Source organism: Halobellus ruber, assembly GCF_014212355.1.
GTDB lineage: Archaea > Halobacteriota > Halobacteria > Halobacteriales > Haloferacaceae > Haloquadratum > Haloquadratum rubrum.
This window is the reverse complement of sequence record NZ_JACKXD010000006.1, coordinates 1-223,040: the sequence shown is the minus strand read 5'-3', so window position 1 is coordinate 223,040 and position 223,040 is coordinate 1. Positions and strand designations below refer to the sequence as shown.

Here is a 223,040-nt window from a genome sequence, read left to right as displayed (position 1 = left end):
ACTCCGGACACGGGACGTGCCCCGCCTCGGTGACGGCGCCCGCGCAGTGACGCTCCCCGAGGGCATAATCGAGTCCAACGCCCGGTTCCAGGGCGAGGAACTCGACCTCCGCCGGGGAGGCAGCGTCGCTGTCGGCTTCGCCGGCGGCGCGGCTCACGAGCAGCCCCGGATCCGACGTGTCGTAGCCGACGATCTGCACAGGTGTCTATGACGGCCCGGGAGGCAAAGCCGTACCGCTCCGCGGCGGCGTGACGGAGGGGAGTCTACGCCCCGTCGCCGCGTTCGGCCCGCAGTTCCGCGTGGAGTTCCTCGGCGGCCCGGCGGACCGCGTCGTCGCTGGACTCCGACGCCTCCCAGCCCAGCCCCGAGAGCTTCTCGACCGACAGCCGCATCCGGGGGACGTCGCCCGCCCACCCGCGGTCGCCGCCGGTGTACTCGTAGGTCGGATCGAGGTCCATCACGTCGGCGACGATGTCGGCGATCCGGGTGACGGAGGTGGTGGTCCGCGTGCCGAGGTTGTAGACGTTCATCGCGTCGTCGGCGTGTTCGACGACGTGGCAGATGGCGTCGACGCACTCGGAGACGTGGAGGTAGGACTTCTCCTGGCGGCCGTCGCCGAGGATGGTGAGCGTCTCGGGATCGGCGAGCAGTTTCTCGATGAAATCAGGGATCACGTTCCCGCGCTGGTGGGGGCCGACGATGTTGGCGAACCGGAAGTTCCACACGGTGAACTCCTCGGTGTGTGCGTACGTCGAGAGCAGCCCCTCGTCGGCGAGTTTCGCCGCGCCGTAGACGCTGATTGGCTCCAGCGGCGCGAAATCCTCGGGTGTCGGCCGCGGGGCCTCGCCGTACACCGTCGACGACGAGGTGAAGGCGACGTCGGAGACCCCGACCTCGGCCATCCGTTCGAGGACGTTGTACGTCATCTCGGTGTTCTCCTCGAACAGCCGCCTGGGCTCCGCGAAGTTGGTGTCGGTGTACGCCGCGAGGTGGAAAACGACATCGACCTCGGCGGTGATCGCCGCGGCGACGTCGCCGGCGTCGGTCAGGTCCGCCCGCACGAACTCGACGCCGTCGGGGACGCGGTCGCGGCCGCCCTTCGAGAGGTCGTCGGCGACGACGACGTCGTTGTCCTCGCGGAGCCGCCCCGCGAGGTGGGAGCCGACAAGCCCCGCACCCCCGGTGACGACGATCCGCTTCCCGGTCAGGTCCATACCTCCGATGCTCCCGGTGTCGGTAAATGCGTTCTCCTTTCGGCGCCGCGTTCCGAAGCCCATTACCGCCCGCGAGGTCTGCGTGGACGTATGCACGAGGACCCAGAGGTGGCCGTCCTCCGGTACGGCCACCGGCCCGGCCGGGACGACCGGATGACGACCCACGTCGGACTCACCGCCCGGGCGCTCGGCGCCGACCGCGTGATCCTCCCGGACAACGCCACCCAGGCGAGGGAGACCGTCGCCGACATCACCGACCGGTTCGGCGGCCCCTTCACCGTCGAACAGACCGATGAACTCGACGCCACCGTCGACCGGTGGGCCGGAGCCGTCGTCCACCTCACGATGTACGGCGAGCGGATCCAGGACGTCGAGAGCGAGGTCCGGGAGCGCCACCGCTCCGACCCGCTCTTGGTGGTGGTCGGCGGGGAGAAGGTCCCCTTCGAGGTGTACGAGGCAGCCGACTGGAACGTCGCGGTCACGAACCAGCCCCACTCGGAGGTCGCGGGGCTTTCGGTCTTCCTCGATCGGCTGTTCGAGGGGCGGGAGCTGGCACAGGAGTGGCCCGACGCGGAACGCCGGGTGCTCCCGCAGGCGAACGGCAAACGGGTCGTCGACGGCGACGAGGCGACCGACGGGTCGTGAGGCTGTCGACGAGGATCGTACGACGGACGGTGGGCCCTTTTAGAGCCACGGAAGCTCGGGTGGTGACAGCCGGCGGTGGGGGAGCCGTGGGGCTGGTCGTCGCGTCCGTGGCCGGCGCCGTCGTACCCGCCATCTTGTCTACATTTAATAGCCTCTGTCACCACAGTACCACCGTACGGGTGCCCCGCGTGATCGAGGCGGTTCGCGAAGTGGTCGAGCGGCTCCTCGCTCGAGTTCGACCGACCCGTATCACCCTCGTCCACCCACCGGTAACGTTCGTTGACGACGCCGAACGGGAGATCACTGTTCGACCGTACGAACCAGACGATTTCGAGGGGCTCGTCCGTATGTACGAGACGTTCGATCCCACACAGCGGGCGCAGGGGACCCCGCCGCTCGACGCCGAGGCGATCCGGGGGTGGCTCACCGGTCTCCTCGACGGCGTGAACGCTGTCGCGGTCCACGAAGGTCGACCGGTCGGACACATCAGCTTCGTCCCCGACGGCACCGGCCGCCACGAACTCGCGATCTTCGTGCACCAGGAGTTCCAGCACGCCGGGATCGGGACCACCCTGATGGCCGCCGGGCTGGGCCACGCGAGCCGGACGGAGGTGACCTACGTGTGGCTCTCGGTGGAGTCCTGGAAGCGCGACATCCAGCGGTTCTACGCTCGGGCCGGCTTCTCCGTGGTGAACCCGATGGGCGCAGCACACCGGATGTCCAGGACGCTCTGAGCGGGGGCCGCAGCAGTCCGTCGGTTCCGGACCGGTCCACCCCGACGGCGTGCACAGCCGTCGGGCGCCCCGCCTTCCGCAACTTTAAAACGACTGAACGGCGCACGAATAGGTAATGGCTTTTGAGGAGCTGCTGAACGACCCTGTCATCCAGAAATACCTCCACGAACTTGTCGGACCGACGGGGATGCCGGTCGCGGCGGCCCCACCGGACGGCGAGGTCACCGACGAGGAGCTCGCCGAGGAGTTGGGGCTGGAACTCAACGACGTTCGGCGCGCGCTCTTCATCCTCTACGAGAACGACCTCGCGGAGTACCGCCGGGTCCGCGACGAGGACTCGGGGTGGCTGACCTACCTGTGGACGTTCCACTACGAGAACATCCCGGAGAACCTCCGCGAGGAGATGGAGCGGCTGCTGGAAGCGCTCGAAGAGCGGCTGGAGTACGAACAGACCCACGAGTTCTACCTCTCGGAGCCCGCGGGGATCCGCTTCGAGTTCTCCGAGGCGATGGAACAGGGGTTCCAGTGTCCCGAGACGGGGGCGCCGCTGGAGCCGATGGAGAACGACGAGATGGTCGACGCGATGGAGCGCCGGATCGGGGAGCTCCGCGACGAGCTCAACGCCGACGTGGGTCGTGGAGACTGATGGTCGTCCTCGCAACCAAATGTTACGTCGGCGGCGACGCCCGCGGCCGTGCGATCCAGGGGCTCGGCTCGCTGATCGACAACGAGATCGGCGACCTCGCCGTCGAGTGGGAGATCGACGTCCGCGACGACGAGTTCGTCGCGGTCGACCTCGCCGGCGAGGACGCGACCGTCGCCGGCAACGCCCTCGCCGACTCGTGGGGCGCGATCGACACCGAGTTCGAGGCCGGCGGGACCTACGTCGGGACCCTCGACGAGTGGGACGACGAGGGGTGGCTGCTGGACGTCGGCAACGGCACCAGGATCCGGATCCCCGCCGCGGAACTCGGGCTCGGACCCGGCTCGCCGGAGCAGATCCGCGACCGGTTCGGGGTCGTCCAGCACACCCCGCTGCGGTTCGTCTACGGGGAGCCCTCGCGGCTGGCCGACGCGACCCGCGACCGGCTCTACGAGTGGACCCGCGAGGCGGGCAGCGGCCGCGTCAACGTCAACAGCGCGACCCGCGGCAACGTCCGGGCGACGGTCAACCGCGCGGGCCACGCCGACGACATCGTGACCGTCGAGCGCTTGGGACTCTTAGAACAGAGCATCGTCTGTCCCGAAGCGACCGACCCGCCGGGGCTGCTCGCCAGCATCGGCCCGCACCTCCGGTCGGAACTGAAATGTGTCCTGACGTGACCGCGGCCACGAACCATATGAGTCCGTACCCCTACCGTCCCGTATGAACCGGCGACTCCTCCTCGCGGCGGGTTGTCTGGCGCTGCTCGGGCTCACGAGCGGCTGTCTCGGGTTCGGAACCGGCCCGGTTGGCGAGGAGCGGCTCGACGGCGATCCCGCCGAGCCGTACGCGTGGGAGACCGACCGGACGGTCCACGTCACGGTCCAGGAGAACACGCAGTTCCGGGCCGTGATGGAGGTCGACCGGTCGACGATCGACCTGTTCCGCCGGGACGGCTTCGGCGGATCGAACCCGCTGTCGATCCAGGCGGTCAGGTACCGCTACCCCAACGGGACGATCATCACCGGGAGCGAACTCCGGGAACGCGGCGGTGAGGTGCGCGAGACCAGAGACGAGACCGTCGTCGAACTCCCGCCTGACGCCGCCGAAAGCGGCGGGAGGCTCGCGTTCACAAGCAGCGGGACGCCGAAGCGGTTCACCCTCCCCGTCTACGTCGAGGGCTCCTACGAGGTCGTACTCCCGGAAGATCGGGAGATCGACTTCCCCGTCTTCGGCCAGGTGTCGCCCGGGGACTACGACACGTTCCGCGACGACCGCGGCCGGGTGCGGATCGTGTGGGCGGAGCCGGTGACCGCAGAGACGGTCTCGGTACAGTACTACCTCCAGCGGGACCTCTACATCTTCGCCGGCATCCTCGGCGTCATCCTCGTCGTCGGCGCCGGCGGGCTGCTCTACCGGCGCCGGCAGATAGAGCGGCTCCAGAAACAGCGGATGGAGATGGGACTGGACGTCGAGGTCGACGACGACGACGACCCGCCCGGGCTCGGGTGAGCCGCCTCCCGGGTGAGCGGCGACGAGCGTTATCCGTTCTGATAACAGCGGGGATACGCTTATCAGGCGACGCGGTGAAGCCAGTATCAGCAATCCGTCCGGCGTCCGCTCGCCGCGGAACGGAAACCCGCTATGACCATCGACCCCGACGACTACGACCTCCGAGAGCTCAGACGTATCGCCGACGAGCGACGCGAGGCGCGTCGATCCGACGACACGAACGAGGAGCGCCGACACCGGTTCGGCGCACGTCGCGGCCGCCGATCCGACGGGGCCCGGCGGAACGGCGGCGACCGGCGTCGGGACGGGGAGTCCGCGGAGCGGCCAGCCGAGGGGCGTCGGGAGCGGCAGGGGGCCGACGGGCCGGCGGCCGACGAGGTCACGGTCCGACCCCGGGACGGGGCGGAGCCGTCACAGCCCGCTGAGGACCGCGACGAGGTGGTCCGTGCCGACCGGATCGCACGCGATGTCGGGTTCGGGAACGGGGACGACGAGCGTCGTCGGGACGAACGGGCTACCCGTTCGCGGGAGCGGCGGCGCCGGCGCGATGCCGGCGGTCGACCCGACGCGGACGACGACGTCGGCCGCTTCCAGTTCGACACCGAACCGCGGGAGCGCCCGCGGAGCCGGCCGGGTCGGGCGCTGCGCGGGAACCAGCTCGAACAGCTGCTGGTCCACGAGACCGCCGCCTCGGAGGGGGTATCGAAGCCGTATCTCACGAGCCTGCCCGACGCGTACGCCGCCGAGCGCCTGCTCTTCGACTGGTTGGAGTTTCTCGTGCTGAAGGGCGGGTACAAGCGCACGATGGACGCGCTCCGGTACTACCGGGCCGTCGAGTGGCTGACCGCCGAGGTGGAGGCGGAGCTTCGCGACTACCTCGTGGGGTTCTCCGGGGAGGTCTCCGATACCGACGCGTACGACGTCGACGACCACCACCTGAGCCTGGTCTACATCGCGCGGCTGTCGTCGATGACGTGACCCCCAAGGATTTTTCAACCGGTTCCTGTTCCTGCAGAGTATGGCGAACGACGAAGCTGCCGCCGACGCGGACGGGGCCGAGACGGACACGGGAGACGACGGTAACGGGGGGGCCTCGACCCACGCCCCGACCCCGGTCGGCGTCAAACTCGGGAGTACGCGGACGGTGCTTCAGTACGTCCGGGACGGCTCCGTCGAAACCGTCCGGACGCTGACGTGTCTGGCCACCTACGAGGACGCCCTGACCGGCGAGGAGCGGGTGATGTTCGGCGAACAGGCCGCCCGGGAGTACCCCGACCGGGTCGAGTATATGCTTCGCTCGGGCCTCCCGGAGGACGACGAGAGCGTCGACCTCGCGGCGACGTTCTTCGAGGAGGTCGTCGCCGCCGAGGGCTTAGACGAGAACAGCGCCGTGGTCTATGCGATCCCCACCATCGACAACGAGCCGGGGCTCCGCAACCTCGAACGCGTGATCGAGGGCAGCCCCGTCGGCGACGCCTTGGTCCGGAGCTTCCCGGAGTCGCTCTGTGGGTCGATCCCGGCGTTCGGCGACGACCTCGGGGCCATCGAGGAGGTGTTCGCGGCGGTGAATATGGGATCCACGAACCTGGAGGCCTCCGCGTACCGCCACGGCGAGCAGCTCTCGCCGTTCGTGTCGGGTGCGGTCACCGGCAACGAGGTCGACCGACACATCGCAAACGCCGTCGAGGAGGAAACCCAGGGGCGGGTCAACATCGACCTCACCACCGCCAGGGAGTACAAGGAGGAACACGCCGACTTCGGCGGGTTCGAACCGTTCACCGACGTGATCCAACAGCCCGGCGGCGGCTCCCACGAGTTCACCATCGAACGGTCGGTGATGGAGCCGCTGCACGACTACGTCGACGACGCGATCGACGAGGTCGCCAACAACTTCCTCGCACAGCTGGCCAACGACCACATGAAACCCTACCAGCTCGCGCTCTCGAAGCCGATCGTCCTCACGGGCGGGATGGCCTGCATCCCGGGGATCGTGGACGTCTTCGAGGAGCGGCTCTCGGCGGAACTCGACCGCGACGTGGAGTGTACCGCTGCCGACCGGCCGGACCTCGCGCCCGCCGAGGGGGCCCGCCGGATCGCCGAGCGGCTGATCGACTGAGCCGCTTCGCGGCGGATTCGGACTGACCGCTCGGTCGCGACGCGTCGGGAGCCTCCGAGGGGTCGGCGGCCGGGGCGACGTATATACGGCCGAAGGACGTTGGATCCGGTATGGCGATCCGCCGTCTCCTGCGCGGGCGCGTCGAGTGGTCGCGCCTGGAGACCGTCGCCCGCGAGATCCGCGAGCGGTACGACCGCGAGGAGGTGTCGGTCCGGTTTCTCGACGCCGACAACTGGCTGTCGACGCCGATGGTGGTTGACGAGCGGTGGTTCGTGAAGGTGATCTCGAAACAGAACTCCATCGTCCACGGGTTGTTCACCACCGGGCGGAACCTCGGGGCCTTCTCCTCGGGAACCGAGGGCTTCTTCCAGCACTTCGAGACGCCAATCGAGATGGCGGAGCACGAACTCGAAGCCACGGAACGGATGCGGGAGATCGGGCTCAACGCTCCCGAACCCGTGGAGGCGTTCGAGATCGACGGACTCGGGGTCGTCGTGTTGGAGTACCTCCCGGAGTTCCGAACCCTGGACGAACTCGACACCGAGTCCGAGGTCGACCTCGCGCCGGCGGTCTTTGCGGCGCTGGGAACGATGCACGAACACGATCTGCTGCACGGCGACCTCCGGGCGGAGAACGTGTTGATCCGCGACGGCGAGATCTACTTCATCGACGCCACGAGCGTGACCGACACCGACGGGGCGGACGCCAAATCCTACGACATCGCGTGTGCCCTCGGCGCCCTGGAGCCGCTGATCGGGGGAAAACGGACGGTCGACGCGGCGCTGACCGCGTTTTCGCCGGAAGAACTCCTCGCGGCCGCCCGGTTTCTCGATTTCGTCAACATCCGGCCCGACCACGACTTCGACGCCGCGGTGCTCCACGGCGAGATCGAGAAGCGGGCCTCGTCGCCGTGATCACGCGGGCGTGGTGGCCGTGTTCGCGCGATCGGTATTACCGTCGGTACGGAAGGGGTGGGAAGGCGGAGGCGGGTGTGGTGCGAACAGTCACTCCCTCTCCGGGATGAGGGAGCGCTGGACGCGGTGGGCCGCAGCGGACCCCGACACTGCGGCGGTGTGCGGCGGGCGTGTTAGGTGCCGACTTCGACGAGAAAAGCGTCGTCCGTCGGCAACCGGACTTTGGAGTACCAGATTCATAAACCCACCGGGACGGGCCGGCGGTCGGGAACTTACGTAGTCGGTTCGATCGCCCGCTGGAGGGCGCGTTCGAGGTTCCCCATCTCGTCGTCGAGGTTCCGTTTGAAGAACCCCTCGACGCCGGGGACCCGGCCGTCGACGACGAACTCGTTTGTGAGGCGGGAGCCCGTCTCCGTCGACTCGATGGTGTGCTCGCCGGTCACCCGGAACGTCGAGGACTTCCCGACGAACTTGACGTGTCGCGGCGGGTCGGTCTCGACGTCCTCGGTTTCGACTGTGACCGTCGAGTTCACCAGGGGGATCGGCAGCCGGACGTGCCAGGTCGCCGACCCGTCGCCGTGGACCTCGTAGCTGTCGACGACGCTGATCGCGTCGGCACGTTGCGATGGATCCGAGATGAACTCCCACACGGCCTCGGGCGGGCCGTCGAACTCGAGGACCCGCCGGACACGTACCGTCATACCTTCACTTGGCAGCGGAGATCAAAAAGGCTCGCGACTCCCGCGGCCCTCCCGAGGACCGGACCTCAGCTCCGCGTGACGCGCCAGGTCGTCGACCGCGCGCGCCCCCACTTCTCGATGTCGACGTCCTCGGACTTCTCCCCGAGCTTCGGGAGGCGGGCTCCGACTTGCTTGGCGGAGAGACCGATGGCGTCGGCGATGTTCTTCGCGCGGAAGTACCGCTCGCCGGCGGAGACGCTCTCACGGAGGTAGCTGACGATCCGCTCGTCCTCCTCGGTGAACTCGCTCATTAATGCATAATACGGACGGTTCGGACTTAAGCTTCTCGTCCGAACTACTCGAAGAGGTGGGTCGCCGAGACGGCGAGCGACCCGGCGATGGTGGCCACCGCGAAGCCGACGGCGGCGACGAGCTGGTCGCCGGTCAGACCCGCGATGAACATCCCGACGACGCCGAGGAGTGCGACGATCGAAAAGAGGACGGTCAGCCCGAACGCCTTGTCGGAGCCGGCGGATGCGGTTTCCATATGTGGGGGTTGGCGGGGCGGGACTTAGTTTATGCGAAGCGTCCGGAACGGCGTTCCGTGTCCCCGGCGGAGGACGATCAGTGCTGATCGTCGCCGGGCAGCGAGGCCTGTGTCCGTTCGCCGCCGTCGACGAACACGGTGCCGTCCCCCGTGACCTCGACGACGTGGTCCCGCGCCTGGAACTGGAGGCGTCACGAATCGCTCTCGTGTGTCGCCAACTCGTGGATGGCATCCGTCGACACGACGCGTTCGAGCGGCTCGTGGAGGTCGTCCGGGTCGGTGCCTTCGGCCTCGGCAAGCACCTGCGTGATCCGGACACCGAGCGGACTCGTGCACTACTCCCGGTGCGGATCGTAGCGGTCTCGACGGTGTCCGCCGAAGGGGGCGATCCGTCCACGGACGAGCCGGTCGGGCGAGTCGCGTCCGCAGTCGGCAGCAGTGCGCGTTCGACGGCGTTAGGAGGGCAGCCTTGTGGGATCATGTGCGGATCCTATGGTATCGTTTGTAACTCTTCGCTCACTCGATCGCACGACGGCGTGCGATCGGATGGGCAACCAGTTGCAAACGCTACTACAGCTCTGCGGCCACAGATACAATCCGGGATGAAACCGGACGAGCGGCGGTTACCGGTAGCGCCCCCCGAAGAGCGTCCGCCCGGCGCCGACTCGCCGGCACGGTCCGGGCCCCGGGTCGGCCGCGCTCCCGCGAGCCCAAGTCCAACGGCAACGCCGCAGACCTACCTGATCTGGACGTGCTCGGACTCCTCGTTGAGCGCGAGGTTCGCGGCGATCTCGGCGTTCCGCATCGCGTACTGGGCGGTCTGTTGGAGGCTGACCAGCACCTCGCGGATCTGCAGCACCTCCTCGTTGGTCATCTCCGGGAGGTCGTCGAGGATCTCCTGTTCGCGGTCGCGGAGCTGGCGGAACAGCGTCCGACACTCCACGGTCTTGTCGTAGTCGCGTTCGACCACCGACTGGACCGCGGTGTGTGTGAGTTCGTCCACCTGGTCGGTGAACTCCCGGATCCGACGCATCGTCTTCGAGTCGACGTCGAGCGTGTGGTCCGTGGCGTCGACGACGATGTTCGCGATGTCCTCGGCGTTGTCCGCGGTCAGTTCGAGGTTCTTCGCCACCGACCGGTAGCCGATGAGCGGGAAGCCGGATTCGAGACCGACCGCACGTGCGAGGTTGGGGTTCTGGTAGGCGGTGAAGATCAAACGGAGCAGGAGCACGAAGATCTTGTTGGCCTGCCGCTCGCGGTTCAACGCGCGCTGGGCGAGGTCGGTGTTGCCGTGGGCTAAGGCCTTGATCGCCTCCCCGCGCATCGTGCTACCGGTGCTCTCCAGCCGCTCTAAGAGGTTATCGAGCGTGAAGTCCTCGGGATCGACCGAACAGCGGATCGCGATCCGGTCGGGCGTCTCCTCGATGACGCCCAGCCCCATCAACTGGGTTTCGGCCTGGTAGACGGCGTTGATGTGTTCGGAGTCGAGCGCGCCGTCGTCCTTCTGGATGTGGATCACCCGCCGTCCCAGCACGTACTGGGCGACGATCGCCCGCTCTAAGGAGTCGGCGTCGAGGTTGTCCGCGCGGATCGTCGCCGAGGAGTCCCCCTGGCTTGCGGACTCCGGAAGCACCGTCAGGGTGCCTTTCCCCCCCATCCGGAGTGAGACCTCGTCGCCCTTGTCGACGTTGTGCTCCTTGGCCCACTCCGCCGGGAGCGTCATCGCCAGCGTCGAGGGGCCCAGCCGCTGTACTTTACGCGTTTCCATATCTCATTATTATCCGCTGGTACCTTAATCCTCACTATATGCCACTTATCGGCCTGGGAGGGGTCAGACGATCTTCAGCATCCGGCGCTCCACCCTGCCGGTCCGGACCTTCGTCCACCCGCGGAGTTCCGCGTCGAGGTCGGGATCGTCGGTGTCGACGCGGAGTTCGCCGATGGTGTCGAGCTTCGAGGGTGAGGCGACGACCTCGACGTCACACCGCCGGATCACCGCCGGCGACAACTGTGGGTTCCCCCGGCCGAACACGAACCCCTGACCGCCGATCGGAGAGACCACGATGACGTTGTCGGCGTCCGGATCCAGAACTTCGAGGAGGTCGGCCTCGGTCGCGTCGAGCACGATGACCTCGCCGTCGCGCCAGACGTCGACGCCGATCGGCGACCCCTCGAACCCCAGTTCCGCCTTGATCGTGCCGACGGTGCTCCCCGGCCCGAGCACCACCGTCTTGCCGCTCGCCCGGATGTCGGCTGCGACCCCCGCGGCCAGCGCCTCGACGTTGCCGCCGCCGAGCTGTTTCGAGGACTGGAGTTCCTCCGCGACGGGAACGTGGGCGACAGCCCGGAGTTCGGGGTTCACCTCACCCTCCCGATACTCGTCCTCGTCGATGTCCATCACTTCGCGGCGTTCGGTCCGCTCGAAGGTCCGGAGGATCACGGCCGCGTCCTCGGGGGAGACTGCGAACACCGAGGAGTACACCTTCACCCCGGCGGGGACGCCCAGGATCGGCGTCCCGGTACCCTCGACTGCGGCCGCGACGTCCCCGGCGGTGCCGTCGCCGCCGACGAACATCACGAGGTCGACGCCGGCGTCGACGAACGCCGCCACGGCGCGCTCGGTGTCCGCGACGCTCGTGTCGTCGCCGTCCGGCGACCCCAGCACCGTCGGCTCGAAGCCGGCCGCGCGGGCGGCGTCGGCACCCATTGCCCCGTCCCAGGTGAGGAGTTCGATGTCGTGCTGTCCCGCCTCATCGCGGCCGGCCACCGCCTCCAGCGCCCGGCGCGCGCGGTCCGGCGCGCGGGGTTCGGCACCCCGGCGTCGCGCCTCCGCGACCTTCCCGTCGGTGCCCTTGAGCCCGACCCGACCGCCCATCCCCGCGATGGGGTTGACGACGAACCCGATCCGCATACCCGGACCGAGCGGAGGTGCGGTGAAAAGCCCGCCGGTCGGAACGACCCATCTGAAGCTTTAATACCGACCTCCCGGTAGGCGCGGGTATGTTCCCACTCGTGTCCGAGGTGTCGCTGCCGATCGCCGAAACCGGCGCGGTCGTGCTCGTCCTGTGTCTCGCGATGACGCTGGCGTGGGTCTACCTGCTCGTCCGGTAGCGCCGGACGGTCCCCGGCAAAAGTCCGCTATCGACTCGCTACGGGCGGCCAACCGACCGAATCCCGACGCCGCTCACTCCGAGGCGTCGTCGACCGTCCCGTCGGACGCCCCCGACGCCTCCTCGACCCGCGCGCCGAGCCACCGGCGCGCGTCCTCGACTGTGTCCCGGTCGGTGCCGCTGAACTTCACCCGGACCGACTCGCCGGGGTAGCTTCCCACGGTGACGTCGAACCGCTCCTGGACGGCCGACAGGCGGTCGATCAGTTCGCTTTCGGGCTCGTCGACGTCGATGGTGGCGGTGTGGGTCTCGGCCCCGGAAAAGTCCGCCTCGACCCGCTCGAACATCGCCTTCATCTCGCCGGGGACCCCCGGCAGCACGTAGATCCCCTCCACGACCGCGCCCGGCGCGACGCCGGCATCGTTCGGGAGCATCCGCGCGCCCGCGGGAAGGTCGGCCGTCCCGTCGGCGAGGTCCTCGGCGGCGTAGCCGCCCTCGCCGGTGAGCCACTCCCGGGCGGCGGGGTGGGGCTCCAGATCGCGGCCGACCGCGGCGGCGACGCCCGCCATCGTCACGTCGTCGTGGGTCGGCCCCACGCCGCCGGTGACGATGACCGCGTCGTACTCCGCGCGGTACTCGTTGACGACGCGGGCGATGTCTCCGATCTCGTCCGGGACGGTGGTGACGCGCCGGACCGAAACACCGCGGTCGGTCAGCCGCTCACAGAGCCACGACGCGTTGGCGTTCACGGTGTCACCCGCGAGGAGTTCGTCCCCGACGGTGACCACTGCAACCTGCATACCCGCGATACGCCCGAGACCGACAAAAGCGACTCGGCGCGTCGTCCCCCGGCGGGTCACTCCGCCCGCTTCAGATCGTCCGCGTGCCGCCGTGGGCCCGCCGGACCGACAGCGACCCCGTCGCCACGTCGAGGGTCAGCGACCGCCCGTGGTCGCCGCCGACGTCGGTGGCGACGACCGGAACGTCCCGCTCCGCGAGCGCGGCCTTCGCGGCGGCGACGTTCCGCTCCCCGACGCCGTCGTCGGCGGTGCTGAAATCGAACATCGCGCTCCCGCCGGCGAGTCGGGCCTCGATCCCGGCGGGGTCGGCGCCGTGTGCCACCATCTCCGAGAGCAGGCCCGGAACGGCGGTGTCGACGTACTTCCCGGCCGGGCGATCCGCACCCCCGTCGGTCGCCGCCGCGGCCGCCCGCTCATTGCCCGACGGGAGCATCGCGTGTGCAAGCCCCGCGACCCCGGCGTCGGGGTCCGCAAGCGCGACGCCGACGCAGGACCCGAGCCCGCTGGTCACGAGGGTCGATTCGCCCTCCGCGACGGCGTACTCCGCGACGCCGACTTTGACCCGTTCCGGCGTCGGCGGATCGGTGTCGTATACTTTCATGGTCCGGTGTCACGGCTGGCGGCGGTCGCCGCCCGCGCTCCGAGGGCCCGCAGTGACCCCGCGCCGCCCCTCGTCGGGACCGTGGGACGGGCCGACATCAGTCCGCCCCGGGCGCGAGTCGCTCGAAGGCGGTCCGGAGCTCCTGTTCGTCGGGCAGTGCGTAGATGTCGCAGGTGAACGTCTCGTCGGGCGTCACGATCGCGGAGTCGATCAGGAACGCGTACTCCTGGGTCTGTGCCAACTCCGTCACCAGCGGGTCTACGATCGCCGAGCCGATGTCGTCGACGTAGGTCGGCGGGGAGATGTCGATGGTCGTCCCCAGGCTGTCGGCCCACCCGTCGAGGAAGCCCGAGGTCACGATGTTGCCGATCTCCTGGATCGCGCTCTGCCGCATCGCGGGGTCGGCGTCCATCCCGGGCATCAACGCCTCGGCGACGCTCTCGGCGGACTCCGGATCGAAGAGGATCGCGATGTACCCCGAGGGCGTCCCGGTGAACTCCAAGACGACCCCTTCCCTGGTCTCGTCGGTCAGCTGCATCGGTACCCCCTCGATCGGGACGAAACTCAGGCGGCTCACGTCGACGTCGGTGTCGATCCCGGTCATCGCAGTCAGATCCGCCGACGCCTGACCGGAGCCCTCCGTGATCATCTGCGAGAACGAGGTGAACGTCTCCGCGGGCAGGGCGTCGTCGGCGTCGCCCGCGGCGTCGACGATCCGATCGATCGAATCCCGGGTCGGAAGCATATAGATGTAGAAGCCGGCCGCCTCGTCGACGGTCTCGAGGTGGTTCTGGAACGCCAGCACGTGACTCGACCCCTCAGCGGTCGCCCCCTCGAGTGCGGTCTCGGACCCGGGTCCGTCGTCCCCGGCCTCGCCGGCGTCGATCACGTCCGCCAGCGACCGGTCGGCGTCCAGTTCGACGTACGTCGGGGTGGTGATGTCGATTGACTCACCCAGGAAGTCCGCCCACCCGTCGATGAACCCGCCGAGCATGATGTTTCCCAGTTCCTTCAACCCGCTCGTCGCCAGGTCGCTGTCGGGGTCGGCGGCGGCACCGGGAACCAGCGCTTCGACCAGCGAGACCGCACGGTCGCGATCGAACGCCAGCACCGTTCGGCCGTCGATCGCCCCCGAAAACCCGATGTGAACCGACACCAGGTCCCGCTCGCGGAACTGCTGTTCGACGTCCGAGCGGGTCGACATCTCGACTTTCGTGACGGCAACGCGCGAGTCGAACCCGGTCATCGTCGCCAGCGAGTCGGCGGCTTCCTCGGCGCCGGACTGCGCGAGGTTGCTGAACGTCCGCAACGACTCGACGTCGAGGTTCATGCTTCGACGCCCACCACGTCGTCGATGGCTTCGAGCACGTTCGGCTTCTGGAAGGGTTTGGTGATGTAGCCGTCCGCACCCGCCTCGACCGCCTCGCGCATCTTCTCCTCCTGTCCGACCGAGGTGCACATAATGACCGAGGCGTTCGGGTCGTCGCTTTTGATCTCGGCCGTCGCCTCGATCCCGTTGCGGATCGGCATCACGACGTCCATCGTGACCACGTCGGGGTCGTGTTCGTGGTACAGTTCGACTGCCTCGACGCCGTTCTCCGCCTCGCCGACGACCTCGTGGTCGTCTTCGAGGAGCTGCTTCAGCAGGTTCCGCATGAACGCCGAATCGTCTACCACCAGTACGGAGCGTGCCATAGATTGGTTTCCGGGAATCGGCGTATAAACACACCGCCCCGGTTATCACGCGTGATACGTCCGGGCGGGGCGACGGGACAGCGGGGTCACTCCTCCGGTGGGATTTGGAGCCCCTCGCCGGCGAGCGCCTCGACGAGATCTTCGATGGGGTCGTCGAGCGTCAGCCCGTGCCGTTTCAGGACCGGCGCCAGCGACTTCGCCGGGAACGACACCGGCGTCTCCGACGCCAAAAGCAGGATGCCGAGCGCCGCCGCCGGGTCGGTGTCGGAGTCGATCTTGGAGGTGTACCACGTCGCGAGCTCGCCGAACGCCTCGGCGACGTCGTCGGAGCCGTGTTCGAGGTGGCCGACCTCGCCGTCGATCGCCGCGGTGAGGACGAACCCGTACTCGGCGTCCCGGTCGGACACGTACCGCGCCATCTGCTGGCGGGCGAGGGCCCCCCGGTCCTCCGAGTCGTCCGCGTCCGCGTCCTCCTCGTCGACCGACGGCGGGCCCTCGTCCGTCGCGACCACGTACCGGTCGTCGGAGAGCTCTGCAACCCGTTCGGAAGCGGTGTAATCGAGATCCTCGGGCCTGACGACGCCCTCCTCTCCGCGCGTCGCCCGGGACGTGTCTTCCGAAGGGTCCGCCGGGGCCATATCCCCTGATGTCTCCGGCGTAATAATAAGCCCATCGGGGTTGCCACTCCCGCCGGCCGACCCTCCCGCCGGCCGAACGCGCTGAACTGACGAACCCGATTGTCGTCGGTCGTCGGCCCCTTCGCCGCGGGTAGGTGCTTCATAACGTGTTCTAACGGCCGGACGGCTACAGCGTATGCGACGATGAAGACGTCCGCCGGGACCGCGGTGTCGCTGCCGACACGGGGGTATCAGGATTAATATCGATCGTATTTCGACCGCCACATTGACGTAAGCCCGGATTGAAGCTGTCTCCATCTATGGAGTCCGATAGGACGATCGAAGCACTCGGGAACGAGTACAATCCCGACATCCTGCGCGCCGCCGACGAGGCGTACTCCGCACAGGAGTTCAGCGATATGCTCGACATCCCGATCGCAACGTGCTACCGCCGGATCGAGGAGCTTACCGAGGCTGGACTGCTCGAACTGCACGATCGCGTCCTCTCGGACGAACACCGCCGAACCAACGTCTACCGCCGGGAGGTAGACGAGGTCGTCATCAGATTCGACGGAAACGAACTCAACGTACAGGTGACGGAACGCCCCGAGGTGAAGAACAAACTCGACGACGTCTGGCGGACGATCTCCAACGAGTAGCCTCCACCTACCGGCCGCGCGAGGGTCGCTGCTCGACCGTCCGACGACCGACTCCACTCGGCCCGCTCTACGCTACGGCCGTCACTCCACCGGATATCGAAGGTAATCTATCGTTCGTGCAAAACGTCCGTTAGCGGCGTCTAAAGCCGGATTTTCGTGGGTCGGTCCGGTATCAACGGTGATATTTGGCCCCCCACTGTTATGTATAGGCTCTTACTACTCCGCAGTGACGCCCCGCGCTGTCGGCACGGCGCCGGGCCAGACTGGAGACAACACGACATATGATCGAAGACACTGACGCCGACCGTGGGCAGGTCGGCATTGGAACGCTCATCGTGTTCATCGCGATGGTGCTCGTGGCCGCGATCGCCGCGGGCGTGCTGGTGAACACGGCCGGGTTCCTCCAAGCGACCGCGGAGGACACCGGACAGGAGAGTGTAGAGCAAGTGACGAACAGGGTCGACGTCGTCAGTCAACACGGCGTCGTCAACGATAGCGAAAACATTTCGGGTCACGTCGACCAGCTGTTCTTGGCGGTGAAGCTTTCCGCCGGATCGGGTGAGATCGCCTTACAGAACAGCACGATAAAGTACACGAGCGAATCCACCGCGGAGAACCTCGTGTACGAGAACAGAAGTACGGCAAGCGGGACGGACGTTACCGACCAGAACATCTCGGACCTGACAGCGACGGAGTTCACGGTGGAAGACAAGACCGACAACGGCGAGTCCTACCCCGTGTTGGACGAGGAGAGCGATCGGTTCGAGGTCATAATCAATGCTTCCAACGTCGAGGGGAGCGAGCCGGGACTCGACCCGGGCGAGTCGGTACAGCTGGAGATCACCACGTCCAGCGGCGGGACCACGAACGTGGTGCTGTCGATGCCCGACCAACTCCAGGGCGAGGACGACAACGATCCGGTCCCCCTCTAAGATAGTACAATGATGGAATTCATACAACACGACGACGACTCAGGAACTCGCGCACAGGTCGGGATCGGAACGCTCATCGTGTTCATCGCGATGGTGCTCGTGGCCGCGATCGCCGCGGGCGTGCTGGTGAACACGGCCGGGTTCCTCCAGGCGACCGCGGAGGACACCGGACAGGAGAGCGTCGACCAGGTCACCGAGCGGATAGAGGTCATCAACGAACACGGGACGGTCGGGACGAACACCGAGTACGTTGCGAACCTGACCCTGACGGTCGGGCTCGCGTCGGGGGCGGACGCGACCGATCTGAATTCGACCACGATAAAGTACCTGAGCGAGGACAGCGTCGCAACGCTGAGTAATAATACAAACGCCCTCTCCGGTGACCCGGGCACCGACACCGCGTTCAACGTGACGGCGGTCGAAGGGACCGACACTGACAACTCGTTCGGTGTGCTGAACAGCGAGGAGGACCGCTACGAAGTGGTGATCAACGCCGAGGCTATCGAAAGCGGAAGCGGTGACAGCGGACTCGAACCGGGCGAGACGGTCCGGTTGGAGATCACGACCCAATCCGGCGGGACCACGAGCGTGGTGCTGACGATGCCTAACCAGATCGCCGGGAGCGACCCCGGCGACCCGGTCCCGGTGTAGGGACTTCCCACACCCTGCTGTCCGGTTTCATTCGAGCTTTTTGATCGCTCGGACCGATCGGTCCGGAGTCGTACGGCAATCAGAACGGGCCGCTGGTGGAGGCTCTCCGTCGGGGCCGGATGCTGTTCGACAGTCGACAGGTGCGTGCCGTGGCAGGATACTGTCGGAGGCGGCGTTGTGAGGCCGAGTCCCGCCCGCTACTCCAACCCTGCCCCGGGATCCTCCTCGCCGAACCCCGGCGGGGACTCGCCCATCATCGAGAAGCCGGCGGCTTGCTCGAAGACCTGGATGCCACCCTCCTCGATTTCCAGGGGAAACATCGAGTTCTTGATGGGCTGTTTCCGCATCTTCGCCACCCAGATGTACCGGTTCGACGTCGAGCCGGCGGGCGACTGGATGAGGTAGATGTTGCCGTCGGTCAGGAAGTTCTCCAGTCCGATCTCGGTGTCGGGGAACACCGCAGACTGCTCCATCGTCAGGATGGAGGTGAGACCGCTGTCCTTGAGGATGTCGATGAACTTCAGGAGGTACTGGCGCTGTTCTTTCTCCTCCTCGAAGAAGAGCTGAAACATCGTCAGCGAATCGAGCACGAGCCGATCGTACTTGGTGTCCTGGAGGTCCTCGAGGATCGTGTCGAGCGTGTCGGAGAAGTCGCCGCTGCGGAGCAACGTCCGCTTGTCGTAGATCTTGATCCGCCCCTCGTCGACGAACTCGTCCCAGTCGTCGAACCCGATGGAGTTCGCGGCCTGGCTGATGTCGTCGGCGGTCTCCTCGAACGTCAGGTAGATCCCGCCCTCGTCGAACAGTTCGACCCCGTTATAGAGGAACTGCATCCCGAGGATGCTCTTGCCGGTCCCGGGGTTCCCGCTCACGAGCACCGCCGCGTTTTCCACGATTCCCCCGTTGAGAATCGAATCGAGCCCCTCGACGCCGGTTTTGACGAATTCTGGCATACGTGTGATCACGTCCTTGAAGGTGTCAGTACTCGGTTCTGTTCGCCACGTGAATAATTCTTCGCACCCCGAAGGGCCGTTCGACGACGCGCCTTTTTAAGTTGAGGCGGGGAACCGAGCCGGCGCGGCCGACGGGTCGGTACCGCGGCGTCCCCGAGCCGTCGGGTGATCTATCAGTATCGATAATTTCGGGCGAACCTTCTTGTATCGACGAGCGCATACTCGGATGAATGCAACCTGTGCCACCGAGACCGGGCGGCCGGACCGGTCGGACCACACCAGCGGCGTTTGCGGGGTACAGTGTCCCTCCACGGCGGCCGTGCCGGGCGGCGACCGGGAGTCGGGACAGCGGGGGTGAATGTGCGTAATGGACTGGATCACCGGCAGCGACAGTTCGGAGTCGGACCACGTCGCGACGGACGGCTTGGGGTTCGACGAGGAGATGGATGACTTCGATGATGGGATGGACGATTTCGACGAGGGGTTCGACGACGGCGGGGGCGGTGGAGCGGACGGCTTCGACGACGGCGGGGGCGGTGGAGCGGACGGCTTCGACGACGGTGCGGGCGGTGGTATGGGCGACCTCGACGGCGAGATGGACGGGTTCGACGACGCCGGCGGCGGTTTCGGCGGGGCGGAGGTGGATCCCAACACCATCGCCGAGATGGAAGATCGGATCTCCGAGCTGGAAAACGAGATCAGTTCGACGACCTCGGAGATGAACACCGTCCGGGAGGAGAACAAACAGATCGGCGAGACGGTCGAGGAGCTCGACGACACCGTCCGGAAGCTGCTCGACATCTACGAGATGGTCACCCGCGGGATCAACCCGTTCGTCGACGACGCCCGCGAGATGGGTGGCCTGGAGAACGAGGGCGCGTTCGGCCTCTTCGAGATGGAAGACGAGTCCGAGGACGCCCTCGACCCGGAGGTCGCCGAGGCGGACGCCGAGGCGTTCTTCGACGAGGACTTCGGCGACATCGACGCCGAGGAGGACGAAGCCGAACTCGCCGCGAGCGACGAACTCGCCGACGAAGAGCGGGAGGGCTCCGGCGCGGCGCTCAACGACGACGGGGCGGCCGGCGACGACGGGGCGGACGAGGCCGACGGCGACGCCGGCGGCGGCACCAGCTTCGACGAGCTGAAGTCCGAATACGGAGAGAACGGCGGCTGGGACGACGTCGAGGGCGACGACGAGGCGGAGACCGACGCCGAGGACGAACTGGATGCCGCAGCGGCCGAGGAGCCGTTCGAGGCCGAGGGGATCGACGATCCCGACGCGGGTGACGCGTTCGACACCGACGACGAACCGGAAGTCACCGAAGAATCGGAACCCGGCCCGGAGCCGGAGGCGGACGCGGAATCGGAGGCTGTCGATCCCGAATCCGACGACGCGAGAGAGAACGACGAGTTCGTCCAGCCGGACCCGGTCGAACCCGAGGACGACACCGGGGAGCCGATTCCGGGCGCGGCGGCGAACGGAGCCGCCGACGGACACGGCAGCGACCCGGCGGCGTCGCGGACGGACGCATCACCCGCTGCGGCCGCGGATGCCGGCTCCGACGCGTATCTCGCGCGGATCCCGTCCCGGTACACCGCGGAGTCGGTGGTGCTCGAGTGGACCCAGTTCCTCGTCGAGGTCGGCGGCGTTGTCGGTGCCACCCGCGCGCTGCGTCAGTACCGCGAACAGGGGTGGATCACCCGTCGCGTCGAGCGGACCGTGGGCGAGCACGTCCGCAACGCCGCCGTCGCCGGCGGGACCGAGGGGACGCGGGACCTGCGCGTCCGGGACCACCGGGAGAGCCTCACCTATATCAGCCGGCTGGCCGGCGACGTCGAGGAGGCACGGCTGCTCGAAGAGCTGTCGGCACTCGGGGGGGATGGCCGTGGGATTCGGCGTTAGCGGGTCGACTGCAGTGGTCTTCCTGGGCGTCCTGATCGCGTCGGGGACGCTGTACACCGCCGCGGCCGGTAGCGCAGAGCGGGTCTCGGAGGCCCACGACGCCGAGAGCGAGGAACTGCTGGACCGCCGCAACACCGTGATCGAGGCGGCCGAGGTGGTGTACGACAACAGCAGTGGTACCCTCAACGTCACCGTCACGAACAACGGGACCACCACGCTGTCGGTCGAGGACACGAGCCTGCTCGTGGACAACGAGTACGTGCTCCCGAACGGGACGACGGTCGACGGCGACACCGCAACCGACGTGTGGGCGCCGGATCAACGGCTGGTGTTCACCGTCGACACCGGCACTAAACCCGACCGGGTGAAGGTGGTCGCCGGAAACGGGGTGGCGGCGAGCAACACCACCGTAGCGGAGGTGAACTGAATGGCCGACGTGTCGGTCCCGAGCCTGATCCTGTTCATCGCGAGCATCGTGATCGCCGCGGGCGTGGCGGGCGTCCTGATCGACACCGTCACCGGGATCAGCGGCGCCCTCGACGACCGCGGCGCCGACGTGGCCGAGAACATCAGGACCGACATCGAGGTCATCAGCGACTCCGAGAGTTCCGTTTACGACGCCGGTAGCGACACGCTGACGCTCTACGTCAAGAACACGGGGAGGCGAACGATACCCGCGGTCAACGAGTCGTTCGACGTGATCGTGGACGCACAGTACCGCACGAACGTGTCGGTCACGATCGTCGACGGGAGCGCCGAGTGGACGCCCCACGGCGTCGTCGAGGTTCGGGTCGGCGGGCTGAACCTTGGGGCGGGCGACCACCGGGTCCGGCTGGCGGTCAGCGGCGACGAGGAGACGTTCAGGTTCACCACCGAACAATGAGCACGAACCACTACCCGATCGGACTCGCCGAGCACGATCGTCTGGAGAAGGAGCTCGGCGGCGGCATCCCCAAGGGCTCGATCGTCCTGATCGAGGGCGACTACGGGGCCGGCAAGAGCGTCCTCTCACAGCGGTTCACCTACGGGTTCAACACCGAGGACGTGGTGACGACGCTGGTCTCGACCGAACTCGGCGTGAAGGGCTTTCTGGATCAGATGAACTCGCTGGCCTACGATATGGTCAAACCCCTGATCAACGAGGAAGTCCTCTTCATCCCCGCCGAGATCGACGCCGCGGGGACGTTGGCTGGGGGCGACGGCGACGAACGGAAGGAGTTGCTGAAGCGGATGATGGGGGCGGAGACGATGTGGGAGGCCGAGGTCATCATCGTCGACACCTTCGACGCCATCCTCCGGAACGACCCCAAGTTCGAGGCGCTGGTCCGGGAGAACGAGGAGCGGCAGGCCGCCCTCGAGATCATCTCCTTCTTCCGGGATCTGACCACCAAGGGCAAGACGATCGTGCTCACGGTCGACCCCTCGACGGTCGACGAGGAGGCGATCGGCCCGTTCCGGTCGATCGCCGACGTCTACCTCGAACTGGAGATGGTCGAGGTCGGCAACGACGTCCGGCGGAACATCTTCGTGAAGCGGTTCGCCGGGATGGGCGAACAGGTCGGCGACCGGATCGGCTTCTCGGTCCGGTCGGGGATCGGCATCGTCATCGAATCCAGGAGTGTCGCATAATGGCGACGGAACACGGCTCGGCCAAACTGGACCCGGAGCTCAGACAGCACGCCCAGCGGTGGGACCACCTCCGGGACCACCTCAAGCGGTTCCGGCAGATCACCGGAGAGTTCCCGATGCTCGTCGACGACCCCGACGGCTACGAGTCGCGGCGACCGAACGTGATCTACCACCTCGGCGGGCCGGTGTACAGCCAGGTGTACGGCAACTTCGGGGAGACGACCAAGTACTACACCATCGAGCCGGAGCTCGACGACGCCGAACGGGGGGTCTTCGGCGACGTGAAGGACAAACTCCTCGAACAGTCGGTCTCGAAGCCCGCCCCGACCGAGGACACCGAGTACGAGGACCGGATCCAGGAGCTGCTCGACGAGATCACCGTCTTAGAAGAGGAGCGCAACGGCCGGATGAGCGAGTTGCTCCAGCGGCTCGAACTCGGCCCCCTCGAAGTGTCCGAGGAGACCTACCAGAAGATCCGGTACCGGCTGGTTCGGGACATCGTCGGTCTCGGGCCACTGGAGCCGATCATGCGCGACCCGGCCAACGAGGACATCCACGTCATCGGCCCCAACCAGGTCGACGTCGACCACGGCGAGTTCGGACTCCTGGAGACGACTATCGAGTTCGACTCCGCCGAGCAGTTCGACAACTGGCTCCGGAACATGGGCGAACGGATCGGTGATCCCGTTTCCGACGCCCACCCGATCGTGGACTCGACGCTGCCTGACGGCTCGCGTATCAACATCATCTACTCCGACGACGTGTCGCTGAAGGGCTCGTCGTTGACGATCCGGCAGGGCGACGACGTCCCGCTGTCGATCTTCCAGATCACCGACTGGGGGACGCTCTCCCCGGAGCTGTGTGCGTACCTCTGGATGGCGTTGGAGAACGAGCGGACGGTGTTCGTCGTCGGCGAGACGGCGTCGGGCAAGACCACGACGCTCAACGCCGTCACCTCGTTCATCCCGCGGGACGCGAAGATCTACACCGCCGAGGACACCGCGGAGGTGCTGCCCCCGCACAACACCTGGCAGCAACTCCTCACCCGGGAGGGCCGCGGCACCGACTCCGAGGTCGATATGTTCGACCTCGTCGCCGCCGCACTGCGGTCGCGTCCCGACTACATCATCGTCGGGGAGGTCCGCGGCGAGGAGGGGCGGATGGCGTTCCAGGCGGCCCAGACCGGCCACCCGGTGATGCTGACGTTCCACGCCTCCGACATCGTCTCGATGATCCAGCGGTTCACCGGCGACCCCATCAACGTCCCCGAGACGTTCATGTCGAACGCCGACATCGCGTTGTTCCAGAACCGGGTCAAGCGGGGCAACGAAACGCTCCGCCGGGTCACCTCGGTTCAGGAGATCGAGGGGTACTCCAAGGAGATGGGCGGGGTCGTCACCCGGGAGGCGTTCTACTGGGACCCCGTCGAGGACGAGCTCGTGTTCCAAGGGCGGAACAACTCCTACATATTGGAGGAGAAGATCGCGACCCTGCTGGGGTACGACGACACCCGGCAGATCTACGACGACATCGAGTTCCGGGCGGAGATCATCCGGCGGGCGATCCAGGAGAACATCGTCGGGTACCACGAGGTAAACGAGTTCATCGAGGACTTCCAGCGCGACGGGGTGGAGGGCCTTCCGTTCGACGTAACGAGGGTCGAGTAATGGTGCGGCACACACTGACCGCCGGCAGGGGAGCGGTGCCGACGAACCGATCGGGGGGATCCGTATGAGCGAAACCAGCGCCGACCCGGGACTCGACGCCCAGCGGCAGCAGCTCCGGGAGTTCGCGTCGTCGGTGCTCGACGCCTACGAGCGGATGCCGATGGACAACCGGAAGTACGGCCTCACCGTCCTCGCGCCGTCGGCGCTGTGTTTCATCCTCGGGATCGTGGGCGCGATCGCGCTTCCGGCACCGATCCTGGTTCGAATCCCGGTGTTCCTGTTGGGGATGTTGATCCTGTTTGCGGGGTTGCTGTACCCGCGGCTGCTCGTCGAGGACCAGCGCCGCGGCCTGGAGAACCAACTCCACCTCGTCATCACCCACCTCACGGTACTGTCGACCACGAACATCGACCGGGTCGCGGTGTTCAGACAGCTCGGCCGCGAGGAGGAGTACGGCGAGCTCGCAGTGGAGATGCGCCGGATCACGGAACTCGTCGACACCTGGAACCAGTCGCTCGACGACGCGCTCCAGCGCCGGTCGCGGGCGGTCCCCTCCCGGGAACTCGGCGACTTCCTCGACCGGCTGGCGTACTCGCTGAACGCCGGGCAGAGCCTCGACGACTTCCTTCTGGGCGAACAGCGGACGATGATCGAGAAGTACGTCACCGTCTACGAGAGCGCGCTCGGCAACCTCGACGTCATGAAGGACCTCTACCTGTCCATGATCCTGTCGATGACGTTCGCGATCATCAACGCCATCGTCCTGCCGATCCTGACGGGGACCGACGCCACCCTCACCATCGCGACGGTCATCGTCCTCTTCGTGTTCGTCCAACTGGGCTTCTACTTCGTGATCCGGACGATGTCGCCGTACGACCCCCTCTGGTACCAACAGGACGAGTACCGGACGAAGATGGATCGACAGATCGACATCGCGCTCTACGGTGCGGTGGCGCTCAGCCTGACGTTCATCGGCATCCTCGCGTTGGGGACCGCCGGGTGGACGCCGATCGGGGAGGCGGTCCGGAACGTGATGTTCGATCTGCCGGTGCCGGTCCTGATCGCGGCGCCGATCACGCCGCTTGCAGTGCCGGGGCTTGTCGCCCGGCACCACGAGAACGACATCAAGGAACGGGACGAGGAGTATACGGGGTTTATCCGGGCGCTCGGCGCCTCCGAGAGCGCGAAACAGTCGACCACCCGAGCGGTACTTGAGTCGCTGCGGGAGAAGGACTTCGGGGTGCTCTCCCGGGAGATCGACCGCCTCTACGTCCGGCTGAACATGCGGGTCGCCCCCGACCGGTCGTGGTTCTTCTTCACCGCGGAGGCGAGTTCGTACCTCATCCAGAAGTTCTCCGAGATGTACCTAGTCGGCCGGCAGATGGGCGGCGATCCGAAGCAGCTCGGCGAACTCATCTCGAAGAACATGAACGAGGTGCTCAAACTCCGGCGGCAGCGCGATCAGGCGACGGTGACGCTGATCGGCGTGCTCTACGGGATCACCGCCTCCGCGTCCTTCGCCTTCTTCATCGGGCTGGAGGTCGTGGAGATCCTCGCGACGTTCTCCAGCAAACTGAACCTCGCGCAGTTCGAGTTCGGCCAGATCATCTACGCCGGCGTCTACAACATCCCGCTGATCGAGTACCTGCTCTCCCTGATAATCCTGTTCAACGGCGTCCTTTCGGCGCTCATGATCCGGATGGTCGACGGTGGACACACGGCCAACTCCTACCTCCACTTCGTCGTGTTGGTGTGGATCGGCTGCGGCGCCGCCGTCCTGACCTCGTCGCTCGCGGGAGGGCTGATCAGCGTATGACGGCCGCCGACTCCGACGCCCGGCGGCACGCCGGCGACGACGGCAGCCACTCCGAGCACGGCGACGTCGCCGAGAGCCGGTCGGACCTCCTGGAGGCGTACCGGAAGCGCGACGCCCGCGACGGCGACGCGGCGAACGCGAAATCGGGGGGCGACGGCTCCGAGGAGTCGATCGTGGTCGACTTCGTCGCGAACTTCGTCGCGGGCGGCGACGCCGCGTTCGACCCGGTGAAAGGCCGGGTCCTGATGAGCGAGCGGCGCCTGGTGCTCGTCACCTCCGAGACCAAGACCACCGTCCCCATCGCGTCGATCTTCGACATCGCGGTCGGGCAGGTCCCTCCGGAGGTCGAGGAGTTCTTCGACTACACCGTGATGGTCGGGTACGTCGAGGACACACAGCGGAAGACGACCGTCATCGGCGGGGACCGGGAGACCATCGAGAAGTTCTCGCTTCTGCTCTTCCGGGCGGTTCTCAACGGCTCTGTCGCCCTGATCACCCACCCCGCGAAGGTGGGCGGGCGGGTGATGGACACGCCCGAACGGAAAAGCGGGCTCCACCTCGACTACGAGTCGGTGTGGTTCAAGGGCGGCGACGTCGCCGACGCCGACGAGGGCCCGATCTCGATCGATCTCGCGTCGGTCGTCTTCTTCGAGGTGGTCGAGCGGAGCGACGGCGCCGACGGGACCCGGCTGGTACTGTCGGTCCAGCACGTCGAGGACGGCCGGACTGTCACGAGCGAGATCACGATGGCGTCGCGGCGGAAGATGAACATCCTGGGGCGGTACCTCCGGCTCATCTACCACTGGATCAAGTCCGACGTCCGCGACGTCGACGTCGAGGAACACGAACTCGAAGTGCTGGTCGGACTCTACTCCACCAGCGACGGGATCGACCTCGCGTCGCTGTTGGACGTCGACGACGCCGAACTCGACGTCCGGCTGGAGTCGCTCCACGAGGACGGCCTCGTCACCGACGCCGAGCAGCCGGTCGATCTCACTCCCCAGGGTCGGTTCGTCGTGAACGAGGAGTTCGAGGACATCAACGTCTGAGCGGTGGGCGGCGTCGGCGGGGTTCCCGCCCGTTCTACCAGTAACACGGCAGAATAAAGTACGCCCGAGTGCGAACCACGCGAAGAGATGGTAGATCCGACCTCGGACCTCGGGGAGGACGTCGACGAGGAAGACGCCCCCGAGTGTGCGACCTGCGGCACGAAGATCGTCCAGTTGCCGTCCCACCGCGTCGTCAGTTGGGTCGAGGACGGCCGCGCCCACCACCGCCACTTCTGCTCCGAGGAGTGTCTGGCCGACGACGACGAACTGTAGCGCCGTTTTCTGATTGTCACCTGTACCTCGGGACGTTCGGGGAACGCTCACCCGTCAGTGGCGACTGACGACCAGAACCGCTCGACCCCGAACCCGAGCATATCGGGGCTGACCGGGTCGAACTCCTCGCGTTCGTCCGGCGGGAGGTACCCGCGGACGCTGTCCCACGACTCGCGGGCGTACCTGGCGTCGACCAAGGCGCGGATCCCGACCTCCTCGGGACCGCGGATGACCCGCCCGATGGCCTGTCTGGCCTTCCGAACCGCGGGGACCGTGAGCGCGGTCTCGAACCCGCTGCGCCCGCCGGGACCGTCGCCGCCGAACCGGCGGTCGTACGCCGTCTTCACCGCAGGGGTCCGCGGGCTGGAGGTGTCGATGATCGGCACGCCGCAGACCACCGCGGCCGCGAGGCGGTCGCCGCGGTAATCGACGCCCTCGGTGAGCGTGCCGCGCAGGCTCGTCACGAGCACTTTGTGGTCGCCGCCGAAGAACTCCGCTTTCAACGCCTCCGTGGCGTCGTCGTCGGAGGATTCGTCGAGAAGCACCGGGCGATCGAGTCGAGCCGACAACGCCTCGGCCATCCACGCCGCCTCGGCGTAGTTGGGCATCCCCACGAGGACGTTCCCGGGCGAGGCGGCCACGTCACAGACCGCGTCGACGTGGGCGCGTCGGGTCGGGTTCGACTCCCCCCGCGACCCGCGGTTCTCGTGGGTGAACTTCGGCGCGTCGACCGCGAACGACGCACGGTTCCCCTCGGGAAAGGAGAGCCCGTAGGTCCGCTCGCCGACCGGTCGGCCGTCGGCCGCGAGGGCGTCGAGTCCGGTGACCGCCCGGAAGACGTCCATCGGTTCGATCGTCGCCGACATCAACACGCCGCCGCCGAACGACCCGAGCGTGTCGGCGATCGCCTCGCCGGGCACGCAGTTGTGGAGGCCCAGGCGGGCGTTGTACGCCCGCCGCCACGACCCCGAGGGCTCGGTCTCGTCCCAGGTCCGTTCCAGTTCGATCTCCCGGAAGAAGGCGGTGTGGTCGGCGCGGATCCAGTGTGCGAGCGTCCGCCCGGCGGCCGGCGCGGCGCGGCGGACGTCCTCGTCTTCGGCCTCGTCGAGGATCCGGGCGACGACGGCGCCGACCGCCTCCGCGCGGAGCCACGCGCCCTCGTCGTAGCCGGCGTCTTCGGCCCACGCGGTCAGGTCGTCGCGGCCGGGCTCCTCGGGGTCCCGCAGCGGGAGTTCCTCGTCGTCGAGCGCCTGCGGCTCCGCCCGCCAGTCCGGGTTGGTTCGATCGAGGTGTGCCCGGACACGCCGGTCGATCTCCTCCCGGAGGTCGGCGACGAACTCCCGGGTCCGCTTCAGTTCCCGGAGGGTCACGTCCGCGGCCTCGAGTTCGCCCTGGACCAGGTCGGCGTCTGCGCTTCCGGCGTCGCCGTCGGCGGCTCCCTTCCCCGACTGCTCGAACTCCACCGGCTGGATCACGCGGGTCAGTTCCTGCTCGGCGTCCCGGAGGGTCGCGTCGCCGACGCCGTCGCTCACCAACTCGCGCACGCGCGGTTCGAGCATATGCGCCTCGTCGCAGACGACGAACGTCGAGTCGTCGACGACGGCGCCGGTAAACGAGCCGACGGTTTGCGGGTCGAAGGCGTGGTAGTAGTTCCCCAGCACGACCTCGACGTGCGGGAGGACCGCACCCATCACGGAGTGTGGGCAGGTGCCGTGGCCCGCGCTGAGTCCCACGAGCTCCTCGGTGTCGATGTGGCCCCGGTCGGTGACGTCGAACGGGACCGCCTCGATCGGGTCGCCGTCCTCGGGTGCGTCCTCGAGGAAGGTGGCGTAGAACGGGCAGTACTCCACGCCCTCGAAGTCGGCGGTGCCCGGGAGGTACGGCGTCGGCTCGCCCGCGGTTTCGAGGTAGTCGGGACCGTCGGCCGACCCGGAGTCTGCGAGCCCGGTCTGGGCCTCCCGCGCCGCCGACGCCAGCGCGCCCGGCGTCGTGTCGCCGCCGTCGCCGACGAGGTTTCGCGTCCGCTCGCGGAGCCCCTCACACCGGTCGTACACGGTCTCGGTGTCGATCCCGGCGACCCCCTCGCGGCTGTAGGGGCAGACGTCGGCCTTGCCGACGAGGGTCAGCCCCGACACCGGCGACCACTCTTCGGGGAGGTTCGCGTTGATCGTCCGGAGGTCCTCCTCGAACTGTCGGAGCTGTTGTTTGACGCTCGTCAGCACCACGACCCGCTCGTAGCTGGAGTCGGGGTCGCGGACGCGGTCGATGCCGGCGGTGAGCGCGAGCATCGTCTTCCCGGTGCCGCAGGCGCCCTCGACGACCAGGAAGCCGCCGTCGTCGGCGAGGTCGATCGCGGCGTCGATGCCGTCGGCCTGCTCGGGGTAGGGCTCCTCGTGGCCGAAGACCGACTCCCACGTCACGTCACCGGCTCGGCTCGCCCCGTTCATATCCGTGTCGGTGCTGGCCGCGGCTTCGCGGAAAAGGGTTCGCGTCGGGCGGTCGGGTGCGAGCCGGCGGGTTCGCGGAACTGGGGAGCAACCGGCGCCTACGGCGCGCTACTCGGCAGGCCGGAGCCGCTCGGAGCCCTCGCCGACGCAGACGACCAGCGAGTCCTCGGTTGTCCCGTAGACCTTCATCTCCCGCCCCTTCACCGAGTATCTGGTCCCGACGACCCGGACCAGCCCGACCTCCCGGAGGCTGTCGAGGTGGTGTCTGACGTTCTGCAGGGAAGTGTCGACCGCGTCGGCGAGTTCCGAGGCGGTCGCGGACTCCTGTTGGAGCGCGGCAAGCGTCGACCGGGCGGTATCGGCCGTGAGACAGTTGATGACCCCCGCAGCCTCGTCGTCGTCGAGCGGCAGAACGCGGAGGTCGCCGCCGCTCTCGTCGACGGCGCTGCGGTGGGTGTCCGACGGCAGCAGACTCGACATACGAGTTGTTACCGACGTTACGTGCCTAAACCTTTCGTATTTCCGACACACACCTCGTCACGTGTGATCGGCCCGATCACACCATTCGTCGCCGATTTCTACGGCTGATACGTCGGGTTTTCGAATACGTCACGTCCGAGAACGGCTAAATAAATTATATATTATATGTTCCCCGCCGGCACACCCGCGGTTTTTAGGGCGGCTCGCTCCAACACCGGACGATGATAACGAGCGAGCGGATGGCCGCGGTGGACCGCAACGCCGCGGCGCTCGGGGTTCCGCGGAAGCAGTTGATGGAGTCGAGCGGCAACGCGGTCGCCCGGGCGGTACGCCGGGTCGCCGGGGCCGGCGCGTCGGTCGCGGTCGTCGCCGGTCGCGGGAACAACGGCGGGGACGGCCTGGTCGCCGCCCGGTTTCTCGACGAGTACGACGTGACCGTCCACCTGCTCGGCCGGCCGGAGACGATCCGGACGCGGATCGCCCGCGAGAACTGGGACGCCCTGCAGGCTGCGGAGCACGACGCCCGGACGGTCACCGACTCGGCCGCCCTCGCCCTCGGGGATCCGGAGGTGGTCGTGGACGCGATGCTCGGAACCGGCGTGACCGGCGACCTCCGCGACCCCGAGACGACCGCCGCCCGCGCGATCAACGACGCGACGGCGACGGTGGTCTCGGTGGACGTGCCCTCGGGGGTCGACGCCGACACCGGCGAGGCTGCGGGGCTCGCCGTCGACGCGGATCACGTGGTGACGTTCCACGACCGGAACCCCGGACTCGACGGGCTCGACGCCGCGGTGACGGTCGAAGACATCGGGATCCCGGCGGCCGCAGAGCGGTTCGTCGGCCCCGGGGACCTGCTCTCCCTCGACCGCGACCCCGACAGCCACAAGGGCGACGCCGGGGAGGTGCTGGTGGTCGGCGGCGGCCCCTACGCCGGCGCGCCCGCACTCGCCGGACAGGCCGCGCTCCGGGCCGGCGCGGACCTGGTTCGGGTCGCGTGTCCGTCGTCAGTCGCCGACGCGATCCAGGGGTACACCGAGAACCTGATCCTCGGGCCGTTCGACGGCGAGCGGTTCGTCCCCGACGCGGTCGACGAGGTCCTCGACGCGGCCGACGACCACGATGCGGTCGTCCTCGGCCCCGGACTGGGCGACCACGCCGAGACCGAGACGGCGGTTCGGGCGTTCCTCGCGGAGTACGACGGCGTCGCGGTGGTCGACGCCGACGCGCTGGCGGTCGTCCCCGACGTCGACACCGACGCCACACTGGTGTGTACGCCCCACCAGGGCGAACTCCGCGGGATGGGCGGCGAGACCGAGGACGACTGGCGGACCCGGGCGGAGTTGGTGTCCGAGTTCGCGGCCGACCTCGGCCACCTCCTCCTCGTGAAGGGGCCGTACGACGTCGTCTCCGACGGCGACGAAACCCGCGTGAACCGCACTGGCAACGCGGCGATGACGGTCGGCGGCACCGGCGACGTGCTCGCCGGCGCGACGGGCGCGCTCTCGTGTGTCCTCGCCCCGCTACAGGCGGCGGCGGTCGCGGCGTACGCCACCGGCCGCGCGGGCGAGGCCGCGGCCGCGGAACGGGACCGCGGCCTGCTGGCGACGGATCTGCTCGCGGAGTTGCCCCCGGCGCTCCGGGATCAGGGGGGAGACGAATGACTCGCGACGACGCGGCCGCCGGGACCGATGGGGGGGACACGTCCGACGCCGGCGCGGACCTCACCCACGTCGACGAGTCGGGCGACGTCCAGATGGTCGACGTCGGCGCAAAGCCCGATACCCACCGGCGGGCGGTCGCCCGCGGGACGATCCACCTGACGCCGTCGACAGTGGCGGCGATCCGCGAGGACGGCATCGACAAGGGCGACGTGCTCGCGACCGCGCGGGTCGGCGCGGTCCAGGCGGTCAAACACACCTGGGAGACGGTCCCGATGTGTCATCAGATCCCGATCACGAACGTCGACACCGACTTCGACGTCCGGGAGGCGTCGGTGGTCCTCACGGTCACCGTCGAGACGACCGGCAAGACGGGCTGTGAGATGGAGGCGCTGGAGGGCGTCACGACGGGATTGAACGTCGTGTGGGACATGGTGAAGGCCGCCGAGAAGAACGACGAGGGGCAGTATCCGGACACCCGGATCGCCGACGTTCACGTCGCCGAAAAACGAAAGCGGCGGGTCGGCGGGGAGTAGCGGCGTCAGTCAGCGGACTCCGTGGTCTGCGAGTCGACCTCGGCGGCCTTCGCCCGCGCCTGCTCGACGATGGCGGGCCGCGCCGAGAACTCGACCAGCACCTCCTCGCCGGTGTACTCCTCGCGTTCGACGTTCCCGTGGTCGTGGAGCCACGACACCAGGCTCATCGCGCCGTCGGCGAGCGGCAGAAGCAGCCGCTCCTCGCGCCACGCCGGGAGTTCCGACTCGATGCGGTCGGTCAACTCACTCACGTTCTTGCCGGTGAGCCCCGAGACCGCGACGGGGTTCGGCGCCAGGGCGGAAAGCGCCGCCCGCTTCCGTTCGAGGTCAGCGTCGTCGACGCGGTCGATCTTGTTGAGCACCGTGACGATCGGCGCCTCGTTGCGCTCGTATAACGTGTCGTGGCAGGTCACTAGCTTGTCGCGCATCTCCTCGATCGGCTCGGCGGCGTCGACCACGAGCAACACCAGGTCCGCGCGGTAGACCGAATCCAGCGTGGACTCGAAGGACTCCACGAGCCAGTGGGGCAGATCGGAGACGAACCCCACCGTGTCGGTCAGGAGCACGTCGCGGGTCCCGGTGTCGGCGCGCCTGGTCGTCGTGCCCAGCGTGGTGAACAGCCGGTCCTCGGACTCCGCCGTGGGGTCGAGATCCGGGTGGAGGTCGTCGTTCTCGCCGACGTCTAAATCGTCCGCGAGCCGGCGCATCAGCGTCGACTTCCCGGCGTTGGTGTAGCCCGCGAGCGCCACCAGGTCGAAGCCCGACTCCCGGCGCTGCTCCCGGCGCGTTTCCTCCTTGTCGGCGATGTCGTCGAGTTCCTGTTTGATCCGGGAGATCTGGGCTTTGATGTCGCGCTCGCGGGACTCGTCGTACTCGCCGAGCCCCATAAACCCGGGGCGCTCGTCGCGTTTGGCCAGCGACGCCTTCGCCTCCGCCCGCGGGAGTTCGTACCGGAGCTCCGCGAGTTCGACCTGCAGTTGTGCTTTCCGGGTGTTGGCGCGCTGGCCGAAGATCTCCAGGATGAGCGTAAAGCGGTCGATCACCTCGACCCCGGCCGGGAGCTTCCCGCCGATGTTGTACGTCTGGTACGGCCCCAGCCGGTTGTCCACGACGACCGCCGCGGCGCCGGTCTCGGCGACCAGCCCGGCGAGTTCCTCGATTTTCCCCTCGCCGAAGTGGTAGGCGGCGTCCTCGGTCCGGGATTGCGAAAGGGTCGCAACGACCTCATAGCCCGCCGCGCGGGCCAGCTCCGAGATCTCACTCAGGTCCGCGCTCTCGCCGCTGTCGACGCGCTTTGCGACGACGACGGGGGTCCTGTCGCTCATCGGTGCTGCCCTCCGGCGGTCCGCTGGGGTGGTCCTGACACTGTCTTCCGGGTGGTAGGCCGCCGACCCACTTGAACGCTACCCGAAATACGACGGCCGTGGCCGGGATCCCCGTGAGCCGCCACGACACGCGCCTCGCCCGCGATCGCGGATCCACCGCGTCGTAAACACGCGATTTTTACCACTCCACGGGGAAGCACCGGCGGAATGGGGGGCCAAGAGCAGCGCGTCGGAGATATCGTCGACGAGGTCCCGGTCGGCCGGTTCCACTGGCTCGTGATCGCGATCGTCGGCGGCACCTGGGCGGCGATGGCGATCTCGATTCTCGCCATCTCCTTTACCCTCCCGACGTTCATCGAGCGCTGGACGCTTTCGGGGTTTTCGGCCGGCGTCCTCGGCAGTGCGAGCCTGCTCGGGATGCTCGCCGGCAACACCGTCGGCGGGTGGTACGCCGACCGCGCCGGCCGCAAGCGCACGCTCGTCGGCTCCATCGTCACCTTCTCGACGTTCACCGCGGCGACCGCCTTCGGCGTCGGCGTCTACTCGGTCGTCGCGCTCCGGTTTCTCACGGGCGTCGGTCTCGGCGGGGCGCTGGTCGCGGGCACCTCCTATCTCGCCGAACTCATCCCCTCGGAAGTTCGCGGGCGGTACATCACCTACCTGGAGGCGAGTTACTCGGTCGGCGCGATGGTGGTGGTGGTGTTCGCCTGGACCGTGTTGTCGGTGCTGGGCGCCCCCGACGGCCGGGTCGTCGGCGTGGCGGCCTGGCGGGTGTTCTTCGCGATCGGGATCGCGCCGATCGGACTCGCGGTCGTTGTGGTTCGGCTCCTCCCACGGTCGCCGTACTTCCTCGCCCGCCAGGGGCGGACGGCGGCCGCGACGGAGGCGCTCGAAACGATCGCCGCACGCGCCGGCGGCGACCTGCCGGCCGTCTCGGGGCCGTGGCGCGTCGCCGACGCCGACGACCTGGGCTACCGGCGGCTCTTCGAACCGGAGTTGCTCGGGACGACGGTCCTGGTTGCGAGCCTGTGGGCCGTGATCAACCTCACGTTCTACGGCGTCTTCACCTGGCTGCCCGACACGGTGGCGGCCGCGGGCTACGCCGACAACCTCTATGGCTTCCTGTTCGTCGTCACCGTCTTCCAGTTGGTCGGGCAGGTCAGCGCGGCGGTTCTGATCGAGGTGATCGGCCGGAAGTGGACGCTGGGGGGGTTCACCAGCCTCGGCGGCGTCGGCATCCTCCTGTTCGCGGGGGCGGTTCCCGGTGCGGGCATCGACTTCGGCGCCTCCCGGACGGCCGTGTTCCTGCTCGGGCTGTTCGTGATGGGGTTTGCGGTGCTCGGTGCGTGGGCGGTGCTGTACGCCTACACCTCGGAGATCTTTCCGACGGAGGTCCGGTCGACCGGATTGGGGTTCACGGGGTCGATCGGGAAGGTCGCCGCGGTCGCCGGCCCCGTGTTCTTCGGGACGCTCACACGGTTCGGGTATCTCGTCGCGTTCGCGCCGGTGGCGGTGTCGCTGGTGCTCGCCGGGGTCGCGCTTTTCGTCTGGGGCTCGGAAACGAAGGGTCAGACCCTGCTGTGAGGGGCGTCCGTTACTCCCCGATGAAGTCGGGTTCGAGCCGCCGGTCGTCGACCTCCGATCGGAGGTGTCTGCGGAACTCCTCGACCCCGACGTCGCCGCGCTCGCGTTCCTTCCGGTCCCGGACGGAGATGGTGCCCGCCTCGGCCTCGTCGCCGCCGACGACGATCATATACGGCACGCGCTCCTCCTGTGCCTCCCGGATCTTCCGGCCGAGGGTCCACGAGCGGTCCTCGACGGAAACGCGGAAGTCGTCGAGTTCGTTCTTCACGCGGTGGGCGTAGCCGAGTTGGTCGTCGCTGATCGGGAGGATCCGCACCTGTTCGGGCGCGAGCCACGTGGGGAACTTCCCGTCGAAATGTTCGATCAGCACCATGAAGAACCGCTCGTAGGAGCCGTACAGCGCGCGGTGGATCATCACCGGCCGGTGATCCTCGTTGTCCTCGCCGGTGTAGGTCAACTCGAAGCGCTCGGGCATATTGAAATCGAGCTGAACCGTCGGCCCGTCCCACTTCCGCCCGAGGGCGTCCTCGAACGCGAAATCGATCTTCGGGCCGTAAAAGGCGCCGTCGCCGGGTTCGAGGTCGTAGTCGATGCCGGCCGACTCCAGCACCGACCGGAGCTGGGATTCGGCCTGCTCCCAGATCTCGTCGCCGCCGACCGACTTCTCCGGGCGGGTCGCGAGCGCGACGTGGGCGTCGAGCCCGAACGTGTCGAGCACCTCGTAGATTGCGTCCATCACCTGGTTTACCTCCTGTTCGATCTGTTCGGGCCGGCAGAACAGGTGGCCGTCGTCGATCGTGAACGACCACACCCGCGAGAGCCCCGAGAGTTCCCCGCGCTGTTCCTTCCGGTAGACCTTGCCGTCCTCGAAGTACCGGACCGGGAGGTCCCGGTAGGACCACGACTTCTGGTCGAAGATGGTGGCGTGACCCGGGCAGTTCATCGGCTTTAATCCATACTCCTCGTCGTTGACCTCCTGGAGGAACATGTCGTCGACGTAGTTGTCGTAGTGGCCCGACTTCTTCCACAGCTCCGTCCGGAAGAGATGCGGCGTCTCGACGGGTTCGTAGCCGGCGTCGAGGTTCAACGAGCGGGCGTACTCGGAGAGTTCGTCCAGGATCCGCTTGCCGTTGGGATGGTACAGCGGTAGCCCGGGGCCGGTGACCTCGGGGATCGAGAAGAGGTCGAGCTCCTGGCCCAGCTTCCGGTGGTCCCGTTCCTTGGCCTGCTCGCGGCGTTGGAGGTACTGTTCGAGGTCGGCCTCGGACTCGAAGGCGGTGCCGTACACCCGGGTGAGCGTCTCGTTTTCCTCGTCGCCGCGCCAGTACGCCGAGGAGATGGTGAGCAGCGTGACCGCGCCGACGTCGCCGGTGGAGTCGACGTGCGGCCCCTGACACAGGTCCTCGAAGTCGCCCTGGACGTAGAAGGAGACCGGATCCTCGCCCGCGGCCTCCTCCTCCAGGATCTCCCGTTTGTAGCGGTTGTCGGGGTAGGTCTCGAAGGCGTCCGCGCGGGAGCGGGTCTCCCGTTCGATCGGGAGGTCCTCTTCGAGGATCGCCTCCATCTCCGCTTCGATCGATTCCAGATCGTCGGCGTCGAGGTCGACGTTCGCGACGTCGTAGTAGAACCCCTCGTCGGTCGGCGGACCGATCGCGAGTTTCGCTTCGGGGTGGAGGCGCTGGAGCGCCTGCGCGAAGACGTGCGCCGCGGAGTGCCGGAGCACGCGGAGGTACTCGTCGCTGTCCTCGGTGACGATGACGACCTCCGCGCCGTCGTGAACGGGGTCGACCTTGTCGACGAGCTCGCCGTCGACGACCCCGGCGACGGTGTCGCGGCCGAGTCCCGGCCCGATCTCGTAGGCGACGTCCTCGACCGTCGCCCCCTCGTCGACGGCGAGTTCCGACCCGTCGGGGAGGCTGACAACGATTTCGCTCATATGGTGTGGGAATGCCACCGCACGAATAAGTGTTTTCGAGTCCGGGAGCGGCGCTACTCCCGGGCGTTCCCGTCGTGTTCCCGTTTTAGTTCGTCGGCGTACGCGTCAGCACGCCGCGTCGGCTCCGGAAGCTTGTAGCCGTCACACAGCCGTTCGACCAGGTCGGTCGCGGTCCCGACGCCGACGCGGTGGCCGGGGCTGACGTAGAGGGGATTGATCCTCCGGCTCGAATCGTACTGCCGCGATTGGAAGGCGTGGCCGATGGCGGTGCCGGGTTTGGCGTTCTCCACGTCGGCGTCGGCCCGGATCGGCGCCCGCCACCCCTCGGGGCGCCCGTCGACGGCTTCGTCCGGCGTCCCACACAGCAGCCCCTTCGCGACGCCGACGCTCGGGAGGTCGAGGGTCACGCCGATGTGGGTCGCCAGCCCCGCCTGTCGGTAGTGGATCCGGCCGCTGCCGTCGAAGACGACGAGGTCGGGGTCGGCCGCAAGCTCCGAAAAGGCCGCCAGGATCGGGTCGCCCTCGCGGAACGCGAGCAGACCCGGAACGTACGGGATCGCGAGGTCGGTTATCGCGTGGGCTCGCTCGACGACCGTGTCCCCGCGAGTGACTACGACGACACTGACCGCGCGGTCCTCGGGGAACGCCTGGTCGACGCCGGCGACGAGCGGCGGGTCGGCGTCGGGTGCCGAAAGCGACCGATCTACCGCACCGACCGACTCCGTCGCGAAATCGAAGTCGTCGGTCCACGTCGCCGCCGCCGCGACCTCCCGCTGGAGCGACTCCATCACCTCCCGGCTCGCGTCGGGGTCGGGGACGAACGCCGGGCGTACGGGACGCATCGGGTTAGGGGCCGCGGCCGGGGCCGCCGGGACCGCCGGGACCGCCTCTCCCCCCGCCGCCGCGGCCGAACTCCAGGGAGTTAGGGACGCCGACGCGACCCTTCACGCGGGCGCCGTACGCCAAGCCGATCACGAGCCCCGCGAGGTGCGCCAGGTGGGCGACGTTGCCGCCGGTCAGCCCGCCGCCGAAGGCGCCGAACCCGGCGACGATGCTGAACGCGGCGAACCCGAAGGTCAACACCCACAGCGGCATCGGGATGATGAAGTAGAGGTACACCTTGAGGCCGGGATTCAGCACGGTGAGAACGCCGAGAACGCCCATAATCGCGCCCGACGCGCCGACGACGCCCGGTCCGAACGGGCCCACGGTCAGGATGGTGGAGCCGACCTGCGCCAGCCCCGCGACGATCCCAGCGCCGAAGAACAGGGCGGTGAACCGGCGGGTGTCGAGGTAGCGTTCGACCACCGGGCCGAAGAAGTACAGCGCGATACTGTTGAACGCGATGTGGGTGAACCCGCCGTGGGCGAAAATGGAGGAGATCCACGTCCAGACGTACCCGATGTTGCCGGGCGAGAGCACGAAAACGGCCTGCCAGAGGTCGCTCCGCGGGGGCGCCCCGAGGGCGAACGGGAAGACGAGATACTGAAGTCCGAACGTGATCCACATCACGCCCAGGAAGGTGTAGCTCATGTTCCCGCGGAAGTAGCCGAGTATCCCGCCCGTGCCGGTGAGACGGTCGAGGTACCCCGTGCTCGACGTCCGGCCGCGGTTCCGGACGGACTCGTCGAAGCCGCTGTCGAAGACGCCGGAGGGGTCGTCCCACTCGTTCAACCCCGGACAGTCGTGGTTCTCCGGCAGCCGGTGTTCGCCACAGAAGGTGTTCCCGCACCGGTGACACTGGTACGGGAGGTTCTCGTGCTCCCCGCACTCGTCGCAGGTAGCCATCACTCCCCGTAGTCGCGGCGGGAGTAAAAGCGGTTCCCTTCGCCGCACGCCGGACGCACTATCGCGGGGTTACGCCGATCCGACACGCTCCGTCGTCTCCCCGTCCCGGCCGTCGGGTTCGTTTCGCTGCCGGTGGTTGGCGGGGACGACCGTCGGGTGGGCGACGCCGACGCGAGGGGTGGACTCGGTCATACGCGTTTTCGAGTACGTCGCCGGCGGTGAAAGGATTACCCATACGCATAACGCATCGGCGTGGGAGCCACGATAACTCACGGGGATAGCGACGGTACCGGTCGGGAAAGCCGGTGTTCGGCGGTCGGAATCGCCGTCGCCGCGGGCGTTACGCGAACTCGTCCTCGTAGAGGTCCATCGCGCGTTCGATGGCGTCCTTGGCGGCGTCTGCGTCCTTCCAGCCGAGGGTCTCGGTCTCTTTGCCCGTTTCGAGGTTCTTGTACGTCTCGAAGAACTCCGAGATCTCGTCTTTCCGCTGGTCGGTGAGGTCGTCGACGCCCTCGACGTGGTCGTAGCGGGGGTCTTCGGCGGGGACGGCGATCACCTTGTCGTCCTTCTCGCCGTCGTCGTCCATCTCCATCATCGCGACGGGACGCGCCTCGATCACACACCCCGGGAACGTCTGGTCCTCGACGAGTACGAGAACGTCGAACGGATCCTCGTCGTCGTAGTAGGTCCGCGGCAGGAAGCCGTAGTCCGAGGGGTAGTGGACGTTCGAGTGTAGCACCCGATCGAGGACGACGCCGGGCACGTCCTTGTCGTACTCGTATTTGTTCCGCTCACCCTTGAGACACTCCACGACGGCGTAGACGACGTCGGGCGCGTCCGGTCCGGTTTCGAGGTCCTCCCAGAGGTTCGTCATACTCGGGAAGACTCCGAACGTACAAAAAGTCCTTTCGCATCGCCACCGGACGGCCGGAAGGTCCCGTCGGTCCACACCCGGTATGATCCGGATACTCGTCGGGGAATATCCCGATACTCGCCGTATGTTTCCGATAGTTGCGGCTGAGCCGACTGTACGTCCACTCTCGGTGGCGATTCGATATCATATATAATTCCTTTCAACCCGGACGCTGTACGGGATTCTCACACCCGAAAGGGGTCGGTCTACGCACTCCGGTTGAGAAGGCTTAAATGTGCCGACACCTTCAACGCAGCTATGACGGAAGTTCAGACGGCTGTCGAGAACGGCAGCGTCGTCCGTGATCTCACAGCGTTCCAGCAGAATATTCTCGTCATTCTGGCCGAGGAGCCGATGTACGGGCTCGCGATCAAGAGCCACCTCGAGACGTACTACGGCACGGAAGTGAACCACGGGCGGCTCTACCCCAACCTCGACGACCTCGTGGAGATGGGGCTGGTCGAGAAAAGCGAACTCGACAAACGCACGAACCAGTACGAACTCACCGGGGACGGCCACTCCGCCCTCCTAGACCAGTTCGACTGGATGTTCGGGAAATTCGTCACGGACGACGAGCGCGCGGCCGAGCTCACGGACCTGATCGACGCCAACCGGTAGCCGCCGCCGGCCGCGTTCCTACGTCCCGTCGCCGCGTTCCGCCGCCAGCCGCAGGCTCTCCTCGACGACAGCGGCCTGTTCGGCCGAGGGCCACGCGTTCCGCGGGTAGTACTCCGTCAGGAACTCCGCTCTCTCGGCTTCGGTCGCGTCGTCGACGCGCTTCAGATAGTGGTTCCCCATGAAGTCCGCGAACGCACGGACGTTCGCGGCGTGGACCTGGCCGTGTTCCTCGGCCACCGCCGCCACGATCGCCTCGTTGTCCGCCTCGACAGCCTCCCACTCGGCGCCGTGGTCGGGCCCGGACAGCGACACCTCGACCGCGCGGTCGGTGTCCTCGATCCGGTCGAGCTGGATCAAGCCCTCCTCGACCCACTCCTCGGGGTAGAGCACGAGCGTGTCGTCTTCCTCGCGGACGCGCGGAACGAAGTCGTGCTCCCGGACGATCTCCGCTCTGCGGTCGCGGTACACCGCCGCCTCGGCGTCGACCGCGGCGTCGGTAGCGAGTCGGGTCAGCCGCTCGGCTTCGGAGACGACCTCCTCGGGGATCTCCCGATCGCCCGTGTCGTCGCCCCCGTCGACTTCGTCGTCGGTTCCGTCGACGTACTCGCCCCCCTGTCCGCTGTCGGTGTCGTCCGCGTCTGCCGGGTCTGACGCCTCGTGTGGGTCCTCACGCATCGTCGAGTGCCTCGTTCGCTAGCGTGTCGGCGCGGTCGTTTACCTCTCTCGGTACGTGTTCGAGGGTCCACCGGTCGAACCGCTCTAGGAGCTCCCGGACCCGGACCCGCCGCTCCCGGAGTTCGGGGTTGTTTGTGTCGTACTCCCCGCGGACCTGCCTGACGAGCAGTTCGGAGTCGCCGCGGACGTCGACCTCGTCGAAGCCGTGCGCGTCGGCGGCCTCCAGCGCCCGGATCACGGCGGCGTACTCCGCGCGGTTGTTGGTGGTCTCGCCGATCCGGTCGCCGCCCTCGTCGACGATCCCCTCGTCGGTGACAAGCACCCACCCGATCGCCGCCGGACCGGGGTTGCCGCGGCTCGCCCCGTCGAAGTAGACGTGCGCCCGTCCGCCCTCGGCGGGCCGGAGCAACGCGAGCAGGTCCGTCGGGTTCGTCCCCTGCACGACGACCGTGTCGTCGTAGGCGACGGCCGTGGCGTCGCCGCGCTCGGCCCGCCACCGCTCGTATTCGGTGTTCCCCGCAACGACCTCGGCGCCCGCAGCCTCGAGGCGGTCGCGAGCGGCGTCGGGGTCACACTCAAGACTGGGCATACCGGAGGGAGTTCCAGCGAGGGGATGAAGCTTCGGTCTCGGCCGGATTTTACGCACGCCGGCGGAGTGTTTAAGTCCGTCCAGTTGTCGAATATAAAAATGCGATGACACGGCCCACCCGCCAGCGGGAACAGGACGCCGACAGGACGCGGTGGCAGGGCGACCGCGAGGAGGAATCCGACGAGGAAACTGACGACATCGACGTCGAGGATATGGACGAGGAAGACCTCGTCCGCACGGGTGATGGGGAACTCATCCACGAACCGACGGGGATCGTCGTCGAGGAAGAACAGATCGATCCCGGGCCGGAGTGGCGGGCGTTCAACCACTCCGAGCGGCAGGAGAAGTCCCGTGTGGGCGCGCCAACGACCCAGACGATGCACGATAAGGGGCTGACGACGACGATCGATTGGAAGGACAAAGACGCCTACGGCCGGTCGATCTCCTCGCGGAAGCGCTCGCAGATGCACCGGTTGCGGAAGTGGCAGGAGCGGATCCGGACGAAGGACGCGGGCGAACGCAACCTCCAGTTCGCGCTCTCGGAGATCGACCGGATGGCCTCGGCGCTGGGTGTGCCGCGGTCCGTCCGCGAGGTCGCGTCGGTGATCTACCGCCGCGCGCTCAACGAGGACCTCATCCGCGGCCGCTCCATCGAGGGGGTCGCCACCTCCGCACTGTATGCAGCGTGCCGGAAGGAGGGCATTCCCCGCTCCCTCGAGGAGATTTCGGAGGTCTCCCGCGTCGACCGCAAGGAGATCGGCCGGACCTACCGGTACATCTCCCAGGAGCTGGGCCTGGAGATGAAGCCGGTCGACCCCAAGAAGTACGTCCCGCGGTTCTGCTCGGAACTCGAGCTCTCGAAGGAAGTCCAGTCGAAGGCCGACGAGATAATCGAGACGACCGCCGAGAAGGGGTTGCTCTCCGGGAAGTCGCCGACGGGCTTCGCGGCGGCGGCGATCTACGCGGCGTCGCTTCTGTGTAACGAGAAGAAAACCCAACGCGAGGTCGCCGACGTCGCCCAGGTGACCGAGGTCACCATTCGGAACCGGTATCAAGAACAGATCGAGGCGATGGGGATCCACAGTTAATCGGCCGCTCCCCCGGCGGACCGGGCGGGTCGGAGACGGCGCGACCGCAGTGGGTGCGTATTCCCGACATCTCCCCGACCGGGAACAGTGTATTCATATCGCCGATGGTTCTGTCTCCGAACACGCTGACCGCGTTACTATACCGAACTGGTCGCTTCGCGCCGAACGGCGCCGCCGACCCGCAGACATAGCATCCGACGGCGACGGGCTCGCGCCGTCGCTCCGAACGCTGCGGTCGATGGACGAGTACCGCTTCGAGCGGTTCGTCGCGGACCTCTGGGAGGAGATGGGGTACCGCACGACCGTTCGCCCGCCGTCGCGGGACGCGGGGATCGACGTGCTGGCCCGCAACCGCGGGCCGGGCGGCGCGACCGAGGCGATCCGGGCGAAACGGTACGAGGAGTCGACGACCGTCGGCGGCCCGGAGATCCGGCAGTACTTCGCGATGACGTACCAGGTCGGTGCCGACGAGGGGCTTATCCTCGGCGGCGGCCGGCGACGACGGCCCGCAATCGTGTCTGAAATCGCGTGAGACTCACTCCGTTCGTCTCACTGACTTCCGACCCTCCCTCGCTCCCCTCGGTCGTGTCTGAAATCGCGTGAGACTCACTCCGTTCGTCTCACTGACTTCCGACCCTCCCTCGCTCCCCTCGGTCGTGTCGAAAGCCGCGTCATCGCTTCGCTCTGCCGCGAGTTTCAGACGGATTTCGCTCCGCTCAATCGTGTCTGAAACACCGCCGGCCGGTGAACGCCATCGGCATCCCGCGGTCGTTGCAGGCGGCGATCACGTCGTCGTCGTTGACCGACCCGCCGGGTTGGATCACGGCTTCGACCCCCGCGTCCGCGGCGCGTTCGACGCCGTCGGGGAACGGAAAGAAGGCGTCGGAAGCCAGCACGGTACCTTCGACGTCCTTCCCTTCCGCGTGCTCGTCGGCCTTCATCGTGGCGAGCCTGACGGCGTCGACCCGGGAGACCTGTCCCGCGCCGACGCCGACGGTTTCGGTGCCGTCGGCGAGCACGATCCCGTTGGATTTGACGTGTTTCAGCACCTTCCAGGCGAACAGCATCGTCTCGACCTGCTCGTCGGTGGGGGCGGTCTCGGTCACCACCTCCAGGTCCTCGCGGGTCGGCGCCCATCCGTCCCGCTCCTGGACCAGCCGCCCGCCCGCGAGCCGCTTCTCGGTCAGGCGGTCCGCAACGTCTCCGTCGAGGTCGCCCACGTCGAGCACCCGCAGGTCGTCCTCGTCGGCCAGGATCTCGACGGCGGCGTCGGTGTAGCCCGGCGCGACGACGACCTCCTTGAACGAGTCGACGATCCGCTCTGCGGTATCGGCGTCGCAGGGCCGGTTCAAGCCGACGATCCCGCCGAACGCGCTCATCGCGTCGGTCGCCAGGGCGTCGGCGTAGGCGTCGGCCAGGGTGTCGGCGGTCGCACACCCCGCGGGGTTCGTGTGTTTGATGACCGCCGCCGCGGGGCCGTCGAACTCGCGGATCAGGTTGAGAGCGGCGTCGGCGTCGTTGTAGTTGTTGTACGACAGCGCCTTTGCACCCGCGTTCAGCTGGGGGACGTCGACCACGCCGGTCGCCTCGCTGCCGGCGTCGGCGTAGACCGCCGCGGCCTGGTGTGGGTTCTCGCCGTACCGGAGTTCCGACACCCTGTCGCCGGAGACGACGCGGCGTTCGGGGAAGTCGCCGGCCTCGTCGCCCTCGATACTGACTGTCGGACCCCCGGTGCCGACCCCGTCGTCGATCCGGACGCGATCCGCCGCGAACCACCTGATCGCGCGGGGGTACGCCGCGAACTCTGCGTCGTGAAGGACGCGGCGTTTCAGCGCCGCGGCGTCGTCGTCGTCGTAGACGGGGACGACCTCCTGGGTGACGATCGGGCCGTCGTCGACCGTCTCGGTCACGACGTGGACGGTGCACCCCGTCACGCGGACGCCGGCGTCGAGCACCTGTTCGTGGGCGTCGTCGCCGGGAAACGCCGGCAGCAGCGAGGGGTGGACGTTGAGCGTCGGGGGGACCTTGTCGAGGAACTCCGGGGAGAGGATCCGCATATAGCCGTCGAGACAGACGAGGTCGAGGTCGTAGCCGGCCAGCGCGTCGACGAGCCGGCGGTCGTGTGCCTCGCGGGCCTCCCCGTCGCGGCGCTCGACGGTCTCCGTCGGGATGCCGCGGTCGGCCGCCGCCTCGAGAACGGGCGCGTCGTCGTGGTCCGAGAGGACCACAGCGAGGGACGCGCCGCCGGGACGTTCGTCGTCGATGTGCAGGAGGTTCCGCCCGCGGTTGCTCGCCAAGCCCGCGATCCGAGTCATACCTTCGACGCCGCCCGCGGGTGGTAAGTCAGTTGTGGTGGTGGGCGGCGTCCGTGTGCGCCCGAGAATCCATATTGATAAACGTAGGCGAAGTTATTTCCCACCGTCAGTTGGACTTCCGGCAATGTCCGACGTTACGCAGTTTGGGATGGACGATTTCGGGAACGGGAGACTCAACGAACAGTTGGACGTCGAGACGTTAGTGAGCGACATCGGACTCGACGACGAGGAGATCGCGTGGCGGAAGGAGTTCATCGGGTTCGACCGGGACGACGTCAGACGCCTGCAACGGTACGAGGAGGTGTTTGCGAACAACGCAGAACAGGTCGCAGACGACTTCTACGACAACCTGACCGACTACGAGGAGACCGTCGAGGTGATCGGCCGCTCGGAGAAGGGGATCGACGCGCTCAAGCGCACCCAGTCGGCGTATCTGACGACGCTCGCCGAGGGGGCATACGGGCAGGAGTACTTCCGTGAACGCGCCCGCATCGGCAAACTCCACGACATGTTGGAGATGCCGATGAAGTACTACCTCGGACAATACGGGGTATACTACGACCTCATCCTGCCGCTCGTCGGTGACGAACTCGTCGAGTCGGTGACCGACAGGCTCGGGTCCGCGGGCGGGGATGGCGTCGACGGCACGGCGGACGACTGCTTCCGCGACGACCTCGAAACCGCCGTGAGAGAGGAGGTAGACGACGTGATCGAGGACATCCTGTCGATACTGCGGATCGTAAACCTGGACATACAGGTGGTCACGGATACGTACATTCACTCCTACAACGAGCGGCTCGAGGCGGCGATACGGGAAAACGACCGGCTGATGTCGGAGGTCGAGTCGGACATAGAACAGCCCGTCAACGAACTCCGAGACACCTCCGACGACGTTACCGACAGCGCGACCGAGATCAGCGAAGCCGCAGCACAACAGTCGGACAATCTTGAGGAGGTGAGTTCGGAGGTATCGAGCCTCACCGCGACGGTCGAGGAGGTTGCCGCGACCGCAGAGGAAGTAGATAGGGTCAGCGAGCGGGCGAGAGCGATGGCACAGGAGGGACAGGAGTCGGCCGACGAGGCCGTCGCGGTGATGGACGACATCCACCGGACGGTTGACGCCGTGGGATCGGACGTGGACGACCTCCGAGGGCGGATCCAACGGATCGACGAGTTCGTCGAGAGCATCAACGGGATCGCCGACCAGACGAATCTGCTGGCGTTGAACGCGTCGATCGAGGCGGCCCGGGCGGGCGAGGCCGGCGACGGGTTCGGCGTAGTCGCCGACGAAATCAAATCCCTCGCTACGGAGTCGCAGTCGGAGGCCGCCGAGATCGAGGCGATGGTATCGGAGATCCAGGCGGACGCCGAGAAGACCGCCGCCAGTCTAAACGAGATGACAGAACAGGTGACACGCGGGATCACCGGTGTCGAGGAGAGTATGCGGAGCCTGTCGGACATCGTCGACGCGACCGCGGAAGCCGCCGACGGGATCGGCGAGGTCTCCGAAGCCACCGACGACCAGGCTGCGACGGCGGAGGAGATCTCCGCGATGGTCGACGAGGTCGCCGAACGGGCGGAGCAGGTCGCCACGGAGGTGGAGAACCTGGCGGCTGCAAACGAGGAACAGTCAGCGATGGTCACCGAGGTCGAGCGCTCGGTCGCCCGGTTGACCGAACGGGAGACGGCGACCGACGGCGGTGTGACCCGCGGCGACGGGGCGGACGCCGGCGAGGTGACCGTTCCGGCGGACCTGCCCGACGGGATGCCGGAGTTCGTCGTGGAGATGCTGTCCGAGGAACGGCTCCGGGAGATCGCACAGGGTGATGTCGAGCAGTTCGACGCGATGTAAGCCCAGCTACCGACACCCTTTTTTGATCCACCGCGGCACCTGAAGTATGGACGATATTCCGCGCTCGGACCCGCTGGCGGCCGTTTCGCCGCTCGACGGGCGGTACGCGGGCCGCACCGGACCCCTCGTACCGTACGCCAGCGAGGCGGCGCTGATGCGCGCGCGGCTCCGCGTCGAGGTCGAGTACCTGATCGCGCTGGCCGACCTCGACGCCACGCGGCTGTCGCTTTCCCCCCAGGAACGCAGCGACCTCCGGGCGGTCGTCGAGGGGTTCGACGCCGACGACGCCCGGCTGATCAAGCGGCTCGAAACCGAGGGGGCGGCGGGGTACGACGCGACGAACCACGACGTGAAAGCGGTGGAGTATTTCCTCCGGACCCGGAGTGAAGAGCGGCTCCACCCGTGGATCCACTTCGGGCTGACCTCCGAGGACGTGAACAACCTCGCCCACAGACTGTTGATCGGCCCCGCCGTCGAGGAGGTGCTGCTCCCCGCGCTCGCGGCCGTCCGCGACGAACTCGTCGCCCTCGCCCACGAGTACCGGGACACGCCGATGCTCGCCCGGACCCACGGTCAGCCCGCGACGCCGACCACGTTCGGCAAGGAGATGGCGGTGTACGCCGCGCGGCTCGGAAACGCAACGGGCCGGATCGCCGACGCGACGGGGAGCCTCTCCGGGAAGCTCGCGGGCGCCTCCGGCACCTACGCCGCCCACGTCGCCGCCTACCCCGGCGTCGACTGGCGGGCGTTCGCGCGGTCGTTCGTGACCGGTCTGGGGCTCGAACACACCGCCCTGTCGACGCAGGTGAACCCCTGCGACGACCTCGCGGCGACCTTCGACGCGCTGCGGGGTGCCAACAACGTCCTGCTGGACCTCGACCGCGACGTCTGGCTGTACGTCTCGGATCGCTACCTCGGCCAGGAGGCCGACGAGGGCGAGACCGGGTCCTCGACGATGCCGCACAAGGTGAACCCGATCGACTTCGAGAACTCCGAGGGGAACCTCTCGAAGGCCAACTCGGACCTGGAGTTTCTCGCGGACTACGTCACCACCTCCCGGCTCCAGCGGGACCTCTCGGACTCGACGGTGAAGCGCAACGTCGGCGCGGCGTTCGCCCACTGTCTCGTCGGCTACGGGAAGACCGAAGCGGGGCTCGGGAAGGTCGTGCCCAACGAGGTGGTGATGCGCGAGGACCTCGACGCCCACCCGGAGCTCATCGGCGAGGCGGTCCAGACGATCCTGCGCCGGGAAGGCGATACCGAGGCCTACGAGCGCGTCAAGCAACTCACCCGCGGGCGGGACGTGACGCTCGCGGACTTCCGGGACCTCTTCGACGACCTCGACGTGGACGACGACGTCCGCGCGGAGCTCCGGGGGCTCTCGCCCGCCGAGTACGTCGGGCTCGGCAACGAACTCGTCGACGACCTGGACGAGGCGTGACCCGCGTAATTAACTCGATGTGAAATAAATCTTTTATCGACTCGGGGGCTACGTGGGTGTATGCAGACCATCGCAGTCGAGCGGGGACGGGGCGAGCCGGCGGTCCTCGACCGGGAACGGCCGGAGCCGGCCGCCGGCGAGGTGCTGGTGCGGACGCTCCGGGTCGGCGTCGACGGGACCGACTTCGAGGTCATCGCCGGCAACCACGGCGAGTTCCCGGCGGGCGAGGATTTCCTCGTGTTGGGCCACGAGGCGGTCGGTGTCGTCGAGGACGGCGGCGGGACGGCGTTTTCCGCGGGCGACGTCGTCGTCCCGACGCTCCGTCGGCCCCCCGGCGGCGAGCGCAACGAGTTCTTCGAGCGCGGCGAGTCGGATATGGCCCCCGCCGGGAAGTACCACGAGCGGGGGATCGTCGGCGCGCACGGATACATGTCGGAGTACTTCGTGACCGACGCCGAGTTCCTGCTCGAAGTCCCGCCCGCGCTCGCCGACGTCGGGTTCCTGGTCGAACCCCTCTCGATCGCGGTGAAAGGGGTCGAACTCGCTACCGCCTCGCGGTCGTCGTTCACCTGGGAACCGGAGTCCGCGGCGGTGCTCGGCAACGGGAGCCTGGGGCTGCTCACGCTTGCGTACCTGAAACACGTCGAGGGGTACGACCGGCTCTACTGCCTCGGCCGTCGGGACCGCCCCGACCCGACGATCGAGATCATCGAGGAGTTGGGTGCGACCTACGTCGACTCCCGGGAGACGCCGGTGTCGGAGATCCCGGCGGCCCACGAGCCGATCGACTTGGTGTTCGAGGCGACGGGCTATGCGAAACACGCCTTCGAGACGATCGACGCGCTGGCACCGAACGGGGTCGGCGCCCTCCTAGGCGTCCCCGAGCCGTGGGAGTTCGAGGTCGACGGCGGCCGGCTCCACCGCGAGTTGGTGTTGCACAACAAGGCGCTCGTCGGCAGCGTGAACTCCCGGATACAGCACTTCGAGGCGGCCGCGGAGGCGCTTTCGGCGTTCCCGGAGTGGTTCCTCGACCGCCTGGTGACTGGGGTCTACGGCGTCGACGAGGTGGCCGCCGCGTTCGAGGACGACGACACCACTATAAAAACCGCCGTGCAATTCAGCGAGTATGAAGAACGTCGATGACCTGATCGCGAGCGCCGCCGAGCTCGCCGACCGGGGGCTCTCGAAAGGCGAGATCGCGGACGAACTGAACGTCTCCCGGGAGACGGCGAGCTGGCTCGTCGACCGCGGCGGGTCGGGCGAGTCGGCGACCGAGCCCGACCCCGCGGAGCCGACCGAGTCCGGGGGCGGTCCCCACGACATCCACGTCGACTGGAGCGCGGTCGGACGCGACTCCAGACGGCTCACGCAGGTGGGCCGGGCGATGGCGGATCTCCTCTCGAAGCAGGGCGAGGAGGTGGACCTGACCATCGGGATCGAGAAGGCGGGCGCCCCGCTCGCGACGGTGGTGTCCCAGGATCTCGACACGGATCTGGGGTCGTACGCCCCCGCGAAACACCAGTGGGACGAGGGCGACATCGACGACCTCGGCGGCTCCTTTTCCCGGAACTTCGCGGGGATCCGCGACCGGGACTGCTACGTGGTCGACGACATCGTGACCTCCGGGACCACGATGCGGGAGACCATCGACGCGATCCGCGCCGAGGGCGGCCGGCCGGTGGCGTGTGTCGTCGTCGTCGACAAGCAGGGCATCGAATCCATCGAGGACGTCCCGGTGTACTCGCTCATCGACGTCGTCCGCGTCGGCAACGACTGAGCCGGGACCCGGGGCGCCAGCCGTCGAGACGCGGCCGAATCGGCGGCGCCGGGACGCAACCCATTTGACCGCCGATCCCCTACATCGTGGTATGACGTTCCAGCCCGAATCGGAGCTGAGCAGCGAGGAGGTACAGGCGGCCGTCGACGACGCCATCGAATCGAACGACGTCGTCCTGTTTATGAAGGGCAACCGGCTGATGCCGCAGTGCGGCTACTCCCAGCGCGCGGTGAACCTCATCTCACAGTACGTCGAGGAGTTCGAGACCGTCGATACGCTGCCCGCCCTCGCGGAGTACCGGGCGGCGCTGGAGGAACACAGCGGGTGGGAGACCATCCCGCAGACCTTCGTCGACGGCGAGTTCGTCGGAGGCAGCGACATTCTGGCCGAACTCGACGAACGCGGGGAACTCGAGGAGACGCTGACGGCGTAGCGACCCCGCCACGGCTCACGCCCGATAAGGCCTGCGCCGGTCACACGGCGTCGAGGAGCGTTTCTCCGTCGCGGACGGTCGATCGAGTCCGCCACAGCGGCTGCCCTGCGGAACCGACCCCGTTACCGTTGATCATAGAAGGGTAGGCCATATAAGCCCGGGGTCCCTACTACTGGATAGGTACCGACGTCACGTCGCGTCCGCTTCGCGCGGGTACCACTCCCCCAATAACTATGTCAGGCCGCGTATACCGACTTCACTCGACACTGGAACTGCCCCTGGAAGATGTCGAAGAGTATCTGAACGGTGACCCGGACCTGCCCCCCGAGGTCGACGACGTGGAGGTGACCCGCCGCAACAACACGCTCATTCTCAAGGCCGTCGCCGCCGAGGACGATCTGAGCAAGTACACCCCGACCGCCCAACTGAAGGCGAGCATCACCGAAAACCGCGTCTACGAGGAGGAGCCCCCGCGGGCCGGCGCGCCGCGGTGGGACGAGGAGGAGGAGGAGATCCCCTCCGAACTCGTCGAGTTCGCGTGCTTCAAGGGCGACCGGGAGACGGTGCTACAGAACACCGCGCTCCAGTATCCGATGTTTCTGGTCCTCCGGGAGATCGCACTCCGTGCGGAGAAGGGGACACTCACCGCGATCACGGAGGTCGACGGCGAACTCGCGGCCCACCGGATCGTGGAGGGCGAGGAACGGCCCGCGAGCATCGAGGTCGTCGAGAACCCCGCCCAGGGCGAGGGCGGGTCGAACGGCGTGAACTGGCGCGATAATAAGTTCATCTCGGATTAACCCCGGCGTCGGTCGCGGTGCGTGTCGCCACGCCCGACAGTATCTTTATTTCCGTTCCGTCCGCGACATCGGATATGCACGCGGACGCGTCGACCCGGGGGTGGACGGCCCGTGAGTGACGCCGAGACGGAGGTCCGCGCGTACACGCTGCGACTGGAGCTGGTCGACGAACCCGGGGAGTTGCTGCGGGCGCTCCGCCCGGTCGCCGACCACGGCGGCAACCTGCTGTCGATCTTTCACGAGCGGGGGAACGTCACGCCGCGGGGCCACATCCCGGTCGAGGTCGACGTGGAGGCGACGCCGGACCGCTTCGAGCGGATCATCGACGACCTCCGCGAGGCCGGGATCAACGTGATCCAGGCGGGCACCGAGCGGTACAGCGAGGAGGTCACGGTGGTGCTGTCGGGGCACGTCATCGAGACCGACCTCTCGGATACGCTCTCGCGGATCCGCGGGTCGACGACGGCGACGGTGACGGATCTGGCGGTCGCGGCGACAGAGGGAACCGCCGACGTCTCCAGCGCCCGGCTGGGGATCTCCGCGGAGGCCGGCACGATCGAGGGAGTGTTGGAACTGCTCCGGACCGTCGCCGCCGAGAAGGACCTCGAACTGATCGAGCCGCTTCCGGGCGGGTCGCGGGGCTGAGCCGCCCCGCCTGCGACGCCGGCGACGCGCTCAGTTCGGGAGCGACAGCCCCGAAGGTGTCGAGACGTCGTCGCCGAGCCCCTCAGTGGCCGGCGCGTCCCCGTCGATCCGCGTAGCGTCGACGAGCGCCCGGAGCGTCCGCAACGGGAACTGTCCGGGCGCGTATTCGCTTTCGTCGTCCGCCAGCGGCGCGTAGCCCAGCTTCGAGCCGTAGACGTGGCCGACGACGCGGGTGTGGCTCCCGAGCTCGCCCATCGCGATCCCGGCGGCGTCGATCCCGGCCTGCGTCGCCTCGTGGAGGGCGCCCAGAAGCGTGAGGGTGTCCGAGGGGTCGTTCGGGAACGTCGCGACCTTCGCGACGTCGCCGTAGTCCGCACACTGGTCGATTATCGCCATCAGGACCTCCCGCTCCGGCGTCGCGTCGAAGTCGTGGTGGGAGACGATGAGGTCGACGTCGTTCCCGCGGAACTCCCCGGTCAGCCACTCCGTCGCCCGGACGGTTTCGAGTTCGATGTCGACGTACGCGACGGCGTCGAACCGGGAGGCCGCAAAGAGGGCGTCCAGCCGGCCGGCGTCGCGGGCCTTCCCGCCGAACCACTGGTTCCGGTTGGTGGCGAGGATCGGGAGCTCGCCGTCGTAGGCCTCCAGCTGTGCGATCGGATCCGTCGCCTTGTCCATCCGGAATTCGACGAGATCCGCCGCCCCACGCGCCTCCGGCTCCCGTGTGAGATCGTTGGTCGTGGCCGCGAGAGCGAAGTCGTCGATGGTCATGTCACGCGGTACCACCCAGCTGCACATAAATTTGCTTATGCGGTCGACCGCACCCCGGTTCGGGACCGGATTTTATCCCCTCGGGACCGAAGACGCAGTCGTGATCGACCGAGGGAGCATCCGGGCCGGGAGCCCGGCGGTGGAGGTCGTACTCGACGCCGTCGCGGCCGGGATCGACGCCGCCCGACCGGGGACCGTCCTTCGGGACGCCGTCGGGGTCAAGGACGGGGGGCTCACCGTCGGCAACGCCGCGTACGACCTCGCGGCATACGACGAGGTGCTTTTCCTCGGCGGCGGCAACGCGGCGGGTCGGGTCGCGAGCCACCTGCCCGAACGCTTGGGTCCGGCCCGCTCCGGCGGGGTGGTCGTGACTGACGACCCCGTTCCCGTCGACGGCGTCGACGTCGTCGAAGGCACCCACCCCGTCCCGAGCGAGCCCAACCGCGAGGGCACGCGCCGGCTGCTGGAGCGCGCCCGGGCGGCCGACGGCGACACCCTCGTCGTGGTCGCAGTGACCGGCGGGGGTAGCGCGCTGCTCGCCGCGCCCGTCGAGGGGGTGACACTTGCCGACCTCCGGGAGCTCACCGACGTCTTAGTCCGCTCGGGCGCGCCGATCGACCGGATCAACGCCGTCCGGAAGCACGTCTCGGCGGTGAAAGGCGGACGCCTCGCCCGGGCGCTCACACCGGCGACGACTGTCGGTGTCGTCTTCAGCGACGTGACCGCCGACGACCCCTCGGTGGTCGGAAGCGGCCCGATCTCCCCGGACCCGACGAGCTACGACGACGCACTGACCGTGCTCTCGGAGTACGACGTCGACGCCCCGGAGTCGGTGACGCAGCACCTCGAACGGGGCGCGGCCGGCGAGGTCGCTGAGACGCCCGCAGCCGACGATCCGGCCTTCGACGACGTGTCGGTCCACGTCCTCGCGAACAACGCCACCGCGGTCGGGGCCGCGCGGGAAGCGTGTGCGGACCGCGGGTTCGAGCCGCTCGTCCTGTCGTCGTCGGTTCGTGGCGCATCGCAGGCGGCCGCGGTGACCCACGTTGCGGTCGCCGAGGAGGTTCGTCGACGCGGCGACCCCGTCGAACCGCCCGCGGCGATCCTCTCCGGCGGGGAGACCACCGTCGCGGTCGGCAAGAGCGGGGGGACCGGCGGGCCGAACCAGGAGTTCGCGCTGCGGGCGGCGGTCGACCTTCCGGCCCGGACGGTCTGCTGTGCCGTCGACACCGACGGCCGCGACGGCCCGACCGACGCGGCGGGCGCGGTCGTCGACCCCGACACCGTCGACGACCGGCGCAGCGCCCGAGAAGCGCTCGCGGCACACGACGTACACGGCTACCTGGAGGAGCGGGGAGCGCTCGTCCGGACCGGCACGACCGGCACCAACGTCAACGACCTCCGGGTGCTCCTGGTCCCGGAGTGAGGAGGGTTTCCGGCAGTGTTCGGATCGGCTGGTGTCGTGTGAGCACTGAGTGCTCGAGCCGGTCGTCGACGATTGTTGGGCAGCGCACTAAAGTAGTTTTTCTTATTATTTTCCTTTCATACAATACTTTTTATCATTGTCTCGGCGTTGCTCGCGCCTACAATCGGATCCGTGTCCCTGGCTGACTTGCTGTAGTCACGTAGTGTCGTTGACGAAGGATACGGCGTCGTCGACATCGAATTATTACGTAGGTTATCAAAAATCGCCGCTGAAGCGTTCGTTATCCACAGCTATTCCTGTCCGGTCAGCCGAACCGGGATCCGGCGGCCGACCGCATGCGGCCCGCAGGTTGGTTCCACTCGTTCGATTGTGGACGGTTCCGCCGAGCCCGTCCCCGAACTAAACATAAATAAAATTAGTAGTGTTTAAAATTGGTGTTTAATCGAAAAACGACTAACCACTGTGCCGTATCATCCGTCAGAGTGTGGCTCGTGTTCACCGGCCGCGGATCCGGCAACGTGTGGGTTTCCCGCCCTAAGAGGATCGAAACGTCACTTCAGCCCGGCATCGCGGAGCGCCGAGTGCGGAAGCTCCCGCCCCTCGATGCCCGCCTCGACGTTCGCCGCGGCCATCTCCGCCATCCGGTCTCTGGTCCCGACGCTGGCGCTTCCGACGTGCGGGGTGACCACCAGCCGCTCCGGGGCGTGCCGGAGGAGTGGGTGCTCGGCCGGCAGCGGTTCGGGATCGGTGACGTCGAGGCCCGCACGGCCGATCCACCCGCGTTCCAGCGCGGTGTCCAAGGCGTCGGTGTCGACGACCCCGCCGCGGCTGGTGTTGAGCAGGATCGCGTCGTCGTCCATCCGCCGGAGTTCCGCTTCGCCGATCCACTCCTCCGTTGCCTGGGTCAGCGGGACGTGCAGCGAGACGACGTCGCTGTCGACCAAGAGGCGATCCCGGTCGACGTAGGTGGCGTCGACGCCGACGTCTCCGAGTTCGGCCTCGCGGCCGGGCTTGCGGTTCGGGCCGGTGTACACCACGTCCATTCCGAACCCAGCGGTCCGGCGGGCGACCGCGGTTCCGATCTTCCCGAGCCCGACGATCCCGAGGGTGGATCCGTGGACGTCGGCGCCGGTCAAAAGCGTCGGCCCCCACACCTCCCACTCGCCGGCCTCGACGTACGCGTGGGCCTCGACGGTCCGGCGGGCACACGAAAGCAGCAGCGCCCACGTCAGGTCCGCGGTCGTCTCGGTGAGAACGCCGGGCGTGTGGCCGACGGCGATGCCCCGCTCGGCCGCTGCGGCGAGGTCAATGTGATCGTACCCCACGGAGAAGGTGCTGACAACCGAGAGGTCGGGTGAGGCATCGAGCACGTCGCCATCGACGTCGTCGGAGAGGAGACAGACGAGCCCGTCGGCATCGAGTTTCCGCAACCGGGCGCGAACCTCCGCCTGATCCGGCGGCAACTTCTCGGTGCGGACGACGACCTCGTACCGTTCCCGGAGGGTTTCGAGCCCGACTTCGGGAATCTCGCGCGTGACGTAGACGGTTGGCGTATGGGTCATTGTGGTCATCTCACCGCGGGTGGACATATCCCCTTCGGAGTCGGACCGACAGATTGTACTCGACACTCACGGTGACGAACAGGTCGGCGTCGCCGTAGACAGAACTTCACTTCGAGGGGGCCGAACAGCGCCTGCGAGCTGTGCGAACTTGAGGATACAGCAATTACAATAACGAGCGTACGTTTGTTATGCCAATAGTAATTCGGATCCGGATACCAATACGTGGCACAATACGAAGTCTGCGTTCGAATTAATAGAACGGCATATCCTACGCTGTCGGATCCGCGCTGGGGGTCCGGAGACGGTGGCACCCCGGAGGGCCGGCCGTCAGTAGGTGTGTCCGTGCTGGTGGTTGAGCTCGATCACGTTCCGTGCTCTGGAGAGAATGTCGGGCAAGTCCTCGTTGAACAGGCTGCCGTTGAGCCGTTTCGCCGGTCCCGCGACGCTGATCGCACCGAGGACATTACCCTCAGCGGTGGTGATCGGAACCCCCACTCCGTGGATCCCGTCGATCGACTCCTCGCGGTTGAACGCCACACCCTCCTCGCGGACATTCCGCAACGCGTCCTTCAGTTCCGCCCGCGACGTGATCGTCCGTTCGGCGGTCTCCGGCAGTCCGTGGCGGTCGATTATGTCGTCCACCCGTTCCTCATCGTACCGGGACAGCATCGCTTTGCCGAGCGCGCGGTTGTGTAAGCTCGCGGACCCGCCGATCGGAGCATCGATATCGAGGGCGTTGGAGCCGCCTCGTTTGTACAGATACACCCCCAGCCCGCGCTGTTCGACCGAGAGGATCGCCAACTCCCCGGTCTCGTCGGCCAACTTGTCGATCTCCTCCTTGGCCGCGTCGAACAGCGGTTCCCGGCGACGCGTCTCCAGACCCATCTTGAGAAAGGAGAGTCCGAGCCCGTACCGCGTCCCGTCTTTCGTGACGAATCCGTTCTGTCGGAGCGTACTGAGGTGGTAGTGGGCGGTGCTCTTGGCGATGTCGAGTGTCCCTGCTACCTCCGTCACACCCATCGGTCCCTCGCGGTCCAGCACCGAGATTATGTCTAAGAGCGTGGAGGGGTGTTCTTGCTCGGAACGCGTTGATTTCATACTCGGATACAGTAGGCAATCGATCATAAACATTCGGGTGATTCGAACGCGGAGGTGTCCGATGTGTCGAGGCCAACCACCCGGGTAACACGGCTATGTAGCACTACGAACGACGTGCCGAACTCGGAGGGTAGTTTCAATGTGACCAGTTCGTTCGAACTATCGAAATGTGTTATCAGTTGTCGGCCCGGTACCGCGGCTGGACGTCCATCAGCCACTGGCGGGAGGTTCCCGTCGAATTTTGAACGCTTCGCGCAAAGATTTAAATATCGCAACCTGTGATCAGTTTGGTGTATGTCACTGGAGCAGCTAGGTCAGCAGGACAAGGACATCCTTATCGACGGTGTGTGGAGCGGTGCGGAGGAACGGGCGGAGGTACGGCATCCGTACGAGGGGGCGGTCGTGGGATCGGTCCCGCTCGTCGGCGCGGACAGGGTGACAGAAGCCATCGAAGCAGCGGACGCGGCCGTCGACGCGTCGTCGCTTTCGGCCTACGACCGCTACGAGTTACTCACGGCGGCCGCCGATCGTGTCGAAGATCGGCTCGAGGAGATCGCCCAGATCGTCACAAGCGAGGAGGGAAAGCCGATCACGGAAGCGAGAAACGAGGTCGACAGGACCGCCCAGACGCTACGATTGTCGGCCGAGGAGGCCAAGCGGCAGTTCGGGGAGTACGTCCCGATGGATCCACAGAAGGGAATGGCGCGGGACCACTGTTTCACCCAGCGGGAACCGCTCGGGGTCGTCGCCGCCATCACGCCGTTCAACTTCCCGATCATGCTGATGGCGCACAAGGTCGGCCCGGCACTCGCGGCCGGAAACGCCGTTGTCGGGAAGCCAGCGACCGATACCCCGCTCTCGTCGATCGCGCTCTTCGAGTGTTTAGACGAGGCCGCAGCGGAGGTCGGAGCACCTGACGGGCTTATAAACGTCGTGACGGGCAGCGGCTCCACCGTGGGTGACGTCTTCCTCGATCACGACGCGGTCGAGGCGATATCCTTCACCGGCTCAACCGCTGTGGGGAAGTATCTCGCGGACAACAGCGGAATGAAGGAGATCACCCTCGAGCTCGGCGGGAACGACCCCACGATCGTCTGGCACGATACCGACCTCGAATCGGCCGCAGAGCAAGTCGTCGGCGGCGCCTGCTCAAACGGCGGCCAGGTGTGTAACAGCGTCGAGCGTGTGCTCGTTGAGGAAAGCATCGAAGACGAATTCATCGAGGAGGTCGTCGACGCGGCTGCCGACATCACGGTCGGGAATCCGCACAACGAGGACACTGACCTCGGAGCGATGGTCACCGATGACGAGTTCGAGAGCACCGTCGAGCTGTTTGAAGAGACGCTCGAGCAGGGTGCGAGAGTGGAGTACGGCGGGAACTACGGCGGTGACCTCGGTGATCGCGTCTTCGAGCCGACGGTGCTGTCGGACGTGACTCCGGATATGCCTGCTGCGACCGAGGAGGTGTTCGGACCGGTGATCCCCGTGATTCCGGTTGACAGCTTCGAGGAAGCCATCGAGGAAGCCAACAACACCAACTACGGTCTGGAGGCCGGGCTGTTCACGCAGGATATCGACCGCGCCAAACAGGCCGCCGACCGGATCGACGCCGGCGGTGTCAACATCAACACGGTTAGCGGGTTCCGGACGGATCACATGCCCTACGGCGGGTTCAAAGACAGCGGTAAAGGAAAGGAGGGTATCAAATACGCGACGAAACACTTCAGCCGGGAGAAGTTGGTCGGGTTCCATCCCGGAATAAACGAGTAAACCGAACCCGAGCCGTCGTCGTGGGTTCCACCACCGGCGACAGGAGGAGCGTTCACTGCCGACCCGCGTAGGCGAGGAGTCGTATCGTCGCGTTTGCAAGTCACTCGATCGCGCGACGGTGGACGATCGGATGCGACTCGATTGGAGACACTACTGTACTTCAGTGCCGTAAACCGTGTCAGAACCCGTGGGGATGGACCGTCGCCCGGTACGCCTCGCCGGATTCCTGCGCCTCGTATGCGTCCTCGGCGTTCTCGAAGGTCGTTTTGTAGTTGAAGAGTTTCCGGAACGGAACCTCGTCTTCGAGCTGGTCGATCAGTTCGATGGCGGACTCGAACTGGGTCGGCGGATACGCCAGGCTCCCGTAGATGTTCAGTTCCTTCTGGACGATCCGCGTCGGGTTGATTTCACACTCGCCGTTGTATGCGAAGTGGCCGGCTTCGACGTAGGTGCCGCCGTCGTGCGGGAGCTCCAGCCCTTGTTTGATCGCCTGGGGAACGCCGGCCGCCTCGATCACGACGTCGGGGCCGACGTTTCCGTTCGTGAGCTGCTTGACCGTCGTGACCAGTTCGTCGGAGTCGTGCTCGGTCAGGTCGATGAGATCGGTCGCGCCGAACTCCTCGGCCAGCTTCAGGCGTTCGTCTATGGCGTCGATCGCGATGATCTGTCCGGCGCCCGCGGCCTTCGCCGAACAGATTGCGAAGAGCCCCACGGGACCCGCACCCTGCACCGCGACGCTCCGGCCGATGCCGAACCCCTCGCGTATGTGCGGAATCCCCGGCTGCATCGAGCGCTCGAAGGCGTGCATCCCGACCGACAGCGGTTCGATCAGCGCGCCCAGTTCCACGTCCATCCCGTCGGGGAGGCGGTAGTACGCGGCCTTCGGCGGCAACACGACGTGTTGACTCATCCCGCCGGCGTACTGCTCGTCGACGTTGTCGAAGCCGAACCTGTCGGGATCCTTGCTCAGCCGGGGCCGACCGGGCATATTCCGGGCGTACCAGTCGTCGCTCCCGCCGGGCATCGCCGGAACAACCGCCAAGTTGTCGCCCTCCTCGATTTCGGCGCCCTTCGAGTCTTCCTCGACGTTTTCTCCGACGTTCCTTATCGTCCCCGCGAACTCGTGTCCTGGAACGACGGGGAACTCGAGATCCATTCCGCCGTTGTACATATGTACGTCGGTCCCACAGATTCCGGAGAGTTCGACGCGGAGAAGGACGTCGTCCGGACCCGGATCCGGAATTTCAATCTCCCGTCGTTCCACTCTCCCAGGTTCATTCATTACTATTGCGGTAGTCTGCATCACAGTTCCTCTCCAGAACACTGTTATATAAATCTTTTTGCAGACGCCCCGACGGGGCGGCTATATATCAGTAATCCGGTATATTTATATTTATCATTTTCCACTATATTTATTAATGAGTAACATAGTTCAGAGTGTATGTCACGTGATAGTGGCGTATCCAGGCGAAAGCTACTCAAGACTGCCGGAACAGCAAGCGCCGTTGGAGTCGGGTTGGCCGGCTGTTCAAGCGGTGGCAGTGGCGGTGGAGGATCGACTGAAGAAAGCGGCGGCGAGGAGGAAATGACGAGCGGCGGCGACACCGACAGTAACTCGGGTGGGTCGGAGCCGGAGCTTCAGTTGACGATCGGTGGTGTGATGTCCCCGCCGGGAAGCGCGTGGAACGGGGAACAGCCGTCCGGCCACTGGGAGTTCGAAAAGCGGGTTGAAGAACGGACCGACGGCCGCATCCAGGTTGACAACGTCGCCGAGGGAGAGCTCTGTGGCGAACTGACCTGTCCGGAGAAGGTCTCGCAGGGAACTGTCGAGATCGGGAGCGCCTCGATCGGGAACTCCACGAAGTTCTACCCGATGAACGACATCTGGATGCTCCCGTTCACGTTCCCGAGCCCACAGTCGCTCGGGTACGTCCACCAGAAGGCCGAGACGTGGGAGCAGTGGTGGGTCCCGTTCGCACAGGAGTTCGGCGTCGTCCCGCTGTGGATGCACGCGCCCACGCTCCGGTCGATCAACATCGGTCTGGACAGGTCGGACAGCAAGGACTCCGCCCACAGAGCACCAGCCGATGTCGAAGGGATGGACTGCCGGCGGACCGGGAGCCAGGTGTCCGGGATCGCCCTCAGCGAGTGGGGTATGAACCCGGTTTCGGTCTCCTGGGCCGACAGCCTGCAGGGGCTTCGCACCGGCGTCGTCGGCGGGATGGAGGCGGCAATCTCGCCGGTGTGCGCGTACGGCGGGAACATGGCCGACTCGCTGGGCGAGAGCGTCCACAACCGGTGGACGATCCACAACGACGTGAAGTGGGCCAGCGTGGAGTGGCTCAAGAGCCTCTCCGAGGAGAACCGGACCATCATCGCCGAGGAATCCCGGACGCTGTACCGGGACCTCGTCCGCAGGAACCGCCAAATCCATCAAGAGGTCCTCGGCACCTACACCGACGATCCGCCGGAGGAGGCGGCCATCGTCGAGCACGACCTCCAAGTGAACTACATCGAGGGCGACGAACAACAGCAGTGGGCGGATATGGTCACGTACGACCAGAACCCCGATCTGTATACTGACGTGATCGAGAGCGCCGACCAGATCGGCGTCGACGGGGAGGCGTTCCACGAGTATCTCCACGACTCCGCGCGGGAGTCGGCCGTTCCTGACGGCTTCTACGGCGACAGTTACACCATCGACGCGTGGTGGGACGATTATCTTCAAGAGATGTGAACCCGTCACTCTGAGTTGAATCTATGAATACTACTATTCTCAGGAAGTTAGAGCGCAACTTCGAGGGGTACATTGGAACGAGTATGCTGTTCGCGTACACCGGTCTTATCGGTTATACGATACTTTCGCGATCAGCACCGTGGGATCCACCGACGTACACGCTAACGGTGACGCTGTATCTCTTCACGTGGATGACGTGGCTAGCCGCAGGCTGGGCGATCCGTCACGACTCCCATTTCCGGTTTACGCTACTGCGAGAGAACCTCTCGCCGCAGGCCAACTACCTGCTTCGGTATATCGATCTCGTCGGGTGGGTCTTTTTCGCCACCATCGTTGCCTGGTACATCTTCGAGACGCTCCAGCGACGGCTCGAATCGGGGCGGGAGATATTGGGGACGCCGATCCCGCTGTGGACGGCCTATCTGGCTGTCTTCGTCGGAATGATCCTCATCATCGTCAGGGCGCTACAAAAGGCGATACTGGTTCGGCGGCAGTACAAGAACGACGAGGACATCACCCCAACGTCGAAGGTTGATATATGATCCTCCAACTGCTCTCGACGGGGGAGATCCTCATTCTCGCGACCGTCGTATGTGTGATACTGTTCCTGATCGGACTGCCGATCTACCTCGTGTTCGGCTTCTGGGGGCTGATCTACCACGCCACCTCGGAGAGCTTCCCGATCAGCAACATCGCACTTGAACACTACGACGTGCTACAGACCTTCCCGTTCACCGCGATCCCGTTGTTCATCCTCGTCGGAGATCTGATATACGAGTCCGGGATCGCGGCGGAAGTCGTCGATTTCACCAAGGAGACGATCGGATGGTGGCCGGGGTCGACCGGCAACACTGCGATCGGAACGGCATCGATATTCTCGGCGATCACCGGATCCAACGCCGCGACGACGGCGTCAGTCGGGAACGCGTTATACCCGCAGATGCAAAACGAGGGGTACAAGGACACCTACGCCGCAGGAACGATCGCCGCCGGTGGCGTGCTCGGGGCCATCATCCCGCCAAGCATCCTGCTGATAATCTACGGGGTCGCGTTCGGCGTCTCTATCATCGACCTGTTCAAAGCCGGGATCGCGCCAGGCATCGGTATGCTGATCGTCCTCGTCGGGATCAACACCTACTATTCGAAGAAGGAAGACTACGGTTCCCAAACGACTCCCGGGATCAACCCCCTCAAGATAATCAAAGCGGGGTGGCGTGCGAAGATCGGGATCGGGACGATCGTCATCCTCCTCGGGGGGATCTTCGCGGGAATCTTCACCCCCACCGAGTCCGCCGCCGTGGCGGTCATCTACATTCTCGCTCTATCCGTCGGGACGGGTCGGATCTCGTCGTTCGAGGAGATCCTGCGCGCCTCGTTCTCGTCGCTCCTGTTGCTCGGGGTCATCATCCCGATGGTCGTCACCTCGGTGTTGATCCAACAGAGCATGTCGAACCTGGGGCTCCAGACGACGATCGCCAACGCGGTCATCGGGCTCCAAAACGAGTTCCTGATCCTCCTTGCGATCCTCGCCATCATCTGGATCGCCGGAACCGTGATGGACGCGACACCGAACCTGCTCCTCACGGCACCGATGCTGGCCCCGGCGGCAGCCGAGATCGGGTGGGGGCCCATCGTCTGGGGGATGATATTTATGATGGGCGATTCCGTGGGGTTCATCACCCCACCGTACGGGCTGAACCTGTACATCATCAGCGGGATCGCGGAGATCGACTACATCAGGGTCGCCCGGGCGGTCGTCCCGTATCTGCTGGGGCTGGTCGCCGTCTGGATCGGATACGCCGTGATACACCTGTATGTTATATAGTGATTACTCTCATACGGGTCGTTGTAACAACGTACCAGTCATCGCCGACCCGTGCGGGCGATGACCGGTAATTGACTACACCGGTCCGCATCACTATAGTAGCGTTTGCAACTGGTTGCACATCCGATCGCACGACGGTGTGCGATCGAGTGAGCGAAGACTGCCAAACGCTACGATATTTCCCGCCGAGCGCCATCCCCGTTGACGGCGCTCAGCGGTAAGAAACGGGAGTAGTCGTTGTACGACAGTATCATTTTCCCCAATCACCGCATCGGAACGCGGGGATCGGTCACCGCTCGGGGGCGTTCGAGCGCGACCGGCGGCGTCAGTTGTACACCCTCGAACCCACCTGGTTCTCCCTGACGTACTCCCAGTCGTAGTCGACTCCCAGTCCCGGCCCGTCGGGGACGCCGACGGTTCCGTCCGAATCGATCGTGTCGATTCGGTCGGTGTACCCGCCCTGGTACACCGGCGACTCCGTGTGTGGCAGCGGGGAGTCCGGATGAACCAATCCGAGTTCGTAGTAGTTCGAGTTGCGGGTCGCTGCCATACAGTGGCGCTGGGCCGGCCCGGCGAGGTGGTACTCCACGTCGAGTCCGTGGCCCTCGGCGGCACGGGCGATCTTCATCGCGCCGGTGATTCCGCCGTCCCAGTCGGGGTCGGCCCGGGCGAAGTCGGTCGCCCCGGCGTCGAGGAAGTCCACGGTGGGTTCCAACCCCCGCACGAGTTCGGTCTGCAACAGCGGCGTGTCGATCCGCTCCCCGAGCCGCTTGTGGGCGTGTTGGGACTGTCCGCCGTCTTTGAGCGGATCCTCGTACCAGAAGTAGTCGTACTCGTCGCACGCCCGCCCGACCGTGACCGCGTCGGCGAACGTCTCGTAGGAACACACCGGGTCGTGCATCAGCCGCATCCGGTCGCCGACGCGCTCGCCGACCGCGCGGATCAACTCGACCTCCTCTCGGATGTCGGACCGCCCCTCCCCGGTCCAGGTGTGGGTTTTGAACGCCGGGTAGCCGTGATCCAGACACGTCTCCGCGAAGTCCGCGAACGCCTCCGGGGAGTCGAACCCGCGCTCCCGTTCGGCGAAGTACGTCGACGCGTACGCGGGCAGTCGTTCCCGGTAGGTCCCGAGCAGTTCGTGGACCGGCGCGCCGTAGTGCTTGCCGGCGAGGTCCCACAGCGCGATGTCGATCGGCCCCAACCCCATCTGGTCGTACTTTCGGAGGATGCCCCGCAACGCGTCCCAGTGTTTCTCCCGTTTCAGTGGGTCGCGACCCAGTAAGTACTCCCCACAGAGGTCGATTTGTGCCAACCCGACGCCCGTCGCGCCGATATACTCCCCGCGGAGTCCCGTGTCCGTGGTGATCCGAACGCCGTGGGCGGTGCGTTCGTACGTTTCACCCGGGGAGTACACTAGCTTTCCCGCAGTCGGGTCCCGCTTGGCGTCGTCGACAGGGTACGTAAACGATACAGTCTCGATTTCGGCGATCTTCGGACACATTGGTACAGTCGACGGCCGGTCGGTCTGCGGTCGGATCCCCCGCGGCAGGAGGCTCCCTACACCGGTCGGTGCGGCCGTGCCGTCACGACAGCCGCAACGCGACACCGACGTATATATTTTATTCGGAGCGGACTGTGATACGGACATCGAGATCACGCCACGACGACCCGCAGATGTATCGTTGAGGCCAGTGAATGTATAAGAAGAACATACGTATTGATTGAATAAAATTGATAGAGATGTAATATTTTATTTCGTTCCAGAACGATTTTCTGACTTTCAGATGTTTTTACAGTACTTTACTAATTTCATAACTCTTATACCATATTCGAATGTTATTTCCACTGTTATTTCTTGCCGGCCGGCGGCGGGACCGTGTCGATTACAAAAAGACTTTATCGGATCTAATTATATGTAATTATACGATGCCAGACTTCCCCGACTACCTCGACGTCGACTACACCGACGGCGAAGGCGAGACGCCCGCGGACTATCCCACGATCGAGGACAAGATCGAGAAGGCCATCGAGGTCACGAAGCGCGGCCTCGAAGGGTACCGCAACCCCGCGGTGATGTGGACCGGCGGCAAGGATTCGACGCTCACGCTGTACTTCATCAAGGAGGTCGCAGAACGGTACGACCTCGAGGTCCCGCCGGCGGTGTTCATCGACCACTTCCAGCATTTCGACGAGATCCACGACTTCGTCGACCGGTGGGCCGAGGCGTGGGACTTAGACGTCGTCTACGCCCGCAACGAGGACGTCGGCGCCTACGTCGACGACCACGACCTCGAACCCGGCGACGACATTCCCGTGTCGGCGCTCTCGGAGCACAACCAGCACCACGTCCGGGAGCTGCTGGAGTACGACGAGGACACCTTCCCGTTCCTGCTCGACACCTACGTGGGCAACCACCTGCTGAAGACCGTCGCGCTGAACGACGCCCTCGAGTCCCACGACATCGACGGCGTCATCTCCGGCGTGCGCTGGGACGAACAGGAGGCCCGCGCCGACGAGACGTTCTTCTCGCCGCGGCACGACCCCGACATCTACCCGCCCCACGACCGCATCCAGCCCATCCTCCAGTTCGACGAGGCCGCCGTCTGGGAGGCGTTTTGGAACTTCGTGGTGCCGGACACCGTCGAAGGCTTCCCCGAGGAGGGATACGTGCCCGAGAGCGCCGACGACCTCCCGAACGGGCTCACGATGGCCGACGTCCCCATCTCGCCGAAGTACTTCGCGGGCTTCCGGTCGCTCGGCAGCGAGGTCTCGACCGACAAGACCACCGACGAACCGGCGTGGCTCCAGGATGTGGAGAACACCACGGAGCGCGCGGGCCGCGCCCAGGACAAGGAGGACCTGATGGAGCGGCTTCGCGACCTCGGGTATATGTGACTCGGGACGCACGTCGGACAGGGGGATATGTGGCCGCTCGGCAGGCCGGATAGCCCTACGGATCCGTTGCGATCGGTCGGTACACGTACCCCGTAGGAAACAACCCGTCAGTTGTGACGGGAAGGAAAGAGAGGTTCGGCGCCCGAGTGGGGTTTCCGGTCTGCCGGAGCCGAGTCGCTCGCTCGCGGATGTGGTTGGACTGCAGGCATATCGGACAGAGCCAACGAGCTGTTGGCACGGTGTCGGGCGATTAGCTGCCCCGCGTCTTACTTCTGTCTCACTGAGATCCTTATACATAGGCAGCATATGACGGTGTATGTCACACGAGGGGAACAAGTCGCCTGACGCGTCCGCGGGGTCGTCAACCGGCGAAGTGGGTGAGATCCTGTTGCGACCGGGTATTCGAGAGTCCGGGGACCCGTCCCCGCCGCCTGGTTGTTCTCGCACTGAAACGGGTGAGTGTCGAAACGGAAGCCGGCGTGATGGTCCGGGGAGGAGACGAGACGGCGTCGGCCGAGATCGACCTATACCACTGCCACCTGCCGAAACTGGCCGAAGCGGAGTACGTCGAATGGGATCCCGGCACCGGCGAGATCTCCGCGGGACCACGCTTCGACGAGGTCGAACCGCTGCTCGAGTTCACCGAACGCCACGCCGACGAACTTCCTCCCGGCTGGCCGTGAGGCGTCCTCTCGTAGCGACGAGTGTAGAGGGATAACTCAGGGCTTGAGCGGCGCAGGACCGGGAGTGAGGCCCGGAGGGAAGCGAACTGCCGAGTGCATCCTGTCTACCGCAACGGGCGGTCCGGCGAGGCTTTCAGTACCGAGTCACGATCGACGCCAGTCTCTCCCGGCCGGACTGTGGCTGTCACTGTACCGGCGCGTCGACGGCCGCGGCGACATCCGTCCGCCACCCCTTTGTGAGCCCGCTGCCAGGTAGCGAGCGATGACAGCGCCACGGATCCGGACTACTCACGTCGGAAGCCTTCCCCGGTCGGAGCGGCTGCGAGGGTTACTGACCGATCCGGAGGGACGCGAGGAGTCGGCCTTCGAGGACGCAGTCGCCGAGTCGGTCCGGGAGGTCGTCCGCCGGCAGGCCGAGGCCGGGATCGATGTCGCGAACGACGGCGAACAGAGCCGGATCGCCTACTCCGTCGACGTCACGAACCGGCTGTCGGGGTTCGGCGAGGGGACCGTCGAGCGGGCCTGGCCCGCCGACCTCGACGACTACCCGGAGTACGCCCGGGAGCTTCTGGGTGACACCGAGAACATCGGCGGGCCGGTAGCGACGGGGCCGATCGAGTACGTCGGCGAGGACGCCCTCCGGCGCGACCTCGCCCGGTTCGACGACGCTACGGCGACCGAGGGCGTCGACTTCCCCGCGCGGTTTCACACCGCCCCGTCGCCGGGCGCAGTCCTCCGGTTCACCGAGACCGAGTACCACGACTCCCCCGAAGCGTACGTCTTCGACCTCGCGGAGGCACTCGAAACCGAGTACGAACTCATCGCCGAGACGGGCGCGATCCTCCAGATCGACGCCCCGGACCTGCTCGCGGGCTTCACGCTCACCTACAAGGACGACTCGGTCGACGAGTTCCGCGAACGGGTGGAGACGCACGTCGAGGCGTTGAACCGGGCGGTCTCGGGAATCCCCGACGAGCAGATCCGCCTACACGGGTGCTGGGGGAACTACCAGGGGCCGCACCACTGCGACGTCGCCCTCGAGGACGTGCTCCCACAGTTCTACGAGGCCGACGTTGGAGGACTGGTCGTCGAGGGTGCGAACCCCCGCCACCAGCACGAGTTCCGGACCTTCGCCGAGTTTCCGCTCCCGGACGGGTGGCGGCTGATCCCGGGCGTGATCGACGTGAAGACGAACGTGGTCGAACACCCCGAGGTCGTCGCCGACCGGATCGAGCGGTTCGCCGACGCGGTCGGCGACCCCGGCCGGATCGTCGCGGGCGCGGACTGCGGCTTCGAGACCGTCGTCGAGGGCGCAAACGCCGTGCATCCCGACATCGCCTGGAAGAAGCTCGAAGCCCTCGTCGCGGGCGCCGAGTTGGCGTCGGAACGGCTGGCCTGAGAGCGGTCGTCGGAGCGTCGGCGCGTAGTGTTTTGTTTCCGGCCCTCCACCACGCGGTATGGCGACGATCAGCGAGACGTTCATCGAGAACCGCGAACGGATCCAGCCCAACGACACCAACAACTACGGCAGCGCCCACGGCGGCAACATTATGCGGTGGATGGACGAGGTCGGCGCGATGTCGGCGATGCGGCACGCGGGCGAGACCTGCGTGACCGCCTACGTCAACAACCTGGATTTCAAGCGCCCGGTCCCGCAGGGCGATACCTGCGTCATCACGAGCTACGTCTACGCGACGGGGCGGACCAGCCTCCGCGTCCGGCTCCAGGCGTTCCACGAGGCGCCGCGGACCGGCGACCGCGAGCAGACCACCGACTCGTACTTCGTGTTCGTCGCCGTCGACGAGGACGGTGACCCGACGCCGGTATCGGACATCACCGTCGGGTCCGAGCGGTGCGAGGAGCTCCGGCAGGAGGCCCTGGCCGGGGAGAAGCGCCGGGAACCGTGAGGCCGCAGGGGAATCGCTTAAGTCCGACAGTCTCCCAGAAGTCAGTATGAATGGAGCATCGTCCGCAACTCGGGTGGTGCGGGCGTGAGCGTCGGCCACCAGGTGGATTCCGACCACCAGCTCGCCCGTCTCCTCCAGATCGGGATCGTCTTAGAGGAGGTGGTCGAGGCCCGGTCGTACCACCACTACCAGTCGCTCGACGACGAGCCGCCGCTCGACCAGGAGATCGAAGCGCTGCTCGAACACGCCGCCGAGGAGTCGGCGGAACACCGCGAGCGCCTGGAGGACCTGATCGACCAGCTCGACGCCGAGAGCGTGCCGTTCGAGCAGATCGAGGCGCTCGTGGAGGCCCAGTACGGCTCGACAGAGCCGGAGGACTTCGACGACATCCTCTACGACCAGCTGTGTAACGAGGAGACGGCGTACAAGTTCTACGACGACCTCGTCGGCGCGCTCCGGGCCTCGGAGGCGTCGTTCAGCATCGACCGCGACCGCCTCATCGACATCCTCGTCGGGATCCGCGAGGAGGAAGCCCAGGGCGTCGAGGAGGTTACCGAACTGATGAACACCCGGCAATGAGACGAGACACGACGCACCACGGAGGGACACGATGAACACGGCCGATCAGTACGTCAAGGCGATCTACCTGCTCCAACAGATGGAGGACGGCCCGGCGTCGACCGGCGCGCTCGCCGATCGGCTGGACGTCAGCCCTGCGAGCGCGAACGAGATGATCGGGAAGCTCGAATCGCGGGGGCTCGCGGAACACGAGAAGTACAAGGGCGTCACCCTCACCGACGAGGGGATCGTCCGCGCCCGCGACGCCCTCCAGACGTACTGCATCATCGAGCGGTTCCTCGCGAACGTCCTGTCGGTCGACGAGTTCCGCGCGGAGGCCCGGGAACTCGAACCCGTGATCGACGACTTGGTGGCCGAGCGCCTGGACACGATCATCGATCGCAACCCCGAGTGCCCGGACTGTTTCGACCCGGAGACCGACGCGTGTTGCCACCTCGACGTCGTCGCCGAACAGGTCGAACCCGGCGAACAGCGGGCGGACTGAGCCGGATCCAACGGGCGTTCGGCGGCGACCCGATGGGTTTTCAAAGATCCCGGCGTGAGTCATCTATGGAGTCCCGTGGTGTAGCGGCCAATCATGTGGGCCTTTGGAGCCTACGACGGCGGTTCGAATCCGCCCGGGACTACTTTCTGCGAGCGTCAGCGAGCAGTGGTAGCCGTAACGCGGATTCGACACCCAGAAGGCGAGAGGATTCGAGCCTTCGCGGTTCGAATCCGCCCGGGACTACCCCGTCCGAACAGTCGAAACAGGGATTCGACGCCCAGCGGACGAGCGGAGCGACTCCGTTTGTCGTGCCAGCGATCAGAGTAACGGCCCCTCCGATAGCCGAGGTCATCGATCAGTGCTCGTGAGTTGAGCGTAGCAGACCGGGAGCGTGCCGTAGCTGACGGCGTTCCGAACCAGGGCCTCGGCCGTCGTGTATTCGTCAGTGCCGTGTGCCGTCTGAGTGCCGAAGCCGAACTCGACCGTTGGAATCCCCCCGTGCCGAAGCACCTTGGCGTCGCCGCCGCCGGTCGCACTCCGTCGATAGACCCGTTCGTCGACGACGTGTTCGGCTGCCCGTGCACCCGCTTCGACGATCGGACTCCCGAGCGGTTCGTACGATCCGCGGGTCCACGAGACATCCGTGAGCTCGATTCCGTCAAGTCCGGTCAAACAGTTCCGGATCCCGCCGAGTGCCTCCCCGGTATCGACCCCGGCAGTCAGTCGGATGTCGACTCTCGCACACGCCGAGGCCGGTACCGTATTGATCGCCGTTCCGCCCTCGATGATGCCGAGATTGATCGTGGGATACCGGTACAGCCTGCGGGTCGCCTCGGCCCCGGCCTCGGGCTCGTAGAAGCCGACGGACTCCTCGATGATCCCGTCCATCGAAGCGTCGATCGACAGCTCTCGGCCGCCGAAATCGCGTCGCAGCTGGTCGATCGCGTCGGTCAGTCGATCGATGGCGTTCTCCCCGATCATCGGCCGTGAGCCGTGGGCAGCGGTCCCGGTCGCCTCCAGCGTCAGCCAGATGTTTCCACGGTCGGCCACCGAGACGGAGTACCGGCCGTTCCGTGCGGTGGTCTCGCCCACGACGCAGGCGTCGGGGTCGAACTCGGACGTCTCCAACAGCGTCGTCAGCCCGGCGTCGCCGCCGGTCTCCTCGTCGCTCACGAACGCGAACAGCAGATCGAGGGGCGGCTCGGTTCCGGTGGTCGCATACGCCACCGCGACCTGGACCATCGCGGCGACCGGTCCCTTCATATCGGTCGTCCCGCGGCCGTAGAACAGGTCGCCGTCGCCCTCCGTGTCCGGGTCGGCGTCGGCGGCGGCAACCCGTTCGCCAAGCGGGTCGTACGACCAATCGCGGGGGTCGAACGGGACGGTGTCGACGTGACCGTTGAAACACAGCGTCCGGTCGCCGGCGCCTTCGACCGTGGCCAAGAGGTTCGGCTTCTCGGGGTCGACCGCGAACCGCTCGACGTCGATTCCCGGCCGGTCCAGCGTCGACTCCAGCCACGCGACCGACTCGGCGGTGCTTCCCGGCGGGTTCTGCGTGTCGAACCCGACCAGCGCCTCCACGAAGTCGAACAGTTCCCCGCGGTTATCGGCGAGGTAGTCGGCGACCGCCGGCGGGAGTGTGTCGGTGTTCATCTCGGGGTAGCCGCTCCCGTCCGCTCCCATACTTCGAGCGTGAATCGGTCGTACGCCTCGGCATCGACCAGGTCCCACTCGTCGGCGTCCCACTCGGGAAAGTACGCATCGCCCTCGTACTCGCCGTGGACCCGGCTCAACACCATCCGGTCGACCACGGGCTGAAACAGGTCGTAGATGGCGCCGCCGCCGATCACGTACGCCCGATCAGCCCCCAGCGACTCCGCGACCGCGATCGCATCGTCGACCCCGGCGGCGTGGTGCGCCGTCGCGACATCGAAGCCGGGGGCCGACCGGCTCAACACGATCTGTGCGCTGCCGGGGAGGTCATCGAGCATCGACTCGAAGGTGACTCGCCCTGAGATGACGGGATCGTCGGCGATCCGCTCGCGGTACTGGCGTCGGTCGGCGGGAATCGACGGCCACGGCAGTTCCCCGTCGCGCCCGATCACACCGTTGTCCGCCACCGCCGCGACGCTGATCAGTTCGACCATCGGTGCCACCTACTCACAGTCCAGTTCACAGTCGTACGTGCGGCTGTAGATCCAATACCCGTCCGGCGTCGGGGCCGTTGGCGAGGCGTGATCCATCGAGAGCTTCGGGTCGTTGGCCCGGTCCAGCGTCTCGACGAAGTACCACGCCCCGTCGGGTTCGGAGACGTTGACCCGGTACTGCCACACGTGGACCCACTCGGCGGTGACGTACACTGCGAACGACTCGGGAATGACGTCGCCGCGGTCCGGCTTCGGCTCGGGATGAGCGGTCTCTGTCGCCATACGGGAGGATAGGTACCCTACCACATAGGTCCTACCGCTGATCGCGGGCCGCCCCGCACGCCGGCGAAAGTTTTATAATTGGTCCCCGTCGCCGACGCCGGCGTACGCCACGCCGGTCAGCTCCGCGACCTCCTTCTTCCAGGTGGTCAGATCCCGGCGCTCGAACCCCGAGAGGCTGTCGTGGCCGCACGCCCGGGCCATCACCTTCATCAGCTTCACCGTCGCCTCGAAGTAGTTTTGCAGCCCCTCTGCCGCGGAGTCGATCACGATCCGGCTTCTGAGATCTTCCTGCTGGGTCGCGATCCCGACGGGGCAGTTGTTGGAGTCGCACGCCCGCATCCCCAGACACCCGATGGCCTGCATCGCGGCGTTCGCAACCGCTACGCCGTCGGCACCCAGCGCCAGCGCCTTGACGAAGTCCGACTCCGTCCGGAGTCCGCCGGTCGCGATCAGCGTCACGTCCGATCGCTCGCGGGCGTCCAAGTGCCGGCGGGCGCGGGCCAGCGCCGCCATCGTGGGCACGGAGATGTTGTCTTTGAACACGTCAGGCGCCGCGCCCGTTCCGCCGCCGCGGCCGTCGAGGATGAGGTAGTCCGCGCCGGCTTCGAGAGCGAAGTCGATGTCGTCTTCGACGTGCTGGGCTGAGAGTTTGAACCCGATCGGGATGCCGCCGCCCACCTCCCGGACCCGGTCAGCGAGCGCAGCGAAATCGTCGGGCGTCTCCAGGTCCTCGAACCGCGCGGGGCTGACCGCGTCGGTGCCGGGTTCGAGGTCCCGGACCTCCGCGATCCGACCCTGGACCTTCTCGCCGGGGAGGTGGCCGCCCGTCCCGGTCTTCGCGCCCTGGCCGGCCTTGAAGTGGAACGCCTGGACCTTCCGAACCTTCTCGATGTCCCACCCGAACTTCCCGGTGGCGTACTCGTAGAAATAGCGGGAGTTCGACTCTCGTTCCTCGGGGAGCATCCCGCCTTCTCCGGAACAGACCCCCGTCCCGGCCAGCTCCGCGCCCGTCGAGATTGCTATTTTGGCCTCCTCGCTCAGCGCCCCGAAGCTCATATCGCTCACGAAGATCGGGATCTCAAGTTCGAGGGGGTTCTCGGCGTTCGGACCGATCACGAGTTCGGCGTCGACCGGCGCCTCGTCGTCGAGGGGGGTGCGGGCGAGCTGGGCGGTCAGGATCTGGAGGTCCTCCCAGGAGGGGAGTTCGGTGTGGGGGACGCCCATCGCCGACACGCTGCCGTGTTCGCCGATTCCCTCCGGTCCCTTCCGTGCGAGCGTCTGGATGTAGTGGGAGTGTGGTTCGGCGTCGTCCTCGTACTCGCCGTAGAACGTCGGGTCGACAGCGCCGTCCTCGACGGCGTCGGTGGCGGCCTGCATCGCCCCGTCGACCGCCTCAGCGTCGTCGGGGTCGGCGTAGGGCTGGGGGTTGTCCTCGGCCCACGCCGCCACCTCCGCGCTGTCGACGTAGACAGCGTCCTCCGAATCGTCGACCCAGGCGGTGAACGTCTCCAGGACCTCGGAGTTGTCGTACTCGCTGATCCCGGTGTCGACCCGGTAGTCCCACCCGTGGACCCCGCAGATGAGGTTGTGGCCGTCGACGTGGCCGTCGCCGAGCAGCACCCCCCGGTGGAGACACCGGCCGTACAGCACCGACACCTCGCCGTCGTACCTGACGACCACCAGGTCGACGCCTTCGACCCGGGCGTGTCGGGGCTCGCGGTCCGGGAGGTCGCTCCACGTTGCGACCCGTTCGGGGGTTTCGCCGTCAGTCCGGCTCATCGGCACCCCCGTGCGTGTGTGCGGTCCGTGCTCGACTCCCGTGTTTGGTCCGTCCGTCGCGGCCGATACCGCCGTCCGGAGATCGTGTCTTCATCCTGTCGGCCATAGTCGCGTGACGGATTTCGACACCCGGGGGCGTGGAAAACCTTCACGTAGTTATAACCGACAGTATCAGTCGTCGCTGATCCGCTGTTCGCTTGTCGTCGGACGTGATCAGGGTATCCGCCGCACTGACGCGTGGCTCCGGGCCGGCTGGTGCCGTGCAGTGAGGTCGGATGCGAGAACTGTCTCCCCATACGAGCGGGGTATAGCCGCGGGTATAGAACCCCCACGCGACCGTGTAACCCGCTCCCACGCCCGATGTGGTGATTTATACTACACTCCCGTCTGTGGAGGTATGGCGTCGGAATACCCGAGTCGTATGCCGCTGGAACAGATCGAATCGACCGTCGGGTCGATCAAGAAGATGCTACTGGCGGGGGCGGTCTTCGCCGCCGTCGGCTACCTGTTGGTCGGCGCGGCGATCTTCTTCGAGCTGACCGCGTTCCATCCGCTGTTGGAGAGCTACTTCACGCAGTTCCCGAACACCAGTCTCGCAGGCGGGAGCGGCGGGACGCGCGGCGCGGCCGTCAACGGCGCCTTGGCCGCGATCCACAAGTGGCCCTCGACGCTACTGTGGCTCAAACTCGGCGGCGTCGCCCACATCCTCGTGGGGATCTTCCTCGCCTTGGCGGGGATCGTCCGCGCGCTGAGCATTATGCCCCACCGGCTGGGCTACGAGATGGAGCGCGCCCAGGAGTAATTCGACACCGCCGTACCGAGCGATACGCGCCCGCAGCCATCCCGAATGTTGTCCGAACACACACCGACCATCGACCCCAGCCACGCCGGCGGAGCCGCGCTCGTCGTCGGCTTCCTGGTCGTGATCGGCGCGATGTACGCCCGGGACCCCGCGACGGCGGTCGACGCCGCAACGTCGGGCGTCGGGGCGACTGTGTACTTCCTCATCCTCCCGGCGCTCGGCCTGGCAGCCGGGGTCTACGCGTACGCCGGCGGCCCCTACAGCGGGGTTCCGCTGTTCTGCCTCGGGAGCTATCTCGGGGTGTTCGGAGTGGGGCTGGCGTTCGGAACCCTGGTCGCCACGTCGACATCGGTCCGCCTGCTCGTCGGCGGCGTTGCGCTCGTCGGTCTCGCCGTGGTCGCGATCGTCGCCAGCCTGCTTCGGCTCTTCGGATCGGTGGGAGTCTCCCTCCCCGGAATCTCCACGGAGTGACCCCTCAGCGCCGGCTCCGACGGCCCACGCGAACACCCAGATATGAGACACACCCACGATCGTCCCATACGAATGGATCAACCAGCGCGTGGAGGTGGCTGGCGACGGTGACCGGCTGTGATCACCGGTACGAAGCAGCGGGCGACGAGCGGACGTGTCCACGCCCCGCCGTCGACGGCCACGAGAAGTGCGTGTTCCACCTCCACCCCGAGGACCGGACGGCAGCCGACGTGACTGGGGCGGACCTCCGTGCGGCGGTCGTCGCCGACCTCGACGCCGACGATCCCGCCAGGCGGGACTACGTCGACGTCCACCTCCCGGAACTCGACCTCTCGGCGCTGGTCGTCGACGGCGACGACGTGGGTCACCTCACCTTTCGGGATGTCACCGTCGATGGCACCCTCGACCTCACTGGCGCGGTCGTGCGACACCCGATCGCGATCGAGGACGCGGAGATCGGCCGGCTGGTGGCCGACCGTGCGTCCTTCGAGATGGAGGTCACGGTTGAAGAGAGCGTGATCGGAAAATCGGCGGGCGGGACTGCCCTCCGAGCCCACCGGGGATCGTTCGACCGGAGCTTCCAGATCGCCGCCACTCGGTTCGAGGGCCGGGTCGACCTCGCCGCCGGCCGGGTCGTCGGGTGGCTGAGCTTCGACGACACGACGGTCGTTGGCGGGGCTCACTTCCCGAACCTCGCGGTCGGAACCGCACAGTTCGTGTCGACCACCTTCGAGTCGGGGGCGGAGTTCGCCGGCACAACGGCCGACCTCGTGACGTTCCAAGACGTAGCGGTCAGCGAGGACGCACCCCTCGAACTCGCGGAGGGTCGGTTCGAGGAACTCCGGGTCCGCCCGGCCGGCGACCTCCGGTGCCGGCTGGCCGAGGCGACCGTTTCGGCCGGGCGTCTGGACCAGCCCGATGAGGGGGTCGCGGCCTACGACCTCACGGACGCCACCGTAGGCGACGTCGACATCGACTGCGATGCCGACTCCTTCGACCGGTACCGGTTCTACCGCACCGGGTTCGACGACTTTCCCTTCGCGTCGTACCACACAGTGCTTCGCGACAACCGGTGGCACATCCACGAGTACGTCCACGAACCCGAGCAGCCAGTTACCGTCGAGGGGCTGGAGCAGACCTACTTGGAGGCGAAACAGGGGGCCGCGGACGTCGGCGACAGCGAAACCGGATCGATGTTCTTCGTGCGGGAGCTCCGATACCGACGCCGGCGCTATGCGGCACACGCCCGGGCGGCGACGCACTCGACGTCCCACCGCGTTGACGCCGCCGCCCGCTGGGTAACGAACGGTTTCCTGGATCTGATCGCTGGCTACGGCGAGCGACCACAACGGACGGCGTTTCTGGCGCTCGCGGTCATTCTGGGGTGTGCGGCGGCGTTCCCCGCGACCGAGGGGCTCGTCGCCGGCGATGAGGTCGTGACCTACGCGAGCCACGGGGTCGCGGCCGTCGTCGATAGCCTGTATTTCAGTATCGTGACCTTCGCGACGCTCGGGCTCGGCGACGTCCACCCGATCGGAACCCTCGGACGGTTCATTGCCGCCTTCGAGGGGCTTGTGGGAGCGTTCCTGACGGCCGTCTTCGTGTTCTCGCTGGGGCGGCGCGTGACGCGGTAACTGTTCATCGGCTCACACCGGATCCGAATCGGTCAGGATCTCCACGAGTGCCGGACCCTCGTGGGAGATCGCGTCGGAGAGGGCGTCGTCGAGGGCCGCATCGTCCTCGACTCGGACGCCGTAGCCGCCGCAGTTCTCCGCGAACGCCGCGAAGTCGGGGTTGACGAGGTCCGTCTGCCAGACGTCCCACCCGCCGGTGCGCTGTTCCTTGCTGATCTTCCCGAGTTCGTCGTCGTTGAGCAACACGTGCGTGAGGTCCATATCGTACTTGACCGCGGTTGTGAACTCGGAGGCGTACTGGCCGAACCCGCCGTCGCTGGAGATCGATACTACTGGTCGGCCTGCGAACGGCGACTCGGGTTCCCGTGTCGCTGCCCACGCCCCCAGCGCCGCGGGGAACGAAAACCCGATCGACCCGAGATACCCCGACATCAACACCGACTGGCCCTCGGGCTCGAAGTACCGCCCGAAGGCGTAGGTGTTGTTCCCCACGTCGACCGGGATGATGGCGTCGTCGGGGATCAGCCGGGTCATCGCCTCGAACGCGGTGGCGTAGTTGATCCCGCGTTCGGGTGCCTGCGCCCGGCGGGTGGCCTTCTCCTCCCGCCAGATCTCCCATCGCTCCTCGAGTTCGGCCCGCTGGCTCTCCGCTTCGACGTCGTCGGCGAGCCGATCGTGGAGTTCCGAGACGGTGACCCCGATCTCTCCCCACACGGGCACGTCGACGCTGTGGAACTTCCCCAGCGTCATCGCGTCGTAGTCGACGTGGATAATCGGCTTGTACTCCGCGATCCCGGTGTGGTTCGAGAAGCTGGCGCCGAACACGGCCAACAGATCCGACTCGTTCATGAAGTGGCTCGCGATCGGCGTCCCGCTTCGGCCGAGCACCCCGGCCGCCAGCGGGTGGGAGTCGGCGATCTGCCCCTTGGCTTTGAACGTGGTGAGGATCGGGCAGTCGAACCGCTCTGCGAGGTCGACGATCCCGTCCATCTCGAAGCGGGCGCCGTGGCCGACGACGATCACGGGGCGTTCTGCGGTTTCGAGTAGTTCGACCGCGTCCGCCAGCGCGTCCTCCGGCGGGGTGATGTCGCGGTCGGTGATCCGACCCTCGGGGTCGCCGGGGGCGACGCCTTCGGCCGATCGGGTCTGGATCTCGTCGGGGAAGATGAGGTGGGACACTCCCCGTTCGAGGATCGCGGTTTTCGCCGCGCGGGTGGCGAGTTCAGCGTGCTGGCTGTCCGGGAGGACAGTCGCCTCGAATTCGGCAACGTCGCCGTATGCGGCTTCGAGATCGACTTCCTGGAAGTTGCCCGTGCCCAGCACCTGCGATTCGACCTGCCCGGTGAGCGCGATGGTTGGCGAGCGGTCGACGTTGGCGTCCCACAGCCCGGTGAGCATATTCGTCGCGCCGGGGCCGGCGATGGAGAAACACGCGGCGGGACGGCCGGTCAGCTTCCCGTAAGCTGAAGCCGCGAACGCCCCCGCGCCCTCGTGGCGGACGCCGTAGTACGTGAGGTTCCCGGCCTCGGCCTCGCGCCGGAGGGCGTCCGCCAGCCCCAGGTTGGAGTGGCCGACGATCCCCCACACCTGGCGGACGCCCCAGTTGACCAGCGTCTCGGCGATCACGTCGGAGACAGTTCGTTCGTGGGGATCTTCCCGGGGGAACCCGACGTAGATGCCGTCTTCGCGCTCCTCGACCGGGAACGTCTCCACGCAGTCGTCGTGGGGGCCCGGCGTCTCGCCGGTCAGCGGATCGAAATCCCACCCGTGCCACGGGCACCGGAGTTGCCCGGTCTCGATCGATCCCTCGCCGAGCGGGCCACCCTGGTGGGGGCAGTTGTTGTCGAGGGCGGCGTACTCGCCGTCGTAGCGGGTGACCGCGACGGTGGTATCGCCGCAGCTCACCGCCGTGACCCGTCCCTCGGGGAGGTCGCCGTGGTCGAGTGCCTTGTACCACTCCAGCTCCCCGCCGCCCGGGGACGAGTCCGTGCTCATACCGACCGTCTGTGTCACCCACCGACAAGAATCCCGACCCGACGTTCAGGTCGCCACCACCTCCGCGGAAGATTTATACAAGCTGCAAGGCGAAAACCCACCCCTTCAGGGGTGGGATGAAGCCGACAACTGTGAATCAGACCACGCTTCAGTAGCAGTCCTACTCCTCAACGTTTAAGAATCATAGACTTTACATATAAGATATGGAAGTGCGGCGTACTGTCCCCGTCACGCTTGACGTGGATCGTAACGATGCCGCGCTTCTCGAAGACACCGTAGACACATTCCTCTGGTCTGCTCAATACGTCGTCGACCACGCGTTCCACGGCGAATCCGTCACCACCAGCAAAACACAGCTGGACGACGAAACCTACGACGACGTGCGTGAGAAAACGGGTGGCTTCAACGACGGGCTTGTCCAAGCGGCTCGGAACAAGGCCGCTGAAGCCTGCAAAAGTGTGGTTACACGCTGGAAGAACAACAAAAAGGCGTCGAAACCACGTATGACTTCGCCGCACGTCGTCTACGACCACCGCACAGCGACGTTCTACGACGACTACGTGTCTCTCGCCACCACGGACGGACGTATCGAAGCCGACTACGTGCTACCAGACGAAGACAGTGACACGCCCCACGCTGAATACTTGTTCTCCGACGAGTACGAGACGACCGGAGCGGAGTTACACCGCAAGCACGGCGAGTGGAAACTTCACATCCACTGTAAACGGGAAGTGGAGTCTGACACGTCGGAGCAGGCAACGACCTCGCACGGAACGGTGCTTGGCGTTGACCTCGGCGTGAACAACCTCGCCGTCGCTTCGACAGGCACGTTCTGGACAGGCGACGAGTTCGACCACTGGCGCAGAGAATACGAGAAGCGGCGTGGCGACCTACAAACGCGCGGGACACGGTGGGCACACGAGAACATCCAATCGGTTGGTCGCAAAGAGGAAGGTCGGTTCAAACTGACGCTTCACCGGATAGCGAACGAGTTGGTGGCTGAAGCTCGTGACCACGAGTGTTCGGTGATAGCGTTTGAGAACTTGACCGACATTCGTGAGCGTACCGGCGCGTCGTGGGGGCACAAGTGGGCGTTCAACCGCCTGTATGAGTACGTCTCGTACAAGGCCGCAGAGTATGGTATCACGGTGGAACAGGTTGACCCGGAAAACACCAGTCGTCGGTGTTCGACGTGTGGGTTCACCCACCCTGATAATCGAGAGGACGAAGCCTTTGACTGTCAGAAGTGTGGCTACGAGAACCACGCGGACTACAACGCCGTCGCCAGAAATCTCCGATTTCTGGCTGCCCGCCAGACGTAGTCTGGCGACCGCGAAGAACATCGGTTTGCGGTATCTTCGTCGCAACCAAACCGGGGGCGACGAAGGCGCACCCTTGGGCGTGCGCTTGAACAGCGGGATAATGAACGTGAGTGGTGAATATGAATCACCCGCCGAGATTTCGGCCAGAACGGGAGTCCACGCTGAATCCCACCGCTTTAGCGGTGGGTAGCTCAATAAATCGTCCGATTGCCGCGATCGTGTGACGGGGACGCACACACAGAGTGGTTACTTACAGTAACCTCCCGAACTTCGATGTATGAGTGATCCACTGTCCGACCGACAGACGGCCGACTGCACGACCACGACGTCGTTCAGCGACCACGGCGTCGACGACGGTGCCGACCTGATTACGGCGACGTACTACCGGCTGCTCGACGCGGGGTACCGCGAGTTCGAGCCGGGCGCCGAGTTCTTCGCGGCGATCGAGACCGCGTTCGTCCGGACGTACCTGGATCGGGTGGACGACGCGGGGAGAGTGCCAGATCACGTCGCCGCGGCGATCGACGATGCCCGGGAACGCACCTGCGAGGAGTTCGCCGGGCGCCCCGAGGCCGACCTCCGAACCGAGGTCCTGCCGGCGTTCTACCAACAGGTCGCCGGGTTCCACTGCTCGTACCGCGGGTAACCCCGAAGACCCTCGCGCGGGTCCTCCCGGAGCGCGTCACTCTCCGTAGGTGTGGAAGTCGACCGCCTGTTCCAGCAGCGCGTCGGGGATCCCCGGCACCGCCTCCGACCGGACTGGGCCCTGCTCCTCGATCGCGTCGGGGTCCCGCGGGAAGTCCCGAAGCTGGAAGTGGACGTCGATGCCGGCCTTCGCGCCCTGGCCGAGCGCCACCGGGACCTGGTTGTGGCCGGGCGTGCAGTCGCCGACGGCGTAGACGTCGTCGACGGAGGTTCGCCCGTGGTCGTCGACATCGACGGAGCCGTCCTCGTTGATATCACACCCGAGTTCGCGGGCGAGGCCGTTGTTGTACTCCGCGCCGTACATCGCGAACCCGCCCTTGTACTCCCGGACTGTCCCGTCCTCGAACTCCAGGGCTTTCAGCCACCCGTCCTCGCCGTTCCGGACGCCGGTGACGTCCGCGTGGATCACGTCGATCGGGTGAGTGTCGAGCATCCGGTCGGTCTCTGCGCTCCACTCGGGATCCGCCCCGCGGGTAAGGAGGTCAACCTCGTCGGTGAAGTTCAGCATCAGCGCCGCGACGTGGGCGGCGCTTTCGGCATGGCCCATCACGTACACCGACTCGTCGACGAACATGTACGCGTCGCAGTGGAGGCAGTAGTGGAGTCCCCGTCCGGTGCGCGGTAGCGGCGGGTCCGGGCGCACGTCGTTGAACCCCGTCGCCAGCACGACCCGGTCGGCGGCGTAGCTCCCGCCGTTCCCGGAGAGGTGGATCCGGTCGTCCGCTCGCGAGCAGGTGGTGACCATATCGCGGTGGATGTCGCAGCCGTAGCCTTCGAGCTGTTCTTGCCCGATCTTGAGGAACTCCCCGCCGCTGGTCTCCTCCGTGACGCCGAGGAGGTTGTGGACCTCCTGCATCATCGCCGCCCGGCCGCCGCCACGGTTGACGACCGCGGTGTCGTGGCCGAGTCGGGTGCTGTACAGCGCCGCGGTCATCCCGGCGGGACCCCCGCCGACGACTACAACTTCGTACTCGTGGTGTTCTTCGTCGTCGCTCATAGCCCCGGCGACGGCGCGTGAGGATAAATAGCTGCGGCCCGCGTGTGTCGGCGCGGAACGGTCGCGAGCGTCGTAGAAGAGTGGGCTATAATTGGGTTTGCCGGCTGTATAGGCCGATTTACCGACCGCGCCGCGTCTTAATGCCACTCTCCCGTCGCTTCGAACGGATATGGCATCAGTTACCGCCGGCCTGGCAGGAGGTCTCGTGGCGACGATCGTGATGACAGCCGTGATGATGGTGACGGGCGACGGCGGTCCGCCGCCGACGGCCGCGCTCGTCGCGAAGTTCGCTGGCGGCGATCCCGCCGACTACGCGATTCCCGGGACGATACTCCACCTGATCTACGGTATCGTGGCGGGCGGGGTCTTCGCGGTCGGCGTCCCGGCTCTCGGGTTGTCGCTCGGCTCCATCGGGCTCGCGGTTGGGTTCGGCCTCGTCTACGGCATCCTGCTGATGATCGGCGGGACGATGTTCTGGATGCGGGTAGTCATCGGGATGGAGCCTGACAAGGGGATGATGCTGATGTTCGGAACGGTCCACGTCGTTTACGGCGTCGTGTTGGGTGCGTTCCTGGGTGCGGGCATCCTCGGCTGATCACACGTGAACGGAGTGAGCCTCGCCGTCCCGGTGATGGGCGCCGCGGCGGGGCTCGGCACCGCATTCGCCGTGTTGCAGCCGCTTCCGCTCCCCGCCGGATTCCCCATCGCGGAGTTCCTCGTCCACTGTCGGGGGTTCCCCGCGTCGATCCTGTTTTCGCTGGTTGCGCTGGCCTCCGGCGTCTCCGGCGCGCTGTTCTTCGGTCCGTTCTCCGTGTTGGTTGCGGGGATCACGCCGTCGCAGGCCATCGGGGCGGGCCCCTTCACCGAGGTGTTCCGGATGGGAAACGCACTCCTCAACCACGTCCGCCAGCGCGTCGTCGAGACCGGACGGCGAAGTGGCTCCTCGCGGGCGCGGTGCCGGAGGTCATACTCGGCGCGATCGCCGCCCACTCCGTCCCGACGACGCTACTGAAACTCCTCTTCGACGCCGGCCTCCTGGTGCTCGGCGGGTTTCCGGTCTACTACGAGCCAGGAGAGCCGAAGGGCGAGTACCGCAAACAGAAGAACACCGGCCGCGGGACGACCACCGTCGAGAGTGCCCACGGCGAGACGGTCACCTACGACACCTGTTGGCGGCCGCCGGGCGTCGGGCTGGCGACGGTCGGCGGGTCCATTACCGGGCTCATCAGCGACGGGACCCCGGAGGTCACGACCCCCAACTGACCGTCCGGTGCCGGCGCCCGCCGCGGGTCGCGGTCGCGACGAGCGTGGTCGTTCTCGCGGTCGCCGCCGTCGCCGGCGCGGCCATCCACGCCCTCGCCGCGACCCCGGTGTGGTACGTCGTCGCGTGGTCGATGCCGGGCGTCCTGATCGGCGGCACGGTCGGAAGGTACGTCCCCAGCGAGATCACGGACCCCGCTCTCGGCGTGGTGTTCGGGGTCGTGGTGGCGAGCGAACTCCTGGTGTAGTGGTCACTCGCCCGGTGCGAGTCCGTAGGGCTCCCCCCGGAGGTAGCTCTCGACCAACAGCACGTACACTGCTTGGCTCCACTGGAGGTTCGAGTTCCAGGCGACGGTCCCGTCGCCGTCGACCCGCTCGGGGAGCAGCCCCGCCGACGTCGTCCACTCGGCGGCGTGGTCGGTGACGTACTCCTCGATGGCGTCGGGATCCACGCCGGACTGCCACCGGACGACGTCGGCGTACCCCTCGCACAGCGGCCACCCGCCGTCCTCGACGCCGCCGCTCGGCGTGTACCTGTCCTCGGGATACCGCCCGACACACGGGGTGTCCTCGGCCCGCCACGCCGGATCGTCGGCGAGTTCGACGGTCGAGACCAGGCCCGGGTCGTCAGCCTCGACGACGTTCCACGGCCAGTAGGTCATAAACGCCGCGGCGTCGGGGCGGCGGTCCGGCGCGGGATTGCCACCTTCGGGCTCCGCCGCGGTCACGTAGTGATCGCCGTACGGGGTCCCCTCCCGGAAGCAGTAGGTGTCGAAGCTGTCCGCCCAGACGGCGGCACGATCGCGACACTCGGCCGCGAACTCCGTCTCCCCCGTCGCGTCCGCCATCTCGGCCATACACCGCAGCCCCGCGATGGCGGCGGCACTGCCCTCCGTCGAGTGACCCCACACCTCCTCCCAGGGGTCCTGGTGTTTCCGCGGGAAGCCGTAGCCGTTGTCCCACCCCAGGAGGAACGCCGCGGCCCGGCGGCTCATCGGGTAGTGGGCGTCGAGCAGGTCGTCGTCACCCGTCTCCCGCCAGAGGAGCCAATGGGCGTAGATCGGCCCGCCGACCTGATCCAACTGGAGCGCGCGCCAGTGCGGCTCGCCGGTGGTGTAGTAGTTCTGCCACCACGTCCCAGCGCGGTCGATGCCGCGGTCGTCGACGGTCCCGTCGTCGGTGATCTGAACGCGATCGAGCCACGAAAGCGCCTGCCGCGCCTCCGCGGTCGCACCGGCGGCCGCGAGCGCTTGGACAATGATGACCTGGTCCCGCGGCCAGATGAACTTGTAGGTCATATCGGTCGGCTTGAACGCGCCGGCGATCATCGCCCGGCAGTGATCTTCCGCGCACTTCAGACTCGTGAGCGACCGCTCGTAGAGGTCGTCGACCCCCGCCCCGCCGGTCGGGGCGTTCGTCACACCCTCGTGCCACTCCCGCCACGCCCGCTCGAAGGACGCCAGCTCGGCCTCGTAGCCGGCATCGAGCGCGTCGCGGGCGTGAGCGATCGCGTTCGCCTCGCTTCCGGCCGCGAAGCCGACCGCGGTGAGCCACTCGAGGGACTCCCCGCGGTCGGCGTACAGCCCGAAGCCGGCGTCGAGGTTCCCGGTCCCGTTTTCGGCGTCGTCGATCCACCCGTCGTTTTCCTCGTAGATGTCCGCCCACGCGCTCCGCCCCGGGCCGGAGGCCCGCCCCGCGGTGCCGACTCGGTGGCCGTCGAACCGGCGGGATCCGTCGGCGGCCTGGGCGAACGCGACGTGGCGGTGGCCGTCGGTCGCGGTCAGCACGTCGCAGTCGGGCTCGTGGCGGACGTGCGCCGCCTGCACCGCGTGGGGGTCCTCGTGGTCGTGTCCCTTGATCCCGAGGTTGAACACGGTGAAAAGCGTCCGCTCGTGTTCGGCATCGAACTCCGCACGGTTCCGGACGAGCAGCGAACACTGGTTCGAACTCGGGACGAGACGCTGGTCCAGCCGCCCCGTGGACCCGTCGCCGAACCGGAACTCGTTGTGAAGATGCAGCTCCGGAACCGTCGGGGAGGCCCACCCGAGGTCGCTCGCGACCGCGTCGTTGCGGACGTCGTGTGTCTCCCCGAGGTCGGCGTCCCACACCAGCGTGTGGAGGTCGTAGAACAGCTCGACGTCGGACCGGAACGCCGAGGTTTCCTCGATGAGTGCACCCTGATGCGGCGTGCGGGGGTTGTCGGCGTACCGGTTCGCCGTCACGAGGACGTGCTGGCTCTGTCCGGCCGGCGTGCTCGTGATGGCGTCCTTGTCACTGGGGACGGGAAATTCGGTTGTAGGTTCGACCATTGGGAGTGGTAGAGCACGCCGAACAATCAAACCGTGGGGGGCGTGTGGGCCGGGGTCATTTCCGACCGCCGGCCGGCTTCGACGCCACCGGGAGTCCGCGGAGCCGAACCATCGGGGCGATTCCGACCGCCAGTGGAGCGAACGCCCACCGCTACCCGACCGCGTCGACGACGATCGGCACCAACTGGACGGAGATCGTGGTGAGAAGAAAGCAGCGGCGGTCTGGAGGGGTGCCGACGTACGACTCCTCGGCCAGTTCAGAGACCGCCGCGGAGAACTGCGCCGAGTCGGCGACGATCGCGGCTCCCCGGATCAGTACAACGGGACCAGAAGGAAGACCGGGGAGCCGAACGGAAGCCCCGCAAAGCGGCAGGCGACGCCGCTGACGCCGTACGCACGCTCGTGATCGTCGTGCCCGAACCGATGCGGCAATCCCGGCACCGACGGCGCCGATCGCACACAGCAGGTGTGGGAGCGCCGACCCGACCGTCAGCGCGCCGACCGCGAACCTCCGACCCTGCCGAAACCATCCCGCGAGCAGTTTCATTCCCGGGGTACACCCCCGCGAGCGCGATCACGACCGACACCCGTCGTTTTCGGGGTTCCACTCGAAGCCCGTCGACCGACGGTGTGGAGGGCACAAGGCGGTCGCTAACCTCGTGGTAGCCGGGTCGGGTCCGGCGGGATCACGCCTCGTCGTGGACGATCCCGGGGTCATCGACCGCCGGCGCGTCGACGACGAGCCGGACGTGCTCGCGGTCGATGTCGGTGAACGTCTTTCGCTTCGTCCCCGGATCGATCCGGATTGCAGTCCCCTCGGGGACGGTGTGGTTCCCGCCGGCGATCCGCATCCGGTCGGGCCCCGAAAGCACGTAGTAGAACTCCTCCCGCGTCTCGTGGGAGCGGTACCGTTTCCGCTCGTGGCCCGGTTCGACGAACCACATCCGGGGGCGAAGCTTCTCGCAGTTCAGGACGTCGCCGAAGTCGACGTTCCGCGCCCCGGATTTCCCCGAGAGGGCGAGTGCCGCTTCCGCGGCGTCGATCATCCCGTATCCGTCAGGCACCACGCCACCGCGTAGCCGATTCGGATTAGATCCGGAGGCGTGAACCGGATGAGCTACGGGAACAGGATGACGTCTCGGGTCGAGACGGCAACCACAAACAAGTAGAACGCGGTTCCGAAGGCGGCGTTGGCCGCGACCACGAGGTCACGATCCCGTTTCGGCAGGGAGTAACGGACGAGCGGGATGTCGGTCAGTTCGGGCCGGGTGAGAACCCGGTTCAGCCCGACGCCGACGGTGGCGACGAGCGGCGGCCCGATGGTGACGCTGTTGGCCGTCCGGAACAGCCGCTCGACCACGGTATCGTCCAGTGTGAGCGTCGCCACGGGGCCGAGCGTCGTCGCCGGATCGGGCAGCGTCGCCACCGTGTCGCCGTATGTCGCGTACACAAAGGTGACGACCCCGAGCACGATTGCGGCGAGTTTCAGCGTACCCGTCTGGCGCTTCGGAAGGACCCGTGGCAGGAGGAACACCCCGGCAACGAAGATCGTGTTCATTCCGAGCCACGGACCGAGGTTCCGTAGCGCCAAGGGCAGCCCCGTCGCAAGGATTCCCATACTGATCCAGTCCAAGCTCAGAAGCCGCGTGTTCGGACACGATCCCGAAAGCACCTGCTTTCGGTGGACCGGGTGCACGAGATGGACGGCCGCTCGCGCGAGTAGGAACGTCGGCACCAGGAGGACGTACGCCACCACGCGAACCTGGAGCCCTGCGGGCGTCGCTACTGCGCCGATCGCGACCGCAGTCGAGAAGTCGACGAGCCCGTTGACGAACCAGAAGGTGAGGACCGATGGCGCGAACAGACACCCCTGGAGGATGGTCGCGAGGTGGCCCGTAGAGTAGGTGAACTCTTGGGTCAACAGCCCGGCAGCGGCGCTCCGGAGGCGCCCCACGACGTCACCGACCGACCGGAGCCGCCCGTTCACGACCAGTGGGATCGCGTGCACGACCCGAAGTCTGGCGACGAGCATCCGGCGATGACGTCCGCCGGCCCGTCACGACCCGCAACGGTGTCGACCTCTCCCATACCTCTTGGAGGTCACCCGAACCCAAGAACCTCCCGCGGCGGGTCAGTGGCGGTGCACACCCGTGCGCGCCGGCGGGGAGCGCGGCGCGTCCTGGCGTGACGGAGTCAGCCGTCGCTATCGGGAAACGAGTCCCAGAACACCTCCGGGAGGTCCCTATCGGGGTTCTCGTCGAGGTACTCCTGTTTGGTAACGTTGGCCTCCTCGATGAGCGAGGCCGCTTCGCCGGCCCAGACGTAGAAGCCGATCAACGTCTCCCGTCGCATCCGTTCGAGGTCGACCGAGTGATAGACGTTGACGACGCCGCCGCCCTCTCGGTTGAGTTCCGACCGGCGGAGGAGGCCGAGTTCGACCAGTTTGTTGAGGTACCGGGTGACCGTGCTCCGGTCGTACCCCAGCGTGTCGGCCACCTCGTTCGCCGACAGCGGGCCCTCGCCGATCACGCACAGACAGATGTCCAGTCCCGCCTTCGGGAGCCCGAAGGCTTCAAGCAACACCTGTTTGACGTCCGGTGTCTTGACCGACATATCGGTGTCCTGAATCCGTTGCATCTGCTGGTTGTGACACGACATCGGTGGCTCGTCGCTGCCAACCGCGAGAACGACGTTGTCGCAGTCGGGACACTCGAAGATATCGTACCGGGTCGTTTCCGGGTCGTACTGTACCCCGTCGGACTCCTCGGATGCCGCATCGCTCCCCGTGTCGGCCATTAGTGCACCCACTCCATACGAGACCCACTCACGCTGACAGGATATAAATCCGATCCGGTCACGCGTCCGCATCGCCGCTTCGGCCCGCGGGATCGACAATTATCACCTCGTCGGTGTCGAGCGCGAGAAGTTCCTCGCCAGTGATGGTGGCTCTGACGCCGCCGTCGGCGTCGACGTGTGCAAGTTCACACGCCACCAGCGCGTCGATATGTTCTGTGAGCGTCTGTTCGTCAGCGTCAAGCGCCGATACGAGCGCGTCGACGGTCGTCGTCTCCCGGCGCTGCGCGTCGGTCAACTCCGCGAGCTGCTGCAAAACGGTTCGTCTCGTCACACACATCGTCGGTGACTCGTGGGGCCGTAGGTGTGACCACGTCGCCACGTCAACGAGATACGTGTTTCCGTTTCGATCGCCGACAGTCCGGTAGCCGTCGTGGCCGCGGGACCAGCGGTTGGTGCCAACCACGGTCGGGGACGCTCCGCGACGATCCGGCGGATGTCGACTGTGGCCGATCCGAGCACTCTCCGCCCCAGAACTGCGTGTAAACTCCCCGATCGATCGTCGGGACGTCCGGTGACGGCGTTCGGAGTCGGCTTCTTCGGCTTGCTGCCGGGAAGAATCATCAGAACACCGAGATAGCGGGGGTGTGGTCCCCGCTGCCTCGGATCGACGGCTGCTGATCCGTCCCGTTTGACGGCGTCGACCCGGGAATGCGTGGGGACGGTGACAGTCATCGTACTGTCGGTGTTCCGCGTCGTCGGGTATTACAACTTCGGCGGCCGTGCAAGATGGTTACACCTTCTCGGAGGAATCAGTGTGCGGCTGGGACCGGAGTCCCGACCCCACGACGTTACTCGTGGGGGCCTCATACGAATTATTGTAACGAATTACCGGTCATCGCCGGAGACGGTGTCGGGATGACCGGTAATTGACTACAATAATCCGTAGCAGACGAACTGCTCGAGTTGTGCGATGTTGTCCCTCGTCCGGTTGGTGGAGTATCCCGACATATACGAACGGCAGGAACGCGACCCGCTCCACGGGCACTGGTGGACCGGACGCTGAGGTCTCTCCCGGCTAACGGAGACGGCGGATGCGGTAGGGGTCGACTTCGACTGTCGGAAGCCGACTCCACCCGGGGTTACAGCAGTGACGTATCGTTTCAGGGGTACTGGTGACGGTGATACACAGGCGGTCCTACGGGACAGACTGTACGGCTGCTTCCGACGTTCGAGTCCCGGCAGCCGGTGACTTCGATACGCGACGCGGAACGAACAGCGAACCGGGTCGTGTGGTACTCCGAGATTACACGAACCTGGTGAGCACGCCGGCCAACAGGAAGGACGCGAGGAGGTACCCGAGGAGCACGATGGCGTTCCGCCTCGGCGCGCCGGGGGCCATCCCGGGGAGACAGGCAGATCCCTGCCCCCTTCGGGGGGCCATCAGGCCGTCCCTGGGGCGGGGTCCGACGGTTTGTCGGGCGAGTCGTCGGTCGTGGAGCCGCTTCCGGAGGCGTCGGTCGTGTCGGAGGACCCGCCATCAGCGGGGCCGGAGTCGCTATCCGTGGAATCCGATCCGTCGGTCGCGGAACCGGATTCGTCGCTCGCGGAGTCCGGCCCGTCGTCTGCGGGACCGGAGTCGCCACCCGTGGAATCCGGCCCACTGTCTTCGGCGTCGTCTCCGTCGTTCGAGTCGGTTTCGCCGGCGGAGTCGCCGGTGCCGTCGGATTCGTCACCGGACGTCGAGTCCGCGTCCGAATCCGGACTGCCGTCCGGGTCGTCCGCCCCATCGGGGTCGGACGCCGCTCCACCAGCCGGCTCGCCATCGGAGCCGGAGTCCGGGGCGTCAGTTGTACCCGACCCGTCGTCGGAGTCCGGGGTCCCGTCGGCCGCCTCACCGCCGTCGGAGCCCTGTTCGGGCTCGGCGTCGGACGGCGACTCGCCCGAGTCGTCACCCGACGGCTGCTCCGTCCCCTCGCCGGGGGCGGCGCCGTCGCCGTCCGGCGCGTCGGCCGGGGGCTCCTCGTCGTCGGGGGCATCCCCGTCCGCCGGCCCGTCATCCGCCGGCGGTCCGTCGGGAGTGGACGGAATCGCAGGCGTGTCGGTCCCGTCGGGTTCCTCGACGGGCGGGGCCGCGGCGGGATCGTCGCCGGTGACGTTTCCGGCCGGCCCGTCGTCGGGGGCGGTCCCGTTGCCGTCCGTGGTCCCGCGGACCGACGACTCGTTGCCGTCCGGAGCCGTCGCGTTCCGGGTGGCCGCGGCCGGGGCGGTCCCGGTCGCGCCGTCGGTACTCGCGAGCCCGAAGGTCGACGCGTCGGCCGATCCGTTCGCTTCGTCGCCGAGTTCGACCGCGTCGGGGGCCGCAACGTCCGCGCTAAACCCGAACGAGACCGATTCCTCGTCGGACAGTAGCGCGACCGACGCGCCGGCCGACGCCGACGCGAACACGACAAGCAGGGCGCAGACGACCGCGAGCGTCTCACTCATCGTTGACCTCCGCGTCCCCGCTGCCGTCCGTCAGCGCGGGGACCGAAGCGACGGGTGCGGACGCCGGGTCCGTCTCCGATGTCGGTTCCGATGCCAACTCCGACGCCGGGTCCGACTCCGAGCGCGCCGTGCGGGCCGCCCGCCGCGCGGCGAGCGTCACCCACCCGGCGAACAGGAGCCCGAGGAGCCCCGCGGTGAACGCCCCGACCGAGATCGGGGTCGGGGCCGCGGTCAGGGAGAACTCCCGGTAGACGTTCCAGCCGGCGTACGCGAGTAACACCCCCATCGCGAGCAGCGTCAGCTTCAGGTCGACCGCGGCGACGGAGACCGTCCCGGCCGGTGCCGGCTCCGACCCGGTGTCGGCGTTGGCGTCGGCCGGCGGGAACTCCCAGTCGGCGGTCGCGTCGGGGGCTGTTGCGTCCGGGCTTTCCGGAGCGTCCGCGCCGGGTTCGGGCGGCGACGCCGCCGGCTTCCCGCCGCCGTCCGGCTCCCGCCGGGCCCACGCGAGGAGTTCGCTCGCGCCGAGCAACACCAGCGGGCCGACGACCAGCGTGACGTACCCCACGGGCGTGTTCGCCCAGAGGATCACGTGGCCGACGAGCGGGATCGTGAGGACGACCCGTCCGATGATCGCCTCGGGGGCCACCAGGCCCGCGTCGGCGTTCTCGTTCGCGTCGCCCTTCGTCTCGTATCCGCCGTCGACCACGCCGACGACGCGGTGGGTCGTCGGGACGCTGTCGCCGGGGCGGCCGTAGGTGATCACGTCACCAACCCCCACGGGCCCGGACGCGTCGACGATCACGACGTCGCCGGGCGACAGCGCCGGCTCCATACTCCCGGAGAGGACGACGAACCCCTCGTCGGCGCCGATGACCTGGGGGACCGCGAAGACCGCGAACGGCGAGACCGCCGCGATCAGGACGATCGTCGCGAGCAACTGGGCGGGGCCCGGCATCGAGGGCCGCGGGAACCCGGTCATTGGTCACCTCCGGGCGAGGCCGCCGGCGGACCGCCGCGGCCGGACGGTCCGGCGTCGGGTCCGCCGTTGGAGCCCTCGCCGCCACGGCCGCCCGAGCCACCATCGGAGTCGGTGCCGCCAGAGCCACCGTTGGATCCCTTGCCGCCGGACCCATTGGGACCGCCACGGTTACTGTTCGTAATCGAGGGGTCAGTACACCCGGCACACTCGGCTTCGGGCTCGGGGGTACAGACGCAGACCGTGACGTGGCTGATCCCCGTTCCCTCCGGGGCGTAGACCAGCCCGTCGTCGTCGCTGCCGGGGAGGTCCGCGGAGTCGACGATCGTCCCGTTGTCGCGGTCGTACTGCTCGAAGCCGGGGCCGCCCTTGACCGCCACCGTACAGAGGCTCGGGACGACGCCGCCGGCGAGGGCGACGAGCCTGAACGCGACCCCGATGGTCCCCTCGTCCGTCGTCGCGGTGTCGTAGATCTCCAGGCCGTAATCGCTGCTACCCTCGGTGAAGGCGTAGGTGCCCGGATCGACGGTGTTTTGATCCAGTTCCAGCTTCCCGAGCGTCCGGCAGCACGTACAGATCTCGCCGGGGGGACACGGTCCCGTCGCCCGACCGCTGAAGGGGTTCGACGGGGTCGTGTTGCGGCACTGGACCGCCGCGGACCAAAGCGGGAGGTCGACGGTCTCCGACCCGACGTAGCCGCCCAGTTCGTACTCCGCGAGCAGGCAGACGGAATCGGTCAGGCAGTCGGTGTCCGACGTGGTCGGATCGCCGTCGATCCGGAGCCCGGCGTCGAGTGCGGTCGCGACCTCGCGGAGCGACCCGTCGGCGACGGTGTCGAGTGGGGTTCCCGTGTCGCAGTCGGCGTAGGACAGTTGTAGCTGGATGGCCTCCGCCAGCCCGGTGGCCTCGGGCGTCGGGCAGTCGGCCGCGAGCCACAGCGCCGCGGGGTTGTTGATCGTGCCCGGGCGCTGCGGAAGCGAGAACGTGAGCAGCGTGCTCCCCGCGGTGGCGTCGTTTCCGAGCGCGCCGACGGGGAGTCGAACGCGCGGCCCGTCGGTGGTCCCGCTGCTCGCCGGACCGTCGGCGCCGGGGCCGGTCAGGATCTCGTACGCGATAGTCAGATCGACCGTCCCGGCCGTGAGCGAGGCGCCGAAGCGTTCCTCGTCACTGAACGTGGCCCGGGTTCCGGCGCCGGTCCCGACGAGGGCGCCGGCCCCGCCGGCCGCCACCGCCGCCAGCACCCGGCGTCGGCTGATCATTGGTCTGCCCCCCCGACCGCGAAGGGACTGTCGCCGCGGCAGGGGCCGCCGGCGAACGCGAAGTCGAACGCGACGGAATCGCCTTGCGTCCGGTTGTCGGCGTCCGCGGGGAGCGCCCACCGGAGCGCGACACACCGCAGCGCGCCCGGCTGAACGCAGTCGAGCGCGAGCAGCCCGTCGGCGTCGCCGGCGTCCGCCGTCGGCGCGAACGCGTCGGCGACGGAGGCGGGGGCGACGAGCGGCGCTTCCAGCGACTCGTCGAGCTCCTTCCGGCCGTTGCAGCTGCCGAGCGGCGAGCCGTCGCGCCACACCTCGATCGTGGTGGCGTCGTCGAGCTCGCCGTCGGGCGTGGAATCGCCGGCGGCCAGTTCTGGGCCGTTGATGCCGTTCTCGCCGTCGTCGGTCACCGACGCGCGGAACCACACGTCGAGCGGTTCGGCGCCGTCGTCGGCGACGACTTCGAGGCCGACGACGAGCGTCCCGGAGTCCCCGGGGAGGACGTTCCCCACCGAGACCACCGGGCCGGTGACGTCGGTCACGAACGTCGCCTCGTCGACATATGCCGGCCCCGAGTCGGGGTCGAGCGTGGCGTCGAGGTTGTCGTTCGTTCCGGCGTGGTTCCCGACGAACGAGCCGTTGTAGCGTTCATACCATGCGATGCGGAGCCGCGTGTCGTCGGTGTCGTCCTCCGGCGCGGCGTAAGTGTACTGTGAGAACCGGGGCGGGTCACGGCGGAGGGAAAGGCCCCCCACAGCGACCGCTCCGCCACCGATCCCTGTCAACAGTTCCCGACGTGTGAGTGTCATTGTGGATGGTCCCGGATACGCCGGGTCGGTTTGTTGGATCGGGCGTCCGATCCGTGTTCTCGGGTCGATACGACAGCAGGGGGCATAGGTACGAACTCAATGCCGCACCGGTACGGTGTCCGTACCGCCCGTCCATCCGGGGTGGAGCGGCCGATTACCGGCATCTCACGGTTGGGAGTGCCGAATGGTCGACGCGTATCAGCTCGTCGTCGTGCTGTTGTTCGCGGTCGGGGCGGTGCTATTGAACGGCGTGTCGTTATGCCGCGACTGTTCGACCTCGAAGCCGAAGTCGAAGGCCACGGAGTCGGACTGGACCTCGTTGCCGACCTCGACGGGGAGTTCCCACTCGAAGCCGATGCACTGGGTCGTCGCGCCGGGGTACGGCTGGACGCCCTCCTCCTGGCGGTTCCCGTCGAGGATCGCGCCGTCGGCGAGGAAGGAATCGAAGAGCTCGGCCATCGAGCCCTCGAAGATCTTCTGTTCGCCCGCGAGGACGATCTGTGCGATCTCCGCGTAGACAGTATCCAGATCAGCCGGGTTCGGCGCGACGAACGCGTCGTCCGGGGAGCTCGCCAGGGATTCGAGCAGTGACGTATTCGCGCTGCCGAGCGCGATCGTGAACAGCCGGATGCCGGCGTTCTTCGCGGCGTCGGCGGCGGCGGTCGCCGCCGAGGCGTTGGAGTTGCCGTCGCTCAGCAGGATCATCACCTTCGATGCGCCGGCGGTGGCGTTGGTGCCGTTGAGGAGCTCGTTTGCGCCGCCGTTGATTCCGGCGGCGATCGACGTGGAGCCGCTCGCGCTGTAGTTGTTGATGGCGTTCTGGACGAGCTGGTAGTTCGTGGTCAGCTCCTGGTCTAGGCTCGCGCCGGAGTTGAACGAGATCGCCGCGGCCTCGTCGGGGCTGGAGAGGTTGCCGACGAAGCTGTTCGCAGCCGTCTTCAGCGACGAGAGTGGCGCCCCGCTCATCGAGCCGGAGACGTCGGAGACCAAGGCGACTTCCAGTTCGTTCTGCTGGCCCGTGCCGGTGGGCTCGTAGACGTTGTCGCAGTCCTCGTCGTACCAGACGCAGACCTCGATGGCGTCGGCGAGTTCGCCGATGCCGTCGGTGTCTTCGCCCTCCGCGTCGAGTTCGGGCTCGTTCTGGTCGTTCTCGGCGTTGCCGGTGAGGTCGCCGATCATCCGGAGGTAGCCGGGGTTGTCACAGATGTGGATGCTCACCGTGACCTCGCCGGAGTCGCCGGGCTTCACGTCCTCGAGGGTGAACATCGGGATTCCGTCGCCGTTCACGAGGAACTCGTCGGCCGCAGGGCTGCAGAAGTCGAACTCCTCACCCTGGACGAGGTCCTCCCACGCCTGCATATCGGCGGGCGAGGGGGCCTGCCCGAGGAGGTACCGCCCCTCGTCGTCGTCAACGATTTCGGCGTCGGGGTAGCCCATCGATCGGACGTCGGCGAGCCGTCCTGGGCCGCCGAAGTAGGTCGCTTTGTAATCCAGCTTCAGGTCGAGCGTCCCGGCCTGGAGCGTGTTGTTCTCGAACGCTTCCTCGTCGGAGAAGAGCGCGGAAGTGCCGAGGCCGGCGCCCGCGGAGGCGAGGCCGACCGCTCCGAGTCCCGCGAGAACGCGGCGGCGGGAGAGGCTGTACGGCAGTGGGTCGTCGGTTGGGGTTGTCATTGGTTTGTCCTTGCGTCTGCGTCGGTGCAGGCGTTCTTGGCCTCCCGTCTTCGGGAGAGGACCCACCGGGGGAGTCGAACCCCCGTGATACCGGTGTGGGTCGGGTGGCGGTGTCTCGGCCGCTGGCCGGTCAGGCCGTCGTGTTCGTGCCGGAGCCGTCGTTGTGCCGCTCCTGTTCGGTGTAGAATCCGAGGTCGAAGCCCAGGGAGTCGCCCTGGATCTCGTTGCCGACCTCGAAGGGCAGTTCCCACGACAGCGCGATACAGTGCATCACGCCGTCGCCGCGGAACGCCTCGCGGTCCGGGTCGGTAGCCGGGTCCGCGAGCTCCTCGTACAGCGTCGCACGGTTGCCGTCGAGCGGGATGCCGTTCCCGTCAGCCAACTCGGCGAGGACGTTCGCGAGGGTGTCCTCCATAATCACCTTCTCCTGCGTGTCCTGCGCGGCGAGGTTGCCGAACACCGTGGGGATGTTCAGCGGGTCGTCGAGATCGTTGAAGAACACCGGGTCGTCGCCCGTCCCGCCGGCGGGGCCGGCCATCTCCTCTAGGGTGGTGGCGCTGCCGTCCACGTTGATCGTGTAGACGCTGGTCTCGGGGGACGGAGGCGAGGGAGCGATCGCTCCGCCGGGGCCGGCACGCGCGCTGGCTGCGGCGTCGGTCGGCGAGGAGAACGTCGTGGAGCCGGTGCCGTTGAACGACTCGCCGTCCGAGAGGACGATGTTCTGCTTCTCGATGCCGGACCGGCCGTTCGCGAGCTCGGTCTGTGCGCCGTCGACGCCCTCGCCGATGTAGGTGCCCGTCGCGATGCCGTTCGCGTTCGAGAACGGGTTGGGGTTGCCGTCGCCGTCGCCGGGCGAGGATGGCTCGCCGCCGGTCACCACGTCCGCCAGCTTCTGCCGGAGGTTCGACAGCGCGCTGTCGACGTCCGGGAGATTGCTGGTCAGCGGCTGGAGGATCCCGGTCCGGGGCTGGGTGTCGTTGCTGCCTTCGCCGTCGAAGTACGCGACGCCCACTTGGACGTCCGCGCCCGCGTTCTGCAGGAAGTCGACGAACTGTCGGGCACCGAGCTCGACGAGGTCGATCTTCGTCGTCTCGGTGTAGGTCGTCCCGTTGATCGTGATCGGGTCGGTGTTGACCACGCCGCCGTACTGATCGTACAGCATCGAGCCCGAGAAGTCGAGCGTGAGTACGATGTCGACCGGCGCCGCGGGGTCGTACACGTTGTCACAGTCCTCGTCGTACCAGAGCCGCGCGTTGATCGCGTCGCCGAGGTCGCCGAGGTTGTCCGGGTCGACGATGAGCTCCGGCTCGGTGCCGACGCCGCCGGACTCGGAGACATTGTCCGCCTGCATCCAGAGGTAGCCGGGGTTGTCACAGAGGTGTAGCGAGAACGTGATCTCGCCCTCGTCGCCGGGCTTCACGTCGGTGAACTGCACCAGGGTGTCCATCGCCTCGCCCGTGACGGGGTCGGCGCCGAAGTCGGCCTCCGAGGTCGGCGGGATGTTGTCGCAGTTCAGTAGGGGGATGTTCGCGCCGTTGCTGTCCTCGTCGTCGGCGTCCGGGTAGTCGCTGTATTTGAACACCTGGCCGTCGACGTCGATCGACTGTTCGCCGTCGCCGTCGTGGTCGGGGTGGGCGCTGACGAACTGGAGGCCCTGGCCGAAGTCGTAGGTCTGCTGCCAGTCGACGAGCAGATCGAGCTCGCCGGCGACGAGCGTGTTGTCCACGAACTCCTCCTCGTCGGAGAAGAACGCCGAGGTTCCGAGGCCGGTGCCCGCGGAGGCGAGGCCGACGGCTCCGATGCCGGCGAGCATCTTGCGACGCGAGAGGTGGTAGGGGGTGGGGTCTGGTGTCATTGTAGTGTCTGGATCGGTGTTGTTCGGATGTGTGGGCGGGGTGGCGTTACAGCGTGAGCGTCCCCGAAGGGTCAGTCACGTTGTCGATGCCGCCACGGCCGTCGTTGGAGCTGTTCGGGACCGCTGCGACGCCTTCGCCGCCGTCGCCACCGAACACCTCGTTGACCTGGATCGCGTCGGGGGCGCTCCCGAGTTGTGCCGTCGGGGCGTCGCCGTCGGCGGCGATCTGCGACCAATCGAGGATGAAGACGTACGTCAGCTGGTCGGGGCTCTCGTATGCCGTGAAGCCGGGGACGTCCTCCGCCGCGATGTCCACGCGGTTGGCCGCGTCGCCGCTGGCGGTGCCGCCGACGTTCCGGCGGATCGCACCGCCGGGGCCGCTCGCACCGCTCGAACTGTTCGCAATCGCGGCACTGCGGGAACCCGCCGCGGCCGACCCGTAGTTGACGCGGAAGTCGTCGTCGTTTGCGGCCTCGTCCACGCCGTCGTTGTCGACATCGATGTTGACCTCCATCGTGTAGGAGTTCGGGTTGCTGGGCCACTCGGTGGCGCCGTTGCCGTACACCTCGCCGTCGAGGTGGACGGTGATGGCTGTGGTCGGGCCGGCGTTGATGTACGCGGTGAGCCAGCTGCCGGTCTCGCGGACGCCGCCGGTCGGGTCGCTCGTGACGACCGCGTCGGCGAACGGGACCTGGCTGCCGTCGTTGTGCCGCTCCTGTTGCGCCAGGAACGTGATGTCGAATTCGACCGAGTCGCCCTGGATCTCGTTGCCAACGGAGGTTGGGACCTCCCACGCGAAGGCGAGACAGACGTCCTCACCGAAGCTCTCCTCCGGCGTTCCGGTGAACGCCTGCCGTCCGACCGCGCTGGGGTCGGCGTCGAGCGGGACGCCGGTGCCGAGGTACGCGAGGGTCTCACGCAGCGTCCCCTCGAAGAGCACGTCGGAGAACGACGATTCGCTCGGGCGGGACTGTGCGCCGGGGTCGAAGCTGGGGTCGGCGTAGAACAGCGTCACCTCGGCGGCGTCGGCGAGTTCGCCGTTGCCGGCGCCGGTGGTCGAGTCGACCGCCATCTCGGGCTCGGTCTGGCCGTTCTCGTCGTTCTCGGCCAGCTCCCCGCCGGCCCAGATGTAGCCGGGGTTGTCGACGATCGAGAAGCAGAAGGCCCCCCAGGAGTAGTCGCCGGGCTTGACGTCGGCCAACTGCTGTGCTACCGTGGGCGCCTGCCCGTTCTGGACGCCGCCGAAGCTCTGGCCGCCGCCGTTCGCGGCGCCCTGGTACTCGTAGACGTTCGCCTGCACGGAGAGGTCAAGCTCGCCCGCGGTCAGCGTGTTGTTCTCGAAGCTTTCCTCGTCACTGAAGTACGCGGAGGTTCCCAGGCCGGCGCCCGCGGAGGCGAGGCCGACGGCACCGAGACCGGCGAGCATACGACGGCGGGAGAGGCTGTACAGTTGGTTGGAATCGCGTGTCATTGGTTTGTCCTCCCGTCGGACCGTGAGACCGTCACGGGTCGTTTCGGGACACCACCCTCCAGCACTCGGGGGGTATTACCTATGCACAGATTCAGGCGTTTCAGCCCCCGAAACGCCCGTTTTCAACGGATCGTTATCGGAATTCGGGGTGCCGGCACGGAGCTAATACCGCTGTGTACACCGTCCGTACCGGTCGCGTCCGGTGACCATACCGGTGGGTCCGGCGAGCGTACCGGTCTGATCCGTCCCGCATACCGTTCGGTCCGTCCCGCATACCGGTCCGGACGCGGTTCGGGCCGGATCGGTACGCCGAGCGTGCCGCTCGGGAGGAACGTGGCAATCGATCTATACATATGCCCCCGTAGCACGTCTGGGAAGCCGATGTTTCAACGATCCGTACTTCCGGAAGTGGAGGTCTACCGCGTTCTGAGTAACGCGCGCAGGCGCGAGACGCTCGCGGAGCTGTGGGGACGGCCGGAGCCGGTCTCCCTGCGTGAACTCTCCGAGGCGATCGCCGCGACCGAGTCCGGATCCCACCCCGCGCCGCGGGCGCTCCGGGAGAGCGTCTACAACGCCCTCCATCAGACACACCTCCCGAAGATGCACGACCTCGGGCTGGTCGCGTACGACCCCGACCGAAAGACGGTCTCCGCGTGCGCGGAGGCGAGACAGCTCGGGCGGTATATGGACGTCACCACGCGCCTGGGCGTGACCTGGGGCGAGTACTACCGTGCCCTGGGTGTGGCGGGGCTTTTCATCACGGTCGCGTCGCTGGCCGCAGTTCCCGGGTTCGCCGCCGTCAATCCCCTGCTCCCGGCGACGGGGTTCCTGGGCGCCTTCGCCGCCTCGACGGTCTACCAGCTGCTCGCCGAACGGCTCGGCGTCCGGGGACGGATCAAGCGGCTCTGCGCCCGGCTGTTCTGAGACGACTCCTTTTGTCCGGATCCGAACCCCGACCCAACAGTTCGGTCGAGCGCCGATCACGAGCCGAGGGAGTGTATTGAACGCAGCCGCGGTCGACGGTGTCGCAGTCCGATCCGGCGGCTCGTCCCGCCGGCCGGCCCTCGGTCGGGACGAATCGGGACCCCGGGCGCAACGGCGTCGACGCCACAGTTTCGCCGGTAGCGAGCGGTGTCCACGACAGCCGTAGACCCGGTTGAAGACAGAAGGATACGATCGCAGGGGCGACGACCCGGGCGGGCCGACGGCGTCGGCCGGGGTGTACTGGGACGGGAGAATCCGGCGAAAAGTGGCGGAGTGTGGCGGCGCGACGACCGCGTCACTCGACGGCAGCAACGGCGCCGGCGTCGGTCTCAAAGAGCCGGGCGTCGCAGTCGGCGCAGGTGGCGGCGACGACCTCGTACTCCCGGCAGCAAGAGCTCACGGTCTCGGTGCCGAGCCGGATCGTCCCCCCGCACGTCGGGCAGGAGTCGAGACACGCGCGGACCGCCGAGAGCGTCCGGCCGCGGGCGGCGCCCGGAACCGACGCCCACTCGTCGGTCCACGTAGAGAGGGTGCGGTGGGCCGCGAGGTCGGCGACGAACGCCGCCCGCGACTCCCACCGGCCGAGGATCGACCCGTCGACTAAGACGCGCCACGACCCGCCCCCGCTCGCAAAGGACACGCGGTCGGGGGCGACGGCGAGGAGGTCGGCCGCGGCGGCCCGCATCGCCGCGTCGGTGTCGAGCCCGACCGCCGCGTCGTCGAGGCCGCGCTCGAACGCCGGCGCGAGGGCGACGTCGTCGCCGACATCGACGACGACCCCGTAGCGGTCGAGAAAGCCGACCGTGTCGAACGCCGTCTCCCCGGGCGTCGCCGGGGCCTCGGCCTTCCCGAACCACGCGAGCACGCGCTCGGGGAGATACCGCTTCGTGAGTTCGGGGGTGCCGGGAACGAGGTAGCCGCGGAGGTAGATGGCGGCGAGCGACGCCGTCGCGACGGCGACTCCCAGGGGAAGGGAGACCACCGCCGCCGCCGCGGCCACTCCCGCCGCGATGAGGAGGTTCACCGCCGTGCAGGGGAGACACCGGTTTGCGCCGGTGTACTCCGGGCGTCGGACGGCCGTCAGCAGGGTGCCGTACTGTCGAATCATCTCCACGTACCGAAGGCGGTACGTAATCATAGGTATGGGATCCGTACCCGCCGTCCCGGAGTAGTTTCCAGCGCGATGGCAGATTACGTATAATCGGCTCGTACGCTATAATCGAACTAAGGCGGGCCTACCGAGCCGCGTTTCTAGCGTGTGTATTTAATATCTTACTAATAATACAGGTGGTATGAACGGTGAGGCACAGACGCTGGCCACCGAAGAGACGTCGGGACGCGACGCGAACGCCGAAGCCGAAGAACTCTCAACCGAGGTGATTTTCACGACGCTGAGCAACCGTCGGCGTCGGTACGTGCTCCATTATCTCGCGCAGGTGGGGGAGTCGGTTCGGATCCGGGACCTCTCCGAGCAGATCGCGGCGTGGGAGAACCGGATCGACCGCCCGGCCGTGACCCCGAAACAGCGGAAGCGGGTGTACACCGCACTCCACCAGACGCATCTACCGATGATGGATCGGCTGGGTGTCGTCGCCTACGACAGGGACCGCGGGACGATTGCGACGACCGAGCACCTCGACACCTTCGAGATCTACCTCGACGTAGTGCCGCGGGACGACATCCCCTGGAGCCAGTTCTACCTCGCGTTGGGCGCGGTGTTCTCCGCGCTCGTCGTCGTCGCCGCGCTCGGGTTCCCGCCGTTCTCGTCGGTCGGGGGCTTCGGGTACGCGCTGGCGGTCGCCGCGGCGTTCACCGTCGCCGGCGGGATCCACACGCTCCGGGGTCGCCGGACTCGCGTCGGAACCACCGCGGCGCCGGCGGAGATGGCGGTCGATTCCCCGCGGGACGCGGCGATCGACCCACCGATGGAGGTGGCCGAAGGCGAGTGACGCGGAGGCGGGAGGACAGGTCGGGGCAGACAACGCGAGCGGCGGCGGCCCAGATAGAACAACGAAGGTTTCTGCTGCAGTTATACCGGCCGCTCCGGAGTGGGCGGTGTCCAAAGGAGAAGGGCTGGGCGCTTGAGGCCGTCGGAGACGGTCGGGTTCTGGTGGTGGGTGTAACGGGTCCGTTGGGGACTGTCGCACTCGAATACGGACGTATAAAGGGGGATCCTACGAGGGATCGGTTCGGCCCGGGATCTTACGCCCGTTCCGCCGGTTCCGTCTCCGCCGGGGCGGCGGGTTCCCGTGCCGCCTCGGTGAGTTCGCTTTCGATCTGTTCGCGTCCCCGCTTGAACTCCCCCATCGCCTGCCCCGAGGAGCGGGCGAGTTTCGGGAGCTTGTTCGCGCCGAACAGCAGCACGACAAAGAGGAGGATCACGAGCAGTTCCGGACCGCCGGGGATGCCGATGAACGCCGGTATGAGTGTGTCCATACCGCTCGAAAGGCGCGCTGGAGGTATAGCTATGGTCGCCATACCCGCCCCACCGCGGAACCGCGTCGCAATCGGGGCGTGGTCGAACGCGACACGCGGCCGTCTTCCGGGCGGGTCCGTTCCGGGGCGGGATGCGGATCGGATGCAGTCGCCTCGAAGACCCGAAGGCCGTCGGTGTCCCGCCCGCAAGCGGGCGCCGCCGGTCCGCCGACCCGGAAGGGGGCGACGGCGGCTTTCCCCGGACCGGGTTCGGCCCCCGGACGGCGGGTGGAGGCGAGTCCGGCGGGTCGACATCCGCCCCGGCCGCACCCGGACGAAACGAGGGTGAACGGCCGCCCGGGCTCTCGGTGAACACAGCCGCTGGGGGTTTGTACCCACACGCCGCAGGGACGGTATGACACCGTCACACGTGTTGGTCCCGCTCGACGGCTCCCCGTTGGCTGAGGAGGCGTTCCGGCGGGCGCTTGCGCTCTTCGAGTGCCGGGTGACGGTCCTGAACGTGGTGACGCCGGTGGACGCGACGATGAGCGAGGGCGGGATCCTCGACCCCGACGAGGATCGCCGCGAGAGCGCCCGCGGCCGGGCCGATCGCATCGTCGACCGGGCGCGCACGCAGGCCTCCGCAGTCGACCGCACGGTCGAAACAGCGGTCGCGACGGGCGACCCGGCCGAGGAGATCCTCGGGTACGTCGATGATCACGTCGTGATGGGCGGCCACGGCGGCGAGCGGAGCGACATCGCCCGCCGGGTGCTGGGGACCGTCGCCACCAGCGTCGTCGGCGAGGCGTCCGTGACCGTCACCGTCGTCCGATAGGGATCAGCCGCCGAGGATCGCGTCGGAGGTCCTGTAGGGCCCGAACCCGATCAGCGCGGAGGTGACGAGGGTGACGATCCAGAACCCGAGCGTGACGCCGATCTTCCGGCGGGAGACGCCCGCCGAACCGCCCGCGAGGCCGCCGCCGATGTCTGGTCCGGTTTCGGCGCAGTTCCGCCAGTTCGTCGGCCACCTGATTCCCCCGCCTTCGAGACCCGCAGAGACGAGCTGTCGGATCCCCTCGGCGTCGGTGTAGCCGTGCTCGTCGCAGTACTCCTGGACGGCTTCGTACTCCGACGCGTCGAGACTGGTGGAAATCCGGTTCCGTGACATCAGCCCGGACACCTTCGCATCGCCGGCCGGCCGGGATAGTTATGCGGCGGTTACGCACGACGTCCCCGGGCGTCGTCGCTCCCGGCAGCGAGGACGTCGGGACCGGCGACACACGGAAGGATTGTTAGGCGTCGCTCCGGACCGACACGGTATGACGGACGAAAGTTCCGCGCGAACGTACGGCACGGGAGCGCGCCGATGACGCTCGGACTCGGGAGCGACCGCCCGGTCGTCGGGATGGTCCACCTCGACGCGCTCCCCGGCGCCCCCGACTTCGACGGCGACAGGACGGCGGTCCGGGAGGCGATGCGACGGGACGCCCGGCGGCTCTCGGCCGGCGGCGTCGACGCCGTGATGGTCGAGAACTTCGGGGACGCGCCGTTCTACGCCGACAGCGTCCCAGCCCACACCGTGGCCGAGATGTCCGCGTTGGTCGCCGACCTGCGGGACGCGGTCGACATCCCGGTGGGCGTCAACGTGCTTCGCAACGACGCCGAGGCGGCGGTGTCGATCGCCGCCGCGACCGGCGCGTCGTTCGTCCGGGTGAACGTCCACACCGGCGTCCGCGCGACCGACCAAGGGCTCGTCACGGGCCGGGCCGCCGAGACCGTCCGGCTCCGGGAGCGGCTCGACGCCGACGTGGCCATCCTGGCCGACGTCGACGTGAAACACGCCGCGCCGATCGCGGAGCGGCCGCTGGGCGAGGAGGTGGCGGACTTGATCGAGCGGGGGAAAGCCGACGGGATCGTCGCAAGCGGCGCCAGCACCGGCCGGGAGACCGACCGCGAGCACCTCGAAGCGGTCGTCGGCGCTCGCGACCGCCTCGCCCCCGGCACGCCCGTGTTCGTCGGCAGCGGCACCACTCGCGGGACGGTCGCGGACCTGCTTCAGGTCGCCGAGGGCGCCATCGTCGGCAGCGACCTGAAGCAGGGCGGCGAGACGACCGCGCCCGTCGACGAGGAACGGGTCCGCGAGCTGGTGGCCGCCGCGAGTCACTGATCAGGGAGGTCCGACGGCGTCGCGAGCGTTCCCCGCGGGCCGGCTGCGGTGCAGTTCTGCGCAGCCGCGCTTGCGGCGATTCGGCCGGCCGCCCGCGGTCCGGCGTCGCCCAGCACCCACGCGTGGATCAGCGCCGCGGTGAACTGATCGCCCGCGCCCGTGGTGTCGACCGGGTCGCACTCCCGGGCGGGGACGTGAACCGGTTCGGTCGTCCCGTCGGCCAAGTGGGCGCCCGCGTCGCCGGCAGTGACCGCCACCCGCTTGGCCCCAGCGTCGCACAGCGTCCTGGCGGCCGCAGCCGGCTCCGCTCCCAGGTACGACCGGGCCGCGACCTCGTTTGTCACGAACAGATCCGCACTGGCAGCGAGTTCGTCGATCGTCCCCAGTGTCGTCCCGCGGCCTTCGAGCTCCGAGAGCGGACCGGAGAGATCGAAGACCAGCCTGTCGATGCCGCTCGTCCGCCGGAGTTCGGCGAGTTCGCTCACCACCCGGTCGGGGGCGTAAGCGCTCGTGAAGACGGCGTCGGCGGCGCGGAGCCGCTCGCGGTCGGAGTCCCGGAGCCGCAGGTTCGGCACGCTGTCGCCGCCGGCGACGATCATCCGGCCGCCCTCCGGCCCTCGGAGGACCAGCGTGTACGACGAGGCCCCCTCGCCGCGGTGGATGGCGTCGGCGTCGACACCCCGGCCCCTGACCGAGCCGATGATCGCGTCGGCCGCATCGTCGTCACCGACCCGCGAGACGACCGCCGCGTCGTGTTCGAGCGCCGCGAGGCCGCAGGCCACGTTGGCGGCGACGCCGCCGCCGCGCTGCGTCCGGTCGGTAACGAACGCGCCGCCGTCGGGTTCCGGGAGGTTCGACAGGACGTAGACGCGATCCAGTACAGCGCTGCCGACAGTGACGACCGACGCCACCGGAATCAACCCTCCGCGAGGGCGTAGACCGTGCCGTCGGTGCTCCCGACGTAGACTGTCCCGCCGGCCACCGCCGGCGACGAGAACACCGCGCCGCCGGTCTCGTAGGTCCACCGCTCGTCGCCGCCATCCGCGTCGACCGCGTACACGCTCCCGGCGAGGCTGCCGACGTAGACGGTACTGTCGACGACCGCAGGCGACGAGAACACGGGGTCGGCAACGTCGAACGACCACCGTTCCGCGCCCGCGCTCGCGTCGAACGCGTAGAGGCTCCCGTCGTCGCTGCCGACGTAGACCGTCCCGTTAGCCGCTGCGGGCGATGAGAACACCGCGCCGCCGGTCCGGTACCGCCACCCCTTGTCGCCGCTCGCCGCCCCGACCGTGGACAGCCGGCCGGCGTTGTCGCCGATGTAGAACGTTCCGTCGACCACCGCCGGCGACGATATCCGGCGGGTCAGCGTACCCACCGTCCAGCGGGACGTCCCGTCGGCGGTATCGAGCGCGTAGAGGCCCCCGCCGGTACTGCCGAGGTAGACCGTCGCGTCGACCACCGCCGGCGACGAGAACACCTCGCCGTTGGTCTCGAACGACCACCGGGGAGTGCCGTCGGTCACGTCGATCGCGTACAGCGCACCGTCCGTGCTCCCGACGTATGCCGTCCCATCGACCACCGCCGGCGACGACTGTACCGCGTCACCGGTTCCGAACGCCCACTGCCGTTCGCCGCTGACCGCGTCGATCGCGTACACTGCGTTGTCGTCGCTCCCGACGTAGACCGTGCCGTCTACGACCGCCGGCGACGAGAACACCTCGCCGTCGGTCCCGAAGGTCCACAGACGTTCGCCGTCGGCCGAATCGAGCGCGTAGACGTTCCCGTCCGTGCTCCCGACGTAGACCGTGCCGTCCACGACCGCCGGCGACGACCCCACTTCGGCGCCCGTCTCGAAGGTCCACCGCGCTGTGACGTCGCCGGCCGGTCCGGTTCCAGCCGGCGCGTGGCCGGCGTTTGCGACCCCGCCCCCGAACATCGGCCACGATTCGTCGCCGGCGCCGGACGCCGACGCCGCGTCGGCGTCCTCGCCGCTGTCGCGGAAGGGGCTAAGACAGCCCGTGGTCAGGCCGATCCCGGCCGCGGCGAGAGCGGTGCGTCGTCGCATCGAACACAGACAGGGACAGCAGCGCAAAATAGCTGGCGCTCACTCCGGCGAATTCGGGAGCCTCGGCGATCGACGTGGGAAACGACGAAGCCGACGGGGTCGCGCGAAAGCAGCCGACCGGAGTCACGCCATCGCCTTGACCCAGCCGGGGACGCTGTCCATCCCCTCCTTGTTCTCCCAGCCGGCCTCGCGGAAGTACTCCTCGAGGCCTGTGAACTCGAAGCCGAACCGCTCTTCGAGCGCCGGGATGTCCGCAGCGTAGCCGACCTCGTTGAACCACTCGCACATCACGGTGAACTCCTCGCCGAAGGTGTCGTAGGCGTCCTCGATCGGGACGTGGACCGCCTCGACCTCCCGGCCGGTGACCGCGGTGAGGATCTCCGCGGTCTCTTCGAGGCTCCTCTCGTCGCCGGCGACGTCGATCGACTCGCCGACGTACTCCTCGGGGTCGGCCAGGGCGATCGCGGCGGCGTGGCCGAGGTCGTCGTTCGTGACCATCTGGAGGTCGACGCCCTCCGCAAGCGGGAGCGCCACCTGCCCGTCGTCGACGATGTCCTCGGCGAAGGCCTCGAAGTTCTCCATGAAGAAGACCGGCTTGAGGATCGTCCACGGGAGGTCCAGGTCGCGAATGTGCGCGTCGATCTCGCCCGCGGAGTCGAAGTGCGGGATGCCGGTGTCCTGGTCGTGGCTGCCCACGCCGGAGAGGACGAACTGGTCGACGCCGACCTCGCTTGCGACGTCGGCGACGTTCTTGCCCTGCCGGACCTGGGCGTCGTACCCCTGCGTCCAGAAGTTGGTCACCGCGAAGACGGCGTCCGCGTCGGCGACGGGCTCTCTGAGCGTCTCCGGGTCGTCGAGGTCGCCCTCGATTATCGTGACGCCGCGGGCTTCGAGCGCCCGGGCCGCGTCGCTGGTTGCGTCGCGGGTCAGCCCGCTGACCTCGAACGCCGCCTCGCTCGCGAGGAGGTGGTCGACGACCGCGCCGCCCTGGTTGCCCGTCGCTCCGACGACTAACACGCGTGTTGGTGAGTCTGTCATTTCGGGTTCGATCGAACAGACGGGTTTGACGGGTATGAGGCTTCGCGGACGGCAGTGTAATCGGCCGACACGGGTGTAACCGGGCGGCACCGGTGTCCGGCCTCGCACAGCCGTACAACTTCGAGTCCGTTCCGGGGCCCGTACGAAGCCACTAAGACCGGGGCTCGCCGATGGACGCACGATGGAGACCACCCACCGGGTCGCGATCGGCGACGCCCGCGAGCTCGACGGGATCGACGACGATTCCGTCGAACTCGTGGTGACGTCGCCGCCGTACCCGATGATCGAACTGTGGGACGACGTCTTCGGCGACCTCGACCCCGCGGTCGGGCCGGCGCTGGACGACGGCGACGGCCAGCGGGCGTTCGATCTGATGCACGGAGTCTTGGACGACGTCTGGGCGGAGGTCGAACGCGTCCTCGTCGACGGCGGGATCGCCTGCGTCAACGTCGGCGACGCGACCCGCACCGTCGACGGGAGCTTCCGGGTGTACCAGAACCACTCCCGGATCGTCGAGGCGTTCGCGGCGCTCGGCTTCGACCCCCTGCCCGAGATCCTCTGGCGGAAGCCGGGCAACGCCGCGACGAAGTTTATGGGCTCGGGGATGGTCCCGCCGAACGCGTACGTCACCCTGGAACACGAGTACGTCCTTGTCTTCCGGAACGGCGGCGGCACCCGGGCGTTCGAGCCGAACGCGGACCGGCGGTACGACGCGGCGTACTTCTGGGAGGAGCGGAACCGGTGGTTCTCCGACGTCTGGACCGACGTCGGCGGGCGAGTCCAGGCACTCGATCACGACGACCTCCGGGACCGCGCCGCCGCCTACCCCTTCGAGATCCCCTACCGGCTGGTGTGTATGTACAGCGTCTACGGCGACACCGTCCTCGACCCCTTCTGGGGGACCGGCACCACCTCGCTCGCGGCGCTGGTGGCCGCCCGCAACTCGATCGGCGTCGACCGCGACCCGGAGTTCGCCGAGGTCTTCGGCGAGCGGGTGGAGACGGCCCCCGGCCTGTCCCGCCGGGTGGTCGAGTCGCGGCTGGACGACCACCGGGCGTTCGTCGAGCGGAAACGGGAGGCGGGTGAGACCGTCGGCTACGCGGCCGACAACTACGATTTCCCGGTGGTCACGAGACAGGAGGTCCCGATCCAGCTGTACGCGATCGAGGATGTCGCCGCCACCGACGACGGCTACCGGGCGACGCATACCCCCGTCGGCCCGGAGTGAGTGTGGGGCCGGCGTCCCCCGAACCACGTGGAGTTTTGAACGCCCGCCTCCAACCGACGGTCGATGCTGGAGGGAGTCAACGTCGCGCTCGGGGTCTCGGGGAGCATCGCCGCCGTGACGGTGGTCGAACTCGCCCACGAGCTCCGGCGGCAGGGCGCGTCCGTCCGCGGCGTGATGACCGACTCCGCGCGGGGGATCATCCACCCGTGGGCCGTCGAGTTCGCCACCGAGACCGACGTCGTCACCGAGATCACGGGCCGCGTCGAACACGTCGAACTCTGCGGCCGAGAGGGGTGGGCGGACGTGCTGCTCGTCGCGCCCGCGACCGCAAACACCGTCGGCAAGATCGCGAGCGCCGTCGACGACACGCCCGTGACGACCTGCGCGACCACCGCCCTCGGCGCGGGCGTGCCGGTCGTGGTCGTGCCCGCAATGCACGAGCCGATGTACGATCACCCGGGCGTGCTCGACGCGATCGACCGAGTCGAGTCGTGGGGCGTGGAGTTCGTCGACCCCCGGATCGAGGAGGGGAAAGCGAAGATCGCGGGCGAGGCGGCGATCGTGACCGCGGTCGCGCGGGCGACGACCGAGCACACGCTGGCCGGAACCCACGTCGTCGTCACCGCCGGCGCGACCGCCGAGGCGATCGATCCGGTTCGGGTCCTCACCAACCGCGCCTCCGGGAAGACCGGCCGCGCGGTCGCCCGCGCCTGCCACGTTCGTGGTGCGGATGTCACGCTGATCCACGACGGCGGCGACGTCCACTACGCCGACGCCGTCTCCGTGGAGTCCGCCGCCGAGATGCGCGACGCCGTCCTGGCCGCAGTCGGCGGGGGAGACGACGCAAACGGGGCCGACGCCCTCGTGTCGGCGGCGGCGATCTCCGATTACACGGTCGAGGCCGCCCCCGGGAAGCTCCGCTCCGGGGAGCCCCGGCGTCTCGACCTCGAGCCGACGCCCAAACTGCTCGACGGCGTCCGCGAGGAGAACCCGGAGCTTCCGATCGTGGGGTTCAAAACCGAGACCTCCGGGGACGACGACGCGATGATCGACGCCGCCCGCGGCCTCCGGGACCGCGTCGACTGCGCGTTCGTCGTCGCCAACGACGCGTCGGTGATGGGCGACGACGACACGCGGACGCTGTTCGTCGATCGCGACGACGTCGTCGCGTTCTCGGGGTCGAAAACCGCACTCGGAAGCGAAGCGGCGGCGCGGCTCGCGGCGGAGTTGGACTGAGCGCGGGCGCGCCTCAGAGCAGGCCGACCAGCGTCGCCGCCAGCACGACGATCACGAGCAGCACGCTCGTGGCGATCCCGGCCCGGAGGCTGCCGTCCCGGAGCGACTCGTCGCCGCCGACGATCCCCGACAGCGGCCCGCGGATCGCGCCGTAGGGGTCCGACGCCGCCGCGAACGCACTGCGTGTGGCCGACACTGCGCCGTGGTCGACCGCGGCGAACAGGTCGGTCGCCCCGCGGACGACGCCGCGGACGCCGTAGAACGTGAGCGGTTCGAGCACGCGGTCGACGTCGACGCCCGGGCCGACCTTCGAGAGCGGCTTCTTGAGTATCGCAAATCCGACGACGCCCAGCGCCGCCAGCGCGAAGCCCTCCCCGAGGTGCCCCAGGGTGAAGGGGTGGGCGTCGGCGGTACTGCCGGGTAAAAGCGCGAACAGCGCGTCGGGGAACAGGCCGAGCACGACACACAGCCCCGCGACGCCCAGCATCGCGATCCGCTGGCCGGTGACCGACTGCTGGACCGACCAGGTGCCGGAGGACTCCTTCAGGAACGCGTAGTAGCCGAACTTGATGAACGACATGAACGTCCCCACGCCCGCCGCGAGCAGGATGTAGAAGATGCCGTCGAGGTGTTCCTTGTGCGCCGCCGCGGTGATCATCCCCTTGCTCACGAACCCGTTGAACCCGGGGAAGCCGCTGATCGACAGCGCCGCCACGGTAAAGGCGAACGCGGTCACCGGCAGCGCCCGCCCCAGGCCGCCGAGGTACTTCAGGTTCCCCTCGCCGGTCCGGGCCACCACGACGCCTGCGGTCATAAACAGAAGCGCCTTGTAGAGGATGTGGTTGAACACGTGGGCGAACGCGCCCGCCGTCGCCAGCGCGGTTCCGACACCGACGCCGGCGACCATATAGCCGACCTGCGATTGGATGTGATACGAGAGCAGCCGGCGCATATCGTTCTGGAGCAGGGCGTAAACGACGCCGACCAGCGCCATCGCCGCGCCCATGTACGCGATCGCGAGGTTGCCGTCGGGGAACGCCCGCGCGAGGCCGTAGACGCCGGTTTTGGTGGTGTACACCGACAGGAACACGCTCGCGGCGACGTGGGGCCGGGGGTAGGTGTCGGGCAGCCAGGTGTGAAGCCCGACGAAGCCGACGTTGACGCCGATGCCGACGGCGGCGATTGCGGCCGGGGCGCCCGCGGTGATGCCGTCGGCGGCGGAGAAGAGGAACGACCCGACCGCGACGTAGTGCCACACGACCGCGATCATCAGCAGGCTGCCGCCGACGCCGTGGTAGATCGCGTACCGGAAGCCCGCCCGGACCGCCTCGCCGCCGTAGTCCCACACCAGAAGCGTCGAGGTGACGGCCATCAGCTCCCAGAAGAAGAGCAACGTGAGCCAGTCACCGGCGAACACCGCCCCGAGGCTGGTGCCGACGTAGCCCAGGGCGAAGGCGGTCTGGCGGCTCCGCGCATTCGAGGAGTACGAGTACAGCACCGCAGCGGCGCCGATCAGCCCGAAGATCACCCCCATCACCCGGGAGAACGCGTCGACGTTGAACAGCACGGCGTCGAACCCGAGGAAGGAGACGGCGAGATAGGTGCCCGCGGGCATCAGCAGCGACCAGACGGCGACCAGGGCGGTGGCCCCGAACCCGAGCGCGTGGCCGACCCGCCGCGACAGGAACGGCGCCAGCAGCGCGGCCCCCAGCACGAAGAACGCCGGCGGCGCCACCGCGGGGATGTCCGCGGTCGGCAACGACACCGACGAGGCGAGGACGGTCGCCGGCCCGGTCCCGAAGGCAACGCCGGCCATCAGATCGCCACCCCCGTGACGTCGAGGACGACCCGCTGGATCACCGCGAGAAAGACCATCGCCCGCGGGGCGATCCCGAGCGCGACGGCGCCCGCGGCCGCGACGGTGATCGGCCCGAGCATAAACCACGTCGTCTCGGCGCCGAACCCGCGGGCCTCCCAACCGCCCGCCGGCGCGCCGCCGTGGTGATCGGCCTCGACGGCCTCGGTCGGCGACGACTCGTCGCTGTCGTCGGCTTCCCCGTCGCCGCCGACCCCCTCCTCACCCAGGTGGTCGCTCGGGTGCCTGTCGACCGCGTACTCGTCTTCGACTTTCGCCTCGAGTTCGACCCGGCTCTCGCCCTCGGAGGGGTCGACGTCCGGTTCGACCGTCCCCTCCGGCGAGGTGTCGATGAGGGCGCCGGGGTCGGCGTCGGGTTCAGTAGGTCGATCGCCGGCCGACCCGTCGCCGGACGGCTCCGACCCGACCGAGTCGATGAGATCGTCGTCCTCCGCGTCGCCGTCGTCGCCGTCGACCGGTTCCCCGCCGTCGGCGCGGACGCGCCGGCCGCCCGGCGGGAACTCGACGAGCGGCTTGGCGTCCGAATCCTCGGGCGTCTGGAAGAACGCCTGATAGACGATCGGCCAGAAGTAGCCGATGTTCAGCAGTCCCGAGAGGAACAACACCCCCGCAAACACGGCGGTCCCGGCGTCGATGCTACCGATCAGGAGGTACCACTTGCTCACGAACCCCGCGACGAGCGGCAGCCCCGCCATCCCGACGCTTGCGACCGCGAAGGCCGCCATCGTGACCGGCATCCGCCGGCCGATCCCGGCCATCTCGCTGATGTTGTCGGTGTGGGTCTCCACGTGGATCGCGCCCGCACAGAAGAACAGGGTGAGCTTCATGAACGCGTGCGCCGGGATGTGGAGCAGCCCCCCGGCGATCGCCGCGGGCGAGAGGATCCCCAACCCGAGCACGATGTAGGAGAGCTGGCTGATCGTGGAGTACGCCAGCCGACGTTTGAGGTTGTCCTGCCGGAGCGCGATGACGCTCGCGATCAGGATGGTGAGCGCCGCGACCGTCGCGAGCGGGAGGCCGACCCCGAGATCCGAGACCGTTTCGGGGCCGAACACGTCGAGGACGACCCTTGCGACCCCGAACACGCCGCTTTTGACGACCGCGACCGCATGAAGCAGCCCCGAGACCGGCGTGGGCGCAACCATCGCGTCCGGAAGCCACGAGTGAACCGGGATCAACGCGGCCTTCACGCCGAACCCGCCGGCGAGCAGCGCGAACGCCGCGCGGGCGACGACCGGGTCCGCCGACGCTAAGGCGGCGATCCCGCCGGGCGTGAACGCGACCGTGCCCGTCGTCCAGAACACCAGGACCGTCCCCGCGAGCACCGCGACGCCGCCGCCGAAGGTGTAGGTGAGGTACTTCCGGCCGGCCTGCCGGGCGGTCTCGCTTTCGTCGTGGGCGACAAGCGGGTACGTCGCGACCGTCAGCAGTTCGTAGAACACGTACAGCGAGACCAGGTTCGACGCGAAGGAGACCCCGAGCGCCGCGCCGACGCTCCCCGCAAACGCCGCGAAGTAGCGGGTCTGGGAGTGCTCGTCGAGCCCGCGCATATACCCGATGCTGTAGAAGCTGGTGACGAGCCACAGCAGGCTGGCCACGAGGGCGAAGATCATCCCCAGCGGGTCGGCACGCAGCGTGAGTTCGATCCCGGGGACGAGCGTCCCAAGGCGGGTGAGGTAGACATCGCCCGAAAGCGTCGCCGGCACGAGGCTCGCGACGGTTCCGAACGTCGCCAGGGCGGTGAGGATCGTGAACGCCTCGCGGACGTCGGGGTTGCGGCGCGATGCGACGATCGCCAGGACGCCGACGGCGGGGAGCAGTACCGCCGCCAGCGGCCTGAAAGAGAGGATTTCACTCATCGGAAGGACACCTCCACGACGGGCTCGAGAACGGAGATCAGATCGGTCGCGAACACCCCGAGCACGACCGCCCCGACCGCGGCGGCGACGACGACGATCCGGGCCGTCGTCGAGACGGTCGGGGGCGCGGCGGGTTCGTCGGCGTCACCGGCGGAGCCGCTCCCGTCGGCGGTCAACGCGGCGTCCGCGTCCGCTGCGGCCGCGGCGTCGGGGTGTTCCGCAACGGGGGGCGCCGGCGCGTCCCGGAAGTAGAGCCGTTCGAGCACCCGGGCGAAGTACGCCAGCGTCAGGAGGGTGCTCACGACCGCGACGCCCGCGACGATCCACCGGCCGGCCTCCACAGCGCCGAGGACGATGTGCCACTTGCCGGCGAACCCGACTGCGGGCGGCACCCCGACCAGGGCGAACGCAAGCACCGCAAAGGCCGCGCTCGCGATCGGCGCGCGGTCGGCCATCCCCGCGAGGTCGTCGACGGTACGTCCGCCGGCGACCGTCGCGAGCGCGCCGACCGCGACGAACAGCCCCGCCTTCATCACGCCGTGGCCGACGAGGTGGACCAAGCCGCCGAGGGTCGCGGTCTCGTTGACCACCGCGACGCCGGCGACCACGAGCCCGAACTGCGACACCGACGAGTACGCCAGCATCCGCTTGAGGTCGGACTGCAGTACCGCGAGTACGGACCCGACAACCACGCTGACCGACGCCAGGATCACGAGGGTATCGAGCGCGAACGGGACCGCGGCGTCGAACGCGGGGGTGAACACCGCGTAGGTCACCCGGAACAGCGCGTACGCCGACGCGGTCGAGACCAGCGCCGAGATGTACGCCGTGACGCTGTCGGGCGACTCCGCGTAGGCGTCCGGCTGCCAGGTGTGCAGCGGAAACAGCGCGGTCTTGACGCTCAGGCCGACCACGATCAGCGCGAACCCGGTCAGGACCGTCGGCGAGCCGTAGCCGACCTCCGGAAGCAACCCCGCGAGATCGGCCATGTTCAGCGAGCCCGTGGAGATGTAGAGGTAGCCCACACCCAGCAGGTACAGCGACGCCCCGATGGTGCCCACGAGCAGGTACTTCAGGCTGGCCAGCGCCGCGGCGGGCGACCGCCCGGTGGCGACCAGAGCGTAGGTCGCCAACCCCGTGATCTCCAGGAACACGTAGAGGTTGAACAGGTCGCCGGTCACCACGACCCCGGAGATCCCGGCGGTCAGGATGAGCAGTTCGCTGTAGAAGGTGTTCGATCGGGGCCCTGCGGCCCGGGCGTAGACCACGGTCGCAATCGTCACCACGGAGACGAGCACCACGAGCGTCGCCGAGACCCCGTCGGCGACGAGTTCGATGCCGAACGGCGGCGCGTACCCGCCGACCGCGTATGAGGTGCGGCCGGCAGCCAGGACCGTTCCGAGGACGCTGACGGAGAGCCCGAGGTGGGCGAGCGCGGCCGCGACGGCGGCGACCCACCCGGCGTTCGGCCGAACCTGCCCGACTGCGACCGGGCCGAGCGCGAACACGATCGGGACGACCACGAGCAGCGGGAGGGCGTCAGTCACGGGTCCGCACCTCCTCGATCGCGTCCTCGTCGAGCGTCCCGTAGGCCTCGTAGATCCGAACCACGAGCGCCAGCGCGACCGCGGTCAGGCTGACGCCGACGACGATGGCGGTGAGGATCAGCACGTGCGGCAGTGGGCTGGCGTATGGGCCGGGACTCCGACCGAGCAGCGGCGGCGCCGCGCCCTCGACGTACCCGCTGGTGACGAAAAACAGGAAGATCCCGACCTGGAAGACGTTCAGGCCGATGATCTTCTTCACGAGGTTTGGGCTCCCCGTGATGCCGTACAGTCCGATGCCGACCAGCACGACCACCGCGAGGTAGTTGTAGTGCGTCACGAGGAGGTCGATCACGCCTCCTCACCCCCCTCGGTGTCGGCGTCGACGCCGGTCGCCGGCTCGAAGTCGCCGCTTGCGAGGCTGAAGAACAGCCCGACTAAGACGCCGGAGACGACCGCGCCGATCCCGAGTTCCACGAGTTCGATCCCGTATTTCACGCCCGTGGCGTCGACGCCGTAGGCGACGTACTCGAGGAAGGCGCCGTCGAGCGCCACCGCACCCAGCCCGATGGCCGCGAACGTCGCACCGCCGGCCGCGATCGCGGTCCGGATCAGCGATCCCGCGAGCCACGCACGGGTCGACTCGATCCCGAACGCGAACGCGAGGAGCAACACCGCGGCGGCGACGAGCACGCCGCCCTGGAACCCGCCGCCCGCGGAGTCGGCGCCGTGGAACATCACGAACAGCCCGAAGGTGAAGACGAACGGCGCGACCGCCCGGACTGTGGTCATGATGATCGTGCTCTCGACGTACGTCCCCTCGTCGGCCCCGCTCATACGTACGCCTCCTGTCGGAGCACGAGAAGCACCGCGACCCCCGCCGCGATGACCACCGTCGCCTCGCCGAAGGTGTCGAACCCACGGTACGCCGCCAGCACGGCGGTCACGGCGTTCTTCACGCCGGTCTCGCTGTAGGCGTTGTCGAGGTAGTAGTCGGTGACCGGCGACGTCGCGACCGGGGCGTCGGCGGCGCCGACCGCCGGCAGCGACCCGACCGTCGTGAGCAGCAGCCCCACGAGGATCGCCACGACCGCGACAGACCGCCACTCGATCCGCTCGGACAGCCGGTCGCCGCCGGGGCGGACCGTCTTCGCGATGGTCACGAGGAAGAAGACGGTGGTGATGCCGGCGCCGACCGCGGCCTCGGTGAGGGCGACGTCGGGCGCCGCGAGCAGCACCCACGCCGCCGCGATCCCGAAGCTGAACGCCGCGAACGCGACGATGGCGTTGAGCACGTCCCGGAGGAGGATCGCCGCAGCGGCGCTCAGCGCCGAGAAGGTGAGCACCGCCGCGAGAACGAGGGTGTCGGAGGTCATTCCTCGCCCTCCGTGGTCCAGGGCGCGATGTCCTGGTCGTAGGCGGCCCGCGTGATCGCGTGGGCCGCCGTGGGGTTGGTCAGAAACAGGAACAGCCCCAGAAGCACCGTCTTGACGACGGCGAGGTCGGCCCCGAACACGAGGGCGACGCCGCCGAGCGTCAGGATGATCCCGAGGGTGTCGCTCTTCGATGTCGCGTGTGCCCGGGTGTAGAGGTCGGGAAGCCGGATGATGCCCACGACCGCGACGAGCCCGAAGAAGGTCCCGGCGGCGACGAGCGCCACGATCAGGATCTCGGTGATCGTCACTCAGATCACCCCGCCGCGTTCGACGGAGAACTTCGAGATCGCGATGCTCATAAGGAAGTTCAGGAGTCCGTAGACGATGGCGATGTCGAGGAAGCCGGGCTGGTCGAGCGCGGCGGCGAGCAGCGCGAGCACGACCACCGCGTTGGTCCCGATCCCGTTGACCGCGATGACGCGGTCCTGCATCGTCGGGCCGGCGACGATCCGGTAGACGAGCACGACCGCAAAGAGCACGAACGCCGCCGCGGCGCCCAGCAGTACCGTCTGGACGACCCCCGAGGCCGCCATCAGTCCACCTCCTCCCGGGCGTCGGGCGACGCGTCAGCCGACGGTGCCTCCGGGTCGGCGTCGGGTGTCGCCTCCTCCGGCCGTGCGTCGGCGGGGTCCTCCGTGGGTGTCTCGGGATCCGGCGCCGCCGTTTCGGGGGCCGCGCCGACGATGATGCTCTCGGCGTCCCCCGCGTCGTCGACGGCCGTGATGCTCCCGCGTTCGGCCGGGGTCGGAATCCGGGCGCCCGAGCGCCCGTAGAACACGAACCGAACCGCCCGCTCCAGCCCGCCGGCGGCGAGGTCCTCGCGGGAGTCGCCGGTCAGCGTGTGGATGTCGAGGCCGTCGCGGCCGACGTCGACCGTCAGGGTGCCGGGCGTGAGGGTGATGCTGTTCCCGAGCGTCGTCACGGGAAGCCCGCCCCAGACCGCCGCCCGGAACCGCTGCATCTCGGGGTCGATCGGGAGCGACGGGTGGAGGATGATGTACGCGATCGAGAGGTTGGCCTTGGTGATCTCCCAGACCAGATACGGGACGAAAAGCAGCATCCGGGCGATCCGGAGCCCGGTCCGGCGCGGTGACGGCGAGGTGACGAAGGTGATGCTCGAGAAGGCTGCGGCCGCGAGAAGCGCGGTCAGCGCCCCCGTTGCGAGGTTGAAGAGGCTGAGCGAGCCCGCGATCAGCAGGTAGAAGGCGTAGGTGGCGCCGAACGTCACGACCCCCTTCGAGAGGGTCACCCGGGAGACGAGCGGGACCCGGGCGGTCCGGCGCTCCACGGGCGCCTCCTCGACAGTGAGAACCGACCGCGCGAGCTCCCGCTCGAAGGGCAGGAGCATCGGGGCGTTCCCGCCGGGCTGGAACTCGGGGTCGACGACGACGCGGTCGAGGTTGAACTCCTCGGCGTACTCGACCATCACGTCGGCGTAGTCGCTGGGGCTGAACAGATACCGGTCGGCGCCGACGACGGCGGTCTCGATCGCCACGTCGGGCCCGTCACCGTCCTCGTCGTAGTCGAGATCCTCGCGCGCCCAGACGACGGCCCGGTCGAGGAGGTCGACGGCGGCGTCGTCGCTGAGGTCGCCGTCGGTGATCCGCCCGCGTGCGGGCGACACGAAGTGGACCGCCGCGGTCCCGTCGCCGGCTTCGGCGCCCGATCGGGCCTCTCGAACGGCGTACGCCACCGTGTTCCGGAACGTGGAGGATTCTCCGACAGGGACGAGGATCCGGGGACTCCCCGCGGCCATCACCCACCTCCCGGGCCGGCCGCCGTCCGGTTGATCGCTCGGATCATACGATACACAAACGTTACTAAGGGTATCAAATACGTCTGTCGCTCCCGTATGGGTTCGGGCTGTGTGTCCCGGACGGAGAGCGCCCGGGACCGGCGACCCGGAGCAGTGGTGTGGTCCGGGGAGCGGGGAGGAGTGTTGTTCGTGATCGCACAAGCGTGGTTCGACGCGGGATGGAAGCCGGCGCGTGAACGTAAGACAGCTGTTCGAGGAGGGCTCGGCCGTCTCGCCGGTCATCGGTGTGATCCTGATGGTCGCGACCGCGGTGATCCTCGCGGCCGTCGTCGGGTCGTTCGTGCTCGTACTGTCGGCTATAACTACGTGAAGATTTTCGACACCCCGGGGCGTCGAAATCCTCACGCGACTATAGCCGACAGCACCGACGATCTGATCGCCCCAGAGGCGCGTTGCGGCACGCAAACGCCGCACCGGCCGCCGGTGGCGGAACCGCTACCTTTTATTTTCGACCCGCGGAACCCCCGGTATGGATCGACTGCGGGAGTCGCTGCTCGAGGCGCCGATCATCGAAAAGGGCGACTACCACTACTTCGTCCACCCGATAAGCGACGGGGTGCCGATGCTGCGCCCCGAGTTGCTGCGGGAGATCGTCATCCGGATCATCCGGAAGGCCGAGATCGACGACGTCGACAAGATCGTCACCCCCGCCGCGATGGGGATCCACATCTCGACTGCGGTCTCGTTGATGACCGACATCCCCTTGGTGGTCATCCGGAAGCGACAGTACGGCCTCGACGGCGAGGAGCCGCTGAGCCAACAGACCGGCTACGCCGAAAACGAGATGTACATCAACGACGTCGACGCCGGCGACCGGGTGCTCGTCCTCGACGACGTGCTCTCGACCGGCGGCACGATGCGGGCGGTGCTGGACGCCCTCGACACCATCGGCGCCGACATCGTCGACACCGTCGCGGTGATCAAGAAGGCCGGGCCCAACCAGCTCGACGACAGCGGCCACCACGTCAAGACGCTGATCAACGTCCGCGTCGAGGACGGTGAGGTCGTGATCGTCGACGAGCACGGCGACGACTGAGTCGTTTTCGCGGCTGTCCTCGCCCCCCTACTCGATCACGAACGTCGGCGGCGCGATCCGCTCCGAGCGGCACTCCGGACACCGCGAGGGGTCGTTCAGCGGGTCGTCGAAGCCGTCGAACCCGCAGGCGCGGCACTCCGGGGGCGCGACGAGGAACCGTTCGTCGGCCCCGTCGGTGCGGACGCTCCGTGCGACGTGTTCGAGGTGGGTGTACACCGCCGACACCCGGACGCCGACCGCCGTCGAGAGGTCCGCGGCGTCGTGCGGCGCCGTCCGCAGCGCGTCGGCGATCCGTTGTCTGGTGGTTGCGTCGTCGGCGTCGGACATACCCGAAGACGGCGGCGGCGAGGTATATATCCTCCCGTCGGCTCCGGAGCGGCGGGTGGGAAACAAACTTGTCACTCCGCGTGAAGGGGGAACGTATGAAAGCTGTTGTACTCGCGGGTGGGTACGCGACCCGGATGTGGCCGATCACCAAGGATCGGCCCAAGATGTTCCTCCCGATCGGGGAGGGAACCGTCATCGACGTCATCTTCGAGGATCTGGAAGCCGACCCCCGGGTCGACGAGGTGTTCGTGAGCACCAACGAACGGTTCGCGGGGGAGTTCGAGGCGTTCATCGCCGACTCTCCCTACGAGAAGCCGACGCTCTCCGTCGAGGAAACCGTCGAAGAGGACGAGAAGTTCGGCGTCGTCGGCGCCCTGGCACAGCTCATCGATCGGGAGGACGTCGACGACGACCTGGTGGTCATCGCCGGCGACAACCTCCTCTCGTTCGACGTCGGTGAGTTCGTCGACTTCTTCGAGAGCGCCGGAACGCCGTGTCTGGCGGCCTACGACGTCGGGTCGAAGGAGCGCGCGAAGTCCTACGGGCTCGTCCGGCTCGACGGCAATCGGGTGACCGACTTCCAGGAGAAGCCCGACGATCCCCGGAGCACGCTGGTCTCGATCGCGTGTTACGCCTTTCCCGCCGGGACGCTCCCCGACTTCGACACCTACCTCGCTGACGGCAACAACCCCGACGAACCGGGGTGGTTCCTGCAGTGGCTCCAGGGCCGCGGCGCCGTCCACGCGTTCACGTTCGACGGCGCGTGGTTCGACATCGGCACCCCCGAGAGCTACCTCGACGCCGTGTCGTGGTATCTCGACGGCGACACCTTCGTCCACGAGGACGCGACGATCGAGGGGTCGGACCTGGGCGCGAACGTTCACGTGATGGCCGACGCGGAGGTAAGCGGCACCGAACTGGAGCGGACGGTCGTGTTCAACGATGCGACGATCAGCGACGCGGACCTCGACGGGACGATCGTCGACGAACACACCCACGTCGAGGGGCTGGATCTGTCGGGCGCACTGGTGGGCGCGTACTCGCAGTTGAAATAGCGGCTGCGGAGCCTCCGAACCCCGTTACGTCGGCTCGCCCAACCGCGCGTCGGTCACGCGGATGTGCCCGCGGGTGCGCTCCCAGACCGTTTCGTACTCCAGTTCGATCGGACGATCCATATGCGGCCCGTCGGTCACGAGCGTCTCGAACTCCCCGCCCTCGCCTAAGACGTGGACGCCGTAGGCCTCGTCGAGTTCCGAGAGTTCCGCGAGCGCGTCGGCGTCGAGCCGCCGACCCAGCCACGACTCGTCTAAGCCGGCAGCCGCGACCTGGATGATCCGGATCTCGAAGCCGGCGTCGAGCATCGCCTCGGCGAGTTCACGGGGGTCTCGCTGCCACAGGGGCGCGAACAGGTCGATCCCGAGCCGGTCGCACATTCCCTTGATTCTGGAGGTCTGGTATTCGCTCTCGACCGCGCCGGCGGTGACGCCCGCGAGGTCACCGTCCATCTCCGAGTGGAGGTCGGTCAACGCGGCCTCCAGCGGCTCGAGTTCGCGATCGCCCTGCGCGCCCGCGTCGTCGGCGTCGGCGGCGCCGAGATCCCCGGGGTCGACCTCGATCAGGTCGATCCCGATGCTCTCGGCGGCGAGGGCGGCTAATCGGGTCTCTGGAACGTGGTACATGTACGAGTCGTCGCCCGGGTGCACCGTCAGGAGGTGCGAGACGTCTAAGCCCTCTTCGAGCGCCCGGTACAGCGCCCACGAGGAGTCCTTCCCGCCCGAGAAAAGCGCCACCCAGCGTCCGGCGTCTGTCATCGACGAACGTAGGCAGTGGGGTTACAAACCGCCACCGGTTCCCGGGCCCGCTCCGGACTCAGTACCGGTCCGAATCGGCGTCCGACCCCAGGTCGGCGTCGTCGGCGTCCGCCTGCCCGGCCGCGCTCGACTCGTCGCCCGCGTCGTCGACGGGGTCGGCAGTCCCGTTCGTCTCGGCCTCGTCGTCGGGATCGTCAGTCCCGTTCGTCTCGGCCTCGTCGTCGGGATCGTCAGTCCCGTTCGTCTCGGCCTCGTCGTCGGGACCGTCAGTCGACTCTGCGTCGGCCGAGTCGTCAGTCCCCTCCGCATCGACGGGGCCGTCGGCCCCGATCCCGACCCCCGGGGCGCCGGTCTCCCGGTCCGCCGTCCGTGGTTCGACGTGCGAGGCGTCACGGATCCCGCTGTCGACCTCCGCGGCGGTCGCGATCCGTTCGACCGCCTCGACGAGCCGGAAAACGGCGACGATCAGGAGGTACGTGAGGTAGAGCCCGACCGCGAGCCCGACCAAGACGAACCACAGCAGGATCTGTGCGGTGACGACGACGCTGTACAGGAAAGTCACCAGCGCGACGGCCGCGAGCACGATCTTCGTGCGCCTCGACGGCCGCGGAGGGAGTTCGGGGGACACGCTCCCGACGTGTCCGGCCGACGGAATAAGCGTGTCGCGGTCGGCGCGTCCCCCGGACTGCCGCACTCGCAGGCGGTCGCTCCCGAACGGAGCCGCGGCTGCCCACGGGGCGACGACCGCCCGTCGGTCACCGCGCGCCCGTCAGTTCCCCACTCCCTCGTCGAGTTCCCCGGCGTGGTCCATCTCGACCACCTCGCTTTCGAGCCACTCGCGGAACCACCGAACCCGCTTGAGCCGCTTGTGGACGATGGTCTCGGCGGTGTCGGACTCGATCCGGTCGGCGGCGTCGCGGCCGCGTTCGAGCACCCGTTCGATCATCTCCGCGGCGTCCATGTGCGTCCGGGACTCATAGCCCATCCGGAGCAACATCAGGGCCGTCCCGTTGGCGCCGACCTTGTCGAGGATGTCGGCCTCGATCAGGCTCTGTGTCTCCAGGGAGACGTCCTCGAGGGACCCCTGATAGGAGTGGTCCGCGACGATCTGACACACCTGCTCGATGAACGACGCGGGGAACTCGCCGTGGCTGTTCAGGTACTCGCGGGCGACGCGGGCGCCCTCCTCGGCGTGGACCTCCTGGTCGGCCTCCAGCTTCGAGATGTCGTGGAAGAGCGCGGCGACGCGCACCGCGTCGGTGTCGGCGCCCTCGCGTTCGGCGATCTCGGTCGCGAGGTCGACGACGTTCAGGATGTGGTTGAAGCGGTACTCCGCGCTGTGCCAGGGGTACCACCGCATCCGGCCGCCGTCCGCCTCGCTTTCGACGCTGGCGGCGAGGTAGTCGCGAACGAACCGCTTCATCTCCTCGAACTCCGCGTCGGAAACGGTCGATTCCTTGATCTCAACGCCCACGGAACCACCTCCGTTCCGTGCCGGGTGGGCCGGCGGGATCCGAGTACACGTTCGAATTCATTATCGAATAGAACGGTTCTTCGGTTCTTAGGCGTTACGACGGACCGAACGCCTCCGCGCCCGTCGCTTTCGGGGCTGCCGTGGAGTCACCCCCGCCGTGTGACGTAGACCACGACGGCCGTCAGCGCCAGCGCCGGGACGGCAACGTCGAAGTCGAACAGCCGTTCGCGGATCGACTCGGCGTCCGTGTCGTCGACGGTCGTGCCGACCATCTCGCCGAGGAACTGCTGTGCGGAGTCGAACACGGAGTCCGGCGACGGTGTCGACGTCGCAGCGGCCGTCGGCTCCGGGGACGGCGTCTCCCGGTCGCGGCCGGCGTCGTCGTCCCCACCGCCACCGCCGCCACCGGATCCACCGCCGGCAGTCGTGGTCGGTTCCGGTGTCGCCGTCGACGTGTTCGTCGGGAGGTCCGCCCGGATCTCGCCGTCGACTGCGAGTTCGTCCGCGGGGTCGACGGTGTCGGCGGCCGACCGCACGGTGAACGTCTCGCCGACGCGCTGACCGTCGAAGTCCACGCTGGCGTTCCAGCGGCCGTCGGGGCCGACGATCGCCCGTACCGACTTCAGGAACTGCGGGTCAGTCCCGTTGGCCGAGCGGATCCGGAGGTCGAACTCCGATCCCGGCGCGAGGGTGGTCTGTCCCGAAATCGACTGGTTCGTGGCGTTTGTGACCACGACCGGGCCGTCGGCGCCGATCCGTGCTGAGACGAGCGAGTGCGTCCCGGCGACGCGCCGCCCCGTCCGTTCGAGGTCGGCAAACGGACCGTCGGGGTGGACGGTGAACGCCGCCGACAGCGAGTCGCCGGCGGCGGGTGCGTTCGGGTCGGGCGGGCCGGTCGCGGCGGAACCGTTCCACGGGACGGCGTCGGGGGCGTCGCTCCGGTAGATCACGAAGTACGTGTCGTTTGTCGCGTCGGCGACAACGTTGGCTGTCGTGTCGTTCAGCCGGAGCCGGTACGGATCCTCGTTCGCGCCGGGGTCGCGCTGGGTGACGTTCAGCGCGTACGGGTCCCCGCTCTCGGTCCCGGCCAGCCCGAAGAACGCCTCGGTGGTGTCGCCGGGCGTCCTCGCGAGTTCGCCCGCGATCCCCGGCACGACGACGCGGTGGACAACGACGTCGCCGATCGCGACCTCGCCGGCGTCGGTGAGGCGGCCGTCCGCGACCGCGGCGGACACGTCTGCTGGCGTAGAGAACGTCGCGTCCGCGGGCCCGACCCACGTGTCGAGTCGCCGCGGCGAGGGCTCCCGCACCACGAGCGTCCCCACGCCGGTTCCGGTTTCGCTCGCGTCCGCTCCCGGCCGAACCGTCAGCCCGTAGTCGCCGGGATCGAGCGACCCGGACGCCGCGTGACTGTCGTCGATGTCGGCAGCGACGACGGCGTCGGCCTCGCGGGAGGCGTTGCCATCCGTCGTGGTCGCGAACACATCGCCGCCGTCGTCGGGGAGGGTGGTCGCGTCGGCCGCCGCGGCGGCGTTGAACCGCAGCCGAACGGTGCCGTCGTCGTCGCGGTCCTCGACCGTCACGTTCGCGCGGAATCCCACCTCGGGACTGCCGACGGTCACCGTCGCCACGTCGGCGTACCGCAGTTCGAGATCGAAGGTCGCCACGTCGCCGGCGTGCTCCGTGACGACGCTGGTGTCGAAGGTCGCCGTCCGCTCGTCGGGGTCGACGACGCGGATCCGGCCGGAGCCGACTGCCGTGGCCGTGGCCCCGTCGGTGACGTTGACCGTGTAGTTTCCGGGGCCGGCCTCGACGAGCGGGTCGCCCCCGAACTCGGCGGTAACGTCGCCGTTGCCGCCGGTAGTCAGGTTCCGGCGGTCGACGACCGCACCGTCCGCAGCCACCAGGGTCGCCTCGACGGGCCGACCGCTCTCGACGGCCGAGACCCGGGCATCGATCCCTCGGGTGGTGGTGACGTTCCGGTCCGTGACGTCGACCGCGAGACCCAGGTCACGCACAGTAACGCCGGTCGTCGCCGCGACGCCGCCGCCCGAATCGGTCGATTCGATGGCGTACCCGCCGCTCCAGTTCCGCGCGGCAGTGTCGAACGCGAACACCTGGCTCCCGGCGCCGGTCCGGCCGGTGAACACGAGCGCGCCGGAGTCGTTGGAGGCGTCGAACGCCCGGTTCGGCTCGGCCGCAACGAAGGTAACGGTCTCGTTTTCGTAGGCGTCGGCGTCGTCGCCCTCGGCGACGGTCGCGTCCGTTACGGCGGCGTCGACGGTCCCGGGCGCGATGGTCTCGGTGTCGGCGGAGTCGTTGACGGCATCGACCGTGACGGCCACCGTCGCGCCGGGATCGACCGCCGTCGCCGAGGTCACCACGACCTGACCGTCAGCGGCTCCGTCGGCGTCCAGCACGTATCGGTCGGTGACGTTCTCGCCGTCGACCGTGACGGTGAGGTTGGCGCCGAGCGTCAGGTCCCCCGACGCCCCACCGGCCTTCGAGACGTCCTCGCTGAACGGGATCTCGATCACGCTCGCGGTGTGTGTGAGCGTCGTACCGTTCAGCGAGTCGGCCGAGAACTCGGTGATAGGTCCGAGGGAGAGCGGTTCGGGATCGTTATTGATTATTGCTGTCGTCGTTAGGTCTCTTGATTGGGTGTTATCAAAATAGGAAGCATTGATTATACCTCCTTCAGCGACGTGAAGTGTGCCGACAGAGTCTGTGCTACTGACTTCCGTACTCCCGGTGAACTGGTTATTTTTATTATGTGTTAGGGCGACTGTTTCTCCCCTTGTGTAGTACAGAGCATCATTTGTTCCGGGAGGATTCTGAAACGTTATTGTGACAGTTCCGTTTCTGTTCCGACTGAGCGAGGAGATTACATTGCCTCCAGCATCTCTGTCTTCGTACTCTATGTCTGATTTTGTTATTTTATTATCGTCGTTCTCATCAGCTACACTCACGTCTGTAGTGTAAGTAGTAGATGAGCCAGGACGTTCTCCAGTTACTGATACTTGCCCCTCAGTATCCGACTGAACGTTGACGACGTACTCCTCCGTCGTCGAAAGGTCACCGTCCTCGACGGTGACAGTCACGGTATCGCCGTCCGCGTAGGACGAGTCGTCGAAGGAGACGCTCCCCTGATCCGCGGCGGCGACGCCGGCGAAGGTTGTGCTGCCCACGAGAGCGACGAGCAGAAGCGATACCATCACAACGAGCTGAAACAAGCCATCGTGTTCCATCGAGTACTTCCTCTCGAGTCGGCGCGGTGGGAACGGACGAGTCCGTCCGCCGCCGGAGCCACAGCGTCGAACTGAGCACCCGGGCGGAGGTCGGTCGTGACAACAGGCCCACATCGGCAGTCGAACGCCGGACGCGACGCTCGTCGGCGGATACGTACCCGGGGAGTGCGCCCCTACCGCCGACACCACGGCGACACCTGCGGCTCACGTCGTCCTGCATTCCCGCTTCCGCTCCGACTCACCTTGGTCGAATGGAAGGCCGGATAAATACCTTATTTTCAGTTTCGAATATTGATAACGGTGGCGATCGGTGGACGTATTTGGCCCTAAACGGCGATATAGAGGGTCGAGGGGCGCTCTGAACCAGTCCGTCCGATTTCGCACCAGTATCGAATCCGAGAACTACTTGTACCGCAACGCGTCGATCGGGTCGACCTTCGACGCGCGCCAGGCGGGGTAAAGTCCGGCGACGATCCCGACGCCGATCCCGACCACGACGGCGAACCCGATCCAGTCGACGGCCGGCGTGAACCCCACGTCCGCGAACCGCGTCGCCCCCAGCGCGACGGCGAGGCCGACCGGGACGCCGAGCACCGCTCCCAGAGTACCCAGAAGCACCGATTCGGTGAGGAACAGCTGCATCGTGTCGCGGTTGGTCGCCCCGACGGCTTTCATTATCCCGATCTCCTTGGTGCGCTCGGTGACCGAGACCAGGGTGATGTTCGCGATGCCGATGGCGGCGACCACGAGCGAGATCACCGCGATCCCGGTCACGAACCGGGTGATCTGGGAGATCACGTCCTGGATCGCGCCCACGACGTCCTCGCTGGTCTGCACTCTGATCTCGACGCCCTCCGCGAGCAGCTGTGCGGCGTCGGACCCGCCGGTGAGGTAGGCCTCGGTCCGATCCTTCACCGCCGGGACCGCGTCGGGTTCCGCGACCACCGTGAGCTGCGGGTAGACCCGAACGTCGGCGCCGACCGAGGGGCTCTCGACGACCGTCGAGTAGAACGGGTCGACCGGGAGGTAGATCCGGGGCTGTTCGTCGCCGAACCCCGAGAGGAAGCCGCCGCGCGTGCCGGAGACGATCCCGACCACCGTGACGTTCCGGGTGTCACCGGACGCCAGCGTGAGTTGGAGCGTCGAACCGACGGTGACGTTCCGCTCGAAGGACCGGGCGGCGGCCTCGTTGAGGACGGCCTCCGACGCGCCCGACTCGAAGCCCCGGCCGGCGACGGTGTCGGCAGGGGTGAACGTCGCCGGAACGGTCGCGGTAGCCTGCCGCTGGGCGACGGTCTGGTTCCCGTACGTGACCGAGGAGAGGCCGACCAACCCCTGCGGGATCACCGCGTCGACTCCCGGCGCCTCGCGGAGCCGCTCGACGTCGATCTCCGTGAACACCGGCCGGGTCGCGGCGAGTTCCTCGCCGCCCGGGGAGTCGTCCTCGACGCTTGCGGGCGTCACGAACACGTTGTTGGCGTTGGTCTCGCCGATGTCGCCGATCACCGCCGCCTGGACGCTCGCGCCGAACGTGGCGAACGCGACGACCGACGCGATCCCGATCACCATCCCGACGACCGTCAGCCCCGACCGGAGCCGGTGGGCGCGGATCGAGCGGGTCGCGATCCGGAGCGCCTCACTCGGATCCATCGGTCCCCGCTGTCCGCCCGCCGGCTACCCGGCTCTCGGACCCTGTACCCCCGTCGTCGCTCCCGTGTGGTCGACGCCGGCCGACGGTCTCGACCCGTTCCAGCCGCCCGTCCCTGACGTGGACGATCCGCTCGGCGTGTTCGGCGATCCGGCGGGCGTGGCTCACGAGCAGGATGGTGTTCCCGCGGTCGTGGATGTCCGCGAGCAGCCGCATGATCGCCGCACCGGTGTCGGTGTCGACGTTGCCGGTCGGCTCGTCCGCCAGGAGTAGCGACGGGTTCGGAGCGAGTGCTCGGGCGATGGCAACCCGCTGGCGCTGGCCCCCGGAGAGTTCCGCGGGCTTGTGGTCGTGGCGGTCGCCGAGCCCGACGTCGTCGAGCATCTGCCGGGCGCGCTCCAGCCGCTCGCTACGCGTCCACCCGTCGAACACCAGCGGGAGCGCGACGTTCTCGACGGCGGTCAGCCGCGGCATCAGGTTGAACGTCTGGAAGACGAACCCGATCGCCGTCCCGCGCTTCGCCGCACGCTGCGACTCGGAGACCGACCCCAGGTCGACGCCGTCGACGCGCACGGTCCCGGTGTCGGCGGTGTCGAGGCCGCCGATCAGGTTGAGAAGCGTCGACTTCCCCGACCCGCTCGGCCCCATCACCGCGGTGTAGGAGCCGGCATCGAGGGAAACCGACACGTCGTCGAGCGCGGTGACAGTGCCCCCAAGCTGGTAGGTCTTCGTGACGCCGTCGAGCGACACGACCGGATCGGCGGCCGCCGGGTCCGGCGCCGGATCGGGCCCGGCCGCGCTCCCGGCACCCGGGCCGTTCGGTGGTGAACGCATCGACCGCCGTTAGAACCGGAACGTGAAAACGCCTCCCCCGTTCGGGGTCCGCCCGAGATCGTCGGATCGACGCCGAGAGGACGCGACGGTCCGGAACCCGGCGGAGGGTCGCTACTCGCTTCACCGCAGAGTGTATATGGATTGGTTCCGTATCACGGGTGATGCGAGAGACCCACGAGGGCGACAGGGGCGCCGCCGGCGCGATCGTCGTCGCGGCCGCGCTGCTGTTCGTCGGCGTCGCCGTCGTCGCGGGGTTAGGGATCGCCGACGTCGGCGACCCCTCCGGCGACGCTATCCTCGACGACGCCGAAGCGCAGTACGAGAACGCCGAGACGGTCGTCGGGACCGCGACGGTGACGGTCGCAAACGATACGACCCAGCGGCAGTACAACACCTCGTTCACGTTCGGCGAGGGCAACGCCTCCAGGGTGTCCGTGTCGGCCGACAACCGCACGGTGATCGCGGGGACGAACGGCTCCGTCGCGTGGATCCACGACGAACGGACGGGGATCACCCGCGTGATCTCGAACGACACGCACGCCGGCAATATGACCCACAACGCCTCGTACGCGAACGAGTCGGCGGCGTACCCGCACGACTGGGACAACGAGAGCGTCCGGAACGTGACCGAACGGCTCCGGTCGTTCGCCTTCGACTGGACCGAGGCCAACACCACGGCGACCCGGACGGGACGTGAGACCCTCGACGGGACCGACGCGTGGGTCGTCGAGGTCGACCCCGACAACGCGAGCCGCGACGGGGTCGTCACCCACTGGGTCGGCGTCGACTCCTCGAAACTGCTCAAAAGCGAGTACGACCGGCCGAACGCGACGGTGACGGTCGAGTACACCGAGACGCGGTTCAACGTCAGCGTCGCGAACAGCACCTTCCGGCCGCCCGAGTCGGCGGCGGGGCCGACCTTCGACGCCTTCGGGCCGCTCCAGAACGCCACCGCGATGACGGTGCCCGAACTCGGTAACGACTCCTACACCTTCGCGGAGGGCCGGGTTGTCGCGTTCGGCGGCGAGACCGTGATCACCCGGTACGACGGGCCGGAGAACGTGACGCTCGTCGCCACCACCGCCGGGACCGACCCGCCCGAAGGCCAGAACACCACCACCGAGGAGGTGGCGGGAGTGACCGTGAACGTCACCGAGACCGACGACGGGATCGCGGTGACGTGGGACCGTGCCGACCGGACGGTGTCGCTCCTCACCGACGCCGACCGCGGGACCGCGCTCGACCTCACCGCCGACACGATCGCGGCGACCGACGCGGGAGACGCCGAAGACGAGTCCGGGTCGGACGGCGACTCCGAGGACGGATCGTCGTCGGACGCCGACGCCGGATCGTAGGCCCACCCACAACGCTTTCTTCGCCGGGGGCCGAGCCACGTCTGTGGACGAACTCGTCGTCAGCACCGTCGTCTACCTGCCGGCGGAGGAGATCTACGACTTCCTCGTCGACTTCCCGCGGTACGCGACGTACTCCGAACATCTCGAGGACGTCGTCCGCCGGCAGGGAGACGGCGGCGCGGGCACCCGCTATGCGCTCCGCTTTGCGTGGTGGAAACTCACCTACACCGTCGAGTCGGAGGTCACCGAGGTCGACCCCCCGAACCGGATCGAGTGGCAGGTTGTGAAGAACCTCGACGCCAGCGGCCGGTGGCGGGTCGAGGAACTCGACGAACTCCCCGACGGCGCGCCCCCCGGGGCGACGGTCGCCTCCCGCGTCTCGATGGAGGTCGCCTACGAGCCCACGTCGGCCAACGAGAGCCGGGTCAGCCTGCCGCGGTTCGTCGATCTCGGGTGGGTGGCGGACAAGATCAGGCCCGCAATCACGAGCGAGGCCGAGAAGGTTGTCGAGCGGGTCGTCGCGGACCTCGAAGGCGAACCCAGGTCGGTCGATCTCGCCGTCGAGCGGGGCGCGGGATCGGCCGCCGAGTGAGCCGATCGCAGCCGGCGGGTCCCGGCGACCGCGCGGGCGGATGCCGAAAGATGAATACGTGCCCGTCGGACACACTCGAAGCAGGCTATGCCGGGTGACCGTCCGTGAGGGTACTCGTCGTCGGCGCGGGGCAGGTCGGATCGAGCATCGCGGCCGACCTCGCGGGCGCACACGACGTGATCGTCGTCGACCGCGACCCCGAGCGGGTGGAGGAACTCAACTACTCGCTGGACGTGCTCGGGGTGACCGGCGACGGGACCACGATGAAAACCCTCGAAGATGCCGGGATCGACGACGCGGATATGGTGATCGCCTCGACCGACGACGACGAGACGAACATCGTGATCTGTTCGACGGCGACGGCGGTCTCCGAGGCGTTCACCATCGCCAGGGTGAAAAACACCGAGTACCTCCGGACGTGGCAGCGCTCCGAGCGGGCCTTCGGGGTCGATTTCATGGTCTGTACCAACCTGCTGGCCGCGAAGTCGATCGCCCGGATGCTGAGCCTGCCGGCCGCACGCGACGTCGATCCCTTCGCGGGCGGCAAAGTGGAGATGGCGGAGTTCGAGGTCGGCGACGACAGCCCGGTGGCCGACCAGACGGTCGCGGAGGCCGACCGGTTCGAGTCGCTGACGTTCGTCGCGGTGCTGCGGAACGGGTCGGTCGAGATCGCCCGCGGGGAGACGGTCATCACCCCGGGCGACCGGGTGGTGGTGGTCGGGTCCCCACGGAGCGTCCGCGGGTTCGCGGAGTCGATCGCCCCCGAGGAGGCGTCGGAGGACACCGAGGAGGTCGTGGTGGTCGGCGGCTCCGAGATCGGCTACCACGTCTCGCGGCTGCTCGAAGAGCGGGGGTTCCGACCGCGGCTGATAGAGCAGGACGGCGACCGCGCCCGCGAACTCGCCGAACGCCTCCCCGATACGGTGGTTATGGAGTCGGACGCGACCAACGTGGAGTTCCTCGAACGCGAGCACATCGGCGACGCCGACGTGGTCGTATCGACGCTCGACTCCGACGAGAAGAACCTGCTCGTGTCGCTGCTTGCCGACCGGATGGGGGTCGAGCGAACCATCGCGATCATCGACACTCCGGAGTACGTCGCCCTCTTCGAGACGGTCGGGATCGACATCGGCGTCAGCCCGCGGAGCGTGGTCGCCGAGGAGATCTCGCGGTTCACCCTGGAGGGCAACGCCGAGAACGTCGCGTTCATCGAGTCCGACAAGGCCGAGGTCCTGGAGATCGAGATCGCCGACGACAGCGTCCTCGCCGGGCGGCCGATCCGGGAGTCCGCGCAGGACCTGCCGGACGGCGTCGTTGTCGGCGCCGTGGTCCGCGACGGGGCACACATCACGCCCCGCGGCGACACGGTGATCGAGGTCGGCGACCACGTGATCGTCTTCGCCGATATGGACGTCGTCGAGGAGATCACGCCCAGACTCTGAGGGGGGTTCGGAACGCGGAGGCCCCGTGTCTCACCGGTTCTCGACCGAGGAGACGAACACCGCGAGCACCGGGACGATCTCCAGTCGGCCGAGCCACATCAGGAAGATCATGAGCAGTTTCGAGGCGTCCGGGAAGAACAGGTAGTTCCCGAACGGCCCCAGCCGGCCGAAGCCGGGCCCGATGTTTCCGAGCGTCGCGAGCGACGCGCTGACCGCCTCCAGCGTCGAGAGTTCGATTCCGACCCGTGCGGTGTCCAGCGTGAAGAACACCGACGCCAGCCCGAACAACAGGACGTACAGCATCGTAAAAACCAGGATGCCGCGGATCGCGTCCTCGTTGACGACGGTGCCGCCGAGCCGGACGGGCTGGACCACGTCCGGGCGGGCGGTGGTGAAAAGCTCCCGCCGGATGGCCTTCAGCACGACCAGCCACCGGACGACCTTCACACCGCCGCCGGTCGACCCCGCCGAGCCGCCGACGAACATCGCAAACAGCAGCAGCACCTGGGCGTGGGTGTCCCACTGCGCGAAGTCGGAGGTGGCGTACCCCGTGGAGTTCAGCAGCGACGCGATCTGGAACGCCGCCTGTCGGATCGTGTTCTCCGTGAGCCCGCCGGTGACGCCGCCGAGGTCCCCGAGCGGCGGGGCCGCGCCGCCGACCAGGAGCACGCCGACGCCGGCGGTGAACACCGCGATCGCGCCGGCGTACGTTCGGAACTCCGTGTTTTCGAGCATCACCGCCGCCTCCCCCCGGAGGACGTGCCAGAACAGCGCGAAGTTGACGCCGGCGACGATCATAAACGGGATCACGACCCACTGGACGGCCGCCGAGAAGGCGGCGATGCTGTCGGCCTGCGGGGAGAACCCGCCGGTCGGCAGCGTCGTGAACCCGTGGGCGACGGCGTTGTAGAGGTCCATATTCGGCGCCATCCCGAGCAGGTGCAGCGCGTAGAGAAGCGCCGCGAGGAGGACGGTGAACCCGAAGTAGATCAGCCACAGCGCCCGGGCGGTCTCGGCGATCTTCGGGGTCAGCTTCTGGAGTTCCGGGCCGGGCGCCTCCGAGTCCATCAGTTGGGCGCCGTTGACCGCGACTTCCGGGAGGATCGCGATCATCAGCACGATGATCCCCATCCCGCCGAGCCACTGGGTGAGCTGTCGCCACATCAGAAGCGCGTGGGAGTGCCGCTCGACGCCGATCTTCCCCATCACCGTCGCGCCCGTGGTGGTGAACCCGCTCATCGACTCGAACAGCGCGTTGACCGGATCCGCGAGCGTCGACGCGGTGCCGGCGCCGGCCAGCATATACGGGACGGCGCCCACGACGGCGGCGACGAGCCACGCCAGCGTCACGAACACCAGTGCCTCGCTCGGCCCGAGGTCCGGGTCGGGATCGACCCGTTCGAGGGCGAATCCGGCGACCGCGACCGCGACGATCGAGAGCGCGAACACCCACGCGTCCTCGCCGTAGATCACGCCGACCAGAAGCGGGACGAACATCGTCACCGAGAGGTACTTCATCCCGGTGCCGAGCAGTCCGACCGTCGCCCGCCAGTTGGGTCGCCACGGCATACGAGTAGTACGGTCCGACGGAGTACGAACGGCCGTATCAAACCATCGAAAGCGGGACTTCCCGAGGCCCGACGCTACCCTTCGACCGCCGAGGCCGCCCGGACGATGGCTTCCTCGCCGAACTTCGGGCCGATCAACTGGAGTCCCACCGGGAGCCCGTCGGCCTCGCCCGCGGGCACCGAGATCGCGGGGAGGTTCGCGAGGTTCACCGGAACGGTGTTGGCGTCCATCAGGTACAGTTGGAGGGGATCAGAGAGGCTCTCGCCGAGTTCCGGCGGGACGACCGGCATCGTCGGGGTCGCGAGCACGTCCGCGCGCTCGAAGGCGTCGTCGAAGTCGCGTTTGACCCACGCCCGGGCGTCCTGGGCTTTCTTGTAGTATTTGTCGTGATACCCCGCCGAGAGGGCGTAGGTGCCCAGCAGGATCCGGCGTTTGACCTCCTCGCCGAACCCCTCCTCGCGGGCGGCCGCGAACGACTCGTTCCAGTTGCCCTCGTAGCCGCCGGAGACGCCGTACCGCACGCCGTCGAAGCGCGCGAGGTTCGACGACGCCTCGGACATCGCGATCACGTAGTACGCCTGGACCGCGTGCTCGACGGAGTCCAAGGACACCTCCACCGTCTCCGCGCCCTGCGAGCGGAGGTCCGCGAGGGCGGCCTCGAACCGGTCGACCACCCGGTCGTCGGCGCCGTCGAGCAGGTCGGTGACGACGCCGATCGTCGTCCCCTCGACGTCGCCGTCGGCGGCCGCGGCGTAGTCGGCGTCGGTCGCGGGGTGGGTCGCCGACCCGCCGTCGGTGGGACTCCCGCGGCCGGCAGCACCCCGGTCGTCAGCCGCACCGCCATCGTCGTCGAGGTCGTATCGAGTGGTCCCGTCCTTCGGATCGGGCCCGGCGATGACGTCGAGCAGCGCGGCGGCGTCCTCGACGGTTCGCGCGATCGGCCCGATCTGTTCGAGGGAGTTGGCGTACGCCACCAACCCGTACCGGGAGACCAGCCCGTAGGTGGGTTTGATCCCGACGACCCCGCAGAACGCCGCGGGGTTGCGGACCGACCCGCCGGTGTCGGAGCCCAAAGCGAGGTCCGCGTCGCCCGCCGCGACCGCCGCGGCCGACCCGCCGGAGGAGCCGCCGGGGACGCGGTCGGTGTCGACGGGGTTCTCTACCGGGCCGTACGCGGAGGTCTCGGTGGTGCCGCCCATCCCGAACTCGTCCATGTTCGCCTTGCCGACGATGGTCGCGCCCGCCTGCTTCAGCCGCTCGACGACGGTGGCGTCGTACGGCGGGACGTACGATTCCAGCATCGCCGACCCGCAGGTGGTCCGGACGCCCTCGGTGCTGATGTTGTCCTTGACCGCGACCGTCCGGCCGGCCAGCGGCCCCGCCCCGTCGCCCTCGATCGTTTCCTCGGTGATGAACGCGTTGTGGCTCATTACGACACCCGCGGACCCTTGAAGAAGCCGTCCTCGGTCTCGGAGGCGTTCTCCAGGGCGTCGGCCTGATCGAGGCTCTCCTCGACCTCGTCGGCCCGCATCACGTTCACCAGTTCCTCGTCGGCGTCGACCTCGGGCACCTCGTCGAGGGCCTCGAAGTACTCCAGGATCTCCGCGAACTGCGCGGCGAAGGCGTCGACCTCCTCGCTGTCGAGATCGACCCGCGCGAGTTCGGCGACGTGTTCGACCTCCGCGGCGTCGACGGGCGTGTCGCTCATACCCGTGGGGTGCCGTGGCCCGGGAGTAAGGGTTTCGGTGTTCGGGGCGGCGAACCGGAACACCCACTTACGACCTCGCCGACGGGAGCGTATGGAGACCACGCGTCACTTCACCGCGACTGTGTACGTCGTCGAGGGCGGCGCGGTCGCACTACACCACCACGACCGGCTCGGGATCCGCGTCCCGCCGGGCGGTCACGTCGACCGCGACGAACTCCCCCACGAGGCCGGGCTTCGCGAAGTCTACGAGGAGACCGGGCTGGAGGCGACGCTGCTCGACGACACCGACCCAGTGGACGCCCCCGCCGGTCGGACCCTCCCGCAGCCCCGCCACCAGATGCTCTACGACATCGGCGTCCGCGAGGACGGCGGTGTCTACCACCAGCACATCGACCACGTCTACTACGCCCGCGTCGACTCCCGGGCGATCGACCCCGCGGGCGTCGACGAGGCTCCCCCCTCGGCGTGGGCGTGGTACGACCGCTCGGCCCTGCGGAACGGCGAGCTGGACGCCGATACGGTGCAGTTGGCGCTGGAGGCGATCGACGTGGCACAGAACGGCGACGGCTAAGACGGCCCCTCGGGGTCCGGCCCCGACCCGTCGACCAGCGTTCGGACGTACCGTTCGACGTGGTCGTCCATCCGGCGTTTGAACCCCGCTTGCCGGGCCAGTCGGTCCAGCTCGCGGGCGACGTAGGTGCCGTACTGGACCGCCTTCTTGTCCGCGGTCCGGACCGACTCCGGGACGATCCCGCGGGCCGCTTCCCGGAGGGCGAGCTTCCGCTCGTCGCCGTCGGCTATGAGGTGCCCCGGAAGCGACAGCGCCGCGGCGACGACGTCGTCGTGGAGCAGCGGGGTCACTGGTTCGACGCCCGCGGCCCGGAGCGCCAGCACGTCCCGTTCGGCCTGGTCGGGGATCGTCCCGAGGAGTTCGCGGCGCGCGCCCCTGATCGTGTCGGCGTCGACGCGGGGATCGTCGGGCGCCTTCGCCACCTTCGCGTACCCGCCGAACAGCTCGTCGGCGCCCTGCCCGAGCGCCAGCCGGTCGAACCCGTCGGCGGCGGCGCGTTCACCGACCAGAAACAGGGGGAGGGCGATCGGGAGATCCATCGGGTTGGTGCGACCCGTGGCGGCCACGAGATCCGGGATCCGCTCCCGGATGTCGTCGTGGGTGATCTCGACGACTCCGAGGTCCCGGTCCATCGCCGCGGCCGCCTCGCGGGCGGCGGCGACGTCGTGACACCCCTCGAAGCCCGCGACGTAGCACGGCGCCTCTGGCACGCCGGCGGCGACGACCGCCGAGTCGACGCCGCCGGAGAACGCCACGGCGACCGAGCCGTCGCTCGGGCCGTCCCCCGAGTCGGCGACGGCCCCGGTTCGGTCGAGCACCGCCTCCCGGACGGCGTCGAGCGCGCGCCCGCGATCCGTCTCGGGATCGACCGCCGGGAGCATCCAGTGAGGTTCGTCGGCGTCGGAATCAGAGTCGGCGACTGCTTCGAGCGGCCGAACGGACCCCGCGGGCACGGAAACGGGATCCGCGAGTTCGGTCGGGTCGAACGCCCACGCGTCGCCGTCGACGAAGAGCGGCCGCCGACCGAGGACGTCGCGAACGAGCCGCCCGTCGAGTTCGCCCGCGAAGCCAGCGGTGCCGGGCAGCGGGTCCCGCGTTTCGACCGCACGTCTGACGATCCCGGGGTCGGCGCCGTCGAGGTGGTCGCGCGGCCGGTCGGCGTGGTCCGTCATTCCGATTACACCAGATCCGAGACGACGCGTTCGATCCGCCGCCTGATGCCGCCGCCGAACTGCCGGAAGGAGATGCGCCACGGCGTCCGCCGACCGACCACGCTGGTCCGCCCCTCGACGATGGCGTCTAAGATCCCCTGGACCGACCGGTCGTCGGTCCCGACCTCGGTGACGGCCTGTCCGACCATCTCCCCGATGTGGGCGTCGCTGCCGGCGGTCATCGGGAGGTTGTGGGCGGCGGCGAACCGTTCGGCCTTCCGGTTCGCGCGGCCGGTAAAGAGCCGGGAGTTGTACACCTCGATCGCGTCAGCACGCGCGAGTTGGTCGCGGGTGATGTGACTGGCGACGCCGTGGCGCGACGACTGGAACGGATGCGGGACCACGGCGATCCCGCCCTGGTCGTGGATGTGGTCGAGCGTGTCGTCGTACGACAGCCCCTCGGGGATCAGTTCCTCGATCCCGAAGGCGAGAACGTGCCCTGCCGCGGAGGTGACCTCCATTCCCGGGATGCCGACCAGCCCGTACTCCGGCGCCAACTCGGCGGCTTCGAGGCTGGCGTCGATCTCGTCGTGGTCGGTCACCGCGAGCGCGTCGAGCCCGACGGCCTGCGCCTGGGCTAACAGGAGCTCGACGGGATCACGGCCGTCGTACGACAGCGACGAGTGGGCGTGCAGCTCGACCGAGAGCACGGGTCGGCGTTGGATCCGAGGTTAAAAAAGCAGTCCGATCCCGTCGGCCGGTCGGCTGCCGCTGCGTCCCAGAGCCGCGGACACAGTAAGACATTAACCCGGCCTCGCTGAAGGGATAGCCGAATGAGCCTGTCGGACCCCGACCGCGAACTCGTCACCGCCGAACTCGGGCGCGACCCGACGCCCACCGAGGCCGCCCTGTTCGAGAACCTCTGGAGCGAACACTGCGCGTACCGCTCCTCGCGACCGCTGCTTTCGGCGTTCGACTCCGAGGCCGACCAGGTGGTCGTCGGCCCCGGCGACGACGCCGCGGTCGTTCGGGTCCCCGACAACGGCGGCGAGTCCGACATCGAGACGTACGTGACGATGGGGATCGAGAGCCACAACCACCCCTCGTACGTCGACCCCTACGACGGCGCGGCGACGGGCGTCGGGGGGATCGTCCGTGACACGCTGTCGATGGGCGCGTACCCGATCGCGCTCGCGGACTCGCTGTACTTCGGCGGCTTCGACCGCGAGCACACCCGGTACCTCCTCGACGGCGTCGTCGAGGGGATCGCCGACTACGGCAACGCGATCGGCGTCCCGACGGTCGGCGGCAGCGTGGAGTTCCACGACGATTACGAGGGGAACCCGCTGGTCAACGTCGCCTGCGTAGGGCTTGTCGACGCCGATCGGCTGGTGACTGCGGAAGCGCGGGCGGCCGGCAACAAGCTCGTCTTGGTCGGTAACGCCACCGGCCGGGACGGCCTCGGCGGCGCGTCGTTCGCCAGCGAGGACCTCGCGGAGGACGCCGAAACCGAGGATCGACCCGCGGTGCAGGTCGGCGATCCCTACTCGGAGAAGCTGCTGATCGAGGCAAACGAGGACCTGATCGACGCGGGGTTGGTGCGATCCGCGCGGGATCTCGGCGCGGCGGGGCTCGGCGGTGCCTCCTCGGAACTCGTCGCGAAAGGCGGGTTCGGCGCGCGGATCGAACTGGAGCGGGTCCACCAGCGCGAGCCGGACATGAACCCCCTGGAGATCGTGCTCGCGGAATCACAAGAGCGGATGATCTACGAGGCCCGCCCGGAAGACGTCGACGACGTTGCGGCGATCGCCGAGCGGTACGACCTCGGCTGTTCGGTCATCGGCGAGGTCGCCGAGGGCAACTACGTTTGTAGTTTTGAAGACGAGACCGTCGTCGACGTCCCCGCGGAGTTCCTTGCTGACGGCGCACCGATGAACGACCTCGACGCCGTCGAGCCCACGCAGCCGGAACGGAACCGCCCCGAGATCGACCTCGAATCCGCGTTCGAGGCGGTGGTCGGCTCGCCGAACACGGCGTCGAAACGGTGGGTCTACCGGCAGTATGACCACGAGGTCGGGACGCGAACGGCGCTGCGCCCCGGCGACGACGCCGCGGTCGTCGCGCTCCGGGAGGCCGGAACCGGCCTCGCGATCTCGGCGGGCGCGGTCCCCGCCTGGACCGACTGTGCCCCGTACGACGGCGCGCGGGCGGTGGCGCTGGAGAACGCCACGAACCTCGCCGCGAAGGGGGCGACGCCGCTTGCCGCGGTCGACTGTCTGAACGGGGGCAACCCCGAGACGCCCGCGGTGTACGGCGGGTTCTCCGCGGTCGTCGACGGGCTCGCGGATATGTGCCGCGACCTGTCGGTACCGGTGGTCGGCGGGAACGTCTCGCTGTACAACGACTCCGCAGCGGGGCCGATCCCGCCGACGCCGACGCTCGCGATGGTCGGCACGAAGGCCGGCTACGACGCGCCGACCGCCGCGCTCGACGGCGACGGGGAACTCCTGCTCGTCGGCGCCGGCAGCGACGCGCTCGGCGGGTCGGAGCTCCTGGCGCAGGTCGGCGGCTCCGACCGGTTCCCGACGCTGCCCGACGATCCGTCGGCGGTCGTCGCGGCGCTCGCCGAGGTCGCCGACGCGGACGCGACGCTGTCGGTCCACGACGTGAGCAACGGCGGGCTCGCGGTCGCGCTGGCGGAGCTGATCACCGGGGACGCCGGGGCGGACGTCTCGGTCGCCGCCCGCGTGTCGCTGTTCGATGAGACCCCCGGCCGCGCGGTCGTCGAGACGACCGACCCGGAGAGCGTAGAGAACGCGTTCGACGGGGTCGCGCCGGTCACGCGGCTCGGGACGGCGACCGAAGACGGGGGACTGTCGCTCGACGTCGACGGGGAGTCGCTGACGGTCGACGCAGAGCAGGTCGCCGCGCTCCGCGGGGTGCTCGACGAGACGTTGGACTGACAAGAGGGGGGACCGACGCGCCTGAGTTACAGCAGCAGCGGGATCCCGAAGACGACGACGAGACCGATCACGAGCACGACGAACCCGGTAGTGACCTGACTCGACCCGAACTCCTGCATCGGGGAGGTGACCCGACCCTCGTCCTTATGATCGTCGTGGCCGTGGCCGCCGTGTGCGTCTCCGTGCCCGTCGTCGTTGCTGGCGTCGTGGTCGCTCATACGCGACGGATCACCCGCCGGTGATAAAACGCTCCCGGATCCGTCGCTCCGGGATCGAGCCGGACGGTAAGGGCAAACAGGCGACACGCCGCTCTGAGCCACCCGGCTCCCCCGCGACACACCGTGTCGCACACCCGCGCGTGTGTCGCGGCCGATCTCAGGTCACGCGGCGTCTGGCCGCGGATCAGTATATAAACGTTCGGCGCGGGAGCAAGTGGAGAGCGGAGCCGGAGCCGACCCACCCGCTCATCAGACACCTTTTGACCCGGCGCGTTCTACCCTCGCGTATCACATGACACTCACGAAACGGATCATCCCCTGCATCGACGTCGACCTCGACGACGACGGCAACCCCGCGGTCTACACCGGCGTCAACTTCGAGGATCTCGAGTACACCGGCGACCCGGTGGAGATGGCGAAACGCTACAACGAGGCGGGCGCCGACGAGTTCGTCTTCCTCGACATCACCGCCTCGGCGGCGGGTCGAGAGACGATGCTGGACACGGTCTCCGCAGTCGCCGACGAGGTGTTCATCCCGCTCACAGTGGGGGGCGGCATCCGCACCCGCGAGGACATCAAGGAGACGCTTCGTGCGGGCGCGGACAAGGTGTCGATCAACACCGCGGCGCTGGAAAATCCGGAGGTGATCGACGAGGGCGCCCGGGCGTTCGGCTCCCAGTGTATCGTGATCTCCGTCGACGCACGGCGGCGGTACGACGAGACCGGCGAGTTCTACGTCGAGGTCGACGGCGAGTCCTGCTGGTTCGAGTGTACGGTGAAGGGGGGCCGGGAGGGCACCGGGGTCGACGTCGTCGAGTGGGCGCGGGAGGCGGCGGCGCGGGGCGCGGGGGAACTGTTCGTCAACTCCATCGACGCCGACGGCACCAAGGACGGCTACGACATTCCGCTCACCGAGGCCGTCTGCGACGCCGTCTCCACCCCCGTGATCGCCTCCTCCGGCTGCGGCGGTCCCGAGGATATGTACGAGGTGTTCACCGAGGCCGGCGCGGACGCGGGGCTGGCGGCGTCGATCTTCCACTTCGGCGATTACAGCATCGAGGAGACCAAGGCGTACCTCGACGAGCGCGGGGTTCCGGTCCGGCTGTAGAGAGGGGTGAGGAAGGGCCGCTTACGGCGCAGCGGCCTCGAACGCGGCCGAGAAGTCCTCGACGGTCGTCTGGACGTTGCGGGAGGCCTCGCCCAGCGCGTCGAGGGGATCGACGCCGGCCTCGGTCTTGATCGAGAGGATGGGTTCGGTCTGACCACCCGACTGTTCGGGGTTCATATCGTAGGTCGCGGCGGCGACGCCGTCGGTCTCCAGAAGCGCGCCTTTGATCACGTTCATGAACGTGTGATCCTCGCCTGCGACCTCCATCCGGAGTTCCTCGTCGGTCTTGTCGATGACCCGCAGTTCCATACCCGTCGTACCCGGCGCGGGCGTTTCAGTATTTCGTATTCGGGAACAGCGACGGGACGTCGGGATCGGCGTCGACGAGGCGGTACTCGGTCCCGTCGCGGTCGACGATCCCGTGACGTTCGAGGTGGTCCAGGTGCGCGGACGCCTCGCCGGGACCGTGGAGGATGTGGATCCCCTCGAGGTCGCCGAACAGCCGGGCGCTGACGGTCCAGGTGTCGGCCGGCCCGCCCTCACGCAGCGCCTCGATCACGCGTCGGGTCCGTTCGACGTGGTGGGTCCGGATCTCCGCCGCCCGGCCGGCGGGGTCGTCGATCGGGTCGCGGTGGCCGGGCCACGCGCGGTCGAGATCGCGGGCCGCCAGCCGGTCGAGGCTGTCGACGTACCGTTCCAGCGGCCGGTCCACGCGGAGGTCCGCGCCGCCGACGTTCGGGGTGTACTGCGGGAGGATGGCGTCGCCGACGAACGCCTCGGCGGGATCGGCAGGCGAGCCGTCGGCGGCGACGGTCTCGTAGGCGACCAGTCCGGCGGCGTGGCCGGGGAGACGGAGCACCGAGAGCTCGCCGTCCCCGGCCGCAACCTGGTCGCCGTCCGTCAGCGGTTCGACCGCCACTGACTCCCCCGTCGCGCCCGCGAATTCGGTGCGGAACGACTCCAACTCCGCCTGTTTGTCCGGGGGGATACCCCACTCTCCGAACCGGCGGTCCCGGCGGTCCCACAGCGCGGCGAAGGCGTCGTCGTCGCCCGCGACGAGCGGCACGTCGGCCTCGTGGGCGAACACCGTCGCCCCGGACTCCGCGGCGAGTTCGCCCGCGAGCCCGCTGTGGTCGGCGTGCCAGTGCGTGAGCAGGATCCGTTCCAGATCCGGAAGCTCGAGGCCAGCGTCGGCGAGCCCCTCGACCAGGTCCGCCCGGACCTCGGGCATCGCAACGCCGGTGTCGATCAGCGTCGGCACCTCGCCGTGGATCACGTAGGCGTTGTTCTGCCCCTCGAACACCGTGTTGTTGAGCCGGATCCGCGTGAACTCCATACCCGGACACACGACCGAGCGGGTATGAGCGTTGCCGTCGCGTCGTCGGCCTGGGGGCGGCGCCGGTCGGTGGACGCATCCACCCCGCTCACCAGTCGCGACCCGCTGTCGGTAGATTCAATCCGGGCGATCACGAAATCGCGCCGGGGGATGGAGAACTTCTACGAGCTCCTGGGGGTGTCCGAGGACGCCTCGACCGACGAGATCGACCGGGCGTGGCGCGAACGGGTCCGCCGCTACCACCCGGACGTGAACGACGACGCGCGGGCGACCGCCCAGTTCAAGACGCTCCAGACGGCCCACGAGGTGCTGACAGACGGGACCGAGCGGGCCGCCTACGACCGGCTGGGACACGAGACGTACGTCGAAGAGCGGCTCGACGGGCTCCCGACCGCCGGCGACGCGCCGGCGACGGAGCGGGACGGCTCGAACGACGGCGGTACGTCCGGCGGGACGGGAGCGACCGGCGGCGGTCGGACAGGGGCCACCGGTCGGACGACCGGCAGCGGTCGGACTGGCGAAAGCAGGTCCCGGAGCCGAGGGAGCGGACGCGCCGGCCAGAGCGCCGGACCGAACCGGCGGGAGCGAGCGGCGGACGCCGGAACGGGGAGGGATCGGGGCGGAGGAACGTCCGCGCGGAGTGAGACGTCGACGACGAGGGAGCGACGACGGCCCCGGAGACCGCTGGCGTACGGGTGGGCGACGGTCGCGGCCGTCAGCGCGGTCTACCTCGTCGGACTGTGGTCGTACCTCGGAGCGAACGCGTCGGCGCTCGCGACGCTCGCCGAGGCGCCGCCCGCGACCATCCCCGCGTCGCTTGCTCGGGCGGGGGACCTCATCGCGCCCGGGACGTTCGTTCTCGACGCCGTTGCGGCGGGCGCGGTACTCCCGCTTACCCTCGCTGCGGGGGCGATCGGGTTGGCGGTGGGCTTTCTCGCCGTGGTCGCGTCGTTCGGGCGCGGCGCGGCGTATCTCTACGCCGCGGGCGGGGTCGCGCCCGCCGCGGCGCTCGCGGTCGGTCCGGTCGTCGCCGCCCCGGACGGGGCGGTACTCCTGCTCGCCGTGGTGATCCCCGTCGCGACCGCGGGGCTGTTCCTCGTCGACGTCGGCCGGGAACTCCTCGCCGGGCCGTAGCCTCGAACCCCAGTCGATGGTGAAGAGAAGGGGCCCGTGCGGGCCCCTGACTGACCAAGCCACTGCGGAGAGCACCAGTCTCGCAGGTTCTTGCCTGACGCGCCCGGCGTTCGGAACCGCACGCGTCGGATTCTAGACTCACGTTTGTGAATAAAAAGCCTGTGTTAGCACCAAGATATACGCCTTATATTCTGATAACACACTTATTGTCTTCTCGGAGCCGGTATAACTGTGTATACAGATATTTTTCCGTGGATATCGCGCCCGGAGTTGTTCAACTCTCACCGTCGGCAGCGGGAGCGCTCCTCGCCGGCGGGTAGCCTCGGTGTCGGAGCAAACTCACCGGACCAGATACGACTCCGCGCCCGGGAGAAAGCGGCCGAGATCCGCCTCGCGGCGGAAGTCAATCGACCGGAGCCGTCGGAGCCCCTCGACCAGCCGGTCGTGGTGGGCCGACCCCCACTCCGAGGGGTCGCGGATCGGAACGACGAGGAAGCCGCTGCCGGCCCGCTCGGTCGCGTGGAGCGCCTCCATATCCGGGTCGCCGTCGAGCGGGTGGGCGGTGTAGGTCTGCAGGACGTGTGCGGTCGCCCGCGTCCCGACGGGCAGGAGGACGTGGGCGGCGATCGCGCGGAGTTCGGCGTCGAAGAACGGTTCGAAGTCGTCGTACGACGACTGCGACGGCGGCGTTTCCGCGGGCGCACACAGGTGGATGTACGAGAGAAACGAATCCGCGACCGCCGGGGCGTCGCCCGTCGCAGTCAGGAGTCCGGCGTCGGCCAGCGCCGCCTGGAGACGGCGGCCGGCGGCGTTGGTGAACGGGACCCCGGTATCGAGACCGCCGTGGACCCTCGGGTGGTCGCCGACGACGTGGAACGCGGCGTTGGCGTCGCCGTACCCCGGAACGAACCGTTCGCACGGCGGGGACATCCCGAAGGGGTTGCTGATCCGGTCGGTGACGTTCTCCACAGCGGACGGACGGACGGCGCCGAGTAAAACCGCTCGGTTCGGACCGAACGTTAGAGTTCGACGCCCGAGGGGATCAGGCTGTGAGACCGAAGGAGGTTGCCCTCGGCGTCGTAGACCAGAAACGTCTGTTTCTCGTAGGCGACGACGTCGTCGCCGTCGATGCTGACTTCGACCCGGTACCGGCCGTCGTCGGCGTCGGCGGCAGTGTGGCCGTACTCCCGGGCGGCCCGGATGAACGTCAGTACGTCGTCGGCGTCCTGGTTGAGTTCCAGGACGAAGTCGCCGGTGATCCGGTTCGTGACGCTCACGACGCCGCCCGCGTCCGACTCCTCGAGGGAGTCCTGCAGCCGGAACGCCACGTCGGTCTCCTCTGCGTCGAGATACGTTCCGGCCGGATCCGAGAGCCGCCGCTCGAGTTCCTCCCTGGGGCCACGAAAGTCGATCCGGACGAGCGGCTTCTTGGGATCGCCGCCCCCGTCGACCCACGTGACGTTGTCGACATCTAGTTCGAAGTAGTCCCGCCTCATTCCGTGTGCGTAGTTTGGATATCATACGGTATGAACGTAACGCCCCGTCAGGCGTGGAGACGGCGACCCAGCGGAGCCGTCCGATAGCAGCCGCGGTGAAGCGGGCGCGCCCGGGCGGGCTATCGGTGGCCACCGACCGCGCGTCCGTGACGGTTACAGCGGGAGCGAGGCGCACGGCCCGTTCACGCGTCCCGGATCCGCTCGACGCTTCCGGCCCGGTCGCGCAGGACCGGCGCCGTCTCCGCGTACCCCTCGTCGTGGCGGTGGCACCGGCTCCGGTGGGCGGCGCCGTCGCCGCGCTCGTAGTCGGCGGGCGTCTCGCTGTCGCAGACGCTCCCGAAGGCGTCGGCAAGCGCCGCCGACGCCGCCTCGTCGCGGCCCTCCGCCGCGAGTTCGGTCGCGCGGTCGACGACGTCCGCGGCGTCGGCCGGGAGCGTCACGTCCGCGAACAGCAACGACTGTAGCTCCGCGAACTCCTCGGGTGCGTCGCTCACCCCCAGTCGCCGTCGAACCGTCTCGACGAGCGATCGCTCCGAGCGAGCCCGCTCGCGGAGCACCGTCCGGAACTCCTCGATGGCGGCCCACGCCTGCTCGGAGAGGTCGTACCCCTCGGGGTGGATCTTCGCCGGACACCGCGTCGCGAACGCACAGCCCTCGGGGGGGTCACGCGGGCTCGGCGGCGTCCCGCGGAGCGGGATCTCCTCCTCGGTCACGCCCGCGTCGGCCGCCTGCGACCCCGGGATCGCGGAGAGCAGCGACTGCGTGTACGGGTGGTGCGGCGTCCGGAACACGCGCTCGGTCGGCCCGAGTTCCACCAGGTTGCCGAGATACATCACGGCGACCCGGTCGGCGATGTGGCGGACGACCGAGAGGTCGTGGGCGATGAACAGATACGTCAGCCCGAACTCCTCTTGGAGATCTTCGAGCAGGTTGATGATCCGTGCCTGTACGGAGACGTCGAGCGCGCTCACGGGCTCGTCGAGGACGAGGAAATCCGGTTCGAGGGCCAGCGCCCGCGCGATCCCGATCCGCTGGAGCTGGCCGCCGGAGAACTGGTGTGGGTACCGGTAGTAGTGTTCCTCCCGGAGGCCGACGCGGGAGAGGAGGTCGAACACGCGCTCCTCCCGGTCGCGCGGCGACTGCCAGCCGTGGCCGTCCAGCGGCTCGCGGACGATCTCGCCGACCGTCATCCGGTCGTTGAGGCTGGACTCGGGGTCCTGGAAGACGATCTGGGCGTTCTGCTGGAACGCCCGACGCTCGGCCCCGGAGACGTTCGTCACGTCGCGGCCGCGGGACGTGATCCGGCCGTCGGTGGCGTCCTCCAGCCCGACGACGGTGCGGCCGAGGGTCGTCTTCCCGCAGCCGGACTCCCCGACCAGGCCCAACGTCTCGCCTTCCGACAGCTCGAAGGAGACGCCGTCGACGGCCTTTACCGGGTCGTCGCCGAACAGCCCGCCGTCGTCGTAGTACTTCCGGAGGTCCTCGACCGCGAGCAACGGGTCGGTCACTCCCGGTCACCCCCGAAGAAATCGGCGTCCTCGGCCGTCTCCCCGTACGCCTCGTCGTACAGGAGACACGCCGCCTCGTGGTCCTCGCCGACCGCGACGGCCTCGGGATGAACCGCCTCGCAGCCGTCGAACGCCGCCGGACACCGCGGCGCGAACCGGCAGCTTCCGGCCGGCGCCGACGGCGTCGGGACCTCCCCCTCGATGGTGGGCAGCCGGTCGCCCGTCGCCGTGCGGCCGGGGATGCTCGCGAGCAACCCCTTCGTGTAGGGGTGTTTCGGGTTCGAAAACAGCTCCGCGACGGGCGCGGACTCCACGATCTCGCCGGCGTACATCACGTTCACGCGGTCGGTCGTCTCCTCGATGACGCCCATGTCGTGGGTGATAAACAGGATGGCGAGATCCTCCGTCGCCTGGAGGTCCGCGAGCAGATCCAGGATCTGCGCTTGGACGGTCACGTCGAGGGCGGTCGTCGGCTCGTCGCAGATCAGCAGGTCGGGGTCGCAAGCCAGCGCCACCGCGATCACCGCCCGCTGCTGCATCCCGCCGGAGAACTGGTGGGGGTACTCGTCGACGCGGCGGCCGGCGTCGGGGATACCGACCGCCTCTAAGTGTTCGACCGCGCGTTCGTGTGCCTCCCGGCCGCGCAACCCCTGGTGGATGCGCAGCGACTCCTTGATCTGGTTACCGACCGTGTAGACGGGGTTGAGGCTGTTCGTGGGGTCCTGGAAGACGATCGCCATATCGCCGCGGTGGCGGTCCCAGTTCCCCGCGGTGAGTTCGTCGCCCCGGAACCGGACGCTGCCGTCCTCGATGACGCCGGGGGGTTTCACCAGCCCCATGATCGAGCGCGCGGTGACGCTCTTCCCGGAGCCGGACTCGCCGACCAGGCCGACCGTCTCGCCGGCCGCGACGTCGAAGTCGATGCCGTCGACCGCGTACACCGTCTCCTTGTCGGTGTGGAAGACCGTCCTGAGGCCCTCGACTTCGAGGATGCTCACGCGCCACCCCCCTGTGCGCCGCCGCCCGTCTCGTCGGCGGCGCTGTCGGACTGGGGGTCGATGGCGTCGCGGATGCCGTCCCCCAGGGCGTTGAACCCGGTGACGACGAGCGTGATGAGCGCGCCGGGGATGAACGAGATGTGCCACGACACCGTCCCGACGTACTCCTGGCCGGCGTTGACCGCGCGGCCCCACTCGGGGGTCGGCGCGTTCACCCCCAGTCCGAGGAACGACAGCCCGGCGATGGCGATGATGGCGCCGCCGAGCGTCATCGACCCGTAAACGAGCACGTAGCCGAGGATGTACGGCAGCATATGCTTGCGCATGATCGTCCACGGGCGGCGGCCGTACATCTTCGCGGCGTCGATCCACTCGTTTTCGGCGACCTGGAGGGCGGGGCCGCGGAACGATCGCCAGAGGAACGGCCACCCGGTGCCGGCGAAGATCAACCCGAGGACGAGACCGCCACCGTAGAGGCTGCCGAGCCAGGTGCCGCCGAGGATCACCGTGAGCATGATGAGCAACAGGAGTCGGGGCATCGCCATAATCGAGTCCGACACCACGACGAGGCCGAGGTCGACCCGGCCCTTGTAGTACGCCGACACGAGCGCGCCGGAGACCGCGATGGCGCTGCTCAGCGCGACCGCGAGCAGGCCGATGATCAGCGAGAGCCGCGACCCCGCCACGATGAACGTGAACAGGTCCTGGCCGGACGGCATCGTCCCGAACGGGTGGAACCGGCCGTAGTCGTCGTACGTCATCGGTCCGACGTTCAGGTCGGAGTTCCCGGCCGACCGCGTGTTCTGGTTGGCCACGCCGACCGACACCTGCTCAACGGTGCCGGCGCTGGCGTCCCAGTACTCGATCTGGTGGCCGTACGGTTCCCCGATGTTCTGGTCGACCGTCGTCGGCCCCAGCGCCGGCGCGAACACGGCCATCGTGACGAACGACAGCACGACGACCAGCCCGAACAGCCCCCAGTAGTGCGACCGGAGCCGGTCGATCACGTCGTCGATCGGCGCCCAGTCGGCGACCCGGTAGTGCCGGCGATGGATGCGGTACCCGGCGAACACCCAGCCGGCGACGACGAAGGCGTACGCGTAGATGGCGGCGACGCGGAGCAGCCACGCGTACATCGGCTGGAGCCCCAGGAACGTCCCGACGTACCCCTGGCCGTCGTAGTGGCCCTGGTTCGGGATGACCTCCCGGGAGAGCAACGTGGGTATCTCGGCGGCCGCGTCCGCGACCGCCTGCAGGACCCCCGGCGCGACGGCCGGCAGGGCCGCGACCAGGTCGACGAGGAGCGTCGCCGCGAAATGTGCGACCGCGCCCGCCTGGACGCTCAGCAACACGACGCCGATTCCGAGCCACTGGGCGGCCGGCCCCGGGGCGTTCCGCAGGCGGGTCCGGAGCGGGACCCGGGTGTGTGTCTCCCCCATCTCAGTTCCCCTCGTACCCGACGCGCGGGTCGATGATCGTGTACAGGATGTCCTGTAGGATGTTGATCGCGAGCATCACGACGATGAAGATGAACATCAGCGCGCCGATCAGCGGGAGGTCCCCCTGGATCGCCGCCCGGAAGAACAGAAAGCCCATCCCCTGGATGCCGAACACCGTCTCGACGAGCACCGACCCGCCGATGAGGAGGAACGCCTCGTTCGTGACAAGCGGCACCAGCGGGACGAGCGCGTTCCGGAAGATGTGTTTCCAGACGAGAAGCCGGTCGGGGACGCCCTTCGCACGCGCGAGGTCGACGTACTTCGACTGCTTGGTCTCCAAGACCGCCGTGCGGCCGATGCGCATCTCGTTGCCCATCGCGGCCGATCCCAGAACGACCGACGCCGGCAGGATCTTCTTCGTCGCCGCAAGGAAGTTCGACGGGCGGTGGAGGTTCTGCAGGTTTGGGTTGCCCGTGATGGCGTCGACCGGGACGATCAGGCTGTCCCAGTCGATGCCGAGAAGGTCCTGCGACTGGACCAGAAGCGTCAGCAGCATCACGGCCAACCAGAAGTTCGGCATCGCCCGCCACACGATGCCGCCAAGCGACGCGACGTAGTCCGGGAGGGTGTTGGAGTGCAGGCCCGCGTAGAACCCCAGCGGGACGCCGACGAAGACGGCGATGATGACCGCCCACACGCCGAGCCACAGCGTCCGCGGCAGGAACTGGAGGATGAGCGTGTCGACCGACGACCCGGGGTACAGCAGCCACGTCTGGCCGAGATCCAGCGTCAACATGTTCCACATCCAGTCCTGGTAGTGCGCAAGCGGCGCCTGGTCCAAGCCGAGTTGCTCCCTGGCGGCCTCGTACGCCTCGGGGTCCTGCGTCTGTGTACTCCCCAGGACGCTCGCCGCCGGGTCGATGGGGCCCATATAGATGGCGAACCACGTCATACTCATCCCCGCCCACAGCACCGGCAGGGTCATCGCGAGCCGCTTCGCCAGGTAGCGGGCCCGGCTCATCGCCCGACCACCCCCCCGTGACGATCGTCTCCTCGCGCCGAGATAACAGACATCGTGGGTGAGGCAGGTCAGTCCCGGGAGATGGTAACGCCGTCGAACGTCTGCCGCCCCATGGGACCGACCATCCGGACGTCGACGTCGTCGGTCCACCACCGCTGGCGCACGGAGTACACCGTCGGCAGCGTGTGCACTGCACCCCAGTTACACTGCTCGAGCGCGAGGTACGCCTGGTTGCGCTCGCGCTGGTTCTCCGGGCCGCCGGCGCGGTGGTCCTGGTAGTGGGCCCACGCCTCGTCGGCGCGGTTCATCAGCGACGTCCACTCGCTTTTGTCCTCGTAGGACCACCGGGTGAACTGGCCGCTGGGGTCGTCGGGGGGGTGGGCGTACCGGAGGAAGTTGTCCGCCTCCGGCCACTCCATCCCGTCGCCCAGCGAGAACATATCCATCGAGCCCTCGACCGCCTGCGAGATGATGGTACCGAGGTTCGCACGCTCGATCTCGATGTTGATGTGCGCGGAGGTGGCCTTGTCGCGGATGCGCGTTGCGACCTCCTGCCACGCGTTCGCGTCCGTGAAGTTGGCCTCGCTGTACACCGTCATCGTCATCTCGTAGGGCTCGCTGTCGCTGTATCCCGCCTCCTCCATAATTTCGCGCGCCCGCTCGATGCTGAAGCTCCCGACCCCGTACGGGTAGCCGTTCGCCCCGACGCCGTCCGGGACATCGACGGCTCGGTACCCGTCGTTGACGAACTGCTCCTGCGTCGAAACCGGGCTCTCGTCCTCGCTGCTGGGGAAGACGACGTTCGGCGTGACGGTGTATGCGGGGTTGTTGACGCCCTTGTAGATGGAGTTCGCGATCTCCTGTTGGTCGACCAGCCACGCGATCGCCCGCCGGACCGGCCGCTCGACGCGCTGGGTGTTGAAGTAGAAGTACTCCGTCCGCAGCGTCGTTCCGACGCCGTAGTTCACCGTCTCGCCGTTCTCCATCGGGCCGTACGTGCCGACCTCGTACTGGCCACGGTCCTCCTCGATGGAGACGAGGTCCGCATCGAAGTTCGAGGTCGGCACCTGGAACATGTCCAGGTTGCCGTTGATCGCACGCTGGTACTCCGCGCTCCCGCCGGACAGCGCGGTGTACTCGATCCCGTCGATGTACGGTCCCTCGCCGTGGTAGTCCTCGAAGCGGCTCAAGACGAGTTCGTCGCCCTTGCTCCAACTGTCGACCTCGAACGGGCCGGTGCCGACGAACGCGGGGCCGTCGCCCGCGGTCCCGAAGAACTCGTCGTAGTCCCAGATCCCGTCGTACCTGGTGACGTCGCCGACCGCGCCCTCGGGGATGATGCTGAACGTCCCGGAGGAGATCGACGACAGCGTGCCGTGGAACGCCGTATCGAGCGTGAACTCGACGGTGTAGTCGTCGACCGCCTCGATCTCCATCGACCACGGCTCGTAGTTCGACGGGTCCTCCGCCGTGTTCCCCTCGTGGGCGATGCTGAACGCCCCGCCGATGATGTCGACCTTGTTCCGCGAGTTCTCCGATTGGGCGATGCGCTCCCAGGAGTACACCACGTCGCTTGCGGTCATCTCCTGTTGGGACTCGTCCAGTTCGTCGGCCGGGTGGAACTGTACGCCCTCCTTCAGGCTGAGGGTGTACGTCCGGCCGTCGTTGGAGATTTCGTAGTCGGTGACCAGCCGCCCCGTCGCCGGGAGGTCGCCGTTCTCGAACTTCATCGGTGGCTCCATATACTGGTTGTAGCCGGAGCCGGCGGCTTTCGCGCCCGGCGGGTCGAGCGTCTGGATCCGCCCCGAGGAGGCGAGCCGGAGCGTCCCCCCGGTGAACTCCGTCTCGCCCTCGGTCGTTTCAGCGGGCTCGGTCGCCGTCGCGTCGGCGTCGATTCCCTCCTGTGTGTCGGTCGGCGCGGTCGTTGCCGACTCCTCCTCGGATGGTGCGTTCCCGCCGCAACCGGCCAACCCCGTTACCCCTGAGATCCCTGCGAGTGCCAGAAAGCGTCGTCTCGTGCTGCTCTTCTGCACGGCTCAAAGACGGACAGGTCGTGTGTTAGTTTTATTGGATGATTTCAATCAAAGAACCGCTGAATCTCACGAGACGACCCCTGGTGTTCATTGACGAACGTAACCGGCCGTCCGGCGGCGAATCGGGTGACGCCGGTTGGGTGTGACCGGCCGCGTCGGATCCCAGGTTCCCGACCCCGGAACCGACAGCGCCTGCCGACACCGGCGGGGGCCGACGACCGGCGAAGTGGCGTCGGCGAACCACGAAACGTGTCACAGTCCGGCCCCGTCTCCGGGGTGGACGATCAGGAGCCAGGTCGATTCGATATAGCGATATGAAATTTAATGCGGGTGCCGGTCACGGCATCGCTACTTGTGGGACCGAACCGTCTCGAAGTCGCCGGCAGCGACGCTCTCGCTCACCGCGTCGGTGTCGATATCGGGGATCGAGGGGTGTTTCCGCTTAAAGTAAGTAGCCAGGTTCTCGACGTCGCGCTCTAGGAACTCGCGGGCGTTCTCGTGGTCGGTCGGCACCGACTGCGGCCAGTCGAAGACCGTCACCCCCGATTCGCTGACCGCCACGTTGTACTCGCTCATATCCGCGTGCACGTAGCCGGCGGCATAGGCGTCTCTGACCTCCCGGAGGATCAAATCGAGCACCCCGACCGCCTGGTCGTCCGCGAGTCTGGTCCGGTCGAGCTCGACGCCCTCGAACTTCCCCATCACGATGGCGTGGCGGTTCTGATCGACCGGCCGTGGGACCGAAACCTCCGGATACAGCGCCTCCAGCGCCTCGTACTCGCGTTCGGCGGCCTTTCGGGCGGTGTAGAGCCACGACACGTGCTGGTTGTCGGCGGTGTAATCCCGTTCGCGGGTTACCTCCCGGAACTCCGTGAACCCCTCACGGTGGAACTTCAGCGCCAACGGCGTGTAGGACTGTACTTCGAGGACATCGCTCTCCTTGCCGACGCCGAGGGGCGCGCCGACCCCCTCGATCGTGTCGCGCTCGGAGAACGTCCGGAGGGCGAGCGCGTCGTACCCCTCCGCAGTGAGTGTGTACCCCTCGTATTGGATTGTCTTCCGGTCGATCAATCCCCTCGTCGCACACCGGTCGAGGCGGTAGCCGACTTCCTCGCTCGTGAGATTCGAGAGCTCCGGGAGCTTGTCGCGGTTGACCCACTCGGAGAACCGCATCCCCTGCTCGACGCCGGAGAGGAGATAGAAGTCCTCGGGTTCGAGTTCTGCCATCACGCCGGCGACGTTCCGAACCATAGCCGAGAGTAGATAGCGACGCCTAAAAGGCTCGCGAGTCGGCGGTTCGTGGCGTCGACGGTGGGCTTCGGCACCGTTCGGAGCGGCCCCTGGTAAGAAATATATCGTATATCGCGATATCAAATCGCGATTCGTGGAGGTTGAGACTTCGCTCAAAAGAAAGTGTAGCGCGTAGAGACGTGAGTACTCGAAAGTAGCTACCGTAATTCTTTGACGAGAGCAGTAGTCGCGTTATCGACGATTTCCTCCGCTGCCCTGCCAGAAATCGATATCCTCGCGGCTGATCGATTGCACACCCCAGGGGACGATCCGGCTCTCGTCTGGCGTACCGCCACGAAGCCAACTCTCTTCAGGAATTTCGATGAGCCCGTCCATCCACGATTTCGACGTCAGGGTCAGCGCGATGTACTGCTCACCGTGAAACGGCCGTCCCTCGTGGTTTGAGAGAATGAGCCAGGGCTGAGCGTCCTCCTCACCTTTGAACGGGTCATCACCATAGACGACATCGCCACGTTCGAAAATTGGAGTCTCTTTGTCGGTCACTGTTCGTCCTCGACGCTCGGATGTGGTTCGCTGGGGGCGTGTTCGCGCCAAGACCCCTTGTCCTCCGTACCGAGTTGGTCGTTGAACAGGGCAGTCGCCCGTTCGTAGCCGCTGTATCCGTCGAGACGCTCGGTGTCGTCGGTCACCGCCCAGTACGTCGCCTTGTGTTCGACCAAACCACGGTCCTTCAACCGTGAGAGCGCAGTGCTGACCGCCCCCTCGTCGACGCCTATTTGGGAAGCTATTTCGCGGGCCTTGAATGCACGATCATCGTTAGCGGCGAGAAATCCAAGGACCCGATCTGGGACCGAAAGCTCCGCGAGCTCGTCCTCAGTCGTGTTCTCGAAGGTGTCTCGGTCAATAGACATCGTTAAATGAAGGTACGTTATCCGCTGTAAAGAGTGTTAGGAGTGAAAGAGATGAAAGTTTTGAAGAAGAAATCACGTTGATCGTACGCGGTTCCAGAACCGTATGCATTGAGACGACCGGTCTCAACTATTGGCGATTCGGGGGTCGAAACCGGTTTCCCTACCCGGGCGTAGCGTCGGATATGGCCGACGACGCGCGCGGACCGCTTGCCGACGAGGAGTGGCGCCTGATCCGCGAGGACGTCCGCGGGGGGCCGATGCAGATGGCGCTCGACGAGGTGGCCGCCGAGACCGCGGCAGCGGGCGGCCCACGGACGGTCAGGGTCTACCGGTGGCGGCCGAGCACGCTCTCGGTCGGGTACGGTCAGGACCCCGATACCGTCGACTGGGCGGCCTGCACCGAGAGGCGCGTCGCCGTCACCCGCCGGCAGACCGGCGGCGGCGGGATCTACCACGACGTCGACGGCGACATCTCCTACTCGATCGTCGCCCCGCGTGCGGAGCTTCCGGGCGACCTGCTCGACGCGTATCACCTCCTGTGTGAGCCGATCCTGGACGCATTCGGGCGGCTGGGCGTCGACGCCGACTTCGCCGCGGAGTCGCAACCCGAAATCTGGTCGCCCGCCTGTTACCTCCGGTCGTTACACCCCGCACACGACATCGTCGCTGCCGGCCGAAAACTGAGCGGCAACGCCCAGTACCGCAGACACGAGTCGGTGATCCAACACGGGTCGCTCACGTACTCGGTCCGGGCGGCCGCCCACCTCGACGTCTTCGCGGGCCACGACGTTACCCCCGAGGCGTTCCGCGAGCGCGTCGTGGGGATCGACGAACTCGCGGACGTGACGAGAGCGACGGCCGTCGAGACGCTTGAGGCCTCGCTCGCGGACTGGGCCGACGCGGCGGAGGGCTCGTGGACGGAAGCCGAACTCGACCGGGCCCGCGAGAAGGTCGAATCGAAGTACGGCGCCGACGAGTGGGTTCGGCGGCGGCCCGACGACCGGCGGTAGGCGGTCGCTCGGACTCCGAAGTCGCTTTACTTCCCGGGTCGCAACGGCAGGTATGCGAGTTGGCGCACACGAGTCGATCGCCGGCGGCGTCGCAAACGCCGTGGATCGACAGGTCGACGACGGCGGAAACTGCGGCCAGATCTTCACTCACTCCCCCCAAGTCTGGCAGGACCCGGACATCGCTGACGACGACGCCGCGGCGTTCCGCGAGCGCTCGGCGGAACACGACGTCGGGCCGTGGGTCATCCACTCGTCGTACCTCGTGAACCTCTGTACCCCGAAGGACGACCTCCGGGCGAAATCGATCGACTCGATGCAGCGGGAGGTCGACGCCGCGGCCGCACTCGACATCCCGTACGTGAACGTCCACCTGGGCGCCCACACCGGCGCAGGGGTCGAGCAGGGCCTCGACAACGCGGTCTCGGCGCTCGACGAACTCGACGTCCACGACGGCGTGACAGTGCTCGTCGAGTCCGACGCCGGCTCCGGCACGAAACTCGGCGGCGACTTCGCCCACCTGGGGTACGTCCTCGAGGAGAGCACGCAGGACCTCGAAGTCTGTCTCGACACCGCCCACGCCTTCGCTGCGGGCTATGACCTCTCGACGCCGACGGGCGTCGACGAGACGTTCGCGGAGCTAAACAGCGAAGTCAGCCTGGAGAACCTCGCGTACGTTCACCTCAACGACTCGAAACACGCCTGCGGCACGAACAAGGACGAACACGCCCACATCGGCGAGGGCGAGATCGGCGAGGAAGGGATGCGAGCGTTCGTCAACCACCCCGCAGTCGAGGACGTGCCACTGGTCGTCGAGACGCCGAACGAGGACGGCAAGGGGTTCGCCTGGAACATCCAGCGGGTCCGGAACCTCCGCGAGTAGGCGGCAGACCCGCCGCGACGGAGGGCGGACCGACCCTTTTTGAGCCGGTAGGCCCCTACCAGTGCTCGTGCGGAGTTTCTCACCCGAGTACCTGCGCCGGACCCGCGAGGGGCTGTGGGACCGTTCGAGAGCGGCGCTTGCGGAGCTCTCGCTTCCGGACCGCGAGCGGGTCCTCGACGCCGGCGCGGGAACCGGGGAGTTCGCCCGCGTACTCGCCGCCGAAACTCCGGCCGAAGTGGTCTGTCTCGATGCCGACGCCGACCTCCTCGAAGTCGCCCGCGAGCGGACCGGCTTCGAGGTGGTCGCCGGGGACGCGACGCGTCCCCCTTTTGGGGCCGACGACTTCGATCTGGTGGCGTGTCAGGCGCTGCTCGTGAACCTGTCGGAGCCGGCAGCCGCACTCGACGCCTTCGCCGACCGCTCTTCGGACCTCGTCGCCGCGGCCGAACCCGACAACGCCGACGTGAGCGTCGAGTCCACCCTCGACAGCGAGGTCGACCTCGAACGGCGAGCCCGGGCGGCGTACATCGAGGGCGTCGAGACCGACGTCGCGATGGGATCCCGTCTGGAGAGCCTGTTCCGGGACGCCGGGCTGGAAGCGGTCCGGAGTCGCCGCCACTACCACCGGAAGGTCATAGAGCCGCCGTACGACCGGACATCGCTGTCGGCGGCCGCACGGAAGGCCAGCGGCGCGGGGCTGGCCGACCACGAGACGGAGCTCCGTCGCGTGCTCTCCGCCGACGAGTACGACGCGCTCCGGGGCGAGTGGCGGGAGATGGGCCGGGCAGTGGTCGACGCGATGCGCGAGGGGACCTACCGGCGGGTCGAGGTCGTCCCCTTCGACGTCGTCGTCGGACGGGTCACCGACGGATAACTACCGGTTGGTGCGAACCGAGATGACGGCGCTGCGGGCGCCGTGTTGGACGGTCCGGCTGGTCGAGCCGGCGATGAACTCCCGGAGCCGCCCCTTCGTCGGCGCGCCCAGGACGGTTAGCCCGTAATACTCCGATTGCTCGACGATCGCGTCGGCGAGACACCGGGCCTCGAGCACCCAGGTCGCGGTCCGGTCGGGTCGCCCGATCCGGTCTGTGGCGGCCTCGACGTGCTCTGTGGCGCGTGCCTGCCGTCGGTCCGAGGCGTGCGGCGGCACGATGTGAAGCACGTCGATCCAGGCGTCGGTGTCGGCGGCGATCCGGCGGGCGACGTCGACGGCGGCGGTGGAGTGGGGGCCGCCAGTGACCGGGAGCAGGATCGACCGGGCGTCGTCGTAGCTCTGTCGGCCGTTGACCGTGATGACGTCACACGCCGCCCGGAGCCCGAGATGCTCCGCCAGGCTCTGCCGGAGGAAGCCCGTGCCGGATCCCCTCGGGATCACGAGCGCGTCGACGTCCGCGGTGTCGACTGCGGTGAGAATGCCGTTCAGGAGGGTGTGCGTCCGGAGGACCCCCGGCTGTCCGGCACGGAGCGTCGACCGCACCGCGCGGTCGATGACCTCCCGTTCGGCGTCCGGCGGGAGGTCCGGGCCGTACGCCGTCGGCGCCTCGCTCGTCGGATCCAGCACGCAGAGCCGGGCGTTCGACGACCGCGACAGCGACGCCGCCACCCGGAGCTGGTCGGTGACGGCGGGCTCCGACTGCCAGAGAAGCGGGACGAGCAGGCAGCCGTCGGCGAGGTCGCCGGGGATCGAGGATGTCCCAGCAGGAGCGTCGTTTGCCTCAACCAGGAGCGACGGCGCGGCTGTGAAACCCATCGGATTACGCAAGGGAGCCACGTCGGAAAAGTGTACACGATAGTTTAATTCGGCGGAACGAGGCCTCTGTGTGCGGTTTTCAGAGTAATCGGTCCGTATCGGAGCGACCCGAGCCGACACACAGGCGTCGACGATCGGTAGTGGTATCCTGACGACATCAGACGACGTCGCCCCGGACACTCCGCCCCGACTGCGACGTCCGGGCGGCCGTGATCGCGTCGGCGGCGTCGGCGGCGGCCGCCTCGTCGGCGCCGAGCATCGACAGCGCCTCCGGCAGCGTCGGGAAGGCGAGGTCCCCGCCCCGGAGCTTCTCGAGGGCCTCCTCGGACCGTCGGCCCTCAGCGTAGAGGCAAACCCCCCGGGGATCGATGACCTGGTCGTAGGCCCCGCGGTCCAGGGCGGCCTCCAGACGGCGCCGAACGTTCTGCTCGAAGGGGGCGTTACACACCTCGAGGTGGGTCGGCTCGTCGTCGTCGAGCAGCGCGGCGGCGAGGCACTTCTCGGGGGCGGCGTGGCCGCCGGCGTTCGTCCGGACCAGTTCGGGGTTCGCCGCGGCCCACTCCGCCGACACGGCCGAGCCGACCCCTTTCACCCCGTGCTCGGCCTCGAACTCCGCCCCGGCGTCGCTGTCGCCGCGGAGGAGGAGGTCCTTCGTGACGTAGACGTCAAGCCGGTCGAGCGGGTCGAGTCCGAGCGCGACGTCGCCGTAGACCCACACTTCCCGGATCGGAACCGGGAGGGGTCCGGTCTCGACGGCGTCGAGGACGGCTTCGATCCGCGTTAACGCGGTTGCACGGTCCATACGTCACCTCCACGCCCGCGGCCCGAATGCGTTTCGCCGCCCGACCGGGGCGGCCGTCCACGCCGGGGCAGGTCGGCGGAGTTTTGATCGTTCCAGTCGTAACTCCGGTGGCACTTCGAGGGTGTCGATCGGCCGGTCACCGCGAGGTGACGACCCCGGGCGCCGCAGTCTCGGGATGTCTCCCCACTCTCGGTCCCCCTTTCGGAAGACGCCCACACACGGGAGTCACGGACCCGTCGACCGCACGGCTGTATCCTCGACGGTCCGCCGAGACGAAACCCGTATCCTCTCGGCCCGCCAACCGCGGACCGATGGAGTGCGACAAGTGCGGACGCGACGCCGTGATGCACGCCGGGTACTCCGGAGCTCACCTCTGTGACGAACACTTTCTGGCGTCGGTGGAGAAACGGGTCCGCCGGCGGATCCGCACCGACAGTCTGGTGCCGCGGGACGCCTCGCCCGACGACCCCGAACGGTGGGTCGTCGGCCTCTCGGGCGGGAAGGACAGCGTCGTACTCGCATCGATCCTCGACGACACCTTCGACCGGGACCCGCGGATCGAAATCGTCGCGTTGACCATCCACGAGGGCATCGAGGGGTACCGCGACGAGAGCGTCGACGCCTGCGTTGAGCTCGCCGCCGACCTCGACATCCGCCACGAACTCGTGTCGTACGACGAGGAGTTCGGCGTCCGGATGGACGACGTCGTCGAGGAGGACCCCGAGGGGATGGCCCCGTGTGCGTACTGCGGCGTCTTCCGCCGGGACCTGCTGGAGACCTACGCCGAGGACCTCGACGCCGACCTGCTTTTGACCGGTCACAACCTCGACGACGAGGCCCAGACCGCGCTGATGAACGTCCTGGAGGGCGACGTCGAACAGATGGCCAAACACTTCGACGCCAGCCTCGGCCCGATGGACGATCGGACCGACCAGGCCGCCTTCGTCCCCCGGGCGAAGCCCCTGCGGGACATCCCCGAAAAGGAGGTCGCGCTGTACGCCCACCTCCGGGACCTGCCGGCACACATCACCGAGTGTCCCCACGCCTCGGAGGCGTTCCGCGGCGAGATACGGGAGCTGCTCCTGAAACTGGAGGAGGACCATCCCGGCACCAGACACTCGATCGTCTCCGGGTACGAGGAGATCGCGTCGATGGCGGCCGAGCGGTATCGCGGGGAGTCGACGCCCGACCTCCGGGAGTGTGCGGAGTGCGGATCGCGGACGACCCGGGAGGTCTGCCGGAAGTGTCGGCTGCTGGAATCGATCCGAGCCGTGTAAGACGCCGTCGACGCGTGGGCCCGGCGGCGCCGACGAACGATCGAAGAAACTGGCGGTCCGAACCGCGACGACTGGAGACGGTAGTTCGGTCGCAGCGGCGGGCAGCCGTGCGTCCGAGGGCTATATGCGGGCTGTCAGCGGATGACGTCGAGGCCGTTCTGCTTCTCACGGGGTTGGGAACCGCCGTCGGACTCCCAGGAGCCGCCGGCGGCCGTCGAGCCGCTCTCCCCGAAGTCGGCGTTCTCCGCGGCGTCGAACTCCGAACCGGTGGATTCGATGCTCCGTCTCGACCTGTCGGCCTGCTTCTGGGTCGACGGCCCGAGGACTTGGGCGGACTGGACGCCGGTCATGATCGCCATCACGCGGACTTTGCCCTTGTACTCGTCCTGGATGCGGGCGCCCCAGATGACGTTTGCGCGCGCCTCCAGGCGCTCGGTGATGTTCTCGGCGATGCCTTGGGCCTCCTTCAGGGTGAGGTCGGGACCGCCGGTGATGTGGACGAGGCCGCCGGAGGCCCCGCGGTAGTCCACGTCCAAGAGGGGGTGGTTCATCGCGTCGTTGACCACCTCCTCGGTCTTGTTTTTGTCCTGGGTCTCGCCGACGAGCATCACCGCGACGCCGCCCTGGTCCATGATCGTGGACATATCCGCGTAGTCCAGGTTGATCAGGGAGGGCTGGGTGATGGTCTCGGAGATGCCCTTCACGGTCTCGGCGATGATCTGGTCCATCACCGAGAACGCCTTCCCGATCGGGAGGTTGGGGACGTAGTCGAGAAGGCGATTGTTGTCGAGGACGATGATCGAGTCGGCCTCGTTACGGAGCTTCTCGAGGCCCTCCTCGGCCTTCACCGTCCGGGCGCGCTCGACGTTGAACGGCGTCGATACCATCCCGACCACGATCGCGCCCTGCTCCTTTGCGATCTTGGAGACGACGGGGGCCGCGCCGGTCCCGGTGCCGCCGCCCATCCCCGCGGTGACGAAGACCAGGTCGGCCTCGCCGAGCACGTCCTTGATGGTCCCCTGGGCCATCTCGGTCGCGCGTTCGCCCATCGAGGGGTCACCGCCGGCACCCAGCCCCTGAGTGAGCGATTTGCCCACCAGGATCTTGGTGTCGGCTTCGATCATCTTCAGGTGCTGTTTGTCGGTGTTGATCGCGACGGTCTCGGCGCCGTCGACACCGATGTTGTACAGCCGGTTGACCGTGTTGTTGCCGGCACCGCCCGCGCCGACGATCACGATCCGTGGGCTCCCGAACTCGTCGTCGCCGTCGGGGACGTCGGCGTTCGTGTCCTGCTCCTCCTCGTCGCGCTGCATCGCCTCTCTGACTATATCTTGCATCGGATTACACCTTGGCCCACGTTCGTTTGGTCGCCGACTCGCGCCCCTCGACGTCCTGTTCGTCGAGCATTTCGCGAACGGCCGAGCGGATCGCTTCCGACCGGTTCGGGTACTGGCCGGTCTCGACCATCTGTTCGACCTCCTCGATCTGCTGCTTCGGGATTCGTAGTGTCACACGCTCCATTGTTGCATTCCCCCGGTAAGACGGCACGCGACTCGCGTGTGAACGCCTTACACCGACGAGACCGGGTCAGAGATCCGCTCTGTCCCGCGTTCACCGCCCCTGTAAGACGACCGTCTTACGCAGGTGACAACACAGACTGGCAGTATATAAATTTAACGCCGGGTGTAAGACAGCCGGCGGTCGGTATTTAAACCCTGCCCCGAAGCGTTTTACGCACGGTCCAGCACGTCGGCCGCCGAGGTCCGCCTGCCGCAGCCGGGGCAGAACGCCCAGTCGGACCTGAGTTCGTCGCCACACTCGCAGAACACGCGGTGTGAGGCCTTCTCGCCGCAGTTCGGGCAGTAGACGTGATCGCCGTCGACCGCCTCCCCGCATTTGTCACACGTCTCCGCGGCAGGGGCGTCGCCCGCGTCCGACTCCGCGGTTCCAAGCTGCGTCTTACGGCCGTCTGCCTCGGTCACGTGCGTGCTCGAGACGGCGTCCTCACCCGCTCCAGCGGCGTTTACGCCGTCGAGCGTGAGGTTCACGTTGAGATCGCGGGATCGTCCGACAGGGGCGACCCGCTCCTCCAAGGCCGCGTCGACCCGGTCGGCGACCAGTTCGTCGACGCGCTCGCGTATGACATCGTCGACCGAGCCCCCTGCGTCCGCCGCGTCGGACACCGCCGCGGCGCCGTCGTCATCACGGTCCGCCCCGTCGAGATACGCGCGGAGGGCCTCGCGCATCGCCTCGCTCTTTGAGGTATCGAGGCCCTCGAGCCGCTCGACGAGGTCGTCGTCCGCGCGGAACGTGATCTTACTCATCGGTTACATATATACGACCGAGTATTTCAAACTTCCCACGCGTCTGACGCCGTCGGTCGGCGCGGCGCCGGGCGCCGGACCGGGGACAGCCGACAGTATCAAGTCCGCGTTCGCCGACCCACCCGTCGTGGCAGTCACGTTCGACCTCTTCGGGACGCTCGTCGACGCCGACCGCCCGGACCGTCCGGGCGAAGCCGTGGGAGCGGCGCTTGCAGCCCGCGGGATCCCCGTCCCCGACGACTGGGCGTCGGCGTTCCGGGAGGCACACATCGACGCCCCCCGAGGCGCGGAGGTTCCCCTCCCCGCACACGTCGCCGCGGCGCTGCGCTCCCGCGGGGTCGACGTGCCGGGGAACGCCGCCCGCCGCGCTGTCGTTGCCGCGTTCGACCCCGAGGTCCGCACCCGCGCCAGCGCCGTCGACGCCGTCGACGCCGCGGCCGACCGGGGGGCGGTCGGACTCCTCTCGAACTGCTCGGTTCCCGAACTCGTCGGCCGCACGTTGATCCGGTCGGAGCTCAGCCGGGGGACGTTCGACGCGGTCGTGACGAGCGTAGGGTGTGGCTGGCGGAAACCCCACCCGGACGCGTTCGAGGCGGTCGCCGAGGCGCTGGGCGTCGGCGCCGACGCGATCACCCACGTCGGCGACAGCCCGGCGGCGGACGGCGGGATCACGGAACTCGGCGGCCGGTTCGTCGACGTCGGCGACTCGGGGCTTCGGACGATCGCCGAGCGACTCCGCGCGGGGGGCGAGTGACCGTGCCGGCGACCGCGGCGGCCGCCGTCGTGCTCGCGTCCGTGCTGGACGCCGCTGTCGCGGAGCCGCCCGCGCGGATCCACCCGGTCGCGCTGTTCGGACGGCTGGCGGCGCGGGTCGACCGCGGCGGGGACGGCCAGACAGCGGCGGACGGGTGGTCCTCACCCCGGCTCGCCGGCGTCGTTGCCGCTTTAATCCTCCCGCTGCTCGCGGCCGGGGTCGCGGTCGCGGCCGTCGCGGCCGGAACCGCCCTCCACCCGTGGACGGGCGCGGCCGCAGCCGGACTGGTCCTCCTTTCCACGACCAGCCTGCGGCGGCTGCTCGACCGCGCCCGCGAGGTGATCGCTGCGAGCGAGGGCGACCTCGGCGCCGCCCGCCGGGACCTCCGGGCGCTCGCGGGGCGCGACGCGGCGTCGCTGGACGCGGCACACGTCCGCTCGGCGGCCGTCGAGAGCCTCGCGGAGAACCTCGCCGACGGGCTGGTGGCTCCACTCGTCGCCTTCGCCGCGGTCGTTGCCGCCGTCGGCGCGGCCGGCGTCGGATCGGTCGCCGGCGCCGACCCGGGCCTCGCGTTCGGCGCGGGCGCGGCGGCGTGGGTGAAGGCGGTCAACACCCTCGACTCGATGCTGGGCTACCGGTCGAAGCCGGTCGGGTGGGCGCCGGCCCGGCTGGACGACGTCGTGATGTGGCTCCCGGCGCGGCTCTCGGCGTGCCTGCTCGGGGTCGCAAGCGGCGCGCCGGGGCTCCCGTTCCGCCGCCGCGTCCGCAGGCTCGCCCACGAACCGGCGTCGCCGAACTCCGGGTGGCCGATGGCGACGATGGTGGCGGCGCTGCCCGCGCGGCTCACGAAACCGGGCGCGTACGACCTCGACCCGGGCGGAATCGGTGGCAGTGGCCGGAGCGCGGGCGGTGAAGCCCCGGACGCCGCGCCGCTCCCGGACGCGGCGACGGCGACCCGCGCGGTCGGTCTGACCCGGCGTGCGGGGCTGCTCGCGGCGGCGCTCGCGGGGGTGGTGGCGTGGTTCTGACCGCGCTCCGCGGCGCCGTCGGCTTTCTGACCCGGCTGCCGGTCGGGGGCGACGAGCGCTCCTGGGAGGCGTTCCGGCGGACGCCGGTGGCGATCCCGCTTGCGGGCTACGTCGTCGGCGCCGTGGCCGCCGTCCCGTTCCTGGTGCCGCTTCCGGTGCCGACGGTCGCCGCGCTGTACCTCGTCACCCTCGTCCTTCTTACCGGTGTCACCCACGCCGACGGGCTCGCGGACCTGGGCGACGCCGCGGCGGTCCACGGCGGCGTCGACAGAGAGCGCCGCCGCGAGGTGCTGAACGACTCCGCGACCGGGGTCGGCGGCGCGCTCGCGGTGACTGTCGCGTTCGTTACCCTCGGGTTGGGCGTGCTGGGGCTGGCCGGGACGCGGCCCCGCGTCGCGTTCGGGCTGGCGCTCGCGGCGGAGGTCGGCGCGAAGGTCGGGGTCGCGGTGTTGGTCTGCACGGGGACGGCGTCCCACGAGGGGCTCGGGTCGGCGCTGACCGAGGTGGCGACCCCGACCGCGCTGCTGCCCGTCGCCGCCGTGGTCGCCCCCCTGCTGGCGCTCGCGACCGTCCCGACGGTCGGCGGCGTCGGAATCCCGGCGGCGCTTCTCGCGCCGGTCGGCGTGGCGTGGCTGGTCGGCGCGTGGGCACGGGGCGCGCTGGGCGGCGTCTCGGGCGACGTTCTCGGGGCCGCGAACGAACTCGGACGCGTCGCGGGCGTCCACGCGGGGGTGGTCGTATGGACGCTCTCGTGATGTGCGGCGGGCGCGGGACCCGGCTCCGGGGCGGAGACGACAGCAGCGCGGCCGACGGCGCCGACGTGGAGAAACCGCTCGTCGAGGTCGGCGGCGCGTCGATGCTGTCGCGCGTGGTCGGCGCGCTCCGCGCGAGCGGCGTCGGGAGCGTCCACGCCGCCGTGTCGCCGCAGGCGCCCGAGACGGCCGACCGCGCCCGGAGCCTGTCGGTGCCGACAGTCGAGACGCCCGGCGACGGCTACGTGTCCGACCTCCGCGCCGCGCTCGACGCCGTCGGCCGGCCGGCGGTGACCGTCCCGGCGGACCTGCCGCTGCTGGCTCCGGCCCACGTCGACGACGCGATCGGGAGGTCGCGCCGAGGGGGGGAAGACGCCCCCACGTCGCTCACGGTCTGTGTCCCCGCCGCGCTGAAGCGCCGACTCGGCGCATCGGTCGACGCCGCCTTCGACAACGACGGACGGACGGTCGCGCCGACCGGGTTGAACGTCGTGGCCGACGGCGACGACACCGTGGCGTTGACGTACGACGCCCGCCTTGCGGTCAACGTGAACCGACCCGAGGATCTGGAACTCGCGGAGGCGCTGTGCGGCTGATCCTCGTCGCGGGAACGACCCGCACGGCCGAAATCGAGGGCATCACCGCCGCGGGGGCGTCCCGCGACCTGCTGGTCCACACCCCGAGCGCGGACAGCGAGATCCTGGCGTACGGCGACACCGTCCGCGCGCCCGTGACGCCCGTGAGCCCGGGCGGGTGTCCGACGCCGGCCGTGGTGACCCGGGCGGTCCGCGAGCTGCTCGGGTTCGACGCCGCGGTCGTCGACGCCGGGCTCGCGACGCCGACCGGCGCGCCGACGGTGTCGGTGGGCGCACGGCCCGGCGCCGACATCCGCGAACCCGACCCCGTCCGGACCGCGCCGGGGGCGTTCGCGGCGGCGCGGGAGTTCGGCCGGGCGCTCCCGGACGACCGGATCGTGGTCGGCGAGACCATCCCCGGGGGGACGACGACCGCGATGGCGGTCCTCCGGGCGCTCGGCGAGGACGCCCTCCCGGCGACGTCGTCGTCGCTGCCGGAGAACCCGGTCGACCTGAAAGAGCGGGTCGTGGCGGCGGCGTTCGAGTCCTCGGAGATCGACCCCGGGCAGGCCGCCCACACCCCGGAACTCGCCGTCCGGTTCGTGGGCGATCCGGTGTTGGCCGTCGCCGCCGGGCTGGTCACGGGCGCCTTGGAGTCCGGAACCGAGGTGGTGCTCGGCGGCGGCACCCAACTGCTCGCGGTGGCCGCCCTGGTCCGGCACGCCGGCGTGCCGGCGCCCGCGACGCTCGCGACGACGCCGTACCTCGCCGCCGACGTGCCCGACCTCGCTCCCGCCGCCGACACACTGGATCTGGATCTGACGGTCGCGGACCCCGGGTTCGACGCGCCCGCGGCGGGGCCGCTGTCCGCGTACGCCGACGGCGTCGCCAAGGAGGGCGCCGGGATGGGCGGCGCGCTGCATCTCGCCGCGGAGGCGGGTCGGCTCGGGGTGGTCCGCGAGGCGACACGGACGGTGCTCGACCGGGTGACCGGCGACGGGGACCGCAGTACGGGCGTCAGTGACGACGTACCGATCGACGACCCGGAGGCCGACGATGGACCCTGACGCGGTCGACGAGGTCACGCGCGTCCCGCACGGCGGCAGCGACGACCCCGAGGTGATCGACTTCAGCGCGAACACGAACCCCGTGCGCCCGGGCGGCGTCGCCGACGCCTACGAGGCCGCGCTCGCGGACGCGACCAGCTACGACGACGACTTCCCCGCGTTCCGGGCGGCCGCCGCCGACTACGTCGACTGTGACCCCGAGGCGGTGGTGCCGACCGCCGGCGGGGTCGCGGCGCTTCGCCTGGCGTTCGGGGTGACGGTCTCCCCCGGCGACCGCGTGGCACTGCCGGAGCCGGGGTTCGGGGAGTACGCCCGCGAAGTCGGGCTTCAGGGCGGCGAGCCGGTCGGGCTCCGGGAGGACGAACTCCTCGACGTCGACCCCGCGGCGTACGACGTGGTCGCGGTCTGTACGCCGAACAACCCGACGGGCTACCTCCCGGACCCGGCGGCGCTTCAATCGCTTCTGGCCGACTGCCGCACGGCCGGGACGCCGCTGGTCGTCGACGAGGCGTTCCTCGATTTCACCCACGCGCCGAGCCTGGCCGGCGAGCCGGGTGTGATCGTCGCCCGGTCGCTCACCAAGATGTTCGGCCTGCCCGGAATCCGGGCGGGCTTCGCGGTCGCGACCGGCGGCCTCGGCGACCGGCTCCGGACCGCGCGGCCGACGTGGTCGCTTTCGGTCCCCGCGGCGGCGGTCGGAACCCACTGCCTCCGCGCAGAGGCGTTCGTCGAGCGGACCCGCGACCGTGTCGAAGCGGAACGGGCCAGGATGCGCGAGGCGCTGTCGGACGCGTACGACGTGGCGCCGTCGGACGCGCCGTTCCTCCTCGTCGACGTGGGTGACGGGCCGATCCGGGGCGACGAGTCGACAAGCGCCGGGGAACCATCCGGCGGCGACGAGTCGACAAGCGCCGACGCCGTCGACGCGGTGCTCGCTCGGACCCGGGACGCTGGGGTCGCGGTCCGCGACGCCCGGACGTTTGCGGGACTGGACTCCCACATCCGCGTTGCCGTGCGCCGTCCCCACGAGAACGACCTGCTCTTGGACGCGCTGCTCGATCGATGAGCGGATCCGACGGCGGTGACGGCGCGGACGCCCCCGTCTTCAAGTCGACCGTCCGCGAGGGGGTCTGTCGGCTCGCCCGGCCCGAAACCCGGTGGCTCTCAACCGGCCACGGCGGCGGGGAGTCCCGCGGCGACGCCGCACACCTCGTCTCGGTGCCCGAGGGATGGGCCGACGTCGACATCCCGGCGTACGTCCGGGAGCGGCTCGACGCCGCGGGGTTCGCGCCGTCGGGACCCGCGCTTCTCACCGGAGTCCCGATGCGGCACGCCCGCCGGGCCCGGCTCGGTCCCGTCGAGGCCGTCGTCACGGCCGGTGTGAGCAACCCCGCGGCGCTACCGGTCGACAGCTCGGGTGCGTCCGGCGGCGGTGACGGCCCCGAGGGGAGCGACCCCGCGAACGCACCCGCCGACGACACCCGCGGCGACCGACACCACGCCGGGACCGTCAACGTCGTCGTCGGGACGACGCGGTCGCTGGCGCCGGGTGCGCTCCCGAACCTGGTCGCCGTCGCCGCGGAGGCGAAGGCGGCGACGTTGCTCGCGCGGGTCGGCGTCCCCGGGACCACGTCCGACGCCGTCGTGGTCGGGTGCGATCCCGACGGGGAGACGGCAGCCTTCTCCGGGAGCGCGACGCCGGTTGGCTCGGCCGCGCGGGTCTGCGTCCGGGACGCCGTGTCGGCGGCACTGTCCGCCCGGTACGCCGAGGAACCGCCGCCGGCATCGGTCGACGCCGCCGAGTACGGGGTGGTGAGCGACGAACGGGCGCGGGTGGAGCGGGTCGGGTCCGCGGAGGGGAGTGAGGGGTAGCCAACGGGGGTTCGGTTCCTCGACGCGGCGTTCCCTCCTCCCGGAGCGCCGTTCTCGATGCTGATACTCGACGGAACGGTTTAAGAGCGAGCGCCGCGGAACCGCCAGACGATGACGACCGACGCGGTGCCCGCGGATCTTCCGGGCGTCGTCCTCGCCGGGACGGGGTCGGGCGTCGGGAAGACCGTCGCGACGCTCGCGGTCTGCCGCGCGCTCGAACGGGCGGGGTGGACCCCGGTGGCCGCGAAGGCGGGGCCGGACTTCGTCGACCCCAGCCACCACGCCGCCGTGCTCGACCGCCCCGCCCGGACGCTGGACCCGTGGGTTGCCGGCGAGGAGGGGATCCGGCGCGCCTACGCCCGTGGCGCCGACGACGGCGACGTCTGCGTCGTCGAGGGGACGCTTGGCGTCTACGAGGGAACGGTCAACACCGCGTCGGTCGCGGAGGCGCTCGACCTCCCGGTCGTGCTCGTGGTCGACGCCGAGACCGGGGTAGAGCGGGTCGCCGCCACCGCCTTGGGGTTCCAGCAGTACGCCGAGCGCCGCGGCTACGACATCGACGTCGTGGGGTTGCTCGCCGCCCGCGCCCGTGGCGGCCGCCACGAGGCCGGGATCCGCGACGCGGTCGACGGGGTCCGATACGTCGGACGGACCCCGCCGCTCGACGGCCTCTCGATCCCCGACCGACACCTCGATCCGGCCCTGGGTGAGGGGCCGCCGATTCCGGCCGAGGCCCTGGGGGCGGCAGCCAGACAGATCAGGGTCGGCGTCCTGTTGGACCTGGTTCGCCGGCCCGACCTCCACACCCGCCCGTCGCTCCGCGCCGACGACGAGACCGGCGTTCGGGTGGGGCTCGCGGCCGACGAGGCGTTCCGGTTCGTCTACCCGAGCACACGGGAGCGACTGGCCGCACGGGCGACGGTCGAGCTGTTCTCGCCGGTCGCGGGCGATCCCGTGCCGGACTGTGACCTCGTCTACCTCCCCGGGGGCTACCCCGAGCGCCACGCGGCGGCGCTGTCGTCGTCGGGGACGCTCAGGGACCTCGCGGGCGTGGCCGCCGACGGCCGCCCGGTGTTCGGCGCCGGCGGCGGGCTGTTGGCCCTCGGGGAGTCGATGACGACGGCCGACGGCGAGCGCCACGCGATGGCTGGCGTGCTCCCGGTGTCGACACGGGTGTCGGAACGGGTTGTCGCCGCCGACCACGTGGGGATCCGCGCCCGGGAGGACTGCCTGCTCGCCCCCGCCGGCGAGACCCGTCGCGGCCACGAGCGCCACCACACCACGGCGACGCCCGCGTCGGACGCGCAGTATGCCTTCGAGATGGTCCGGGGCGCCGGGATCGACGGGGTCAACGACGGGCTCTACGAGTACCGGGCGGTCGGGACCTACACCCACTTCCATCCCGGGTCGGGGGCGTTCGACTACCTGCTGGAATCGGTCGCCTCGGGGTTGTGAGGGCGGCCTGCCGGTGACCGGCGGGCGATCGCGTCTCGCAGGGTTTATCACGCCGCCGCGGATATTCAGCGGTACTATGGCCGACAACGAAGCGCGATCGACCGGCAGCGCCGGTCGGTTCGGAGCGCGGTACGGGCGCGTCGCCCGGCGCCGCGTCAAGGAGATCGAGGCGGCGACGCGGGACGCGAAAGTCGACGGCGACAGCGTCACCCGGGTCGAGCCGGGCATCTGGCGGAACGACGAGACCGGCGAACTGTTCACCGGCGGCACCTACCGGCCGCAGACCCCCGGCGGCACCCAGGTCCGGCGCTCCATCCGCGCGGCGCTCTCGGGCGACGGGGAGTAACGTGGCGGCACCCGACCGGCGAAAGACACACCACCCGCGATTCCCTCCCGTTCCCCAATGAGCTACAAGTGTTCCCGGTGCAAGCGCGACGTTGAACTCGACGAGTACGGCGGCGTGCGGTGCCCGTACTGCGGTCACCGCGTCCTGCTGAAGGAGCGCGCGCCGGACGTCAAGGACGTCCCGGTCGAGTAGTCTCGCCCGCCGCATGCCGGATCGGCCCGAGTCCCCAGCCGGGCGGAACGGGGGCCCCGACGCGGACAACCTCTATCACCGTCTCGACGCGGACTTCGAGTACGCTACGGAGCAGCGCGCACGGGCCGTGGCCGAGAGCATCGCCGTCGAGGTCGGGGAGATATCCGACGGACGCTCCGGGGCGACCGTCGACCGCGAGGACCGCGTGGTGAGTGTCGAAATCGGCGCCGCCGACCTGGTTGCGCTCCGTGCGGGGATGAACACCTGGATCCGGCTCGTCGGCGTCGCCGAGGACGTTGCGGGCGCGTCCGGCGGGCGCCCGGGCCGGTGCCGGGACTGATCGCGTCCCGGCCGGCGAATACGGGCCTTTTTCAGTACGCGTCCCGTCGCCGTGGATATGCAGGGTAATCTGCCGCCGGAAGCACAGGAGAAACTCGAAGAGCTGCAGGACCTCCAGGAGACCGCCCAGAAGGTCGCCGCCCAGAAGGAACAGGCGGAGTCCTCGCTCACCGAGTCGAAGACCGCGCTGGAAGCGCTCGATGACATCGACGAGGACACCACGATGTACCGCGAGGTCGGCGAACTCCTCGTCGAAACCGAGTACGACGACGCCCACGAGGAGCTCTCGGAGTCCGTCGACAGCCTCGAGATCCGCGTCGAACAGCTCACGAAGCAGGAAGAGCGCGTCCAAGAGCAGTTCGAGAGCCTCCAGGAGGAGCTCCAACAGATGCTCCAGGGCGGCGGCGCGGGCGGTCCGGGCGGCGCCGGCGGCCCGATGGGTCCCGGCGGCGCCGGCGGCGCGTAAGCCGATGCCGACGGACGAGGAGGTCGTCCGCGCGGCCTCGGAGGCCGCCGAGGGCGTGATCCTCGACTTCTACAAACAGTCGGAGCTGACCGACTTCGACGTGACCGTCGAGTTCGAGGACGGCGTTCTCGACATCGACGTCTACGTCAACCCCCCGGAGGACGCCGACCCCGACCCCGATGCCGTGGCCGACGAGGCCGCACTTGCGGCCGGCGACGCGGTCGACGAACTCTTCGAGGCGGCCGAGGAGTAGCTCGACGGCGGGGGGGTCCCCGCGTCGGTTCCGGTTCGGCCTCACGCGAACAGGAAGATGAGCAGGCTCACCGCGACCGCCGCGAGGATCACCGACACCGCGAACGCGCCGCCCATCGCCACCACCGCGTTGGCGTGGCTCGCCAGCGCCTCCGTGCGGTCGTTGCCGAACACCGTGACCGTCGCCCGTTCGGTCGCCGCACCCGCCTCGACCGGCTCGCGGTCGGCGCGAGCCTCCTCGGCCAGTTCCGCGACGAGCTCCTCGAGCTGTGCCCACGGGATTGCCGCCCCGACCTGATTGTCGGCTTCGATCGTGTTGACGACGTGGGTGTCCGTCGTCAGGATCTCCGCCGCGTCGACCGGCCCCTCGGCGACGAGGGCGTCGAGCAGGGTCCCGCGGAGCCCCGGCTCCATATTGTTCCCGTCGATCAGAACGTACGCGGTCTCGTGGCCGTCGACGTCTGCGACCGCGACGCGAACCCCGAGCGGACCGATCCCCTCCTCGACGGTCCACGGCGTCTCGTCCCACGCGACGCCGAGTTCGAGGCTGCCGCGCTCGGCGGTCGCCAGCCGCTGGCCGGCGATCCCCGCGGCCTCGATCATATCGAACGCGCGCTCCGATCCCGGGGTGACGTGGCCCAGATCCGGCCCCTCAAGCCCGTTGTTGGAGTTGTGGGCGTCGATCAGCATCACGTCGTCGAGGCCGCTCGCCCGGGTCTCGGCGGCGGCCGACAGCCCGACGCCGTACTCGATGTCGTCGGCGAACCCCGGCGCGTAGGTCGCCGCGAGCAGGCCGTCGTCGTCGAACGCCTGCCCCAGCATCGAGACTTCCCCCGAGGCCACGCGGACGCTCCGGGTCGCGGCGGTGTCGTAGGTGATCCCGTCGGCCGCCGTTTCCGCTGCGTGGAGGATCGTGTCGACCTCGCGTTCGGTCACGAGGTTGAAGTCGTGGCCGGCGGTGGCGTGCGGCGGGAAGACGAGCCCCGGGGAGTCGGCGGCGACCCGTTCGGGGAAGTTGCCGCCGCCGATCTCCCCCATCGGCCCGGGGTGGATCATCGGGAGGACGAACCGGGCCTTCTCCTCGCCCGATTCAGTGCGGAACGACAGCACCGACACGGGGACGATGGCCTCCTCGCCGAGGTCCTGGAAGAACTCCTCCAGCTCCCGGGTCCCCTCGGCGACGTGGCCGACGAACCCCCGGAGGAAGTCCAGAAGCGAGACGCCCATACTCCGCCGCCAGGGCCGGTCGACGGCGACGACGAACGCGTAGACCGCCACGGCGTAGATGGCACACGAGATGCCGAGGAGGACGAAGTGATCGACCGAGATGGCGGAGAACTCCGCGGGAGCGGTTTCGGGCCGGGAGAGGTACTCCCGGACGTACGCGTCGATCAGCGGCCCGCCGACCTCCAGAAACCGGAGCGTCCCGCCGTAGATCAGGAGCAACACCGCGGCGGCGAGGGTCTGGAGGCTCGCCGGCACCGACGCGACCAGGACCGACGATCCCGACACCGCCATCACCACCAGAAGGCGGAACGCGAAGATCGACGCGAGGGCAACCACCAGCGCGTCGAAGACGAACCGCTGTCCCAGCCCGGTGAACACCGACACGACCGCCGCACCGGTGACGATCGCCACCACGACGAGCTCCGACACCAAGGCGAGCAGCGACGACCGGTTCGGGGTGAGCCGGCCGCCGACGAACCGGTCGAGCCCCGTGGTGCCGAACGCGGCGATCACGGTCGGGACCCCGATGAAGAAGACCCCCTCCCACGCGTCGCGGCCGATGAAGAACAGCCCCCGCCAGGTGCGCTCGTAGGCGCCCGAATCGAACGCGGCCACGCCGGCGACCGCCGCCAGAAGCAGCGCGAACGCCAGGCTGGTGTACCAGTTCGGCGCCCGGAAGATGAACCGCGAGAGGTCCGCGAGGTTGCTCTGTGTGGAAGTCATCGTGGAGGGAGCGGCCGGGCTACTCGCAGACGTCGATGAAGTTCTCGAAGACCTCCTCGCCGCGCTCGGTGTGGGCGACCTCGGGGTGCCACTGGACGCCGTAGCGGTCGCGGTCGGGGTCGCTCATCGCTTCGACGTCGCAGACGTCGGAGGTGGCCGTCCGCGCGAACCCCTCGGGGACGCGTTTGACCTCGTCGGCGTGGCTGGCCCACACGCGGGTCTCGGGCGCGAGCGATCCGATCAGGGGGTCCTCGCTGTCGAGGATCTCCACGTCGACGTCGGCGTAGCCGCCGTAGTCGCCCGCGCCGACCTCGCCGTCGAGTTCGGCCGCGAGGATCTGCATCCCGAGACAGACGCCGAAGACGGGAACGTCGAGATCGAGGTACGCCGGGCAGTTGCCGATCCGGTCCATATCCGGGCCGCCGGAGAGAACGAGCCCGTCGGCGTCGATGTCGGCGGGCGGCGTGGTGTTGTCGACGATGTCGACGTCGACCCCGAGGTCCCGGAGGGTCCGGCGCTCGAGGTGAGTGAACTGGCCGTGGTTGTCGATGACGGCGATTCGGGTCATCAGTTGTGGGTCCGTACACCCAACGAGGGCAAAAAGCGCCCGGTCTGCGGTCGGGGGGGCGTTCGAGCCGACCCGAAGCTCACTCGGCGCCGTCGTCCCGCCGCTCCCGCGCGGTGGTAAAGCTCATTTCGGAGTGTTCCTTCGCGCGGCGCTCCTCCCGGGCGGCGACGGCCTCGGGGTCGGGTGGGGCGTCGTCGTCGATCCGCGCGAAGGAGTTGTGGATCTTGGCGTGACACCACCGGCAGAGCGCGACCGTGATCTCGTGGGACGTGTCGCCGTCGGAGTCGCCGCCCTCGCTTCCGGTCTCCCCATACGAGAGGTGGTGCTCTTCGAGTAGCGGCCGGGAGTCGTCGAAGGCGATCCGCACCGATTCCAGGCCGCACCGGACACACTCCCGGCCGTCGGACGTCGACCGGTAGTGGGGGCACTCGTGGAACTCGGCGTCCCCGGCGGCGACGCAGTCGTAGTCCGCAGCGCGACGCTCGGCGGCGAACTCGGGGTCGTCGCCGGCGCGGGTCAGCGCGAACCGGCACCGCCCGTCGTCGGTGAGGTGATCGCAGACCCCGGCGTGGTCGTAGGGGTCGTCGACGCCGACGGGCGTCCCGGTGGGCGTCTCCTGCATACCAGCCCCGTGCGTCGCCGTCGGATTGAATCCCCCGGTCGGGAAAACGCGGCCGCCGTCGTCCGGGCGGTTTATATCCGGCCCCGGCGACCGCCCGGTGTGCGCCTCGAACACCGGACGGACGGCACGCGGCGGACCCTCGCGTCCGACGTGGAGGTCGTGGACTCGTTCCTCTCGCGGGCCCGCGGGCTGATGTTCCGGCGGTCGGTGCCCGACGACTACGCGATGGTGTTCCGGTTCGACGACGCCGACACGCGAGACCTGCACATGGCGTTCGTCCCCTTCGACATCGACGCGGTGTGGGTCGTCGGGAGCGAGGTCGTCGAAACCAAACGCCTCCGCGCGTGGCGGGGCGTCGGCGCTGCCGTCGCCGACACGGTGATGGAGCTCCCCGCCGGGGCCGCCGCCGACGTCGAGGTCGGCGACACGGTCCGGGTCGTGGAGTGACCTGTCGCTCCACCCGGCGCCCCACGTCCCCCACGCCGTCGTGCGGTCGGCGCTCGGACACACCCGGCCGGATCTGTCGAAAGGCGTCGGTTTAAGTAGTTGCGCGACAATCCGACGAGTGAGCGTATGACTCGTGGTCGATTTATTCGGGGGTAACCCCGACAACCCCCTCGCATCCATCGCGGATTCCGACGAGACGGTACAGCTGTTAGATACGACGCTGCGCGACGGCGAGCAGGCCCCCGGCGTCTCGTTGATGCCGGAGGAGAAAGCCGACATCGCCCGGTGGCTGGACCGCGCGGGAATCGGGTTCATCGAGGCCGGCAGCGCCTGCACCGGCGAGGGCGAACGCGAGACGATCAGGCGCGTGACCGACCTCGACCTCGACGCGACCGTCACCAGCTTCGCCCGCGGGATCAGAAAGGACGTAGACCTCGCGCTGGACTGCGGGGTCGACGGCGTCACCATCGTCGTGCCTGGCAGCGACAAGCACATCGAGCGGAAGGTCGGGACCACCCACGACGAGGTGGTCGCAAAGACCGGCGACCTGGTGGCGTACGCCAAGGACCACGACCTCTGGGTCGAGGTCATCGGCGAGGACGGCTCCCGCGCGGATCTGGACTTCCTCGAACGCCTGATGGGCGAGGCACTGGACGCCGGCGCCGACCGGTCGTGTTACGCCGACACCGTCGGCCACGCCACGCCGGAGGAGACCTACGAGTACGTCTCACGGCTCGCGGAACTCGGCCCGGTGTCGACCCACACCCACGACGACCTCGGGTTCGGGCTGACCAACGTCTGGGCCAGCCTCGTCGCGGGCGCGGACCTGGTCCACGGCACCATCAACGGGATCGGCGAGCGCGCCGGCAACGTCGCCTTGGAGGAGGTCGCGATCGCGCTGGCGCACGGCTACGGCATCGAGACGATGAACCTCGAGACGGTCTACGACCTCTCGAAGCAGGTCTCCCACGCCACCGGGATCCCGCTGCCGCCGAACAAGGCGGTCGTCGGCGAGAACGCCTTCACCCACGAGAGCGGGATCCACACCGACGGGACGCTGAAGGACGATGCGATGTACGAACCGTACCCGCCGGAGACGGTGGGTCGGGAGCGTCGCCTCGTCCTCGGGAAGCACGCCGGCGCCGCCGGCGTCCGCGCCGCCCTGGACGAACACGACGTGTCGGTGTCGGAGGGCGAACTCAAGGCGATCGTCGAGCGCGTCAAACGCCTCGGCGACCGCGACAAACGCGTCACCGACGCCGACCTGCTGGCCATCGCGGAGGACGTCCAGGGGCGGGAGCGCGACCGCTACGTCGAACTCCTGGATCTCACGGCCGCGTCGGGCGGCGGCACCCCGACCGCGTCGGTGCGGCTCCGTGTCGGCGACGAGGAACGCGTCGCCTCCGGGACCGGCAGCGGCCCGGTCGACGCCGCGATCGAGGCGGTCCGGGCCGCCGTCGGCTCCGAGGCGAACGCCCAACTGGACTCCTATCACGTCGACGCGATCACCGGCGGCACCGACGCCGTCGTCACCGTCGAAGTGGAGATGTCGAAGGGCGACCGGACGGTGACCGTCGCGACCTCGGATTCGGACATCACGCTCTGTAGCGTGGAGGCGATGGTCGAGGCGCTCGATCGCCTGCTCGCCGCCGATCGGCCGGACCGCGACGACGTCGAACCCGAAGACGCCACTCTCGCGGACGGCGACTGACCGGCGGTCCCGCCCGACTTGCGGGTCGGCCGCGTCGGCGCCGACTCCGCCTACCGTTCCTCGATCAGGTACGTCCAGCCGCCGCGCCGCTCGAAGAAGAGGTTCTCCCGGGAGGCGGCGTACTCGATCACCTGCGACGCCTCGACGTCGGTGACGTCGATCCGCCGGTTCTCTCGGGCCCGATCCGCCGTGGGTTCGTCGATGGCCGCTGTGTGCATACCCACTGCTTGGTACGGAACGGGTATGTAAGCGAGCCTAGCGGAGTGAAAGTGAAACTGTACGACAGCGTCGGGCTACCGGGAGTCGGTCGGGAGCGGCGGGTCGCGAGGGGTGGCTCAGTCTGCGGCGCCGAGGGCGAGATGTGAACCACAGTCGCTCGCGCTGTTCGCTCCCTGCTTCAAATCTCAGTACGCTCGTACCCGAACGATGGGTTTGCGGCGCGATGAAACGCGCCGCTGGATCGTTCGATACCAGCGCCGAGGGTGAGATGTGAACCACGGTCGTTCCCGAAGGTCACTCCCTGGTTCAAATCACGGACTGTGCTCAACCGAGTCCACGCGTCTGCGGCGCGATGAAACGCGCCGCTGGATCGTTCGATACCAGCGCCGAGGGTGAGATTTGAACTCACGTGTCCGAATGGACAGCAGATCTCGAATCTGCCGCCTTGGCCGGGCTAGGCTACCTCGGCTCCGTACGATTGTGGTTCGTGACGCGTTTAATCGGTTTCGGTTTGCCCGAACCCGCCGGGCCGGTTACTCCCCGGAAATCGGGAACTGAAACACGACGTGCGTCCGCACGCCTGCTTCCGAGGTGACCCGCCCGCCGTTCGACGCCGTGTCACCGTCCGCCTCGAAACGGAGGTCGCCGCCGTTCTCGATCACGCACCAGTACGCCAGCCACAGCCCCAGCCCGTCGGCGTGCTGGAGCGGGCTCTCCGACCCGGCGGTCAGCGCCTTCCGCTCCACCTCGGGGATCCCCGGTCCGGTCGACCCGAAGCTGATCGACACCACTCCGTCCTCACGGTCGACGCCGACGCGGATCTCGACCTCGCCGTCGGCTTGCGTGACGAGCAGGTCGATCACCTCCCGGATCGCGGTCACGAGCGACCCCGAGTCGGTGAGGTCCGCCTCCACGCCGGCCGCACCGTCGAGGGAGACGGTCACGTCCGGATACTCCCGAGCGGTCCGGTGGACGGTCCCCGCGACGAGTTCCGTCATATCGTGTGTCGTCGGCGTCTGCCGGTGTGAGTCGTCGAGCTCCGAGACCTTCCGCGCCTTCTCGCCGACGGTGAGGAGGTCGTCGGTCCGGTCGAGGATCGCGGTGGCGGCGCGCTCGGCGTCGTCGGCCGTCCCCGAGGTGGCGATCGTCTCGGCGTACCCCCGCACGACGTTCATATCGTTCCGGAGGTTGTGCCGGAGCACCCGGTTTGCGACTTCGAGTCGCTGTTGGTACCGGTGCCGCGCCGTGATGTCGCGGAGCGCCATCGCGTACCCGACGTCGTCGCCGTGTTCGTCGGTCAGCTCCGAAACGCGGATGTCGTACGCCAGGTTGTTCGCGTCGACGACGGTGGTCCCGTCGAGGTCGGTGAGCGACCGGTCCGGGTAGGTCTCCCCGATCGAGCGGCCGAGCTCCGGCGTCGGATCCAGAACTCGGGCGGCGGTGGCGTCGACGTCGACGACCACGCCCGCGGAGTCGAGTGTGACCAGGCCGTCGCCCATCGCCTCGAACGCTTTCCGCTGGGCGATCGGCGTCCGTTCGAGCAGGTCGCTCCAGTAGAGACTGTAGACGACGACGACGCCGGTAAACGTGAACGTGAACGGTGTCAGGTCGACGTTCGGGATCGGGCTCGCCCCGAGGAGAAAGGCGATGTTCGAGACGAACGGGGGGATGGGCGCCACCGCCAGGAACGCCGCCTGGCGCCAGTAGACCAGCGACTTCCGCACCCCGACCAGGAGCAGCACCGCCACCCCGACCACGACCGCGGTGTACGTCAGGGTGAGGTGTGCGTAGTACAGCGGGCCAAAGGCGACCTCGATAGCCGAGCCCGGCGAGACCGCCGTCGAGGGGACGCTCCACGCGAGCCCGTGGATATGGTTGGTGAGGGCCCCGGCTCCGGCGACGAGCGGCTCGACCGCGAGCAGTCCCAGATGCCGGCGGGTCACCCACCGCGACTGTCCGACGTATCGGTCGACGAACACGAGCCACAGCAGCGGCACGGCCGTCGAGAACACGAAGGTGAGCCGCCACCAGAACGCCTGGGCGGCAACCGAGTCGAACCCGAACTGCACCGAGTACGCCACCGCCGAGAGCCCCACGACCGCGTGGAGGACAGCCACCTCGTAGCCACACCGCACGTCGCGGTGTCCCCACGCGATGAGCACCAGGGCCCCATAGACGGCGACGGCAACGAACCCGACGGCTGAGATCGGCGTAAGTTCCCACGGCATACCAGAGTAGCGACACCGTAGCCGAAGAAGGCCCCACATATCAAACCACCAGTCGACTCGGTACCGGCGGAATCGGGGGACGACGGCGGGCGGTGGCGTGGGAGACGACAGTTCCTGACAGATCATATGGATGTGGCTGCCGGGGACCGCCTCAGCTGGCCGGTCGGGACCGGTTCAGTGTTGGGACGACCCGCGGGACCACCGTCGCCGTCGTCGACTCCGCTGGAGAGACGATGCGGATCCGGAACGCGGCAGCGACGACGGCGGTTTCGTCGGCGCGTTCCTGCACGACGACCCCGTCGATCGCCCGGCACGGGCCGAACGCACGCCCGGGGCCGTCGGGACACCGCTCCCGGGCCCACCGGGCCGCGGCCGCACTGTCGAGTTCGATCACGACCGACCGGCTCTCCCCGGCGTGGACGCGCTCCAGCCGGTCGCCGTCGGCGTCCAGCGACGCCGCGACGCGTCGGGCGATGGGTCGGCGGTCCTGCCAGGTCGGGGTGTCGCCGCCGCGGCGGGCCTCCCGGGCGGCGGCGCGGAGCGACCCGGTGAGGCGCCGGTCGACCTCCGACACCGAGGCCACCTCCACGGCGCCGGCACCCGTCCGGTCGGCGTCGTAGCCGAGTTGTGCGTACGCGAGGGTCATCGAGAGGAACGCGACGGCGACGACCGCGGCCGCGACGAGGACGATCTGTCCCCGGTCGCCGCACCCTGTCCGTCCCCGTCTGCCCGACCACGGCGGGTTCACACCGACCACACCCGGAGCGTGACCCGGCAGCCCGCGACCGTTCGCGTCGCCCGCCCGACGGGGACGCCGTCGGGTCGCGGCGGTCCGACGGGTCCGTGTGGCGTTTCGAGCCGGCCGAAGGCCGCGGTCGGCAGGACGACCCGTAGCCGACGTTCGAGCGCGTCCCGTTCGGTCGCGAACGACGCCGGGGACCGACACGCCGCGGCGAGTCGGTTCCGGCCGCTCCCACTCGGGGGTTCCGCAGCGAGCACCGCGAGCGCGTCGGCGGCAGTCCGGTCCAGCGCCGTCGCGGTCGAGCCGGCGGTCCCCCCGGCCGGAACCCAGAGGAAGCCCGCGACCACCGAGAGGATCAAAAGCGCCCCCACCGCGGCTTCGAGGAGCGACGTGGCGAGCTGTCCGCGGTCCGTCGGGTCACTCACCGACGGTCACCACCAGTTCGCCGACGCTCGCGTTCGTCGCGGTCCACGACACCCGGACCGTCCCGGGCCCGTCGCCGTCCGACTCGAAGCCGACGGTCAACGGCCGCGTTTCAGGGACGGCGACGACGTACCGCCCGGAGAGCCCCGACGGATCGTGGAGTACCACCCGTCCGTCGGCGCGAACCGTATGGACGGTCCGGGTCCGTTCGGTGTCGATCCGTACCACCACGCGGCCGGTGTGATCGGCAAGCGTGACCGCGTTCCGGGCCGTGAGGTCGACGCGCCGCGTTCGGTCGACCGCTCGCTCGACGCGGACTCGGCGCTCGATATGCACCGCGCTGTCCGTTGCGACGCCGCGCTCGACGATAGTGTCGCCGTCGAGTGCGACTGAGAGGGAACGGCCGCGAACCGGCGGAACGGCGGAAGCGAGGTCCGCGGCGGTCAGGTTCACGGTCCGATCCGCTCGGAGCACGTTCCGCTCGCGGGTGTGAGCAGCGTCGGCGGCGACCAGGTGTGTCGCCAGCCGGTCGGCAGCGTGGGTCGCTCGCGGCTGCCGGTCGGCGTCCGCCAGGGCGTCGTCAGCGACCACGACGCCGGTCACGGTCACCGCGGCCACCACGACCACAGCCGCGGCGAACCCCAGCAGGGTGGCCTGCCCGCGGGCCGTCACGGCAACCCCTCCCGGCCGGGCCCTGGGAGGGATCCGTCGACGTCCGCCGACGGCGCATCGACCAGCCGAACCGAGACGGTTCCGCCCGTGCCGTCGACGACGATCCGCGACGGCGAGACGCTCCGCCACGACCCGGCGAGGGTGACGGAGCCGGGGAGGTCGAGCCGGAGACGCCCGCCGACCCCTCGATCGGGGTGAACGAGCCGCACTGACGGCGGGCCGTCGGTCGCGACGATCCGGTAGGGATCGCCCCGGATCGTCGCCGGGAGGGCGACGGTTACGCGGCGGTCGAGGCGCTGATATTCGGCGGCGGGGACCGCGGCCTCGATCCGATCGGCCGCCGCGGCCAGCGTGCGATCCCCGAGTTCCGCGCCCACCGCGGCGCGGTAGTCGGGCGCAACCGCGCCGAAGAGCGTCGCGGTCAGGAGGGCGACGAACAGCACGCCGACGCCGAGTTCAAGCGCCTTGCCGACGACCGGCGAGAGTCCACGATCCGTCGGGTCGCACGGGGACTGCCCGCCCGGTTGCTTCCGGGGTCGCTCCCGGCGCGGGGGCTCGCTCACCGACCCACCCCCACGTCGAGCCTGACGTCGTGGACGACCAGGTGGACAGTCCGCGGCCCGTCGAACGACGCCACGACGCTCGGAACGCCGTCCCCGTCGATGTCGCGGCGCTCGGTAGTCGCGCCGCGGTCCGCGAAGTGCCGTTCCCACGCGGCAGGGGTTGCTGTCTCGACCGCGACGCGGTACTCGCCCGTGGGCAGCGTGTCGCGGGCGGTCTCCGCGTCGGTCCGGAGCGTGACCGCGAGCCGGCGGTCGCCCGTCGCGATCCCGTCGGCGCCGGTGACGTTCAGCACCGGAACGCCGACGTAGAGGCTTCCGTCGGCCGGCGCGATCCGGCTCGGAGCGATGAGCCGGCTCCCCTCGCCGTCGCTGCGGACCACCGCCCCGGCGAACCCCGCAACCCGGTGGTCGCCGTCGGTGTAGACGACCGCGCCGGCGTGGCCCGCCCACACGACCTCCTCGCCTTCCAGAAGCCACACGCTCCGGTTGACCACACGGATCGTGCCGTCGGTCAACTCGATCGTCGTCTCCGGCTGCGACGGGGCGGGGCCGAGCGCAGTCGCCAGGTCGGCGCCCACGCGGGTCGCGGCCGCGGACGTCGCGCCGTCGTCGACGATCGAGCCCGCAGTCGCCGTCAGTCCGCCGACGGCGAGAACCGTCAGGCCCAGGAGTAACGCGACGCCGACGACCGCGGTCTGTCCGCGAGCGCCCTCGGCGGCGGTCGCCCTCGGCGGCTGGTCGGCCGCGAGCGATCCGGCGGGCCGGTTCACACCAGCCCCACCCCCACGAAGACGACGTGACAGACGGCCACCAGACAGCCGGAGTGTAAAAGCGCCTCGTACTCCCCCCGGCTTGCGGCGCCCGCGAACCACCCGGCGGCGAGCATCGTCGCCTGCGTGACCACGTACACGCGGTACCGGTCGCGCGCGACATCGATCGCGCCGGTGTCGACGGCGACGCCCGAGAGGTCCGACATCGCCGACAGCCGGTCGAACCCCGAGAAGACGCTGGCGCTCGTCGCGACGCTGATGCCGATCACCAGAAGCGCCGTGGTCCACCCCACGGCGACGTAGACCAACATTCCCGAACGGAGCGCGCGCTTCTCGTGGTAGAGTCGGCCGACCTCCCCCTGGAGCGTCTCGAAGACGACGCCGGTGTCGCTGCCGGCGTCGAGCGCGCCGATCACCAGCCCCACGGTCTGTTCGGCCATCGGCGTGCCGACGCGGTCCACGAACCGATCCAGGGCGGCAGTCCGGCGGTCGACGCTGTCGCCGCCGGCGCCGTCTTTGGTCGTCGTGAGCCGGAGGTTCAGCGCGAGGTCCGCCACGTCGCGATCCAGGGGGCCGAGGTCGACGTCGCGGGCGACGTGCTCGACCGCCTCGGGGAACGGCCGGCCGAGGTTGACGTGGCCGGAGACGGCGTGGACGAAGTCCTTGAGTTCGTGGTCCTTCGCGTCGTCGATCCGGGCGCGCCGGACCGCGACCAGCCCGACCGGGACCGCGAACCCGACGTAGCCGACCAAAACCGAGACCACGCCGTCGACGCCGAGCGAGAGTGCCGCCACGAGCCCGGCGATCCCGACCGGGGCGAGGACGACCGCCGCGCTCGCGGGGTTCGTCGTCGCCGTAGCCAGGGTCGCCGCCGTCCCCGCCGGCCGGCGGTAGTCGACGTGCTGGTCCGGCGGGCGGAGCCGCGCCACCAGCCGGGCGGTGCCCAGGCCGACCAGGAGTACGAACACCGCGGCGCCGTAGACGATCGCCGCCCGCAGCGTGAGGCTTCCGACCGGGGTCGACACCGTCGCTGACAGCCCCGGCGAGATGATGCTCATCACGGTCAGCACGATCACGACCAACGCCGGAAGCACCAGAAGCACCACGAACAGCTCCGCGAGCAGTTCGAGAAACCCCTCGGCGCGCTTCCGCTCGCGGTCCTGGCGGTTCCGGAGCATCCGGCCCTCCATCGCGAGGTACTCCCGGAGGGCGTCGGCGCCCTGGTCGGCGTGTTCCCGGAACTTCAGCAGGAACGGTGCCAGCGTGTCCTGCGCCGGCGTGTCGCGGGCGACTCGTCGGAGCCCCTCGTCGACGTTGCCGGTCATCGCGGCAGTGTTGAGCACGCGCCTGAACGCCACCGCTGTCTCGCCATAGGCGTCGGTGTCGGCGACCCGACGGAGCATCACACGGCGGCCGTCGCTGCCGGAAGCGAGGACGTGGAGATACCGCACCGCGCCGGGGAGGGTCCGGGCGACGTCGGAGCGCCGCGCCGCCGAGAGCCACCGGAGATACCGGCCGCCGGCGTAGACGACGCCTGCGCGGATCCCGACGGCGCCGACGACGGCCGCAAGGGCCGCGACCGACCGCCGCGCGAGAGCCGGGTCCGCCGGGAGCGCCCCGGAGGCGCTGCCGATGCCGCCGAGCCGTTGGAGAAGGCCTCCGACTGCCGACTCGACGGCGCCTGGTGGGAGCGCCGTCCCGAGCGCGACGACGAGGCCGAACCCCAGTGCCGCAAGCAGCCACCCGACGGCGTGGACCCGGGCGACGTAGAGGTCGAACGCGATCGAGAGGTTCGTCCCGCGGTAGACCCGGCGGTCGCGCTCGTGGCGCCGGGTGTCCGCCCGGCTCGCGAACAGCGCGTACGCCAGCCGGTCGGCGACGCCGAGCGAACGGGCCGTGTCGACGTCGTACCGATCGGTGCCGGTCTCCCGGGGAGCGTTCGTCCCCGGTGCCGATCGGGAGCCCGTCACCGGCCCTCGCCCCCGTCGGTATCGTCGGCTGCAACGTCGCGGCCGCCGTCCGGTCCGCCTGCGGCCGCCCCGGCACCGTCGCCCTCGGCCGACGCCTGCGCCTGCCGGCGCCTGACGCGTTCGACGGTGGCCGCCTCGTCGGTCCGGAGATCCGAGAGGAACCCGAACAGTCGGGAGACGTCGGTCACGCCCTCCCGGAGCAGGTACTCGACGTAGCCGCGCTTCCGGCGGAACTCGCGTTCGATCGCCTCGGGGTCGCTGTCGGTCGCTTCCGCGATCCGGTGGAAGACGCGGACGGCGTTGCGGTGGGTCTCGCCGTCGGTCGCGGCGTCCTCGCCGCCGAGGTCGGGGTGGTCGTACGCCATCCCGAAGGAGCCGTCGGACTCCCGCCACAGGACGGCGTTGTAGTACAGCGTCGTGCCGTCCTTCTCCACGACGCCCGTCCGCGCCGAGGGCGGCAGTGCCTCGTGTGCGGCCTCCGAAATGAACTCGACAACCGAGCCGACGTACCGCTCGCCGTCGACCCGGCGGGGAAAGACCACGAGGTCGAGTTCCCGGAGGAGGTAGGCCGGCAACCCCTGCTCGACAACGCGGTTCACCAGCGTCTCGATGTCCTCGGCGTGTGTGGTGCCGACGACGCCGTGGCCCGTGTTCAGCACTTCGGCGAACGTCTCGAAGGATTCGGGCGTGTTGACCTCGGCGATGACCTCGACGTCGGGATTCAAGTAATTCGCTTCAGTCATCAGATCCGCCATCGACACCCGTTTGTACTCGTTCTCGTGATCGCGGGTCGACAGCGACACCCCGGTCTCGTGGGGGAGATACACCTCCCGGGACCCCTCGTCGATGCTGATCGGGCGGTGGTCGTACGGGATGAACGGCATATGGGCGTTCATCAGCGTCGTCTTCCCCGCGCCGGTCGGGCCCGAAAAGAGCACGACCCGGCGGTGTTCGTACAGCAGCCACAGGAGGGTCACCAGTTCGGTAGGAATCGAGCCGAACTCAACGAGGTCGACCGGCGTCAGCGGCGACGACGCCTGCTTCCGGATGGAGACGTGCGGCCCCTCCTCGGAGATGACCGGAAGCGCGACCGCACACCGGATGGTCTCGCCGTGGCCCGTCGCGTCGGGGGCGACGCCCGGGGGCTCGATGTTCACTTTCGCCGAGGGCTGGCTCGCGCTGAGTTCGACGCCGTCGGCGGCCGCGAGCTGCGTCACCACGTTCACGAAGCCGGTCTCGTCCTCGAACGCGAGGTTGGTGGGGACGCGTTCCCCGGCGCGGACCACGTCGGCGCGCGGCACCACCTTGATCCGCTCGCCGACCCGGTTGGCCTCGATGTCCTCCAGGTGGGGATCCCGGATCGGGATCGTGAGCACGCCCTCGCCGACGTAGTCCCGCAGGACGTAGTAGACCAGGTCGTCCAGCCGATCCTCGGCGTACCGGTCGTCGACCGGCGGGACGCCGATCCCGTAGGACGCAAGCGCCGTCCGGACGCGGTACCGGGTGGCTTCGAGCCACGCCTTGGTGTTACGGGCGGTGAGCCGCCGCGACAGGAACTGCCGGGCGCGCTCACGGATGAACGCCGTCCGATCGTCGACCACCCTCTCGACGTTGCCCTCCCAGATGCGCTCCTTGCACTCGGCGACGAGCTCCTCGTCGCCCGGCAGCAGGTCGGGTTCCAGAACGGCGTATTTGGCCTCGAAGCGGTCGTCGCCCAGGAGTCGGTCGCGGTGGACGACCACGTCGACCTCGAACCCGGCGAACCCGACGGTGTAGTGGCGGAGCCGCTCGCTTGCGACCCGGGTAGCGAACTCGGTGTCGGCGTTGAACGCCGTGACCGCCGGCGCGTACCTCTCGGTGTGGACGACCAGGTGGCCGTCGCCGCCGCCCTCGACGTCGACGACCTCGATCCGGTCGTCGAGCGCGATCGGCGTCACGGGGCCGAGCAGGCGGAGTTCACACATCGCGTGGTACTCGACGCGCCGGCGGGCGGCCGGCGGGAGGTCCACCAGCCGGTCGATCACCCGACGGTGCTTCCGCGGCAGTCCGGCGGCGGCGCGTTCCGCGGCCCCCTGGCGCGTGAGCGGCCGGCGAGCCGAGACCGCCGAGAAGTACTCCGTCACTGAGGTGAGCGCCCGCTCGGAGCGGGCGCCGACGGCGGGTTCTCTGATCTGATAGTCGAACCCCACGTCGCCGGCGGTGTCGCTGATCGTGACGACGACGCCGGGCGTGACCTCGTACTGCTCCCGGACGCCGGTCGCGTACCACGCGTCGGGGCTCTCCGGCGGTTCCGGGGGCGGAACGGCCGGAGTATCGGTCCGCATCCGTCCACCGTCCCCCGCCGAAGTCACCCCGTCCTCCCCGGGTGGACCCGATCGCTCATACCGGGGGTTCGCCCCGTGTTGGTATTTAAGATCTCGCTCCGGATATCAGTCGAGATACTGGGAGTGTTGCCACGATCCGGTTCCGGACCAGGACGAAGATCCGATGATTTAGGTACGGGGGAGTCGACCGCGGACCCGTGTCGCTCCGAGACCCCGCAGCCCGGATCTGTCGGTCGATTGACGGTGGGGAGGCCGCCGCCCTCCTCCGGTCGGTCCGCGACCACGAACTCCCGCCGGAGATACAGGAGCTACTCGAGGAGTACGAGTCGATCCCCGATGCGCGCTCGCGGTTTATCTGGAAGTGGATCCACCGGCTCGCGCCGCGGAACACGATGCCGTTCGTCGACGACGGCCACGCCGCGGCCGTCGCGACCGACAAGACGATGCTCGTGCTCTTCATTACGCTGCTGGACGACCTGGTTGAAAAGCGGGGCGACTACGGGACGTTCGACGCGATCACGAGCCTCGTCCGGTCGGGGGGGATCGGCGCCGGCTCCGCAGTCCCGAACGCGACCGACGCGGACGTCGACGAGGAGTACGCGGCGTTCGCGGCTCGCGTGTGGGGTCGGCTGGAGGAACGAATCCGGCGGGGGTCGCGGTACGACCGCTACGCGCCGCTGTACCGGTTCGACGTGGGGCAGGTGCTCACGGCCATCGAGTACAGCACCCTCGCAATCGAGCGGCCCGAACTGGCGACCCCCTCGGACCTCCGACGGTACGAGACCCACAATATGGGGGTGTGTGCCTTCGCCGACATCGACCTGATGCACGCCACCGTCGGCCTCGACGGGGAGCTGTCGGCGTTCCGGGACGCGGTCCACACGGCCCAGCGGATGGCCCGGATCGGGAACTGGCTCAGCACGTGGGAGCGGGAGCTGGGCGAGGGCGATTGCAGCTCCGGGGTCGTCGTGGCGGCGATCGAGCGGGGGATCGTCGACCACGGGGAGCTGTCGGAGTTCGCAGACGGTGACTCCGAGGTGGCGGCCGCAGTCGGGCGGATCGAGGACCACGGTCTCGAAGCGGAGTTACTCGCCGAGTGGAACGACGAGTACCGTCGGCTCGTCGAGGCCAGCGATCGGATCGACGCGGCGGATCTCGGCCCGTTCGTCGACGGCACCGAGGAGGTGTTGCGGTACCACCTCGCGAGCCGCGGGTTGAAGTAGGCCCGCGTCGCCCCGACTCAGACCGACGCGCCGCCGAACCGCTCGCGCTCGCGGCGACAGACCCGCTCCCAGACGGACAGCAGCGAGCTGTTCAGATCGTACCGCTCGTTCACCGTTCGGACCCACTCGTCGTCGGTGAAAAGCAGGTACTGGAGCCGCCGGACGGTCGGATCGAGGTCCTCGACCGCGAGGTCGCCGGCGTAGTACCCGACGATCTGGGACCGCGCCTCCTCGATCAGCCCCGGCTGGACGCCGATGCCACACTCGCCGGCGACGTACTCGAACCACTCCAGGTGGAGGATGGCGTCCGCAAAGGCGAAGCGGTCGGTGAACCCCGACACGAAGCTGACCGCGGGCTTGCCCCGGCGGACGACGTCGCCCGGGCGGCTGAACCGCGGGCGGGAGACGTGGTCGATGGTGGCGGCGTACTGGTCGGCGATCCGGTCGAGCCGCCACCCGGCGTAGGCGGTCGGCGCGGCTAGCCCGAGTTCGTACCACACCGGCGTCCACTCCAGGAAGGGGAGCCCGAAGGTGGCGTCGGCGTAGAGGTCGGCGGCGATCAGGCGGTTGACCGCGGGTGCGACGTCCTCGCCGGTCCGTCCCGCCCGCATCGCGGCCTCCGCCTCGTCGAGGAGTCCGGGGAGGTCGCCGGTGGGAAAGCCCATCCCCTCCGCGATCCGGAGGAGGTAGTCGCCGCCGGGGCGGAACCAGTCGGCGAAGTCCGGGGGCTTCCGCGCGCGCAGAAGCGAAAGGACGGTCACGGTTCCCGTACGAGGTCGCCCGGTATATACGTCCTGATACTGTCGCCTATCGTCGCGTGACGTATTTCGACGCCCACGGAGTGTCGAACGGCTTCAGGTAGGGAGAGCCGACAGTGTGATCACTCGTCGTCGGGACGGTCATCGTCGAGTTGCTCGGTCAACCCCCACTCGGCGGCGCGTTCTTCGGCTTCCGCGCGGGCCTCCTCCCTGATCGCCTCGATCCGGTCGGGGTCCGAGAGGAACGCCGCAACCGCGCTCGCGTCCCTCTCATCCCGGATCCGGTCGTCGGGGGCGGCCTCGCGGGTCCGCTCGACTAAGGCCTCGTCGTCGGCCAACCGGTCGGCCGGCGCGGTCGGCGGAACTTCGAGCGCCTCGACCCGGTGGGCCGCGGCGAGCGCCTCCGCCGGGAGTTCGTAGGACTCGGCGTGAAACACCCCGCCCGACAGCGCCGCCAGGGCGTCCGTCCCGCCGGCGTCGCTCGGCGCGTGGTACGCCAACACGGGGATGCCGTCCTCGAACGTCAGGACCGCGCGCTCGTCGCCGCCGCGGAGGATCGACCCTTGCGGCTCGAAGACGACGTAGCCGGTGAGTTCCCGGTCGAGCACCCCCGCGAGCGTCTCGCCGACGTCAGCGTCGGTCCGGGAGCGACACAGCCGTCCCTCGGGAATGCGGCCGTCGGCGATCATCTCAGGGGCGGTCGGGGACGACGGCGCTTCGGAACCGATCCGCCACGCCCGCGGCGTCGCCCGGGCGGACGTCGAGCGCGGCAGCGGCCTCGCGAAAGGCGTCGGCGGCCGGGTCCGTCGGGGCGTGCGCCAGCAGGGGTTCGCCGGCGCGTCTGGCCGCGCGGACCGCGTCGCTCTCGGGGACGGTCCCGAGAGTGGCGCCGCCGAAGTACCGCGCGGCGCGGTCGGCGACTGCGTCGACGTCCTCGTCGGGTTGAACCCGGTTGAACAGCACTCCTGCCGTACTGGTGCCGTACGACCGAGCGTACTCCTGGACCTTCAGCCCGTCCGACAGGGAGGGGACGGTCGGCTGAAGCACGACCACGATCCGGTCGGCCAGCACGATCGGCAGCACCGCGCTCTTCGACCCGAGCGCCGCGGGGGAGTCAAGGAGGAGCACGTCGGCGTCGGCCGCGAGGTCGGCCACGACGTCGCGGAGCCGTTCGGGATCGGCGGCCGCAAAGCCGTCGAGGCTGGTGCCGCAGGGGACGACCGACATCCCGAAGCGGTCGTAGACGGCCTCGTCGACGTCGGCATCGCGGTCGGCAACCAGGAGGTCGTGGAGGGTCACGTCGGCGTCGTCGAGCCCGGCGTGAAACAGGAGGTTCGCCATCCCGGTGTCGGCGTCGATGACCGTCACGTCGTACTCCTCGGCGAGCGCCATCCCGAGCGCCAGCGTGCTCGTCGTCTTGCCGGTGCCGCCCTTCCCGCTTGCGACGGCGAACGCCTCGACCATACCGGGGGCAGACGGCGGCGGGGCAAAAGTCTTCGAGTCCGACTCTCAGTACTGATTCCGGTCCGCGCTCGACGTCCCTGCCCGATCGAGCGCGAGGAGCGGGTCGAGCGGGAGGTCCGAAACGAGCGCGGCGGCGCGCTCGTAGGGGTCCGACTCCTTGCCGTCGACGGTAGTCGGATCCGGCCGCGATACCCCCGCGTACTGAAAGACGCCGTCGACGAACGCCGCCCGCGCCGCGTCGTTCTCGAAGAGCCCGTGGAGATACGTGCCCACCACGTTTCCGGCCGCGACGCCGAGGGTCACGCCCTCGCGGTCCGGCGCGGCGAAGGGCAGCGCGACCGACGTGCTGGTCCGGTCACCGGTGACTGCCTCAGCCCAGCGGGTCTCGCCCCCGTGGATCTCGTAGCCCTCGACGGGCGCCGAGGCGCCGGCGAGCGGGCCCGCGCCGTCGAGGTGCCAGGTCGCAGGCGCGACGCGCTTCCGGGGCGAAAACCCGGTCTCGATCGGGAGCAACCCCACGCCGTCGAGCGTCGCGTCGGCCCCGACACCCTCGATGTCGGCGTCGACGAGGCGCCGTCCGAGCAGCTGGTAGCCGCCGCAGAGCCCGACGACCGGGCCGTCGAACGCCCGGATGCGGTCGTCGAGTCCGGCCTCGCGGAGCGCCCGCAGGTCGTCGGCGGTGTTCTTCGTTCCCGTGAGGACGACCGCGTCGGCGTCGGCGAGCGGCGCATCGAGCGGGCGGAACTCGACGCGGACCCCCGAGGCTTCCGAAAGCGGGTCGAGGTCGGCGGTGTTCGACGCCCGCGGGAGCCGCGGCACCGCGACGGAGACGGTCCGGTCGTCCGAAACGCCGTCGTCGTCGCCGCGGACCGCCCGCTCGCCCGGGTCGGGAAGCGAGACGCTGTCCTCCTCGGGGAGGCCCGGGTCGTCGTACGGGAGTACGCCGAGCACCGGGACGCCGACCCGCGACTCGACCTCCTCGATCCCGGGATCGAGCAGCGAGCGGTCGCCGCGGAACTTGGTGATGACCACCCCAGCGACCCGCTCGCGGACGTCGTCGGGCAGGAGTTCCAGCGTACCGACGATCGACGCGAAGACGCCGCCGCGCTCGATGTCGGCGACGAGCAGGATCGACGCGTCCGAAAACCGGGCGGCCTCGACGTTTGCCAGGTCGCGGTCGTGGAAGTTGATCTCCGCGATCGACCCCGCGCCCTCCGCGACGATCACGTCGTTTGCGGCCGCGAGACGGGCGTGGGCGGCTTCCGCCGCTCGGCGGGCGTCGTCCCAGAAGTCGGCGTAGTAGTCGGCCGCGGCGTAGTGACCGACCGCGACCCCGTCGATCACGAGTTGGGACTCCCCGCCGCCGCGGGGTTTCAAAAGCACCGGGTTGTGGTCGGTGGTCGGGCGGACGCCCGCGGCGCGCGCTTGGACGTACTGTGAGACGCCGATCTCGCCGAATGCGGGGGGATCGGGTCGGTCGGCGTCGGTCGAGTCGGCCGCCGGGACCGCGAGCCCGTCACGGACTGCGGCGGGCCGCACGACCGCCCGCGCCTCGTTGCTCATGTTCTGTGCTTTGAACGGCGCGACGTCGACCCCCCTGTCGGCGAGGCGGCGACACAGCCCCGCGGCGACGGTGCTCTTGCCGACGTGGCTGGCGGTGCCGGCGACGAGGATCGTCCCGGCGGCGTCGCCGGCGTCGGTGGCGTCGTGTGGGGGTGTCGGGTCGGTCACGTCAACTCAGTACTCGGTGCCCTTCCGCGCCCGGGTCCCCGCGTCGAAGGGGTGTTTCACCTTCCGGACCTCGCTCACGAGGTCGGCGGCCTCAAGCAGGTAGGTCGGCTCGGTGTGGCTCCCGGTCAGGACCAACTCCAGGGTCGCGGGTTTCGACTCGATCAGATCCAGCACCTCGTTCTCGTCGATCAGCCCCTGGTCGGCGGCGTAGAGTACCTCGTCGAGGACGAGCAGGTGAACCCCCGCCTCGGGGTCGGCGTCGAGCGGGAGCGGCTCGGTCAGGTCGGCGTTGCCGGCGGCCGCGAGGAGTTCCCTCGCGCGCTTCATCGCCCCCTTGGCTTTCGCCCGGTGATCGTCCTCCTCGGTTCCGTCGGCCATTCGGTGCCACCCGTAGTGGCCGGTGTTCTCGTAGGAGATGCCGGGGACGGCGGCGATGGCGTTGTACTCCCCGCGGACGTCCTCGACGGAGTCGGCGCCGCCCTTCATGAACTGCAGCAGGTGGACGCGGTAGCCGTGGCCGGCAGCGCGGAACGCCATCCCCAGCGACGCCGTGGTCTTGCCCTTGCCGCCGCCCCACCACGCCTGCACCAGCCCGAACTCCGCGGGGGCGGCGGGCTCGATCGCGTCCGCGGTCGGGCGAACCCCGCGTCCCGGCGTGTTCCGCCGCGTCTCCGTCGGGGCGTCGCCTCCGTCCGTCGGCTCCGCGGACTCGGCGTCGTCGGTGTCGGTCATACGGTTCGGGACGGGATGGTCGGACAAGAAGGCGACGGGTCGGCGACGGCTCGCGGAGGCGTCGGGCCGCGTGGACCGCTTCTCTTCGAGATACAAATACGTTGGGTGGTCTCGGGCCGGTCGCGAGCGATCACACCGCCACTATTCGGCCGGGGAAACGAGTACCACGTCGATGTCGACAGAGACACGCACACGGACGACCGAGGACGTTGCAGGGAACTGGAGAGCGGGCGTCGTCGGCGGTATCGCCGGTTCGATCGTGATGGGCGGGCTCATACTGGCGATGAACGCGCCGACGCTGGCGGTCGCGATCCCCTCGCTGTATACGTTGGCCCCGCCGCCAAGCGTCGGCGCCGGACTCTTCGTCCACCTCTCCCACGGGGCCGTTCTCGGGGTGGCGTTCGCCGCGCTCGTCGGAACGCTCGACCTGGACTCGACGGGCGCGCAGGTCGGCGCGGGCGTCGGCTGGGGCGTCGTGATGTGGGTCGTCCTGGCCGCGCTCGTGATGCCGGTCTGGCTGGACGCCGTCGGATCGCCCGCCTCGCCGCCGCTGCCGAACTTCGCGCCGCCGTCGCTGCTGTGGCACGCAGTCTACGGTGCCGTGTTGGGCGGCGTCCACGCGGCGGTCGGCGACCGGATCTGAACCGCCCGGAGGGATCACTCCTCCCTGAACAGTTTCCACGCCGACTCGCCGCCGTCGGCGTCGGCAATGGATTCGAGTTTCTCCCGACGGAGCGCACCGATCTGCTCGGTCGCGCCGCGGACCCACGTCATAAAGGCCGTCGTGAGTCGCTCCCGCACGACCTCGGGGGCGACAGGCCGGTACACGTAGACGTGACCACCGTGCTCGATGAGCCGTCGTCGCTTCTCGACGACTCCCAACGCCGCGAGGTGGTTGAGGTGTCGGGCGACGACGCTTCTGTCGTAGTCGATCCGGTCGGCCAACTCGTTCACGCTCATCGCACCGCCCTCCATCACACAGAGACACACTTCGAGTTCGGTGTCGGACATCCCGAACACGTCGCCCAGGAGGTCCGCGAGCTCCGGCTCGTCGACCGAGTCGACGGGGTCGGTCGCCGTCATCGTCGCCTCACAGCACGTGATCCGTCCGTTCCCCACAGCGACGTTGCCACAGTCGTCACACGAGAGTAACTCGGGGGAGTCGGCAGGGACCATGCGTCCGTCTACGCACGACCCCGAAAAGACGGTACTGGGGGTTTGCGGTCGGGGTGCACAACTCGGGGCGTTGACGATACGGCCGCCGCCCGGATCGATCCCGTCACGGCCTGAGGCGGCGGTCACGAGTGAAACAGCCGGAAGGCGTCCGGTGTGGCGGTCTCAGTCGTCGGCGACGGGGGCCTCGCCGCGGAGCGCGGGCGGGAGGTCGGCCGACAGCCGGTCGCGGTCGTGCGGCTCCGTGAAGTCGATGTCGGGGCCGATCGGGACCAGCCGCTTGGGGTTGACGTCCCCGTGGGTCTTGTAGTAGTGGCGGGTGATGTGGTCTATGTTCACCGTCTCGGCGACGCCCGGAAGCTGGTAGATCTCCTTCGTGTAGTTCCAGAGGTTGTCGTACTCGTGGATCGCCCGCCGGTTGCACTTGAAGTGGGTGTGGTAGACGTGGTCGAACCGGACCAGCGTCGCGAACATCGCGATATCGGCCTCGGTGAAGACGTCGCCCGCGAGGAACCGCTGATCCGCAAGCACCGACTCCCAGTGGTCCAGCGCCTCGAACAGCTCCTCGGCGGCGCGTTCGTGGGCGTCCTGGCTGTCCGCGAAGCCGGTGCGGTAGACGCCGTTGTTGATCGGCTCGTAGATCGCATCGAGGATCTCGTCGACCTCATCGCGGTAGCCCTCGGGCCAGAGGTCGACGCCGTTGTCGCCGTCGAACTCCGTGTTCAGCATCCGCATAATCTCCCGTGACTCGTTGTTGACGATGGTCTCCGTTTCTTTGTCCCACAACACCGGGACGGTCACGCGCCCGGTGAACGCCGGATCCGCCCGGGTGTAGAGCTCGCGGAGGTACTCCTCGTCGTAGAGGGGGTCGGGGTTCGTTTCGGAGAACCGCCACCCGTTCTCGTAGCGCTCGGCGTCGACGAGCGACAGCGAGATGTCGTCGGTCAGCCCGTTCAGCCGCCGGGTCAGCGCCACGCGGTGGGCCCAGGGGCACGCACGGGAGATGTAGACGTGGTACCGGCCGGACTCCGCGGGGAACTCCGCGTCGGGGTCGTTGCTGATCCACTCGCGGAAGGCGGTCTCCTGTCTGTCGAACTCGCCGTCCTCGTTCGTGGTCTCGTAGGCGTCGGTTCGCCACTCGCCGTCGACGAGCATGTTCACCGCGAATCACCTGTCATATATGAGAATAGGCGCCTGAGTCGGGTAAATCGTTCGGATTACGTCGAGGATGCGCCGGGGCGTCGCGGCCGCTATTCCGGACGAGTATCAATCCTGGTACTCGGCGCCGAATATTGAAACGGCGTGAAGGGGTTCACTCGTGCGATGAGTCTGGACGCGACGGCATCGGGCACGGACGCACCGACGGGCAGCCAGGAGCCGCTGACCGAACTGCTGTGGGACGAGTACGCGGACTCCGGCGGGGACGAAGACGAGGGGGCCGAGCGGCTCAGACGGGAACGCGACTTCTGGCGGTCGCTGTTCGACCAGCTTATCGCGGAGTTCCCCGAGGGGATCCTCGTGACGACCGCCGACGGGACGCTCACCCACTGGAACGAAGCCTTGGGGGAGAACCTGGAGATCCCCGCGTCCGACGCCATCGGGGAGAACGCTTACGACGTGATCGGCACGGAGGGCGAGGCGGAGACCCTCGCGGAGACGGTCGCCGGCCGCGGCGAGACCATCGCCGAGGACGACGTCCGCGAGGTCCCCTCGACGAACACCATCTTCCAGACGTACGCCGTGCCGCTCCGGAGCCCCGAGGGGGGCGTCGTGGGCGCCTTCGAGGTCGCAAGCGACGTCACCGACCACGTCGAACAGCAGCGGACCTTAGAGCGGCTCCAAGAGGAGGTCCAGGGGACCGTCCGGGCCGAGTTGACCGAGCTGTCGACCTCGATCGAGCGGATCGCAAGCGGGGTCGACGACCTGGGGACGTTCGCCGAAGAGCAGACCCGACGGATGGAACGGGCCGCCGACGAGGTGTCGGACCAGTCGGCAACCATCGAGGAGATCGCCGCCAGCGCCGACCAGGTCAGCCGCGCCGCAGGGAACGCCCGCGAGAGGGCCGAGGAGGGGGAGGACGCCGCCGACGACGCCATCGAGCGGATGGAGGCGGTCCGGGCGTCCGCCGACGGCGTCGGCGACACCTTGGAGACGCTCACCGCGAAGGCCGACGAGATGAGCGACATCATCGACGTTATCAACGACATCGCGGACCAGACCAACCTGCTCGCGTTGAACGCGTCGATCGAGGCCGCGCGGGCCGGCGATGCGGGGTCGGGCTTCGCCGTCGTCGCCGACGAGGTGAAATCCCTCGCCGAGCGGTCCCAGACCCAGGCCACCGAGATCGAAGCGCGGATCACCGAGGTGATCGACGCGACAGAGCGGACCGCGGCCGACCTCGAGGACACCACCGACGAGATCGCCGAAGCCATCGACACCGTCGAGCGCACGATGACGTCGCTCCGTGAGATCCGGGCGACGGTCGGCGAAACCGCGACGGGCGCCGAGGAGGTCGCCGACGCGACCGACGCCTTCGCCGCAAGCTCCGAGGAGGTCGCAGCCACCGTCGACGAGGCCGTCGACGAACTCGCCACCTTGGAGGCGGAGCTCTCGGAGTTGACGGAGGCCACGAGCGAACAGACCGAACGGGTCGACGAGATCGACCGCGCGGTCGGAAACCTGGTCGACGACGGCAGCGCCGGGTGAGGTCGGCCTCGGATCCCGTCCGATCCCGCCCGCCGTCGGTCACCCACGAAGGAGTCTGCCGACCGCCGTCGCGACCGCGTCGGCGTCGGGACCGAGCACGTAGGTGATCGGTTCGATGCCGTACCCGCCGGTCTGGTAACAGACGAACGTCTCGGTGAGTGGGCCGGCCGCCGCGACCGCCTCCGCGATCGGGTCGCCGGACGCCTCCGGATCGAACTCGACCGCGTCGTACCCCGCGGCTTCGAGGGTGGAGACGATGTCGGGATCGTACCGGACGTTGATCGCGGCGCGGGCGTCGGCCCCGGCCCCCCGCGCCGATAGGAGCACCGAGGCGACGTGCTCGCTGACGCCGAACTCGGGGTCGCCTGGAACCGTCGCCCTGCCCTTGACGTCGAAGATCCGGCCGGGGACGCCGGCGACGTCGTCGACGGCGGTCGCGTCGGGGAGACACGCCACGAGGTTCGAGCCGACGTTCGGGATCAGTCCCGCGAACCCGCTTGCGTTGGTGAGCCGGCGGAGCGCCCGCCGCACCGACGACCGGACCGCCTCGCTCTCGCGGAGGTCGCTTTCGGGGTCGTGGATCCGGACGTAGCCGTCGTGGGCCGACAGCTCCGGCATCGCCTCCTCGTGGAGCCGGGCGAGTACGTCCCTCTCCTCGAGCCGCCTGATCAGGACTTCCGCCTCGACTAACGCCTGCACCCGGCTCATATCCCCGGAAGCGAGCCCCTCGGCCACCTCTTCGACCAACTCCCGGACGCGCTCGTCCTCGAGGATCTCCGTCCGCCGGCTCACCTCGCCGTGGGCGTACTTCGAGACGGCGCTCTGGCTGATCCCCAACGTTTCGGCCACCTCGTGTTGGGTCAGTCCCCGCTTGCGGAGCGCTTCCGCGAGCATCGACCGGAAGGTCGGGAGGAACTCCTCGACGACGACCTCCTCGACGAACTTCATTCCGGACTGTCCCCCCCGAACTCGGGGTCGGCGCCGATCCGGGAGGCCTGTGGCCCCGACTGCCCCTGGTACTTCGAGCCGCGCTCGGCGCCGTACGGCCGCGCGGCCGGGGTTGTGAGTTCGGTGAAGGTGAGCTGTGAGATCCGCATCCCCGGCGTGAGCGCCACCGGTGCGGTGCCGAGGTTCGAAAGCTCGAGGGTGATCTGTCCCTCGTAGCCGGGGTCCGCCAAGCCCGCCGTGGCGTGGACCACGATCGCCAGCCGCCCGAGCGACGACCGGCCCTCGACGTGGGCCACGAGGTCGTCGGGAATTTCGACGCGTTCCTTCGTCGTGCCGAGGACGAAGTCCCCGGGGTGGAGGATGAACTCCTCGCCCTCCGGGACGACGGTCTCCTCGACGTACTCGGAGATCTCCGCCTCCCGGTTGGGGTGGATACACGAGATGTTGGCGCGCTGGAACTCCAGGAACTCCTCGCCGAGCCGGAGGTCGACGCTTGCGGGCTGGACCTGCATCTCGATGTCGTCGAGGGGGTCGACGACGAGGTCGCCGGCCTCCAGGCGGGCCAGGATGTCGTCGTCCGAGAGGATCATACCCGACCGACGGGCGGGCACCGATGTAAAGTCAGTGGCTTCACGGTCGGGAGAAGCGGGGGGCAGCGCGACGGAGGGGAGGACATATACGATCCCGAAGACCACCGTGAGGTATGAAACAGGCCATCGTCGCCCGGACTGATCTCGGGATGGGCCAGGGGAAACTCGCCGCACAGGTCGCCCACGCGTCGCTGTCGGCCTACGAGGACACCAGCGACCGGACCCGAACGCAGTGGAAGGGCGGGGGACAGAAGAAGGTCGTGCTGAAAGCCGACGGGGAGGAGACGCTGTTCCGGCTGGCCGACAAGGCCGAGCGGTTGGGGCTGCCGAACGCGATCGTCCGCGACGCGGGCCACACCCAGTTGGAGCCGGGAACGGTGACCTGCCTCGCGGTCGGTCCCGGCGACGACGACGAGGTCGATCGGGTTACGGGCGACCTGTCGCTGTACTGAACGTGGACGACCACGAGTGACCGGAAACACCGCACCGCGATCGATCAGCCCGGGACAGTCACCGCGACTGGCCGGCCTTCCGAGGGTCGACGCCCGTCGAGGATCCGCCGTCGGGTGGGACTGGAAGGGGCCGCGCTCTCGTCAGCCGAGCCGACGCAAGGACCGCAGGACGTAGTCCGAGGACCACAGCGAGGCGCAGGCGGCGAGAGCGCGGGGGCTTCCGAGGTCTTCGCTGAGGCGGTCTCCGCGATCGTACTTCGAACTAACCAACACACATCTAGCGGCCAAACGACTTACCACTGGGCCGTCCCGAGAGGGGAGTAGATGAGGGACGCACCGTCCGGGAGCGACGCGCTCCCGGGGATCCTCGACGACGCCGCCGATGCCGTGATCGTCACCGACGCGGACACCGGCGAGGTCGTCGCGGTCAACGACGCGGTCGAGCGGGTGTTCGGCCACCAGAAGGCGGCGTTTTCCGACCTGGATCCCGACGCCTACGCCGCGAACCCCGGGGCCGCCAGCGACGCCCGCGGGGACGCCCGTCGCACAGCAACCGAGTCCGGGGCCGCGACGTACAGATGGACGGCCGTGCGGCGCGACGGGACCACCTTCCGAGCGGAGTCGAGCGTCTCTACGACGACCGTCGACGACCGGGCGTGCTTCGTGGCCGTCGTCAGGGACGTGAGCGATCGCGCCGAGCGGGAGCGGGAGCTCGAGCGGTTCGCGGAGGTGCTGACCCACGACCTCCGCAGCCCGCTGAACGCCGCGGAGGCGCAGGTGGAGATCCTGCGATCGGAGGTCGACGGCGGCGAGGAGTGGCTGGACCGCCTCGAGAGCGTCCACGACCGGATGGCGGACATCGTCGACGACGTTCGCACGCTGGTCAGCGGGGACCGACACGTCGGCGACACGAAACAGATCGACCTGAACGAGGCGGTCGAGGAGACGTGGGACGCGACGGTCGACGACCGCGCCGACGGCGTCGAGCTCGTCGTGAGCGGCGACCTCGGCCGGGTCGACGCCGATCCGAAGCGGCTGTGTCGGCTGCTCGAGAACCTCTTCGAGAACGCTGTCAGACACGGCGGCGACGGGGTTACCGTCACCGTCGGTTCGCTTAACTCCGGCGACGGGATCGCCGTCGAGGACGACGGCCCGGGGATCCCCGCCGACGCCCGCGATCGCGTCTTCGAGTACGGCTACACCACTGCGACCGCGGGGACGGGGTTCGGGCTGAACATCGTTGCCGCCGCCGCGGAAGCTCACGGGTGGGAAGTCGGGGTGACGGAGGGCCGCGAGGGCGGAGCGCGCTTCGAGATCACCGGGATGGACCGGGTCGAGCCGGTCACGAAGGGGTAGCCGGACACGGCCGCGGGCGAACCGGAGCCGCCTTACCCGCGGGGGCGGTAGTCCAGCCGAACGGATGCGCGAGGCCCACCCCGCCGAACGGCGCGTCGGGATCGAGTACTACCGGAGCGACGCCGCCGGCACCGGCGGGCGGCTCCGCTCGCGGCCGGAGGACTTCCGGGTTCGCGAGTTGGAGACCACCTCGCCGGCGCCGCTCGACGCCGACACCGGCGACTATCCGCACCTGCTCGTCCGCGCGACCCTCCGGGAGTGGGACACCAACGACTTCGCCCGCCGGCTCTCGGACGCGCTGGGGATCAGCCGCGAGCGGGTCTCGTGGGCGGGAACGAAGGACAAACACGCGGTCACTACCCAGCTTTTCACCCTCGCGAACGTCGCCAGCGGGGACCTTCCCGAGGTCGCCGACGCCGAAGTCGAGATCCTCGGCCGGGTCGGGCGGCCGCTCCACTTCGGCGACCTCGCGGGCAACGCCTTCGAGATCCGGGTCCGCGACGCCGACCCCGGGTCCGTCGGGGAGATCACTACGGACCTGCGCGTCGGCGACGGGAACGAGGCCCCTGACGAGCCAGTCGACGTCGCGGTCCCCAACTACTTCGGCCACCAGCGGTTCGGGAGCCGCCGGCCCGTCACCCACGAGGTCGGGCTGTGTCTCGCCCGCGGGGAGTGGCGGGAGGCGGTGCTGACCTACGCCGGCAACCCCGCCGAGACGGAGCCGGAGGCGACACAGGACGCCCGGGCGTTCGTCGACGAGCAGGCCGCACGCGAGGACCCCGACTGGGCGGCGGCGGCCGAGCGGCTGCCGGGGGCACTCCGGTTCGAGCGGTCGATGCTCCACCGGCTGGCCGACGGGGGCGACGCGACCCCGGCGGACTGGCGGCACGCCCTGGAGGCCGTGCCGACCAACCTCCAGCGGCTGTTCGTCAACGCCGCGCAGTCCTACGCGTTCAACCGGATCGTGAGCGAGCGGCTCCGGCGCGGGCTCCCGCTCGCGACGCCGGTCGAGGGCGACGTGGTCTGTTTCGCCGACGGCGACGCGCCCGAGGACCTGTACCGTCCGGACACCGACCGGACGCAGGCGGCGGCCGGCCGCCGGGTCGACGTGATGACGCGGCACTGCGACCGCGGTCGGGCGTTCGTGACCGCGCCGCTCGTCGGCGTCGACACCGAACTCGCCGGGGGCGAGCCCGGCGAGATCGAACGGGACGTCCTCGCGGACCTCGGACTCGCGCCCGCGGACTTCGACCTTCCGGGGGAGTTCCACTCGACGGGGACGCGCCGGGCGGTCCTGCTCCGAACGCGGGTCGGCGTCGGGACCGACCCCGCAGACGACGCCTACGACCTCTCCTTTGCCCTGCCGTCGGGGTCGTACGCGACGGTGTTGCTCCGGGAGTATCTGAAAGTCCCGCCGACGGAGCTGTAGGACGGATAGCCGCGCTTTTGTCCGCGCGCAGTCTGGGTGGGCTATGGACTGTCGGCGGTGCGGGAGCCCGCTCGAACGCCCCGGCGACTACTGTCTGGTCTGCAACGCCGGGAACTGCGACGCGGTCGTGGTCGTCTTCGAGCGCGACCGTGCGGAGTTGACGATGCTGGACGGCGACGACATCGTCGGTCGAACCGCGCTCACGACGGTCCCGGAGGACGACCCCGAGGCTCGGACGGTGGAACTCCGGAACTTCGCGGGCCGGGTCGCCGACGACATCCGGCGGAAGCGCCCCGAGACCGTCTTCGCGGCGGGCGACCGGGCGGTCCTGCGGGAGACCCGCGCGCAGCTTCACCACGAGTTCTACCGGATCGCCGCGGACGACCCCGTCGAGCGGGTGCTGGAGCGGCGCGGCGAGCGGTCCCTGGAGGTCGTCGAGACCGCACCGCGGGAGAAACTCGGCGGGTCGCACTCGACGCTCATCGGCGGGCGCTCCGGCCGGCAGGCTATCGGCGTCGTCGCCGATCACCCGCACGTGAAGAAGATCGTCCCCGGGCCGATCGACGCCGGCGGCACCGGCTCCCGGACGGGGCTCCGGGCGAAGGTGACCCGCGCCGGCGACAACGGCAACCTCCGGCTGTTGTTGCGGGACGGCTCCAGCGTCCAGGAGAACCGGGTGGTGACGACCGCGATGGACAGAGAGACCGGGGAGTTCGTCCGCGAGGACCTCAACGACGCGCTCGCCGAAGCGGAACTCCGCGAGGAGTGACGGCGCCGCTCAAGGGACGACTCTACCCTGGAGTTCATATACGATCCCGGGAGCAGCGAGCGTATGCGCTGACGACAGCCCCGCGCCGGGGAGCGGGTGTTCGGCACACCGGCGTGGGAGCGGCTGCGGGTGCCGACTGTTCGCTATCGCCCCCGGCCAGGTCGTTCTCACACCGTCCAGCAGTCGTTCCCCTATTCCAGCCGCCCCGACCGGATCGCGTCCTCGGCGGCGGCGAGTGCGGCCTCGGCGTCGAACTCCCGGACGAGCCGCTTCAATTCCGCTCGCGACGCCCCCGACAGGTCCCGGGCGTGGTCGGCGACCGTCGGCACCGCCCGGATGACGTTGTCGACGATCGGTACCGTCGCGACCTGCGCTGAGCGCGACAGCGGGTTCAGGTCGATCACGACCTCGGATGTCCCCATCGCGGCCAGCGCCGCCGCCCGGTCGCCGTCCTCTAAGGGCACGACGACGACGTCCGCGCTCCCGATGCCGTCGGCGTCGACTTTCGCGCGCTCGTGGTCGAGTCCCGGAATCCGCGCGTCGGCGTCGACTCCACGCACGGCGACGCCCGCCTCGTCGGCGCCGTGGTCTCGGAAGTGAGCGACGATCGCTCGCATCCGCTCGTCGGTCCGGTCGAAGAGGTTCACCTCGACGTCGGCGTCGACGGCGGCAGCGAGATCGACCGTCTCCCCGGGGACCAAGGCAGCCACGTTGCCGTTGACCGAGATCACGGGGCGGTCGGCCAAGCGGAGTAGCGCGGCGGCCGCCCGGGCGGCGTCGTCGGCCGAGGGGATGGTCCGTTCCCCGAGTAGGTAGTCGAACGCCTCGCCGCGACCCTCCGCGATGAGCCCCTGCCTGCTGGTGATCCCCCTGTCGACGCCCTCTGCGATCCGGTGGCGGGTAAGTAGCGACTGGTACCGGGGGTGACTCTCCGGCACGTCGAGCTCGCTCATACCCCGTACTCGGCGGGCGGCGGCAAAAGCCGGGCGGTTCGGCGCGGGGCCGCTATTCGTCGTCGCCCGCTCGAGTGTGTCGGCTCCCGCCGTCCCTCGCCCGGAGCGTCGCCCCGGCGGGGTGGACCCCACACGCCTCGGGGTCGTAGCCGGCGTCCGAGAGGGCGGTGCCGAACCCGAAGACGGTGTCGCCGAGCATCGCCATCGTGGCGTCGTCGCCGCCCTCACGAACGGACCCGATGGCGTCGGCGACGCGGTCGGTCAGCAGGTCCGCCTCGCGGGCGAACCGCCGGGAGAGCTCGACCAGCCGTGACGGCGTCGGCTCCCCGCGGAGGTCAGCAAGCGCGCGCTCCCCGGCGGCGGTCAGCCGGGTCGTGTCCCCCGAAAGCACGGCCTCGGTCGACACCGATCCGAACGTCACGTACTCGACGCGCGGTGCGGCCGGGATCCCGTCCAGCCGGCCGTGGTCGGGATCGCCGGGGTCGAGTCGGATCGGGAGCCCGCCGCGGGCCTGGGCGACGACGTCGCCGAGGCCGGTTCCCGCCTCGACCTCGGCACAGTGGGCGATCGAGACAAGGTCGTTCTCGCCGCGTCGGCGTTCGTACGCCGCGTTGATCCCGTAGGCTGCCCCGAGCGCGAGCGCGCCGGAGACCCCGAACCCGGCCCCCAGCGGCAGCGGCGTCTCCGCGGTCACGGCCGCGTCCGTGGCGTCGAGCGCGTCGCGAACGCCGGCGACGGCGTCGATCGCGACTGGGTCGCCGTTCAGCGTGACGAGCGCGGGATGGCCCCCGTGGCCGCCGCGTTCGACCCGCACGTCGACCCCGTGGGACAGCGTCACCCCGGCACCGCGCGACCCGGCGGCTGAGGGGTCTGCATCCGGGTGCGCGCTGAAAAAGCCCGTGAGATGCCCGGGAACGAACGCCGTCGCCTCGTCGGTCATCGGGTGTCGGTTGCGCGGGCGGGATTAAATCGGGCGCGGTTCGGGACGGGAGTGGCTAGAGGGAGCGCACGGCTCCGCGTCCGGTCGTCCCCAACGGCGAGGGCCGCCGTCGATCTCGCGGGAACTCGCTCGCAAATCGGAGATTTGCTCCCTGGCTCCCGCTCGAATCCCAGCGACCAGCCCTACGGGCTCAGTCGCTGCCGGTCTCGTGGGAACAACGGGAGAGCGAAGCTCTCCCCGGCTCCCGCTCGATCACAACGGCCTCGCCTCACGGCGAGAGCCGTTGTCGATCTCGCGGGAACAGCACGGCCTCCCGGATGTTCTCCAGTCCGAGCATCGTCATCACCAGCCGCTCGACGCCGAGACCCCACCCGGCGTGCGGCGGCATCCCGTACCGGAACATCTTGGTGTAGTACTCGAACTGGTCGGGGTCCAGCCCCTGCTGTTCGAAGCCCGCGACCAGGTGGTCGTAGCGGTGTTCGCGCTGACCGCCGGAGACGAGCTCCATCACCGGGTGCATCATATCGAACCCCGTCGAGAGCTGATCGTCGTCGTCGTGGTCCTTGATGTAGAACGGCTTGATCTCCGAGGGCCAGTCGGTGATGAAGTAGTGTGACCCGACGTCGTCGCCCAGGGCGCGCTCGCCCTCGGTCGGGAGGTCGTCGCCCCACACGAGTTGCTCGTCGAGGTCGCCCGTAGCGTTGATGCGCTCGATCGCCTCCTGGTAGGTGAGCCGGGGGAACGCCTCGTCGGGCGCCGCGAAGGACTCGGCGAGTCCGAGCAGTTCGAGTTCGTCCGCGCAGTTGGCCGCGACGCCCTCGTAGGCGCTTTTGACCACGTGTTCGCAGGCGTCCATCGCCTCCGTGTGGTCGAAAAAGGCCGACTCGAAGTCGATCATCGTCGCCTCGTTGAGGTGGCGGGGAGTGTTGTGTTCCTCGGCGCGGAAGATCGGGCCGATCTCGAAGACGCGCTCCAGTCCGGAGCCGACCATCAGCTGCTTGAACAGCTGCGGTGACTGGTTCATGAACGCCTCCTCGCCGAAGTACGTGATCGGGAACAGCTCGGTGCCGCCCTCGGTGCCGGTGGCGACGATCTTCGGCGTGTTGATCTCCGTACAGCCGAGGTCGCGGAACGCCTCGCGGACCGACCGGAGGACCTCCGCGCGGATCTCGAAGATGGCTTTCACTTCGGGCTTCCGGAGATCCAGCGTGCGGTTGTCGAGCCGCGTCGACAGTTCGGCGTCGACCTTCCCGGAGGGATCGAGCGGGAGTTCGGTGTCGGAGTCGGCGAGCACCTCGACGGAGTCGGGGGTGATCTCGACACCGGTAGGGGCACGCGACTCCTCCTCGGCGTCGCCGGTGACGGTCACGACGCTCTCGCGGGCGACGCCCAGGCCGGTCTCGACGAGTTCCTCGTCCATCTCGTCTTTCTCGAATTTGATCTGGATCCTTCCGGAGCCGTCGCGCAGGATCAGGAAGGCGATGCCGCCGAGGTCGCGGATCTCGTGGACCCACCCGGCGACGGTGACCGTCTCGCCGGGTTCGACGTCCGCAGTATGGGTTCTGTCGTTCATACAGGCCGTTCCGGCCGCCCGATGTTAAAAGCGAGCGGTTCGGGGCCGATGGTTCGAACACCGGACCGGGGTGAGTTCGGCACGACGGGGTGGGCCGACGCGGCCGACGGCTACTCCGCGACGGTCTCGGCGTGGGCGTCGTTGACGCCTTCGACGGTCTCCCGGACGGCGTCGACGCCCTCGTCGTGGAGGAGGTCGCCGACGACGACGGTGTCGGCGTGTTTCCCCATCTCGTAGGCGGCGTCGTAGTCGCCGATCCCGCCGCCGTAGAACAGCGTCGACTCCCGGAGGGCGTCCTGTGCGGCGGCCACCTTCTCGGGGTCGCCGAACGTCCCGGAGTACTCGATGTAGACGATCTCCTGGCCGAACATCCGTTCGGCGACCGCGGCGAAGGAGGCGACGTCGTCGGCGGCCTGTTCGGTGTCGGCCTCGGTGAGTTCCGCCACGGAGGCGTCGGGGTTCAGGACGATGTACGCCTCCGTCGTCGTTCGGTCCCAGTCGAGCGGGCCGTCGATCCGGACCCACTCCTTGTGGGCGCCGGTGACCCAAAACGAGGAGTCGGCGTTGAACACCGTCGGCACGAGGTAGCCGTCGAGGTCGTCGGACTCGATGACGACGCCCGGGTTCGACGGCTCCTGGTACAGCGGGACGTCGTACCGGGAACAGGCCTCGACGACCCGCTGCATCTTGTCGGTGGTGACGTCGAGGGTGCCCCCGATCTCGATCGCGTCGGTCCCCGTCCGGCAGACGTCGCTGAACGTCTCGCCGTCAACGAGGTCTTTGTCGGGATCCACCTTCAGCACGTGGTCCCAGTCCGTCCAAGGCCCGGTCATTGCCCCTACCTCTCCCGGGCAACACTAAAAATGGCGCGGAAGGGGCGTGCGGGGACGATCCGGGCGGGGATTACGCGGCGCTGTTGTCGTGATCGTCGTCCGCAGCGCCGGCGTCGTCGGCGTCCTCGGCTGTGTGCTTCTCGTCGACAGTGATGCTGACGGGTGCCTCGTCGCCGCCTGACGCCGCCTCGTCGTCGCCGCCGAGGCGGTTGTCCAGGTTGAACACGGTGTTCAGTTCCGACTGGACCTGCTCGGCCACGTTCCGCACCAGATCGCTCGGCGCGATGGCGGTGTACTCGTAGGGGTTGTTCCCCGCGCCGTCGTGCTCGCGCTTCCGGCGCGTGACGGTCCCCTCGTCGTGGAGGTCCGCGAGCGCCTCGCGGACGGTGCTGGGGTACAGTCCCGTGCCGTTGGCGACCTCCTCGCTGGTCGAACCCGGCTGCTGCCGCAGGTAGACGTAGATCCGGGCACGTGTCTCGGTGTCGAGCAGCCACGCCAGCAGGTCCACGAGTCCCTCGTCGAACTCCGAGACCGCCCTGTCGGCCTCGCGTTCCAGCCGCTCGCGGGCGCCGACGCCGGACTCGCCGTCCTCGCTACTCACGTCGATGCCGATCCCCTCGTCGGCCCCGGTATCGTCCGTCCGTTCCGCGTCGTGGTCGTCCGCTGGCTCATCTGTCGTCATCGTGTTCTATCACGAAGGTCAAAACTCGCCGGGCAAAAGCCTTTCTCGATCGGACGGGCGCCGGGGCCGCCTCCGGGAGAGTGGCGGCACAGACGACAGACGGGGGCTCCGCTCAGTCGATACAGAGCGACTCACACAGCGCGTCGAACCCCTCCTCGCGGTGGATGCGGCGTTGCCTGACCGCGCCGCTTTCGGCCGCAAGCAGCCGCGTGAGCCCGTCGACGCCCAGCCGGTCGGTCTCGGCGGCGACGAACTCCTCGACGGTCACCGTGTCCGCGGCGTCGGGGGTAGTGAACTCGGCGTCGCGGCCGTAGCGCATCGCCCGCCACTTGTTGGCGTCGAGGAACTCCCGGCGGAGCGTCGTCGGCGACTCGCCGTCCTCGTACCGGGCCGCGAGGTCCTCGACCAAGGCGTGGACGTACTCCACGAACGCGATTGTCCGCTCGGGGTCGGTCTGGACGTCGGGCGTCCGTACCTCCACGGTCCCGTGGCCGGTGTGCGGCCTGACGTCGTACCAGAGTTCGCCGCGATCCTCGATCGATCCACGTTCCACCATCAGCCGCTCGAAGCGGTCGTATGCCGCGTAATCCTCGAACCGGGTCGGCATCCCGGTGTTGGGCAGCGCCTCGAAGATCTTCGCCCGCGCGGAGGCCAGCCCGGTGTCGAAGCCGCACCAAAAGGGGGAGTTGGCCGAAAGCGCCAGCAGCGGCGGGAGATACCACCGGAGCTCGTTTGCGATCCAGGTGGCCTTGTCGGGGTCGTCGACGCCGACGTGGACGTGGAGCCCCGAGGTGGTGTTGCGGTGCTGGGGGTATTGGATCCGTTCGAGTTGGGACTGGTACCGCGGCTTGGTGGCGTGGTCGAGCTCGCGCCACTTCGCGGTCGGGTGCAGCCCCGCGGCGGCGATCCGGTAGCCGTGGTCGGCGGCGTGGTCGACCAGCGCCTCGCGGACCTCACGGACGGCCCCGTCGACCGAACTCACGTCCTCGATTGTCGGCGTCTGCGTCTCGATCGTGAACTGGAACAGCTCGTGGTCGATCCGATCCGCCAGGATCCCGGTTGGCGGGTGGTCGTAGACGAGATCCTGGATCCCCGACGTCGGGCGCGCGTGCTGGTCGACGATGTAGAACTCCTCCTCGACGCCGAGCGTGCCCATCCGGTCGAAGGCGTCCGCCGACCCTAGCTCCATCGACCCGTCGTTTGCGGCGGCCGATTAAATATGGTGTGGGCCGCGGCGAAGCGTTCGCAAAACCGGGGGCAGGCCGTCGAAGCGGGGCGTGACGACGCCACACCGACCGGTGCGAACACTACGACCGCCCGTCGTCGGCCCGCGGCTCGGCGACGACCGCGAGGTGATCGTCGTGGAACCGGTCCAACCGCCGGGTGTCAGTGATCGCATAGCCCTCACGGAGGTCGTCGAGGACGTCCGAAAAGACGTCGTCCGGGTCTTCGAGGACGTCCTCGCTTCTGGCCTTGATCGCGGCCACCAGCCGGCCGTCGGGCGCGAGGAAGCGGCGGTTCCGGAGGGCGACGGTAGCCTGCCCGCGGGTCGCGACGTCCTGGACGACGTACTCGAGCCCGGCCTCGACGACGTGGGCGTAGGTCTCGGGCGCCCGGGCGTCCTTCAGGAGCGGAAAGAGGTTCGGGCGGGCGTCGGCGACGGCAAGGAGGTCCCGAGTCGGCCGCGGCGCGAACTCGACGGCGTAGGTCGGCCCCGCGAAGTCCGCGACGTGGGAGACCGTGGTTCCGGAGGCCGCACCCAGATAGAGGACGCCGTCGTCGCCCGCGAACCCCAGGTTCAACTCCAGTTCCAGCATCGCGCCGAGCTTCGACCGGCCGGCGTCCCACGCCCGCCAACCCTCCTCGTCCTGTGGCTCGCCGTACACGGGCTCGCCCCGCGTCGCGAGCCGCTCGCGGCCGTCGAACCGCCGCCGCTGGATCCCCGGCGGGAGGTCTGTGCTCATTCTCCGACCTCCCGGTCGCGGATTGTCGCCATCCGGTCCGCGAGGTCGTCGTGGACCGACTGTCGGAACTCGCCGGCGTAGTGATCGATCCGGGCGGCGATCGCGAGCTTCCCCGCGAGGGCCCGCGCGGCCGATCCCCGGTTGTCGGGGTGGGTGCCGCGGACGTGCTCGTGGGTGAAGATGACGCCGTGTTTCGGCGACGAGCCGCGACCGCGAAGGTGCGCAAACAGCGCGTCCTCCGCGCCGAGCACCTGCACGGTCCCCGCGGGCTTTTTCGCCAGCGACTCCAAGCCGCCGGCCAGCGAGAGCAGCCGCGCCGCAAGCACTGGGCCGGCCATCTCCGCGAGGTTCGGCGCGACCGCGGGGGCCTGCGACTCGACGAACGACCGCAACTCGGCGCGTTCGGCGTCGAGGTCGACGGCGCGCTCGGCGAGGGAAACAACCCGCTCCTCGGCGGGCGTCTCGGGCGTCCACGCGGCGACCGCGCGGGCGCCGTCGACGCCGCCGGGGATGTCGGGGGCGCGGCCCTCCCCCTCGGATCGGCTGTCGGCCAGCGACCCCGCCCACTCGACGACGCGTTCGGCGATCTCGTTTGCGGTGCGTTCGGCGTCGTCCATAGCCGCAATAGTATACTGTAATTGTTGTTCGGTTGCCGTTTCTCGTTCTTGTACGGCCTCCCGTGTGGCTCGGACGGTCGCGTCGTGGAGGGCGTCGTAATACTCGTCTTCGTCCTCTACGAATCCTGCGCGGACCGCTTCGGCCGGCCAATTCTGCGGCTGTTCGGCCGTTCGCTCGGTTATTGCTGTCGCCGCCGATTCGGCGTCGTTGGGATCTCCATATCGAAACCACCCGGAATCTCCGGGATTTTGGCCGCTCATATGGGTGCTTGAGTACGGACTGGTATATGTATTCTCGAAAGGGCGGAACGCAGGTTCCCGGGGGTCGAGGGGACGACCGAGAGGCGCTGCGTCCGCAGTACGGCTACACGAGGGGGATGTGCGTCCGGACCGTTCACACCGGTATCCCGAGGGGATCGGGTTCGGCGATCTGTGCCGGGCGCGTCGCGGAGCGCGGCGTCCCGCGTCCCCCGTTTCCGAGCCGCGCGCACGCGCGCGACGGGTTCAACCCTGTCCGGCACTGACATCGAGTATGGATAGTTCCCGGAATGGAGACGGGCGGATGCCGCCTGAGTACGACACGGTCGAGGTGTCCGTACTGATCATCGGCGCCGGCGCCGCCGGTGCGCGCGCGGCGATCGAACTCGCAGAGCGGGGGGTCGACGACGTCCTGGTACTCGGGAAGCGGGGCCACGGCGACGCCCACACCACTTGGGCGCGCGGCGGGATCAACGGGGCGCTCGGAACCCGCGACCCGGAGGACGACTGGACGATCCACGCCGCGGACACCCTGAAGGAGGGGCACTTCCTCAACGACCCTGCGAAGGTCGAGACGGTGACCGAACAGATGCCCGAGCGTCTCAGGGAACTCGACGAGTGGGGGATGGACTACTCCCGCACCGACGACGGCGGGATCGATCAACGGTACTTCGGCGCGCAGTCGTACCGCCGGACGGCGTTCGCCGGCGACCACACCGGCGAATCGATGCTCGACACGTTGGTCGGCCGGGCTCGGGACCTCGGCGTTCCCCACCGGGAGAACGTGATGATCACGAAGCTCGCCGCCGACGGCGACCGCGTGTACGGGGCTGTCGGGTTCGATATGGACACCGGCGAGTTCGTGGTGTTCAACGCCGGAGCGGTCGTGCTCGCGGCCGGCGGCTACGCGGCGATCTACGACCGCCACACGTCGCGCGAGGACGAGAACAACGGCGACGGCCCGGCCCTGGCGTACGACGCCGGGGCGTCGTTGATGGACATGGAGTTCGTCCAGTTCCACCCGACGGGGATGGCCGTCGACGGGAGCGACCCCGAGTGGGCGCCGTGGAGCGGCCGGCTGGTCACCGAGGCCGTCCGCGGGGAGGGGGGCCGCCTCTACAACACCGATGGCGAGCGGTTCATGCGGCGGTACTCGCCCGACCAGATGGAGTTGGACGCCCGGGACGTGGTCGCACGCGCCATCGCACAGGAAGTCTCCGAGGGCCGAGGGACCGAGAACGGCGGCGTGTACCTCGACGTCTCCCACCGCGACGCCGGATTCATCCGGGAACGGCTCCCGCGGATGTACGAGCGGTTCCAGGATCTCGGGGTCGATATGGCCGAAGAGCCGGTCGAAGTCGCGCCGACTGCCCACTACGGAATGGGGGGAGTGGCCGTCGACGGCCACGGGGAGACCGACGTCACGGACCTCTTTGCGATCGGGGAGACGATGGCGGGCGTCCACGGCGCAAACCGGCTCGGCGGCAACTCGCTGGCCGAAACCGTCGCCTACGGCGTCGTCGCCGGGCGCCGGGTCGCCGACCGGATCGAGGGACCCGGCACGATGCCGGAACGGGTGGTTACAGGCCTCGTCGAGCCGCACCTCTCGGAGTTGGCCGCACTCGCAAACGCCGACGGGACGTACGACGTGGACGCCCTCATCGCGGAACTCCGGGAGTGTCTGTGGACGCACGCCGGGATCCGTCGGGACGAGGCGACGCTGTCGTCGGGTCTCGACGCCGTCGACCGGATCCGGGGGAAGGCGGCTGACGTGGCCGTCGGCCCGGTCACGAGCCGGTCGTTCGAATACGCGATCGACCTCGGAGTTATGATGACGAGCGCGGAGGCCGTGCTGCGCGGTGCCCTCGAGCGAACCGAATCCCGCGGGGCACACTACCGGACCGACTACCCCGACTCCGACCCCACGTGGCAGCACAACATCCACTACAGGCGGGCCGACATCGGCGGGATGGCGACGGACACCCAACCGGTCGCGACCCCGAGCGAGGCCGTGCAGGCGGCACTGGACGCCGGCCACGAGCTGGACTACCACCAGCTGGAGTAGCCCTCGGGCCCGGGATCGAGTCGTCCTGCGGAGCGTCAGCTACTATGTGGTTCGGCCCTGTTTATCCGTATGGGTATCCTCGTGGCAGTGAGCGACGACGACCGGTATCGGGCGGTGCTCGACGTTGCGGTGGAGTTAGCTTCCGGACTCGGGCAGAAGCTATACGTGACGCACCTCGTCCGGGATGCAGAGGCGTCCGCGGAGGAGCGCACGTTTCGGGACGAGATCCGGACGTATCTCTCTGACACCGCCGTCCCGGTCGAGATCAACCTGGAGTACCTCGATCGGGGGAGCTTCCGATCGGGCACGGCGGTCGGGAAACAGCTCGGCGATTTCACGACGGACGTCGGCGTCGACCACATCGTGCTCGGCCACCGCTCGAAGGACCGGCTGTCGGCGATCCGTGAGGGTCACACGGGATTCGTCGTCGCAGAGGAGGCGGCGGTCCCGGTGACCATCGTTCCCGAGGCGGTCACGTCGTGACCGGGTCGGCCGCCGCGACCCCACAGCCGCCCGGGACTGTGGGCTGCGAGCTGCCGCGGACGCCGGCAGGGAGCGTTCCTCGGAGACGGAGAACACGCACGGATGCGTGACGCGATCGTCGGCCAGAACACAGAGTATAATCCGGTTCGCGGTGACGCGGTCGTATGAGCACGCCCCCGAGGGATACCCCCAGTTCGAGTGAGCACAGACGGGGGGCACGTGGATGCCGCCGACAGCGGTGTCGGTGGGGCCCTGCGCGCCATCGCCCGACGCGACGGAGTCGGTGTGATCCCGCGTGATTCCCGAGCTGTTCGTCGAGTGGTTCGGGACAAACCCGGTCGTCCACGGCCTGGTGGGCGGGCTGGTGATCGCGGGGATGAACCTCCTCGGCGCGTCGCTGATCTTCGTGTGGCGCGACCCCTCGGAGCGGGCGCTCGACGGCACGCTGGGCTTCGCGGCCGGGGTGATGCTCGCGGCGGCGTTCACGAGCCTCATCGTCCCGGGGATCGAGAACTACTCCGGCGGCAACCCGATCCCGGTACTCGTCGGGGTGTTGCTCGGCGCGGCCGCGCTGGACCGCTCCGACGGCCTGGTTCCACACGCCCACTACCTCCTGACGGGACAGCGCCGGCCGGACGCCGCCGACCCCGACGCGGACCTCTCGGTCACCGACGAGCGGCTCACCCCGGTGGTGCTTTTCATCCTCGCGATCACCCTCCACAACGTCCCCGAGGGGCTGGCCGTCGGCGTCGGGTTCGGGACCGGCGACGTCGCGGGCGCGATCCCGCTGATGCTCGCGATCGGGATCCAGAACGTCCCCGAGGGGCTTGCGGTCTCGGTGGCCGCGGTCAACGCGGGGCTCGACCGCCGAGCGTACGCCGTCCTCACCGGGATCCGGTCCGGGGTGGTGGAGATCCCGGTGGCGGTGCTCGGCGCGTACGCGGTCGGCGCCGTGTCAGCACTTTTACCCTACGCGATGGGCTTTGCCGCGGGGGCGATGCTGTTCGTCATCAGCGACGAGATCATCCCGGAGACCCACGCGGGCGGCCACGAGCGGATCGCCACGCTCGGGACGATCGTCGGCGTCGTGGTAATGCTGTACCTGGACATCTCCCTGGGGTAACGGACGGGTCGGCGCCCGTCAGATCGGGCTGAGCCCGACCGCGCCGAGCCCCCAGAGCACGACGCTGACGGCCGGAGCGACGAGCACGAGCCGCCAGGCGGCCGACAGCAGCACCCGTCCCGCCGGGATCCCCAGGGCGTCGGCGCGGCCGCGCGCTGGACCCGGCGAGGGTTCGGAGCGTCGCCCTCGGGCCTACGCGTCCGACTCGGAGTCGACGGGGATCGCCACGCCACCCTCGTCGTCGCGGACTGGACGCCCGCCGTCAGGGAGCGGGGTGACCGACGAGACGTCGCCCTTCGCAGCGTCGACGGCGCTGCCCGCGAGGTAGCCGACGGCGCCACCGAGCCCCGCCGACAGGCCGGTCGCGAACGGGCCCACGCGGGCCCCGGCACTGGCGCCCACTTGGCTCCCGACCGCCGCACCGGCCTTCGCGTACTTGTTCCGCTTTTTCGATTTTCGACACGGACAGAGTCCAGGCATCGTGCGTCGAAACAGGGGCTGGATCCATTTGTATGCCGCGGGCCCGATGCCGGGTGCGGGAGCGCGGGGACCGGCGGAGCATTAAGCGTTAACTGTGTCCACGACTATGTGTGTCACAGACACGCTATGTGTCACTTCAACGTCCGACCGCGCGACACGGCTGAAGAGGAACCGGAAGAACACGAGGAGCCCGCCGACCCCGGCTTCGAGGAGATGGAGGAGGCCGAGGACGTCCGGATCGTCACCGACGGCGGCGACGAGTGAGCCGGACGGCAGACGACGACTTTTTTCCGACGCGACGGAAGACGACGAGCCACGGGTCGAGTGGCCGGGCTGTCGCGGCTCGGTACACCCGCCGACGACCTCGACGCGCCCGGCGGTGCGGACTGCCGTCCCGAGTATCGGAAGCGCCAGCAAGCCGGCGAACGTGATGAGCACGCGGGTCGGGATGGACTGTGCGTCGATGGCGTGACGGATGTGGTGGACGTGATAGAGCTGCAAGCGCATACCTCCGTTTTCAGGCGGAGGTCGAGCGACACTACTATGACTGTGGATCGGGTTCGCAGGGATGCTACGGAATCGGTGAGAGGCCGTCCCCGAACCACAAGGGGTGGCGAACCGGCGGTGGTTCGCACGGCAATGACACGGATTCCGACGGGGCCTCATCGGCCGGGCCACAGCCCTACGAGGGAGACAAACGAGAGTTCCCCCGGTGTGTCGCCGGTTCCCTCCGAGTGCAGGTTGGAACCGAAGGGCGACGACCGCCCGAATCCGATGGTCGGATTCCTCCGCGTTTACACGGAGGAGGTCAGTCCGGATCATCGTCGGACCCACGAGCCGGGAGCGCCGAGCGGCGGCGTCGCCGTTTTAGGCTTCCCTAAACCCACGCGTGGATCGTGTGGAGGGGTCCACAAGGCGCTTGATCCGAACCTGTTCGTGTTGCGGGGCGTAGCGTTCGATCCGCCGGAACGTGGGGGTTTGGACGGCCCGACTGTGCCCTGTGTGCTTCGAGCCACGGTCGGTGCGCTCGCTGCACTCCCTGTTTCGACTCCCGCGACGGTGTACACTCGGCCCTCGCTGTCGTTCGGGCAGCCGAGTGGGCCCTGTGGGGTTCGAACCCACGACCACCCGGTTATGAGCCGAGCGCTCTGACCGGACTGAGCTAAGGGCCCGACAGGAACTCGTACCCGAGACTCCCTCTTAGACGTTGTCGTTGCGTCCGGGATGGGACGCTCGGGTGTCGCAACTCGCGGTCTGTCGCCGAAAACCCGACGCCGTCGCCAGGGCTCGAACCTGGGACCACCTCGTTAACAGCGAGGTGCTCTACCACCTGAGCTACGACGGCCTGCCTACACGCAAAGGTAGACCGAGGCGGTGTGATATGGCTTTCGTTTTTCCACCGATCGCCCCGGAATCGACCGACGTAGCGCACCTCCGGCGGCCGACGTCCGCAGGTCGCGGCGGACCGACACTCTTTCGCCGCGGCCCCGTGAAGTCGTGGCAACGATGGCCGACGCCGAGGCGTACGGACATGTGATCGAGGCGATCCGCCGGCGCGTCACCCCCGACGGGACCGAGCGGGCGGCGATGCGCGACGCCGTGGCCCGGCTCTCCGAGCGCATCGAGTCGGAGGTGGCGGAACTCCCGGTCGACGCCGACGTCGTTCAGGTGGGGTCGACCGCCCGCGGGACGTGGCTCGCCGGCGACCGCGACATCGACCTCTTCGTCCGGTTCCCGCCGGATCTCGACCGCGAACTGCTGGAACGCTACGGGCTGGCGGTCGGGAACGCGGTGCTGCCCGACGGTCACGAGGAGTACGCCGAACACCCGTACGTCACCGGCGAGTTTGAGGGGTTCGACGTGGACCTCGTCCCGTGTTACGCGGTCGAGGACGCCGCCGCCCCACAGTCGGCGGTCGACCGGACGCCGCACCACAACGCCTACCTTCGAGCGCGGCTCGACGACGACGTCGCCGGCGAGGTCCGGGTGTTCAAGCAGTTCCTCAAGGGGATCGGCGCCTACGGCAGCGACCTCCGAACCCGCGGCTTTTCGGGGTATCTCTCTGAGCTGCTCGTCCTCGAATACGGCGACGTCGAGTCGCTGCTTTCGGCGGCCGCGGGGTGGCAGCCGCCGGTGACCTTCGACCCCGCAGATCACGCGACGGAGTCCCACGACGACCCGCTGGTGATGGTAGACCCCACGGACCCGGCGCGGAACGTTGCGGCGGTATGTTCGGCGGCGAACGTCGCGCGGCTCCAGCACTACGCCCGGGCGTTCCTCAACGACCCCCGGACGGCGGTGTTCGAGCCCCGGGAGCCCGACCCACTGGACGCCGCGGCGGTCCGGAGCCACGTCAACCGTCGCGGCACGTCGCCGGTCGCGGTCGTCTTCGACGCCCCCGACATCGTCGACGACCAGCTGTTCCCCCAACTCCGGAAGTCGCTGTCGGGCGTCCGCGACGAACTCGACCGCCGCGGGTTCGGGCCGATCCGCGCGACGACCTTCGCCGACGACCGGGCGGTGCTGTTCGTGGAACTCGCCCACCGGCGGCTCCCGCGGATCGAGCGCCACGAGGGGCCGCCGGTTCACGTTCGGGAGCACGCCGAAGGGTTCTACGGGACGTACGCCGGCAGCAACGCTGCTGATGACGGTGATGCGGACAGCGACCGCGACGCCGGCGACGGGGGCGACGCCAGCCCGATAACCTACGGCCCGTTCGTCGACGGCGACCGGTACGTGGTCGAACGGGAGCGTGGCTTCGCCGACGCCGCCGCGTTCCTCCGCTCGGAGGAACTGTTCGGCGTCGGGCTCGGCGCCCGGGTCGAAACGCAACTGCAGGAGGGATACGAGGTCCTCGTCGGGGAGGCGGTCGCCGAACTCGCCCCCGAGTTCGGGCGGCCGCTGGCCGACTACTTCGACCCGCGACCCTGAAAACGGCCGCGTCGGCACTTTTGCCTCGGGTCGCGCGTCGGTCGCCGTTCGCGAGGGCTACCCGTCGAGGCCGTGGATCCCGCGGAGGTCCGCGACTAGCTTCCGGGACTCCTCGTCGGGGTCGCCGTCCGGTTCCACCGGCGGCCGGCCGTCGAAGGTCTCGTGGACCATCGCGACGCCCTCCGAGAGGGTGTCGAGCCCGTAGCCGCCTTCGAGGACGAACGCCAGCCCCGCGTCGACGTCGGTCGCGAGCGAGCGGACCCGGTCGGTCAGCAGGGCGTACCCCTCCGTCGAGACGCGCATCCGGGAGATGGGATCGTGGCGGTGGGCGTCGAACCCCGCGCTGACGACGACGAGGTCGGGATCGTACCGCTCGGTCGCCGGCCGGAGCAGCTCCTCGACCACGAGCAGGAACTCCGGGTCGCCGGCCCCGGACGGGAGCGGGACGTTCAGCGTCGTCCCCGCGCCGTCGCCGGCGCCCGTCTCGTCGGCCGCGCCGGTGCCGGGGTACAGGCCCTTCTCGTGGGTCGACGCGTAGAACACGTCCCCCTCGTCGTAGAAGATGTCCTGCGTCCCGTTCCCGTGGTGGACGTCCCAATCGAAGATCAGCGCCCGGTCGACGTCGAACGCGGCGTCGTCGAGGACCGACTGGACCGCAACGGCAGCATTATTGACGAAACAAAACCCCATCGCGTCGTCTTCGACGGCGTGGTGGCCCGGCGGTCGACCGATCGAGAAGGGCGTCTCGCGGCCGTCGGCACCGGCGGCGGCCTCCCGGGCGGCCCACTCCGCGAGGCCGGCCGAGGCGCGCGCGGCGCCCCAGGTGTCCGCCGACGCGACCGTGTCGGGGTCCCAGTTGCCGCCGCCCGCGGCGCAAAAGGAGCTGATCTCCGCGACGTAGTCGGGGTCGTGGACGGCCGTCACAGCCGACTCCGTCACCGGGTCGGCCTCGACGTAGGAGACGCCGTGGCGCTTCGCGAGCGCCCGCTTGATCGCGCGGATCCGGTCGGCGGTCTCGGGGTGCCGCTTGCCGGTGTCGTGCGCGAGGCAGGTCTCGCTGTGGCCGAACCGCATCCTACTCGAAGAGCGCGAAGTACGTCTCGATGTCCTCGGCCTGGATCGTCCGCCGGTCGGCGTGCCGCGCCAGCGTCGCGGCCGCGCTTGCGACGTTGTCGGCGTAGTCCTCGAGGATGTCCGCGAGGGCGATCCGGGCATCCATCGAGACGCGGAACCGGTCGTCGATCCGGAGGCGGGCGATGCGGTCGATCGGTGCGATCGGGAGTTCGAGCTCGCGGCGGCTCACGACCTGCTGGACGCCGAAGTCCTGTGCCATCAGCGTCTTCCGTCCGTCGTCGCCGGCGTGGTCGGCCGCGTCGACGGCGAGCGCCGCCCCGTGGGCTTGGACCCGACGGGCGAGCTCCTCGGCGGCCCCGGAGCTGACCCGGAGGTCGCCGGCCTGCCGTCGGATGATGGTGTCCACGGGCGCGAACGGCAGCTCGACACTCATTACCTACACAAACCGTCCGACCGGGGTATAACCCTTTCCGTGACGGCACTCCCGGGACCGTCGGACGGCATCGAGGGGAGTCTCGAAAGGATCCCCGCCCCGGCGGCGTTCGCGGGCGGCCGAGCAGCAGCGGCAGCGCCGCTCGGGCCACGACAACGTATTTGATTCGGTCGACTGACTGGCACAGTATGTCACCCGACTCGTCCACCCAGCGAGAGGAGTGTCCGGTCACGAACGACGATCTTGACTTGGCTGATGCTGTGCTTGATACACTTGAAATAGCATCGTGGAGTTGTTCTCGCCCGGCCTGGGAGCCCGAGAAGACGGGATCAAGCCGGTGTATCCGGCATACTGAGACAGCCGAGAAACCCTTGGACGAGCTTGTGGATGAAATAAACGATGGAGATTTACACGGCGCGATTGCGTCCAAGACTGTCCTCAGCTCCCTGGAACTCCCTTCTAGTCCCGGATTCGTCGGTGCCGACCTCTCGGGAGCGGCCTTAGTCAAAGTCGACCTCTCGGGAGCGGCCTTAGTCGAAGCCGACCTCTCGGGAGCGGATCTGTGGGGGGTCGACCTTTCGGGAGCGACCCTGGCCGACGCTGACCTCTCGGCGGCGGACCTGCGGAAAGCCGACCTCCCGGTAGCGAACCTGAGGGGTGCCGACCTCTCGGAGGCGGACCTACGCTACGCCGACCTCTCAGAGAAGGATCTGTCCGGGGTCACTCTCTCTCAAGCAGACATACGGGGAACCACGTTGGAAGGTCTGAGTGCGAATCAGGGAACAACAGTCGGGAAGATGTGTCCCGATCCGGCGAGCCCGGCTGAATATGATGCGTTGGCACAGGCGTACCACGATCTCAAGGAGGCGCTCAGTGACGAGGGGCTCAGCCAGCGAGCGCGCCGAGCGCGGGGACTGGAGCGGCAGGCACGGACCGCGGAGGCGTGGGCCCGATTCAAAACCAATGCCGTACTCAGGCGCGTCAATTGCGGACCCTGAGTGGATGGCGCCGATTGCTGAAGATGGCCGTATCCCGGGCGCGAAATTCGCACGCAGTTCCTGACGGCTGTGGGTGGGTGGCTCTCTCGCGGCCTGACGGGCTACGGTACTCGGCCGCTGTTCGTGCTTCTGTGGTCGGCAGCGATCGTCCTGGGAACGACCGCCCTGTTCGGACTCGGTCCGGAACCCCCCGAGGGGTGGCGGGGAGGGCCACTGTACTACTCGGTCGTGACGTTCGTGACGGCGCCGCCCCACCCGCCGAGGCAAGTGGGGGCTGTCACACGAGCAGCCGTCTTGATCGAGACGTATCTCGGGACGGCGTTGATCGTGCTGTTGGGCTACGTCCTCGGAACGCGCGAGCGGGTGTAAGTCACTCCGTCGGTGCTGCGTCTGCCGCAGCCACGTCTCCCGGCGTGGTCGGCGCTCGCCCACGCGGTCGCGGGTCCGCCGTCCCCGGAGCGGATATAGACGAACCGCATAACCCCGCCACTCGCGCGTGCAAGCTCAAGAGGGGATACCACCCCCGTCCGCGCCCGTCGGGCAGCCCTCCGTAGAGTCACCCGGACGCCTTCGGCCGGACGTGGCGGCGCAGATCCCGGAGCATCACCAGCGCGGTCGCCCCGAGCACCGCGGTTGCGAACGCCGTCCACGCCGGGACGTACGCGCTCCACCCGGGAACGTGTTTGACCGGCACCGACGCGAGCGGCCACACCAGATGCGGCGGGAAACTGCCGTACAGCAGGTGCGCGTGCCAGTCTCCTGCGGGATGGAGCACCACGCCGACGCCGAAGGCGGCGGCGGCGCGCACCCGGCCGGTCCGCCACCCGTACGCGAGAACGACGGCGACGAGCGGGAGGGCGACCGGGAGCGAGTGAACGCCGACGCGGCCGTTCGGCAGGAGGAACATGGAGTGGGCCAGCGGTTTGTCCACGAGGTCCGGAAACACGCCGCCGAGCGTCGCCGCGCCGACGACCCGCCGCGACGGGAGTCGCCGGTCGCGACTCGCGACGTAGACGGCGACCGGGACGAGCGCTGCGAGCACGTGAGACAACGGGGACATACCGGGCCGTACGGGCGGGCCGAACGGAAAGCCACCGGACGGTTCGAACCGTGTTTGAGTAATGCCGTCGGGGCGTCGGACCGGACGGGGGATCGTGAGAGGTGGGGTCCGGTGGCCGCGGGTGTCGTAGCGACGGTCCCCCGCGTCGCCGGCGCTACTCGGTCCGGTCGACCTCTACGGCGGTGATGGTGCCGTCGGCCACGGGGCCCGTGACGGTCACCTTCTCGCCGAGCCGGAGTGACTCGTCGGTCTCGACGCTCCGGGTCTCGGTGCCGTCGTCGAGCACGACCGGGCTCCCGGCCTGTACGACGGTCCCGGTGAACGTCTCGGTGCCGCCCTCGGCGTCCTCGCTCGGGGGTTCGGTCACCGCGGCGGTCGCCGACCCGCCGGCCCCGGCGTCGCCGCTCGGCGGCGAGGACGCGCCGGATCCCGTGTCGGCGTCGGTCGCCCCGTCGCCGCTGAACGCGCCGAGTCCGGTCGACTGTCCGGGCCCGCCGGTCGACTGCGCGGCCCCGGCGCCGGTGTCGGTGGCGTCCTCGGGGGCGTCGTCCATCACGGTGACCGTCGACTGCCACCCAGCGGAGGCTTCGAGGTCGTCCTGCCACCCGTCCTGGATCTCCACGTCGGTGACCGCGACGTAATCCGCGAGGTCGACGTCGAGGTCGGCCTTCTCGCCCCACAGCGCCACCCGGATGTCGCCGGTTTCGTCTTTGATCCGGACGTTCCGGACCTGTCCCTCCGAGCCGTCGTCGCGGTCGAACGTTCGCTTGGGGTCGGTCTCGATCACGCCGCCGGCGATGTCGGCGGTCTCGCCGAGCTCCAACTCGCCGATGTCGGTCGTGTCGGGGACGTACTCGACGTCCTCGTCGATCTCCTCGACGGTGCCGCGGTCGCCCACGTGGAGTTCGAGGGTGCCGTCCCGCTCGCGGACGTAGCCGTCGACGATCTCGACGGTCTCGCCCGCCGCGAACTCGGTCGCCAGACCGGCCTTCCCGTCCCAGAGTGTGACCCGGATCCGGCCGGTGGGGTCGCCGAGCGTGAGGTTCGAGACGCGGCCCTCCGAGCCGTCGTCCCGGTCGAAGGTGCGCACGCTGTCGGTGCTGAGCACGCGTCCCGTGAGGTTCACGTCCGAAAGGCCCAGCGAGAGGTCCTCGATCCGGTGGGTGTCCGTCGACTCCACGTCGACCTCGACGTCGGGGGCGGGTTCGGCCTTGTCGACGTCGACTTCGAGCCCGTTGTAGCCGTTCTTCGGGCGGCCGGCCACCCGGACGGTGTCGCCGGGTTCGAGCCGGTCGACCGCGTCGTCGGCCATCCCGTCCCACATCGTGATCGTGATCCGGCCGGTCTCGTCGGCGACGTCGACGTTGACGACGTGACCCTCCTCGTCTTCCTCGTCGCGCTCGAAGGTCCGGAGGTCGCCGACCCGCATCACCTTCGCGAGGAACTTCACGTCGTCCATCCCGGGGTCGACGTCGGCGATCCCTTCGACCTCCTGGTCGCGGAGTTCGTGGGCGATCAGCATCGCCGCGGTCTCCTCGTCGGCCAGCCCCCCCATCTGGTCGACCTTGTCCTCGACGGCGGCCTCGAACTCCTCGAAGTCGACGTCGGTGTCGAGGTCCTCGTAGACGTCCTCGATCACACCCATCCGGGCGACACCCCCCACGCGTCTGGCTCGAATCGGAAACCCGCGGTTCGAGCGGTCGCGACTGCAAGCATACCCACAGCCAGGGCAGGCCGCCGCTTAAGCGTTGTCTTGTCGGCGGTGGCGCGCCGCGGTGCTGCGGTTTGGCCCCGGAGTCCGGCGACGGCTCCGGGTGACGATCCCTCCGGTTGCGGGTCGCGTCGTGGCACGGAGGGGCTGGCCGCCCCGTGGTATAAGAACCTTTGGGGGGGCGATCGGGTCGCGTTAATTTAGAGGATGAGGCGGACGAGTTCTGAGTGTCTATGACAGAATTCGACCGCCTCAGTCAGTGTATCGAGTGGATTGACTTGTCGTTTGTGGAGCGCAAGCGGACTCCCGAG

At 68.7% G+C, this 223,040-nt stretch carries 224 protein-coding genes, 4 tRNA genes and 6 pseudogenes (1 of these 234 running past the window's edge); 103 read left to right on the top strand and 131 right to left on the bottom strand.

What is annotated here, in order from left to right; genetic code table 11:
* Positions 1 to 199, bottom strand: partial view of a DUF2797 domain-containing protein gene (locus H5V44_RS15740; RefSeq protein WP_185194086.1) — the 5' portion only. The gene continues 587 nt to the left of window position 1, outside the view; 199 of the gene's 786 nt are visible here — the first part of the coding sequence; the start codon lies at positions 197 to 199; its stop codon lies beyond the left edge, outside the window.
* Between the two features lie 64 nt (positions 200 to 263).
* Entirely contained in the window at positions 264 to 1,214 is a 951-nt protein-coding gene (locus tag H5V44_RS15735) for an NAD-dependent epimerase/dehydratase family protein (protein ID WP_185194085.1), read from the bottom strand.
* Between the two features lie 90 nt (positions 1,215 to 1,304).
* Between H5V44_RS15735 and H5V44_RS15730 the strand changes: the two genes are divergently transcribed.
* The 8 genes from H5V44_RS15730 (at position 1,305) to H5V44_RS15695 (ending at position 7,778) form a co-directional block, all read left to right on the top strand.
* Positions 1,305 to 1,859: a tRNA (cytidine(56)-2'-O)-methyltransferase gene (locus tag H5V44_RS15730; RefSeq protein WP_185194084.1), complete on the top strand. Its 555-nt coding sequence runs from the start codon at positions 1,305 to 1,307 to the stop codon at positions 1,857 to 1,859.
* A gap of 179 nt (positions 1,860 to 2,038) precedes the next feature.
* Positions 2,039 to 2,593: a GNAT family N-acetyltransferase gene (locus H5V44_RS17900; protein ID WP_185194083.1), complete on the top strand. Its 555-nt coding sequence runs from the start codon at positions 2,039 to 2,041 to the stop codon at positions 2,591 to 2,593.
* Between the two features lie 115 nt (positions 2,594 to 2,708).
* Complete coding sequence (locus H5V44_RS15720) at positions 2,709 to 3,239, top strand: transcription factor (protein ID WP_185194082.1); 531 nt, start codon at positions 2,709 to 2,711, stop codon at positions 3,237 to 3,239.
* On the top strand, positions 3,239 to 3,916 hold the full coding sequence (locus tag H5V44_RS15715) for a DUF2110 family protein (protein WP_185194081.1): 678 nt from the start codon (positions 3,239 to 3,241) through the stop codon (positions 3,914 to 3,916). Before H5V44_RS15720 ends, H5V44_RS15715 begins: the two co-directional genes overlap by 1 nt.
* A 43-nt stretch (positions 3,917 to 3,959) precedes the next feature.
* Entirely contained in the window at positions 3,960 to 4,748 is a 789-nt protein-coding gene (locus H5V44_RS15710; protein WP_185194080.1) for a DUF5803 family protein, read from the top strand.
* Between the two features lie 132 nt (positions 4,749 to 4,880).
* Positions 4,881 to 5,726 carry a FlaD/FlaE family flagellar protein gene (locus tag H5V44_RS18205; protein ID WP_185194079.1) on the top strand — a complete coding sequence of 282 codons (846 nt, stop codon included), beginning with the start codon at positions 4,881 to 4,883 and terminating at the stop codon, positions 5,724 to 5,726.
* Between the two features lie 40 nt (positions 5,727 to 5,766).
* The gene (locus tag H5V44_RS15700; protein ID WP_185194078.1) at positions 5,767 to 6,864 is read left to right on the top strand and encodes a cell division protein FtsA; all 1,098 of its coding nucleotides are present in this window, start codon (positions 5,767 to 5,769) and stop codon (positions 6,862 to 6,864) included.
* Between the two features lie 110 nt (positions 6,865 to 6,974).
* The gene (locus tag H5V44_RS15695) at positions 6,975 to 7,778 is read left to right on the top strand and encodes an RIO1 family regulatory kinase/ATPase domain-containing protein (RefSeq protein WP_185194077.1); all 804 of its coding nucleotides are present in this window, start codon (positions 6,975 to 6,977) and stop codon (positions 7,776 to 7,778) included.
* 272 nt (positions 7,779 to 8,050) lie between these two features.
* On the opposite strand, the gene H5V44_RS15690 is transcribed toward H5V44_RS15695, so the two are convergent.
* From H5V44_RS15690 to H5V44_RS15640, 11 genes and pseudogenes are all read right to left on the bottom strand, one after another.
* Positions 8,051 to 8,479, bottom strand: coding sequence for a CoxG family protein (locus tag H5V44_RS15690; RefSeq protein WP_185194076.1), 429 nt, complete (start codon positions 8,477 to 8,479; stop codon positions 8,051 to 8,053).
* A 65-nt stretch (positions 8,480 to 8,544) separates the two neighbouring features.
* Complete coding sequence (locus H5V44_RS15685) at positions 8,545 to 8,769, bottom strand: DUF7123 family protein (RefSeq protein ID WP_185194075.1); 225 nt, start codon at positions 8,767 to 8,769, stop codon at positions 8,545 to 8,547.
* Between the two features lie 44 nt (positions 8,770 to 8,813).
* Positions 8,814 to 9,005 (bottom strand): DUF7525 family protein, encoded by a 192-nt coding sequence (locus H5V44_RS15680; RefSeq protein ID WP_185194074.1) that lies wholly within the window; start codon positions 9,003 to 9,005, stop codon positions 8,814 to 8,816.
* Positions 9,006 to 9,196: 191 nt separating this feature from the next.
* Positions 9,197 to 9,319 (bottom strand): annotated as a pseudogene (locus tag H5V44_RS17895) (HalOD1 output domain-containing protein); the annotation flags it as partial.
* A gap of 422 nt (positions 9,320 to 9,741) precedes the next feature.
* Positions 9,742 to 10,773 carry a phosphate signaling complex PhoU family protein gene (locus H5V44_RS15670; RefSeq protein WP_185194072.1) on the bottom strand — a complete coding sequence of 344 codons (1,032 nt, stop codon included), beginning with the start codon at positions 10,771 to 10,773 and terminating at the stop codon, positions 9,742 to 9,744.
* A gap of 63 nt (positions 10,774 to 10,836) precedes the next feature.
* A complete protein-coding gene (locus H5V44_RS15665) occupies positions 10,837 to 11,916 on the bottom strand; it encodes an ATP-NAD kinase family protein (RefSeq protein WP_185194071.1) in 1,080 nt (359 codons plus the stop codon).
* A 273-nt stretch (positions 11,917 to 12,189) separates the two neighbouring features.
* Positions 12,190 to 12,915: a competence/damage-inducible protein A gene (locus H5V44_RS15660; RefSeq protein ID WP_185194070.1), complete on the bottom strand. Its 726-nt coding sequence runs from the start codon at positions 12,913 to 12,915 to the stop codon at positions 12,190 to 12,192.
* A 70-nt stretch (positions 12,916 to 12,985) separates the two neighbouring features.
* Positions 12,986 to 13,516 carry a chemotaxis protein CheD gene (locus tag H5V44_RS15655; protein ID WP_185194069.1) on the bottom strand — a complete coding sequence of 177 codons (531 nt, stop codon included), beginning with the start codon at positions 13,514 to 13,516 and terminating at the stop codon, positions 12,986 to 12,988.
* Positions 13,517 to 13,613: 97 nt separating this feature from the next.
* Positions 13,614 to 14,846 carry a chemotaxis protein CheC gene (locus H5V44_RS15650; RefSeq protein WP_185194068.1) on the bottom strand — a complete coding sequence of 411 codons (1,233 nt, stop codon included), beginning with the start codon at positions 14,844 to 14,846 and terminating at the stop codon, positions 13,614 to 13,616.
* The gene (cheY, locus tag H5V44_RS15645; RefSeq protein ID WP_185194067.1) at positions 14,843 to 15,211 is read right to left on the bottom strand and encodes a chemotaxis protein CheY; all 369 of its coding nucleotides are present in this window, start codon (positions 15,209 to 15,211) and stop codon (positions 14,843 to 14,845) included. Before cheY ends, H5V44_RS15650 begins: the two co-directional genes overlap by 4 nt.
* 86 nt (positions 15,212 to 15,297) lie before the next feature.
* A complete protein-coding gene (locus H5V44_RS15640) occupies positions 15,298 to 15,849 on the bottom strand; it encodes a DUF7500 family protein (RefSeq protein WP_185194066.1) in 552 nt (183 codons plus the stop codon).
* 299 nt (positions 15,850 to 16,148) lie between these two features.
* Between H5V44_RS15640 and H5V44_RS15635 the strand changes: the two genes are divergently transcribed.
* The 3 genes from H5V44_RS15635 (at position 16,149) to H5V44_RS15625 (ending at position 18,070) form a co-directional block, all read left to right on the top strand.
* Positions 16,149 to 16,487 (top strand): ArsR/SmtB family transcription factor, encoded by a 339-nt coding sequence (locus tag H5V44_RS15635; protein ID WP_185194065.1) that lies wholly within the window; start codon positions 16,149 to 16,151, stop codon positions 16,485 to 16,487.
* A 281-nt stretch (positions 16,488 to 16,768) separates the two neighbouring features.
* Positions 16,769 to 17,419: an archaellin/type IV pilin N-terminal domain-containing protein gene (locus H5V44_RS15630; RefSeq protein ID WP_185194064.1), complete on the top strand. Its 651-nt coding sequence runs from the start codon at positions 16,769 to 16,771 to the stop codon at positions 17,417 to 17,419.
* A 9-nt stretch (positions 17,420 to 17,428) separates the two neighbouring features.
* A complete protein-coding gene (locus tag H5V44_RS15625; RefSeq protein ID WP_281381276.1) occupies positions 17,429 to 18,070 on the top strand; it encodes an archaellin/type IV pilin N-terminal domain-containing protein in 642 nt (213 codons plus the stop codon).
* 197 nt (positions 18,071 to 18,267) lie between these two features.
* Here H5V44_RS15625 and H5V44_RS15620 read toward each other — a convergent pair whose 3' ends face one another.
* Positions 18,268 to 19,023: an RAD55 family ATPase gene (locus H5V44_RS15620; protein ID WP_185194062.1), complete on the bottom strand. Its 756-nt coding sequence runs from the start codon at positions 19,021 to 19,023 to the stop codon at positions 18,268 to 18,270.
* A gap of 367 nt (positions 19,024 to 19,390) precedes the next feature.
* Between H5V44_RS15620 and H5V44_RS15615 the strand changes: the two genes are divergently transcribed.
* The 8 genes from H5V44_RS15615 (at position 19,391) to H5V44_RS15580 (ending at position 27,360) form a co-directional block, all read left to right on the top strand.
* Entirely contained in the window at positions 19,391 to 20,926 is a 1,536-nt protein-coding gene (locus H5V44_RS15615) for a flagella accessory protein C (RefSeq protein WP_246404040.1), read from the top strand.
* Positions 20,910 to 21,353, top strand: coding sequence for a fla cluster protein FlaF (locus tag H5V44_RS15610; protein WP_185194060.1), 444 nt, complete (start codon positions 20,910 to 20,912; stop codon positions 21,351 to 21,353). The genes H5V44_RS15615 and H5V44_RS15610 overlap by 17 nt, the downstream gene beginning before the upstream one ends.
* Positions 21,354 to 21,809: a flagellar protein G gene (locus H5V44_RS15605; RefSeq protein WP_185194059.1), complete on the top strand. Its 456-nt coding sequence runs from the start codon at positions 21,354 to 21,356 to the stop codon at positions 21,807 to 21,809.
* Complete coding sequence (locus H5V44_RS15600; protein ID WP_185194058.1) at positions 21,806 to 22,555, top strand: ATPase domain-containing protein; 750 nt, start codon at positions 21,806 to 21,808, stop codon at positions 22,553 to 22,555. The genes H5V44_RS15605 and H5V44_RS15600 overlap by 4 nt, the downstream gene beginning before the upstream one ends.
* Positions 22,555 to 24,222, top strand: coding sequence for a type II/IV secretion system ATPase subunit (locus H5V44_RS15595; RefSeq protein WP_185194057.1), 1,668 nt, complete (start codon positions 22,555 to 22,557; stop codon positions 24,220 to 24,222). The genes H5V44_RS15600 and H5V44_RS15595 overlap by 1 nt, the downstream gene beginning before the upstream one ends.
* Positions 24,223 to 24,286: 64 nt before the next feature.
* Positions 24,287 to 26,038, top strand: coding sequence for an archaellar assembly protein FlaJ (flaJ, locus tag H5V44_RS15590; RefSeq protein WP_185194056.1), 1,752 nt, complete (start codon positions 24,287 to 24,289; stop codon positions 26,036 to 26,038).
* Complete coding sequence (locus tag H5V44_RS15585; RefSeq protein ID WP_185194055.1) at positions 26,035 to 27,087, top strand: CheF family chemotaxis protein; 1,053 nt, start codon at positions 26,035 to 26,037, stop codon at positions 27,085 to 27,087. The genes flaJ and H5V44_RS15585 overlap by 4 nt, the downstream gene beginning before the upstream one ends.
* 87 nt (positions 27,088 to 27,174) lie before the next feature.
* Positions 27,175 to 27,360 (top strand): DUF7576 family protein, encoded by a 186-nt coding sequence (locus H5V44_RS15580; protein WP_185194054.1) that lies wholly within the window; start codon positions 27,175 to 27,177, stop codon positions 27,358 to 27,360.
* Positions 27,361 to 27,407: 47 nt separating this feature from the next.
* Here the strand turns inward: H5V44_RS15580 and H5V44_RS15575 are convergent, their stop codons facing one another.
* Together H5V44_RS15575 and H5V44_RS15570 are read right to left on the bottom strand one after the other, a co-directional pair.
* Complete coding sequence (locus H5V44_RS15575; RefSeq protein WP_185194053.1) at positions 27,408 to 29,807, bottom strand: ATP-dependent DNA helicase; 2,400 nt, start codon at positions 29,805 to 29,807, stop codon at positions 27,408 to 27,410.
* Between the two features lie 108 nt (positions 29,808 to 29,915).
* On the bottom strand, positions 29,916 to 30,287 hold the full coding sequence (locus H5V44_RS15570; protein ID WP_185194052.1) for an ArsR/SmtB family transcription factor: 372 nt from the start codon (positions 30,285 to 30,287) through the stop codon (positions 29,916 to 29,918).
* A gap of 221 nt (positions 30,288 to 30,508) precedes the next feature.
* Between H5V44_RS15570 and H5V44_RS15565 the strand changes: the two genes are divergently transcribed.
* A complete protein-coding gene (locus H5V44_RS15565; RefSeq protein ID WP_185194051.1) occupies positions 30,509 to 31,951 on the top strand; it encodes an NAD(P)H-hydrate dehydratase in 1,443 nt (480 codons plus the stop codon).
* Entirely contained in the window at positions 31,948 to 32,484 is a 537-nt protein-coding gene (gene moaC / locus H5V44_RS15560) for a cyclic pyranopterin monophosphate synthase MoaC (RefSeq protein ID WP_185194050.1), read from the top strand. Before H5V44_RS15565 ends, moaC begins: the two co-directional genes overlap by 4 nt.
* 5 nt (positions 32,485 to 32,489) lie before the next feature.
* On the opposite strand, the gene hflX is transcribed toward moaC, so the two are convergent.
* Entirely contained in the window at positions 32,490 to 33,809 is a 1,320-nt protein-coding gene (gene hflX / locus H5V44_RS15555; RefSeq protein ID WP_185194049.1) for a GTPase HflX, read from the bottom strand.
* Between the two features lie 207 nt (positions 33,810 to 34,016).
* Between hflX and H5V44_RS15550 the strand changes: the two genes are divergently transcribed.
* Entirely contained in the window at positions 34,017 to 35,393 is a 1,377-nt protein-coding gene (locus tag H5V44_RS15550) for an MFS transporter (protein WP_185194048.1), read from the top strand.
* 10 nt (positions 35,394 to 35,403) lie between these two features.
* On the opposite strand, the gene thrS is transcribed toward H5V44_RS15550, so the two are convergent.
* The 5 genes from thrS to H5V44_RS15530 form a co-directional block, all read right to left on the bottom strand.
* Positions 35,404 to 37,329: a threonine--tRNA ligase gene (thrS, locus tag H5V44_RS15545; protein WP_185194047.1), complete on the bottom strand. Its 1,926-nt coding sequence runs from the start codon at positions 37,327 to 37,329 to the stop codon at positions 35,404 to 35,406.
* Between the two features lie 53 nt (positions 37,330 to 37,382).
* Entirely contained in the window at positions 37,383 to 38,171 is a 789-nt protein-coding gene (locus H5V44_RS15540) for an endonuclease V (protein WP_185194046.1), read from the bottom strand.
* Positions 38,172 to 38,175: 4 nt separating this feature from the next.
* Positions 38,176 to 39,117 (bottom strand): rhomboid family intramembrane serine protease, encoded by a 942-nt coding sequence (locus H5V44_RS15535; RefSeq protein WP_185194045.1) that lies wholly within the window; start codon positions 39,115 to 39,117, stop codon positions 38,176 to 38,178.
* Between the two features lie 69 nt (positions 39,118 to 39,186).
* On the bottom strand, positions 39,187 to 39,309 hold the full coding sequence (locus H5V44_RS17890) for a hypothetical protein (RefSeq protein ID WP_281381274.1): 123 nt from the start codon (positions 39,307 to 39,309) through the stop codon (positions 39,187 to 39,189).
* A 148-nt stretch (positions 39,310 to 39,457) separates the two neighbouring features.
* Positions 39,458 to 39,991 carry an inorganic diphosphatase gene (locus tag H5V44_RS15530; protein ID WP_185194044.1) on the bottom strand — a complete coding sequence of 178 codons (534 nt, stop codon included), beginning with the start codon at positions 39,989 to 39,991 and terminating at the stop codon, positions 39,458 to 39,460.
* Positions 39,992 to 40,288: 297 nt separating this feature from the next.
* Between H5V44_RS15530 and H5V44_RS15525 the strand changes: the two genes are divergently transcribed.
* Positions 40,289 to 40,648, top strand: a complete 360-nt coding sequence (locus H5V44_RS15525) for a PadR family transcriptional regulator (RefSeq protein WP_185194043.1) — start codon at positions 40,289 to 40,291, stop codon at positions 40,646 to 40,648.
* An 18-nt stretch (positions 40,649 to 40,666) separates the two neighbouring features.
* Here the strand turns inward: H5V44_RS15525 and H5V44_RS15520 are convergent, their stop codons facing one another.
* Entirely contained in the window at positions 40,667 to 41,323 is a 657-nt protein-coding gene (locus H5V44_RS15520; protein WP_246404038.1) for a DUF7108 family protein, read from the bottom strand.
* Positions 41,316 to 41,912: a ribonuclease HI gene (rnhA, locus tag H5V44_RS15515; protein ID WP_185194042.1), complete on the bottom strand. Its 597-nt coding sequence runs from the start codon at positions 41,910 to 41,912 to the stop codon at positions 41,316 to 41,318. The genes H5V44_RS15520 and rnhA overlap by 8 nt, the downstream gene beginning before the upstream one ends.
* Before the next feature lie 104 nt (positions 41,913 to 42,016).
* Between rnhA and H5V44_RS15510 the strand changes: the two genes are divergently transcribed.
* Complete coding sequence (locus tag H5V44_RS15510; protein WP_185194041.1) at positions 42,017 to 43,000, top strand: transcription initiation factor IIB; 984 nt, start codon at positions 42,017 to 42,019, stop codon at positions 42,998 to 43,000.
* A gap of 238 nt (positions 43,001 to 43,238) precedes the next feature.
* A complete protein-coding gene (locus H5V44_RS15505) occupies positions 43,239 to 43,532 on the top strand; it encodes a restriction endonuclease (RefSeq protein WP_185194040.1) in 294 nt (97 codons plus the stop codon).
* 184 nt (positions 43,533 to 43,716) lie between these two features.
* Here H5V44_RS15505 and purN read toward each other — a convergent pair whose 3' ends face one another.
* Complete coding sequence (gene purN, locus H5V44_RS15500) at positions 43,717 to 45,315, bottom strand: phosphoribosylglycinamide formyltransferase (protein ID WP_185194039.1); 1,599 nt, start codon at positions 45,313 to 45,315, stop codon at positions 43,717 to 43,719.
* A gap of 124 nt (positions 45,316 to 45,439) precedes the next feature.
* Between purN and H5V44_RS15495 the strand changes: the two genes are divergently transcribed.
* The 7 genes from H5V44_RS15495 (at position 45,440) to H5V44_RS15465 (ending at position 52,263) form a co-directional block, all read left to right on the top strand.
* Complete coding sequence (locus tag H5V44_RS15495; protein ID WP_185194038.1) at positions 45,440 to 47,167, top strand: globin-coupled sensor protein; 1,728 nt, start codon at positions 45,440 to 45,442, stop codon at positions 47,165 to 47,167.
* A 46-nt stretch (positions 47,168 to 47,213) separates the two neighbouring features.
* The gene (gene purB, locus H5V44_RS15490; protein ID WP_185194037.1) at positions 47,214 to 48,608 is read left to right on the top strand and encodes an adenylosuccinate lyase; all 1,395 of its coding nucleotides are present in this window, start codon (positions 47,214 to 47,216) and stop codon (positions 48,606 to 48,608) included.
* Positions 48,609 to 48,668: 60 nt separating this feature from the next.
* A complete protein-coding gene (locus H5V44_RS15485) occupies positions 48,669 to 49,751 on the top strand; it encodes a glucose 1-dehydrogenase (RefSeq protein ID WP_185194036.1) in 1,083 nt (360 codons plus the stop codon).
* Positions 49,735 to 50,385, top strand: a complete 651-nt coding sequence (gene gfcR, locus H5V44_RS15480) for a transcriptional regulator GfcR (RefSeq protein ID WP_185194035.1) — start codon at positions 49,735 to 49,737, stop codon at positions 50,383 to 50,385. The genes H5V44_RS15485 and gfcR overlap by 17 nt, the downstream gene beginning before the upstream one ends.
* A 91-nt stretch (positions 50,386 to 50,476) precedes the next feature.
* Positions 50,477 to 50,818 (top strand): glutaredoxin family protein, encoded by a 342-nt coding sequence (locus H5V44_RS15475; protein ID WP_185194034.1) that lies wholly within the window; start codon positions 50,477 to 50,479, stop codon positions 50,816 to 50,818.
* Positions 50,819 to 51,051: 233 nt separating this feature from the next.
* The gene (locus H5V44_RS15470; RefSeq protein WP_185194033.1) at positions 51,052 to 51,618 is read left to right on the top strand and encodes a DUF7110 family protein; all 567 of its coding nucleotides are present in this window, start codon (positions 51,052 to 51,054) and stop codon (positions 51,616 to 51,618) included.
* 111 nt (positions 51,619 to 51,729) lie between these two features.
* Complete coding sequence (locus H5V44_RS15465; RefSeq protein ID WP_185194032.1) at positions 51,730 to 52,263, top strand: amino acid-binding protein; 534 nt, start codon at positions 51,730 to 51,732, stop codon at positions 52,261 to 52,263.
* Between the two features lie 30 nt (positions 52,264 to 52,293).
* Here H5V44_RS15465 and H5V44_RS15460 read toward each other — a convergent pair whose 3' ends face one another.
* Complete coding sequence (locus H5V44_RS15460) at positions 52,294 to 52,941, bottom strand: type I 3-dehydroquinate dehydratase (RefSeq protein WP_246404048.1); 648 nt, start codon at positions 52,939 to 52,941, stop codon at positions 52,294 to 52,296.
* A gap of 193 nt (positions 52,942 to 53,134) precedes the next feature.
* Here H5V44_RS15460 and H5V44_RS15455 point away from each other — a divergent pair, with 193 nt between their 5' ends.
* A complete protein-coding gene (locus H5V44_RS15455; RefSeq protein WP_343067772.1) occupies positions 53,135 to 54,460 on the top strand; it encodes a glycerate kinase type-2 family protein in 1,326 nt (441 codons plus the stop codon).
* Positions 54,461 to 55,011: 551 nt separating this feature from the next.
* Here the strand turns inward: H5V44_RS15455 and H5V44_RS15450 are convergent.
* Positions 55,012 to 56,022: a 2-hydroxyacid dehydrogenase gene (locus tag H5V44_RS15450; protein ID WP_185194029.1), complete on the bottom strand. Its 1,011-nt coding sequence runs from the start codon at positions 56,020 to 56,022 to the stop codon at positions 55,012 to 55,014.
* A gap of 327 nt (positions 56,023 to 56,349) precedes the next feature.
* A complete protein-coding gene (locus H5V44_RS15445; protein WP_185194028.1) occupies positions 56,350 to 57,120 on the bottom strand; it encodes an IclR family transcriptional regulator in 771 nt (256 codons plus the stop codon).
* 294 nt (positions 57,121 to 57,414) lie between these two features.
* Here H5V44_RS15445 and H5V44_RS15440 point away from each other — a divergent pair, with 294 nt between their 5' ends.
* Entirely contained in the window at positions 57,415 to 58,890 is a 1,476-nt protein-coding gene (locus tag H5V44_RS15440) for an aldehyde dehydrogenase family protein (RefSeq protein ID WP_185194027.1), read from the top strand.
* 178 nt (positions 58,891 to 59,068) lie between these two features.
* Here the strand turns inward: H5V44_RS15440 and H5V44_RS15435 are convergent, their stop codons facing one another.
* Complete coding sequence (locus H5V44_RS15435; RefSeq protein ID WP_185194026.1) at positions 59,069 to 60,172, bottom strand: zinc-dependent alcohol dehydrogenase; 1,104 nt, start codon at positions 60,170 to 60,172, stop codon at positions 59,069 to 59,071.
* 159 nt (positions 60,173 to 60,331) lie between these two features.
* On the opposite strand from H5V44_RS15435, the gene H5V44_RS15430 reads away from it, so the two are divergent.
* From H5V44_RS15430 to H5V44_RS15420, 3 genes are read left to right on the top strand one after another with little or no spacing between them, the layout of a single operon-like run.
* Positions 60,332 to 61,627: a TRAP transporter substrate-binding protein gene (locus tag H5V44_RS15430; protein WP_185194025.1), complete on the top strand. Its 1,296-nt coding sequence runs from the start codon at positions 60,332 to 60,334 to the stop codon at positions 61,625 to 61,627.
* Positions 61,628 to 61,650: 23 nt separating this feature from the next.
* The gene (locus H5V44_RS15425) at positions 61,651 to 62,169 is read left to right on the top strand and encodes a TRAP transporter small permease (RefSeq protein WP_185194024.1); all 519 of its coding nucleotides are present in this window, start codon (positions 61,651 to 61,653) and stop codon (positions 62,167 to 62,169) included.
* On the top strand, positions 62,166 to 63,452 hold the full coding sequence (locus H5V44_RS15420) for a TRAP transporter large permease (RefSeq protein ID WP_185194023.1): 1,287 nt from the start codon (positions 62,166 to 62,168) through the stop codon (positions 63,450 to 63,452). Before H5V44_RS15425 ends, H5V44_RS15420 begins: the two co-directional genes overlap by 4 nt.
* A 325-nt stretch (positions 63,453 to 63,777) precedes the next feature.
* Here the strand turns inward: H5V44_RS15420 and H5V44_RS15415 are convergent, their stop codons facing one another.
* Entirely contained in the window at positions 63,778 to 64,953 is a 1,176-nt protein-coding gene (locus H5V44_RS15415; RefSeq protein ID WP_185194022.1) for an enolase C-terminal domain-like protein, read from the bottom strand.
* Between the two features lie 425 nt (positions 64,954 to 65,378).
* Here H5V44_RS15415 and H5V44_RS15410 point away from each other — a divergent pair, with 425 nt between their 5' ends.
* From H5V44_RS15410 to H5V44_RS15380, 7 genes are all read left to right on the top strand, one after another.
* Positions 65,379 to 66,347, top strand: coding sequence for a phosphoadenosine phosphosulfate reductase family protein (locus tag H5V44_RS15410; protein ID WP_185194021.1), 969 nt, complete (start codon positions 65,379 to 65,381; stop codon positions 66,345 to 66,347).
* Between the two features lie 455 nt (positions 66,348 to 66,802).
* Positions 66,803 to 67,030 carry a DUF7344 domain-containing protein gene (locus H5V44_RS15405; protein ID WP_185194020.1) on the top strand — a complete coding sequence of 76 codons (228 nt, stop codon included), beginning with the start codon at positions 66,803 to 66,805 and terminating at the stop codon, positions 67,028 to 67,030.
* 262 nt (positions 67,031 to 67,292) lie between these two features.
* Positions 67,293 to 68,429, top strand: a complete 1,137-nt coding sequence (locus H5V44_RS15400) for a cobalamin-independent methionine synthase II family protein (protein WP_185194019.1) — start codon at positions 67,293 to 67,295, stop codon at positions 68,427 to 68,429.
* 58 nt (positions 68,430 to 68,487) lie between these two features.
* The gene (locus H5V44_RS15395) at positions 68,488 to 68,937 is read left to right on the top strand and encodes an acyl-CoA thioesterase (protein WP_185194018.1); all 450 of its coding nucleotides are present in this window, start codon (positions 68,488 to 68,490) and stop codon (positions 68,935 to 68,937) included.
* Between the two features lie 84 nt (positions 68,938 to 69,021).
* Complete coding sequence (locus H5V44_RS15390) at positions 69,022 to 69,516, top strand: ferritin-like domain-containing protein (protein WP_185194017.1); 495 nt, start codon at positions 69,022 to 69,024, stop codon at positions 69,514 to 69,516.
* Between the two features lie 31 nt (positions 69,517 to 69,547).
* Positions 69,548 to 70,000 (top strand): metal-dependent transcriptional regulator, encoded by a 453-nt coding sequence (locus H5V44_RS15385; protein WP_185194016.1) that lies wholly within the window; start codon positions 69,548 to 69,550, stop codon positions 69,998 to 70,000.
* A 69-nt stretch (positions 70,001 to 70,069) separates the two neighbouring features.
* Positions 70,070 to 70,142, top strand: a tRNA-Gln gene (locus H5V44_RS15380).
* A 206-nt stretch (positions 70,143 to 70,348) separates the two neighbouring features.
* On the opposite strand, the gene H5V44_RS15375 is transcribed toward H5V44_RS15380, so the two are convergent.
* The 4 genes from H5V44_RS15375 to H5V44_RS15360 all read right to left on the bottom strand — a co-directional run bounded on the left by H5V44_RS15375 (position 70,349) and on the right by H5V44_RS15360 (position 74,208).
* Positions 70,349 to 71,653 carry a M20/M25/M40 family metallo-hydrolase gene (locus tag H5V44_RS15375; protein WP_185194113.1) on the bottom strand — a complete coding sequence of 435 codons (1,305 nt, stop codon included), beginning with the start codon at positions 71,651 to 71,653 and terminating at the stop codon, positions 70,349 to 70,351.
* Positions 71,650 to 72,147 (bottom strand): dihydrofolate reductase, encoded by a 498-nt coding sequence (locus H5V44_RS15370; RefSeq protein WP_185194015.1) that lies wholly within the window; start codon positions 72,145 to 72,147, stop codon positions 71,650 to 71,652. The genes H5V44_RS15375 and H5V44_RS15370 overlap by 4 nt, the downstream gene beginning before the upstream one ends.
* 9 nt (positions 72,148 to 72,156) lie before the next feature.
* Positions 72,157 to 72,429, bottom strand: a complete 273-nt coding sequence (locus H5V44_RS15365; protein ID WP_185194014.1) for a hypothetical protein — start codon at positions 72,427 to 72,429, stop codon at positions 72,157 to 72,159.
* 72 nt (positions 72,430 to 72,501) lie between these two features.
* Entirely contained in the window at positions 72,502 to 74,208 is a 1,707-nt protein-coding gene (locus H5V44_RS15360; RefSeq protein ID WP_185194013.1) for a glutamate synthase-related protein, read from the bottom strand.
* 421 nt (positions 74,209 to 74,629) lie between these two features.
* Here H5V44_RS15360 and H5V44_RS15355 point away from each other — a divergent pair, with 421 nt between their 5' ends.
* From H5V44_RS15355 to H5V44_RS18020, 3 genes are all read left to right on the top strand, one after another.
* Positions 74,630 to 75,010 carry a hypothetical protein gene (locus H5V44_RS15355; RefSeq protein ID WP_246404034.1) on the top strand — a complete coding sequence of 127 codons (381 nt, stop codon included), beginning with the start codon at positions 74,630 to 74,632 and terminating at the stop codon, positions 75,008 to 75,010.
* Positions 75,011 to 75,055: 45 nt separating this feature from the next.
* Complete coding sequence (locus H5V44_RS15350) at positions 75,056 to 75,481, top strand: hypothetical protein (RefSeq protein WP_185194011.1); 426 nt, start codon at positions 75,056 to 75,058, stop codon at positions 75,479 to 75,481.
* A 107-nt stretch (positions 75,482 to 75,588) separates the two neighbouring features.
* Entirely contained in the window at positions 75,589 to 77,115 is a 1,527-nt protein-coding gene (locus H5V44_RS18020; RefSeq protein WP_343067770.1) for a potassium channel family protein, read from the top strand.
* Positions 77,116 to 77,127: 12 nt separating this feature from the next.
* On the opposite strand, the gene H5V44_RS15340 is transcribed toward H5V44_RS18020, so the two are convergent.
* A complete protein-coding gene (locus H5V44_RS15340; protein ID WP_185194010.1) occupies positions 77,128 to 79,110 on the bottom strand; it encodes a thiamine pyrophosphate-binding protein in 1,983 nt (660 codons plus the stop codon).
* 203 nt (positions 79,111 to 79,313) lie between these two features.
* Between H5V44_RS15340 and H5V44_RS15335 the strand changes: the two are divergent.
* Positions 79,314 to 80,622 (top strand): annotated as a pseudogene (locus tag H5V44_RS15335) (RNA-guided endonuclease InsQ/TnpB family protein).
* Between the two features lie 87 nt (positions 80,623 to 80,709).
* A complete protein-coding gene (locus tag H5V44_RS15330) occupies positions 80,710 to 81,078 on the top strand; it encodes a hypothetical protein (protein ID WP_185194009.1) in 369 nt (122 codons plus the stop codon).
* Between the two features lie 36 nt (positions 81,079 to 81,114).
* Here the strand turns inward: H5V44_RS15330 and H5V44_RS15325 are convergent, their stop codons facing one another.
* The gene (locus H5V44_RS15325; protein WP_185194008.1) at positions 81,115 to 82,134 is read right to left on the bottom strand and encodes an NAD(P)/FAD-dependent oxidoreductase; all 1,020 of its coding nucleotides are present in this window, start codon (positions 82,132 to 82,134) and stop codon (positions 81,115 to 81,117) included.
* Positions 82,135 to 82,303: 169 nt separating this feature from the next.
* On the opposite strand from H5V44_RS15325, the gene H5V44_RS15320 reads away from it, so the two are divergent.
* Genes H5V44_RS15320 through H5V44_RS17645 form a run of 4 tightly spaced genes read left to right on the top strand, consistent with a single transcriptional unit; the run spans position 82,304 to position 83,642 of the window.
* Positions 82,304 to 82,729: a hypothetical protein gene (locus tag H5V44_RS15320; protein WP_246404033.1), complete on the top strand. Its 426-nt coding sequence runs from the start codon at positions 82,304 to 82,306 to the stop codon at positions 82,727 to 82,729.
* 6 nt (positions 82,730 to 82,735) lie between these two features.
* Positions 82,736 to 83,146, top strand: coding sequence for a hypothetical protein (locus H5V44_RS17655; protein WP_246404031.1), 411 nt, complete (start codon positions 82,736 to 82,738; stop codon positions 83,144 to 83,146).
* The gene (locus tag H5V44_RS17650) at positions 83,089 to 83,397 is read left to right on the top strand and encodes a hypothetical protein (RefSeq protein WP_246404029.1); all 309 of its coding nucleotides are present in this window, start codon (positions 83,089 to 83,091) and stop codon (positions 83,395 to 83,397) included. Before H5V44_RS17655 ends, H5V44_RS17650 begins: the two co-directional genes overlap by 58 nt.
* Positions 83,398 to 83,441: 44 nt before the next feature.
* Entirely contained in the window at positions 83,442 to 83,642 is a 201-nt protein-coding gene (locus tag H5V44_RS17645; protein WP_246404027.1) for a hypothetical protein, read from the top strand.
* A gap of 3 nt (positions 83,643 to 83,645) precedes the next feature.
* Here H5V44_RS17645 and H5V44_RS15310 read toward each other — a convergent pair whose 3' ends face one another.
* The 13 genes from H5V44_RS15310 to H5V44_RS15250 all read right to left on the bottom strand — a co-directional run bounded on the left by H5V44_RS15310 (position 83,646) and on the right by H5V44_RS15250 (position 99,021).
* On the bottom strand, positions 83,646 to 85,703 hold the full coding sequence (locus tag H5V44_RS15310; protein ID WP_185194007.1) for a glycoside hydrolase family 15 protein: 2,058 nt from the start codon (positions 85,701 to 85,703) through the stop codon (positions 83,646 to 83,648).
* Between the two features lie 151 nt (positions 85,704 to 85,854).
* A complete protein-coding gene (locus H5V44_RS15305) occupies positions 85,855 to 86,250 on the bottom strand; it encodes a hypothetical protein (RefSeq protein ID WP_221625765.1) in 396 nt (131 codons plus the stop codon).
* A gap of 139 nt (positions 86,251 to 86,389) precedes the next feature.
* Positions 86,390 to 86,767, bottom strand: a complete 378-nt coding sequence (locus tag H5V44_RS15300) for a cupin domain-containing protein (RefSeq protein WP_185194006.1) — start codon at positions 86,765 to 86,767, stop codon at positions 86,390 to 86,392.
* A gap of 53 nt (positions 86,768 to 86,820) precedes the next feature.
* A complete protein-coding gene (locus H5V44_RS15295; protein WP_246404020.1) occupies positions 86,821 to 87,735 on the bottom strand; it encodes a hypothetical protein in 915 nt (304 codons plus the stop codon).
* A 161-nt stretch (positions 87,736 to 87,896) separates the two neighbouring features.
* Positions 87,897 to 88,499, bottom strand: coding sequence for a helix-turn-helix domain-containing protein (locus tag H5V44_RS15290; RefSeq protein WP_185194005.1), 603 nt, complete (start codon positions 88,497 to 88,499; stop codon positions 87,897 to 87,899).
* A 58-nt stretch (positions 88,500 to 88,557) separates the two neighbouring features.
* The gene (locus H5V44_RS15285; RefSeq protein ID WP_185194004.1) at positions 88,558 to 88,830 is read right to left on the bottom strand and encodes a hypothetical protein; all 273 of its coding nucleotides are present in this window, start codon (positions 88,828 to 88,830) and stop codon (positions 88,558 to 88,560) included.
* A gap of 1,109 nt (positions 88,831 to 89,939) precedes the next feature.
* The gene (locus H5V44_RS15280; RefSeq protein WP_185194003.1) at positions 89,940 to 90,983 is read right to left on the bottom strand and encodes a hypothetical protein; all 1,044 of its coding nucleotides are present in this window, start codon (positions 90,981 to 90,983) and stop codon (positions 89,940 to 89,942) included.
* Positions 90,976 to 91,962, bottom strand: a complete 987-nt coding sequence (locus tag H5V44_RS15275; protein ID WP_185194002.1) for a signal peptidase I — start codon at positions 91,960 to 91,962, stop codon at positions 90,976 to 90,978. The genes H5V44_RS15280 and H5V44_RS15275 overlap by 8 nt, the downstream gene beginning before the upstream one ends.
* Positions 91,959 to 93,218, bottom strand: coding sequence for a hypothetical protein (locus H5V44_RS15270; protein WP_185194001.1), 1,260 nt, complete (start codon positions 93,216 to 93,218; stop codon positions 91,959 to 91,961). Before H5V44_RS15270 ends, H5V44_RS15275 begins: the two co-directional genes overlap by 4 nt.
* Complete coding sequence (locus tag H5V44_RS15265) at positions 93,215 to 94,024, bottom strand: hypothetical protein (protein ID WP_185194000.1); 810 nt, start codon at positions 94,022 to 94,024, stop codon at positions 93,215 to 93,217. The genes H5V44_RS15270 and H5V44_RS15265 overlap by 4 nt, the downstream gene beginning before the upstream one ends.
* Before the next feature lie 198 nt (positions 94,025 to 94,222).
* On the bottom strand, positions 94,223 to 95,695 hold the full coding sequence (locus H5V44_RS15260; protein WP_185193999.1) for a vWA domain-containing protein: 1,473 nt from the start codon (positions 95,693 to 95,695) through the stop codon (positions 94,223 to 94,225).
* 130 nt (positions 95,696 to 95,825) lie between these two features.
* Complete coding sequence (locus tag H5V44_RS15255; RefSeq protein ID WP_246404019.1) at positions 95,826 to 97,550, bottom strand: SipW-dependent-type signal peptide-containing protein; 1,725 nt, start codon at positions 97,548 to 97,550, stop codon at positions 95,826 to 95,828.
* 46 nt (positions 97,551 to 97,596) lie between these two features.
* Positions 97,597 to 99,021 carry a SipW-dependent-type signal peptide-containing protein gene (locus H5V44_RS15250; protein ID WP_185193998.1) on the bottom strand — a complete coding sequence of 475 codons (1,425 nt, stop codon included), beginning with the start codon at positions 99,019 to 99,021 and terminating at the stop codon, positions 97,597 to 97,599.
* A gap of 381 nt (positions 99,022 to 99,402) precedes the next feature.
* Between H5V44_RS15250 and H5V44_RS15245 the strand changes: the two genes are divergently transcribed.
* Positions 99,403 to 99,945: a DUF7344 domain-containing protein gene (locus H5V44_RS15245; protein ID WP_185193997.1), complete on the top strand. Its 543-nt coding sequence runs from the start codon at positions 99,403 to 99,405 to the stop codon at positions 99,943 to 99,945.
* Between the two features lie 355 nt (positions 99,946 to 100,300).
* Here H5V44_RS15245 and H5V44_RS15240 read toward each other — a convergent pair whose 3' ends face one another.
* Positions 100,301 to 101,113, bottom strand: a complete 813-nt coding sequence (locus tag H5V44_RS15240) for a hypothetical protein (RefSeq protein ID WP_185193996.1) — start codon at positions 101,111 to 101,113, stop codon at positions 100,301 to 100,303.
* A gap of 184 nt (positions 101,114 to 101,297) precedes the next feature.
* Between H5V44_RS15240 and H5V44_RS15235 the strand changes: the two genes are divergently transcribed.
* Positions 101,298 to 101,954 (top strand): DUF7344 domain-containing protein, encoded by a 657-nt coding sequence (locus H5V44_RS15235; RefSeq protein ID WP_185193995.1) that lies wholly within the window; start codon positions 101,298 to 101,300, stop codon positions 101,952 to 101,954.
* A gap of 253 nt (positions 101,955 to 102,207) precedes the next feature.
* Here the strand turns inward: H5V44_RS15235 and tatA are convergent, their stop codons facing one another.
* A complete protein-coding gene (gene tatA / locus H5V44_RS15230; RefSeq protein WP_185193994.1) occupies positions 102,208 to 102,441 on the bottom strand; it encodes a twin-arginine translocase TatA/TatE family subunit in 234 nt (77 codons plus the stop codon).
* Positions 102,442 to 102,835: 394 nt separating this feature from the next.
* Here tatA and H5V44_RS15225 point away from each other — a divergent pair, with 394 nt between their 5' ends.
* Positions 102,836 to 103,255, top strand: coding sequence for a universal stress protein (locus H5V44_RS15225; protein WP_185193993.1), 420 nt, complete (start codon positions 102,836 to 102,838; stop codon positions 103,253 to 103,255).
* Between the two features lie 3 nt (positions 103,256 to 103,258).
* On the opposite strand, the pseudogene H5V44_RS15220 reads toward H5V44_RS15225, so the two are convergent.
* Positions 103,259 to 103,444: pseudogene (locus H5V44_RS15220) on the bottom strand (inorganic phosphate transporter); the annotation flags it as partial.
* A 342-nt stretch (positions 103,445 to 103,786) separates the two neighbouring features.
* On the opposite strand from H5V44_RS15220, the gene H5V44_RS15215 reads away from it, so the two are divergent.
* Positions 103,787 to 104,587 carry a BtpA/SgcQ family protein gene (locus H5V44_RS15215; protein WP_185193992.1) on the top strand — a complete coding sequence of 267 codons (801 nt, stop codon included), beginning with the start codon at positions 103,787 to 103,789 and terminating at the stop codon, positions 104,585 to 104,587.
* On the opposite strand, the gene H5V44_RS15210 is transcribed toward H5V44_RS15215, so the two are convergent.
* The 3 genes from H5V44_RS15210 to H5V44_RS15200 all read right to left on the bottom strand — a co-directional run bounded on the left by H5V44_RS15210 (position 104,581) and on the right by H5V44_RS15200 (position 107,693).
* Positions 104,581 to 105,498, bottom strand: coding sequence for a PfkB family carbohydrate kinase (locus H5V44_RS15210; RefSeq protein ID WP_185193991.1), 918 nt, complete (start codon positions 105,496 to 105,498; stop codon positions 104,581 to 104,583). The genes H5V44_RS15215 and H5V44_RS15210 overlap by 7 nt on opposite strands.
* A 5-nt stretch (positions 105,499 to 105,503) precedes the next feature.
* Complete coding sequence (locus tag H5V44_RS15205) at positions 105,504 to 106,655, bottom strand: outer membrane protein assembly factor BamB family protein (protein WP_185193990.1); 1,152 nt, start codon at positions 106,653 to 106,655, stop codon at positions 105,504 to 105,506.
* A 123-nt stretch (positions 106,656 to 106,778) separates the two neighbouring features.
* On the bottom strand, positions 106,779 to 107,693 hold the full coding sequence (locus H5V44_RS15200; protein ID WP_185193989.1) for an NmrA/HSCARG family protein: 915 nt from the start codon (positions 107,691 to 107,693) through the stop codon (positions 106,779 to 106,781).
* Between the two features lie 181 nt (positions 107,694 to 107,874).
* On the opposite strand from H5V44_RS15200, the gene H5V44_RS15195 reads away from it, so the two are divergent.
* Positions 107,875 to 108,921 (top strand): DNA-methyltransferase, encoded by a 1,047-nt coding sequence (locus H5V44_RS15195; RefSeq protein ID WP_185193988.1) that lies wholly within the window; start codon positions 107,875 to 107,877, stop codon positions 108,919 to 108,921.
* Positions 108,922 to 108,984: 63 nt separating this feature from the next.
* Positions 108,985 to 110,157, top strand: coding sequence for a bifunctional phosphopantothenoylcysteine decarboxylase/phosphopantothenate--cysteine ligase CoaBC (coaBC, locus tag H5V44_RS15190; protein WP_185193987.1), 1,173 nt, complete (start codon positions 108,985 to 108,987; stop codon positions 110,155 to 110,157).
* Between the two features lie 13 nt (positions 110,158 to 110,170).
* On the opposite strand, the gene H5V44_RS15185 is transcribed toward coaBC, so the two are convergent.
* Genes H5V44_RS15185 through H5V44_RS15145 form a run of 9 tightly spaced genes read right to left on the bottom strand, consistent with a single transcriptional unit; the run spans position 110,171 to position 118,628 of the window.
* Positions 110,171 to 111,973: a Na(+)/H(+) antiporter subunit D gene (locus H5V44_RS15185; protein ID WP_185193986.1), complete on the bottom strand. Its 1,803-nt coding sequence runs from the start codon at positions 111,971 to 111,973 to the stop codon at positions 110,171 to 110,173.
* Positions 111,973 to 113,892, bottom strand: a complete 1,920-nt coding sequence (locus H5V44_RS15180; RefSeq protein WP_185193985.1) for a cation:proton antiporter — start codon at positions 113,890 to 113,892, stop codon at positions 111,973 to 111,975. The genes H5V44_RS15185 and H5V44_RS15180 overlap by 1 nt, the downstream gene beginning before the upstream one ends.
* The gene (locus H5V44_RS15175; RefSeq protein WP_185193984.1) at positions 113,889 to 115,439 is read right to left on the bottom strand and encodes a proton-conducting transporter transmembrane domain-containing protein; all 1,551 of its coding nucleotides are present in this window, start codon (positions 115,437 to 115,439) and stop codon (positions 113,889 to 113,891) included. Before H5V44_RS15175 ends, H5V44_RS15180 begins: the two co-directional genes overlap by 4 nt.
* A complete protein-coding gene (locus tag H5V44_RS15170; RefSeq protein WP_185193983.1) occupies positions 115,432 to 115,791 on the bottom strand; it encodes a cation:proton antiporter subunit C in 360 nt (119 codons plus the stop codon). Before H5V44_RS15170 ends, H5V44_RS15175 begins: the two co-directional genes overlap by 8 nt.
* The gene (locus H5V44_RS15165; RefSeq protein ID WP_185193982.1) at positions 115,788 to 116,273 is read right to left on the bottom strand and encodes an MnhB domain-containing protein; all 486 of its coding nucleotides are present in this window, start codon (positions 116,271 to 116,273) and stop codon (positions 115,788 to 115,790) included. Before H5V44_RS15165 ends, H5V44_RS15170 begins: the two co-directional genes overlap by 4 nt.
* Positions 116,270 to 116,812 carry a DUF4040 domain-containing protein gene (locus tag H5V44_RS15160; protein WP_185193981.1) on the bottom strand — a complete coding sequence of 181 codons (543 nt, stop codon included), beginning with the start codon at positions 116,810 to 116,812 and terminating at the stop codon, positions 116,270 to 116,272. Before H5V44_RS15160 ends, H5V44_RS15165 begins: the two co-directional genes overlap by 4 nt.
* Positions 116,809 to 117,120, bottom strand: coding sequence for a monovalent cation/H(+) antiporter subunit G (gene mnhG / locus H5V44_RS15155; protein WP_185193980.1), 312 nt, complete (start codon positions 117,118 to 117,120; stop codon positions 116,809 to 116,811). The genes H5V44_RS15160 and mnhG overlap by 4 nt, the downstream gene beginning before the upstream one ends.
* Complete coding sequence (locus H5V44_RS15150) at positions 117,121 to 117,405, bottom strand: cation:proton antiporter (RefSeq protein WP_185193979.1); 285 nt, start codon at positions 117,403 to 117,405, stop codon at positions 117,121 to 117,123.
* Positions 117,405 to 118,628: a monovalent cation/H+ antiporter subunit E gene (locus H5V44_RS15145; RefSeq protein WP_185193978.1), complete on the bottom strand. Its 1,224-nt coding sequence runs from the start codon at positions 118,626 to 118,628 to the stop codon at positions 117,405 to 117,407. The genes H5V44_RS15150 and H5V44_RS15145 overlap by 1 nt, the downstream gene beginning before the upstream one ends.
* A 232-nt stretch (positions 118,629 to 118,860) precedes the next feature.
* Between H5V44_RS15145 and H5V44_RS15140 the strand changes: the two are divergent.
* Both H5V44_RS15140 and hpt read left to right on the top strand, forming a co-directional pair.
* Positions 118,861 to 118,980 (top strand): annotated as a pseudogene (locus tag H5V44_RS15140) (type IV pilin); the annotation flags it as partial.
* 177 nt (positions 118,981 to 119,157) lie between these two features.
* Positions 119,158 to 119,724, top strand: coding sequence for a hypoxanthine/guanine phosphoribosyltransferase (hpt, locus tag H5V44_RS15135; RefSeq protein WP_185193976.1), 567 nt, complete (start codon positions 119,158 to 119,160; stop codon positions 119,722 to 119,724).
* A 27-nt stretch (positions 119,725 to 119,751) separates the two neighbouring features.
* On the opposite strand, the gene H5V44_RS15130 is transcribed toward hpt, so the two are convergent.
* On the bottom strand, positions 119,752 to 120,051 hold the full coding sequence (locus H5V44_RS15130) for a transcriptional regulator (RefSeq protein WP_185193975.1): 300 nt from the start codon (positions 120,049 to 120,051) through the stop codon (positions 119,752 to 119,754).
* Positions 120,052 to 120,146: 95 nt separating this feature from the next.
* Here H5V44_RS15130 and H5V44_RS15125 point away from each other — a divergent pair, with 95 nt between their 5' ends.
* The gene (locus tag H5V44_RS15125; RefSeq protein WP_185193974.1) at positions 120,147 to 121,106 is read left to right on the top strand and encodes a sugar phosphate nucleotidyltransferase; all 960 of its coding nucleotides are present in this window, start codon (positions 120,147 to 120,149) and stop codon (positions 121,104 to 121,106) included.
* Between the two features lie 24 nt (positions 121,107 to 121,130).
* Here the strand turns inward: H5V44_RS15125 and H5V44_RS15120 are convergent, their stop codons facing one another.
* From H5V44_RS15120 to H5V44_RS15095, 6 genes are all read right to left on the bottom strand, one after another.
* Positions 121,131 to 121,862 (bottom strand): diphthine--ammonia ligase, encoded by a 732-nt coding sequence (locus tag H5V44_RS15120; protein ID WP_185193973.1) that lies wholly within the window; start codon positions 121,860 to 121,862, stop codon positions 121,131 to 121,133.
* Between the two features lie 58 nt (positions 121,863 to 121,920).
* Positions 121,921 to 122,490 carry a hypothetical protein gene (locus H5V44_RS15115; RefSeq protein WP_185193972.1) on the bottom strand — a complete coding sequence of 190 codons (570 nt, stop codon included), beginning with the start codon at positions 122,488 to 122,490 and terminating at the stop codon, positions 121,921 to 121,923.
* Between the two features lie 141 nt (positions 122,491 to 122,631).
* A complete protein-coding gene (locus tag H5V44_RS15110) occupies positions 122,632 to 123,336 on the bottom strand; it encodes an HD domain-containing protein (RefSeq protein WP_185193971.1) in 705 nt (234 codons plus the stop codon).
* Between the two features lie 146 nt (positions 123,337 to 123,482).
* On the bottom strand, positions 123,483 to 125,873 hold the full coding sequence (locus H5V44_RS15105; protein WP_185193970.1) for a BGTF surface domain-containing protein: 2,391 nt from the start codon (positions 125,871 to 125,873) through the stop codon (positions 123,483 to 123,485).
* Positions 125,874 to 126,986: 1,113 nt separating this feature from the next.
* Positions 126,987 to 128,234, bottom strand: a complete 1,248-nt coding sequence (locus H5V44_RS15100) for an ABC transporter permease (protein ID WP_185193969.1) — start codon at positions 128,232 to 128,234, stop codon at positions 126,987 to 126,989.
* A complete protein-coding gene (locus tag H5V44_RS15095; RefSeq protein WP_185193968.1) occupies positions 128,221 to 129,066 on the bottom strand; it encodes an ABC transporter ATP-binding protein in 846 nt (281 codons plus the stop codon). The genes H5V44_RS15100 and H5V44_RS15095 overlap by 14 nt, the downstream gene beginning before the upstream one ends.
* 161 nt (positions 129,067 to 129,227) lie before the next feature.
* On the opposite strand from H5V44_RS15095, the gene H5V44_RS15090 reads away from it, so the two are divergent.
* The 3 genes from H5V44_RS15090 (at position 129,228) to trkA (ending at position 132,455) form a co-directional block, all read left to right on the top strand.
* Positions 129,228 to 130,421, top strand: coding sequence for a hypothetical protein (locus H5V44_RS15090; protein WP_185193967.1), 1,194 nt, complete (start codon positions 129,228 to 129,230; stop codon positions 130,419 to 130,421).
* Positions 130,422 to 130,464: 43 nt separating this feature from the next.
* Entirely contained in the window at positions 130,465 to 131,013 is a 549-nt protein-coding gene (locus H5V44_RS15085; RefSeq protein ID WP_185193966.1) for an SRPBCC family protein, read from the top strand.
* A gap of 104 nt (positions 131,014 to 131,117) precedes the next feature.
* Entirely contained in the window at positions 131,118 to 132,455 is a 1,338-nt protein-coding gene (gene trkA / locus H5V44_RS15080; protein WP_185193965.1) for a Trk system potassium transporter TrkA, read from the top strand.
* A gap of 30 nt (positions 132,456 to 132,485) precedes the next feature.
* On the opposite strand, the gene H5V44_RS15075 is transcribed toward trkA, so the two are convergent.
* The 3 genes from H5V44_RS15075 to gatC form a co-directional block, all read right to left on the bottom strand.
* Complete coding sequence (locus tag H5V44_RS15075; protein WP_185193964.1) at positions 132,486 to 134,024, bottom strand: TrkH family potassium uptake protein; 1,539 nt, start codon at positions 134,022 to 134,024, stop codon at positions 132,486 to 132,488.
* Positions 134,025 to 134,098: 74 nt separating this feature from the next.
* Positions 134,099 to 135,454 carry an amidase family protein gene (locus H5V44_RS15070; protein WP_185193963.1) on the bottom strand — a complete coding sequence of 452 codons (1,356 nt, stop codon included), beginning with the start codon at positions 135,452 to 135,454 and terminating at the stop codon, positions 134,099 to 134,101.
* Complete coding sequence (gene gatC / locus H5V44_RS15065; RefSeq protein ID WP_185193962.1) at positions 135,454 to 135,732, bottom strand: Asp-tRNA(Asn)/Glu-tRNA(Gln) amidotransferase subunit GatC; 279 nt, start codon at positions 135,730 to 135,732, stop codon at positions 135,454 to 135,456. Before gatC ends, H5V44_RS15070 begins: the two co-directional genes overlap by 1 nt.
* Positions 135,733 to 135,823: 91 nt before the next feature.
* Between gatC and H5V44_RS15060 the strand changes: the two genes are divergently transcribed.
* Positions 135,824 to 136,303 (top strand): NUDIX hydrolase, encoded by a 480-nt coding sequence (locus H5V44_RS15060; protein WP_185193961.1) that lies wholly within the window; start codon positions 135,824 to 135,826, stop codon positions 136,301 to 136,303.
* Here the strand turns inward: H5V44_RS15060 and H5V44_RS15055 are convergent.
* Complete coding sequence (locus H5V44_RS15055; RefSeq protein WP_185193960.1) at positions 136,300 to 137,475, bottom strand: asparagine synthase C-terminal domain-containing protein; 1,176 nt, start codon at positions 137,473 to 137,475, stop codon at positions 136,300 to 136,302. The genes H5V44_RS15060 and H5V44_RS15055 overlap by 4 nt on opposite strands.
* Before the next feature lie 5 nt (positions 137,476 to 137,480).
* Positions 137,481 to 138,164 carry a CehA/McbA family metallohydrolase gene (locus H5V44_RS15050; protein ID WP_185193959.1) on the bottom strand — a complete coding sequence of 228 codons (684 nt, stop codon included), beginning with the start codon at positions 138,162 to 138,164 and terminating at the stop codon, positions 137,481 to 137,483.
* Positions 138,165 to 138,287: 123 nt separating this feature from the next.
* Here H5V44_RS15050 and purL point away from each other — a divergent pair, with 123 nt between their 5' ends.
* Positions 138,288 to 140,417 (top strand): phosphoribosylformylglycinamidine synthase subunit PurL, encoded by a 2,130-nt coding sequence (purL, locus tag H5V44_RS15045; RefSeq protein ID WP_185193958.1) that lies wholly within the window; start codon positions 138,288 to 138,290, stop codon positions 140,415 to 140,417.
* 26 nt (positions 140,418 to 140,443) lie between these two features.
* On the opposite strand, the gene H5V44_RS15040 is transcribed toward purL, so the two are convergent.
* A complete protein-coding gene (locus H5V44_RS15040) occupies positions 140,444 to 140,635 on the bottom strand; it encodes a DUF7550 family protein (RefSeq protein WP_185193957.1) in 192 nt (63 codons plus the stop codon).
* A 292-nt stretch (positions 140,636 to 140,927) separates the two neighbouring features.
* Between H5V44_RS15040 and hisF the strand changes: the two genes are divergently transcribed.
* Positions 140,928 to 141,743, top strand: coding sequence for an imidazole glycerol phosphate synthase subunit HisF (gene hisF / locus H5V44_RS15035; protein WP_185193956.1), 816 nt, complete (start codon positions 140,928 to 140,930; stop codon positions 141,741 to 141,743).
* A 21-nt stretch (positions 141,744 to 141,764) separates the two neighbouring features.
* On the opposite strand, the gene H5V44_RS15030 is transcribed toward hisF, so the two are convergent.
* Together H5V44_RS15030 and H5V44_RS15025 are read right to left on the bottom strand one after the other, a co-directional pair.
* Positions 141,765 to 142,052, bottom strand: coding sequence for a DNA-directed RNA polymerase subunit L (locus H5V44_RS15030; protein ID WP_185193955.1), 288 nt, complete (start codon positions 142,050 to 142,052; stop codon positions 141,765 to 141,767).
* Positions 142,053 to 142,077: 25 nt separating this feature from the next.
* Positions 142,078 to 143,079 (bottom strand): MBL fold metallo-hydrolase, encoded by a 1,002-nt coding sequence (locus H5V44_RS15025; protein WP_185193954.1) that lies wholly within the window; start codon positions 143,077 to 143,079, stop codon positions 142,078 to 142,080.
* Positions 143,080 to 143,103: 24 nt separating this feature from the next.
* On the opposite strand from H5V44_RS15025, the gene H5V44_RS15020 reads away from it, so the two are divergent.
* Complete coding sequence (locus tag H5V44_RS15020) at positions 143,104 to 144,213, top strand: J domain-containing protein (RefSeq protein ID WP_246404018.1); 1,110 nt, start codon at positions 143,104 to 143,106, stop codon at positions 144,211 to 144,213.
* A 339-nt stretch (positions 144,214 to 144,552) separates the two neighbouring features.
* Here H5V44_RS15020 and H5V44_RS15015 read toward each other — a convergent pair whose 3' ends face one another.
* The 10 genes and pseudogenes from H5V44_RS15015 to H5V44_RS14970 form a co-directional block, all read right to left on the bottom strand.
* Positions 144,553 to 145,182, bottom strand: coding sequence for a uracil-DNA glycosylase family protein (locus H5V44_RS15015; RefSeq protein ID WP_185193953.1), 630 nt, complete (start codon positions 145,180 to 145,182; stop codon positions 144,553 to 144,555).
* Positions 145,183 to 145,232: 50 nt separating this feature from the next.
* Positions 145,233 to 145,709, bottom strand: coding sequence for a DUF5793 family protein (locus H5V44_RS15010; protein WP_185193952.1), 477 nt, complete (start codon positions 145,707 to 145,709; stop codon positions 145,233 to 145,235).
* 182 nt (positions 145,710 to 145,891) lie between these two features.
* The gene (locus H5V44_RS15005; protein ID WP_185193951.1) at positions 145,892 to 147,217 is read right to left on the bottom strand and encodes an oligopeptide/dipeptide ABC transporter ATP-binding protein; all 1,326 of its coding nucleotides are present in this window, start codon (positions 147,215 to 147,217) and stop codon (positions 145,892 to 145,894) included.
* Positions 147,214 to 148,215: an oligopeptide/dipeptide ABC transporter ATP-binding protein gene (locus H5V44_RS15000; RefSeq protein WP_185193950.1), complete on the bottom strand. Its 1,002-nt coding sequence runs from the start codon at positions 148,213 to 148,215 to the stop codon at positions 147,214 to 147,216. Before H5V44_RS15000 ends, H5V44_RS15005 begins: the two co-directional genes overlap by 4 nt.
* Complete coding sequence (locus H5V44_RS14995) at positions 148,212 to 149,654, bottom strand: ABC transporter permease (protein WP_185193949.1); 1,443 nt, start codon at positions 149,652 to 149,654, stop codon at positions 148,212 to 148,214. Before H5V44_RS14995 ends, H5V44_RS15000 begins: the two co-directional genes overlap by 4 nt.
* Position 149,655: 1 nt before the next feature.
* Entirely contained in the window at positions 149,656 to 150,675 is a 1,020-nt protein-coding gene (locus H5V44_RS14990; protein WP_185193948.1) for an ABC transporter permease, read from the bottom strand.
* Positions 150,676 to 150,743: 68 nt separating this feature from the next.
* Positions 150,744 to 152,708, bottom strand: coding sequence for an ABC transporter substrate-binding protein (locus H5V44_RS14985; RefSeq protein ID WP_185193947.1), 1,965 nt, complete (start codon positions 152,706 to 152,708; stop codon positions 150,744 to 150,746).
* 348 nt (positions 152,709 to 153,056) lie between these two features.
* Positions 153,057 to 153,959, bottom strand: a complete 903-nt coding sequence (locus H5V44_RS14980; RefSeq protein ID WP_185193946.1) for a serine/threonine-protein kinase RIO2 — start codon at positions 153,957 to 153,959, stop codon at positions 153,057 to 153,059.
* 197 nt (positions 153,960 to 154,156) lie between these two features.
* Positions 154,157 to 154,502, bottom strand: a pseudogene (locus H5V44_RS14975) (type II toxin-antitoxin system PemK/MazF family toxin).
* The gene (locus H5V44_RS14970; RefSeq protein WP_185193945.1) at positions 154,499 to 154,870 is read right to left on the bottom strand and encodes a MarR family transcriptional regulator; all 372 of its coding nucleotides are present in this window, start codon (positions 154,868 to 154,870) and stop codon (positions 154,499 to 154,501) included. Before H5V44_RS14970 ends, H5V44_RS14975 begins: the two are co-directional and overlap by 4 nt.
* A 182-nt stretch (positions 154,871 to 155,052) precedes the next feature.
* Here H5V44_RS14970 and H5V44_RS14965 point away from each other — a divergent pair, with 182 nt between their 5' ends.
* The 3 genes from H5V44_RS14965 (at position 155,053) to H5V44_RS14955 (ending at position 157,634) form a co-directional block, all read left to right on the top strand.
* Positions 155,053 to 155,880 (top strand): lipoate--protein ligase family protein, encoded by an 828-nt coding sequence (locus H5V44_RS14965; protein WP_185193944.1) that lies wholly within the window; start codon positions 155,053 to 155,055, stop codon positions 155,878 to 155,880.
* 52 nt (positions 155,881 to 155,932) lie between these two features.
* Positions 155,933 to 156,760, top strand: a complete 828-nt coding sequence (locus H5V44_RS14960; protein ID WP_185193943.1) for a deoxyribonuclease IV — start codon at positions 155,933 to 155,935, stop codon at positions 156,758 to 156,760.
* A gap of 67 nt (positions 156,761 to 156,827) precedes the next feature.
* Positions 156,828 to 157,634: a methyltransferase domain-containing protein gene (locus tag H5V44_RS14955; protein WP_185193942.1), complete on the top strand. Its 807-nt coding sequence runs from the start codon at positions 156,828 to 156,830 to the stop codon at positions 157,632 to 157,634.
* Here the strand turns inward: H5V44_RS14955 and H5V44_RS14950 are convergent, their stop codons facing one another.
* Complete coding sequence (locus tag H5V44_RS14950) at positions 157,635 to 158,510, bottom strand: universal stress protein (RefSeq protein ID WP_185193941.1); 876 nt, start codon at positions 158,508 to 158,510, stop codon at positions 157,635 to 157,637.
* 157 nt (positions 158,511 to 158,667) lie between these two features.
* Positions 158,668 to 159,312 carry a DUF7095 family protein gene (locus H5V44_RS14945; protein WP_185193940.1) on the bottom strand — a complete coding sequence of 215 codons (645 nt, stop codon included), beginning with the start codon at positions 159,310 to 159,312 and terminating at the stop codon, positions 158,668 to 158,670.
* A 311-nt stretch (positions 159,313 to 159,623) separates the two neighbouring features.
* On the opposite strand from H5V44_RS14945, the gene ncsA reads away from it, so the two are divergent.
* Positions 159,624 to 160,589, top strand: a complete 966-nt coding sequence (gene ncsA / locus H5V44_RS14940; protein ID WP_185193939.1) for a tRNA 2-thiolation protein NcsA — start codon at positions 159,624 to 159,626, stop codon at positions 160,587 to 160,589.
* A 134-nt stretch (positions 160,590 to 160,723) separates the two neighbouring features.
* On the opposite strand, the gene ftsZ is transcribed toward ncsA, so the two are convergent.
* The 3 genes from ftsZ to H5V44_RS14925 all read right to left on the bottom strand — a co-directional run bounded on the left by ftsZ (position 160,724) and on the right by H5V44_RS14925 (position 162,913).
* Positions 160,724 to 161,926 (bottom strand): cell division protein FtsZ, encoded by a 1,203-nt coding sequence (gene ftsZ, locus H5V44_RS14935; RefSeq protein ID WP_185193938.1) that lies wholly within the window; start codon positions 161,924 to 161,926, stop codon positions 160,724 to 160,726.
* 4 nt (positions 161,927 to 161,930) lie between these two features.
* Positions 161,931 to 162,110 (bottom strand): ribbon-helix-helix domain-containing protein, encoded by a 180-nt coding sequence (locus H5V44_RS14930; protein WP_185193937.1) that lies wholly within the window; start codon positions 162,108 to 162,110, stop codon positions 161,931 to 161,933.
* 209 nt (positions 162,111 to 162,319) lie between these two features.
* Entirely contained in the window at positions 162,320 to 162,913 is a 594-nt protein-coding gene (locus H5V44_RS14925; protein WP_185193936.1) for a double zinc ribbon domain-containing protein, read from the bottom strand.
* 127 nt (positions 162,914 to 163,040) lie between these two features.
* Between H5V44_RS14925 and H5V44_RS14920 the strand changes: the two genes are divergently transcribed.
* The 13 genes from H5V44_RS14920 to H5V44_RS14860 all read left to right on the top strand — a co-directional run bounded on the left by H5V44_RS14920 (position 163,041) and on the right by H5V44_RS14860 (position 172,012).
* On the top strand, positions 163,041 to 163,667 hold the full coding sequence (locus H5V44_RS14920) for an HAD-IA family hydrolase (protein ID WP_185193935.1): 627 nt from the start codon (positions 163,041 to 163,043) through the stop codon (positions 163,665 to 163,667).
* Between the two features lie 2 nt (positions 163,668 to 163,669).
* Positions 163,670 to 164,695 (top strand): cobalamin biosynthesis protein, encoded by a 1,026-nt coding sequence (locus H5V44_RS14915; RefSeq protein WP_185194107.1) that lies wholly within the window; start codon positions 163,670 to 163,672, stop codon positions 164,693 to 164,695.
* A complete protein-coding gene (gene cobS, locus H5V44_RS14910) occupies positions 164,686 to 165,450 on the top strand; it encodes an adenosylcobinamide-GDP ribazoletransferase (protein WP_185193934.1) in 765 nt (254 codons plus the stop codon). The genes H5V44_RS14915 and cobS overlap by 10 nt, the downstream gene beginning before the upstream one ends.
* Complete coding sequence (locus tag H5V44_RS14905; protein ID WP_185193933.1) at positions 165,435 to 166,043, top strand: NTP transferase domain-containing protein; 609 nt, start codon at positions 165,435 to 165,437, stop codon at positions 166,041 to 166,043. Before cobS ends, H5V44_RS14905 begins: the two co-directional genes overlap by 16 nt.
* Positions 166,034 to 167,089, top strand: a complete 1,056-nt coding sequence (locus H5V44_RS14900) for a nicotinate-nucleotide--dimethylbenzimidazole phosphoribosyltransferase (protein ID WP_185193932.1) — start codon at positions 166,034 to 166,036, stop codon at positions 167,087 to 167,089. Before H5V44_RS14905 ends, H5V44_RS14900 begins: the two co-directional genes overlap by 10 nt.
* Positions 167,079 to 168,155: an aminotransferase class I/II-fold pyridoxal phosphate-dependent enzyme gene (locus H5V44_RS14895; protein ID WP_185193931.1), complete on the top strand. Its 1,077-nt coding sequence runs from the start codon at positions 167,079 to 167,081 to the stop codon at positions 168,153 to 168,155. Before H5V44_RS14900 ends, H5V44_RS14895 begins: the two co-directional genes overlap by 11 nt.
* Entirely contained in the window at positions 168,152 to 168,961 is an 810-nt protein-coding gene (locus H5V44_RS14890) for an adenosylcobinamide amidohydrolase (protein WP_185193930.1), read from the top strand. Before H5V44_RS14895 ends, H5V44_RS14890 begins: the two co-directional genes overlap by 4 nt.
* A gap of 111 nt (positions 168,962 to 169,072) precedes the next feature.
* Positions 169,073 to 170,416: a cobyrinate a,c-diamide synthase gene (locus H5V44_RS14885; protein ID WP_185193929.1), complete on the top strand. Its 1,344-nt coding sequence runs from the start codon at positions 169,073 to 169,075 to the stop codon at positions 170,414 to 170,416.
* 76 nt (positions 170,417 to 170,492) lie between these two features.
* Positions 170,493 to 170,762 carry a 50S ribosomal protein L37ae gene (locus H5V44_RS14880; RefSeq protein WP_185193928.1) on the top strand — a complete coding sequence of 90 codons (270 nt, stop codon included), beginning with the start codon at positions 170,493 to 170,495 and terminating at the stop codon, positions 170,760 to 170,762.
* A gap of 57 nt (positions 170,763 to 170,819) precedes the next feature.
* On the top strand, positions 170,820 to 170,954 hold the full coding sequence (locus H5V44_RS14875) for a DNA-directed RNA polymerase subunit P (protein ID WP_121558732.1): 135 nt from the start codon (positions 170,820 to 170,822) through the stop codon (positions 170,952 to 170,954).
* Between the two features lie 13 nt (positions 170,955 to 170,967).
* Positions 170,968 to 171,294 carry a KEOPS complex subunit Pcc1 gene (locus tag H5V44_RS14870; RefSeq protein WP_185193927.1) on the top strand — a complete coding sequence of 109 codons (327 nt, stop codon included), beginning with the start codon at positions 170,968 to 170,970 and terminating at the stop codon, positions 171,292 to 171,294.
* Positions 171,295 to 171,351: 57 nt separating this feature from the next.
* Positions 171,352 to 171,759, top strand: a complete 408-nt coding sequence (locus H5V44_RS14865) for a prefoldin subunit beta (protein ID WP_185193926.1) — start codon at positions 171,352 to 171,354, stop codon at positions 171,757 to 171,759.
* Positions 171,760 to 171,763: 4 nt separating this feature from the next.
* Positions 171,764 to 172,012 carry a DUF3194 domain-containing protein gene (locus H5V44_RS14860; protein ID WP_185193925.1) on the top strand — a complete coding sequence of 83 codons (249 nt, stop codon included), beginning with the start codon at positions 171,764 to 171,766 and terminating at the stop codon, positions 172,010 to 172,012.
* Between the two features lie 41 nt (positions 172,013 to 172,053).
* Here H5V44_RS14860 and H5V44_RS14855 read toward each other — a convergent pair whose 3' ends face one another.
* The 3 genes from H5V44_RS14855 to H5V44_RS14845 all read right to left on the bottom strand — a co-directional run bounded on the left by H5V44_RS14855 (position 172,054) and on the right by H5V44_RS14845 (position 175,151).
* Positions 172,054 to 173,961 carry a DUF2070 family protein gene (locus tag H5V44_RS14855; protein ID WP_185193924.1) on the bottom strand — a complete coding sequence of 636 codons (1,908 nt, stop codon included), beginning with the start codon at positions 173,959 to 173,961 and terminating at the stop codon, positions 172,054 to 172,056.
* Positions 173,962 to 173,980: 19 nt separating this feature from the next.
* Positions 173,981 to 174,529 carry a GMP synthase subunit A gene (locus tag H5V44_RS14850; RefSeq protein ID WP_185193923.1) on the bottom strand — a complete coding sequence of 183 codons (549 nt, stop codon included), beginning with the start codon at positions 174,527 to 174,529 and terminating at the stop codon, positions 173,981 to 173,983.
* 79 nt (positions 174,530 to 174,608) lie between these two features.
* On the bottom strand, positions 174,609 to 175,151 hold the full coding sequence (locus H5V44_RS14845; protein WP_185193922.1) for a DUF7097 family protein: 543 nt from the start codon (positions 175,149 to 175,151) through the stop codon (positions 174,609 to 174,611).
* A 99-nt stretch (positions 175,152 to 175,250) separates the two neighbouring features.
* Here H5V44_RS14845 and H5V44_RS14840 point away from each other — a divergent pair, with 99 nt between their 5' ends.
* Both H5V44_RS14840 and H5V44_RS14835 read left to right on the top strand, forming a co-directional pair.
* Positions 175,251 to 175,598 (top strand): DUF192 domain-containing protein, encoded by a 348-nt coding sequence (locus H5V44_RS14840; protein ID WP_185193921.1) that lies wholly within the window; start codon positions 175,251 to 175,253, stop codon positions 175,596 to 175,598.
* Positions 175,599 to 175,731: 133 nt separating this feature from the next.
* Positions 175,732 to 177,309, top strand: a complete 1,578-nt coding sequence (locus H5V44_RS14835) for a 2-isopropylmalate synthase (protein ID WP_185193920.1) — start codon at positions 175,732 to 175,734, stop codon at positions 177,307 to 177,309.
* 50 nt (positions 177,310 to 177,359) lie between these two features.
* On the opposite strand, the gene H5V44_RS14830 is transcribed toward H5V44_RS14835, so the two are convergent.
* The 10 genes from H5V44_RS14830 to H5V44_RS14785 all read right to left on the bottom strand — a co-directional run bounded on the left by H5V44_RS14830 (position 177,360) and on the right by H5V44_RS14785 (position 187,220).
* Entirely contained in the window at positions 177,360 to 177,527 is a 168-nt protein-coding gene (locus H5V44_RS14830) for a hypothetical protein (RefSeq protein WP_185193919.1), read from the bottom strand.
* A 385-nt stretch (positions 177,528 to 177,912) separates the two neighbouring features.
* A tRNA-Ser gene (locus H5V44_RS14825) sits at positions 177,913 to 177,997 on the bottom strand.
* A 64-nt stretch (positions 177,998 to 178,061) separates the two neighbouring features.
* The gene (locus tag H5V44_RS14820; RefSeq protein ID WP_185193918.1) at positions 178,062 to 179,756 is read right to left on the bottom strand and encodes a histidine kinase N-terminal 7TM domain-containing protein; all 1,695 of its coding nucleotides are present in this window, start codon (positions 179,754 to 179,756) and stop codon (positions 178,062 to 178,064) included.
* A 151-nt stretch (positions 179,757 to 179,907) separates the two neighbouring features.
* On the bottom strand, positions 179,908 to 180,504 hold the full coding sequence (locus H5V44_RS14815) for a DUF7261 family protein (RefSeq protein WP_185193917.1): 597 nt from the start codon (positions 180,502 to 180,504) through the stop codon (positions 179,908 to 179,910).
* A complete protein-coding gene (locus tag H5V44_RS14810; protein WP_185193916.1) occupies positions 180,501 to 180,923 on the bottom strand; it encodes a DUF7262 family protein in 423 nt (140 codons plus the stop codon). The genes H5V44_RS14815 and H5V44_RS14810 overlap by 4 nt, the downstream gene beginning before the upstream one ends.
* Positions 180,916 to 181,593, bottom strand: a complete 678-nt coding sequence (locus H5V44_RS14805; protein WP_185193915.1) for a DUF7263 family protein — start codon at positions 181,591 to 181,593, stop codon at positions 180,916 to 180,918. The genes H5V44_RS14810 and H5V44_RS14805 overlap by 8 nt, the downstream gene beginning before the upstream one ends.
* Positions 181,590 to 182,156, bottom strand: a complete 567-nt coding sequence (locus H5V44_RS14800; protein ID WP_185193914.1) for a DUF7266 family protein — start codon at positions 182,154 to 182,156, stop codon at positions 181,590 to 181,592. The genes H5V44_RS14805 and H5V44_RS14800 overlap by 4 nt, the downstream gene beginning before the upstream one ends.
* Entirely contained in the window at positions 182,153 to 182,926 is a 774-nt protein-coding gene (locus tag H5V44_RS14795; protein ID WP_343067766.1) for a DUF7289 family protein, read from the bottom strand. The genes H5V44_RS14800 and H5V44_RS14795 overlap by 4 nt, the downstream gene beginning before the upstream one ends.
* Positions 182,923 to 184,896 carry a type II secretion system F family protein gene (locus H5V44_RS14790; RefSeq protein WP_185193913.1) on the bottom strand — a complete coding sequence of 658 codons (1,974 nt, stop codon included), beginning with the start codon at positions 184,894 to 184,896 and terminating at the stop codon, positions 182,923 to 182,925. Before H5V44_RS14790 ends, H5V44_RS14795 begins: the two co-directional genes overlap by 4 nt.
* Positions 184,893 to 187,220: a type II/IV secretion system ATPase subunit gene (locus tag H5V44_RS14785; RefSeq protein WP_185193912.1), complete on the bottom strand. Its 2,328-nt coding sequence runs from the start codon at positions 187,218 to 187,220 to the stop codon at positions 184,893 to 184,895. The genes H5V44_RS14790 and H5V44_RS14785 overlap by 4 nt, the downstream gene beginning before the upstream one ends.
* 197 nt (positions 187,221 to 187,417) lie before the next feature.
* On the opposite strand from H5V44_RS14785, the gene H5V44_RS14780 reads away from it, so the two are divergent.
* Positions 187,418 to 188,443: a hypothetical protein gene (locus tag H5V44_RS14780; RefSeq protein ID WP_185193911.1), complete on the top strand. Its 1,026-nt coding sequence runs from the start codon at positions 187,418 to 187,420 to the stop codon at positions 188,441 to 188,443.
* 17 nt (positions 188,444 to 188,460) lie between these two features.
* On the opposite strand, the gene H5V44_RS14775 is transcribed toward H5V44_RS14780, so the two are convergent.
* From H5V44_RS14775 to H5V44_RS14755, 5 genes are all read right to left on the bottom strand, one after another.
* On the bottom strand, positions 188,461 to 189,204 hold the full coding sequence (locus H5V44_RS14775) for a hypothetical protein (RefSeq protein ID WP_185193910.1): 744 nt from the start codon (positions 189,202 to 189,204) through the stop codon (positions 188,461 to 188,463).
* Positions 189,205 to 189,323: 119 nt separating this feature from the next.
* Positions 189,324 to 189,890, bottom strand: coding sequence for a hypothetical protein (locus H5V44_RS14770; RefSeq protein ID WP_185193909.1), 567 nt, complete (start codon positions 189,888 to 189,890; stop codon positions 189,324 to 189,326).
* Position 189,891: 1 nt separating this feature from the next.
* The gene (locus H5V44_RS14765; protein ID WP_185193908.1) at positions 189,892 to 190,665 is read right to left on the bottom strand and encodes a nucleotide-binding protein; all 774 of its coding nucleotides are present in this window, start codon (positions 190,663 to 190,665) and stop codon (positions 189,892 to 189,894) included.
* 45 nt (positions 190,666 to 190,710) lie between these two features.
* Positions 190,711 to 192,396, bottom strand: a complete 1,686-nt coding sequence (locus H5V44_RS14760) for a cobyric acid synthase (protein ID WP_185193907.1) — start codon at positions 192,394 to 192,396, stop codon at positions 190,711 to 190,713.
* Positions 192,397 to 192,402: 6 nt separating this feature from the next.
* Positions 192,403 to 193,128, bottom strand: a complete 726-nt coding sequence (locus H5V44_RS14755) for a cob(I)yrinic acid a,c-diamide adenosyltransferase (protein WP_185193906.1) — start codon at positions 193,126 to 193,128, stop codon at positions 192,403 to 192,405.
* Positions 193,129 to 193,300: 172 nt separating this feature from the next.
* On the opposite strand from H5V44_RS14755, the gene H5V44_RS14750 reads away from it, so the two are divergent.
* The gene (locus H5V44_RS14750) at positions 193,301 to 193,771 is read left to right on the top strand and encodes a DUF6789 family protein (protein WP_185193905.1); all 471 of its coding nucleotides are present in this window, start codon (positions 193,301 to 193,303) and stop codon (positions 193,769 to 193,771) included.
* A gap of 14 nt (positions 193,772 to 193,785) precedes the next feature.
* On the opposite strand, the gene H5V44_RS14745 is transcribed toward H5V44_RS14750, so the two are convergent.
* On the bottom strand, positions 193,786 to 194,304 hold the full coding sequence (locus H5V44_RS14745) for a helix-turn-helix domain-containing protein (protein ID WP_185193904.1): 519 nt from the start codon (positions 194,302 to 194,304) through the stop codon (positions 193,786 to 193,788).
* Between the two features lie 162 nt (positions 194,305 to 194,466).
* Positions 194,467 to 195,462: a glutathione S-transferase C-terminal domain-containing protein gene (locus tag H5V44_RS14740; RefSeq protein ID WP_185193903.1), complete on the bottom strand. Its 996-nt coding sequence runs from the start codon at positions 195,460 to 195,462 to the stop codon at positions 194,467 to 194,469.
* Positions 195,463 to 195,624: 162 nt separating this feature from the next.
* On the opposite strand from H5V44_RS14740, the gene H5V44_RS14735 reads away from it, so the two are divergent.
* Positions 195,625 to 197,007: a methyl-accepting chemotaxis protein gene (locus tag H5V44_RS14735; protein ID WP_221625762.1), complete on the top strand. Its 1,383-nt coding sequence runs from the start codon at positions 195,625 to 195,627 to the stop codon at positions 197,005 to 197,007.
* Between the two features lie 39 nt (positions 197,008 to 197,046).
* Here H5V44_RS14735 and H5V44_RS14730 read toward each other — a convergent pair whose 3' ends face one another.
* Entirely contained in the window at positions 197,047 to 197,955 is a 909-nt protein-coding gene (locus H5V44_RS14730) for a thiamine-phosphate synthase family protein (RefSeq protein ID WP_185193902.1), read from the bottom strand.
* Positions 197,952 to 198,545: a dCTP deaminase gene (dcd, locus tag H5V44_RS14725; protein ID WP_185193901.1), complete on the bottom strand. Its 594-nt coding sequence runs from the start codon at positions 198,543 to 198,545 to the stop codon at positions 197,952 to 197,954. The genes H5V44_RS14730 and dcd overlap by 4 nt, the downstream gene beginning before the upstream one ends.
* Positions 198,546 to 198,658: 113 nt before the next feature.
* Here dcd and pth2 point away from each other — a divergent pair, with 113 nt between their 5' ends.
* The 4 genes from pth2 (at position 198,659) to H5V44_RS14705 (ending at position 202,551) form a co-directional block, all read left to right on the top strand.
* The gene (gene pth2, locus H5V44_RS14720) at positions 198,659 to 198,997 is read left to right on the top strand and encodes a peptidyl-tRNA hydrolase Pth2 (RefSeq protein WP_185193900.1); all 339 of its coding nucleotides are present in this window, start codon (positions 198,659 to 198,661) and stop codon (positions 198,995 to 198,997) included.
* 324 nt (positions 198,998 to 199,321) lie between these two features.
* Positions 199,322 to 200,353, top strand: a complete 1,032-nt coding sequence (locus tag H5V44_RS14715) for a PAS domain-containing sensor histidine kinase (protein ID WP_185193899.1) — start codon at positions 199,322 to 199,324, stop codon at positions 200,351 to 200,353.
* A 64-nt stretch (positions 200,354 to 200,417) separates the two neighbouring features.
* Positions 200,418 to 201,782: a tRNA pseudouridine(13) synthase TruD gene (gene truD / locus H5V44_RS14710; protein ID WP_185193898.1), complete on the top strand. Its 1,365-nt coding sequence runs from the start codon at positions 200,418 to 200,420 to the stop codon at positions 201,780 to 201,782.
* A gap of 43 nt (positions 201,783 to 201,825) precedes the next feature.
* Positions 201,826 to 202,551 (top strand): DUF2103 domain-containing protein, encoded by a 726-nt coding sequence (locus tag H5V44_RS14705; RefSeq protein WP_185193897.1) that lies wholly within the window; start codon positions 201,826 to 201,828, stop codon positions 202,549 to 202,551.
* Positions 202,552 to 202,742: 191 nt separating this feature from the next.
* Here the strand turns inward: H5V44_RS14705 and H5V44_RS14700 are convergent, their stop codons facing one another.
* The 8 genes from H5V44_RS14700 to H5V44_RS14665 form a co-directional block, all read right to left on the bottom strand.
* Positions 202,743 to 203,504, bottom strand: coding sequence for a phosphopantothenate/pantothenate synthetase (locus H5V44_RS14700; protein ID WP_185193896.1), 762 nt, complete (start codon positions 203,502 to 203,504; stop codon positions 202,743 to 202,745).
* A 52-nt stretch (positions 203,505 to 203,556) separates the two neighbouring features.
* Positions 203,557 to 204,444 carry a pantoate kinase gene (locus H5V44_RS14695; RefSeq protein WP_185193895.1) on the bottom strand — a complete coding sequence of 296 codons (888 nt, stop codon included), beginning with the start codon at positions 204,442 to 204,444 and terminating at the stop codon, positions 203,557 to 203,559.
* 268 nt (positions 204,445 to 204,712) lie between these two features.
* The gene (gene aspS / locus H5V44_RS14690; protein ID WP_185193894.1) at positions 204,713 to 206,017 is read right to left on the bottom strand and encodes an aspartate--tRNA(Asn) ligase; all 1,305 of its coding nucleotides are present in this window, start codon (positions 206,015 to 206,017) and stop codon (positions 204,713 to 204,715) included.
* 110 nt (positions 206,018 to 206,127) lie between these two features.
* Entirely contained in the window at positions 206,128 to 206,850 is a 723-nt protein-coding gene (locus tag H5V44_RS14685) for a phosphoglycerol geranylgeranyltransferase (RefSeq protein ID WP_185193893.1), read from the bottom strand.
* Positions 206,851 to 206,920: 70 nt separating this feature from the next.
* Positions 206,921 to 207,532 (bottom strand): winged helix-turn-helix domain-containing protein, encoded by a 612-nt coding sequence (locus H5V44_RS14680; RefSeq protein ID WP_185193892.1) that lies wholly within the window; start codon positions 207,530 to 207,532, stop codon positions 206,921 to 206,923.
* A 112-nt stretch (positions 207,533 to 207,644) separates the two neighbouring features.
* Positions 207,645 to 208,721 (bottom strand): glutamate--cysteine ligase, encoded by a 1,077-nt coding sequence (locus H5V44_RS14675; RefSeq protein ID WP_185193891.1) that lies wholly within the window; start codon positions 208,719 to 208,721, stop codon positions 207,645 to 207,647.
* A 118-nt stretch (positions 208,722 to 208,839) separates the two neighbouring features.
* Positions 208,840 to 209,496 (bottom strand): fibrillarin-like rRNA/tRNA 2'-O-methyltransferase, encoded by a 657-nt coding sequence (locus tag H5V44_RS14670; RefSeq protein WP_185193890.1) that lies wholly within the window; start codon positions 209,494 to 209,496, stop codon positions 208,840 to 208,842.
* Complete coding sequence (locus H5V44_RS14665) at positions 209,493 to 210,374, bottom strand: NOP5/NOP56 family protein (RefSeq protein ID WP_185193889.1); 882 nt, start codon at positions 210,372 to 210,374, stop codon at positions 209,493 to 209,495. The genes H5V44_RS14670 and H5V44_RS14665 overlap by 4 nt, the downstream gene beginning before the upstream one ends.
* Before the next feature lie 271 nt (positions 210,375 to 210,645).
* On the opposite strand from H5V44_RS14665, the gene H5V44_RS14660 reads away from it, so the two are divergent.
* The 3 genes from H5V44_RS14660 to H5V44_RS14650 all read left to right on the top strand — a co-directional run bounded on the left by H5V44_RS14660 (position 210,646) and on the right by H5V44_RS14650 (position 214,042).
* Positions 210,646 to 212,436, top strand: coding sequence for an L-aspartate oxidase (locus tag H5V44_RS14660; protein ID WP_246404017.1), 1,791 nt, complete (start codon positions 210,646 to 210,648; stop codon positions 212,434 to 212,436).
* A gap of 87 nt (positions 212,437 to 212,523) precedes the next feature.
* Positions 212,524 to 212,919: a universal stress protein gene (locus tag H5V44_RS14655; RefSeq protein ID WP_343067765.1), complete on the top strand. Its 396-nt coding sequence runs from the start codon at positions 212,524 to 212,526 to the stop codon at positions 212,917 to 212,919.
* Positions 212,920 to 213,214: 295 nt separating this feature from the next.
* Complete coding sequence (locus tag H5V44_RS14650; RefSeq protein ID WP_185193887.1) at positions 213,215 to 214,042, top strand: ZIP family metal transporter; 828 nt, start codon at positions 213,215 to 213,217, stop codon at positions 214,040 to 214,042.
* Positions 214,043 to 214,234: 192 nt separating this feature from the next.
* Here H5V44_RS14650 and H5V44_RS14645 read toward each other — a convergent pair whose 3' ends face one another.
* On the bottom strand, positions 214,235 to 214,522 hold the full coding sequence (locus H5V44_RS14645; protein WP_246404016.1) for a hypothetical protein: 288 nt from the start codon (positions 214,520 to 214,522) through the stop codon (positions 214,235 to 214,237).
* A 126-nt stretch (positions 214,523 to 214,648) separates the two neighbouring features.
* On the opposite strand from H5V44_RS14645, the gene H5V44_RS14640 reads away from it, so the two are divergent.
* Positions 214,649 to 214,786 (top strand): hypothetical protein, encoded by a 138-nt coding sequence (locus H5V44_RS14640; RefSeq protein WP_185193886.1) that lies wholly within the window; start codon positions 214,649 to 214,651, stop codon positions 214,784 to 214,786.
* A gap of 833 nt (positions 214,787 to 215,619) precedes the next feature.
* On the opposite strand, the gene H5V44_RS14635 is transcribed toward H5V44_RS14640, so the two are convergent.
* Together H5V44_RS14635 and H5V44_RS14630 are read right to left on the bottom strand one after the other, a co-directional pair.
* Positions 215,620 to 215,694, bottom strand: a tRNA-Ile gene (locus H5V44_RS14635).
* 100 nt (positions 215,695 to 215,794) lie between these two features.
* Positions 215,795 to 215,867, bottom strand: a tRNA-Asn gene (locus H5V44_RS14630).
* Positions 215,868 to 216,028: 161 nt separating this feature from the next.
* Here H5V44_RS14630 and cca point away from each other — a divergent pair.
* The gene (cca, locus tag H5V44_RS14625) at positions 216,029 to 217,453 is read left to right on the top strand and encodes a CCA tRNA nucleotidyltransferase (RefSeq protein ID WP_185193885.1); all 1,425 of its coding nucleotides are present in this window, start codon (positions 216,029 to 216,031) and stop codon (positions 217,451 to 217,453) included.
* Between the two features lie 57 nt (positions 217,454 to 217,510).
* Here cca and H5V44_RS14620 read toward each other — a convergent pair whose 3' ends face one another.
* Positions 217,511 to 218,527 carry a histone deacetylase family protein gene (locus tag H5V44_RS14620; protein ID WP_185193884.1) on the bottom strand — a complete coding sequence of 339 codons (1,017 nt, stop codon included), beginning with the start codon at positions 218,525 to 218,527 and terminating at the stop codon, positions 217,511 to 217,513.
* 1 nt (position 218,528) lies between these two features.
* The gene (locus H5V44_RS14615; RefSeq protein WP_185193883.1) at positions 218,529 to 218,960 is read right to left on the bottom strand and encodes a histone family protein; all 432 of its coding nucleotides are present in this window, start codon (positions 218,958 to 218,960) and stop codon (positions 218,529 to 218,531) included.
* A gap of 188 nt (positions 218,961 to 219,148) precedes the next feature.
* On the opposite strand from H5V44_RS14615, the gene H5V44_RS14610 reads away from it, so the two are divergent.
* The gene (locus H5V44_RS14610) at positions 219,149 to 219,958 is read left to right on the top strand and encodes a pentapeptide repeat-containing protein (RefSeq protein ID WP_185193882.1); all 810 of its coding nucleotides are present in this window, start codon (positions 219,149 to 219,151) and stop codon (positions 219,956 to 219,958) included.
* 69 nt (positions 219,959 to 220,027) lie between these two features.
* Positions 220,028 to 220,327 carry a hypothetical protein gene (locus H5V44_RS14605; RefSeq protein WP_185193881.1) on the top strand — a complete coding sequence of 100 codons (300 nt, stop codon included), beginning with the start codon at positions 220,028 to 220,030 and terminating at the stop codon, positions 220,325 to 220,327.
* A 187-nt stretch (positions 220,328 to 220,514) separates the two neighbouring features.
* Here H5V44_RS14605 and H5V44_RS14600 read toward each other — a convergent pair whose 3' ends face one another.
* Complete coding sequence (locus tag H5V44_RS14600; protein WP_185193880.1) at positions 220,515 to 221,018, bottom strand: metal-dependent hydrolase; 504 nt, start codon at positions 221,016 to 221,018, stop codon at positions 220,515 to 220,517.
* A gap of 154 nt (positions 221,019 to 221,172) precedes the next feature.
* Positions 221,173 to 222,663, bottom strand: coding sequence for a single-stranded DNA binding protein (locus H5V44_RS14595; RefSeq protein WP_185193879.1), 1,491 nt, complete (start codon positions 222,661 to 222,663; stop codon positions 221,173 to 221,175).
* Positions 222,664 to 222,962: 299 nt separating this feature from the next.
* Here H5V44_RS14595 and H5V44_RS18280 point away from each other — a divergent pair.
* Positions 222,963 to 223,040, top strand: a pseudogene (locus tag H5V44_RS18280) (IS6 family transposase); the annotation flags it as partial.

Coding starts and splice junctions, on each gene's coding strand:
- purB (WP_185194037.1), top strand. CDS start 47,214: ATGGACGATATTCCGCGCTCGGACCCGCTGGCGGCCGTTTCGCCGCTC.
- H5V44_RS15365 (WP_185194014.1), bottom strand. CDS start 72,429: ATGGCGACAGAGACCGCTCATCCCGAGCCGAAGCCGGACCGCGGCGAC.
- H5V44_RS15400 (WP_185194019.1), top strand. CDS start 67,293: ATGACAGCGCCACGGATCCGGACTACTCACGTCGGAAGCCTTCCCCGG.
- H5V44_RS15360 (WP_185194013.1), bottom strand. CDS start 74,208: ATGAGCCGGACTGACGGCGAAACCCCCGAACGGGTCGCAACGTGGAGC.
- H5V44_RS14685 (WP_185193893.1), bottom strand. CDS start 206,850: ATGACCGGGCCTTGGACGGACTGGGACCACGTGCTGAAGGTGGATCCC.
- H5V44_RS14755 (WP_185193906.1), bottom strand. CDS start 193,128: ATGACCGACACCGACGACGCCGAGTCCGCGGAGCCGACGGACGGAGGC.
- H5V44_RS15655 (WP_185194069.1), bottom strand. CDS start 13,516: ATGAAAGTATACGACACCGATCCGCCGACGCCGGAACGGGTCAAAGTC.
- H5V44_RS14875 (WP_121558732.1), top strand. CDS start 170,820: ATGAGCTACAAGTGTTCCCGGTGCAAGCGCGACGTTGAACTCGACGAG.
- hpt (WP_185193976.1), top strand. CDS start 119,158: ATGGATCGACTGCGGGAGTCGCTGCTCGAGGCGCCGATCATCGAAAAG.
- H5V44_RS15690 (WP_185194076.1), bottom strand. CDS start 8,479: ATGACGGTACGTGTCCGGCGGGTCCTCGAGTTCGACGGCCCGCCCGAG.
- H5V44_RS15595 (WP_185194057.1), top strand. CDS start 22,555: ATGGCGACGGAACACGGCTCGGCCAAACTGGACCCGGAGCTCAGACAG.
- H5V44_RS14870 (WP_185193927.1), top strand. CDS start 170,968: ATGCCGGATCGGCCCGAGTCCCCAGCCGGGCGGAACGGGGGCCCCGAC.
- H5V44_RS15735 (WP_185194085.1), bottom strand. CDS start 1,214: ATGGACCTGACCGGGAAGCGGATCGTCGTCACCGGGGGTGCGGGGCTT.
- H5V44_RS14675 (WP_185193891.1), bottom strand. CDS start 208,721: ATGGAGCTAGGGTCGGCGGACGCCTTCGACCGGATGGGCACGCTCGGC.
- H5V44_RS15040 (WP_185193957.1), bottom strand. CDS start 140,635: ATGAGCGACCACGACGCCAGCAACGACGACGGGCACGGAGACGCACAC.
- H5V44_RS15280 (WP_185194003.1), bottom strand. CDS start 90,983: ATGAGTGAGACGCTCGCGGTCGTCTGCGCCCTGCTTGTCGTGTTCGCG.
- H5V44_RS15420 (WP_185194023.1), top strand. CDS start 62,166: ATGATCCTCCAACTGCTCTCGACGGGGGAGATCCTCATTCTCGCGACC.
- H5V44_RS14995 (WP_185193949.1), bottom strand. CDS start 149,654: ATGGGGGAGACACACACCCGGGTCCCGCTCCGGACCCGCCTGCGGAAC.
- H5V44_RS15320 (WP_246404033.1), top strand. CDS start 82,304: ATGGCATCAGTTACCGCCGGCCTGGCAGGAGGTCTCGTGGCGACGATC.
- H5V44_RS15710 (WP_185194080.1), top strand. CDS start 3,960: ATGAACCGGCGACTCCTCCTCGCGGCGGGTTGTCTGGCGCTGCTCGGG.
- H5V44_RS15425 (WP_185194024.1), top strand. CDS start 61,651: ATGAATACTACTATTCTCAGGAAGTTAGAGCGCAACTTCGAGGGGTAC.
- H5V44_RS15540 (WP_185194046.1), bottom strand. CDS start 38,171: ATGCGTCCCGTACGCCCGGCGTTCGTCCCCGACCCCGACGCGAGCCGG.
- H5V44_RS15055 (WP_185193960.1), bottom strand. CDS start 137,475: ATGACGGACCACGCCGACCGGCCGCGCGACCACCTCGACGGCGCCGAC.
- H5V44_RS15510 (WP_185194041.1), top strand. CDS start 42,017: ATGACACGGCCCACCCGCCAGCGGGAACAGGACGCCGACAGGACGCGG.
- H5V44_RS17890 (WP_281381274.1), bottom strand. CDS start 39,309: ATGACCGAGTCCACCCCTCGCGTCGGCGTCGCCCACCCGACGGTCGTC.
- H5V44_RS15415 (WP_185194022.1), bottom strand. CDS start 64,953: ATGTGTCCGAAGATCGCCGAAATCGAGACTGTATCGTTTACGTACCCT.
- thrS (WP_185194047.1), bottom strand. CDS start 37,329: ATGAGCGAAATCGTTGTCAGCCTCCCCGACGGGTCGGAACTCGCCGTC.
- H5V44_RS15125 (WP_185193974.1), top strand. CDS start 120,147: ATGAAAGCTGTTGTACTCGCGGGTGGGTACGCGACCCGGATGTGGCCG.
- H5V44_RS15260 (WP_185193999.1), bottom strand. CDS start 95,695: ATGACAACCCCAACCGACGACCCACTGCCGTACAGCCTCTCCCGCCGC.
- H5V44_RS15620 (WP_185194062.1), bottom strand. CDS start 19,023: ATGCCAGAATTCGTCAAAACCGGCGTCGAGGGGCTCGATTCGATTCTC.
- H5V44_RS15355 (WP_246404034.1), top strand. CDS start 74,630: ATGCCGCTGGAACAGATCGAATCGACCGTCGGGTCGATCAAGAAGATG.
- H5V44_RS14930 (WP_185193937.1), bottom strand. CDS start 162,110: ATGGAGCGTGTGACACTACGAATCCCGAAGCAGCAGATCGAGGAGGTC.
- H5V44_RS15580 (WP_185194054.1), top strand. CDS start 27,175: ATGGTAGATCCGACCTCGGACCTCGGGGAGGACGTCGACGAGGAAGAC.
- H5V44_RS14670 (WP_185193890.1), bottom strand. CDS start 209,496: ATGAGCACAGACCTCCCGCCGGGGATCCAGCGGCGGCGGTTCGACGGC.
- H5V44_RS14855 (WP_185193924.1), bottom strand. CDS start 173,961: ATGACTTCCACACAGAGCAACCTCGCGGACCTCTCGCGGTTCATCTTC.
- purN (WP_185194039.1), bottom strand. CDS start 45,315: ATGACTCGGATCGCGGGCTTGGCGAGCAACCGCGGGCGGAACCTCCTG.
- H5V44_RS15290 (WP_185194005.1), bottom strand. CDS start 88,499: ATGGCCGACACGGGGAGCGATGCGGCATCCGAGGAGTCCGACGGGGTA.
- H5V44_RS15195 (WP_185193988.1), top strand. CDS start 107,875: ATGGAGACCACCCACCGGGTCGCGATCGGCGACGCCCGCGAGCTCGAC.
- H5V44_RS15270 (WP_185194001.1), bottom strand. CDS start 93,218: ATGATCAGCCGACGCCGGGTGCTGGCGGCGGTGGCGGCCGGCGGGGCC.
- H5V44_RS15530 (WP_185194044.1), bottom strand. CDS start 39,991: ATGACGAACCTCTGGGAGGACCTCGAAACCGGACCGGACGCGCCCGAC.
- H5V44_RS15070 (WP_185193963.1), bottom strand. CDS start 135,454: ATGAGCCACAACGCGTTCATCACCGAGGAAACGATCGAGGGCGACGGG.
- H5V44_RS14715 (WP_185193899.1), top strand. CDS start 199,322: ATGAGGGACGCACCGTCCGGGAGCGACGCGCTCCCGGGGATCCTCGAC.
- H5V44_RS14965 (WP_185193944.1), top strand. CDS start 155,053: ATGGCCGACGACGCGCGCGGACCGCTTGCCGACGAGGAGTGGCGCCTG.
- H5V44_RS14830 (WP_185193919.1), bottom strand. CDS start 177,527: ATGCACACAGCGGCCATCGACGAACCCACGGCGGATCGGGCCCGAGAG.
- H5V44_RS15370 (WP_185194015.1), bottom strand. CDS start 72,147: ATGGTCGAACTGATCAGCGTCGCGGCGGTGGCGGACAACGGTGTGATC.
- H5V44_RS14950 (WP_185193941.1), bottom strand. CDS start 158,510: ATGGGTTTCACAGCCGCGCCGTCGCTCCTGGTTGAGGCAAACGACGCT.
- H5V44_RS14745 (WP_185193904.1), bottom strand. CDS start 194,304: ATGGTCCCTGCCGACTCCCCCGAGTTACTCTCGTGTGACGACTGTGGC.
- H5V44_RS15265 (WP_185194000.1), bottom strand. CDS start 94,024: ATGACACTCACACGTCGGGAACTGTTGACAGGGATCGGTGGCGGAGCG.
- H5V44_RS15665 (WP_185194071.1), bottom strand. CDS start 11,916: ATGCGGATCGGGTTCGTCGTCAACCCCATCGCGGGGATGGGCGGTCGG.
- H5V44_RS14705 (WP_185193897.1), top strand. CDS start 201,826: ATGGACTGTCGGCGGTGCGGGAGCCCGCTCGAACGCCCCGGCGACTAC.
- H5V44_RS15025 (WP_185193954.1), bottom strand. CDS start 143,079: ATGGAGTTCACGCGGATCCGGCTCAACAACACGGTGTTCGAGGGGCAG.
- H5V44_RS14990 (WP_185193948.1), bottom strand. CDS start 150,675: ATGAGCCGGGCCCGCTACCTGGCGAAGCGGCTCGCGATGACCCTGCCG.
- H5V44_RS15565 (WP_185194051.1), top strand. CDS start 30,509: ATGATAACGAGCGAGCGGATGGCCGCGGTGGACCGCAACGCCGCGGCG.
- H5V44_RS15305 (WP_221625765.1), bottom strand. CDS start 86,250: ATGAAACTGCTCGCGGGATGGTTTCGGCAGGGTCGGAGGTTCGCGGTC.
- H5V44_RS15625 (WP_281381276.1), top strand. CDS start 17,429: ATGATGGAATTCATACAACACGACGACGACTCAGGAACTCGCGCACAG.
- H5V44_RS15095 (WP_185193968.1), bottom strand. CDS start 129,066: ATGCGTTCACCACCGAACGGCCCGGGTGCCGGGAGCGCGGCCGGGCCC.
- H5V44_RS15225 (WP_185193993.1), top strand. CDS start 102,836: ATGACACCGTCACACGTGTTGGTCCCGCTCGACGGCTCCCCGTTGGCT.
- H5V44_RS15330 (WP_185194009.1), top strand. CDS start 80,710: ATGAGTGATCCACTGTCCGACCGACAGACGGCCGACTGCACGACCACG.
- H5V44_RS15215 (WP_185193992.1), top strand. CDS start 103,787: ATGACGCTCGGACTCGGGAGCGACCGCCCGGTCGTCGGGATGGTCCAC.
- H5V44_RS15520 (WP_246404038.1), bottom strand. CDS start 41,323: ATGCGTGAGGACCCACACGAGGCGTCAGACCCGGCAGACGCGGACGAC.
- H5V44_RS15685 (WP_185194075.1), bottom strand. CDS start 8,769: ATGAGCGAGTTCACCGAGGAGGACGAGCGGATCGTCAGCTACCTCCGT.
- gfcR (WP_185194035.1), top strand. CDS start 49,735: ATGAAGAACGTCGATGACCTGATCGCGAGCGCCGCCGAGCTCGCCGAC.
- ncsA (WP_185193939.1), top strand. CDS start 159,624: ATGGAGTGCGACAAGTGCGGACGCGACGCCGTGATGCACGCCGGGTAC.
- H5V44_RS15630 (WP_185194064.1), top strand. CDS start 16,769: ATGATCGAAGACACTGACGCCGACCGTGGGCAGGTCGGCATTGGAACG.
- H5V44_RS15700 (WP_185194078.1), top strand. CDS start 5,767: ATGGCGAACGACGAAGCTGCCGCCGACGCGGACGGGGCCGAGACGGAC.
- H5V44_RS15160 (WP_185193981.1), bottom strand. CDS start 116,812: ATGACCTCCGACACCCTCGTTCTCGCGGCGGTGCTCACCTTCTCGGCG.
- H5V44_RS14865 (WP_185193926.1), top strand. CDS start 171,352: ATGCAGGGTAATCTGCCGCCGGAAGCACAGGAGAAACTCGAAGAGCTG.
- H5V44_RS14820 (WP_185193918.1), bottom strand. CDS start 179,756: ATGCCGTGGGAACTTACGCCGATCTCAGCCGTCGGGTTCGTTGCCGTC.
- H5V44_RS15615 (WP_246404040.1), top strand. CDS start 19,391: ATGGACTGGATCACCGGCAGCGACAGTTCGGAGTCGGACCACGTCGCG.
- H5V44_RS15205 (WP_185193990.1), bottom strand. CDS start 106,655: ATGCGACGACGCACCGCTCTCGCCGCGGCCGGGATCGGCCTGACCACG.
- H5V44_RS14785 (WP_185193912.1), bottom strand. CDS start 187,220: ATGCGGACCGATACTCCGGCCGTTCCGCCCCCGGAACCGCCGGAGAGC.
- H5V44_RS15100 (WP_185193969.1), bottom strand. CDS start 128,234: ATGGATCCGAGTGAGGCGCTCCGGATCGCGACCCGCTCGATCCGCGCC.
- H5V44_RS15245 (WP_185193997.1), top strand. CDS start 99,403: ATGTTTCAACGATCCGTACTTCCGGAAGTGGAGGTCTACCGCGTTCTG.
- hisF (WP_185193956.1), top strand. CDS start 140,928: ATGACACTCACGAAACGGATCATCCCCTGCATCGACGTCGACCTCGAC.
- H5V44_RS14765 (WP_185193908.1), bottom strand. CDS start 190,665: ATGGTCGAGGCGTTCGCCGTCGCAAGCGGGAAGGGCGGCACCGGCAAG.
- H5V44_RS15575 (WP_185194053.1), bottom strand. CDS start 29,807: ATGAACGGGGCGAGCCGAGCCGGTGACGTGACGTGGGAGTCGGTCTTC.
- H5V44_RS15680 (WP_185194074.1), bottom strand. CDS start 9,005: ATGGAAACCGCATCCGCCGGCTCCGACAAGGCGTTCGGGCTGACCGTC.
- pth2 (WP_185193900.1), top strand. CDS start 198,659: ATGAAACAGGCCATCGTCGCCCGGACTGATCTCGGGATGGGCCAGGGG.
- H5V44_RS15435 (WP_185194026.1), bottom strand. CDS start 60,172: ATGAATGAACCTGGGAGAGTGGAACGACGGGAGATTGAAATTCCGGAT.
- H5V44_RS14595 (WP_185193879.1), bottom strand. CDS start 222,663: ATGGGTGTGATCGAGGACGTCTACGAGGACCTCGACACCGACGTCGAC.
- cheY (WP_185194067.1), bottom strand. CDS start 15,211: ATGGCACGCTCCGTACTGGTGGTAGACGATTCGGCGTTCATGCGGAAC.
- H5V44_RS15235 (WP_185193995.1), top strand. CDS start 101,298: ATGAACGGTGAGGCACAGACGCTGGCCACCGAAGAGACGTCGGGACGC.
- gatC (WP_185193962.1), bottom strand. CDS start 135,732: ATGAGCGACACGCCCGTCGACGCCGCGGAGGTCGAACACGTCGCCGAA.
- H5V44_RS14665 (WP_185193889.1), bottom strand. CDS start 210,374: ATGAGCGGCCAAAATCCCGGAGATTCCGGGTGGTTTCGATATGGAGAT.
- H5V44_RS15310 (WP_185194007.1), bottom strand. CDS start 85,703: ATGGTCGAACCTACAACCGAATTTCCCGTCCCCAGTGACAAGGACGCC.
- H5V44_RS15030 (WP_185193955.1), bottom strand. CDS start 142,052: ATGGAACTGCGGGTCATCGACAAGACCGACGAGGAACTCCGGATGGAG.
- H5V44_RS15650 (WP_185194068.1), bottom strand. CDS start 14,846: ATGAACCTCGACGTCGAGTCGTTGCGGACGTTCAGCAACCTCGCGCAG.
- H5V44_RS15385 (WP_185194016.1), top strand. CDS start 69,548: ATGAACACGGCCGATCAGTACGTCAAGGCGATCTACCTGCTCCAACAG.
- H5V44_RS15120 (WP_185193973.1), bottom strand. CDS start 121,862: ATGACAGACGCCGGACGCTGGGTGGCGCTTTTCTCGGGCGGGAAGGAC.
- H5V44_RS15020 (WP_246404018.1), top strand. CDS start 143,104: ATGAGCGTTGCCGTCGCGTCGTCGGCCTGGGGGCGGCGCCGGTCGGTG.
- H5V44_RS15640 (WP_185194066.1), bottom strand. CDS start 15,849: ATGGCCCCGGCGGACCCTTCGGAAGACACGTCCCGGGCGACGCGCGGA.
- H5V44_RS15430 (WP_185194025.1), top strand. CDS start 60,332: ATGTCACGTGATAGTGGCGTATCCAGGCGAAAGCTACTCAAGACTGCC.
- H5V44_RS15715 (WP_185194081.1), top strand. CDS start 3,239: ATGGTCGTCCTCGCAACCAAATGTTACGTCGGCGGCGACGCCCGCGGC.
- H5V44_RS14735 (WP_221625762.1), top strand. CDS start 195,625: ATGAGTCTGGACGCGACGGCATCGGGCACGGACGCACCGACGGGCAGC.
- H5V44_RS15350 (WP_185194011.1), top strand. CDS start 75,056: ATGTTGTCCGAACACACACCGACCATCGACCCCAGCCACGCCGGCGGA.
- H5V44_RS15395 (WP_185194018.1), top strand. CDS start 68,488: ATGGCGACGATCAGCGAGACGTTCATCGAGAACCGCGAACGGATCCAG.
- H5V44_RS14750 (WP_185193905.1), top strand. CDS start 193,301: ATGTCGACAGAGACACGCACACGGACGACCGAGGACGTTGCAGGGAAC.
- H5V44_RS15150 (WP_185193979.1), bottom strand. CDS start 117,405: ATGGCGGCCTCGGGGGTCGTCCAGACGGTACTGCTGGGCGCCGCGGCG.
- rnhA (WP_185194042.1), bottom strand. CDS start 41,912: ATGCCCAGTCTTGAGTGTGACCCCGACGCCGCTCGCGACCGCCTCGAG.
- H5V44_RS14620 (WP_185193884.1), bottom strand. CDS start 218,527: ATGCGGTTCGGCCACAGCGAGACCTGCCTCGCGCACGACACCGGCAAG.
- moaC (WP_185194050.1), top strand. CDS start 31,948: ATGACTCGCGACGACGCGGCCGCCGGGACCGATGGGGGGGACACGTCC.
- H5V44_RS15180 (WP_185193985.1), bottom strand. CDS start 113,892: ATGAGTGAAATCCTCTCTTTCAGGCCGCTGGCGGCGGTACTGCTCCCC.
- H5V44_RS15410 (WP_185194021.1), top strand. CDS start 65,379: ATGCCAGACTTCCCCGACTACCTCGACGTCGACTACACCGACGGCGAA.
- H5V44_RS15010 (WP_185193952.1), bottom strand. CDS start 145,709: ATGAGGCGGGACTACTTCGAACTAGATGTCGACAACGTCACGTGGGTC.
- H5V44_RS15440 (WP_185194027.1), top strand. CDS start 57,415: ATGTCACTGGAGCAGCTAGGTCAGCAGGACAAGGACATCCTTATCGAC.
- H5V44_RS14925 (WP_185193936.1), bottom strand. CDS start 162,913: ATGAGTAAGATCACGTTCCGCGCGGACGACGACCTCGTCGAGCGGCTC.
- H5V44_RS14960 (WP_185193943.1), top strand. CDS start 155,933: ATGCGAGTTGGCGCACACGAGTCGATCGCCGGCGGCGTCGCAAACGCC.
- H5V44_RS15550 (WP_185194048.1), top strand. CDS start 34,017: ATGGGGGGCCAAGAGCAGCGCGTCGGAGATATCGTCGACGAGGTCCCG.
- ftsZ (WP_185193938.1), bottom strand. CDS start 161,926: ATGCAAGATATAGTCAGAGAGGCGATGCAGCGCGACGAGGAGGAGCAG.
- H5V44_RS15165 (WP_185193982.1), bottom strand. CDS start 116,273: ATGAGCGGGGCCGACGAGGGGACGTACGTCGAGAGCACGATCATCATG.
- H5V44_RS15495 (WP_185194038.1), top strand. CDS start 45,440: ATGTCCGACGTTACGCAGTTTGGGATGGACGATTTCGGGAACGGGAGA.
- H5V44_RS14845 (WP_185193922.1), bottom strand. CDS start 175,151: ATGCAGGAGACGCCCACCGGGACGCCCGTCGGCGTCGACGACCCCTAC.
- H5V44_RS15660 (WP_185194070.1), bottom strand. CDS start 12,915: ATGCAGGTTGCAGTGGTCACCGTCGGGGACGAACTCCTCGCGGGTGAC.
- H5V44_RS15090 (WP_185193967.1), top strand. CDS start 129,228: ATGCGAGAGACCCACGAGGGCGACAGGGGCGCCGCCGGCGCGATCGTC.
- H5V44_RS14645 (WP_246404016.1), bottom strand. CDS start 214,522: ATGCCTGGACTCTGTCCGTGTCGAAAATCGAAAAAGCGGAACAAGTAC.
- H5V44_RS14895 (WP_185193931.1), top strand. CDS start 167,079: ATGGACCCTGACGCGGTCGACGAGGTCACGCGCGTCCCGCACGGCGGC.
- H5V44_RS15145 (WP_185193978.1), bottom strand. CDS start 118,628: ATGGCCGCGGGGAGTCCCCGGATCCTCGTCCCTGTCGGAGAATCCTCC.
- H5V44_RS14890 (WP_185193930.1), top strand. CDS start 168,152: ATGAGCGGATCCGACGGCGGTGACGGCGCGGACGCCCCCGTCTTCAAG.
- hflX (WP_185194049.1), bottom strand. CDS start 33,809: ATGAGCGACAGGACCCCCGTCGTCGTCGCAAAGCGCGTCGACAGCGGC.
- H5V44_RS15720 (WP_185194082.1), top strand. CDS start 2,709: ATGGCTTTTGAGGAGCTGCTGAACGACCCTGTCATCCAGAAATACCTC.
- H5V44_RS15470 (WP_185194033.1), top strand. CDS start 51,052: ATGTCAGGCCGCGTATACCGACTTCACTCGACACTGGAACTGCCCCTG.
- H5V44_RS14730 (WP_185193902.1), bottom strand. CDS start 197,955: ATGAAGTTCGTCGAGGAGGTCGTCGTCGAGGAGTTCCTCCCGACCTTC.
- H5V44_RS15485 (WP_185194036.1), top strand. CDS start 48,669: ATGCAGACCATCGCAGTCGAGCGGGGACGGGGCGAGCCGGCGGTCCTC.
- H5V44_RS15670 (WP_185194072.1), bottom strand. CDS start 10,773: ATGGAAACGCGTAAAGTACAGCGGCTGGGCCCCTCGACGCTGGCGATG.
- H5V44_RS15240 (WP_185193996.1), bottom strand. CDS start 101,113: ATGATTCGACAGTACGGCACCCTGCTGACGGCCGTCCGACGCCCGGAG.
- coaBC (WP_185193987.1), top strand. CDS start 108,985: ATGCTGGAGGGAGTCAACGTCGCGCTCGGGGTCTCGGGGAGCATCGCC.
- H5V44_RS15130 (WP_185193975.1), bottom strand. CDS start 120,051: ATGTCCGACGCCGACGACGCAACCACCAGACAACGGATCGCCGACGCG.
- purL (WP_185193958.1), top strand. CDS start 138,288: ATGAGCCTGTCGGACCCCGACCGCGAACTCGTCACCGCCGAACTCGGG.
- H5V44_RS15605 (WP_185194059.1), top strand. CDS start 21,354: ATGGCCGACGTGTCGGTCCCGAGCCTGATCCTGTTCATCGCGAGCATC.
- truD (WP_185193898.1), top strand. CDS start 200,418: ATGCGCGAGGCCCACCCCGCCGAACGGCGCGTCGGGATCGAGTACTAC.
- H5V44_RS15445 (WP_185194028.1), bottom strand. CDS start 57,120: ATGAAATCAACGCGTTCCGAGCAAGAACACCCCTCCACGCTCTTAGAC.
- H5V44_RS15450 (WP_185194029.1), bottom strand. CDS start 56,022: ATGACCCATACGCCAACCGTCTACGTCACGCGCGAGATTCCCGAAGTC.
- H5V44_RS15200 (WP_185193989.1), bottom strand. CDS start 107,693: ATGACAGACTCACCAACACGCGTGTTAGTCGTCGGAGCGACGGGCAAC.
- H5V44_RS15730 (WP_185194084.1), top strand. CDS start 1,305: ATGCACGAGGACCCAGAGGTGGCCGTCCTCCGGTACGGCCACCGGCCC.
- cca (WP_185193885.1), top strand. CDS start 216,029: ATGGCCGACGCCGAGGCGTACGGACATGTGATCGAGGCGATCCGCCGG.
- H5V44_RS15375 (WP_185194113.1), bottom strand. CDS start 71,653: ATGAACACCGACACACTCCCGCCGGCGGTCGCCGACTACCTCGCCGAT.
- H5V44_RS14660 (WP_246404017.1), top strand. CDS start 210,646: ATGGATAGTTCCCGGAATGGAGACGGGCGGATGCCGCCTGAGTACGAC.
- H5V44_RS15325 (WP_185194008.1), bottom strand. CDS start 82,134: ATGAGCGACGACGAAGAACACCACGAGTACGAAGTTGTAGTCGTCGGC.
- H5V44_RS15460 (WP_246404048.1), bottom strand. CDS start 52,941: ATGGACAAGGCGACGGATCCGATCGCACAGCTGGAGGCCTACGACGGC.
- H5V44_RS15585 (WP_185194055.1), top strand. CDS start 26,035: ATGACGGCCGCCGACTCCGACGCCCGGCGGCACGCCGGCGACGACGGC.
- H5V44_RS14945 (WP_185193940.1), bottom strand. CDS start 159,312: ATGGACCGTGCAACCGCGTTAACGCGGATCGAAGCCGTCCTCGACGCC.
- H5V44_RS15600 (WP_185194058.1), top strand. CDS start 21,806: ATGAGCACGAACCACTACCCGATCGGACTCGCCGAGCACGATCGTCTG.
- H5V44_RS15255 (WP_246404019.1), bottom strand. CDS start 97,550: ATGACACCAGACCCCACCCCCTACCACCTCTCGCGTCGCAAGATGCTC.
- H5V44_RS14970 (WP_185193945.1), bottom strand. CDS start 154,870: ATGTCTATTGACCGAGACACCTTCGAGAACACGACTGAGGACGAGCTC.
- H5V44_RS15475 (WP_185194034.1), top strand. CDS start 50,477: ATGACGTTCCAGCCCGAATCGGAGCTGAGCAGCGAGGAGGTACAGGCG.
- H5V44_RS14770 (WP_185193909.1), bottom strand. CDS start 189,890: ATGATCGCCGACGGCCGCATTCCCGAGGGACGGCTGTGTCGCTCCCGG.
- H5V44_RS14980 (WP_185193946.1), bottom strand. CDS start 153,959: ATGGTTCGGAACGTCGCCGGCGTGATGGCAGAACTCGAACCCGAGGAC.
- flaJ (WP_185194056.1), top strand. CDS start 24,287: ATGAGCGAAACCAGCGCCGACCCGGGACTCGACGCCCAGCGGCAGCAG.
- H5V44_RS14880 (WP_185193928.1), top strand. CDS start 170,493: ATGGCCGACAACGAAGCGCGATCGACCGGCAGCGCCGGTCGGTTCGGA.
- H5V44_RS14610 (WP_185193882.1), top strand. CDS start 219,149: ATGTCACCCGACTCGTCCACCCAGCGAGAGGAGTGTCCGGTCACGAAC.
- H5V44_RS15635 (WP_185194065.1), top strand. CDS start 16,149: ATGGAGTCCGATAGGACGATCGAAGCACTCGGGAACGAGTACAATCCC.
- H5V44_RS14695 (WP_185193895.1), bottom strand. CDS start 204,444: ATGACCGACGAGGCGACGGCGTTCGTTCCCGGGCATCTCACGGGCTTT.
- H5V44_RS15075 (WP_185193964.1), bottom strand. CDS start 134,024: ATGCCGTGGCGACCCAACTGGCGGGCGACGGTCGGACTGCTCGGCACC.
- H5V44_RS15505 (WP_185194040.1), top strand. CDS start 43,239: ATGGACGAGTACCGCTTCGAGCGGTTCGTCGCGGACCTCTGGGAGGAG.
- H5V44_RS15060 (WP_185193961.1), top strand. CDS start 135,824: ATGGAGACCACGCGTCACTTCACCGCGACTGTGTACGTCGTCGAGGGC.
- H5V44_RS14615 (WP_185193883.1), bottom strand. CDS start 218,960: ATGAGTGTCGAGCTGCCGTTCGCGCCCGTGGACACCATCATCCGACGG.
- H5V44_RS15250 (WP_185193998.1), bottom strand. CDS start 99,021: ATGACACGCGATTCCAACCAACTGTACAGCCTCTCCCGCCGTCGTATG.
- H5V44_RS18205 (WP_185194079.1), top strand. CDS start 4,881: ATGACCATCGACCCCGACGACTACGACCTCCGAGAGCTCAGACGTATC.
- tatA (WP_185193994.1), bottom strand. CDS start 102,441: ATGGACACACTCATACCGGCGTTCATCGGCATCCCCGGCGGTCCGGAA.
- H5V44_RS15185 (WP_185193986.1), bottom strand. CDS start 111,973: ATGGCCGGCGTTGCCTTCGGGACCGGGCCGGCGACCGTCCTCGCCTCG.
- H5V44_RS15275 (WP_185194002.1), bottom strand. CDS start 91,962: ATGACCGGGTTCCCGCGGCCCTCGATGCCGGGCCCCGCCCAGTTGCTC.
- H5V44_RS14700 (WP_185193896.1), bottom strand. CDS start 203,504: ATGAGCGAGCTCGACGTGCCGGAGAGTCACCCCCGGTACCAGTCGCTA.
- H5V44_RS14860 (WP_185193925.1), top strand. CDS start 171,764: ATGCCGACGGACGAGGAGGTCGTCCGCGCGGCCTCGGAGGCCGCCGAG.
- H5V44_RS14640 (WP_185193886.1), top strand. CDS start 214,649: ATGTGTCACTTCAACGTCCGACCGCGCGACACGGCTGAAGAGGAACCG.
- H5V44_RS14680 (WP_185193892.1), bottom strand. CDS start 207,532: ATGACGACAGATGAGCCAGCGGACGACCACGACGCGGAACGGACGGAC.
- H5V44_RS14850 (WP_185193923.1), bottom strand. CDS start 174,529: ATGACCCGAATCGCCGTCATCGACAACCACGGCCAGTTCACTCACCTC.
- H5V44_RS14885 (WP_185193929.1), top strand. CDS start 169,073: ATGACGACCGACGCGGTGCCCGCGGATCTTCCGGGCGTCGTCCTCGCC.
- H5V44_RS15695 (WP_185194077.1), top strand. CDS start 6,975: ATGGCGATCCGCCGTCTCCTGCGCGGGCGCGTCGAGTGGTCGCGCCTG.
- H5V44_RS14600 (WP_185193880.1), bottom strand. CDS start 221,018: ATGTCCCCGTTGTCTCACGTGCTCGCAGCGCTCGTCCCGGTCGCCGTC.
- H5V44_RS15340 (WP_185194010.1), bottom strand. CDS start 79,110: ATGAGCACGGACTCGTCCCCGGGCGGCGGGGAGCTGGAGTGGTACAAG.
- H5V44_RS15570 (WP_185194052.1), bottom strand. CDS start 30,287: ATGTCGAGTCTGCTGCCGTCGGACACCCACCGCAGCGCCGTCGACGAG.
- aspS (WP_185193894.1), bottom strand. CDS start 206,017: ATGAACGACAGAACCCATACTGCGGACGTCGAACCCGGCGAGACGGTC.
- H5V44_RS15525 (WP_185194043.1), top strand. CDS start 40,289: ATGACGGAAGTTCAGACGGCTGTCGAGAACGGCAGCGTCGTCCGTGAT.
- H5V44_RS14905 (WP_185193933.1), top strand. CDS start 165,435: ATGGACGCTCTCGTGATGTGCGGCGGGCGCGGGACCCGGCTCCGGGGC.
- H5V44_RS15535 (WP_185194045.1), bottom strand. CDS start 39,117: ATGGCTACCTGCGACGAGTGCGGGGAGCACGAGAACCTCCCGTACCAG.
- H5V44_RS15295 (WP_246404020.1), bottom strand. CDS start 87,735: ATGCTCGTCGCCAGACTTCGGGTCGTGCACGCGATCCCACTGGTCGTG.
- dcd (WP_185193901.1), bottom strand. CDS start 198,545: ATGATCCTCTCGGACGACGACATCCTGGCCCGCCTGGAGGCCGGCGAC.